The sequence below is a fragment of the Stenotrophomonas sp. YJH_SMC_25 genome, from assembly GCF_059369595.1.
In genome coordinates, this window is the sequence record NZ_JCAFSV010000004.1 from 1 (window position 1) to 222,914 (window position 222,914).

Annotated in this window: 212 protein-coding genes and 2 pseudogenes (1 of these 214 running past the window's edge); 105 read left to right on the forward strand and 109 right to left on the reverse strand. The window is 66.1% G+C overall.

From position 1 onward, the window contains the following. Positions 1-140 (reverse strand): annotated as a pseudogene (locus AC5P7E_RS06545) (integrase core domain-containing protein); the annotation flags it as partial. Positions 141-185: 45 nt separating this feature from the next. Between AC5P7E_RS06545 and AC5P7E_RS06550 the strand changes: the two are divergent. Continuing rightward, complete coding sequence (locus tag AC5P7E_RS06550) at positions 186-575, forward strand: Mov34/MPN/PAD-1 family protein (protein ID WP_229298564.1); 390 nt, start codon at positions 186-188, stop codon at positions 573-575. Positions 576-1,276: 701 nt separating this feature from the next. Further along, complete coding sequence (locus AC5P7E_RS06555; RefSeq protein WP_197596071.1) at positions 1,277-2,455, forward strand: hypothetical protein; 1,179 nt, start codon at positions 1,277-1,279, stop codon at positions 2,453-2,455. Positions 2,456-3,335: 880 nt separating this feature from the next. On the opposite strand, the gene AC5P7E_RS06560 is transcribed toward AC5P7E_RS06555, so the two are convergent. Together AC5P7E_RS06560 and AC5P7E_RS06565 are read right to left on the reverse strand one after the other, a co-directional pair. Continuing rightward, complete coding sequence (locus AC5P7E_RS06560; protein WP_114618405.1) at positions 3,336-4,961, reverse strand: tetratricopeptide repeat protein; 1,626 nt, start codon at positions 4,959-4,961, stop codon at positions 3,336-3,338. Continuing rightward, positions 4,958-5,917 (reverse strand): annotated as a pseudogene (locus tag AC5P7E_RS06565) (protein kinase domain-containing protein); the annotation flags it as partial. The gene AC5P7E_RS06560 and the pseudogene AC5P7E_RS06565, both read right to left, overlap by 4 nt. Before the next feature lie 471 nt (positions 5,918-6,388). On the opposite strand from AC5P7E_RS06565, the gene AC5P7E_RS06570 reads away from it, so the two are divergent. From AC5P7E_RS06570 to AC5P7E_RS06580, 3 genes are all read left to right on the forward strand, one after another. Continuing rightward, positions 6,389-7,144, forward strand: coding sequence for a tetratricopeptide repeat protein (locus AC5P7E_RS06570; protein ID WP_329761668.1), 756 nt, complete (start codon positions 6,389-6,391; stop codon positions 7,142-7,144). 457 nt (positions 7,145-7,601) lie between these two features. Beyond that, positions 7,602-7,958 carry a hypothetical protein gene (locus tag AC5P7E_RS06575; protein WP_114618402.1) on the forward strand — a complete coding sequence of 119 codons (357 nt, stop codon included), beginning with the start codon at positions 7,602-7,604 and terminating at the stop codon, positions 7,956-7,958. Further along, a complete protein-coding gene (locus AC5P7E_RS06580; RefSeq protein WP_114618401.1) occupies positions 7,959-8,429 on the forward strand; it encodes a hypothetical protein in 471 nt (156 codons plus the stop codon). It begins immediately after the preceding gene. Between the two features lie 92 nt (positions 8,430-8,521). Here the strand turns inward: AC5P7E_RS06580 and AC5P7E_RS06585 are convergent, their stop codons facing one another. The 8 genes from AC5P7E_RS06585 to AC5P7E_RS06620 all read right to left on the reverse strand — a co-directional run bounded on the left by AC5P7E_RS06585 (position 8,522) and on the right by AC5P7E_RS06620 (position 16,182). After that, positions 8,522-9,148 carry a nucleotidyltransferase family protein gene (locus AC5P7E_RS06585; RefSeq protein ID WP_114618400.1) on the reverse strand — a complete coding sequence of 209 codons (627 nt, stop codon included), beginning with the start codon at positions 9,146-9,148 and terminating at the stop codon, positions 8,522-8,524. Continuing rightward, entirely contained in the window at positions 9,124-10,185 is a 1,062-nt protein-coding gene (locus AC5P7E_RS06590; protein WP_114618399.1) for an XdhC family protein, read from the reverse strand. The genes AC5P7E_RS06585 and AC5P7E_RS06590 overlap by 25 nt, the downstream gene beginning before the upstream one ends. 9 nt (positions 10,186-10,194) lie before the next feature. After that, positions 10,195-12,399, reverse strand: a complete 2,205-nt coding sequence (paoC, locus tag AC5P7E_RS06595; RefSeq protein ID WP_114618398.1) for an aldehyde oxidoreductase molybdenum-binding subunit PaoC — start codon at positions 12,397-12,399, stop codon at positions 10,195-10,197. Next, positions 12,399-13,349, reverse strand: coding sequence for an FAD binding domain-containing protein (locus tag AC5P7E_RS06600; protein ID WP_021202434.1), 951 nt, complete (start codon positions 13,347-13,349; stop codon positions 12,399-12,401). Before AC5P7E_RS06600 ends, paoC begins: the two co-directional genes overlap by 1 nt. Beyond that, the gene (gene paoA, locus AC5P7E_RS06605) at positions 13,346-13,993 is read right to left on the reverse strand and encodes an aldehyde dehydrogenase iron-sulfur subunit PaoA (RefSeq protein WP_114618397.1); all 648 of its coding nucleotides are present in this window, start codon (positions 13,991-13,993) and stop codon (positions 13,346-13,348) included. Before paoA ends, AC5P7E_RS06600 begins: the two co-directional genes overlap by 4 nt. A gap of 268 nt (positions 13,994-14,261) precedes the next feature. Beyond that, positions 14,262-14,993, reverse strand: coding sequence for a hypothetical protein (locus tag AC5P7E_RS06610; protein WP_114618396.1), 732 nt, complete (start codon positions 14,991-14,993; stop codon positions 14,262-14,264). Positions 14,994-15,073: 80 nt separating this feature from the next. After that, on the reverse strand, positions 15,074-15,550 hold the full coding sequence (locus AC5P7E_RS06615; RefSeq protein ID WP_114618395.1) for a nuclear transport factor 2 family protein: 477 nt from the start codon (positions 15,548-15,550) through the stop codon (positions 15,074-15,076). Between the two features lie 62 nt (positions 15,551-15,612). Continuing rightward, entirely contained in the window at positions 15,613-16,182 is a 570-nt protein-coding gene (locus AC5P7E_RS06620) for a TetR/AcrR family transcriptional regulator (RefSeq protein WP_114618394.1), read from the reverse strand. A 162-nt stretch (positions 16,183-16,344) separates the two neighbouring features. Between AC5P7E_RS06620 and AC5P7E_RS06625 the strand changes: the two genes are divergently transcribed. After that, positions 16,345-17,298 carry an alpha/beta fold hydrolase gene (locus tag AC5P7E_RS06625; protein WP_114618393.1) on the forward strand — a complete coding sequence of 318 codons (954 nt, stop codon included), beginning with the start codon at positions 16,345-16,347 and terminating at the stop codon, positions 17,296-17,298. A 132-nt stretch (positions 17,299-17,430) separates the two neighbouring features. On the opposite strand, the gene AC5P7E_RS06630 is transcribed toward AC5P7E_RS06625, so the two are convergent. Continuing rightward, entirely contained in the window at positions 17,431-18,258 is an 828-nt protein-coding gene (locus AC5P7E_RS06630; RefSeq protein WP_229298665.1) for a GlxA family transcriptional regulator, read from the reverse strand. Here AC5P7E_RS06630 and AC5P7E_RS06635 point away from each other — a divergent pair, their 5' ends adjacent. The 3 genes from AC5P7E_RS06635 to AC5P7E_RS06645 all read left to right on the forward strand — a co-directional run bounded on the left by AC5P7E_RS06635 (position 18,259) and on the right by AC5P7E_RS06645 (position 20,177). After that, positions 18,259-19,290, forward strand: coding sequence for an SDR family NAD(P)-dependent oxidoreductase (locus AC5P7E_RS06635; protein WP_231347455.1), 1,032 nt, complete (start codon positions 18,259-18,261; stop codon positions 19,288-19,290). A 213-nt stretch (positions 19,291-19,503) separates the two neighbouring features. Continuing rightward, positions 19,504-19,758, forward strand: a complete 255-nt coding sequence (locus tag AC5P7E_RS06640; RefSeq protein ID WP_024956845.1) for a hypothetical protein — start codon at positions 19,504-19,506, stop codon at positions 19,756-19,758. After that, positions 19,755-20,177: a low affinity iron permease family protein gene (locus AC5P7E_RS06645; RefSeq protein ID WP_005409684.1), complete on the forward strand. Its 423-nt coding sequence runs from the start codon at positions 19,755-19,757 to the stop codon at positions 20,175-20,177. The genes AC5P7E_RS06640 and AC5P7E_RS06645 overlap by 4 nt, the downstream gene beginning before the upstream one ends. 3 nt (positions 20,178-20,180) lie before the next feature. Here the strand turns inward: AC5P7E_RS06645 and AC5P7E_RS06650 are convergent, their stop codons facing one another. Next, positions 20,181-21,698, reverse strand: coding sequence for an FAD-dependent oxidoreductase (locus AC5P7E_RS06650; RefSeq protein ID WP_114618390.1), 1,518 nt, complete (start codon positions 21,696-21,698; stop codon positions 20,181-20,183). 224 nt (positions 21,699-21,922) lie between these two features. Here AC5P7E_RS06650 and AC5P7E_RS06655 point away from each other — a divergent pair, with 224 nt between their 5' ends. After that, the gene (locus AC5P7E_RS06655) at positions 21,923-22,153 is read left to right on the forward strand and encodes a hypothetical protein (RefSeq protein ID WP_024956843.1); all 231 of its coding nucleotides are present in this window, start codon (positions 21,923-21,925) and stop codon (positions 22,151-22,153) included. A 9-nt stretch (positions 22,154-22,162) separates the two neighbouring features. Here the strand turns inward: AC5P7E_RS06655 and AC5P7E_RS06660 are convergent, their stop codons facing one another. Next, the gene (locus AC5P7E_RS06660; protein WP_005409687.1) at positions 22,163-22,612 is read right to left on the reverse strand and encodes a BLUF domain-containing protein; all 450 of its coding nucleotides are present in this window, start codon (positions 22,610-22,612) and stop codon (positions 22,163-22,165) included. Positions 22,613-22,732: 120 nt separating this feature from the next. Between AC5P7E_RS06660 and AC5P7E_RS06665 the strand changes: the two genes are divergently transcribed. After that, complete coding sequence (locus AC5P7E_RS06665; RefSeq protein WP_024956842.1) at positions 22,733-23,062, forward strand: hypothetical protein; 330 nt, start codon at positions 22,733-22,735, stop codon at positions 23,060-23,062. 7 nt (positions 23,063-23,069) lie between these two features. On the opposite strand, the gene ligD is transcribed toward AC5P7E_RS06665, so the two are convergent. Beyond that, entirely contained in the window at positions 23,070-25,619 is a 2,550-nt protein-coding gene (ligD, locus tag AC5P7E_RS06670) for a DNA ligase D (RefSeq protein WP_114618388.1), read from the reverse strand. Positions 25,620-25,632: 13 nt separating this feature from the next. Next, the gene (locus AC5P7E_RS06675; RefSeq protein ID WP_005409690.1) at positions 25,633-25,809 is read right to left on the reverse strand and encodes a DUF3606 domain-containing protein; all 177 of its coding nucleotides are present in this window, start codon (positions 25,807-25,809) and stop codon (positions 25,633-25,635) included. Positions 25,810-26,060: 251 nt separating this feature from the next. On the opposite strand from AC5P7E_RS06675, the gene AC5P7E_RS06680 reads away from it, so the two are divergent. After that, positions 26,061-26,558 (forward strand): YciE/YciF ferroxidase family protein, encoded by a 498-nt coding sequence (locus tag AC5P7E_RS06680; protein ID WP_005409691.1) that lies wholly within the window; start codon positions 26,061-26,063, stop codon positions 26,556-26,558. Positions 26,559-26,596: 38 nt separating this feature from the next. Here the strand turns inward: AC5P7E_RS06680 and AC5P7E_RS06685 are convergent, their stop codons facing one another. The 3 genes from AC5P7E_RS06685 to AC5P7E_RS06695 are packed head-to-tail and all read right to left on the reverse strand — an operon-like array spanning position 26,597 to position 28,555. Next, positions 26,597-27,331: a DNA-formamidopyrimidine glycosylase family protein gene (locus tag AC5P7E_RS06685; protein ID WP_024956840.1), complete on the reverse strand. Its 735-nt coding sequence runs from the start codon at positions 27,329-27,331 to the stop codon at positions 26,597-26,599. Then, positions 27,324-28,091: a DUF72 domain-containing protein gene (locus tag AC5P7E_RS06690; protein WP_114618386.1), complete on the reverse strand. Its 768-nt coding sequence runs from the start codon at positions 28,089-28,091 to the stop codon at positions 27,324-27,326. Before AC5P7E_RS06690 ends, AC5P7E_RS06685 begins: the two co-directional genes overlap by 8 nt. Next, a complete protein-coding gene (locus AC5P7E_RS06695) occupies positions 28,088-28,555 on the reverse strand; it encodes a BLUF domain-containing protein (protein ID WP_024956838.1) in 468 nt (155 codons plus the stop codon). The genes AC5P7E_RS06690 and AC5P7E_RS06695 overlap by 4 nt, the downstream gene beginning before the upstream one ends. Before the next feature lie 302 nt (positions 28,556-28,857). Between AC5P7E_RS06695 and AC5P7E_RS06700 the strand changes: the two genes are divergently transcribed. Beyond that, positions 28,858-29,181: a KGG domain-containing protein gene (locus tag AC5P7E_RS06700; protein WP_005409695.1), complete on the forward strand. Its 324-nt coding sequence runs from the start codon at positions 28,858-28,860 to the stop codon at positions 29,179-29,181. Between the two features lie 121 nt (positions 29,182-29,302). Here AC5P7E_RS06700 and AC5P7E_RS06705 read toward each other — a convergent pair whose 3' ends face one another. From AC5P7E_RS06705 to AC5P7E_RS06715, 3 genes are all read right to left on the reverse strand, one after another. After that, positions 29,303-30,211: a manganese catalase family protein gene (locus tag AC5P7E_RS06705; RefSeq protein WP_495222830.1), complete on the reverse strand. Its 909-nt coding sequence runs from the start codon at positions 30,209-30,211 to the stop codon at positions 29,303-29,305. Positions 30,212-30,248: 37 nt separating this feature from the next. Next, on the reverse strand, positions 30,249-30,770 hold the full coding sequence (locus tag AC5P7E_RS06710) for a ferritin-like domain-containing protein (protein ID WP_329761667.1): 522 nt from the start codon (positions 30,768-30,770) through the stop codon (positions 30,249-30,251). Positions 30,771-30,929: 159 nt separating this feature from the next. Beyond that, positions 30,930-31,358, reverse strand: a complete 429-nt coding sequence (locus tag AC5P7E_RS06715; RefSeq protein WP_231347454.1) for a hypothetical protein — start codon at positions 31,356-31,358, stop codon at positions 30,930-30,932. A gap of 128 nt (positions 31,359-31,486) precedes the next feature. Here AC5P7E_RS06715 and AC5P7E_RS06720 point away from each other — a divergent pair, with 128 nt between their 5' ends. Then, positions 31,487-31,879: a response regulator gene (locus AC5P7E_RS06720; RefSeq protein WP_114618385.1), complete on the forward strand. Its 393-nt coding sequence runs from the start codon at positions 31,487-31,489 to the stop codon at positions 31,877-31,879. Positions 31,880-31,892: 13 nt separating this feature from the next. Here AC5P7E_RS06720 and AC5P7E_RS06725 read toward each other — a convergent pair whose 3' ends face one another. The 7 genes from AC5P7E_RS06725 to AC5P7E_RS06755 form a co-directional block, all read right to left on the reverse strand. Then, positions 31,893-32,291: a BLUF domain-containing protein gene (locus AC5P7E_RS06725; protein WP_032965872.1), complete on the reverse strand. Its 399-nt coding sequence runs from the start codon at positions 32,289-32,291 to the stop codon at positions 31,893-31,895. 156 nt (positions 32,292-32,447) lie between these two features. Next, a complete protein-coding gene (locus tag AC5P7E_RS06730; protein WP_114618384.1) occupies positions 32,448-33,134 on the reverse strand; it encodes a glycosyltransferase in 687 nt (228 codons plus the stop codon). After that, positions 33,131-33,718, reverse strand: a complete 588-nt coding sequence (locus AC5P7E_RS06735; protein WP_005413477.1) for a class I SAM-dependent DNA methyltransferase — start codon at positions 33,716-33,718, stop codon at positions 33,131-33,133. Before AC5P7E_RS06735 ends, AC5P7E_RS06730 begins: the two co-directional genes overlap by 4 nt. Then, the gene (locus AC5P7E_RS06740) at positions 33,715-34,473 is read right to left on the reverse strand and encodes a PIG-L deacetylase family protein (protein WP_024956833.1); all 759 of its coding nucleotides are present in this window, start codon (positions 34,471-34,473) and stop codon (positions 33,715-33,717) included. Before AC5P7E_RS06740 ends, AC5P7E_RS06735 begins: the two co-directional genes overlap by 4 nt. Further along, on the reverse strand, positions 34,461-35,402 hold the full coding sequence (locus AC5P7E_RS06745; RefSeq protein WP_005413479.1) for a hypothetical protein: 942 nt from the start codon (positions 35,400-35,402) through the stop codon (positions 34,461-34,463). The genes AC5P7E_RS06740 and AC5P7E_RS06745 overlap by 13 nt, the downstream gene beginning before the upstream one ends. 105 nt (positions 35,403-35,507) lie before the next feature. After that, entirely contained in the window at positions 35,508-36,014 is a 507-nt protein-coding gene (locus tag AC5P7E_RS06750) for a hypothetical protein (RefSeq protein WP_024956832.1), read from the reverse strand. 10 nt (positions 36,015-36,024) lie between these two features. Then, positions 36,025-37,188 carry a zinc-dependent alcohol dehydrogenase gene (locus AC5P7E_RS06755; protein WP_114618383.1) on the reverse strand — a complete coding sequence of 388 codons (1,164 nt, stop codon included), beginning with the start codon at positions 37,186-37,188 and terminating at the stop codon, positions 36,025-36,027. 148 nt (positions 37,189-37,336) lie between these two features. Here AC5P7E_RS06755 and AC5P7E_RS06760 point away from each other — a divergent pair, with 148 nt between their 5' ends. The 3 genes from AC5P7E_RS06760 to AC5P7E_RS06770 all read left to right on the forward strand — a co-directional run bounded on the left by AC5P7E_RS06760 (position 37,337) and on the right by AC5P7E_RS06770 (position 38,861). Then, the gene (locus AC5P7E_RS06760; protein WP_005409707.1) at positions 37,337-37,525 is read left to right on the forward strand and encodes a hypothetical protein; all 189 of its coding nucleotides are present in this window, start codon (positions 37,337-37,339) and stop codon (positions 37,523-37,525) included. A 100-nt stretch (positions 37,526-37,625) separates the two neighbouring features. Continuing rightward, positions 37,626-38,264 carry a DUF6766 family protein gene (locus AC5P7E_RS06765; protein ID WP_087802649.1) on the forward strand — a complete coding sequence of 213 codons (639 nt, stop codon included), beginning with the start codon at positions 37,626-37,628 and terminating at the stop codon, positions 38,262-38,264. A 3-nt stretch (positions 38,265-38,267) separates the two neighbouring features. Then, positions 38,268-38,861, forward strand: a complete 594-nt coding sequence (locus AC5P7E_RS06770; RefSeq protein ID WP_099484630.1) for a cysteine hydrolase family protein — start codon at positions 38,268-38,270, stop codon at positions 38,859-38,861. Here the strand turns inward: AC5P7E_RS06770 and AC5P7E_RS06775 are convergent. From AC5P7E_RS06775 to AC5P7E_RS06785, 3 genes are all read right to left on the reverse strand, one after another. After that, positions 38,844-39,077 carry a metallothionein gene (locus AC5P7E_RS06775; protein ID WP_076738418.1) on the reverse strand — a complete coding sequence of 78 codons (234 nt, stop codon included), beginning with the start codon at positions 39,075-39,077 and terminating at the stop codon, positions 38,844-38,846. The genes AC5P7E_RS06770 and AC5P7E_RS06775 overlap by 18 nt on opposite strands. Before the next feature lie 122 nt (positions 39,078-39,199). After that, on the reverse strand, positions 39,200-39,646 hold the full coding sequence (locus tag AC5P7E_RS06780; protein ID WP_224119208.1) for a Rap1a/Tai family immunity protein: 447 nt from the start codon (positions 39,644-39,646) through the stop codon (positions 39,200-39,202). 150 nt (positions 39,647-39,796) lie between these two features. Next, entirely contained in the window at positions 39,797-40,780 is a 984-nt protein-coding gene (locus AC5P7E_RS06785) for a LacI family DNA-binding transcriptional regulator (RefSeq protein ID WP_005413481.1), read from the reverse strand. 155 nt (positions 40,781-40,935) lie between these two features. Here AC5P7E_RS06785 and ptsP point away from each other — a divergent pair, with 155 nt between their 5' ends. The 4 genes from ptsP (at position 40,936) to AC5P7E_RS06805 (ending at position 47,525) form a co-directional block, all read left to right on the forward strand. Continuing rightward, positions 40,936-43,446: a phosphoenolpyruvate--protein phosphotransferase gene (gene ptsP, locus AC5P7E_RS06790; RefSeq protein WP_162792514.1), complete on the forward strand. Its 2,511-nt coding sequence runs from the start codon at positions 40,936-40,938 to the stop codon at positions 43,444-43,446. After that, entirely contained in the window at positions 43,443-44,399 is a 957-nt protein-coding gene (locus AC5P7E_RS06795) for a 1-phosphofructokinase family hexose kinase (protein WP_099484631.1), read from the forward strand. Before ptsP ends, AC5P7E_RS06795 begins: the two co-directional genes overlap by 4 nt. Before the next feature lie 85 nt (positions 44,400-44,484). Further along, positions 44,485-46,188: a PTS fructose transporter subunit IIC gene (locus AC5P7E_RS06800; protein ID WP_060380055.1), complete on the forward strand. Its 1,704-nt coding sequence runs from the start codon at positions 44,485-44,487 to the stop codon at positions 46,186-46,188. 83 nt (positions 46,189-46,271) lie between these two features. After that, on the forward strand, positions 46,272-47,525 hold the full coding sequence (locus AC5P7E_RS06805) for a carbohydrate porin (RefSeq protein WP_060380056.1): 1,254 nt from the start codon (positions 46,272-46,274) through the stop codon (positions 47,523-47,525). Positions 47,526-47,567: 42 nt separating this feature from the next. On the opposite strand, the gene AC5P7E_RS06810 is transcribed toward AC5P7E_RS06805, so the two are convergent. After that, positions 47,568-48,497 (reverse strand): aromatic alcohol reductase, encoded by a 930-nt coding sequence (locus AC5P7E_RS06810; RefSeq protein ID WP_032963456.1) that lies wholly within the window; start codon positions 48,495-48,497, stop codon positions 47,568-47,570. A 143-nt stretch (positions 48,498-48,640) separates the two neighbouring features. On the opposite strand from AC5P7E_RS06810, the gene AC5P7E_RS06815 reads away from it, so the two are divergent. Both AC5P7E_RS06815 and AC5P7E_RS06820 read left to right on the forward strand, forming a co-directional pair. Beyond that, a complete protein-coding gene (locus tag AC5P7E_RS06815) occupies positions 48,641-49,006 on the forward strand; it encodes a winged helix-turn-helix transcriptional regulator (protein ID WP_232622059.1) in 366 nt (121 codons plus the stop codon). 49 nt (positions 49,007-49,055) lie between these two features. After that, positions 49,056-49,655, forward strand: a complete 600-nt coding sequence (locus AC5P7E_RS06820) for a fasciclin domain-containing protein (protein WP_197588817.1) — start codon at positions 49,056-49,058, stop codon at positions 49,653-49,655. Between the two features lie 84 nt (positions 49,656-49,739). On the opposite strand, the gene AC5P7E_RS06825 is transcribed toward AC5P7E_RS06820, so the two are convergent. Continuing rightward, positions 49,740-50,939, reverse strand: a complete 1,200-nt coding sequence (locus AC5P7E_RS06825; RefSeq protein WP_181453520.1) for a serine hydrolase domain-containing protein — start codon at positions 50,937-50,939, stop codon at positions 49,740-49,742. Between the two features lie 145 nt (positions 50,940-51,084). On the opposite strand from AC5P7E_RS06825, the gene AC5P7E_RS06830 reads away from it, so the two are divergent. From AC5P7E_RS06830 to AC5P7E_RS06840, 3 genes are all read left to right on the forward strand, one after another. Beyond that, the gene (locus tag AC5P7E_RS06830) at positions 51,085-51,267 is read left to right on the forward strand and encodes a hypothetical protein (protein WP_146257160.1); all 183 of its coding nucleotides are present in this window, start codon (positions 51,085-51,087) and stop codon (positions 51,265-51,267) included. 89 nt (positions 51,268-51,356) lie between these two features. Next, the gene (locus AC5P7E_RS06835) at positions 51,357-54,023 is read left to right on the forward strand and encodes a TonB-dependent receptor (protein ID WP_111118036.1); all 2,667 of its coding nucleotides are present in this window, start codon (positions 51,357-51,359) and stop codon (positions 54,021-54,023) included. A gap of 66 nt (positions 54,024-54,089) precedes the next feature. Further along, positions 54,090-55,598 carry an MFS transporter gene (locus AC5P7E_RS06840; protein WP_111108932.1) on the forward strand — a complete coding sequence of 503 codons (1,509 nt, stop codon included), beginning with the start codon at positions 54,090-54,092 and terminating at the stop codon, positions 55,596-55,598. A gap of 66 nt (positions 55,599-55,664) precedes the next feature. Here the strand turns inward: AC5P7E_RS06840 and AC5P7E_RS06845 are convergent, their stop codons facing one another. Further along, entirely contained in the window at positions 55,665-56,711 is a 1,047-nt protein-coding gene (locus AC5P7E_RS06845) for a LacI family DNA-binding transcriptional regulator (RefSeq protein WP_099473214.1), read from the reverse strand. A gap of 216 nt (positions 56,712-56,927) precedes the next feature. Between AC5P7E_RS06845 and AC5P7E_RS06850 the strand changes: the two genes are divergently transcribed. Continuing rightward, on the forward strand, positions 56,928-59,504 hold the full coding sequence (locus AC5P7E_RS06850; protein ID WP_099473212.1) for a glycoside hydrolase family 3 protein: 2,577 nt from the start codon (positions 56,928-56,930) through the stop codon (positions 59,502-59,504). Positions 59,505-59,666: 162 nt separating this feature from the next. Further along, the gene (locus tag AC5P7E_RS06855) at positions 59,667-60,944 is read left to right on the forward strand and encodes an arsenic transporter (protein WP_099473210.1); all 1,278 of its coding nucleotides are present in this window, start codon (positions 59,667-59,669) and stop codon (positions 60,942-60,944) included. 25 nt (positions 60,945-60,969) lie between these two features. Here AC5P7E_RS06855 and AC5P7E_RS06860 read toward each other — a convergent pair whose 3' ends face one another. The 5 genes from AC5P7E_RS06860 to AC5P7E_RS06880 all read right to left on the reverse strand — a co-directional run bounded on the left by AC5P7E_RS06860 (position 60,970) and on the right by AC5P7E_RS06880 (position 66,401). Next, positions 60,970-62,403, reverse strand: coding sequence for an OprO/OprP family phosphate-selective porin (locus AC5P7E_RS06860; protein WP_114618381.1), 1,434 nt, complete (start codon positions 62,401-62,403; stop codon positions 60,970-60,972). 134 nt (positions 62,404-62,537) lie between these two features. Then, the gene (locus tag AC5P7E_RS06865) at positions 62,538-63,314 is read right to left on the reverse strand and encodes an ABC transporter permease (RefSeq protein WP_005409726.1); all 777 of its coding nucleotides are present in this window, start codon (positions 63,312-63,314) and stop codon (positions 62,538-62,540) included. Next, positions 63,298-64,131, reverse strand: coding sequence for an ABC transporter ATP-binding protein (locus AC5P7E_RS06870; RefSeq protein WP_005413494.1), 834 nt, complete (start codon positions 64,129-64,131; stop codon positions 63,298-63,300). Before AC5P7E_RS06870 ends, AC5P7E_RS06865 begins: the two co-directional genes overlap by 17 nt. Before the next feature lie 14 nt (positions 64,132-64,145). After that, a complete protein-coding gene (locus AC5P7E_RS06875; RefSeq protein WP_005409728.1) occupies positions 64,146-65,204 on the reverse strand; it encodes an ABC transporter substrate-binding protein in 1,059 nt (352 codons plus the stop codon). A gap of 75 nt (positions 65,205-65,279) precedes the next feature. Beyond that, the gene (locus AC5P7E_RS06880) at positions 65,280-66,401 is read right to left on the reverse strand and encodes a 4-oxalomesaconate tautomerase (RefSeq protein WP_099497791.1); all 1,122 of its coding nucleotides are present in this window, start codon (positions 66,399-66,401) and stop codon (positions 65,280-65,282) included. A gap of 109 nt (positions 66,402-66,510) precedes the next feature. Between AC5P7E_RS06880 and AC5P7E_RS06885 the strand changes: the two genes are divergently transcribed. After that, positions 66,511-67,413: a LysR family transcriptional regulator gene (locus AC5P7E_RS06885; RefSeq protein ID WP_005409730.1), complete on the forward strand. Its 903-nt coding sequence runs from the start codon at positions 66,511-66,513 to the stop codon at positions 67,411-67,413. Between the two features lie 65 nt (positions 67,414-67,478). On the opposite strand, the gene AC5P7E_RS06890 is transcribed toward AC5P7E_RS06885, so the two are convergent. The 3 genes from AC5P7E_RS06890 to AC5P7E_RS06900 all read right to left on the reverse strand — a co-directional run bounded on the left by AC5P7E_RS06890 (position 67,479) and on the right by AC5P7E_RS06900 (position 71,061). Further along, positions 67,479-70,127 (reverse strand): excinuclease ABC subunit UvrA, encoded by a 2,649-nt coding sequence (locus AC5P7E_RS06890; RefSeq protein WP_111118039.1) that lies wholly within the window; start codon positions 70,125-70,127, stop codon positions 67,479-67,481. Between the two features lie 93 nt (positions 70,128-70,220). Further along, positions 70,221-70,589 (reverse strand): hypothetical protein, encoded by a 369-nt coding sequence (locus tag AC5P7E_RS06895; RefSeq protein WP_146257161.1) that lies wholly within the window; start codon positions 70,587-70,589, stop codon positions 70,221-70,223. 40 nt (positions 70,590-70,629) lie between these two features. Next, a complete protein-coding gene (locus AC5P7E_RS06900; protein WP_043033421.1) occupies positions 70,630-71,061 on the reverse strand; it encodes a BLUF domain-containing protein in 432 nt (143 codons plus the stop codon). Positions 71,062-71,231: 170 nt separating this feature from the next. On the opposite strand from AC5P7E_RS06900, the gene AC5P7E_RS06905 reads away from it, so the two are divergent. Continuing rightward, the gene (locus AC5P7E_RS06905; protein WP_005409734.1) at positions 71,232-71,477 is read left to right on the forward strand and encodes a hypothetical protein; all 246 of its coding nucleotides are present in this window, start codon (positions 71,232-71,234) and stop codon (positions 71,475-71,477) included. 392 nt (positions 71,478-71,869) lie between these two features. On the opposite strand, the gene AC5P7E_RS06910 is transcribed toward AC5P7E_RS06905, so the two are convergent. After that, complete coding sequence (locus AC5P7E_RS06910; RefSeq protein ID WP_111118040.1) at positions 71,870-72,739, reverse strand: methylenetetrahydrofolate reductase; 870 nt, start codon at positions 72,737-72,739, stop codon at positions 71,870-71,872. Beyond that, complete coding sequence (locus AC5P7E_RS06915) at positions 72,739-73,653, reverse strand: LysR family transcriptional regulator (RefSeq protein WP_065183568.1); 915 nt, start codon at positions 73,651-73,653, stop codon at positions 72,739-72,741. Before AC5P7E_RS06915 ends, AC5P7E_RS06910 begins: the two co-directional genes overlap by 1 nt. A gap of 75 nt (positions 73,654-73,728) precedes the next feature. Here AC5P7E_RS06915 and msuE point away from each other — a divergent pair, with 75 nt between their 5' ends. From msuE to AC5P7E_RS06930, 3 genes are read left to right on the forward strand one after another with little or no spacing between them, the layout of a single operon-like run. Beyond that, positions 73,729-74,316: an FMN reductase gene (msuE, locus tag AC5P7E_RS06920; RefSeq protein WP_111118041.1), complete on the forward strand. Its 588-nt coding sequence runs from the start codon at positions 73,729-73,731 to the stop codon at positions 74,314-74,316. 56 nt (positions 74,317-74,372) lie between these two features. Beyond that, a complete protein-coding gene (locus AC5P7E_RS06925) occupies positions 74,373-75,350 on the forward strand; it encodes a DUF1852 domain-containing protein (protein WP_049450720.1) in 978 nt (325 codons plus the stop codon). Positions 75,351-75,389: 39 nt separating this feature from the next. Further along, a complete protein-coding gene (locus AC5P7E_RS06930; protein ID WP_099527465.1) occupies positions 75,390-76,424 on the forward strand; it encodes a methionine synthase in 1,035 nt (344 codons plus the stop codon). Here AC5P7E_RS06930 and AC5P7E_RS06935 read toward each other — a convergent pair. The 4 genes from AC5P7E_RS06935 to AC5P7E_RS06950 form a co-directional block, all read right to left on the reverse strand. Beyond that, on the reverse strand, positions 76,381-76,950 hold the full coding sequence (locus tag AC5P7E_RS06935) for a hypothetical protein (protein WP_231347582.1): 570 nt from the start codon (positions 76,948-76,950) through the stop codon (positions 76,381-76,383). The genes AC5P7E_RS06930 and AC5P7E_RS06935 overlap by 44 nt on opposite strands. Before the next feature lie 83 nt (positions 76,951-77,033). After that, positions 77,034-77,846 (reverse strand): S1 family peptidase, encoded by an 813-nt coding sequence (locus AC5P7E_RS06940; RefSeq protein ID WP_114618379.1) that lies wholly within the window; start codon positions 77,844-77,846, stop codon positions 77,034-77,036. Positions 77,847-78,091: 245 nt separating this feature from the next. Next, positions 78,092-79,249 carry a serine hydrolase domain-containing protein gene (locus AC5P7E_RS06945; protein ID WP_231347450.1) on the reverse strand — a complete coding sequence of 386 codons (1,158 nt, stop codon included), beginning with the start codon at positions 79,247-79,249 and terminating at the stop codon, positions 78,092-78,094. 118 nt (positions 79,250-79,367) lie between these two features. Beyond that, on the reverse strand, positions 79,368-80,372 hold the full coding sequence (locus AC5P7E_RS06950) for an extracellular catalytic domain type 1 short-chain-length polyhydroxyalkanoate depolymerase (RefSeq protein WP_114618378.1): 1,005 nt from the start codon (positions 80,370-80,372) through the stop codon (positions 79,368-79,370). Positions 80,373-80,568: 196 nt separating this feature from the next. Here AC5P7E_RS06950 and AC5P7E_RS06955 point away from each other — a divergent pair, with 196 nt between their 5' ends. The 4 genes from AC5P7E_RS06955 to AC5P7E_RS06970 are packed head-to-tail and all read left to right on the forward strand — an operon-like array spanning position 80,569 to position 87,517. Continuing rightward, positions 80,569-82,767: a TonB-dependent receptor gene (locus AC5P7E_RS06955; protein WP_495222831.1), complete on the forward strand. Its 2,199-nt coding sequence runs from the start codon at positions 80,569-80,571 to the stop codon at positions 82,765-82,767. Between the two features lie 32 nt (positions 82,768-82,799). Further along, positions 82,800-83,678, forward strand: a complete 879-nt coding sequence (locus AC5P7E_RS06960) for an alpha/beta fold hydrolase (RefSeq protein ID WP_114618376.1) — start codon at positions 82,800-82,802, stop codon at positions 83,676-83,678. Next, positions 83,675-84,151, forward strand: coding sequence for a MaoC family dehydratase (locus AC5P7E_RS06965; RefSeq protein ID WP_012480330.1), 477 nt, complete (start codon positions 83,675-83,677; stop codon positions 84,149-84,151). The genes AC5P7E_RS06960 and AC5P7E_RS06965 overlap by 4 nt, the downstream gene beginning before the upstream one ends. Before the next feature lie 36 nt (positions 84,152-84,187). Next, positions 84,188-87,517, forward strand: coding sequence for a hybrid sensor histidine kinase/response regulator (locus AC5P7E_RS06970; protein ID WP_114618375.1), 3,330 nt, complete (start codon positions 84,188-84,190; stop codon positions 87,515-87,517). A gap of 4 nt (positions 87,518-87,521) precedes the next feature. On the opposite strand, the gene AC5P7E_RS06975 is transcribed toward AC5P7E_RS06970, so the two are convergent. Further along, positions 87,522-88,196 (reverse strand): response regulator transcription factor, encoded by a 675-nt coding sequence (locus AC5P7E_RS06975; RefSeq protein WP_005409749.1) that lies wholly within the window; start codon positions 88,194-88,196, stop codon positions 87,522-87,524. A 129-nt stretch (positions 88,197-88,325) separates the two neighbouring features. Between AC5P7E_RS06975 and AC5P7E_RS06980 the strand changes: the two genes are divergently transcribed. Beyond that, a complete protein-coding gene (locus AC5P7E_RS06980; RefSeq protein ID WP_197596066.1) occupies positions 88,326-89,972 on the forward strand; it encodes a fatty acid--CoA ligase in 1,647 nt (548 codons plus the stop codon). Between the two features lie 19 nt (positions 89,973-89,991). On the opposite strand, the gene AC5P7E_RS06985 is transcribed toward AC5P7E_RS06980, so the two are convergent. The 4 genes from AC5P7E_RS06985 to AC5P7E_RS07000 all read right to left on the reverse strand — a co-directional run bounded on the left by AC5P7E_RS06985 (position 89,992) and on the right by AC5P7E_RS07000 (position 96,427). Beyond that, entirely contained in the window at positions 89,992-90,591 is a 600-nt protein-coding gene (locus tag AC5P7E_RS06985) for an NADPH-dependent FMN reductase (protein WP_005409751.1), read from the reverse strand. Positions 90,592-90,805: 214 nt separating this feature from the next. Further along, positions 90,806-92,572 carry a wall associated protein gene (locus AC5P7E_RS06990; protein ID WP_114618372.1) on the reverse strand — a complete coding sequence of 589 codons (1,767 nt, stop codon included), beginning with the start codon at positions 92,570-92,572 and terminating at the stop codon, positions 90,806-90,808. A gap of 117 nt (positions 92,573-92,689) precedes the next feature. Further along, positions 92,690-93,433, reverse strand: a complete 744-nt coding sequence (locus tag AC5P7E_RS06995) for a FadR/GntR family transcriptional regulator (RefSeq protein WP_005409753.1) — start codon at positions 93,431-93,433, stop codon at positions 92,690-92,692. A 102-nt stretch (positions 93,434-93,535) separates the two neighbouring features. Beyond that, positions 93,536-96,427 carry a TonB-dependent receptor gene (locus AC5P7E_RS07000; protein ID WP_242877807.1) on the reverse strand — a complete coding sequence of 964 codons (2,892 nt, stop codon included), beginning with the start codon at positions 96,425-96,427 and terminating at the stop codon, positions 93,536-93,538. Positions 96,428-96,668: 241 nt separating this feature from the next. On the opposite strand from AC5P7E_RS07000, the gene AC5P7E_RS07005 reads away from it, so the two are divergent. The 7 genes from AC5P7E_RS07005 (at position 96,669) to AC5P7E_RS07035 (ending at position 105,656) form a co-directional block, all read left to right on the forward strand. After that, on the forward strand, positions 96,669-98,108 hold the full coding sequence (locus AC5P7E_RS07005) for a polysaccharide lyase 6 family protein (RefSeq protein ID WP_114618370.1): 1,440 nt from the start codon (positions 96,669-96,671) through the stop codon (positions 98,106-98,108). After that, positions 98,105-100,330, forward strand: coding sequence for an oligoalginate lyase (locus tag AC5P7E_RS07010; RefSeq protein WP_114618369.1), 2,226 nt, complete (start codon positions 98,105-98,107; stop codon positions 100,328-100,330). Before AC5P7E_RS07005 ends, AC5P7E_RS07010 begins: the two co-directional genes overlap by 4 nt. Then, positions 100,327-101,631, forward strand: a complete 1,305-nt coding sequence (locus AC5P7E_RS07015; RefSeq protein WP_024956790.1) for an MFS transporter — start codon at positions 100,327-100,329, stop codon at positions 101,629-101,631. The genes AC5P7E_RS07010 and AC5P7E_RS07015 overlap by 4 nt, the downstream gene beginning before the upstream one ends. 42 nt (positions 101,632-101,673) lie before the next feature. Then, positions 101,674-102,426, forward strand: a complete 753-nt coding sequence (locus tag AC5P7E_RS07020) for an SDR family NAD(P)-dependent oxidoreductase (protein WP_005413520.1) — start codon at positions 101,674-101,676, stop codon at positions 102,424-102,426. A gap of 21 nt (positions 102,427-102,447) precedes the next feature. Then, complete coding sequence (locus AC5P7E_RS07025; protein ID WP_114618368.1) at positions 102,448-103,635, forward strand: GDSL-type esterase/lipase family protein; 1,188 nt, start codon at positions 102,448-102,450, stop codon at positions 103,633-103,635. Positions 103,636-103,645: 10 nt separating this feature from the next. Then, a complete protein-coding gene (locus AC5P7E_RS07030) occupies positions 103,646-104,665 on the forward strand; it encodes a sugar kinase (protein WP_114618367.1) in 1,020 nt (339 codons plus the stop codon). Positions 104,666-104,726: 61 nt separating this feature from the next. Continuing rightward, positions 104,727-105,656 carry a DUF6708 domain-containing protein gene (locus tag AC5P7E_RS07035; protein WP_062607114.1) on the forward strand — a complete coding sequence of 310 codons (930 nt, stop codon included), beginning with the start codon at positions 104,727-104,729 and terminating at the stop codon, positions 105,654-105,656. 58 nt (positions 105,657-105,714) lie between these two features. On the opposite strand, the gene AC5P7E_RS07040 is transcribed toward AC5P7E_RS07035, so the two are convergent. Together AC5P7E_RS07040 and AC5P7E_RS07045 are read right to left on the reverse strand one after the other, a co-directional pair. Next, positions 105,715-107,166, reverse strand: a complete 1,452-nt coding sequence (locus tag AC5P7E_RS07040) for a S41 family peptidase (protein WP_114618366.1) — start codon at positions 107,164-107,166, stop codon at positions 105,715-105,717. An 87-nt stretch (positions 107,167-107,253) separates the two neighbouring features. Beyond that, the gene (locus AC5P7E_RS07045; RefSeq protein WP_088429737.1) at positions 107,254-108,828 is read right to left on the reverse strand and encodes a S15 peptidase family protein; all 1,575 of its coding nucleotides are present in this window, start codon (positions 108,826-108,828) and stop codon (positions 107,254-107,256) included. Between the two features lie 800 nt (positions 108,829-109,628). On the opposite strand from AC5P7E_RS07045, the gene AC5P7E_RS07050 reads away from it, so the two are divergent. Both AC5P7E_RS07050 and AC5P7E_RS07055 read left to right on the forward strand, forming a co-directional pair. Then, positions 109,629-110,369: a DNA/RNA non-specific endonuclease gene (locus AC5P7E_RS07050; RefSeq protein WP_088429735.1), complete on the forward strand. Its 741-nt coding sequence runs from the start codon at positions 109,629-109,631 to the stop codon at positions 110,367-110,369. Between the two features lie 104 nt (positions 110,370-110,473). Then, complete coding sequence (locus AC5P7E_RS07055) at positions 110,474-111,169, forward strand: HAD family hydrolase (RefSeq protein WP_111193696.1); 696 nt, start codon at positions 110,474-110,476, stop codon at positions 111,167-111,169. Between the two features lie 6 nt (positions 111,170-111,175). Here AC5P7E_RS07055 and AC5P7E_RS07060 read toward each other — a convergent pair whose 3' ends face one another. Genes AC5P7E_RS07060 through AC5P7E_RS07075 form a run of 4 tightly spaced genes read right to left on the reverse strand, consistent with a single transcriptional unit; the run spans position 111,176 to position 113,223 of the window. Next, positions 111,176-111,406, reverse strand: a complete 231-nt coding sequence (locus AC5P7E_RS07060; protein WP_033834252.1) for a hypothetical protein — start codon at positions 111,404-111,406, stop codon at positions 111,176-111,178. After that, on the reverse strand, positions 111,403-111,828 hold the full coding sequence (locus AC5P7E_RS07065) for a VOC family protein (protein ID WP_049450762.1): 426 nt from the start codon (positions 111,826-111,828) through the stop codon (positions 111,403-111,405). Before AC5P7E_RS07065 ends, AC5P7E_RS07060 begins: the two co-directional genes overlap by 4 nt. A gap of 10 nt (positions 111,829-111,838) precedes the next feature. After that, positions 111,839-112,300 (reverse strand): helix-turn-helix domain-containing protein, encoded by a 462-nt coding sequence (locus tag AC5P7E_RS07070; protein WP_099474460.1) that lies wholly within the window; start codon positions 112,298-112,300, stop codon positions 111,839-111,841. Further along, positions 112,297-113,223, reverse strand: coding sequence for a LysR substrate-binding domain-containing protein (locus tag AC5P7E_RS07075; RefSeq protein ID WP_114618364.1), 927 nt, complete (start codon positions 113,221-113,223; stop codon positions 112,297-112,299). The genes AC5P7E_RS07070 and AC5P7E_RS07075 overlap by 4 nt, the downstream gene beginning before the upstream one ends. Before the next feature lie 91 nt (positions 113,224-113,314). On the opposite strand from AC5P7E_RS07075, the gene AC5P7E_RS07080 reads away from it, so the two are divergent. The 4 genes from AC5P7E_RS07080 to AC5P7E_RS07095 all read left to right on the forward strand — a co-directional run bounded on the left by AC5P7E_RS07080 (position 113,315) and on the right by AC5P7E_RS07095 (position 116,138). Beyond that, the gene (locus tag AC5P7E_RS07080; protein ID WP_114618363.1) at positions 113,315-114,355 is read left to right on the forward strand and encodes a twin-arginine translocation signal domain-containing protein; all 1,041 of its coding nucleotides are present in this window, start codon (positions 113,315-113,317) and stop codon (positions 114,353-114,355) included. Further along, positions 114,352-115,233 carry a TolB family protein gene (locus AC5P7E_RS07085; protein ID WP_049460018.1) on the forward strand — a complete coding sequence of 294 codons (882 nt, stop codon included), beginning with the start codon at positions 114,352-114,354 and terminating at the stop codon, positions 115,231-115,233. Before AC5P7E_RS07080 ends, AC5P7E_RS07085 begins: the two co-directional genes overlap by 4 nt. Positions 115,234-115,300: 67 nt before the next feature. Next, a complete protein-coding gene (locus AC5P7E_RS07090; RefSeq protein ID WP_049395973.1) occupies positions 115,301-115,837 on the forward strand; it encodes a GFA family protein in 537 nt (178 codons plus the stop codon). Then, entirely contained in the window at positions 115,830-116,138 is a 309-nt protein-coding gene (locus tag AC5P7E_RS07095; RefSeq protein ID WP_005413537.1) for a DUF6958 family protein, read from the forward strand. The genes AC5P7E_RS07090 and AC5P7E_RS07095 overlap by 8 nt, the downstream gene beginning before the upstream one ends. Here the strand turns inward: AC5P7E_RS07095 and AC5P7E_RS07100 are convergent, their stop codons facing one another. Beyond that, positions 116,139-117,494, reverse strand: a complete 1,356-nt coding sequence (locus AC5P7E_RS07100) for a sigma-54 dependent transcriptional regulator (protein WP_060380358.1) — start codon at positions 117,492-117,494, stop codon at positions 116,139-116,141. A gap of 396 nt (positions 117,495-117,890) precedes the next feature. On the opposite strand from AC5P7E_RS07100, the gene AC5P7E_RS07105 reads away from it, so the two are divergent. From AC5P7E_RS07105 to AC5P7E_RS07130, 6 genes are all read left to right on the forward strand, one after another. Then, positions 117,891-118,421 (forward strand): FapA family amyloid fibril periplasmic chaperone, encoded by a 531-nt coding sequence (locus AC5P7E_RS07105; RefSeq protein ID WP_043033390.1) that lies wholly within the window; start codon positions 117,891-117,893, stop codon positions 118,419-118,421. Beyond that, entirely contained in the window at positions 118,418-119,035 is a 618-nt protein-coding gene (locus AC5P7E_RS07110; RefSeq protein WP_012480357.1) for a FapB/FapC family functional amyloid domain-containing protein, read from the forward strand. Before AC5P7E_RS07105 ends, AC5P7E_RS07110 begins: the two co-directional genes overlap by 4 nt. Before the next feature lie 43 nt (positions 119,036-119,078). Further along, complete coding sequence (locus tag AC5P7E_RS07115; protein WP_005409778.1) at positions 119,079-120,395, forward strand: FapB/FapC family functional amyloid domain-containing protein; 1,317 nt, start codon at positions 119,079-119,081, stop codon at positions 120,393-120,395. 99 nt (positions 120,396-120,494) lie between these two features. Next, positions 120,495-121,199, forward strand: coding sequence for a C39 family peptidase (locus AC5P7E_RS07120; RefSeq protein ID WP_012480358.1), 705 nt, complete (start codon positions 120,495-120,497; stop codon positions 121,197-121,199). Between the two features lie 12 nt (positions 121,200-121,211). Continuing rightward, on the forward strand, positions 121,212-121,961 hold the full coding sequence (locus AC5P7E_RS07125) for a hypothetical protein (protein WP_111197023.1): 750 nt from the start codon (positions 121,212-121,214) through the stop codon (positions 121,959-121,961). A gap of 46 nt (positions 121,962-122,007) precedes the next feature. Beyond that, positions 122,008-123,300 carry a transporter gene (locus AC5P7E_RS07130; RefSeq protein ID WP_114618362.1) on the forward strand — a complete coding sequence of 431 codons (1,293 nt, stop codon included), beginning with the start codon at positions 122,008-122,010 and terminating at the stop codon, positions 123,298-123,300. 16 nt (positions 123,301-123,316) lie between these two features. Here AC5P7E_RS07130 and AC5P7E_RS07135 read toward each other — a convergent pair whose 3' ends face one another. Beyond that, entirely contained in the window at positions 123,317-124,729 is a 1,413-nt protein-coding gene (locus AC5P7E_RS07135; protein WP_146256387.1) for a ComEC/Rec2 family competence protein, read from the reverse strand. Positions 124,730-124,951: 222 nt separating this feature from the next. Here AC5P7E_RS07135 and AC5P7E_RS07140 point away from each other — a divergent pair, with 222 nt between their 5' ends. The 8 genes from AC5P7E_RS07140 to AC5P7E_RS07175 all read left to right on the forward strand — a co-directional run bounded on the left by AC5P7E_RS07140 (position 124,952) and on the right by AC5P7E_RS07175 (position 132,285). Beyond that, positions 124,952-126,091, forward strand: a complete 1,140-nt coding sequence (locus AC5P7E_RS07140; protein ID WP_099527455.1) for an SPFH domain-containing protein — start codon at positions 124,952-124,954, stop codon at positions 126,089-126,091. A gap of 20 nt (positions 126,092-126,111) precedes the next feature. Further along, positions 126,112-127,464 (forward strand): membrane protein, encoded by a 1,353-nt coding sequence (locus tag AC5P7E_RS07145; protein ID WP_005409783.1) that lies wholly within the window; start codon positions 126,112-126,114, stop codon positions 127,462-127,464. Beyond that, a complete protein-coding gene (locus AC5P7E_RS07150) occupies positions 127,461-127,718 on the forward strand; it encodes a hypothetical protein (RefSeq protein WP_005409784.1) in 258 nt (85 codons plus the stop codon). The genes AC5P7E_RS07145 and AC5P7E_RS07150 overlap by 4 nt, the downstream gene beginning before the upstream one ends. A 212-nt stretch (positions 127,719-127,930) precedes the next feature. After that, on the forward strand, positions 127,931-128,515 hold the full coding sequence (locus AC5P7E_RS07155; protein ID WP_005409785.1) for an AprI/Inh family metalloprotease inhibitor: 585 nt from the start codon (positions 127,931-127,933) through the stop codon (positions 128,513-128,515). A gap of 69 nt (positions 128,516-128,584) precedes the next feature. Then, the gene (locus AC5P7E_RS07160) at positions 128,585-129,544 is read left to right on the forward strand and encodes a cation diffusion facilitator family transporter (protein ID WP_111197001.1); all 960 of its coding nucleotides are present in this window, start codon (positions 128,585-128,587) and stop codon (positions 129,542-129,544) included. Between the two features lie 72 nt (positions 129,545-129,616). Continuing rightward, positions 129,617-130,252, forward strand: a complete 636-nt coding sequence (locus AC5P7E_RS07165) for a DNA-3-methyladenine glycosylase (protein ID WP_114618360.1) — start codon at positions 129,617-129,619, stop codon at positions 130,250-130,252. Next, complete coding sequence (locus AC5P7E_RS07170) at positions 130,252-130,446, forward strand: hypothetical protein (RefSeq protein ID WP_005413550.1); 195 nt, start codon at positions 130,252-130,254, stop codon at positions 130,444-130,446. The genes AC5P7E_RS07165 and AC5P7E_RS07170 overlap by 1 nt, the downstream gene beginning before the upstream one ends. A 120-nt stretch (positions 130,447-130,566) precedes the next feature. Next, positions 130,567-132,285 (forward strand): sensor domain-containing diguanylate cyclase, encoded by a 1,719-nt coding sequence (locus tag AC5P7E_RS07175; protein ID WP_114618359.1) that lies wholly within the window; start codon positions 130,567-130,569, stop codon positions 132,283-132,285. Here the strand turns inward: AC5P7E_RS07175 and xth are convergent, their stop codons facing one another. After that, entirely contained in the window at positions 132,286-133,077 is a 792-nt protein-coding gene (xth, locus tag AC5P7E_RS07180; protein WP_012480366.1) for an exodeoxyribonuclease III, read from the reverse strand. A gap of 161 nt (positions 133,078-133,238) precedes the next feature. Between xth and AC5P7E_RS07185 the strand changes: the two genes are divergently transcribed. Continuing rightward, a complete protein-coding gene (locus AC5P7E_RS07185) occupies positions 133,239-134,825 on the forward strand; it encodes an alpha-amylase family protein (protein ID WP_114618358.1) in 1,587 nt (528 codons plus the stop codon). Here the strand turns inward: AC5P7E_RS07185 and AC5P7E_RS07190 are convergent. Then, complete coding sequence (locus tag AC5P7E_RS07190) at positions 134,795-135,781, reverse strand: TIGR03885 family FMN-dependent LLM class oxidoreductase (RefSeq protein WP_329761664.1); 987 nt, start codon at positions 135,779-135,781, stop codon at positions 134,795-134,797. The genes AC5P7E_RS07185 and AC5P7E_RS07190 overlap by 31 nt on opposite strands. 59 nt (positions 135,782-135,840) lie before the next feature. Here AC5P7E_RS07190 and AC5P7E_RS07195 point away from each other — a divergent pair, with 59 nt between their 5' ends. From AC5P7E_RS07195 to AC5P7E_RS07205, 3 genes are all read left to right on the forward strand, one after another. After that, positions 135,841-136,224: a sensory rhodopsin transducer gene (locus AC5P7E_RS07195; protein WP_005409793.1), complete on the forward strand. Its 384-nt coding sequence runs from the start codon at positions 135,841-135,843 to the stop codon at positions 136,222-136,224. A gap of 100 nt (positions 136,225-136,324) precedes the next feature. After that, on the forward strand, positions 136,325-137,191 hold the full coding sequence (locus AC5P7E_RS07200; protein WP_114618357.1) for a glucose 1-dehydrogenase: 867 nt from the start codon (positions 136,325-136,327) through the stop codon (positions 137,189-137,191). A 5-nt stretch (positions 137,192-137,196) separates the two neighbouring features. Next, entirely contained in the window at positions 137,197-137,790 is a 594-nt protein-coding gene (locus AC5P7E_RS07205; protein ID WP_114618356.1) for a mechanosensitive ion channel domain-containing protein, read from the forward strand. A gap of 117 nt (positions 137,791-137,907) precedes the next feature. Here AC5P7E_RS07205 and AC5P7E_RS07210 read toward each other — a convergent pair whose 3' ends face one another. Together AC5P7E_RS07210 and AC5P7E_RS07215 are read right to left on the reverse strand one after the other, a co-directional pair. Beyond that, entirely contained in the window at positions 137,908-139,851 is a 1,944-nt protein-coding gene (locus tag AC5P7E_RS07210) for a MacB family efflux pump subunit (RefSeq protein WP_114618355.1), read from the reverse strand. 2 nt (positions 139,852-139,853) lie between these two features. Further along, positions 139,854-141,035, reverse strand: coding sequence for an efflux RND transporter periplasmic adaptor subunit (locus AC5P7E_RS07215; protein ID WP_043033373.1), 1,182 nt, complete (start codon positions 141,033-141,035; stop codon positions 139,854-139,856). A gap of 329 nt (positions 141,036-141,364) precedes the next feature. On the opposite strand from AC5P7E_RS07215, the gene AC5P7E_RS07220 reads away from it, so the two are divergent. The 4 genes from AC5P7E_RS07220 to AC5P7E_RS07235 all read left to right on the forward strand — a co-directional run bounded on the left by AC5P7E_RS07220 (position 141,365) and on the right by AC5P7E_RS07235 (position 144,756). After that, entirely contained in the window at positions 141,365-141,829 is a 465-nt protein-coding gene (locus tag AC5P7E_RS07220) for a hypothetical protein (protein WP_111197009.1), read from the forward strand. Between the two features lie 47 nt (positions 141,830-141,876). After that, on the forward strand, positions 141,877-142,593 hold the full coding sequence (locus tag AC5P7E_RS07225; RefSeq protein WP_197588747.1) for a response regulator: 717 nt from the start codon (positions 141,877-141,879) through the stop codon (positions 142,591-142,593). A 4-nt stretch (positions 142,594-142,597) separates the two neighbouring features. Then, entirely contained in the window at positions 142,598-143,674 is a 1,077-nt protein-coding gene (locus AC5P7E_RS07230; protein ID WP_005413562.1) for an ATP-binding protein, read from the forward strand. A gap of 155 nt (positions 143,675-143,829) precedes the next feature. Continuing rightward, positions 143,830-144,756 (forward strand): ABC transporter six-transmembrane domain-containing protein, encoded by a 927-nt coding sequence (locus AC5P7E_RS07235; protein WP_099481569.1) that lies wholly within the window; start codon positions 143,830-143,832, stop codon positions 144,754-144,756. A gap of 96 nt (positions 144,757-144,852) precedes the next feature. Here the strand turns inward: AC5P7E_RS07235 and AC5P7E_RS07240 are convergent, their stop codons facing one another. Then, complete coding sequence (locus AC5P7E_RS07240) at positions 144,853-145,941, reverse strand: DNA glycosylase AlkZ-like family protein (RefSeq protein WP_049450921.1); 1,089 nt, start codon at positions 145,939-145,941, stop codon at positions 144,853-144,855. A 104-nt stretch (positions 145,942-146,045) separates the two neighbouring features. Beyond that, on the reverse strand, positions 146,046-146,630 hold the full coding sequence (locus AC5P7E_RS07245; RefSeq protein WP_044570285.1) for a TetR/AcrR family transcriptional regulator: 585 nt from the start codon (positions 146,628-146,630) through the stop codon (positions 146,046-146,048). 259 nt (positions 146,631-146,889) lie between these two features. Here AC5P7E_RS07245 and AC5P7E_RS07250 point away from each other — a divergent pair, with 259 nt between their 5' ends. Continuing rightward, positions 146,890-149,085, forward strand: coding sequence for a TonB-dependent receptor (locus AC5P7E_RS07250; protein WP_114618353.1), 2,196 nt, complete (start codon positions 146,890-146,892; stop codon positions 149,083-149,085). Between the two features lie 157 nt (positions 149,086-149,242). On the opposite strand, the gene AC5P7E_RS07255 is transcribed toward AC5P7E_RS07250, so the two are convergent. Beyond that, on the reverse strand, positions 149,243-149,908 hold the full coding sequence (locus tag AC5P7E_RS07255; RefSeq protein ID WP_005409805.1) for a TraX family protein: 666 nt from the start codon (positions 149,906-149,908) through the stop codon (positions 149,243-149,245). A 113-nt stretch (positions 149,909-150,021) separates the two neighbouring features. Between AC5P7E_RS07255 and pip the strand changes: the two genes are divergently transcribed. The 7 genes from pip to AC5P7E_RS07290 all read left to right on the forward strand — a co-directional run bounded on the left by pip (position 150,022) and on the right by AC5P7E_RS07290 (position 157,799). Further along, the gene (gene pip / locus AC5P7E_RS07260) at positions 150,022-150,969 is read left to right on the forward strand and encodes a prolyl aminopeptidase (protein WP_043033599.1); all 948 of its coding nucleotides are present in this window, start codon (positions 150,022-150,024) and stop codon (positions 150,967-150,969) included. A gap of 424 nt (positions 150,970-151,393) precedes the next feature. Further along, positions 151,394-151,693: a hypothetical protein gene (locus AC5P7E_RS07265; protein WP_005409807.1), complete on the forward strand. Its 300-nt coding sequence runs from the start codon at positions 151,394-151,396 to the stop codon at positions 151,691-151,693. 63 nt (positions 151,694-151,756) lie between these two features. Then, on the forward strand, positions 151,757-154,516 hold the full coding sequence (gene mgtA, locus AC5P7E_RS07270; protein ID WP_099498295.1) for a magnesium-translocating P-type ATPase: 2,760 nt from the start codon (positions 151,757-151,759) through the stop codon (positions 154,514-154,516). Between the two features lie 31 nt (positions 154,517-154,547). After that, on the forward strand, positions 154,548-155,285 hold the full coding sequence (locus AC5P7E_RS07275; RefSeq protein WP_049448085.1) for an MgtC/SapB family protein: 738 nt from the start codon (positions 154,548-154,550) through the stop codon (positions 155,283-155,285). A gap of 312 nt (positions 155,286-155,597) precedes the next feature. Continuing rightward, a complete protein-coding gene (locus AC5P7E_RS07280) occupies positions 155,598-156,653 on the forward strand; it encodes a sensor histidine kinase (RefSeq protein WP_012480381.1) in 1,056 nt (351 codons plus the stop codon). After that, the gene (locus AC5P7E_RS07285) at positions 156,646-157,287 is read left to right on the forward strand and encodes a response regulator transcription factor (RefSeq protein ID WP_012480382.1); all 642 of its coding nucleotides are present in this window, start codon (positions 156,646-156,648) and stop codon (positions 157,285-157,287) included. Before AC5P7E_RS07280 ends, AC5P7E_RS07285 begins: the two co-directional genes overlap by 8 nt. After that, entirely contained in the window at positions 157,284-157,799 is a 516-nt protein-coding gene (locus AC5P7E_RS07290; protein WP_012480383.1) for a DUF1697 domain-containing protein, read from the forward strand. Before AC5P7E_RS07285 ends, AC5P7E_RS07290 begins: the two co-directional genes overlap by 4 nt. Here AC5P7E_RS07290 and AC5P7E_RS07295 read toward each other — a convergent pair. From AC5P7E_RS07295 to AC5P7E_RS07310, 4 genes are all read right to left on the reverse strand, one after another. After that, positions 157,796-158,188, reverse strand: coding sequence for a DUF3224 domain-containing protein (locus AC5P7E_RS07295; RefSeq protein WP_005409813.1), 393 nt, complete (start codon positions 158,186-158,188; stop codon positions 157,796-157,798). The genes AC5P7E_RS07290 and AC5P7E_RS07295 overlap by 4 nt on opposite strands. Before the next feature lie 33 nt (positions 158,189-158,221). Beyond that, positions 158,222-158,656: an EamA family transporter gene (locus AC5P7E_RS07300; RefSeq protein ID WP_012480385.1), complete on the reverse strand. Its 435-nt coding sequence runs from the start codon at positions 158,654-158,656 to the stop codon at positions 158,222-158,224. A gap of 87 nt (positions 158,657-158,743) precedes the next feature. Then, positions 158,744-159,916 (reverse strand): low temperature requirement protein A, encoded by a 1,173-nt coding sequence (locus AC5P7E_RS07305; RefSeq protein ID WP_114618352.1) that lies wholly within the window; start codon positions 159,914-159,916, stop codon positions 158,744-158,746. Between the two features lie 9 nt (positions 159,917-159,925). After that, entirely contained in the window at positions 159,926-160,192 is a 267-nt protein-coding gene (locus AC5P7E_RS07310) for a hypothetical protein (protein WP_005413581.1), read from the reverse strand. A 204-nt stretch (positions 160,193-160,396) separates the two neighbouring features. On the opposite strand from AC5P7E_RS07310, the gene AC5P7E_RS07315 reads away from it, so the two are divergent. The 4 genes from AC5P7E_RS07315 (at position 160,397) to blaL1 (ending at position 165,238) form a co-directional block, all read left to right on the forward strand. Further along, positions 160,397-160,921 (forward strand): RNA polymerase sigma factor, encoded by a 525-nt coding sequence (locus AC5P7E_RS07315; RefSeq protein WP_495222832.1) that lies wholly within the window; start codon positions 160,397-160,399, stop codon positions 160,919-160,921. Further along, positions 160,918-161,769, forward strand: coding sequence for a FecR family protein (locus AC5P7E_RS07320; protein WP_024956545.1), 852 nt, complete (start codon positions 160,918-160,920; stop codon positions 161,767-161,769). The genes AC5P7E_RS07315 and AC5P7E_RS07320 overlap by 4 nt, the downstream gene beginning before the upstream one ends. Positions 161,770-161,840: 71 nt before the next feature. Beyond that, the gene (locus AC5P7E_RS07325; protein WP_114618351.1) at positions 161,841-164,270 is read left to right on the forward strand and encodes a TonB-dependent receptor; all 2,430 of its coding nucleotides are present in this window, start codon (positions 161,841-161,843) and stop codon (positions 164,268-164,270) included. 95 nt (positions 164,271-164,365) lie between these two features. After that, positions 164,366-165,238 (forward strand): L1 family subclass B3 metallo-beta-lactamase, encoded by an 873-nt coding sequence (gene blaL1, locus AC5P7E_RS07330; RefSeq protein ID WP_043033597.1) that lies wholly within the window; start codon positions 164,366-164,368, stop codon positions 165,236-165,238. 122 nt (positions 165,239-165,360) lie between these two features. Here the strand turns inward: blaL1 and AC5P7E_RS07335 are convergent, their stop codons facing one another. Beyond that, on the reverse strand, positions 165,361-165,897 hold the full coding sequence (locus AC5P7E_RS07335; RefSeq protein WP_114618350.1) for a DUF411 domain-containing protein: 537 nt from the start codon (positions 165,895-165,897) through the stop codon (positions 165,361-165,363). A 115-nt stretch (positions 165,898-166,012) separates the two neighbouring features. Beyond that, positions 166,013-166,447: a hypothetical protein gene (locus AC5P7E_RS07340; RefSeq protein WP_223846414.1), complete on the reverse strand. Its 435-nt coding sequence runs from the start codon at positions 166,445-166,447 to the stop codon at positions 166,013-166,015. A 103-nt stretch (positions 166,448-166,550) separates the two neighbouring features. Between AC5P7E_RS07340 and AC5P7E_RS07345 the strand changes: the two genes are divergently transcribed. After that, positions 166,551-167,552 carry a DUF4034 domain-containing protein gene (locus tag AC5P7E_RS07345; protein ID WP_231098236.1) on the forward strand — a complete coding sequence of 334 codons (1,002 nt, stop codon included), beginning with the start codon at positions 166,551-166,553 and terminating at the stop codon, positions 167,550-167,552. Between the two features lie 18 nt (positions 167,553-167,570). Here AC5P7E_RS07345 and AC5P7E_RS07350 read toward each other — a convergent pair whose 3' ends face one another. Then, positions 167,571-169,853, reverse strand: a complete 2,283-nt coding sequence (locus AC5P7E_RS07350) for an FdhF/YdeP family oxidoreductase (protein ID WP_049469567.1) — start codon at positions 169,851-169,853, stop codon at positions 167,571-167,573. A gap of 244 nt (positions 169,854-170,097) precedes the next feature. Here AC5P7E_RS07350 and fdhD point away from each other — a divergent pair, with 244 nt between their 5' ends. Beyond that, on the forward strand, positions 170,098-170,937 hold the full coding sequence (gene fdhD / locus AC5P7E_RS07355) for a formate dehydrogenase accessory sulfurtransferase FdhD (protein WP_049469569.1): 840 nt from the start codon (positions 170,098-170,100) through the stop codon (positions 170,935-170,937). Between the two features lie 578 nt (positions 170,938-171,515). On the opposite strand, the gene AC5P7E_RS07360 is transcribed toward fdhD, so the two are convergent. Beyond that, positions 171,516-172,052 (reverse strand): carboxymuconolactone decarboxylase family protein, encoded by a 537-nt coding sequence (locus tag AC5P7E_RS07360; protein ID WP_099524598.1) that lies wholly within the window; start codon positions 172,050-172,052, stop codon positions 171,516-171,518. Positions 172,053-172,158: 106 nt separating this feature from the next. Here AC5P7E_RS07360 and AC5P7E_RS07365 point away from each other — a divergent pair, with 106 nt between their 5' ends. Continuing rightward, positions 172,159-173,055: an AraC family transcriptional regulator gene (locus AC5P7E_RS07365; RefSeq protein WP_111118285.1), complete on the forward strand. Its 897-nt coding sequence runs from the start codon at positions 172,159-172,161 to the stop codon at positions 173,053-173,055. Positions 173,056-173,476: 421 nt separating this feature from the next. On the opposite strand, the gene AC5P7E_RS07370 is transcribed toward AC5P7E_RS07365, so the two are convergent. The 8 genes from AC5P7E_RS07370 to AC5P7E_RS07405 all read right to left on the reverse strand — a co-directional run bounded on the left by AC5P7E_RS07370 (position 173,477) and on the right by AC5P7E_RS07405 (position 180,108). Then, positions 173,477-174,037 carry a TetR/AcrR family transcriptional regulator gene (locus AC5P7E_RS07370; RefSeq protein WP_099523638.1) on the reverse strand — a complete coding sequence of 187 codons (561 nt, stop codon included), beginning with the start codon at positions 174,035-174,037 and terminating at the stop codon, positions 173,477-173,479. A 4-nt stretch (positions 174,038-174,041) separates the two neighbouring features. After that, entirely contained in the window at positions 174,042-175,574 is a 1,533-nt protein-coding gene (locus AC5P7E_RS07375; protein WP_114618349.1) for an MFS transporter, read from the reverse strand. A 152-nt stretch (positions 175,575-175,726) separates the two neighbouring features. After that, positions 175,727-176,473, reverse strand: coding sequence for a hypothetical protein (locus AC5P7E_RS07380; protein WP_088436280.1), 747 nt, complete (start codon positions 176,471-176,473; stop codon positions 175,727-175,729). Continuing rightward, positions 176,473-177,093: a DUF3299 domain-containing protein gene (locus tag AC5P7E_RS07385; protein ID WP_088436279.1), complete on the reverse strand. Its 621-nt coding sequence runs from the start codon at positions 177,091-177,093 to the stop codon at positions 176,473-176,475. The genes AC5P7E_RS07380 and AC5P7E_RS07385 overlap by 1 nt, the downstream gene beginning before the upstream one ends. Next, on the reverse strand, positions 177,083-177,634 hold the full coding sequence (locus AC5P7E_RS07390; RefSeq protein ID WP_044570292.1) for a DUF3299 domain-containing protein: 552 nt from the start codon (positions 177,632-177,634) through the stop codon (positions 177,083-177,085). Before AC5P7E_RS07390 ends, AC5P7E_RS07385 begins: the two co-directional genes overlap by 11 nt. A 2-nt stretch (positions 177,635-177,636) precedes the next feature. Next, on the reverse strand, positions 177,637-178,890 hold the full coding sequence (locus AC5P7E_RS07395; RefSeq protein ID WP_114618348.1) for an ABC transporter permease: 1,254 nt from the start codon (positions 178,888-178,890) through the stop codon (positions 177,637-177,639). After that, positions 178,883-179,578: an ATP-binding cassette domain-containing protein gene (locus AC5P7E_RS07400; RefSeq protein WP_088429936.1), complete on the reverse strand. Its 696-nt coding sequence runs from the start codon at positions 179,576-179,578 to the stop codon at positions 178,883-178,885. The genes AC5P7E_RS07395 and AC5P7E_RS07400 overlap by 8 nt, the downstream gene beginning before the upstream one ends. After that, positions 179,575-180,108: a ZrgA family zinc uptake protein gene (locus AC5P7E_RS07405; RefSeq protein ID WP_049475370.1), complete on the reverse strand. Its 534-nt coding sequence runs from the start codon at positions 180,106-180,108 to the stop codon at positions 179,575-179,577. Before AC5P7E_RS07405 ends, AC5P7E_RS07400 begins: the two co-directional genes overlap by 4 nt. A gap of 32 nt (positions 180,109-180,140) precedes the next feature. Between AC5P7E_RS07405 and AC5P7E_RS07410 the strand changes: the two genes are divergently transcribed. Continuing rightward, the gene (locus AC5P7E_RS07410; protein WP_062607179.1) at positions 180,141-180,614 is read left to right on the forward strand and encodes a MerC domain-containing protein; all 474 of its coding nucleotides are present in this window, start codon (positions 180,141-180,143) and stop codon (positions 180,612-180,614) included. 268 nt (positions 180,615-180,882) lie between these two features. On the opposite strand, the gene AC5P7E_RS07415 is transcribed toward AC5P7E_RS07410, so the two are convergent. Beyond that, entirely contained in the window at positions 180,883-181,785 is a 903-nt protein-coding gene (locus AC5P7E_RS07415) for a LysR family transcriptional regulator (protein WP_005409836.1), read from the reverse strand. A 118-nt stretch (positions 181,786-181,903) separates the two neighbouring features. Here AC5P7E_RS07415 and dkgB point away from each other — a divergent pair, with 118 nt between their 5' ends. The 8 genes from dkgB to AC5P7E_RS07455 all read left to right on the forward strand — a co-directional run bounded on the left by dkgB (position 181,904) and on the right by AC5P7E_RS07455 (position 188,451). Continuing rightward, positions 181,904-182,707: a 2,5-didehydrogluconate reductase DkgB gene (dkgB, locus tag AC5P7E_RS07420; protein ID WP_012480407.1), complete on the forward strand. Its 804-nt coding sequence runs from the start codon at positions 181,904-181,906 to the stop codon at positions 182,705-182,707. A gap of 11 nt (positions 182,708-182,718) precedes the next feature. Beyond that, on the forward strand, positions 182,719-183,666 hold the full coding sequence (locus AC5P7E_RS07425; protein ID WP_099484663.1) for a TIGR03571 family LLM class oxidoreductase: 948 nt from the start codon (positions 182,719-182,721) through the stop codon (positions 183,664-183,666). 19 nt (positions 183,667-183,685) lie between these two features. Further along, entirely contained in the window at positions 183,686-184,624 is a 939-nt protein-coding gene (locus AC5P7E_RS07430; RefSeq protein ID WP_329761662.1) for a cyclase family protein, read from the forward strand. Next, entirely contained in the window at positions 184,621-184,944 is a 324-nt protein-coding gene (locus tag AC5P7E_RS07435; protein WP_049471694.1) for a MoaF-related domain-containing protein, read from the forward strand. The genes AC5P7E_RS07430 and AC5P7E_RS07435 overlap by 4 nt, the downstream gene beginning before the upstream one ends. Before the next feature lie 126 nt (positions 184,945-185,070). After that, positions 185,071-185,448 (forward strand): copper homeostasis periplasmic binding protein CopC, encoded by a 378-nt coding sequence (gene copC, locus AC5P7E_RS07440; protein ID WP_005409841.1) that lies wholly within the window; start codon positions 185,071-185,073, stop codon positions 185,446-185,448. A 10-nt stretch (positions 185,449-185,458) separates the two neighbouring features. Continuing rightward, the gene (copD, locus tag AC5P7E_RS07445; RefSeq protein WP_099474094.1) at positions 185,459-186,343 is read left to right on the forward strand and encodes a copper homeostasis membrane protein CopD; all 885 of its coding nucleotides are present in this window, start codon (positions 185,459-185,461) and stop codon (positions 186,341-186,343) included. A 45-nt stretch (positions 186,344-186,388) separates the two neighbouring features. Then, positions 186,389-187,087 (forward strand): heavy metal response regulator transcription factor, encoded by a 699-nt coding sequence (locus AC5P7E_RS07450; protein ID WP_012480412.1) that lies wholly within the window; start codon positions 186,389-186,391, stop codon positions 187,085-187,087. Continuing rightward, positions 187,084-188,451 carry a heavy metal sensor histidine kinase gene (locus AC5P7E_RS07455; RefSeq protein WP_024956526.1) on the forward strand — a complete coding sequence of 456 codons (1,368 nt, stop codon included), beginning with the start codon at positions 187,084-187,086 and terminating at the stop codon, positions 188,449-188,451. The genes AC5P7E_RS07450 and AC5P7E_RS07455 overlap by 4 nt, the downstream gene beginning before the upstream one ends. 135 nt (positions 188,452-188,586) lie before the next feature. On the opposite strand, the gene AC5P7E_RS07460 is transcribed toward AC5P7E_RS07455, so the two are convergent. Further along, positions 188,587-189,528: a LysR family transcriptional regulator gene (locus tag AC5P7E_RS07460; RefSeq protein WP_024956525.1), complete on the reverse strand. Its 942-nt coding sequence runs from the start codon at positions 189,526-189,528 to the stop codon at positions 188,587-188,589. A 106-nt stretch (positions 189,529-189,634) separates the two neighbouring features. On the opposite strand from AC5P7E_RS07460, the gene AC5P7E_RS07465 reads away from it, so the two are divergent. Continuing rightward, positions 189,635-190,378, forward strand: coding sequence for an SDR family oxidoreductase (locus tag AC5P7E_RS07465; RefSeq protein ID WP_062607191.1), 744 nt, complete (start codon positions 189,635-189,637; stop codon positions 190,376-190,378). 100 nt (positions 190,379-190,478) lie between these two features. Here the strand turns inward: AC5P7E_RS07465 and AC5P7E_RS07470 are convergent, their stop codons facing one another. From AC5P7E_RS07470 to AC5P7E_RS07480, 3 genes are read right to left on the reverse strand one after another with little or no spacing between them, the layout of a single operon-like run. Next, complete coding sequence (locus tag AC5P7E_RS07470; protein WP_114618347.1) at positions 190,479-193,556, reverse strand: efflux RND transporter permease subunit; 3,078 nt, start codon at positions 193,554-193,556, stop codon at positions 190,479-190,481. Continuing rightward, the gene (locus tag AC5P7E_RS07475) at positions 193,553-194,725 is read right to left on the reverse strand and encodes an efflux RND transporter periplasmic adaptor subunit (protein ID WP_024956522.1); all 1,173 of its coding nucleotides are present in this window, start codon (positions 194,723-194,725) and stop codon (positions 193,553-193,555) included. Before AC5P7E_RS07475 ends, AC5P7E_RS07470 begins: the two co-directional genes overlap by 4 nt. Then, a complete protein-coding gene (locus AC5P7E_RS07480) occupies positions 194,722-195,969 on the reverse strand; it encodes a TolC family protein (RefSeq protein ID WP_114618346.1) in 1,248 nt (415 codons plus the stop codon). The genes AC5P7E_RS07475 and AC5P7E_RS07480 overlap by 4 nt, the downstream gene beginning before the upstream one ends. 62 nt (positions 195,970-196,031) lie before the next feature. On the opposite strand from AC5P7E_RS07480, the gene AC5P7E_RS07485 reads away from it, so the two are divergent. Further along, a complete protein-coding gene (locus AC5P7E_RS07485) occupies positions 196,032-196,706 on the forward strand; it encodes a response regulator (protein ID WP_099484669.1) in 675 nt (224 codons plus the stop codon). Beyond that, positions 196,699-198,081: a sensor histidine kinase gene (locus tag AC5P7E_RS07490; RefSeq protein ID WP_114618345.1), complete on the forward strand. Its 1,383-nt coding sequence runs from the start codon at positions 196,699-196,701 to the stop codon at positions 198,079-198,081. The genes AC5P7E_RS07485 and AC5P7E_RS07490 overlap by 8 nt, the downstream gene beginning before the upstream one ends. Before the next feature lie 252 nt (positions 198,082-198,333). Here AC5P7E_RS07490 and AC5P7E_RS07495 read toward each other — a convergent pair whose 3' ends face one another. The 3 genes from AC5P7E_RS07495 to AC5P7E_RS07505 all read right to left on the reverse strand — a co-directional run bounded on the left by AC5P7E_RS07495 (position 198,334) and on the right by AC5P7E_RS07505 (position 201,527). After that, complete coding sequence (locus AC5P7E_RS07495; protein ID WP_012480420.1) at positions 198,334-200,685, reverse strand: GH92 family glycosyl hydrolase; 2,352 nt, start codon at positions 200,683-200,685, stop codon at positions 198,334-198,336. A gap of 96 nt (positions 200,686-200,781) precedes the next feature. Beyond that, entirely contained in the window at positions 200,782-201,105 is a 324-nt protein-coding gene (locus AC5P7E_RS07500; RefSeq protein ID WP_012480421.1) for a thioredoxin family protein, read from the reverse strand. Between the two features lie 5 nt (positions 201,106-201,110). Next, positions 201,111-201,527: a host attachment family protein gene (locus AC5P7E_RS07505; protein WP_005409854.1), complete on the reverse strand. Its 417-nt coding sequence runs from the start codon at positions 201,525-201,527 to the stop codon at positions 201,111-201,113. A 480-nt stretch (positions 201,528-202,007) separates the two neighbouring features. Here AC5P7E_RS07505 and proP point away from each other — a divergent pair, with 480 nt between their 5' ends. Next, positions 202,008-203,495: a glycine betaine/L-proline transporter ProP gene (gene proP / locus AC5P7E_RS07510; RefSeq protein ID WP_044570299.1), complete on the forward strand. Its 1,488-nt coding sequence runs from the start codon at positions 202,008-202,010 to the stop codon at positions 203,493-203,495. Between the two features lie 84 nt (positions 203,496-203,579). On the opposite strand, the gene AC5P7E_RS07515 is transcribed toward proP, so the two are convergent. From AC5P7E_RS07515 to AC5P7E_RS07565, 11 genes are all read right to left on the reverse strand, one after another. Continuing rightward, entirely contained in the window at positions 203,580-204,194 is a 615-nt protein-coding gene (locus AC5P7E_RS07515) for a hypothetical protein (RefSeq protein ID WP_329761710.1), read from the reverse strand. 105 nt (positions 204,195-204,299) lie between these two features. Then, a complete protein-coding gene (locus AC5P7E_RS07520; RefSeq protein ID WP_024956515.1) occupies positions 204,300-204,926 on the reverse strand; it encodes an ATPase in 627 nt (208 codons plus the stop codon). Positions 204,927-204,929: 3 nt separating this feature from the next. Further along, a complete protein-coding gene (locus AC5P7E_RS07525; RefSeq protein ID WP_005413623.1) occupies positions 204,930-205,271 on the reverse strand; it encodes a type II toxin-antitoxin system prevent-host-death family antitoxin in 342 nt (113 codons plus the stop codon). A 70-nt stretch (positions 205,272-205,341) separates the two neighbouring features. Continuing rightward, positions 205,342-206,937: a sensor histidine kinase gene (locus AC5P7E_RS07530; protein ID WP_005409859.1), complete on the reverse strand. Its 1,596-nt coding sequence runs from the start codon at positions 206,935-206,937 to the stop codon at positions 205,342-205,344. Positions 206,938-206,946: 9 nt separating this feature from the next. After that, positions 206,947-207,351 carry a response regulator gene (locus AC5P7E_RS07535; protein WP_024956513.1) on the reverse strand — a complete coding sequence of 135 codons (405 nt, stop codon included), beginning with the start codon at positions 207,349-207,351 and terminating at the stop codon, positions 206,947-206,949. Between the two features lie 136 nt (positions 207,352-207,487). Continuing rightward, positions 207,488-208,942, reverse strand: coding sequence for a surface lipoprotein assembly modifier (locus AC5P7E_RS07540; protein ID WP_114618344.1), 1,455 nt, complete (start codon positions 208,940-208,942; stop codon positions 207,488-207,490). Positions 208,943-209,032: 90 nt separating this feature from the next. Then, positions 209,033-209,797, reverse strand: coding sequence for a Slam-dependent surface lipoprotein (locus tag AC5P7E_RS07545; RefSeq protein WP_005413626.1), 765 nt, complete (start codon positions 209,795-209,797; stop codon positions 209,033-209,035). Positions 209,798-209,850: 53 nt separating this feature from the next. Beyond that, positions 209,851-212,973 (reverse strand): TonB-dependent receptor, encoded by a 3,123-nt coding sequence (locus AC5P7E_RS07550; RefSeq protein WP_197596123.1) that lies wholly within the window; start codon positions 212,971-212,973, stop codon positions 209,851-209,853. A gap of 182 nt (positions 212,974-213,155) precedes the next feature. Next, complete coding sequence (locus AC5P7E_RS07555; RefSeq protein WP_044570307.1) at positions 213,156-214,112, reverse strand: FecR family protein; 957 nt, start codon at positions 214,110-214,112, stop codon at positions 213,156-213,158. A gap of 82 nt (positions 214,113-214,194) precedes the next feature. After that, entirely contained in the window at positions 214,195-214,698 is a 504-nt protein-coding gene (locus AC5P7E_RS07560) for an RNA polymerase sigma factor (protein ID WP_044570308.1), read from the reverse strand. Positions 214,699-214,883: 185 nt separating this feature from the next. Next, the gene (locus AC5P7E_RS07565; RefSeq protein WP_044570309.1) at positions 214,884-215,810 is read right to left on the reverse strand and encodes a LysR family transcriptional regulator; all 927 of its coding nucleotides are present in this window, start codon (positions 215,808-215,810) and stop codon (positions 214,884-214,886) included. 151 nt (positions 215,811-215,961) lie between these two features. On the opposite strand from AC5P7E_RS07565, the gene AC5P7E_RS07570 reads away from it, so the two are divergent. The 4 genes from AC5P7E_RS07570 to AC5P7E_RS07585 all read left to right on the forward strand — a co-directional run bounded on the left by AC5P7E_RS07570 (position 215,962) and on the right by AC5P7E_RS07585 (position 218,759). After that, a complete protein-coding gene (locus AC5P7E_RS07570; protein ID WP_024956506.1) occupies positions 215,962-216,828 on the forward strand; it encodes a pirin family protein in 867 nt (288 codons plus the stop codon). Positions 216,829-216,900: 72 nt separating this feature from the next. Then, the gene (locus AC5P7E_RS07575; protein ID WP_005409868.1) at positions 216,901-217,581 is read left to right on the forward strand and encodes a hydrolase; all 681 of its coding nucleotides are present in this window, start codon (positions 216,901-216,903) and stop codon (positions 217,579-217,581) included. A gap of 53 nt (positions 217,582-217,634) precedes the next feature. Continuing rightward, a complete protein-coding gene (locus AC5P7E_RS07580) occupies positions 217,635-218,276 on the forward strand; it encodes a hydrolase (protein WP_024956505.1) in 642 nt (213 codons plus the stop codon). An 84-nt stretch (positions 218,277-218,360) separates the two neighbouring features. Then, positions 218,361-218,759: an OsmC family protein gene (locus AC5P7E_RS07585; RefSeq protein ID WP_024956504.1), complete on the forward strand. Its 399-nt coding sequence runs from the start codon at positions 218,361-218,363 to the stop codon at positions 218,757-218,759. A 42-nt stretch (positions 218,760-218,801) separates the two neighbouring features. Here the strand turns inward: AC5P7E_RS07585 and AC5P7E_RS07590 are convergent, their stop codons facing one another. From AC5P7E_RS07590 to AC5P7E_RS07610, 5 genes are all read right to left on the reverse strand, one after another. Continuing rightward, positions 218,802-219,131 carry a hypothetical protein gene (locus AC5P7E_RS07590; protein ID WP_005409871.1) on the reverse strand — a complete coding sequence of 110 codons (330 nt, stop codon included), beginning with the start codon at positions 219,129-219,131 and terminating at the stop codon, positions 218,802-218,804. Between the two features lie 97 nt (positions 219,132-219,228). Further along, complete coding sequence (locus AC5P7E_RS07595) at positions 219,229-220,974, reverse strand: putative porin (protein ID WP_062607220.1); 1,746 nt, start codon at positions 220,972-220,974, stop codon at positions 219,229-219,231. A 42-nt stretch (positions 220,975-221,016) separates the two neighbouring features. After that, positions 221,017-221,682 carry a TonB family protein gene (locus tag AC5P7E_RS07600; protein ID WP_038646013.1) on the reverse strand — a complete coding sequence of 222 codons (666 nt, stop codon included), beginning with the start codon at positions 221,680-221,682 and terminating at the stop codon, positions 221,017-221,019. Between the two features lie 39 nt (positions 221,683-221,721). After that, a complete protein-coding gene (locus AC5P7E_RS07605; protein WP_005409874.1) occupies positions 221,722-222,135 on the reverse strand; it encodes an ExbD/TolR family protein in 414 nt (137 codons plus the stop codon). Between the two features lie 10 nt (positions 222,136-222,145). Next, a protein-coding gene (locus tag AC5P7E_RS07610; RefSeq protein ID WP_114618341.1) for a DUF2341 domain-containing protein crosses the window boundary here: on the reverse strand, positions 222,146-222,914 show its 3' end. The gene runs 1,016 nt beyond the window's last position; only the last 769 of its 1,785 coding nucleotides appear in the window; the start codon falls outside the window, past its right edge — the gene reads right to left on this strand; its stop codon occupies positions 222,146-222,148.

Sequence of the window (222,914 nt, forward strand, 5' to 3'; positions counted from 1 at the left end):
AAGGTTACTGCGTTGTCGGCTTGTTGTGCTCGGTGGTTGGCAGCGAACTGGGCAGGCGGGATTCGACCGCAGCTGCTGTGTGGTCGCACCTGGTTGTAGTCGCGTCGCCAGTCGGCGATGACCTGGCGGGCTTGGGCGAGCTCATTCATCTCTCGCCGGCCACTTTGGATGTGTTTGCCCGCTACGTGCAAGACGGCGATCAAGCTCCCGAGTCAGGCGGGCTACTTCTTGGGACAGTTCATGGCGAGCATCTGATCATTGAACAGGCCACAGCCCCAACTATCTGGGACCTCAGGCTGCGCACCTTTTTTCACCGCTCCCCATTCGGTCATGCCAAGCTTGCCCTTGATCGCTGGCGCGCCTCACGTGGCACGGTACGATATCTGGGCGAATGGCACACCCACCCGGAGGACTACCCGACCCCGTCCGGATTGGACCGCTCGGAATGGCGCCGACTGGCTACGGGGAGAAAAGACAAGCGACCGCAGCTTTCGATCATTGTCGGGAGGCAAGGTCTCCACGTCGAGCTGGTTCATGGAGACGGTAATGGCGACCTCTTTCAGCCCCACCGATAAAAAAATGCGTTGACCCATGAAGCCGCAAGCTTTGAAGCTCAAAGAGGGGACAAGCGGCGAGGGGGACTGGCCACTAGTCAGAAGCCTTGCAGCGACTGTTCTGGGTGTTGCGGACCACGAGTTGGCCTGTTGCGCTTAGGAGCCTGAGTCGCGCAACACAAGGCTCGATGCAAAAGGCGCAACAGATTAATGTGCTATATCGGCAAAAACGCTTTTAAATTTAGTCCGTTACTGATGCAACACTAAACATACCTACCAAGATTGCGAAATACCGTATCCGTACTTGGTGGTCCCTGACCTGCAACATTGCGCGGGAATGGCGACTGATGATGGCTGAGGCGGCTCCCCGGGTCTCAGCTGCACGGAAAGCTTCGACCACGGCGAAATCCAGCGTCATCTACCTAGCCGAAGCGCTCAGAATTCGCCGGGAACGACGGTTCGGCGTGCGTGATCCCGGCTCCGACGCCGCGACGTCCAATGTGGTCTACATGAGTCGCGGGTCGAAGTCACGCCAGCGCGAGTGAAGCGCTTCCTTAGGGGCGATGCCCCTACCCAGCCGCGCTGATCGAGATTTGCTTGCCCGGTGTTTGGTCTGCAGAATACAGGCTCCTGGCGAGCAGATGGAACTTATGAAATCCACGGACGTTTTCACTCCACAGCAGATTCCGACGGTGACGCTTGTAACGGATCACTTGAGCGAAATGAGCAAGACGTACAAGAGAGCAATTCCGCAAGGAAAGCTGATCAGAGTCGTAGGTCCTTCCAAGTCCGGAAAGACCGTTTTCATTCAGAGTGCTGCGGGTGACGGGAACATAATCTCAATCACTGGTGCTGGTGTCACTAGCCCTGACATTCTATGGACCCGTGTACTTCATGCGATTGGCAGCGATGTTGCAGTCGCCACCGAGAGAAGTGAATCAAAGGGCGGCGGATACAAGGTAGGAACAAAGGTCGAAGGGAGCGTATTTGTCGCAAAGGCGGATGCATCAGGCGAACTATCTAGAGATCGAGGAAGTTCGGCGGCTGTGACTCAGGACAAGGCCGTTGATCTTTACCAGCTAGTGGTCCAGGAGCTCGCGGGTAGCGGCCTCACCATCTTCGTAGATGACTTCCACTACGTTCCGAGTGAGGTCCAGGTCTCACTGGCCAGACAGATTAAGCAGGCCGTTCAAGCTGGTGTTCAAATCGCGGCTGCGGCCGTGCCATTCCGGTCTGAGGATGTTCTTCGTGCTAATGACGATCTTCAGGGGCGGATCGAAGACTTTGACTTCAAATACTGGTCAAGCACGGAACTGGTGCGGATAGCAAAGCTCGGATTCGTAGAGCTAAACATCAACTGTTCGGAAGCGTACGCATTGCGGCTGGCAAGTGAAGCCGCAGGCTCACCTCAACTGATGCAGTCACTCTGCTTGGAAACCTGCTTTGCATTAGATGTCGATGAAAAGAGCGATCAGTCCAAAGACATTCCCGATAACGAAGATTTCTTCACTTTGGTGTGTAGCCGCGTTGCTGCGGGAGTGGACTTCAGTACAACCATCTCGGTTATGAAGGACGGCCCGCTGACACGCGGTAGTGCACGAAAAGCATACGTTCTCCATGACGGAACTGCCGCCGACGTATACCAGATTCTGGTCAGAGCAATTGCGCTGGATCCGCCTTCCCTGCACTTCAGCTATGCGGAGATGCAATCTCGAGTTGCGAGTGTCTGTAATGGCGCTGCCCCGCACTTTGCGGATCCCTGCTCTCACATGGCAAGGCTCGTTAATGACCGTTTTGAGGCAGACAAGATCGACTGGGATGCCGAGCTGCACATGCTTAGCATCCGGGATCCATATCTCCTCTTCGGGGTTCGTTGGGGGCGCGGCGCACCGCCGCGATGACCGAGAACAGTGCTCTTAGCTTCAATGAGAGCGCTGTTCGCGACATCGAAGCCAGTCGCCTCTGGGAGATAAGACTTGCTCCCAGCCATTCGATAGCTTTCGCATTGCCTGACCGCCAATGCAGGCCATTCCTGAGCGCTTGGCTTCATCCGTACCCATCGCAGGCAATGCAACCACATCAGTCGATGGCTGAGGGCGTCCTGCCTGCCTGGACTCGCCTTGTAGAACATTGGCCTCAAGCCCGTCGCAAAGCGGCTTCATGCCAGGATGCGGATGCTTCGGCCAACGATACTGCTCACAGTTGAATGGCGTCGTGCCTGCTGCCATCGAATTGTGCGCGGGCCTTGGTGCGGCTGGAAGCGGCTTTGGAGCTGACCCCCTTGCAGAGTGAATCTGCTGCGCCGACGCGGCACCAGTGGCCGCGAACATCAGGCATATGACCCCAAGTCGAATATCCATATTCCCTCCAGATTCGGAGGAATGCTACTCGATTTCAGTGATATGAGTGACGCGTCACATCAACCTGTCGCATCAGAAGCTGGCGGAGTAAGGCTTGGATTCCGGAAACGTTCCCATCGGGCGATCACCGACGCGCACCAGCGTGCTTCCGTTCGCGGTAGACGTGCCCTGCCCGCCACTGACGCGGACGCCGGCGCCGGCCTCGCTCCCTGCGGTCGCAAGGTCCGCGCCCGCGTCGTCTAGGCGATATAGGCGCGAATCCACGTCACGTTGCGGCGCCTGACGCGGTCATCCGATGACAATCGCGGTGAAATGCTAGGTCGCGGTGAAATGCTAGGCGGTCAGCTTGACCCTGTAGGCGAACTTGCCTGCGGTTACCGCCGGCTCGCTTCGGATTGCCCGCCTTTCGGTAGTTTTCAATCTATTTTTTCCGAACGGTTAGAAGTGGCGCACCGGCTCCGCCCACCCCATGCTTGGGAATCAGGCTGTTTGTCTCTTCATCAAATATCCAGCTTGTAAGTTTTCTCATGCCGACATCAATGTCAGGAGGCGATACTTCAGAGCCCAGCCTCCTTAGTACGAGGGCGCTATCTGCTGTAGGGTGTGAGCGATACATATCTTTCGCGGAATTTTCGATGCCGACACGATTGGGGTGGCTAGTATCCTTGGCCGCCCTCGCATAGTACGCAAAGCAAATTGCTTCAAGACTGGAATCTCTGCGGCAACGGAAGTCGCTCATGGCTGTTGTATAGAAGCGGTCGCCCGCTTCAAAGTCTCCCTGCTTCATGGCTATGAGGCCATAAGTTGCCAGCGCGATAGGCTCGTACTTTGCAGGCGCAATTCTGAGCAGGCGCCTCAGAGTTGCCCTGGCCTCTTCATAGTGGCCGGAATTGGCTAGCGCATAACTAAGATTGGTAAGAAGTCCTGCGTCATTTGGATCGGCAACGAGCCCCTGTCGTGCAAACTTCTCCGCCTTTGCATAGTCACATTGCACGGCATACAAAGTGGTTAGAAAGTGAAGTGGGCGACTTGAAAATGGCTCCTCGTCATGCCAGAGGCTTGCGTGCTCCTGGGCATCCTCAACTCGTAGGGAATTCCAGGCCAAAAGGGTCTGGGCTTCCTGCGCTACAATGACAGCATTGCGCTGCGTGGAGCTTGAGGCGATCTCAATACCCAATTGTCTTTGCTCGGTCACGGCCTGAGCAAGAACATTGTCGTTGGGCTGGAGCAATGCGAGCCGGAAAAACTCACGCGCTCGCTTGAGATTTCCCGACTTGAGCTCAAGGCTGCCGATTGCGCAGGCGAGCTCTGATAGGTCTGCCGCACTAGCCTTTCCGTCCTTAAGGAACTTCACTCCTTTGCTGGCGAACTTGGAGTCAACGCCGGCAACCTCGGAAAGAGCTATCTCAGTCGCCATGAGCCAGGGGTCGAACGGCGTGCGCTCATGCTTGCCGATTAGGCGTAACGCATCGGAGACCTTCTCGGTCTTCTTATCGCTTTTGTCCAGGTGGACATTAAGCCTAGCCAGCGTTCTGAGCACCAAACGGCTGTTCGGCGAAAGTGAGAGCGCGGTCTTTACCGTGCGCTCCGCTCGCAGGCCGTTTCCCGTGGAGACTTGGTGCTGCGCAAGATCCAACAGGGCCAATGGATTCTCTGGATTGGCGCGGAGAATGCTCCTCAGGTCAGCGACACGCTGCTGATTGCTAAGCGTTCCACTTGGTGAAGATTTATCTTCATGCTCCGCCATTCGAGCAAAGAACGACTGCTGTACCTGGCCAAGTTCAAAGCCGTCACGGATGGCCTTGCGGACTATGTCTATCACCTTCGGCTTAAGTTCTGGATCAGCAACAAAGGTCAGTAGATCTCCAAGAGACCCGCTTGTTTTATTGACTGACCAATTATCGACTGTTGCAGAAAATCGCTCTTCATCCAAGGTAAAGGGCGTTGCAGCCCTTCCCGATTTGCCGCCAGCTTCCCTTTGCTCAAGCGTCGCCGACATCCGGCGCCACCGCGGGATCAGTCTACGTGGAGGAAGGCTCATTTTCATGCCGCGACCCTTCTTTCTTCAATTTCCATGCGTTTAGCTAGCCGATATAGCTTCTGATGAAATCTGTCGATGCCAACTACTCCCTGCTTACGAGCCGCTCTATCACCGCGCTGACTCGGGTCTGGCTGGGTCATGTCCACAAGCATCGCCCGCAACTCTTCACTAACTTGAGGAGGCAGGCTCGGAAAAACATGAAGTGCAAGGACTTTTCCAATTGACTGTTTCAGGACATCAACAAGTTCCGGCGTAAAGCCGCCTCGGTATATGCCTGGCGTGAATTGTTCGGGAAGTTCGGCTCTGATTAGGCTATTGAGCGGTACGCCGGTATAGAGAAAGACCAGCAACCCACCAAGCTGATAAAGATCTGCGGCCTCACGCTCATCCTGCCACTGAGAAGATGTGTATCCGTACCACTTCTCGGGCGGGGCGTACCCCCTGTCGCCGGGCCAGCAAAGTCCATCGAATGGACCATTGAAGCCCTTCCTAACGGACCGACCTAAGTCACCAAGCTTCATGACATGTGCGCGCGATAGTGAATCAGCCAAGGCGATTACGTTAGAAGGCTTTACATCCAGGTGCGCGATGCCTCTTCGGTGCAACTGATCCAGGCCGAGCGCGACGTCACGCAGCACCATCAGGCGCCAGGAATGCTTGGGTGATTGACCAAAGTCAAAGTTCGCGCGGAGATCACCTTTGCCGATCTCAAATACAAAGCAGCATACCTTTTTCGAATGGTCGCCCTGATCTTCAGTGAGCACAAGATCTTCGTAATCGAGCAGAGTCACAACTCGAGACATTGCCTCGTCCTTACAAAACTTCATCAGATCGCGCTCCCAAAGCACGGCTGACGTCAGTGCATTAAGTACTTCGATGAAGTTCGTTTCCCCAAAGGCCCTTCTAAAATCGATTGCCTTGACGAAGGCGGGATTGCCGTCCTTTGAAGCTGAGTAGCTAACGCCAAAGTCCCCCCCCCTGTTGCACCTTTTGGTTTGACGAGAAGTTTCTCAATGAACCACCCACTCTTCAGCGTGAGGCCCTCCAGCCTCTCGGCCGGTGACGTCGTAGCATCCATGTCTTTCCCCCTGTCTGTCTCAGGCAGCATATCTAAACCCGCAAGCCTCACTGACTTTTGCGGCGGCTGGCTCTTCGATTCTACATCCACTGTCGGATCACTCACTGCCGGATCAGTATCGCGACTTCCCACGACTAAAAGTCGGGGGCGAGCGAGGGCGAGCGTTAAGGCAGCAAAAAAAAGGGGGGCAGGCCCAGCGCCGTAACGGAAAGCGCCAAGGACGACCAAATGAGGGGGTGACGCCGCAGAACCCAACCTGATTAACGTGACGCGTCACGCCCGTTCACCCCACCCCATTGGCGCCCCACCCCTCCCCCACTATAGTTCCACCCCTCACAAGGACGAGACGGCACACATGCCCTATATCGGAATCGGAATCCACGTACTGGCAGCCATCTACTTCGCGGTGCACGCCATCCGCTCGGGCCAGAGCCTCTACTGGCTCATCCTGCTCTTCTCGTTCCCACTGCTCGGCAGTATCGTCTACTTCCTGGCGATCTACTTCCCCGAAGTCCGGCACTCGCGCGGCGCTCGGCAGGTCGTCCGTTCCGCCAAGCAGTTGATGGACCCGGGCCAGGACCTGCGCAACGCTCGCACCGAACTGGCGCGCACGCCTACCGTGCAGAACCGGGTTCGCCTGGGCATGACGCTGCTGGATGCCGGCCAGGCCGAGGAAGCCAGGAGCCTGCTTGAACAGGCAGCCAGCTCGCCGCTGGGCGACGATGCCTACATCCTGACCGGCCTTGCCCGTGCCCGCCTCGACTCAGGGCACGCTGCGCTTGCGGTGGAGACGCTGGACGGCCTCTTCGCACGCCACCCGGACGTGCGCCGCAAACCGGAACAGACCTTGCTGTACGCGCAGGCACTGGCGGCTGCCCAAGCGCCCGGCACCCGTGCCGCGTTCGAGCGCGCTGTTGAATGCGGAAACGATGCGGCCGCTCGCTGCCTCTACGCCGAATGGCTGATGGCGCAGCCGCAACCCGACGATCGCGAGCAGGCCCGCAGCCTGTTCGCCAGCATCATCGACGATGCCCAGCATTGGTCGCGCCACGCACGGAGCCACAATGCGACATGGCTGGAGCGGACCAAGGTTCCGTTGAAGGCCTACTGACGCCTGGCAGCCTTTGGCAATCCTGTCGCATTCGCCTCGCTCAATGCCTCGCCGGGCGGATGCCGACACTCGCTAGGCTTGCACCACCGACATCGCCGATAGCGTTGTAGCGCAAGGCTCCAGCCTGGTTGCGCCGTATGCAACGATTCTGAAAATGTTGAAAGTGGTGACGTCATCAGCCCTACTGCATTGGCATCACGCATAGGTCCGCGTATTCCTTGCCCTGCCACCGTGCATCGGTGGTCGGGATTCGAAACCCCGGTTGTGTGGATGTTGCTCGCACTTGCCAGCCGGCACTGCTTCGCGCGGTGCCGGCTGGCAATCCGTCAGTCGGCTATGGCGGGCGGTGCGTGGAGGCCTTGCGCCTGCCCGGTCATCCACACACGGGGTTTCGAACCACGCATCGTCCGCCACCTTTATCGGTGGCGGCTTCTGCATGCACGCAAGGAGCCCTGTCATGACCCAGCCCCCCTCCCCTGCCCCGCACCCCATCCACGACGCGTCTGCGAACAGCCCCGCGCTGGATCCGAACACGCTCATCGCCCTGCTGCACAGCATCGGCGCCGGCGCCGCCTCCGATGGTCAACCGTGGCCAGAGCGCCATCAGATGCCGGGCCGGCGCATCGCCTTGGCGGATACCGATTGCTCGCTGGCCGGGCTTCGCGTGGTCCTGGAGATTCTGCTGGCCGCGCAGCGCGCCCGCGAAAATGGCGAGCTGGAGCAGTACGTCGGCCCGCGCGTGATGGAGGGGCTGATCATGGCCGGAATCGGCCTTACCGCACACGCCAGTACCCGACTGCATCCGGAGGGCTGAGTGGGGTGGTGCCGCTGGGCGGCCAACGCGCTCTGTCTTGTGGTGGTGGTTGCGGCACAGGCGCTGTGGCCGGCGCCGCCGGTGCCCTCGCCTGTCGCGTTCCAAAGCATCAACGATGATCGATTCTCACAACTGCGCCGCCAAGCCGTGCAGTTCGTGGAGGCTCGGCCACGACAGGGCTTCCAGTTCGTTGAACGGCAACGGGATGTCGCTTTCCAGATTCGCTGCAACGGCGTTCCGGTGCTCTTGCTGGAGAGGCGCCCGCAACATCTGCTGTTGTGGACCTCGCTGGACGCGAGGCAGCGGGCGCCCGCCGTTGTGCGGTTGCGGGCGCTCCTCCAATGGCAGGTGGAGCCGTTGGACTACCTGGAGCAGGTACTGGCTGGCGTGCCGGAGCCTGTTCTGTTGGATCGGGTGCTGCAGATTCTTGCTGGTGATGCGCCTGATGGGGCGCGATGTGGCGTGCCGTAGCCGAGCATGGCCCGACTCTACAGGGCTGGGGGCAGCGAGGGTTCGGGCCTCCAGCCCTGCCGCTCGTCACCTGCGCTCAGTGATCATGCGAGTCACCTCCCGGCATCGATCCAGCCCGCATCGCGCGCACGCGCAAGATCTTCTGGGGTATCGATATCCAGGCCCAGCTCCGGCGCTTGAAAGGCATGCACGGCATTGCTGGGAAGCTGCCTCAAGCGCGTTCCGAAGCCGCGGTCACCGGCTGCACCGACGTGGGCAAACCAGGCACGCGGCACTACTGCAGGAATGCCAAGCGCGTCTCCATGACGGGTGCCAGCGCACCCCGACGCCGAAGCGCGGGCACCCGAAAGCAGCGCCTGCAGATGGGAGCGCTCGATTGCGGGCTGGTCGCATGCCACGACCATCACCGCGGTCACCGTGGGCAGCAGGTGCGCGCCGGCAACCTGCAGACTGCTCGCCAGGCCGCGTTCCCAGTGGTGGTTGGTTACCGGAGTGGCGTCCAGCCCGGCAATGCTGGATGTCACGGCCTGTGCGTTTGCGCCCACCACGACCAGCACCTGCGCTGGCACGAGCTCGCGCGCCAACCGCACCACGCGATGTACCAGGGTCTCGCCCTGCCGGGTCAGAAGCTGCTTGGGCTGGCCAAGTCGGGTGCTCCCGCCGGCAGCCAGCACGACGACCGCATGCGCGTCAGTCACGTGCCGTGCGCGCTTCGCCATTGCTGCAGCTGCGCGGCGATGCTGAGCGAAATCGCCTCTGGCCCTCGCCCGCCGATGTTCAGGCCGACCGGTGATCGAAGTCTCGGGGAAAGGCGGTGGCGCTGATCCGGTGTCAGCAGCTTGAACAGGTCCTCGCGCCTTCGCCGCGGACCCAGCAGTCCAATGAACGCGACGTTGGTATCAGCCAGGGCCACCAGCGCCTCCCGGTCCAGTTCGAAATCGTGATGCATCACCAGTGCTGCATCGCAACGGTCGCCATGAAGGGCCTCGGCCGGGCTGGTCTGAAGATGCGCATCCGCGCACTGCCCGGCTGAGGCCCAGCGCGCTCGCCGTTCGGCCACGCTGACCCGCCAGCCCAGGCCCCGCAGCAACGGAACCAGGGAGGGTGTTTCGGGACCGCCCCCCAACACCAGGGCCCGCGGAAGCCGGAGCAACGGCAAACGCCACGCACCCTCGCCAAAGGGCTGCGTACCATCCATCGGATGCAGCTGCCACGCCTGCTCGTGATGGCCGGCACGGAAAATGACCTGCCCCGACGTGCGAAGGTCGCGCTGGAGTGACACACCCTCGCGCAACCAAGCCTCGATGACGTCGTCGATGCCGGCCATGGCACGCAATGGCAGGAGCGCAATCCGCAGCCGGCCGCGGCAGCCGAGCGCAGACCCGCTCAACAGGTGGTCGTCACTGCGGGTGTCGATCTCGATCCAGTCGACCCGCCCTGCCGCGCTCACCTGCTCCGCGCGTCGCGCGAGCTCCGGCTCCAGGCATCCGCCGCTCAGCCAGCCGACCTGGCTGCCGTTGCAGAACAGCACCATGTCGCCGGCACCGGCGTAAGTGGAGCCATCGGTTTCCAGCACCAGCGCGAGCACGGCGTGCTCCCCCGCGCGCACGCGCGTCAAGGCCGTCTCGAGCACGCCGCGCGGGCTGCCTTCGGTGAGGAAGCTCGGCGCTGCGGACAGGTCCTCGGCAAGATCGCCGGGCTCCCCTCCGCCCGCGGCGGAGGCCTCCAGAGTGGTCGAGGCTGCGGGACGGTCCATGCGCAAGGGTCAGCCCACGTCGGGCAAGCCGGGCAGCAGCTTGTCCAGGGTAATGGGATAGTTGCGCACGCGCACGCCGGTTGCGTTGTAGACCGCATTGGCGATCGCGGCGCCGACCCCACAGATGCCCAGTTCACCCACACCCTTGGCCTTCATCGGCGAGATCACCGGATCCAGCGTGTCGAGGAAGACCACTTCCTGGTACGGGATGTCGGCATGCACGGGAACCTCGTAGCCGGCCAGGTCGTGGTTGATGAACAAGCCAAGCCGTTTGTCGACCACCAGCTCCTCCATGAGGGTCGCGCCCGCACCCATCACCATCCCGCCGATGACCTGGCTGCGTGCGGAGAGCGGATTAAGGATCCGGCCGCCATCGCATACGGCAAGCATGCGGCGTATGCGCGTCTCTCCAGTGTAAGCATGCACGGCGACCTCGCAGAAATGCCCTGCGTAGGTGCCGACGTCGTAGCCTTGTTTGAAGTCGCCGAAGGCAATGCCGTCCTCCGCCGACAGTGTGCCCGCCTCCGCCAGCTTGATGGTCCGCCCACCCGCCTGGATGCGGCCATTGGCGAAGTCTGCGGTGTCGCCGTCGAAGCCCAGTTTCTCGCCCACCTTGCGGCGCAGGCTGACGCACGCCGCGTACACGCCTGCGGTGGAGCTCGCCGCGCCCCACTGGCCGCCGGAACCGGCGGAGGCGGGATGACGGGAGTCGCCGAGGGTCACCTGGACCCGCTCCAGCGGCACGCCCATGGTCTCGGCTGCCGTCTGCGCGATGATCGTGTAGGAGCCGGTGCCGATGTCGGTCATGTCGGTCTCGACAATCACCCCGCCCTGGCCGTCAAGCCGCACCCGCGCCGCCGACTTCATCGTCGGTGCGCCGCGATAGCCCGCAGACACGCCCATGCCGACCAGCCAGTGCCCTTCCCTGACCTGCGCCGGCCTGGCGCTGCGCTTGTTCCAGTGGAAGCGCTCCGCACCTTCGCGCAGGCAGCGCACCAGGTTGCGGTCGGAGAACTTCTTGGACGGATCGCCGGGCACGACTTCGGGCTCGTTGAGGATGCGGAACGCGATCGGGTCGAGGCCCAGCTTCTCGGCCATTTCATCCATCGCCACTTCCAGCGCCATGTGGCCCGGTGCTTCGCCCGGTGCGCGCATCGCATTGCCTTCGGGCATGTCGAGCGTGGCGATGTAGTTGGCCACCAGGCGGTTGGCGCCCGCATAGAGCTTGGGCGTCTGCAGGGTGCCGTTTTCGCCGTCCTCGCCGTTGATGTTGCCCGACCAGTTCTCGTGGGCGATGGCGGAGATCCGGCCATCCTTTCCGCAGCCGATCCGCACGCGCTGGAGGGTGGCGTGCCGGTGCGTGGTGTTGTTGGGCATCAACGGGCGTTGCAGCGCGATCTTCACCGGTCGCCCGACCTGCTTGGCCGCCAACGCGGCCAGCACCGCGTCGGCACGGATGAACAGCTTGCCGCCGAAGCCGCCGCCGATATAGGGCGAGTCCACGCGCACCTTGGCAGGATCGATGCCGAGGATCGCCGCCATGCCCTGCCTGGCCCAGTCGATCATCTGGTTCGCCGTCCACAACGTGAGCGTGTCACCCTCCCAGGCGGCGATGGTGGCGTGCGGCTCCATCATCGAATGACTTTCGTCGGAGGTGTGGTACGTTTCGTCGAGCTTGACCGCCGCGCTCGCGTAAGCGGTGTCGAAATCGCCGAGCGTCTGCCGGTCAGGCTTGCCACCGCGCCCCTTTGCCAGCGGCGCGGACGGTGCCAGTGCGGGAAAATCGAAGCGGCCCTTGCCGCGCTCGTAGCGGGTACGGATCAACGCCGCGGCGGCGCGGGCCTGCTCGAAGGTCTCTGCCACCACGCAGGCGATGGCCTGGTGGTAGTGGGCCACTTCGGGTCCGCCGAACAACGGTGCATTGTTCCAGTTCGATGTGCCGACCGGCTTGGTTTCCGGTGCGGTGATGACCGCCAGTACGCCGGGCGCGGCACGCGCGCGGGAGGTATCCATCGAAATGATGCGCCCCTTGCCGATGCCCGCGCCGACGATGTAGCCGTAGGCCTGGTTCGGCGCCACGTCATGGCGCTCGTAGGCATAGGGGGCGTTGCCGGTGGTCTTGCGTGGACCGTCGATGCGCGGCGTCGACTTGCCGACGACCTTGGCCTTGTCGAACAGGTTGTCGCCGGCGGGGGCGTTGAATTCAAGGGGCATCAGCGCTCTCCTTCCACCAGCACCGCTGCGAGGGTGCGCTCGGCGAGCGCGATCTTGAACGCGTTCTCCGGCGTCGGACGGGCACCGGCGAACACCTGCCGGGTCGCGGCCTTCACGCCGTCGCGCAGCAGGGGTTCGGCTGCCTCGACGCGCCACGGCTTCGGAGCGACCCCGCCGAAGGCGAACCGCGCCGAGCCGTCTCGCTGCACGACCGCGGCGACCGACACCAGTGCGAACGCATAGGACGCGCGGTCACGTACCTTGTGGTACACGTGCCGACCGCCCAGGGGTTCTGGCAGCGTGACGTGGGTGATCAGCTCACCGCGCTGCAGCACGTTGTCCTGCTGCGGCCTGTCGCCGGGGGAACGATGGAAATCGGCAATCGGGATGCTGCGCGTACTGCCGTCACCCCTGACGGTCTGGATCGAGGCGTCCAGCACCCGCAGGGCCACCGCCATGTCGCCCGGATAGGTCGCGATGCAGCTGTCCGAGGTGCCGATCACGCCCATCTGCCGGGAGAAACCCTCGAGTGCGCCGCAGCCGGATCCGGGCAGGCGCTTGTTGCAGGGCAGATTGGGGTCGTAGAAATACGGGCAGCGCGTGCGCTGCAGCAGGTTGCCGCCGGTGGTGGCTTTGTTGCGCAACTGCCCGGAGGCACCTGCCACGATCGCGCGGGTCAGCACCGCGTAGTCGCGGCGCACGCGCTCATGCGAGGCCAGTGCGGTATTGGTGACCAGCGTGCCGATGCGCAGGCCGCCCTCGTCGGTGGGTTCGATCCTGTCCAGGCCGATGTCCTGCACATCGACCAGGTGCGCTGGCGTCTCGACCTCCAGCTTCATCAGGTCGAGCAGGTTGGTCCCTCCGGCCAGGAACTTCGCGCCCTCGGTACCGGCGACGGCCCTGGCGGCCTCGGCCGGGGATTTCGCGCGTTCGTAACTGAAGGCCCTCATGACCGCCTCCCTGCAGAGGTCACGCCAGCGACCTCTTCCATCGCCTCGGCAATGTTGGAATAGGCCCCGCAGCGGCAGAGGTTGCCGCTCATGCGTTCGCGCATTTCCATGTTGGTGGCCCGGGGCCGTGCGCTGACATCCGCCTGCACATGGCTGGGCACACCCCGCTTGATCTCGTCCAGTACCGCCACCGCCGAACAGATCTGCCCCGGCGTGCAATACCCGCACTGGTAGCCATCATGCTTGATGAAAGCGGCCTGCATCGGATGCAGGTCATCGGGAGTTCCGAGGCCTTCGATGGTAGTGATGGCATCGCCCTGGTGCTGCACCGCCAGGCTGAGGCAGGCATTGATGCGTTCACCGTTGACCAGCACGGTGCAGGCACCGCATTGACCGTGGTCGCAGCCCTTCTTGGTCCCGGTCAACTTCAGATGTTCGCGCAGGGCATCGAGCAGCGTGGTCCGGGTGTCGAGTTCAAGCTCCCGCCGCTTGCCGTTGACGGTGAAGGCCACCGTGCTGATGACCGGCGGCCTGGGCGGCGGGGGCGTCGCCAGTTCGGCGGCGAGCGATGATGCCCCCGGTGCGGCGGACATCGCCACGGTCGTGACGCCGCCAGCGATCACCTGCCGACGCGTCAGCTTCATTCCTTCATCACAACTTGGCACAGTGACCTCCTGGCGTTCGGGGAACCCCCGTGGCTGGATGGACGCGCTCACACTACCCAAAGGCCACTATGCCCATCTGCGGGGTACAGATCTGTGAAGTCGGCGAAATGTACGAACATGATGCAGCACGCCCGAAGAAATCGGCTGTATCCAGCCACAGCGGGGCACTCTTGAGCCATGCGTATGCCTCACTGGAAGACTCACAGTCCTGTTTGTCCCTCAGCATGAAGAACATGATGGCCCGACGCTACAAAGGCGTTGGCTGGGAGGACTCGGGTTCGTGGATGGAGCCCTCCAACAAGGCAACGTAGGTATCGAGCCTGGTGCGAAGGCCGATCAGCATCCAGCCCAGCAGGTACAGCAGCACCATGGCGAAGATCAGTAGTGCACCCAGCGGGCCAACATCGAAAGCGCCCGCCCAGTCGCCCCATTTCCAGCCGCGGAACTGCAGATAGAGGGCAATCAGCAATGGAAATGGTCCCAGCCGCTGCAGGCCGCCATACATCATGCCCATGCGCTCAATCATGTTTGTGCGCAAGGTGCTGACGAACTTGAGTCGCCGCTCGCGCTGGACGCGCGGGAATCCGTGAAGCTCGCTCACCACCGCTTGCCAGTGAGCGAAGTCTTCATCCATCTCCCGGGCGTGCGAGAGCCGCGGCTGGCTGAACTGGCGAATGCCCCTGCGGGCGGCCAGTACGCCACCGACAATGAAGCCTCCGATTTCGATTGCCAGGCAGGCAACAACCACCTGGAGCACTACGCCAAGAGGCAGCCATCGATCCGGAAGCTGACCCATGAGAATGCCGATGATCGCCGCACCCACGCCGATGCGAAACGCCCACGTCTCCACCCTGCCCGCCTTGGGGTAGATGCTGTGCTCAACCAGTCCCTGCACCCGCTGGTAGAGCCAGTGGAATGTCAGTTCCTGCGAATCGGTCTTTGCCGGCGGATCGAATCCGCCCCCTGCCTGCATGTCCATTGCGCCCCCTGCCCCGGCCGGCGCAGATGCCGGCCGCCCCATCGTACCTGAGCACGCTTCGGGAGGCGCCTCAGCGGGAATCACATACCCAGCTCAGACAACCCCGGATGATCATCCGGGCGACGCCCCAGCGGCCAATGGAACTTGCGGTCGCTCTCCTTGATCGGTAGGTCGTTGATGCTCGAGAAGCGGCGCTGCATCAGGCCGTCCTCTCCGAATTCCCAGTTCTCGTTGCCATAGGAGCGGAACCAGTTGCCGGAGTCGTCGTGCCATTCGTAGGCGTACCGGACAGCAATTCGGTTTTCGGTAAAGGCCCAGAGCTCCTTGATCAGGCGGTACCCGAGCTCCTTGTTCCATTTGCGTGCCAGGAACTGGCGGGCTTCTTCCCGGCCGTTGGTGAATTCGGCGCGGTTACGCCACTGGGTGTCGAGCGAATAGGCAAGCGAGACCTTGTCGGCGTCGCGGGAGTTCCAGCCATCCTCGGCAAGGCGCACCTTCTGCATGGCCGATTCAAGGGTGAACGGAGGAAGCGGCGGACGGGGGTGTTCAGCGGACACGGGGAGACCTCCAATTGAGATGGATACACGAGTTGCTTCAAACGATCTGGCGTACCGAGGCGCTAACGCCTGGCCTGTTCCAGCAACAGCTTCGCGACATCCTTCGCGGTGTCTGCGGCGCCGTAATCACCCATCACGCGCGACAGGGTGATGGCGCCTTCCATCAGGACCAGCAGCTGACGGGCCAGTACCGCCGGCTGCTCCACATCCAGTTGTCCGGTAAGTTCCAATGTGTAATCGAGCAACTTCTGCTTGTGGTTCCGGGCGATCTCCCGGATCGGATCGGCCGGGTCACCGACCTCGCCCGCAGTATTGATGAACGCACAACCGCGATAGCCCTCGGACTGGAACCAGCTCTTGAGCACGGTGAACATGCCGAGGATCCGCGCTTCCGGAGTGTCCGCCTTGTCGCACTCCTGCCGGAACCAGGCCAGCCATCGCACATCGCGCGCCTTCAACGCGGCGGCGGCCACGTCGTCCTTGTTCTGGAAATGGCGGTAGATGCTCTTCCGCGCCACGCCCGAGGTCGTCACCAACAGGTCCATGCCGGTGGCGTGGATCCCGTTCTGGTAGATCAGTGCCTCGGCCGTGGCCAGGATCTTCTGTTGGGTGTCGGTGGTGGCCTTGCTCATGGCCACAAGGTAGAACGATCATTCTCCCTCGTCAACAGACGGGCGATTCGTGCGAGCACATCGGTGCAAGACGATCTATCAAGAAATCCGGACAGTGCATCACCCGGACGCCTGATTGCAGGCGCAAAGTACGTCTCACCACCCACCCATGAGAGTCCCCGCATGAATACCTTCGCCCGCTCACTGGCCGTTGCCGCCCTCACCCTCTCGGTCCAGGCCGGCCTGTCCGCACAGGCCGCCGAGCCGGCCAAGCCGGCGGCGGTCACCGCCATCGCGCGAACCGCCAGCTACATCACCACCGCCGATGGTGTGCAGCTGTACTTCAAGGACTGGGGCCCGAAGGACGGCCCGGTCGTGACCTTCAGCCACGGCTGGCCGTTGAACTCGGACAGCTGGGAATCCCAGATGATCTTCCTGGCCGATCATGGCTACCGTGTCATCGCGCATGACCGTCGCGGCCACGGGCGTTCCAGCCAGCCGTGGGACGGCAATGACATGGATCACTACGCCGATGACCTTGCCACCGTGATCAATACGCTGGACCTGCACGATGTCACCCTGGTGGGCTTCTCCACCGGTGGTGGCGAAGTGGCGCGCTACATCGGCCGGCATGGCACCGGGCGAGTGAAGAAGGCCGTGCTGATCAGCTCGGTGCCGCCGTTCATGCTGAAGACCGCCGACAACCCCAACGGCCTGCCGATCGAAGTGTTCGATGGCATCCGCAAGGCACAGATGGACAACCGCGCCCAGTTGTACAAAGACATTCCGTCGGGCCCGTTCTATGGCTTCAACCGCCCTGGCGCGAAGGTGTCGCAGGGGCTGATCGATGCGTGGTGGATGCAGGGCATGCAGGGCGGCCACAAGAACACCTACGATTCGATCGCCGCGTTCTCGGCCACCGATTTCCGCGCGGACCTGAAGAAGTTCGATGTGCCCACCCTGGTGATCCACGGCGATGACGACCAGATCGTGCCGATCGATATCTCCGGCCGCCAATCGGCAAAGCTGATCAAAGGCGCCAGGCTGATTGTCTACCCGGGTGCGCCGCACGGCCTGACCGATACCCACAAGGACAAGGTCAACCAGGACCTGCTGACGTTCCTGCAGGAAAGGTGAGCAACAGGGGCTCCGGCACTGCGCCGGAGCCCGTTTCATCCTGCAGAGTGCGGCCTCCATGCAGGCCTTTTCGTGTCGGACATCGGCACCCGGGCATGGCTCGGCTCCGCACAGGTCCCCGCAAAGACGAACTCAGTCCGCCCCGCCCCGTGCGTTGCGCCGCAGGGACTGCGGGGGCTGGCCGAAGGTGCGTAGGAACGCTCTTCGCATGCGTTCGGTGTCAACGAAGCCCGTTTCGGCCGCGACTTCATCCATCGTGCAGCGGCTCTGCTCGATCAGCACGCGAGCGGCCTCCACGCGCAGGCTCTCCACCGCCTTCGCAGGGGATTGCCCGGTTTCTTCGCGGAACGCGCGACTGAACTGACGGGTGCTGAGATGTGCGGCCTGGGCCAGTTCTTCAACCGACAAGGTGGCACGCAGGTTGCCACGCGCGAAGGTCAACGCATTCTGGATGCGATCGGACCGGGCATCCAGCTCGAGCAGCACCGAATGCTGGGACTGCCCGCCTCCACGGCGGTGATAGACCACCAGCTTCCGGGCCACCGCCCTGGACAACTCCGCACCGAAGTCGTTCTCGATCATGCCAAGCGCCAGGTCCAGCCCCGCGCTCATGCCGGCGGAAGTCCAGATCGGGCCATCGGTGATGAAGATGCGATCTTCCTCCACCTGCGCGGCGGGAAAGCGCTGCTTGAGCGCACGGGCGTGGAACCAGTGCGTGGTGGCGCGCCGCCCGTCCAGCAGCCCCGCTTCGCCAAGAATGAAGGCGCCTGTGCACACCGACGCGGTCCGGCGCGTGCGCGTGGCCGCCTGGCGGATCAGTTCGATCAGCGTGCCGGTGGACGGGGCTGGCTCCAGCAGGCCGGCCACGATCAAGGTATCCAGCGGCTGCTGCGCCAGCGGCGCCGTCTGCATGGCCATGCCAAGCGAGCTGGGCACCAGCCCGCCCTGTTCGGAGAGCATGTGCAGATCGTAAAGGCGCGCGCCTTCGGTGGCATTCGCCAGTTCGAAGGCGGACGCAGCCGCGATCGCCATGGTCTGGAACCCGGATGGCAGAACAAATCCAACACTGAGCATGGCGGTTTTTCAGGGATGGCCGTAAACGAGGTATATACGACATTTACGCCATTCACAAGCCGGCCTAGATTTGGCCCTGACCCCGGCGACGCCCGCCGCTTCGGACTGACCACCGTGAACAACCCTACCCATCAAGGCACCGCCCTCATCACCGGCGCATCGTCCGGCATCGGCGCGGTCTATGCCGATCGCCTGGCCCGCGCCGGATACGACCTGATCCTGGTTGCGCGACGCGGCGAGCGCCTGCGCCAACTGGCCGAAGCACTGGCCCGCAGCACCGGCCGCGCAGTGGATATTGTCGCGGCCGACCTGACCACCTCCGACGGGCTTGCCGAAGTTGAGAAGGTGATTCGAGACCGAGCGGATATCCGACTGCTGGTCAACAATGCCGGCATCGGCGCAACGGCTCCCCTGCTGCAGTCGGACATCGGCGAGATGGAGCGCATGATCACGCTCAACGTGAACGCCGCGATGCGCCTGGCCTACGCCGCCGCCCCGGTGTTCGCGGCCCATGGCCAGGGCACGATCATCAACATCGCCTCCATCGTCGCATTGGCGCCCGAGCTGCTCAACGGCGTCTACGCGGGAAGCAAGGCGTTCGTTCTGGCGTTCTCGCAGTCGCTCCACCATGAGCTGGCCGACAAGGGCGTGCGCGTCCAGGTTGTGCTGCCGGGGGCCACCGCAACGGACTTCTGGCACCTCTCCGGCCTGCCGGTGGAGCACTTGCCGCAGGGCATCGTGATGAGCGCCGAGGACATGGTGGATGCATCCCTGGCCGGGCTGGCACAGGGCGAACGTGTGACCATTCCGGCGCTTCCGGACATCGCTGAGTGGAACGCCTTCGAGCATGCACGCAAGGCCATGGCACCGGGGCTTTCGCGTGCGCAGCCCGCACAGCGCTATATGAGCAGGGTCTGACCGGCAAACGGGTTGCAGATGCCCGGTGCAGGGGATGGAGCGATGGTCGGGCGGCGTTGCGTTGAGCGCTACGCTGCCCCGCCCTGCTGATTGTTAACGTGTGTTGCCTGAAGGTTTGACGCCACGTTGCCCCGCCCTTGATGGGGCCGCTCACAGCGCACTCCTATGCTGGGCCCGCCACCTGAGGGGTGGTGATCAACCTGGAGATTCACCATGCAACGCGATCAGAAAGACCTCCCCCACCCGGACGCGGAAGCGCAGCGCCCCGATCCTGTCAGCCCGCTGCAGGCAAAGCTGCACAACCACCGCAATCATGACGAAGCGCTGCAGGAAACCTTCCCTGCCAGTGATCCGATCTCCCCCTTCGTCGCCGCGCCAGCGCCGGAAGAGCAGGCCAAGCGCCTGGGTGAGCGGGTCAGGCTGCCAGATCGTCGAACGGATGAGGAGGCCGCGGGAGGTGACGAGTGATCCGGCGCGGCTTCGCCCGGGTCGCGGCCGCGACGGCACGATTGTCCGGCAGCCTGGGCGCATTCGTCGCGGCGCTGGGGGTGATCATCACCTGGGCCGCCAGCGGGCCGGCCTTCCACTTCAATGATACGTGGCAACTGGTGGTGAACACGGGAACGACCATCGTGACCTTCCTGATGGTGTTCCTGATCCAGCATACGCAGAATGCCGATACGGCCGCGCTGCACATCAAGCTGGATGAACTGATCCGGGTCAGCAAGGACGCCAACCAGGAGCTGTTGAACCTGGAGTCGATGGAACCGGCGCACCTTGAAGAGATTCGCCAGCGTTACGAGGCACTGGCGAAGACCGCTGCAGACATCAAGTCCAAGAAGGAACGCTGCATGCCCTGCGAGGCGGATGCGGCCGCCGAAGCCTGAGGGTCACCGCTGCAGCGGCTGCTCTGCCTGCAGCGGTTCTGGCGTGAGGCCCTGCCGGGCGGGGCCTTCCAGCAGCGCCCCGGTGGCGGAAAAGCGGCTGCCATGGCATGGGCAATCCCATGTGCGTTCATGGCCATTCCATTGGACAACGCACTTGAGGTGCGGGCACAGCGCCGACATCGCGTGCAGCTGGCCGTGCTCATCGCGGTAGACGGCGGTCCGCTTTCCATTCACGTCCAGCAGTGCGCCACAGCCACGGCTTAACTCGCTGGGCGAGTGCGACGGCGCAGCACCAAGGCGATCTCCCACCATGTGCCGTGCAACCGTGCCATTGGTACGGGCCCAGCCGGCCGCCGAACGCACTGGCGTGAAGCGCATGGGGCTTAGCAGCTTCTCGATCTCGCTGGTCGTGCCCATGATTCCCTCGGTGATCGCACGAGCGGCCACGCCCGCCCAGGTCAAGCCATCGGGACCATAGCCGGTGGCGACCCACACATTGTCGTGCGCGCTGCTGCCGATGTAGGGCAGCTGGTCGGCTGCACGGAACTGCTGCGCCGACCAGCACAGCGGTTCGCCCTGCACGGTGAAGTTGCGACGCGCGTCGGCGACCAGATGCTGTGCCGGATCCATCACCGGGGTTTCGCCGGTGCGATGTGTCTCGCCGACCAGCACCAGCCAGTCGCGGCCATCAGTACCGCGCACCCCGCGCAGCGAGCGGTGCCGATCGGCGATCCAATGAATACCTGCCGCTGGCGGATTGGCAACCGGCACCGCCACGCCGTACTCGCGGTACACCTCCATCTCGGCCTGCACCAGGTTGAACCCTGCTGGCGAGTGGGTGGCGAGCACGAAGTGCCTGGCATGGATGCGGCCGCCAAGGGCGGTGGCAACGCCTGCTGATGCCTCGATGCTGTTGATCTGGGTCCAGTCGTAGATGCGCACCCGGCCCACCAGGTGTCGCGCCAGCTCCCTGCAGAAGGCCGCCGGATCCAACTGCGCCTGATCGGGAACACGGAACGCGTGGCCCAATGCGAACGGCAGACCTGACTGCTGGTGTTCGCACTGCAGGCCTACGCGCTGATAGGCCTGAAGTTCACGCTCGAATCGCGTCGTCACCTCGCGCGTGCGCTCCTGCATGCCGTACTGCATGGCCACGCGTTCGAAGCCGCAACGCAGATCGTAGCGATGAACCAGCGTTTCGATGGCGCGCAGCGCCTGCTGCCGCCACTGCACGATACGACTGGCCGTGTCGCTGCCCCAGCGCGAGACCAGTTCTGCCAGCCGGGAGACGGGCGCGTAAAGATTGCCCGTGGACATCACCGTATTTCGCCCGCCGATGGGCCCTGCATCGACCACCAGCACATCCAGGCCACTATCCGCCAGGCGGGCCGCTGTCAGCAGGCCGGTCATGCCGGCGCCCACCACCAGCACGTCCGCGCGCGTCGTGCCGGCAAGGGGGCGGAAGCAATGCGACTCGGTGTCAGCTGACCATAAGCTGGCGCGCGGGAACGGTTCGGACATGAAAGGGATCCTTGCAGCTTCAGCTGGGAGGCCTCTCTGATACGCCTTGCCGGGTGAAACGAGGGTGGCGCGGCCGTGCAGATGATGCTCACGCGCTGCGACGATCAACGCCATGGTCAAGGCCAGATGAGCGCTGCGTGGGCAACACGCCTGTGTCGCCTCTGCGAACCGCAACTCTCTGCTTGCAGCGTGGTAGCTAACGTGCCTGGAAGGAGGATCAGGCAGTGAGCACGCACCTGGAAATCGATCTGATGATCGCGCAACTGGACGAACTGCTGCCGACCTGGGCAGCGTTCTACCCCGAGCAGCAGTTCGTCCGCATGCTTGCCGAGGCACTGGACTACATTGCTGCCAGTGCAGACCCGGAGGCCCGGCTGTATTGCGTGATGCGCACCGGGCACCTCAACGCGTGCAGCGGAGAGATTCCATGCGCGGCGCGCTATGGAGGCCGCTAGGCCGGTGGATCACGCCGCGACCGCGTAGGGTTCCACCAACCTGGCCAGGATATCCATCGCCGTCTCGGTTGGCGCATCGTCACCGCTGTGCTGGGCGAACCCTGACCAGTCCGCGCGGGCAAGAAGCTTCAACTGCTCGGGTTGGGTGGGCAGCCAGCGCATCGGCCAGAACGGGAGCCGCCGGTTGCCCACCCTGCCGCGCTGCAACTCGATGAGCCCGGTATGGCTGGAGGCGCCCACCACCCGCGAGTACGCCACCCTCAAGCCGTCTTCGGGCCCCTCCATGTACTGCAGGAAGCGGCTGCCGTCGAACAGCAGGACGCCGGTGACGCCGGCACTGCGGTTGAAGCGGGCGGCATCATCGACCAGATCGTCGAGCTTTCCGCTGCCCAGGCCGAACGGATCACCAGCAACGGCTGGGCCCGCTTCGCTGACGTATGCGACTGCCCTGATCGGCATTAACTGCTCCTGTAGCGAATCCCCCCAGATTCCGTGGCCGTAGGATAGGCCACCTGCGCCCCGCAGTTGTTCCCATCATGTGCATTTTGTGAATCAGTTGGGTTCCAGCTGACAAACGGCATGCAGGACGCCTACACCGCCCATGCCATGGATCGTTTACGCTTGGGCCAGATGACTCGGGAGCGCCCCATGCCCAATACCGGCCTTTTCCATGTTCTGGAGCTGGACGCTGTTTCCGGCGTGCAGGGTATTGAGCGCGTCAGGTCCATTCGCGTGCGCTGCAACACCTGCGGCGGGATTACACAGTTGTCGGGGGACGCGTTGGGGGCGGTGCCCGGTGGAACGACGCTGGTGTGCGGCGCTTGTCCTTCGCGCCAGACGGTCAGCAACGCGCGGCTGGTCGAATGCGATCATGTCCTGCCCGGCAGCGCGCAGGGATCCGACGCGTAGGCGCGGGCTACGGGTCTGCCTGCGCCCAGCGCGCCAGATTCTGCTTCACTTTCCCAATGCCGGCCCAGGGGTCTTTGCGCCGCCGCTTGAGCTTTGCTGGCACGTCCTTGATCGTGAACGCGTCTGCGCGCTTGAGTTTCGCCAGATCGCCCCAGGCGATCGGCAACGCGACCGGTGCGCCCGGCCGCGCCCGCAGCGAGTAGGACGCGACTGCCGTGGCACCGCGCCCGTTGCGCAGGTAGTCGACGAAGATCCGCTTGTTGCGGAGGCTTTTGGTGGCCGTTGCCAGGAATCGCTGGGGCTCGGATTGCGCCAGCGCATCGGCGAAGCCCTTCGCAAAGCGCTTGGTCAGGTCCCAGTCGCATCCCGGGTTGAGCGGCACCACCACGTGCAGGCCCTTGCCGCCGGAGACACGCAGGAACGATTCCAACTGCAGCTGCGCGAGCAGTTTGCGGATGTCGGTTGCCGCCTTCTTGACCTCTGCAAAGGGTACGTCCGGTCCTGGATCCAGATCGAACACCACCCGGTCGGCCTTGTCGGGCGCTTCGGCGTGGCTGCCCCAAGGGTGGAACTCCAACGCGTTGAACTGCACCAGTTCAAGCAGGCTGGCCGCGTCACGCACCACCAGGTAATGGGCGTTGATGCCGCTTTCCTCCTTCAGCCTTACCGGATCGACCAGTTCCAGCCCGGCTGTGTGGTGTTTCTGGAAGAAGCAGGGCTTTGCGGTGCCACTGGGGCATCGGATGATCGACAGCGGACGATCAACCACCTCGGGCAGGAGGTGCTCCATCACTGCTGAGTAGTAGTCCCATACCTCCTGCTTGGTGTAGCCATCGCCAGGAAACAGGATCTTGCCGGGGGACGAAAGCGCGGGCGGTGTGCGGCCGGTAGCGGGTGACTTTTTCGTATCGCGCGCAGGACGCCTGGATGCGGGCTGTCCACCAGAGGGCATGGCCGGCCCGGAGCGATCGGAATCTTCGAGATCGGCGATGTCCTTGTCCGCCCGTACCGCCTTCAGCGATGCCTGGCGCAACAGCTTCTGCCCGCCAATCCCGCGATAGAAGACCTCCACCACGAAACGCGGTGCGAACCAGGTCGCGGCGCGAAGGTCGGTGTCCTGGGTGGGCACGTGCGCCGTCGGCTTGCGGCCGCCGCCGCCTTCGATGCGCTTGCTGACTTCGCCGATCAGTTCGTCCGAGAACCCGGACCCGACGCGGCCGACGTAGAGCCAGCCATGTTTCGGGTCTGGCCGCGCCAGCAGCAGCGAGCCGAACCCGGTGCGGCTGCCTTTCGGCGCGGTGTATCCGACCACGGCGAACTCGTCGCTGGCCAGCTGTTTGGTCTTGCGCCAATCCTCACTGCGGCCGCTGTGGTAGCTGCGATCGGCGCGCTTGGAAATGATGCCTTCGAAGTGCTGCTCACCGGCCAGGCGATAGGCCTCGTCGCCATCCCCCTGCACATGCGAACTGAACGCCAATGGCCTGCCCTGCCCCTCCAGCACGGAATGCAGCAGGGCCTTGCGTTCCAGCAAGGGCGCATCGGCGATGTCCACGCCATCAAGATGCAGCAGATCGAACAATGCGTACGTCAGGATGCTCTGCCGCTCGCCGGAGAGCGCGGCCTGCAGCAGGTTGAAGTCTTCCTTGGTGCCGGCGCCGGCGATGAGCTCACCGTCCAGTGCCGCCGAGGTGAGCCCCAGTGCCGCGATCGCTTCACGTATTTCAGGCAGCTTGCCGGTCCATTCCAGTGCGTTCCGCGACCACAGCTGCACGTTGCCCTCAGCCACCGTAGCAAGGATGCGGTACCCATCCCATTTGATCTCATGCACCCACTGCCCGCCCTGGGGCGGCGCGTCGCCCAGCTTGGCCAACTGCGGCTCAAACGGTCCGGACGGCGCTGCCGCCTTTTTCGCCTTGCTGAGCGCCAGGGCCTTCTTCGCCCAGTTCTTTCGTCGGGTGCGTTTGGGCGGTACGACCGTGAGTTTCTTCTTCGCGGTCTTTCCTGCCCCGGCACGCTTCAGGTCCTCCGGGGGCGCTACAGCGACATCCGCCAGCAGATCGTCTGCCTCGATATCGCTGGCAAATTCATCGTCGTCCTTGAACAGCAGCCACTGTGGCTGGCGCGCAGGCTTGCCGGAACGGACCAGATGCCATCCACCCTTGAGCTTGGCGCCGAACAGCTCGAAGCGTAGATGGCCCTTGGCGAGCTGGGCTTCCGGGTCACCCTGCGTGGCCCACACACCGTGGTCGAACTGGGCGACATGTCCGCCGCCATACTGGCCTTTGGGAATCTCGCCTTCAAATGCTGCGTAGTCGACGGGATGATCCTCCACCTCCACCGCCATGCGCTTGACCTTCGGGTCGTAGCTGGGGCCCTTGGGAACGGCCCAGCTCTTCAGCGCGTCACCCACCTGCAGACGGAAGTCGTAGTGCCTGCGGCTGGCATGATGCAACTGCACCACGAAAATGGCGCGTTGGCCTTTTGGCAGCGCCTTGCCCGGTTCGGGCTCCCTGGTCTGGTCAAAACGACGCTTGCGGCGGTACTCGACCAGTGACATGGGCAGCTCCGCGCTACTTTCCCAGGTGCTTGCGTACAGCAGCGGCGGTGGGCCCGACCTCGGCGACCGCGGCCCGAAGCTCCTCGGCTGACACACCCAGCGTCGTGGTCCAGTACTGCAGTTCATAGTCTTCGTTGACGTTGATGCGATCCCGGTCCGGGCTGCCGGTGTTCTTCTTGTCATCGCTCATGGGAGTCTCCACGCGTGATCGGGCGTGAAGTGACCGTACCGGCCGGCCCATGGGCACCAGGCGATGCCACCGTGAAGCGATGGCGAAGGCCTGCCGGCATCGGAACTGCGGCAGGCGGGCGACGGACGCCACCTCGTGAAGACAACGCGCAGGGCTCGCGTTGGCGTTCACATGCCGCCTTCACCTGGCCCCCGCCTGATCGCAACCGGGCGGGACCTACGCTGAGCGCTCCACTCACAGCGGAGCCCAGCATGGCTATCAAGACAGCGGAAGACCTGTTCATCCACGAACTCTCGGATATCTACAGCGCCGAAAAGCAGCTGACCAAGGCCCTCCCGCGCCTGGCCCGTGCGGCCGAGAACCCTGACCTGGCCACAGCGTTTGAAACGCACCTGGAAGAAACCCAGGGCCAGATCGAGCGCATCGACCAGGTGGTGGAGGTTCTCGGCATCCGGCTGAAGCGCATCAAGTGCGCGGCGATGGAAGGTCTGGTGGAGGAAGGCAAGGAAGTGATCGACAGCATCGACAAGGGCCCTGTGCGCGATGCCGCCCTGATCGGCGGCGCGCAGAAGGTCGAGCATTACGAGATCGCGTCCTACGGCACCATCGCCGCGCTGGCCAAGCAGCTGGGCTACAAGGACGCCCTTCCGCTGCTGCTGGAGACGCTTGAGGAAGAGAAGGCCACCGACGAGAAGCTCACCCTGCTGGCCAAGGGCGGCGGCAATGCCAAGGCGGCACAGGCCGCCTGATCGACGCGCGCCGAAGCCGGCCGCCATGGACGGCGGCCTCAGGGTTGGTACAGCACCTGGTCGTTCGGGCAGAAGAACGTGCGCCGCCGGGTGGTGCCCATGTAAAGCTTGCTGATCGGGCCGCCGCATGCCGGGCAGATCCTGCGCGTGTGTACCTGCCAGTGCTTCTTCAACTCGAAACGGCGCTTCCACTGCAGGAAATCAAAGCTGTAGGCGCGGGCCTGCGTGATCAGCGCGGTGAGCCTGCGCGGTGGCAGGTCGCCCAGCCGCGTGGCGGGGTGCACGCCTATACGGAACAGCACCTCGTTCTTGATGATGTTGCCCACGCCGGCAAAGACCGTCTGGTCCAGAAGCGCATCACAGACCATGACGTCCGGCATTGCCTTCAGCTTGCGCCGGGCCAGCTTCGGATCCCAGGCATCGTTCATCACGTCCGCGCGCCAATCGTAGACCTCGTCCAACGGCTCTTCGATCAGCCGCACTGAACACGCATAGAAGTTCAGCTCGCCATTGTCGAACCGCAGGGATACACGCGGCGGGGTTGGCTTCCGTTCGTCGATGCGCCAGCTGCCGAACATCATCAGATGGATGCGCAGTGTGTGGCGGCTGAATTCCAGCAGGAAGTGCTTGCCCCAACTGCGGACCGCCTTGACCCTTCGGCCCTGCAGCGGCGACAGGTCGACCCGGCTGTTCCCGGAGACGGCGCGGACCACGTGCCCCTTGAAGTGGCTCGCTGCTTCGCGCAGCAGGACGATCGAAGGGCCTTCAGGCATGTTCCTTCTCCTGCAGCAGCGCCTGCAGGTGCAGGGCGTTGCCGGTGGCGTGACCCAGTGCGGTGTTGTCCAGTACGAACCAGACGGGTCGTTTCGCGTCGGCCTCGGCCAGCAGCTGCCGCGCAAGGTGGGCAAGGGTGGGTTCGTCGTAGGCGCTGCGATAGATCTGTGGCTGGCCGTGCCAGCGCCAGTAGCTCCACGCGCGGTCACCGCCGGGCGTCGCTGCCGCCGGCACACGTGCCGGATCCGCGGCAACCCGTGCCACGCCATGCGCGCTCAGAAGCGCATCCACTTCCGGCGTGAACCAACTCGGGTGGCGCGGCTCGCACGCCACATCGGCCCGGGTGCGCGCGCGCAGGCCCCGCAGGAATGCTCTGGCCGTGGCCGTGTCGTACACCAGGCTCGGCGGCAACTGCAGCAGTAACGGCCCGAGCTTTTCACCCAGCTCCAGCACGCCTTCAAGGAACCGCTCGAGTGGTTGCATTGCGTCGCGCAGCCGACGCTCATGGCTGATCTCTCGCGGCAGTTTCACCGCGAACCGGAAGCCCTCCGGCACGCTCGCCGCCCATCGCGCATAGGTCCTGGCCTGGTGCGGTCGATAGAAGGATGAGTTGATCTCCACCATCGGCAGGCGTGTGGCGTAGCGCTGCAGCGCGGTGTCGCCCGCGCCGAACGCTTCCTGATCCGCGCGCGGCAGCGACCAGCCCGCACAGCCGACACGCAGTGGGGCGGTTGCACGGGGGGCGGCCGCCGCCGTCATCGTACCAGCTGCCCGTACGGTTCCAGGGTCTCTCCCGCACCTGCATCCGTCTGCAACTGCGAGACCGACAGCAGACGATCCAGTGCGCTGGCGCCCGACTCCAGCGCCGACGCGCTGCGCACGAAGCCGGTCCAGTCAGAGATGGCGATCTTTCCCAGCGCTAGCTCATCCACCCGCACGCTGCGCATCCGCCAGTGCGGAAACTGCCGCCGCCCCACCCTGCCCCGGTTCAGCTCGACGATCCCACTGTGGCTGCCGGCCGCGAGAATGCGCGTGTACGCGGCATTGATCCCCGCCTCCGGGCCCTCCAGATACTGCAGGAAGCGCGAGCCGTCGAACAGCAACGTGCCGGTGGCATCGACGGATTCGTTGAACTTCACCGCTTCGGCCACAAGCCGTTGCAGCCGCTCTTCGGTCAGGCTCGGGGACGCTTCACTCACATAGGCAATCGCACGAAAAGGCATGGCACCACCGGTTGTTGCAGACAGCTCTACCTTAGCGTCGCGGGTCGTATGTGCAGTGAGGCCGGCGTAGAGGCTGCGTCGAGTTGAGGCGCGGGCCCGCCGCATCGCCTTGACACGTGCTCGAGCGCGGCGGGCGCGCCTGCGGGCGCACACGCGCGTGCACGACGTTTCGTGGAGACCGGATGAGGAATCGTGGGCTTCCGGATGACGCCACGTTGGCGGTCATGCCACCGCCGTCTAGCGCCGGATCTGGAAGATGGTCCCTGCCGCCAGTCGGGCGGCTCAACCCAGGGAGACTTTCCATGGCCAACCAGAACCAGAACCAGGGCAACAGCAACCGCGGTTTCGCTTCGATGGACGAGGACAAGCAGCGCGAGATCGCCGCCAAGGGTGGACGTGCCGCGCACGAGTCAGGCAACGCCCATGAATTCAGCTCGGAAGAAGCACGCGAAGCCGGCCGCAAGGGCGGCGAAGCGGTGAGCCAGGATCGCCAGCACATGGCGGACATCGGCCGCGAAGGCGGCCAGAACAGCCGTGGGGGTGGAAACCAGGGCGGTAACCAGGGCGGCGGGCAGCAACAGCAGGAACGCGGCGGCGGTAACAACCGCGGTGGCCAGCAGCGCTGATCGCGGCTGAAGCCAGATGCACCGCTTCGTGGGCGGACGTGATGTCCGCCCACTTTCGTACGCCTTGACGCTGATCAGGGGCTTCGCCACTGGGGCGCCGCAGATGCGCGCCCCAGCTCTTTCACGGCTCGCGTGGTGGCAGGTTCAGTGCTCCCGCGCCCGGGCCGGCCCCCAGCTCGGCCCCGGTGGTCGGCCGCGCTTCCGGGTCGGAGAGTGTACGCAGGGCCATGGCCTGCACCGCCGCTTGTTCGCGCGCGTCCAGGTCCACCGTGCCGCCGCCGTCGCCACCATCCACAGCGGTCTGTGCCTCGCGGTCGCTGACCCGCTCCCATAGCTCGCCGCTGTTCCAGCTGCCCTGCAGGTCGTCGGCGCCGTCGCCCTGCGACATGTCCATGTACAGATCGGTGAACGCAGGGTCCCCCGGCAGCTTGCCCGGCGGGAAGTTGGGCTGGATGCTGTGCAGCGCCTTCTCGAATGACTTCATGTGCGCGATCTCGCGCGTCATCAGGAAACGCAGCGCGTCCTTGATGCCGGGGTCGTCGGTGACGTTGATCAGGCGCTCATACACCAGCTTGGCGCGCGCTTCCGCAGCGATGTTGGAGCGCAGATCGGCGGTAGGTTCCCCGATCGAGTCGATGTAGGCCGCTGTCCACGGCACCCCGCTGGAATTGACCAGTGCCGGCCCGCCACCGTACAGGATCTGCTCGGTATGGCTGGTGCTGTTCTGCCCCAGCAGCCGCATATCCTCGGCCTCGGCAAGCCCTTCGGACTGAATGGCCTTCGGCCCGCGGTTGAGCATGGCGATGATGGTGCCGATGATCTCCAGATGGCTGATCTCTTCGGTGGCGATATCCATCAGCAGGTCCTTGCGGCCTGGATCGCATTCGCCGAGTCCCTGGGTGAAGTAGCGCATGGCGGCAGCAAGCTCGCCCTGCGGGCCGCCGAACTGTTCAAGCATGAGGCTGGCGAGCTGCGGGTTGGATTCGCGCACGCGCACGGTGTACATCAGCTTCTTGTGATGAAAGAACATGGGGTTTCTCCAATGGCTGGCTGTGCTGGCTTCGGGGTCAGCGCTTGGCTTGCGCGCCCGGCGTTTCGTCGCGATTGAGGAACGCACCGACCAGGCCGTCCTGGTGGTCTTCCAGCCAGCGCGCCATGGCGATCTCTTCCTGCAGGATCTGGTCACAGACCGCGGCGATGTCCGGCGCTGCGGCACGCTCGGCAGCAATCACCAGCGCCCGGTAGGTGGCGATCTCGGTGTTTTCGAAGCCGAACGAGAGCCCTACGCTCTTGACCACCTCGTCTTCCATCAGGCTTGTGCCGGCCGCGTGGAGAGCCGCAGTCATGCTGGCGAACAGTCCCTTGGCGGTCGGCACGCTTCCTCCAAGCGCTTCAATGCACTGGCGCAGCGAGGCGGCCTGCCCCTGCGTCTCCTGGACGTGCTGGGCGATCCGTGCAGCGAGGTGGGGATAGTTCTGGATCCGCGAAGCCATGGCCTTCATCATGGTCTCCGCCTCCTGTTCCATGGCGTAGGCGTCCTGCAGCCACTTCAACAGGCGCTCGCTTCGGGCGTTGTTCTGGTCTGCCATTTCGATCTCCGGTGCGGGGCGACATGCCTCCGGAGACCATGGTGGAGCGCCGGCAATCACCGCCCTGTCGGCCGGTGTGAGCCGCCGAAGGTGGGCGCTGCACGCAGTAGTGATGCGGCGATAACATCCGCAGCCCTGCGTTTCACCCAGGAGGTGCTCTCAGGTCGCCATTGCGCTGGATACGCCCACGCCGACTGCAGGTCGCTCGCGCCTGGCGTTCGAGGCGCACGCGCCGCCCGCCGCCATCACGGCCTGCATTACCCGATGTTGAGCACGATGCCCGCCACCATCCACGCCCACGACGTAGACGAAGCGCCCATCGAACTTGGCCTGTGCGCCTTCCATGGCGTCGTCGGCCAGCAGTGCTCGCTTCAGCGACTTCATCCAGGCCCGTTCAGGCGCCCGGTCCAGCTCCACGACGATGGCGGCACCGCCGCAGTCGAGTGGCATGCACTCGACACGCAGTACGCCTGGAGCGACAGAATCGGTTCCGGATAGCGGCATGACAGAATCTCCGATGCGGGGGACGGCGGCAGTATCCACAGCGCGTGCCAAGACGCCGTCAACGAAATCCAGGGCACCTTCCACACCTCCTCCACCCGGTTGGCGGCGCGCTCGGGGGGCGGGGGCTTCGCGCCGGGCTGACAATGCACACGCATGGCGTTGATGCAGCACAGCACAGACTGCAGTTCCCAGGACAACACAGGCGTGCACGCATGCAATCCGGAATGAGCCAGGGCAGATGCAACCTGCTGCTGGTGGAAGACCAGCTCGACCTGGCTGCGCTGATGGAACAGGCGCTGGAGGACGCAGGCGATCAGGTGACACATGCCTACAGCGTGTTCGATGCGCTGGGGCTGCTGGACAACCAGCGATTCGACGGCGCCGTGCTCGATGTCGAGCTTCGCGACGGCGTGGTCTTCCCGGTGGCTGATCGCCTGACGGAACTCGGCATTCCGTTCCTGTTCGTATCCGCAGTCTATGACCAGTTGGTGCCGCAGCGTCACCGTCGCGCCGCGTTCGTGGCCAAACCGTTCCACGTCGGCGAGTTGCAGGAGACGGTTCGGCGCGTCATGGGGGATGTCTGCGTGCAACCGCCGGCGCATTGATTGCCATGGGTGGTCACCCCAGGTGCGGGGCCACCACCAGGCTCAGCTGGCGCAGCGCGCCGCCACGGGAGAGCCCATCCCAGTTGCTGCGCGCCACGCTGCGGATCTCGGAGGCATCGACCCACAGCAGCCGCATTGACCAGTAGGGAAAGAACCGGCCGGAAACCCTGCCCCGGCCCAGCTCGATCAGCTCGCAATGGCTGCGGGCACTGAGGATGCGGCTGTACACCACGTTGATGCTGTCTTCCGGTCCCTCGATGTACTGGAGGAAACGGAGCCCGTCGTAAAGAAGCACACCCGTAACGCCGGCTTCGAAGTTGAAGCGGGCGGCGGCCCTGGCGAGGTCATCCACATGGTCCATGGAAAGCCCCGATGTCGCCTCACTTGCGTAGGCGACTGCACGGAGGGGCACATTCGTTCCTTCTGACGCAGGAGATTTCCTGCTCGTCCATCATCGCTTCGCGGAGGTAGGCAGTGATGAGGGCCTTCGTGGCCTGCGCTGTCCCAACGCTCTCCTCAACCGCACGCTCCGATAACACGGGCGCTTGCGTGACGGTGTGGCTGACCCTCAGGTGACCAGGGCCGACGCTTCCGCGCCAGAGCGCTCGCCACCCAGCGCCGCCAGATAAGCGGAGAATCCGTCTGTAGCGCGCCCCTGCAGACGCGCACTTGTCATCACCACGGGAGCGCCGGCCCATCGCACCACCGCACCGCAGCGTTGCAGCGCTCTGACAAGCGCCACGTCTTCACTACAGTGCAGGGGAGCAAAGCCGCCAACGGCCCGATAGGAACTGGCAGAGACGCCGAGGTTGGCACCGTGGATGCGCCCATGATGGTCGCCCCACTGCTGTCTTGCCTGGAATGCCCTGCGCAGGCGCCGTTCACCCTGGCAGGACGTCGCTATGTCCACCAGTCCGCAAAAAGCGTCACAACCGCCCTGAACCTGTGCGGCCAGCCACTCGGGAGGCACCTCGCTGTCAGCGTCCGTGCTTGCCAGCCACCTGGCGCCCCGCCCCAGCAGTTCAGCAGCGGCTGCGGCCCGGGCGACACCGACGCAGCGTGCATCCAGCTGCACGCTGCCGACCAGGTGTTGGCGGCAGATGGTGCCCGTTGCATCCGTACACGCATCCAGCGCGACCATCACCTCCACTGCTTCGCCGCCGAGGCCTGGGTGAAGGGCCGCCACCCGGATGGATTGCAGGCACCGCGCGATACTGTCCGCCTCGTTGTGGGCGGGTATCAGGACGCCTATCACCGCAGGCCCTCGTTCCGGGCCAATGACAAGGGGCCCCGTGTCCATCCCTGAAGCACGAAGTCCGCATCGCGGTAGTGGAAGGCCTCCTGCAGGCCTTCCCCCAGGCATCGATGCACCACCTCGGTCCGGCTCGCGCGTCCGGCAAACGAGGGCAACCAATGGCAGGCGACCAGCAGGCCGTCATCGCGAAGTGCTTCATCGATGCCACCGCGCAGCTCGCGCAGTGCGCCTGCCCCCAGGTAGTAGCCCATTTCGCCGCAGACGATCAGGTCGAAGCGTCCTGGCGGCCATTGCTCGGGATGGCTGGCGCAATGAACCTGCACGTGCGGCAGATGGGCCAGGTTGCGGCGCGCCTGGAACGCCGCACGTGGGCTGATGTCGGTTGCCAGCAGGCGTTCGCAACGTGCGGCCAGCGCCTCGGTCAGTACGCCGTTGGAACACCCCAGTTCCCAGCCGCGAGCGAACTGGCGCTGGCTGAGGCTTGCCAGCAGCAGCGCACGCTTGCGCTCTTCATACCACCGGCTGCGGTAGCCGAACGGGTCCTCCTGCTCATGCAGGTCATCGAAGTACGGTTGCGCGCTCATGCAAGGAATACCTCGTAGTTTCGGAAGAATCGGGCGAGTACATGTGCGGGCAGCACCGGCGGGCTGTTCAGGCCCGCCACGTCGCCGGTCTGCGTACGGAAATGCGCGATTGCGTTTCGCTTTGCGGACGCCACTGCTGAAATGTCGACCAGCTTCGGAACCTCCCACGCCATATGTGCGCAGGCAGGGTCAAGCCAGTGCCAGCCCCACACCGGGTACTCCAGCCGGTGGCAACCAACCGCCCGCGCGGCGCGGCAGGCAGCGCGTCCTGCCGCTTCGTGATCGGGGTGACCATCAAACCGCCATGGCGCCAGGACCAGGTCGCGCGGTTGCAGATACTGCTGCAGCCAACCTTCCAGCCCCTGCTCATGCGCGCTGACCGCGCCGTCGGCGATACCCAGGTGGAAGATGGAGCCGACCGGAATACCGAGTTCGCCCAATGCCGCGGCAAGCTCCGCTCGGCGCGCTGATCGCAGGCGTTCGGGCGTCCACCACGGCTCGCCCGGGTAGCATGCTTCGCCGTCGGTCACGGCAACGACACTGACGTCGATACCCTGCCCCACAGCGTGATGCAGCAGCCCGCCACAGCCGAGGATTTCGTCGTCCGGATGCGGCGCGACCACCACCATGCGGTCATGCCCGCTGCAGAGTGCGGTTGCCGATGTGGTCGGTTGCTGCCAGAGCCAATCGCAGTGCAGCCAGGCCTGCTCCTGGGTTCCTTGCCCCTGCAGGGGGGGCCTGGCTACAGCGCCCATGTTGCCTCCTGTGCTGCACGCTGCTCGCCCAGCCATTCCCAATCGCGGTCGGCGTGGCTCTGGCGAAGAAACACGGTCAGGTCCGCGCAGCGCCGGGCATGGGCGTCCTCCAGGCACATCGGGCCCGGGCCCAGCGCGCGACCCGCCAGGTCCAGCACACGCGTTGCCGCGCGCTCAACGACACAGCGCACGCGCACTACATCTTCGCGATGGGCCAGTTCGGGCGCGGCGTCGATGTGCGCCGCCAGTTCGCGAAGCAGCGCGGCTGCCGGGCCCAGGGCGAGGTCCACTTCACCCAGCAGCCGCGCGCGATTTCCCTCGGTGCAGGCCGGTCGCATGCGCTCGGCCAAAGCGGCCGCTGCACCAAACCAGACCGCCGCGATGCCTGCCCCGCCGTGCCAGAAGCCCGGGCGCTGCAGGTAGTCATCGCGCGTCCCCAGGATCACCATCGGTGCGCCGTCAAAGCGCACCGTGGTGGAAGGGATTGCGGCCATGCCCACGGCAGGCCATGGCTCGCCCGCAAGTGTGTGCCAGTGTTCCGCCGCTACCTGGCATAGCCACACGCCCTGCGGGTTGCGAACCGTTACCAGTGCCGCATCCACCCATGCGCTGCCGGAACACCAGGGTTTGTCACCGTACAACCCACCGCCGGCATCGATGCGAACGGTGTTGGCCGGACCCTCTGCAGCCCACACCGCCAGCAACGTGTCTTCAGCAGGGATGGGCGCCCTCAACTCGGCAGCAATCGCCTGGGCGTCATAGTGGGCCTCCAGTACCTTGGCCAGGCAAAGATCCTCTGCCCCCCAGGCTGCCAGCGCCTGCCAACGCTGCAGCGTCTGGCCGCCACCGGGCAAAGGCAATGCCGGTTGCTGCACCAGCACCTGGCGTGCGCGATTGAACAGCGAAGAGGATGACGTCACATCCTGCATGGGTGGCAGACCTGCAATGGAGATACGCCATGAACGTAGGCGGCAGGCGGTCACATGCCTGTCTTGATGGCGTGGCGGGCACATGAATGCCCGGCACCGTGATCCTCACGGACCCGTCTGCGGGCGTTGCTCTCTTGCACGCACGCACTGCCGCAGTTCCCAGAGCCATGGCAGCACCACCAGGCCCAGCGCCGGCAGCAGGGTGAGCCACCAGACGTCCGGTGCTGCAGGCTTCACTTCGAGCGACCACCGCGGGTGGACCTGCCAGCCCACCCAACCCAGCAGCACCCATGGCGCGGCATCCAGCACGCTGTGCACATGCTGTTCCGCCGGGCTGATGCGTCGACGGCCGTCCGCGCTGACGGTATCGAGATAGCCGGCGACCGCGTGTGCGATGACCAGGCCTGCCAGAAGCGCGACCAGCGACAATGTGTTCTCCAGCAGGAGCCAGGCAAGCACGCCGCTGCCGATCAGCAGCAGCTGCACCCCATGCAGCAGGCTTTCGCGCATCGCGGAAGTGTGCGGAAGATCGGTGCGCCGGTGAAAATGGAAATCCAGCGATCCGGCAGCCAGCCACAGGGCGTAGACACAGGCGATGACAATCGCGCTCATGGCGGCACGCTCAGGGTGTCAATACGATCTTGCGGCAGTCATCGTCCTTGGCATCAAACATTGCATAGCCTTGAGCTGCATCGGCCAGGCGCATCCGGTGCGAGATGATGTCACCCGGGTGCAGCTTTCCTTCCATGATTGCGTCGAGCAGTTCCGGCATCAGTCCCTGCACGTGCGTCTGCCCCATCTTGAACGTCAGCCCCTTGTCGAACGCATCACCCAGCAGAAAACCATGGATGAAGCCAGCGTAGACACCCGGGATGCTGACCACGCCGCCGCGGCGTGCTGCCGCGATGCACTGCCGGATTGCCACGCCGCTGCTGCCCTCCAGCTTCACGGCAATCAATGCTGACTCCAGCGCACTGCCCTCGGCCTCGAAGCCCACCGCCTCGATGCAGGCGTCCACGCCCCGCCCACTGGTCTGGGCAAGGATGTAGTCCGCCGGGTCTTCGATCTGCTTGAAGTCGATGGGCGTCACACCGTAGGTACGGCGCGCGTAATCCAGACGGTAACGAAGATGGTCGACCATGAAGATGGTCTCTGCGCCCAGCAGGCGGCAGCAGGCCGCGCTCATCAGCCCCACCGGGCCCGCACCGAAGATGGCCACCGTCGAGCCCGCCTTCACCCCTGCGTTCAGCGCAGCCTGGTAGCCGGTGGGGAGAATGTCAGACAGGAACAGCACCTGCTCATCCGCAATGCCTTCCGGAATGCGCAGCGGGCCTACATTCGCCTTCGGTACACGCACGAATTCGGCCTGGCCGCCGGCCACGCCGCCATACAGATGGCTGTAGCCGAACAATGCGGCCGGAGGCAGCATGCCCTTCTGATTCAGTGCGGCGCCCTTGCCGGTATTGGTGGTTTCGCAAGCGGCATACTCGGCCAGGCGGCAATGGAAGCACTCTCCACAGGCGATCACGAAAGGGATCACCACACGATCGCCCGGCTGCACCTGGGTCACGCCGCTGCCGACCTCTTCCACCACGCCCATGAACTCGTGGCCGAGCACATCGCCATCGTGCAGATCCGGAATCTTGCCGCGATACAGGTGCAGGTCCGATCCACAGATGGCGGTGGCGGTTACCCTCAGGATCAGATCATCCTCGGCCGCCAGTACCGGGTCCGGTATGGTCTCGACCCGCACATCCTTGCGGCCGTGATAGGTCAATGCCTGCATCGTGCTTCTCCAGGAGCTCGGGACGCCAGCATCGCAAGGCCGCCATCCCGCTTTGGTGACATCCCGGTGTGCACGGCGTTCATTCCACGGGGTCATGGTGTTAACCCGGCGCGGTGCAGTCTTCGGTCTTTAGCCGCAGGAGCTGCCCATGAACGACAAGCTGCCCTTCAATCCGACGACAGACGTGGACGATCAGTCGAAGGCGCACACGCCGGACAAGCGGCGCAACGATCGAGCCAAGTGGAAGGAGCACGACATGCCCGACGACGGCGATGGCCCCAAGGCCGTACCGGAAGACTACGAACGTCCTGATCCTGACCCGACCGGAAAGCGTTGAGTCCGCCTCACATTCTGGATGCGCCGGATTCACGGGTCATGGTCTGCTACCCGCGCAAGCTTCGCGCACGGCCTCTGGAACAGACTGAACGAGGTGTTGCATGTGGAAACGCAACGGTCTCTCGCTGGTGCTGCTTGTGCTCACGCTTGTGTTCATCGTTGGGCAGGCGGTTGCCGGGCATCACGTGCACAACCAGGAACTGGTCGAGTACGGACGCGCGCCGATCGATCTCTGGCACTACCTCGCGACGGGGCACTTCGTCAGCGCCACGTTCGAGAACTGGGAGAGCGAGTTCCTGCAGATGGGGATGTATGTGCTCCTGACGGTCAGCCTGCGCCAGCGCGGCTCGGCCGAATCGCGGCCGCTGGACCCTGCGCAGGAACAGAATCGCGTCGAGCCGGGGCCCACGCCGTGGCCGGTAAGGCGCGGTGGTCCATGGAAGACGCTCTACGGTCATTCGCTTGCGATCGCGTTCGGGCTGTTGTTCCTGTTCAGCTTTACGCTGCATGCAGTGGGAAGCTGGCGTGCCGAGGAGGCCGAACAGCAGTTGAAGGGATTGCCGCCGCCAGGCTTTGTGGAGCACCTCGCCAGCAGCACATTCTGGTTCGAATCCATGCAGAACTGGCAGAGCGAATTCCTGGCCGTGCTGTCCCTGGTGGTGCTGACGATTTTCCTGCGCCAGAAGGACTCGCCGCAATCCAAGCCGGTTGAGGCCCCACACGCGCAGACAGGTGATTGAGCCATGCGAGATGATCCATCGACGGCCCTGCTGATCATCGACATGTTCAGCCGATTCGACTTCCCTGGCGCTGAAAAGCTGGCGCCGGCGGCAGAGCGGGCGGCCCGGCAGATCCGGCGCCTGAGGGATCACTTCGACGAACGCGGTTGGCCGGTCATCTACGCCAATGACAATTTCTCGGATTGGAAGCGCGACTTCCGCCAGCAGGTGGAACAGTGCCGGCGCGACGGTGGCCCGGCGGGGCGAATCGCCAGCCTTCTCTCGCCATTGCCTGGTCACTACTTCGTGCTCAAGCCCAAGCACTCGGCCTTTCTGGCCAGCCCTTTGCCGATTCTGCTGGCCAAACTGGGAGTGCGCCACCTTTGCCTGTGTGGCATGACGGCCGATTCGTGTGTCCTGGCTACAGCGTTGGACGCCAACGCCAGGGAATTCCACGTGGTGTTGGCGTCGGAGGCCGTGGCGGGAATGCCAGCGCAGAAGCGGCGGGCACTGGCGCTGCTTGCTGGTTCGGGCGCAGCGCGGGTCGCGCGGATTTCTTCGCTTGTCTCTGGGCAGGAGCGGGATGGCGCTGACGGCGACTCAGGCCCGGTCGGCTAAACCCTTTACACCTGAATGACCGGCGCAGTGTGCGCAGCAGAAGATCTGGCCGTTTCCTTCAACACCATGCCCGATAACGGCGCAATCGCAGTGTGCGCAGCGCGGTGCGAATGCGTGGATCGCGCATTCGAACGAATCGAACGTGCCGCTGCGCCCGCCCTGCTGGAGGGTGAAGCTCTTGTCGTAGTTGTTGCCGCAGACATCACAGGTGGCCATGGGGCACCTCGTGCTGTGGAAGGAGCATACAGTGTGGACAGCGCGGGTGTCGGTGGCCGTGAATGCACCGTGTCGCGAGGGTGTAGGACGTTCGCGTGGTCACGCGTCGGGCGCGGCCCGTCCTATTCGTCTTTGCCGGGCTCGGCACTGCCACCCCGTGACGCGCCACCACCACAGGGAAATGCGGTCCGCAGCGCTTCGGCAACCAGTGAAGACGCATCCTGCTGCAATCGCTCGCCGGGCAACTGCCGGAGATGGGAAGACACACGGTCGACCAGCTCATGCGGAAGAATCCTGCCTTGGCCACACCACTGGCCGTGGCTGGCATCGGCAACGCCCTGGATATAGGCGCTGGCGCGAGCGCTGGACAGGTTCCGGCACTGCTCGCCGTCGCAGAACCCATCAGCGCCTTTGCCCTGCAGCAGGGTGATGAGTTCGGCTCCACTGACAAGCCAGGTGCGTGCCGCTTGCGTTGTTCCGGCGAGGGCGGATCCTGCCAGGGCGCAGAGGCCGAGTGCGAGGAGCCGACGCAAGAGGCGGCGCGCCTGGGGTTCGTGATGTCCGTTCATGTCGGAGTCCTTGGCGCGTTCCTGGGGGATGCACACAGCGTGGGTCAAAGTCGAGCTAGCTGGTTGTGGACAGATGGCTTGTAACAGACAGCGGCTGGCCCGCCAACACCCGGGCGGCATTCCCAGGCTTCGCCGCGATCGGGCGCCGAGCTATCGCGCTGCCGTCGACCCTCTGACCACGCACCGGCCCGTCATTACGAGTCGGCGTACCGGCAGCTCCGGCGTGCGCAGGCGCTCAAGCAGCAGCGACATCGCGGCCCGCCCCATCTCCTCAACCGGTTGCTCGATCACGGTGATGCCCGGCTCGACCAGCTCGGTCCAGCGTTCGTTGTCGAAGCCGGCCAGTGCCAACGCCTCTGGAATCGCCAGCCCGGCGCCGCGGGCGGCTTTCAATGCTCCCATCAACAGCAGGCTGTTGCTGGTGACCAGTGCTTCGGGGCGGGATGGCGTGGCGAGCCACTGATCGACCGTCGCGATGGCGGCTTCGGCCGTGGGTTCAACCTCACGGTAGTCCGGCTGCAACCCATGCGTGCGCATCGCAGCGAGATAACCGTCACGTCGCTCGGCCGCGGTGGTACTGGTGCTGCCGAACAATCCGCCGATACGCCGATAGCCGCGCTCGACCAGATGCTCGACCAGGCCTGCCATCGCTGCCGGATTGTCGAGTACCACGCTGTCGATCGGACCGCCGGGCGCGGCACGGTCCACCAGCACCGTCGGATAGTCCAGCGTGAGCCGCTCGAGCCGGCCCACCGTGGTCCGGGTCGGCGCGAAGATCAGGCCGCTGATGCGCTCTTCGTGCATCAATTGCAGATACAGCGCCTCCCGCTCGGGGTCCTCGTCGGTGTTGCAGAGGGTGACCCGAAGACCTTCGCGATAGGCCACCTCTTCCACGGCGCGGATCAGCGCCGTGAAGAACGGGTTGCGGATATCCGCCACGATCAAGCCGATGATGCCGGTGTGCCGGGAGCGCAGCCGTCTTGCCTGCAGGTTGGGTCGATAGCCGGTCTGGCGGATCGCCAGCTCGACCCTGCCGCGCACGTCCTCGCTGACCGGACCGCCCCCGAGCACCCGTGACACCGTGGATTTGGACACCCCCGCCACGCGTGCGACGTCGTTGATGCTGATGCTCATTGGAAACGTTCCCGGAAACGTACGCTGTTCATGGCCGGATGGCTGTTCAGGGCAATGCTAACGCCAAAGGACTATTGGATTTTTGTGCAGTGCACATTGAAATGTGCAGTGGGAACGTTCCCAATACGCCCCAGCCATCCCTCCCGGAGCCCGCTTTGTCGCCCCTGACCTCCCCTTCCCCCGTCAGCCGGGAACTGATCCGCCTGGATGCGCGGGCACAGGACAAGACCGATGCCATCGCCCAGGTGGCCCAGATGCTGGTCGCTGCCGGCTGCGTGGCGCCGGGCTACGAGGCCAGCATGGGACGCCGCGAAGCGCTGGCGAACACCTTCCTCGGCCATGGCGTGGCGATCCCGCACGGGCTCGGCGAGGACCGCCACCTGGTGCGCCGCGACGGCATTGCGGTGCTGCAGTTGCCGGAAGGCGTGGAATGGAACCCCGGCCAGGTCACCCGCCTGGTGGTTGGCATTGCCGCCCAGTCCGATACCCACATCACCCTGCTGCGCAGGCTGACCCGCCTGATCCAGGACGAGGCCGCGCTGCAGCGGTTGTTCACTACCTCCGATGCAAGCGAAATCGTCAATGCGCTGGCCAGCGACGTCGCAGTCTCTGCCACTCACGACCCAGTGGCGGACCTGGCCGAGCGTTTCGACTGGACCATTGCTTACCCCAGCGGACTGCACGCGCGCCCGGCCACGCGCTGGGCCGAGACGGCGCGGAGTTTTACGGCCCGGGCCCAGGTGCGCGCGGGTGATCAGGCGGCCGATGCCAAGAGTCTGGTGGCGCTGCTGCAGCTCGGGCTTCGCGAGGGCGATGCCGTGCGTGTTTCTGCCGAAGGCGCCGATGCCCCCGCACTGCTGGCTGCACTACGCAAGACCATGGACGGGCTGGTCGCGCAGGAAAAGGCCGATGCGGAGCGTGCAGCGCAGCGAAAGACGGCGCCGGTCGCGGGCTGGAATCCGCCCGAAGCGCAGGCAGCGATCGTCGGCATCGGCGCCAGCCCCGGGCTGGCCATCGGTCCGCTGCATGTACTGGCCAGCGCGCAGGCCGATGTTGCCGATCGCCCTGCCCCGCTTGGCGAGGGCGGCGCGCGCCTGCAGGATGCACTCAGTCGTACCCGCCAGCAGCTGGCCGCGCTGCAGGACGACACCCAGCGCCGCCTTGGCGCCTCGGATGCGGCGATCTTCAGGGCGCAGGCTGCGCTGCTTGACGACACCGACCTGATTACCCGTACCTGCCAGCTGATGGTTGAAGGTCATGGCGTCGCGTGGTCCTGGCACCAGGCCATCGAGCAGATCGCCTCCGGGCTGGCGGCGCTGGGCAATCCGGTGCTGGCCGGGCGCGCTGCCGACCTGCGCGATGTGGGTCGGCGCGTACTGGCGCAGCTTGACCCCTCTGCGGCCGGTGGCGGCCTGGCAGATCTACCGGCGCAACCGTGCATCCTGCTTGCCGCCGACCTGTCGCCCTCGGATACTGCCAACCTTGACAGCACCCGCGTGCTCGGCCTCGCCACCGCACAGGGCGGCCCCGCGTCGCACACTGCGATCCTCTCGCGCACGCTCGGCCTGCCGGCGCTGGTTGCCGGTGGCGCCGAACTGCTGGCGATCCAGGCCGGCCGCGAAGCGATCATCGACGGCAGCAGCGGGCGGCTCTACCTGTCCCCTTCCGAGGCCGATCTTGCTTCGGCACGCGCCTGGATCGCCGAGCAGCAGCAGATCCGCGCGCGCGAAGCCGCACAACGCGCGCAGCCGGCGCAGACCACCGACGGCCATCGCATCGACATCGGCGCCAACGTGAACCTGCCTGAGCAGGTGCCATTGGCGCTGGAACAGGGCGCGGAAGGTGTCGGCCTGATGCGCACCGAATTCCTGTTCCTCGAACGCGGCAGCACGCCCAGCGAGGAGGAGCAGTACGCAACCTACATGGCGATGGCCAAAGCGCTGGAAGGCCGTCCGTTGATCGTGCGTGCGCTCGATATCGGTGGCGACAAGCAGGTCGCCCACCTGGAGCTGCCGCACGAGGAGAACCCGTTCCTCGGCGTGCGCGGCGCGCGCCTGCTGCTGCGCCGCCCGGATCTGCTTGAGCCGCAGCTGCGTGCGCTGTACCGCGCAGCGAAGGAAGGGGCACGCCTGTCCATCATGTTCCCGATGATCACCTCGGTGCCTGAACTGGTCGCACTGCGTGCCATCTGCGAGCGCCTGCGCGCCGAACTCGAGGCCCCCGACGTGCCGATCGGCATCATGATCGAAGTACCGGCCGCGGCCGCCCAGAGCGATGTGCTGGCGCGCCACGCCGACTTCTTCTCGATCGGCACCAACGACCTGACCCAGTACGTGCTGGCGATCGATCGCCAGAACCCGGAGCTGGCCGCAGAGGCCGACAGCCTGCACCCGGCCGTGCTGCGCGCGATCCGCACCACGGTGGACGGCGCACGCACGCAGGGGCGCTGGGTGGGTGTCTGCGGCGGCCTGGCCGGCGATCCGTTCGGCGCGATGCTGCTGGCAGGGCTGGGCGTGGACGAACTGTCGATGACCCCGAACGACATCCCGTCCGTGAAGGCACGCCTGCGTGGCAGCGCGCTGGCCGATCTGCAAACGCTGGCTGCGACGGCGCTGGACTGCGAAACCGCCGAGCAGGTGCGCGCCCTCGACGGAGCCCGCGCATGAACGCCCGCGCCGTCACCGTTACCTTGAACCCGGCGATCGACCAGACCGTGCGGCTGGCCAGCCTGCGGCCGGGCCATGTGCACCGCGCCCGCAGCAGCCGCGACGATGCGGGTGGCAAGGGCATCAACGTGGCCGCCTGCCTGGCCGACTGGGGCGTGCCGACCGCCGCGCTGGGCGTGCTCGGTGGCGGCAACGACGGTGTGTTCGGCGCGCTCTTCTCCACGCGCGGCATCGTGGATGGTTGCCTGCGTATCCCCGGCAGCACCCGCACCAACATCAAGCTGGTTGACGAGGACAACGGCGAAACCACCGACATCAACCTGCCCGGCCTGGCCCTCGACGATACCGCTCTGGACGCAGTGTCGCGCAGGCTTGGCGCCTTGCTGCTGCCGGGCCTTCCGGTGGTGCTGTCCGGCAGCCTGCCGTCTGGACTGCCGTCCGATGCATGGGCGCGACTGCAGGCGCAGGCCGCCGCCGCCGGTGCGCGCGTGCTGCTGGACACCAGTGGCGACGCACTTGTGGCTGCATTGAGTGACACCGCCGGTGCGCTGCCCTACGCGGTCAAGCCCAACCGCCAGGAGCTGGAGGCCTGGACCGGCACCCCGCTGCCGGACCGCAGCGCCCTGCGCGTCGCTGGCCAGGCCTTGGTCGAACGTGGCGTTGCGCTCGTAGCGATCTCGATGGGCACCGACGGCGCGCTGTTCATTGATCGCAGCGGCGCGCTGGTCGCACGACCGCCGCGACTGGCCCAGGGCAGCACGGTCGGTGCGGGCGACGCGATGGTGGCCGGCATCGCTGCCGCCCTGCTGGAGCCGTCCATCGATCTGGACGGCTGCGCGCGGCTGGCGACCGCGTTCTCGATGAGCCGGCTGCAAAGCGGTGACGCACGACGGCTGGACCCGGCGCAGGTACGCGGGTGGACCGGCGATGTACTGATCGAGCGGTTGGATTGACCCCCCTGCCGGGAGCACGGCGGCGGCTTCGGGCCGACCGCAGCGCCTTCGGCAAGCACGAGCCCGAAGAATTCCAGGAGTTTCCATGCACGCTTCCAACGTAGTCATCGCCGCCGGCGAACGCAGCATCGAGGCGGTTCTTGCCGCCGAAGCGCTGCGCCGCGCCGCCCGCCAGCGCGGGCTCGAGCTGATGATCGAGATCCGCAGCGACCAGGGCGTGACCGGCGCGCTGTCTGCCTCGAACGCCGCCGCCGCGACGCACCTGCTGCTGGTGGGTGACGGTGAGGCGGACATCGCGCGCTTCGCCAATGCCGGGATCGTGCATGCGAGCCTGGGCGAGGTACTGGACGACCCGGTTGCGGCGCTCGCACCGCTCGTGGCCGCGGTGTCGGGCAACGCCGGCACGCATGCGGGCAAGCGCATCGTCGCCGTCACCTCCTGCCCCACCGGCATCGCCCACACCTTCATGGCGGCGGAGGGCCTGCAACAGGCCGCCAAGGCACTGGGCCATGCAATCCGGGTCGAAACCCAGGGCTCGGTGGGCGCGCAGGACGCGTTGAGTGACGAGGAAATCGCTGCCTCCGACCTCGTCCTGATCGCCGCAGACCGCGAAGTCGATCTGTCGCGCTTCGCCGGCAAGCGCCTGTTCAAGAGTGGCACCAAGCCGGCGATCAACGATGGCCAGAACCTGATCCGCAAGGCGCTGGCCGAGGCCGGCGTGCAGGCCGGTACCGCGACTCCGGGCCGCACGGCCGAAAAAACCAGGGCCACCGGCCCCTACAAGCATCTGATGACCGGCGTGTCGTTCATGCTGCCGTTCGTCACTGCCGGTGGCCTGCTGATCGCACTGGCGTTCGCACTCGGCGGCATCTATGCCTTCGATGACGCGCACAAGGGCACGCTGGCGTGGTCGCTGTTCCAGATCGGCGCCAAGTCCGGCTTCATGTTGATGGTGCCGGCGCTGGCCGGTTACATCGCCTACTCCATCGCCGACCGGCCCGGCATTGCGCCCGGCATGATCGGCGGACTGGTAGCAGTGAACATGGATGCTGGCTTCATCGGCGGCATCCTGGCTGGCTTCATTGCAGGTTATGGCGTGCACTGGATCAACCGTGCGCTGCGCCTGCCGCGCAGCCTGGAAGGCCTCAAGCCGGTGCTGATCCTGCCGGTGCTGGGCACGCTGCTGGTCGGCCTGTTGATGATGTACGTGATCGGCACGCCGGTCGCCGGGCTGCTGGCGTGGCTGACCGACTGGCTGCGCGGCATGCAGGGCGGCAGCGCGATCCTGCTTGGCCTGCTGCTGGGCGGAATGATGGCGGTGGACATGGGCGGGCCGGTCAACAAGGCGTCCTACGCGTTCTCTACTGCATTGATTTCCAGCCAGGTCTACACGCCGATGGCGGCGACGATGATCGGCGGCATGACGCCGCCGCTGGGTATTGCACTGGCGACATGGCTGTTCAGCAACCGCTTCACCGCCGAGGAGCGCGGCACGGCCGGTGCCGCCGGCGTGCTTGGCCTCAGTTTCGTGACCGAAGGCGCGATCCCCTACGCCGCACGTGATCCGCTGCGCACCATTCCGGCGCTGATCCTTGGTTCTGCCGTGGCAGGTGCAATCTCGATGGCCGCTGGCGTCGAGCTGAAGGTGCCGCACGGCGGCGTGTTCGTGCTGCCGATCCCGAACGCAGTCACTCACCTCGGCATCTACCTGTTGGCACTGCTGGCCGGCGTGGCTGTCACTGCGGTCGCGCTGCGCATCCTCAAGAAGCCGGTCACCACGCCGGCCTGATCCACCCCATCGCCAAGACCCTGCCACCTCCCCTGCGCACGCAGGGGCGCAGCGACCTACGCCCTGCACAAGGACCCTCGCCCATGACCCGCTCTTCCCGACACGTGTTGCCGATGGTGATCGCGCTTGCCCTGCCATCCCTGGCTGCCACCGCAGACGCGAGCGACGTCTTCACTCCCAAGCTCGCCTACACCGGCGAGGCCGCCGCCACGCTCGATGGGGGCAAGCGCAGCGGCACGGCCTATGCCGGCCAACTGATGTTCGGTGCCGACGTGGACCTGGACGCTGCGTTTGGCTGGCGAGGCGCGACGATCAAGGCCTACGGCATCAATCGTCATGGCACCAACCTCGCCAACAGCAGCACGGGCAACAGCACCTCGGTGCAGGAAATCTTCGGTGGCCAGGGCACGCGCCTGGCCAACCTGACGCTGGAGCAGAAACTGCTGGACGACCGGCTGGTGCTTGAGGCGGGACGCAGCGTCGCCAACATCCATCATCTAGGTTCGGAGTTGTGCCAGTACTTCCAGGGCAACTCGGCCTGCGGCAACCCGACCTACGTATTCCGTACCAGCAACTTCACCTGGTGGCCTGTATCGAGCTGGATGGCTGATGCCACGGCATGGGTGACGCCGGATGTCTACGTACGCGTGGGCGCGTACCAGGTCGACCCGAGCCAGGCCGAAGATGGCCAGCACGGCCTGAAATGGAGCACGAACCAGGCCACTGGCTGGATCGTGCCCTACACGATCGGCTGGCGCAGCCCCGCGTCGGCGCGCTTGAAGGCCCGCTACGAACTGGGTGGCTGGCAGGACAACTCGACCTACCGCGACCCGCTGCGCGATGCCAATGGCACGCCGGCGCTGCTCAGTGGCCAGGAGTACGCGACACGTCATGGTCGCTCCGGTGCGTTCGCCCGCTTCGAGCAGCAGCTCAGCAGCGATGGCAGCGGCCGTGGCCTGACCCTTTTCGGCGCCGCGCTCAAGGGCACCTCCGGCCAGGTGATCGAGGATCACTTCCTTCAGGCCGGGCTGGTGCAGAAAGGTACGTTCGCCAGCCGACCGCAGGACAGCATCGCCTTCGTCGTGACGCAGCAGAAGTACAGCAGCATCGCGCTGGAAAACCTGCGCCTTGCCCGTGCCGCAGCGGGCGGCAGCGGCACCCCGCACGGGAGCCAGGTGATGATGGAGCTGAGCTATGGCATCCAGGTCACCCCCCAGCTTCGGGTCGCGCCGAACCTGCACTACATCGTGCATCCGGACCAGTTCAACGAACCCGCACGCCAGCGGGACCTGCCGAATGCGCTGATCGCCGGCCTGCGGGTCGATTGGAGTCTGTAGGAGAATCCGTTTTCGTCCACGCGATTGCCGCTCAACGGCTCATCAAGTCTCGAAGTGGGCTTTCAGCCAGTCGTCGACACCCTCCAGTTTCACGCCAATGCTGGCATTGAACGTCCCGTCCAGGCTCCAGGAGACGCCCCTGCCCTGGGCGAAGGCAGCACGGTACTTCCTGATCATGTTTGATGGGTCACTGGCAAGCTCCTCCATCAGCTGGGGAACGCTCCACACGATCAGCTTGAAGGGAGCACCGAACTTTTCCTCAAGGATGGCGGGCAGCTGCTCATAACGGACCGTGTCTCCCGCAAGATAGACGATCTCGTTTCGAAGGGGGGGCGAGTGGAAGACGATCTGTGCAGTCATTGCACCGATGTCCTCTGGTGTGGTCAGCGTAACCGCATTGGAGGCTGTGCCAAGTGCATTGACCTTTCTGCCGGGAAGATCGATGACGCCAAACTCCGGCTCGAAGAGGTAGCTGGTGAACATGCCGGTGGAAATGACCACCCAGTCCATTTCGGCCTGTGAGCGGAGATAGTCGCGTACATCCAGCTGGGCGTCGAAAAGATCCTGTGGCCCGCCGCGTCCGATGGCGTCAAAGTCGACCCCGAATTGCCAAGGGAAGTACCTGGTAATGCCCGACTTCACGGCGGCGCGCGCTACCTTCATGGGAGTGTCGCGGCCAGCGGCGTAGCCGGTGCAGCCGATGACCGTGTCATAACCGGAAAATAGATCAGCCAGCTCATCGACCGTGGCAGTGACCAGGTCGCCAGGAACGAGGGCCACTCCCAGCGAGCGGATCTGGTCAATGACCGTACGCTTGTCCGGTAGTGTGGATTCAATCGACGCAGGCCTCAGCATCACGCTGATGGTTGCGTCATGCACAACCGCGAGCTGGGCCAGGTTGCGGATGACGGGCATTCCGAGTTCGCCGGCACCCAGCACCAGGATTGAGCGGGAAACAATCGGGGGAGACATTGAAACCACCATCTGTGTGTACGATGGCGGCGATTCTGCGCCCCTCCCTAGTTGCCACGTAAGAAGGCACACCGATGATACCGACCGCACCGTTCATGAGCACCGATGAGCTTCTGCGACATTCACAATCGATATGCGACGGCATGAGCGCGGACGACGACGGTCTGCGCCGCGAGGTGCTCGCGCATGCCGGCAGCCGCTGGTCGCTGGGCATCATTCACGCCCTGGGGGTCTACGGAACACTGCGTCACGCCGATGTGGCGCGGCGGATGAAAGGAGTCACGCAGCGTATGCTGACGCGTACCCTGCGTCAGCTTGAAAGGGACGGACTGATCCATAGGCAGGATTTCCGTGAGGTTCCGCCGCGCGTGGAGTACACCATCACTCCGCTGGGCAGGGAGCTGCTGGTTCTTATGATCCCGATGTGGACCTGGGTAGTGGGACACGCCGAGGAATTCCGCCGCTGCAGGGAGAATTTCGACACGCATCACGGCCCTCCCCCTGACTGACCCGGCCTGCATCCGGTGCATCCAGGCGCTCCCGCCAGCCGTATGTAGGATGCCCGCGCTGTGCGGGCATCCTATCGAGGAACGCACCGTGAACGCTCTTCAGCGCATCGCCGCCGCAGTCAGCTTCGCCTTACTCGTCTCAGCCGCTTCCGCCAGCTTCGCCGCAGCTCCGGTAATGGTTGGCGGGGCCGAGATGTACCCGACCAGGACCATCGTTGAAAACGCCGTGAACTCCAAGGATCACACCACTCTGGTGGCAGCGGTCAAGGCAGCAGGCCTGGTCGAGACCCTCAATGGCGCCGGTCCCTTTACCGTCTTTGCGCCCACCAATGCGGCCTTCAACAAACTTCCAGCAGGCACGGTCGATACACTGGTAAAGCCTGAAAACAAGGCGCAGCTCACCCGGATCCTCACCTACCACGTGGTCCCAGGACGGTTCAGTTCCGCCCAGCTCCTGGCCGATGCCAGGAAGCACGGTGGAAAAGCCACGCTGAAGACAGTGCAAGGCGAGCCGCTTACCGTGGCACTTCACGACGGCACGTTGTGGGTGATCGACGCCAAGGGCGGCAAAGCAGGTATCAGCATCGCCGACGTCAACCAATCCAATGGCGTCATCCACGTTGTCGATACCGTGCTGATGCCGAAGTAGTGGCGCGCCCTGCCAGACCCTGCCACTCCGGCCAGCAGCATGAAGCAGTGGACGAGGATCCGGGCGCAGGCCCGGCTCCTCCGTTCACTGAAGCGCCTGGGCCAGCGTGAGTACATCCGCCGGGAAGGTCGCGTAGTCATCCAGTGGAGCGCGATGGCTGTCGCGTCGGTGGATGAGGCGCACGGCAACCACTTGCTGTTGCGGAACGATGACCAGGTGCTGGCCCAGGTAACCGTTGGCGGCGTAGGCAACAGTTGGGCCGCGCTGGATGTCGAACATGTCGGACAGCTTGAGTCCACGACCGGTGATCTCGCTGCCATAGTGCTGCGGCCAGTCCGCCCCAAGGCGCTCCGCCACGTACGCAATCAATGCACTCTTGCTGTCGAATACCCTGCCCCCGGTGGCCAGCAATGCCTGCTGGACCGGAGCGCTGACCCCATGCTGCGCCAGGAAGCCGGCCATCTGGCCCTTCAGCTCATAACGCTCCCATGCTGGAATGCGCCACCACAGAAGACCAACATCCGGGGAGCGGGCACTTGCTCCAGTCAGCAGTGCCACCGATCGCTCGCTCAGCATGCGCGTACCCGCCGGGGTCACGCCGCCATCAAGCAGTAGCTGCCCGATCTTCGCCAGATCGCGGGCACTCAGCGACAATCCGGCCATGCCCAAGGGGGTGCCCGCACCGTCCTTCAACCAGGTATATCGGGCAATGCCCAGCGGTCTGAACAGGCGCTTCTCAAGGTAGGCATCCATCGGTTCCCCTGCCAGACGCTCGACAATGCCGGGCAGCAGATTGGTAGCCTTGTTGTTGTAGGAGAACGTGGTACCTGGATCGCTGCTCAGCTCTGCCGCCAGTGCGAGCTTGACCAGGTCCGGCGCAGCTTCCAGCTCTTCCCCCGCGTTGGCCACGTTCTGCAGGCCAGAGGTATGGTCCAGCAGCATGCGTACCGTGATGTCCCTTTTCCGCCCCTGCTTCCACTCCGCGAAGATGTTGCTTACCGGCTCGTCGACCGAGGCCAGTTTTCCGTCGTCCAGCAGTAGCATGATGGCCAGTGCCACCACCGACTTGGTGGCCGACATGAGGTGAACCGGCTCCTCGCCGGTCTCTGGCTGTGGCTCCAGCAGTGTTTTTCCATCCTTCCAGACAAGCACCGCGTCGGAATGCGCGGCACGGGCGTTGCGTTCGATCGTCGCGACGGCGTCGGCCGTGGTGGTCGTGCTGGCCAGTGCAGGGAGGGCCAGCATCAAGGCCGCGAAGCTGGACAACCATCGTGCAGTTTTCATGGGCATCTCTTCCGGTGAATGCCTGTCCACATTGCCTACAGCTGTAGTCACGACCGAGTGCCTGAAGTCATGCCCGGCCACATGACAGCATCAGCACCACGCCCCCTGCATGGCCCCGTAGTCCGCCAGCGGATACGCGAAGCCGATGGCCCTTGCTGCCGCCCCGCTTTCTGATGGTTCCAATCCAGCCGTTGCAGTCGCAGTCAGGGCGCAACGCCGCTCGATTTCGTTTCGCATTGCAGCAAATGCGGCGTGCCAGGCAGCACTGCTGATCGCTCAACTGTCTGATTTCCCGAGCTTCTGGTCATCCATCGTTCATTCTGATTGACAGCGTTGTCAGGTCGCGCTTACAAGAGCCCACGTCCGGCGCGTGGCGCGGGAACGTCCAGACATCACTTATGGGGAGAGAGGGACCCTATGACCGGCCATTTCAGGAAGAGCACACTCGCACAGGCAGTACTTGCCACCATCGTCACCGCCACTGCAGCGCTGCCGGTCGCAGCGCAATCAGTCAAGGAAAGCAGCTCGACCGCAACCAGCGAGTCACGGGAGGCCTCAACGCTGGACGCCGTCATCGTCACTGTCGAACGCCGGGAACAGGACCTGCAGAAATATGCAGGTACCGCCCAGGCAATCTCCGCGGACGATACGCGTGCGCTGGGCATCAACAATGAGCTGCGCAACATCCAGGCCCTGGTGCCGGGCATGAGCATGGCCAACCAGGAAGGCAACCTGGAGATCTTCATCCGCGGCGTGGGCTCTTCGAACAACACCGAACTGGGTGATCCGGGCGCCGCGCCTCACATCAACGGGGCCTACATTGCACGACCGCGCGGTCTGGGCGGCATGTTCTACGATGTCGAGCGGGTGGAAATCAACAAGGGCCCGCAGGGCACGCTGCGCGGCCGCAATGCGCTGGCAGGCACGCTGAACATCATCACCAAGCGCCCCGACCTGGAAGCCTTCGGTGGATATGTGCAGGCCGAAGTCGGTAATCGTGACCACCGGGGTGGCGAGTTCGCACTGAACCTGCCGATCGGCGGTGGCGCGGCCTTCCGCGTGGCCGGCTACAAGGTGGAGAAGGACTCACCGTTCAAGAATGCGGGCCGCGCGCAGGACCTGGAACCGGCTGGTGTGCAGGACGACCGGGGGGCACGCCTGTCGTTCCTCTACCAGCCGGATGACAAGCTGTCGATCTTCGCCATGGCCGACATCGGCAAGGAAGGCGGCACCGGCTATCCCGGTGCCAATGTCTACACTGCCGCGAAGGCCGGTTATCTGCCGGACGATGTCGATCTGCGCAAGATCATCTACCGCGGCGCGCAGGGCAAGCTGGACAGCACCAACTGGGGGGCGCAGACCAGCATCTCCTACGACTTCGGCAAGGTAGCGGTGGAATACAACGGCAGCTACCGCAACGTGGACTACCGCCAGACCAACGCGCAGAGTGAGGGCATCCTCTGGCCGAACCGCAACATCGATCCGGTATCGCCCAGCAACCCGGGTGGCATCGACTACGACAACTACTCCACGCAGTATTGGCTGACCGAGTCGGAGTCGCAGGTGCATGAGCTGCGGTTCACGTCCGACCAGGACGAGCGGCTGCGCTGGACCACCGGCCTGTTCCACTTCAACGAGGACCAGCGGGTGGGCTACCTTTCGCTGGTGGACAAAGGGCGCTGGTATTCGGGCACTGAATTCACCATGCCGAAGGTCAATGGCAAGTCTTCCGCCGTGTTCGCCGATGGCACGTTCGACGTCAACGATCGCCTGCGCCTGAAGGGCGGCCTGCGCTACTCCGAGGAGAAGAAGTCACGTTACGGCATCGGCGGCAACTGGTCGCTGGGCCTGCCTGGCCAGGGCGGGGACTTTGCCACGCGCCTCGGCACGCCCGGCTTCGAGCCCGCGTTCATGAGTCGTCCGAACTTTGATGTCAGCAACATCACCTCGCAGGCGGAGATGGCCCGCTTCCTGCTGCAGGGCGTGCTGCGACACGGTCGCAACGACACCTTGCTGCAGCAGATCGGCGCGGTGCCCGATGGCGGCCCATTCGGTTGCGTCGACCGTCCCGACATCGGTGGCGATACCGTCGATTGCCCGTACCAGAGCTGGGCCCAGGTCAGCGCGATTCCGGCCCAGCAGTTCGGCAAGAGCAAGTTCAGCTTTACCGACTGGCGCGCAGGCTTCGAGTACGACGTGAGCGACGACAGCCTGCTGTACGGCCTGGTATCGACCGGCCACAAGGCGGGCGGCTTCAACGACACGTTTGATCCGAAGGAGATTCCCGAGACCTTCAAGCCCGAATCGATCATTGCCTACGAAATCGGCAGCAAGAACTCCTTCCAGATGCTGGGCCGCACCTCGACCTTCAACGTCAGCGGGTTCTATTACGACTACAGCGACCAGGTGTTCCAGGACCTGGCGGTAATCGGCACCAATCCGACCACCGGTGAAGCCACCGGCTATGCGCTGGTCAACCGCAACGTCGGCAAGTCCGCTGTGTACGGCCTGGAGGCGGAAAGCACCTTGCGATTCCCGCACAACTTCATGGTCAACATCAATGCGCTCTGGATGGACAGCGAGATCAAGCGCGGCACCGTCGCCGATGTCCGCAGCCAGAACTACGACGCCGGTGGCGCCACTTCGTTGATCGACCTGTCCGGCAATGAACTGCCGCTGGCCTCGAAGCTCACCTTCAACGTGCGCCTGCAGCATACGACCGAGCTGCGCTTTGGCACCTTCGACTGGCAGTTGCTGGCCTCGTACCGCTCGGCCTTCTATCTCACCCAGTACAACAACCGGGACGTAGAGTTCATCCGACAGGATCCGGCCACTGGTGAGCTGGTCCATGACCGTACCGAAAGTGCCGCTGCGGCCGGCTTCCCTGACCGCCAGAAGGGCGAGACCACCTTGAACGCGGGCATTGGCTTCACCTCACTGAGCGGCAACTGGCGGGTGGAAGCCTGGGGCAACAATCTGCTGGGCAACGACGTCTCGCAGAAGGCCCTGGTGGGTTCCGGCATCAACGTCCGCTTCCTGAACGATCCGCGCAGCTACGGCCTGCGCCTGCGTTACCAGTTCTGAGCAACGCAGCCTTGAAGGAGGGCCGGTTTCGCCGGCCCTCCGTGCGCAATCACCACGTCCCGCCCTGTGCGACAACGCACGGGGCGTCGCCCTGCCCGCGATGACACGAGAATCATGAAACACACAACCCGCTGGTCGCAGTTCGGTGTACTCATCACCGTCTTCTTCTTCTGGGGCTTCGTTGCCGCAAGCAACGGCATCCTCATTCCGGTGTTCAAGAAGGCGTTCCATCTCAGCCAGGCGCAGAGCATGTACGTGGCGATGGCTTTCTACGTTGCCTACACCGCCGGTTCGCTGATCTACATCGCCGTCTCCCGCGCCATCGGCAGCGACCTGCTGCACAGGGTGGGCTACCGCAACGGCATCTGCCTTGGCCTGCTGGTCTCGGCACTGGGTGCCCTGCTCTTCTATCCCGCGGCCAACACCGGCTCGTTTGCACTGATGCTGTCCGGCCTGTTCATCGTTGGCCTGGGCTTCTCGCTCCAGCAGATCGCAGCCAATACGCTGGCGGTGATCATGGGTGATCCGGCCACTGGATCGCAGCGCCTGACCATGGCCGGCGGTGTCAACAACCTGGGCGCGACGGTAGGCCCACTGCTGGTGAGCATTGCCATCTTTGGCAGCGTGTCAGCGGGCAACACAGAGGCGAGCATCGAGAGCGTAAAGATCCCATACCTGGTGCTGGGCGCCGCCTTCGTACTGGTAGCCGTGCTGCTGCGGCTCTCGAGCGTGCCCAATCATGTCGAGCTGTCCGCGACGGTCCCCGCAGGTGCAACCGGGGCAGATCACCAGACAGATCGCAGATCTGCGCTCGCTTACCCGCAGCTGGTCATGGGCATGATCGCGATCTTCCTTTACGTCGGCGTGGAGGTATCGACCATCGACAATCTTCCAGCCTACCTTGAGCAGCCCTTGAGCAAGGGTGGACTGGGGCTGGAAACCTCGGTGATCGCCCCGTTCGTGTCGCTGTACTGGGCCAGCCTGATGATCGGCCGCTGGGGTGGTGCCGCAGGCGCGTTCGATGTGCGCGCAGGCACCCGGAAGCTGTTGATGCTGGTGTTGCCGTTCGTCGCGTTCGCCATCTACCTTGCCGTCAACGCGATCTCTGGCCACAACTCCGCACAGTTCCTGCACTACGCGCCGGTGATCGTCCTGATGATCATTGCCACCCTGGCCAGCAGGGGCAATCCGTCGCGCATGCTGCTGTACTTTGCCGTGTGTGGCATTGCGGCGCAGCTGGTCGGCATGTTCACCACCGGCATGACCAGTGTGATCGCCTTCATCAGTGTCGGGCTGTTCTGCAGCACGATGTGGCCCTGCATCTTTACCCTGGCCATCAGCGGCCTGGGCCGCCATACCAACCAGGCAAGCAGCCTGCTGATCATGATGATCATGGGCGGCGGCATCGTCAGCTGGGCGCAGGGTGCGCTTGCCGACAAGGTCGGCGTGCACTACAGCTTCATCATTGGCGTGCTGTGTTTCTGTTATCTGGCGTTCTACGCCTGGGCGGCCGGCCGTACACTTCGTCGCCAGGGTGTTGATCTGGAGCGATTGGCAACCGAAGCGGGCCACTGAGCTGAACCGCGCCCCTGCCCTGCCAGCGCGGCGTCCCGATCGCGCCGGCAGGCCGTTGGACCGCGTTCAATCGTGACGGACCGGCCCCGTGGATCGCCGGACCTGCAGGGCGTAGTCAATATCGACCACGCCACCGCTGCCGAGCTCGCGCACTTCCTTGATCAGCTCCATGGCCGCCCGCCGGCCCATCTCTCGGGTGGGCTGGCAGACCGTGGTCAACGCCGGATAGATCTGGCGGGCGATCGGCGTGTCATCGAAACCACAGACAGAGATGTCGCCCGGCACCGAAAGGCCGTGCTCGAACACCGCGCAGATGACCCCGGCCGCCATATCGTCGTTGGCAGCGAAGATGGCAGTCGGCCGATCAGGCCGATCAAGCAGTGCGTTGGCGCCGATGTAGCCGGATTCGTATGAGAACTCACCTTCCAGCACCAGGCTGGGGTCGTAGCGCAGGCCTGCCCTGCGCAGGCCTTCGCGATAGCCTGCCAGGCGCCACATGCTTGCGCCATGCGCGGCGTGTCCCTTGATATGGGCGATGCGGGTATGGCCCAGCGAGGCCAGGTGTGCGATCAGCGCCACCACCGCGCCGATTTCATCCACGACGACGCCCACGTTCCGGTTCTGTTCCTTCGCCGAAATGCTGGAGTACGGAATGCCCAGGTCGACCAGGCGTTCCAGCAGGGCCGTGTCGTCGGTCAGGGGCGGCGTCAGCACCACGCCGTCGAGCTGCGACTGCATGATCAATGACTCGACCTTTTCCACGATATCGGCCGCGTCGTAGATCAGCGGAGCGAGCATCAGGTTGTAGTGCTGTTCCATGCAGGCATCCAGCACCCCCATCTCGATCTCCATCAGATAGTTCGAGGACGGATTATCGAAGAGCATCGCGATCAGGTAGGAACGCCGGCCGGCGAGGACCCGTGCAGAGAGCAAGGGACGGTAACGCAGCTTTTCCACTGCCGCGTCCACCCGGGCCCGGGTGCTCTTGGAGACGTTCGGCTCGTTGTTGAGCACCCGCGAGACGGTCTTCATCGAGACCCCGGCCGTTGCCGCGACATCCTCGATCCGCACGCGTCCCGGCCTGCCTGCGAGCACCTGCTCAGGTCCCGGCATCCCCCGCCCTCTGCCCGTCATAGCCTCACCATCTCTACCGAAATCCTGCACCACGGGATGTGGATGCAGATGCAACTTTATCCTCAAAACCCATGCCGCTGTGCAGCAAGCATTCGTTCCACGGGCTGGGTATGCTCGACTTCGACTGACAACGCTGTCAGGTTGCTTTCTGGTCGCCGAGCCCATCCAAGCCACCCTTCCGAGATGATTGTTCCGATGAACGTCCGTCATTCCGATCGTGCGAAGCGCAACCCCGTTCTACGTCCACACCGCCTGCTGCTGGCTGCATCGCTTGCCATGGCGCTGGTGCCTGCGACCGGTGCGGCCCCTGCCCCGGTGAACGACGCAGGTACCATCACTCCCGCGCACTGGCCCAAGGCAACCTGGCCGCTGGCCAACGATCCGGCCATGGAACGACGCATCGACGCGCTGATCGCATCAATGACGCTGGAAGAAAAGGTCGGCCAGATCGTGCAGGGCGATATCGCCAGCATCACGCCCGACGACGTGCGCAGATATCGATTGGGTTCAATACTGGCGGGCGGCGCATCCGACCCAGGTGGCCGCTACAACGCAAAACCCGCCGAATGGCTTGCGCTGGCCGACGCGTTCTGGGAAGCCTCGATGGACACGCGCAACGGTGGCAAGGCCATTCCCATCGTCTGGGGCATTGATGCGATGCATGGCCAGAGCAATGTGGTGGGTGCCACTCTGTTCCCGCACAACATCGGCCTGGGCGCAGCGCGCAACCCGGAACTGCTGCGCGAGATCGCAAGGATCACCGCTGCCGAAACCCGTGTGACCGGCATGGAATGGACCTTCGCGCCGACCGTGGCCGTTCCGCAGGACGACCGCTGGGGGCGCACGTACGAAGGCTACTCGGAAGATCCGGCATTGGTGGCCAGCTATGCAGGGGCCTTCGTCGAAGGCCTGCAGGGCAAGGCGGGGGCTGCTGACTTCCTCGACGACCACCACGTGATGACCACGGTCAAGCATTTTCTCGGCGATGGCGGCACGGGCAACGGCAAGGACCAGGGCAACACCACGGTCAGCGAGGCAGAACTGCGCGACATCCATGCCGCCGGATATCTGCCTGCGATCAATGCGGGCGCGCAGTCGGTGATGGCGTCCTTCAACAGCTTCCATGGCGAGAAGATGCATGGGCACAAGCCGTTGTTGACCGATGTGCTGAAGGGTCGGATGGGCTTCGGCGGCTTCGTGGTCGGTGACTGGAACGGCCATGGCCAGATCAAGGGCTGCAGCAACACCGATTGCGCGAAGACCTATGTTGCCGGCCTGGACATGGCGATGGCGCCGGACAGCTGGAAAGGCATGTACGAAAGCACGCTGGCCCACGTGAAGGACGGCAGCCTGCCGGAGGCGCGGCTGGACGATGCCGTTCGCCGCATTCTGCGGGCGAAGATGCGCATGGGCCTGTTCGACAAACCCAAGCCGTCCGAGCGCGCATTGGGCGGCAGATTCGAGCTGCTCGGGTCGCCGGCGCATCGCCAGGTGGCGCGGCAGGCCGTGCGTGAATCGCTGGTGCTGCTCAAGAACCAGAACCAGCTGCTGCCACTCCCGCCGAAACAACGGGTACTGGTTGCGGGCGATGGCGCGAACGACATGAGCCGTCAGGCGGGCGGCTGGACGCTCAGCTGGCAGGGCGATGGCACGCGTCGCGAGGACTTCCCGAATGCTGAAACGATCTGGGAAGGTCTGGAGGCACAGGTCAGGTCGGGCGGCGGCCAGGCCGAACTGGCGGTCGATGGCCGCTACCGCAACCGGCCGGATGTGGCCATCGTGGTGTTCGGCGAAGATCCGTACGCCGAGTTCCAGGGCGACCTGCCGAACCTGATGTTCAAGAACGGCAAGTCCGGAGACCTGGAGCTGATGCGACGCCTGAAGGCAGACGGCATTCCGGTCGTGGGGGTGTTCCTGAGCGGGCGCCCGTTGTGGCTGAACCGCGAAATCAACGCCGTCGATGCCTTCGTGGCCGCGTGGCTGCCGGGATCGGAAGGTGGGGGCGTGGCCGATGTGCTGCTGCGTGGGGCCGATGGGCGCGTGCAACACGATTTCCGCGGAAAGCTGAGCTACTCCTGGCCACGCCGCGCCAACCAGTACCAGAACAACGTGGGGCAGAAGGACTACGATCCGCAGTTCGCCTTCGGATACGGCCTGACCTATGCCGACAAGGGAAATCTGCCTGCGCTTTCCGAGGACCCGGGCATTGATCCGGACGCCGCCGGTAGCGGTACCCTGTTCGATCGTGGTGTGGCCGGCACCGGCCTGATGCTTCGCCTGACTGCCGCCAATGGCGAATCGACCGATGTCGTGCATCCCAATGCAACGACTGCCGACCAGTCACTGGCGATGGTCGCAATCAACACCGATGTGCAGGAGGGCGCACGCCGGTTCAGTTTCCGGGCGCCGGCCACGGTGGCGTTGCAGGCCAATACTCCGCTGGACTGGTCGCGCGAGACCAACGGCGAGCTGTCCGTGGTAGCAACCGTGCGTGTCGAACAGCTCCCGGCAGAAGCCGCAGTGACACTCGGTACCGCCTGCGGGGCGGCCTGTGCTGCCGAGGTTGCGCTGGGCCCTGCGCTGTCGGTGGCGCCGCGCAATGAGTGGGTCAGGCTGGGCGTTCCCCTCAAGTGCCTGGCCAAGGCCGGGGCGGACATGAGCCGCTTGAACGTGCCGTTTGCGCTGCGCGCCGGAAAGGGCACAACGCTTGCGATCACCTCGGTCGTACTGGGCACCGAGTTCGATCGCAAGGTGGAGTGTGCGTCGCAGTAGGCGCGGTGTTGAATGCCCTGGTGCGGCCGTCACGTAACGTGCCGCGCCAGGGCCTTTGCTGGGCAGCCGGCACGGTATGATGCCGCAACCCCGGCACTTGCACTGATCGCAGCGGGCGCCTGCACGCCGATCACATGCGCCGGAGAACCGGCGACGCGGTCGATGGACGGCACCGCGCACGCCCCCTACCCCATGCTCGCTTCCCATTCTTCCCTCATCATCTGGATGGCGGTGGCCGTTGCCACTGTCGGCCTGCTGTTCCGTCCGTTCCGCATTCCGGAGTATGTGTGGGCGCTCGGCGCGGCCGCGCTGCTTCCGCTCAGCGGCACTGTGTCGTTCGGCACTACCTGGCACGCAGTCGCCGAGGGCCGCGATGTCTACCTGTTCCTGGTCGGCATGATGGTGCTGGCCGAGCTCGCCCGCCGCGAAGGGCTGTTCGACTGGCTGGCGTTGTACGCGGTGCGGCACGCGGGCGGATCGGGGCGGCGCCTGTTCGACCTGGTGTTCCTGGTCGGCACGCTGGTGACGGTATTCCTGTCCAACGATGCAACGGCCGTGGTGCTGACGCCGGCGGTCTACGCGGCCTGCAAGGCGGCCCGGGCCAATCCCCTGCCCTACCTGTTCGTCTGTGCCTTCATCGCCAACGCGGCCAGCTTCGTGTTGCCCATCTCCAACCCGGCCAATCTCGTGGTGTACGGCCAGCACATGCCGCCGCTGCTGCAGTGGCTGGCGCAGTTCGCACTGCCCTCGCTGGCGGCGATCGGTGCGACCTATCTTGTGCTGCGCTGGGTGCACCGTCGCGAAATCGCACAGCCGCTGGTGGCCGCGCCGGCGCATCGCCCGTTGACCGAGGGTGGGCGCCTGAGTGCGCTGGGTGTGCTGTTCACCGGCACGGTGCTGCTGGTTACGTCCGCCTTGAACGGGCCGCTGGGCCTGACCACCTTCTGCGCGGGCACGCTGAGCGTGGTGGCGGTGGCGATCCGCCAGCGACGCAGCCCGCTGCCGCTGCTACGCCACGTATCCTGGGGGGTGCTGCCGCTGGTGGCGGGGCTGTTCGTGCTGGTGGAAGCGGTAGCGCAGACCGGTGTCATCCAGAGTTCGGCCAGCGCGCTGCAGGCGCTGGCGAAAACGTCGCCGCACCAGGCCAGCTGGCTGGCCGGCGGCGCCGCTGCACTGCTGAGCAACGTGGCCAACAATCTGCCGGTCGGCCTGGCGGCTGGTTCGTTGGGGCAGATGGCGGACCTGCCGGCGCAGACCCGTGCCGCATTGCTGGTCGGCGTGGATCTGGGCCCGAACCTGTCGGTGACCGGCTCGTTGGCCACGATGCTGTGGCTGATGGCGTTGCGTCGCGAAGGCGAGCATGTCAGCGCGCTCGACTTCCTGCGCGTCGGCGCGCTGGTGATGCCACCTGCACTCATCGCAGCGTTGTTGCTGCTGTGACCAGAGTGCAGGCGGCGCCCCTGCCCTAGAAGACCAGCTGCAGGCGGGTATTGAAGGTGGTGCCTTCATCCATGCCCATTGCACTGCCGCTGCGGTGACGGGTCTGCCAGCGCACGGCTTCGAACATCACGCGACTGAAATCGTTGAGGTACCAGTTCGCGCCCAGGGTCCACGCGTTACCGGTACCGCCACTGGGCAGCTCGGCATAGTCCACGTCTTCATAGCGGCCCTTCAGCTCCCAGGCACCGCCGCCGCCGCGCGTCACCGGATCGGCGACCTTCACCTTCCCCCAGGTACCGGCCTTGCCCGAGTACGACGGCAGCGCCCCCGCCAGGAACCAGCCGGCAGAAATCGCCCACGCCGCGTGGTCGCGATCGTAGCGACCGCCGGCATCGGCCCCGCGCAGGCTTCGCGTACCCCACTCGCCCGTCGCCCACGCCGGGCCGAAGAAGCCGGCCAGTTCGGCACCGTAGGCGGTGCTGCGCTCGGCGCCCAGCAGCGTGCCCGGCGTGATCCTGACCAGATCGTTGAAATGCCCCGCGATGGCCGAACTGCGCACCACGCCGCTGGCCCCGGCGGGAATCTTCTCGTGGAACGCCCATGCGCCCAGATGCAACGTGGCACCAGCGGTGTCCAGCGGATTCCAGTGCACGCGCGTGGCCCAGGTCTGGCTGTCGTTGTCGGTGCCGGCGTTGTTGAGATCGTTGCCGGCCACCGACAGGCTGGCGTGCCAGCCCTTTCCGTACACCCGCTCGGTCAGCCCGACACCGAACAGGCCGCGCTGCGGCAGCATCAACGTGCCGACCACGTTGCGTTCCTGGAACGGCGTGTTGGAGGTGCTGCTGGAGCCATCGATACCGCGATCGTTCAAGCGGTTGCCCATCGTGAGATCGGCCGGCAGGCCGAACAGGGTGTGGTCCAGCGTGGCGTAGACCGACTTCCAGGCCACCGCGTTGTCGGCGAAGTCACCCTCCACCACCCAGCCCAGTGTGCCGTAGCGTCCCTCGGCCCCCAGGCGCACCGAACGGACCTCGGTGCCCGAAACGTTGCGATCACCGACCGCCGAACCGTCCGTACTGGAGGCATCGACGAACAGGCGGCCGCGGGGACGGAACACCGTAGTGCCGTCGGCACTGCTGAACTCCGGTGCGCCTTTGGCCCAGGAGACTTTGGGCTGCCTGGACTGGCCGGATTCCAGTGCGGCCACCCGCGTTTCCAGCGCGGGCGCAGGCGGCGCGGATAGTGCGGCCGCGGTGCCCTGCTCGCCCTCGACGGCGCGGAGGCGCGCTTCCAATTGCTTGATCTGCAGCGCCTGCTGCTGCACCAGGCGTGACAGCTCGGCCCGGCTCAATGGCGCGGGCGGGGATGAAACAGACTGGGCGTCGGCGTGGCCACTGGCCAACAGCAGGCCGAGCGCGACCGGCAGCGCTGCCAGCGGCAGCACGGTGGAAGGGTTCATGGACTCTCTCTCCGGCCAGCCGGCCCCCTGGCCCGGCGCTGGCCTGTTGCGGTGGTGCGGGGGAAGATCGGGGGAGGAAGCTCGCGCCGCCGGATCGGACCGGCGGCGCGGCAGGCGGGCTCAGCCCGGCCCGGTCAGCTGGTGGCCTGTGCCTGGGCGTTGGGACGCCAGGTGATCAGCTTGTTCTCGACCACGTCCAGCAGGGCGTCGATGACCAGCACGAACGCGGCCAGGATGATGATGCCGGCGAACACACCCACGGCATTGAAGTTGCCCTCGGCCTGCGCGATCAGGTAACCCAGGCCCGCCGAAGCGCCGAGGTACTCACCGATGATCGCGCCGACCACGGCGAAGCCGACCGAGGTGCGCAGCGAGGACAGGATCCAGCTGGCCGCTGCCGGGAAGTAGACATGGCGCAGCAGGTCGCTGCGGCTTGCGCCCAGGATGCGGGCATTGGCCAGCACCACCGGATTCACCTCGCGCACGCCCTGCATGGCGTTGAAGAACGTGGTGAAGAACACCAGCGTGACCGCCAGCGCCACCTTCGACCACAGGCCCAGCCCCAGCCACAACACGAAAATCGGCGCCAGCACCACGCGCGGAATCGCGTTGAAGCCCTTGATGAAGGGATCCAGGATGCGCGCCGAGCGCCGGCTCAGGCCCAGCCAGACACCGCCAGCCACGCCCAGGCCGGTGCCGATGATGTAGCCCAGCGCGGTTTCAGTAAGGGTGATGTAGACATGCTGGTAGAACGAGGTATCGGACAACCAGGTCCAGGCCTGCTGCACGATGGCCGTCGGCGAAGGGAAGAAGAACGGATCGATCACGCCCAGCGCGATACCGCCTTCCCAGCCGCCGAACACGGCGACCACCAGCGCGAGCTGGATGAATTTGTCAGTCTTGGCGTGCATAGCTCTTCTCCACTTCGCCGCGCAGGCAGGCCCAGATGTCGCGGTACAGGTCGGTGAAACGGTCATCCAGCTTGATCTCGGCCACATTGCGCGGCCGTTCCAGATCCACGTCGAAACTGCGCACCACGCGGCTCGCCGGGCCGGAGGACAGCACCACCACGCGGTCACCCAGCGCGATTGCTTCTTCCAGGTCATGGGTAATCAGGATCACCGAGCGGCGATCCTCCTGCCACAGGCGCAGCAGCTCGTTCTGCATCAGGTGGCGGGTGTGGATGTCCAGCGCCGAGAACGGCTCGTCCATCAGGATCACCTTCGGCTCGACGATCAGCGCCTGCGCCATCTGCACACGCTTGCGCTGGCCACCGGACAACTGGTGCGGATAGCGATGCTCGAAACCGGCCAGGCCGACCTTGGCCAGCCACGCGTTGGCCTTGGCCTTGCGTTCGGCTTCGGGCACGCCGCGGAAGCGCAGGCCCAGCTCGACGTTCTGGAAAGCTGTCTTCCACGGCAGCAGGGCGTCCTGCTGGAACAGGTAGCCGACCGACTCCTGCACGCCGCTGACCGTGCGGCCATCGATCGCCACGTCGCCCGAGGATGGCTTCAGCAGGCCCGCTACGGAATTGAGGATGGTGCTCTTGCCGCAGCCGGTGGGCCCGACGATGGCGAGGAACTCGCCGTCACCCACCTGGATGTCGACATCGCGAACGGCGGTGAACTCGCCGAAGGACATGGTCACCTTGTTGATGGCGACCATGGTCTGTGCAGGCTCCAGCTGCGGCGCGCCGTTGAGTTGGCGCACGGTGGCATTGAGGGCCATGGGGTTACCTCCGCTTACGGTTGGGCAGCCGGCGCCGCAGCGTTGGCACGCTCGACGAAGGCATTGGTGTAGGTCCTGGACAGATCGATGTTGGCCTTGGCCACATCGGTATTGAACTCACGCAGCACCTTCAACGGCGTCTCCAGGTCGGCCGGCGTGAAGCGTCCATCGCGGGTGAAGATCGCGCGCGCGTTCTCCACCGCGCGGGCATAGGTGGCGCGGTCGCCGGAGACGTAGCTGTCCGGCAGCGCGGCAACGATCTCCTCGGCACTGTTGTCGGCGATGAACTTCAGCGCCATCTGTTCGGCACGGGCGATCTTCTCGGCCGCTTCGGGGCGCTTGTCCAGGAAGCTCTGGTTGGCGTACATCACCGAGGTCGGGTACAGCCCGCCATAGACCTGGCGGGCGCCTTCGTCGCTGCGCGCGTCAAGGATGATCTTCCCGACCTTGCGCTCGGTGATCAGGGTTGCAGCCGGATCGTAGTTGACCAGCAGGTCGATCTTGCCCTGCTCGAGCGCGGCGACTGCAGCAGCGCCCGAGCCGACGCCGATCAGCGAAATGCTGTCGGCCGGAATATCGTGCTGCGCCAGGAAGTGGCGGACGAAGAAGTCGGACGAGGAGCCCGGGGCCGTGATGCCGACCTTCTGGCCCTTGATGGTGTCCGGGCGGGCCGGATCGAAGGTGGCATCCTCGCGGCCGGCCATCACCAGGCCCGAATTGCGCGAAAGCAGCACGAAGGCGACCACATCCTTGCCCTTGGCCTGCATCTGGATGGTGTGGTCGTAGAAACCGACCGCCACGTCGGTGGAATTCGCCACCAGGGCCTGCAGCACCTTCGAGCCACCCTGGGCGAAGTTCTCGGTTTTTACGTCCAGGCCGACGTCCTTGAAGTAGCCCTTGGCATCGGCAATGAAGAACGGAAGGTTGTTGAGGTTGTAGGAGCCGACGCTGATGCGCACGGGTGCATCGTCACCGGTGCCGGTGGATGCGCCTTCCGCGCGCCCGCTGTTGCTGCAACCGGCCGCGGCCAGGCCGGCCGCGCACAGCGCGGCCATGAAGAACTGCTTGTACATCATCCCTCCCAGGAGTGAAGCATCTACGTTGTAATGGCAGGCATGCGCGTCTGCGCCGGCCCTGCCGGGTTCAGATCATGCCGCTGACGTCCATTGGCGGGCTTGGGTGGAACTGGCCATGGCAGGCGCTGGCGTTGTCGCAAACACGCGACCTTCGAACAGTCGGCGTGCGGTGCGGACCACGCTGGCAATCACCGGTGCGTCATCCGAGCTGCGACTGAGGCCCACCTGCAGGTCCCCGCTCGGATGTTCGAGGGTAATGCTGCCGGGAACGGACAGGCACCCGACCAAAGTGTGGGCCAGCGTGCCCGGCGTGACGGCGGCGGTAGCCAGGCCGACCGCACCGGTGATCGCCAGTGCGGTGTGGCATTGGTGCGGCATGAAGTAACGCACCTGCAGATCGCCGCCGTGTTGCGGCGCCGACAGCAGCACCGGCTTGGGAATGACCTTGTTGCCGGCGTCGGCGATGCCCATGCGGGCGCCCGCCTCGATGCGCAGCGCTTCCAGCCGGCGCATGAACGCGGCATCCGCGTTCAGTTCGGCGGGCGAGGCATCACCGTGCACGCCCAGGTCTTCGGCACGCACCAGCATCATCGGCATGGCGCAGTCCACCAGGCTGACCGGCACGCCATCGATGGTTTCCCGGGCGTGGCCGCTGGGCAGCAGCTTGCCGGTGCGGGCGCCTGCGGCATCAAGGAAGGAAAGCCTGACCGGCGCGGCCGAGCCCGGTGCGCCGGCAATGCGCGTATCACCGCGGTAGACCACATGGCCACCCGGCGTTTCCACCGTGGCGATGATCAGCTTGCCGGTGTTGACGTTGTGGATGCGCACCTCGGTCTGCGGATCCTGAGCCTGCACCAGCCCCCGCTCGATGGCATACGGGCCCACCGCCGCCAGCATGTTGCCGCAGTTGGGGGACGTGTCCACCGCCTGCTGCTCCACCCGTACCTGGGCGAACAGATAATCCACGTCGGCGTCTGCCCGGCTGGATCGGTCGATGATGGCCACCTTGCTGGTCAGCGCGTTGCCGCCACCGATGCCATCGATCTGCAGCGGATGGCCCGACCCCATTACTTCCACCAGCAGGCGATCGCGTTCAGCAATGTCCGCCGGAAGATCGCTGGCCAGGAAGAACGGGCCCTTGGATGTACCACCGCGCATGAGTACGCAGGGAATGCTGAGCAGATCGTTGGACATACGTGTGCTAGATTGATGCGTATAGGGGATGAATGACCCCTCTGTGATTCGATACTGGCATGGCCCCAATTGATCTGTGAATTGCTGATTTTTTGATGATTGATACCCAATGAGCATCAATTGCGAAATCCTGGATCTACGCGCATTCCTTCTGGTGTCGGAGACGCGCAGCTTCCACCGCGCCGCGGAGATCCTGCACGTCTCCCAGCCGGCACTCAGCCGACGGATACAGAAGCTGGAGCAGGCTGTGGGTTCGCCACTGCTGGAGCGCACCACGCGCAGCGTCAGCACCACCGCCGTCGGCGAGAACCTGCTGCCGCTGGTGCGTCGCATGCTGGAGGAATTCGATGGATCACTGTTCTCACTGCGGGGCCGGGACGATACGCGGGGCGCTACCGTCACCATCGCCTGCCTGCCCACGGCGGCGTTCTACTTCCTGCCCAGCGTGATGGCGCGTTTCCACGAAGCGCATCCCAACGTGCGCTTCCGGATCCTGGATATCCCGGCCACCGAAGGCCTGCAGGCGGTAGAGCGTGGCGAAGTCGAGTTCGGCATCAACTTCATGGGCGCCAACGATCCGAATCTCGATTTCGACGTGCTGGCCGAAGATCCCTTCGTGCTGGCCTGCCGACGCGATCATCCGCTGGCCCGCAAGCGCAAGGTTGAATGGGCCGATCTGGCCGAGCACCAGCTGATCACCGTGCATCGCACCAGCGGCAACCGCACGCTGCTGGATGGTGCCCTGGCGCGCGAGAACCTCAAGCTGAGCTGGCACTACGAAGTGACCCACCTGTCGACGTCACTGGGCATGGTCGAGGCCGGCATCGGCGTATCGGTCCTGCCGAAAATGGCCACGCCGGACGGGGATCATCCGACCCTGGTGACGCGCACGATTGGTAACCCCGTGGTGTCGCGCACGATCGGGATCGTCCGTCGCCGGGGCGCCCTGCTCTCGCCTACTGCGGAACGCTTTCTGCAGATGTTGATGAGCCAGTGGCGCGGGGAGACCTGAGCATCGTTTGCTGGACAGGCCGCCCCCGGATCTGGCCGAGGGTGATGGCCGGGCATGGCTCGGCCCTACAGAGGAGCCAGCTCGCGCGCAAGGAAAGGCGCTGTCCTGCTTCCCCGCGCGCGGGCCACCTGTTGCGGCGTTCCCTTCGCCACGATGGTGCCACCCGCGCTGCCTGCGCCCGGCCCGACGTCAATCACCCAGTCCGCCTGGGCGACCGCCCGCATGTCATGCTCGATCATCACCACCGTATTTCCTGCGTCGACCAGCCGCTGCAGCTGAACCAGCAGCCTGTCCGCATCCGACGCGTGCAGGCCGGTGGTGGGTTCGTCCAGCACGTAAAGCGTGCGCCCGCGCTGGCTGCGCTGCAGTTCAGTGGCCAGCTTGATGCGCTGGGCCTCGCCGCCTGAAAGCTCCGTGGCCGGCTGGCCCAGCCTCAGGTAACCCAGGCCGATGTCCTGCAGCAGCTGCAACGGCCGGGCAATGACCTCTTCCGCCATGAAGAATGCATGCGCCTGGTCCACGGTCATCTGCAGGACCTCGGCGATGTTGCGGTCGTTCCACAGCACCTTCAGCGTGGCCTCGTTGTAGCGGGCGCCGTGGCAGGTGGGGCATGGGGCATAGACGCTGGGCATGAACAGCAGTTCGACACTCACGAAACCCTCGCCTTCGCAGGTTTCGCATCGGCCCTTGGCTACGTTGAACGAGAAACGACCCGCATCGAAGCGACGACGACGTGCGGCGGGCGTCGCCGCGAACAGTTTGCGTACGTGATCGAACAGCCCGGTATAGGTGGCGAGGTTGGAGCGCGGTGTGCGGCCAATCGGCTTCTGGTCGACCTGCACGACCCGCTGGATGGCGTCCACATCACCGGCCAACTGGCCTCGGGTGGTTTCCATCACCGTCGGCCCGTCGTTCGGCGACGCCTCGGCGCCATCATCCGCGGGTTCATGCCCCAGGTGCAGCAGCATCAGCTCGGGCAAGGCCTGTGCCATCAGGCTGGACTTGCCCGACCCCGAAATGCCGGTCACGGCCGTCAGCAATCCCAGCGGCACCTGCGCGTCCACTCCCTGCAGGTTGTGGCGATGGATGCCCTGCAGTTCCAGCCAGTGGGTGGCGGTGCGCTGCCGACGGGTGGGCGCGGGTACCTGGTCGAACAGATACAGTGCCGTGCGCGACTCCTGCACCTGGCGCAGGCCGCCCGGCTCACCGCTGTAGAGCACGCGCCCTCCCCGCTCGCCGGCCTCCGGGCCCACGTCCACCAGCCACTGCGCGCGGCGCATCAGCTCCAGATCGTGCTCGACCACGAACACCGAATTTCCGCCATCACGCAGCCGGTCCAACGCGTCGTACAGCGCCTGGCTGTCGGCGGGATGCAGTCCGGCCGAAGGCTCGTCGAGCACGTACAGCACACCAAACAGCAACGAGCTGAGCTGCGTGGCCAGCCGCAGGCGCTGCAGTTCGCCGGCGGACAGCGTGGGCGTGGCGCGGTCCAGCGAGAGATAGCCCAGGCCAAGCTCGCGCAGTTGCCGTACCCGCCCCATGACTCCGCCCGCCAGCCGCTGTGCGGCCAGCCGCTTCTCTTCGGACAGGGCCGAGGTCAGGCGCACGTCGGGGGCGCCCTCGTGCGTCGCGCGGCCACTCGCGGCGCGCCGGGCACGATCGCGGGGTGTCGCATGCCTGCTGATAGGTGCACCCTTGCTGTGTGCACCGAAATCACCTTCCGCGATGGGCTCCAGCAGATCCGCCAGTTGATCCAGCGGCAACCGCATGAACTCACCGATATCCACGCCCGCGAAGGTGACCGAGAGCGCTTCCGGCTTCAGGCGCTTTCCGTGGCAGACCGGGCACAGCTTGCCTTCCATGTAGCGGGAAACCCGTTTGCGCATCAGCGCGCTCTGGGTGTTGGCGAAGGTATGCAGCACATAGCGACGCGCGCCGGTGTATGTACCCATGTAGCTCGGCTCGAGCTTTCGCTTGAGCGCAGCCCGGGTCTCGGCAGGCGTGAAGCCTGCATAGACCGGCACGGTGGGCGTTTCCTCCGTGAACAGGATCCACTCCCGATCCTTCTTCGGCAGCTTCTTCCACGGTACGTCGATGTCGTAGCCGAGCGTGACCAGGATGTCGCGCAGGTTCTGGCCATGCCAGGCCGGCGGCCAGGAGGCGATGGCGCGCTCGCGGATGCTCAGCGACGGATCCGGCACCATCAAGGCTTCCGTCACCTCGTAGACGTGCCCCAGCCCGTGACAGGTGCTGCAGGCGCCCTGCGGGGTATTGGGCGAAAAGTCCTCGGCGTAAAGCATCGGCTGGTTGGCCGGGTATGCACCTGCACGCGAATACATCATGCGCACCAGGCTGGACAGCGTAGTGACGCTGCCCACCGATGAGCGCGCGTTGCTGGCGCCGCGCTGCTGTTGCAGGGCCACTGCCGGCGGCAACCCGTCGATGGCGTCCACATCGGGCACGCCGGCCTGGTCGATCAGGCGCCGTGCATACGGCGCAACCGACTCAAAGTAGCGCCGCTGCGCCTCCGCGAAGATCGTGCCGAACGCCAGCGATGACTTGCCGGAGCCCGAAACACCGGAAAACACCACCAATGCATTGCGCGGGATGGAGACGTCGACATTCCTGAGGTTGTGCTCGCGCGCGCCGCGCACCTCGACGCAACCGCTGGCAGCGGCGGCACATGACGATTCACCAAAGGGGGGATTGGACATCTTCGCGATCCTGCGGGCAGTGAGCGGCGCGCGTAGGGGCGCGCCCGATGGTGCATTTTCGCTGCTGCGGGGTGAATGCGGGTGATGGCGTGGTCACGCCATGGTGCGCCGATACGACTGATCGAGCGTAACGGTGCGAACCAGGCGGCCGCGATTGTAGAAATGCAGCACCGGCTCACTCAACGTCACGTCAGCCGGGACCAGGTTCATGCCTTCGTAGCCGACCACGACCGGCTCCCCATCGTCCGACGGGAACAACCCGCGATGCCATCCGCGTATCGGCCAGGCATCCTGACCCGATGCCTGTGGTGTTACCCGTGTTGAATTGACGGCTGGATCCGAATCGGTACAGAGATTTCGCGTGGAGGAGCATGCCGTGAGCCTTTCTGGCGGCGGCAGCGGGGAATCGGCAAGCGCCGGGCCCGGAGCAAATGCGGCGATGAGCGTGATGAAAGCCTTCATGTCGCTGCACATCTCAAAGGAGCGGCCGCCGAACCGGAAACTAAGCGGCGTGCACGTAGGGCTCAACCGCGGCGGCCAGCACATCGATACCCCACGCAGAACCCGCAATCTCCTCGGGCTGGCTTCTCTTGAAGCGTGACCAGTCGGCCCTGGCAAGCCTGCCGACCAGAAGCTGGTCGGCAGGAAGCTGGTGCATCGACCAATAGGGGAACTGCCGGGTAGAGACACGCCCCCGGGCCAGCTCCACCACATCCGTGTGGCTGGTCGATTGCAGCACCCGCTCGTAAACGCTGGCCACCCCATCTTCCGGCCCTTCGAAGTACTGCACGAATCGCGTGCCGTCATGCAGCAGCACGCCTGTCACCCCTGCAAGCTTGTTGAACCTCGCGGCATCGGTGACGAGTGCTTCCAGGCGGTCAATCGAAAGGCCTTCAACGGCCTGGCTTGCGTATACAACGGCCCGGATGGGCATGGACTTCGCCTTGAATGCAGGGCCACGTCGGCACCTATTCACACTCTAGCACCCGGCGCAAGTCCGGGCCGTGATGCGTATTCTTAATTCTTCAGAATACGGTTCGCGCCTAGCAGCGCGACAGGCGGCATGATGAACGCCCCCATACGTTCAGGGCTTTATTCATCTTCATGCGCGACATCGGACAGTTCTATGTAAACAGCGTCGAAGGAGTGGCGCGTGAGGATGGCACCCTGCTGCAGGTCACCCGGATCGATTGTTCCTGCCTGAAGTGTTCAAGGCAGTTCCGCGCCATTCCTGATCATGGCCTCGTCGATCTCAACGGCGCTGCTTCGCTCAGTTGCCCAGGCTGTGGCAACCACCAGTCCGTCAGCCGGGCGCGGCTGGAGGAGTTCGTGCTGCGTAGTGATCCATGAGCTGAAGCGCGCCGTTTCTCGACACTGTGCCAACCCTGTCGACACCTTCGCCTCGCATCTTCCCGTAGTGCACCCACAACGGCGTTCCAATGAGTCATACCGGCCTATTCAAGATCAGGGACCTCACCTACACGCCAGGCGCGGAGGGCGACCTGGCCCGTGCCCTGCAGATCGAAGCCACCTGCACGGCCTGCGGCGCAACCAGCGTCTGGGGCGAGCAGGAAATGGAGCATGTGCGAGGAGGAACCGTGCTTGCGTGCCGGACGTGCGGTACGCGCCAGGCCATCAGCAATGCGGGCCTGATCAGTACCCCGTCAGGGATACGCCACCGCCGGGGCTGAGCGGGGCGGCACCGGGCCATGCGCTGCCCGGCAGGCACGATTGATGGCCTGTCAGCGGCGGGCAACCGATGGCAGCGCCCGATGCTGTTTGACCCAGTCCAACGACTGGGCAATTCCACCGAACGGAAAGAAGTGCGGGCTGACCAACCCGTGGGCATCAGTCAAACCGCCCGCCAGACGGTCCACGAACACCTCCGGGCCCGCGCTGCCCAGCAACCGGCCGATCGAGATGCCATACCGGGACAGCATCAATGCACTGGCCCCCACCCCACACATTGCGGCGTAACGTACCAGCCGCGCGATGCTTGCCGGGCCCGGCACGCCGACCAGCACCGGAACGTGGATGCCACGGGCGCGCAGCGCGTGCAACCAGGCCAGGACGATGTCGGCATCGAAGGCGAACTGCGTGATGATCATTGGCGCCATGCCGCGCGCTTCGATGGACTGGCACTTGTGTTCCAGTACCTGCCAGCACGCGTCACTGCCCAGGACCGGATGGCCATCGGGGTGACCGCCGATGGCGACGACCTTGATACCGGCCCTCTCCAGAAGGCCGCTCTCGATGATCGAAGCGCTGTCAGCAAACGGTCCGGCGGGCGTGGCCAGGTCGCCGGCGATCACCAAGCACTGGGCGACACCTGCCTCGTTGGCGGCACGCTGCAGGAAGCGCTCAAGCACCGCACGCGACCCGATGCGCCGCGCCGAGAGATGCGGCATCGGCTCGAAGCCCAGTTCACGCACCCTGCGCGCCGCTGCCAGGCGTGCGTCGTCGTCCTCGCTGGCCAGCCAGGGAATGGAGATCGTGGTGCCACGCGGAATGCGGGTGGCTTCGGCACCCAGCGCCGGCATGGCCCTGGCGCTCACCTCCAGCGAAAAAGCATCAAGGAAGGCCTGCACCCGCAGCGACGTAGGCGCGGACATCACGCGCCCACGCCTGCATTGCCGGCCAGCGGCGAACTGTTCCGCGCCAGTTCGATGAAGGCCTGCAGGTAGTCGATGCTGGTATCGGCTTCGCGCGCACCCAGATAGATCTGCTTGGGAATGCCCTTCGCACCGAGGCGCACCGGCACCACGTCCATGCGGGTGGCGTACTCTTCCACCAGCCAGCGCGGCATGGCGGCCACGCCACGACCGCTGGCCACCATCTGCATCATGATGTCGGTGGTTTCAATGGCCTTGTGCCGTCGCGGCGTGATGCCGGCCGGCAGCAGGAACTGGTTGTAGATGTCCAGGCGCTCGAACGGCACCGGATAGCTGATCAGCACTTCCTGGCCGAGCTGGCGCGGCTTCACGTAATCCACCTTGGCAAGGGCGTGGTTCCTGGCCACCACCAGCACCTGCTCGTAGTCGAACACGGGAATGAACTTGAGGCCTGGCTTCAGCAGTGGATCGGGGGTAACCAGCAGGTCGATCTCGTAGCCGAACAGCGCGCCGATGCCGCCGAACTGGAATTTCTGCTTGACGTCCACATCCACATCCGGCCACGCGGCCAGGTACGGCGAGACGATCTTCAGCAGCCACTGGTAGCAGGGATGGCATTCCATGCCGATGCGCAGCGCGCCGCGCTCGCCCTGTGCGAACTGGCCCAACCGTTCCTCGGCCAGATCCAGCTGCGGCAGCACGCGGTTGGCGACGGCCAGCAGGTATTGCCCGGCCTGGGTCAGGCGCAGGCTGCGGCCTTCGCGCAGCCATACATCAGTGCCCAGCTGCTGCTCCAGCTTCTTCATGCTGTGGCTCAGGGCCGACTGGGTCAGGTTGAGTACGCCGGCGGCCGCGGTAAGCGAGCCCTGCTGCTCGACCTGCTGCACGATGCTGAGGTGGATCCGCTCCAGCATGACGATGAATCCTGCTCATGGATAGGTGAAGTAATACCATTTTACGTCATGGAAGGCCGTGGCTAGCATCGGGTCATGCTTTCACCTGCCCGCCCCCTTCGAATCGTCGCCGTGTCCGGCGGATTGCAGCGCCCCTCCAAGGCCGCCACCCTGGCCGAGCATCTGCTGGGCCTGATCGGCGAGGACATCCACAGCGAGCAGCACCTGGTCGAACTGGGCGCACTGGCCCCGCAGCTGGCCGGTGCGCTCTGGCGTTCGCAGTTGCCCGACACCGTGGAACGCCAGTTGACCACCGTCGAGCAGGCCGATGTGCTGGTGGTGAGCACGCCGGTCTATCGCGGCTCGTACACAGGGCTGTTCAAGCATTTCTTCGACTTCGTCCACCAGGACGCACTGGTCGACACCCCCATCCTGCTGGCCGCGACCGGCGGCAGCGAGCGCCATTCGCTGGTGATCGACCATCAGCTGCGCCCGCTCTTCAGCTTCTTCCAGGCCCGCACCCTGCCGCTGGGCGTCTACGCCACCGACCGCGATTTCGCCGACGGTCGCGTGCACAACGACGCCCTAGTCGAGCGGGCACGGCTGGCGGTGCGGCGGGCCATGCCGCTGCTGGACCTGCCTCGCCAGCGCGCCGCCGACCTGGAAGCGGCCGCAGCACTTTGAATGCCGGATGCCCTCGCCCGCATCCGGATGTCACCCCGCACTACGGAACGCCACCCATGACGACCGACACCTTCACCTTCAGCATCACGCAGATCCCCTTCAACGAGGATTACCAGCCTGCTGACGGGACACGCATCACCACCAATTTCGCCAACCTGGCCCGCGGCGCGTCCCGCCAGGAAAACCTGCGCAACACGATCAGCATGATCAACAACCGCTTCAACGATCTGGCGCATTGGGACAACCCCAGCGCGGATCGCTACGCGGTCGAGCTGGACATCATCTCGGTGGAGATGCACATCGGCAACAGCGATGGCGGCGATCCGTTCCCGCTGATCGAGGTGCTGCGCCCGACCATCGTCGACACCCGCACCGGCGCGCGCACCGAAGGCATCGTCGGCAACAATTTCTCGTCCTACGTGCGCGACTACGATTTCAGCGTGGTGCTGCCGGCCAGCAACGAAGGGAAGGCCACCTTTGGCATTCCGGAGGGCTTTGGCGACCTGCATGGCAAGTTGTTCAAGCATTTCCTGGAGTCCGAGGCCTATCGCGCCAACTTCAGCAAGGGGCCGGTAATCTGCATCAGCGTATCCAGCAGCAAGACCTACCACCGCACCGAGAACCACCACCCGATCCTGGGCGTGGAATACCGCCAGGGCGAGTTCTCTCCCACTGACCAGTATTTCGACAAGATGGGCCTGCAGGTGCGCTACTTCATGCCGCCGGGCAGCGTCGCACCGCTGGCGTTCTACTTCCAGGGCGACCTGCTGGGCGACTACTCGAACCTGGAGCTGATCGGCACCATCAGCACGATGGAGGCCTTCCAGAAGATCTACCGCCCGGAGATCTACAACGCCAACTCCGTGGCGGGCAAGGTCTACCAGCCCAGCCTGAAGCACCAGGATTACTCCTCCACCCGCATCGTCTACGACCGCGAAGAGCGCAGCCAGCTGGCGGTCAAGCAGGGCCGGTTCACCGAAGAACACTTCATCAAGCCGTACCGCGCCGTGCTTGAGCAGTGGGCTGCCCGCTGATTCATTGATTCCCCATTCGCCCCCAGGAAACCAGACGCAATGTCGACGAAGAAACTGCTTCCCACCTCCACCGCAGGCAGCCTGCCCAAGCCCTCCTGGCTGGCCGAGCCCGAGAAGCTCTGGTCACCCTGGAAGCTGCAGGACGAAGGCCTGACTGAAGGCAAGCAGGATGCACTGCGCCTGTCCCTGCAGGAGCAGCAGCACGCCGGCATCGACATCGTCAGCGACGGCGAACAGACCCGGCAGCACTTCGTCACCACTTTCATCGAGCACCTCAGCGGCGTCGATTTCGAGAAGCGCGAAACGGTCCGCATCCGCAACCGCTACGATGCCAGCGTGCCGACCGTGGTCGGCGCCGTGAGCCGTCCGAAGCCGGTGTTCGTCGAGGATGCGAAGTTCCTGCGCCGCCAGACCACGCAGCCGATCAAGTGGGCCCTGCCCGGCCCGATGACCATGATCGATACGCTGTACGACGCGCACTACAAGAGCCGCGAAAAGCTGGCCTGGGAGTTCGCGAAGATCCTCAACGAGGAAGCGAAGGAGCTGGAAGCCGCTGGCGTCGACATCATCCAGTTCGATGAGCCGGCCTTCAACGTGTTCTTCGACGAAGTGAACGACTGGGGCGTGGCCGCGCTGGAGCGTGCGGTTGAGGGCCTGAAGTGCCAGACGGCGGTGCACATCTGCTACGGCTATGGCATCAAGGCCAACACCGACTGGAAGCAGACACTGGGCTCGGAATGGCGGCAGTATGAAGAATCGTTCCCCAAGCTGCAGACCTCCAGCATCGACATCATCTCGCTGGAATGCCAGAACTCGCACGTACCGATCGACCTGATCGAACTGGTGCGCGGCAAGACGGTGATGGTGGGCGCCATCGACGTAGCCTCCAATACGGTCGAAACGCCGGAAGACGTGGCCAACACGCTGCGCAGGGCGCTGCAGTTCGTGGATGCCGACAAACTCTACCCAAGCACCAACTGCGGCATGGCGCCGCTTGCACGGGAAGTGGCACGCGGCAAGCTGCGCGCGCTCAGCGAAGGGGCCAGGATCGTGCGTGAGGAGCTTTCGGCGTAACCTTGGCTGGGGAGGTGTTCCCGTTTCGGTGCGGCGAGGATGGATTCTGTCCGGGCACAGACCAGGTTCCACCTCGTCCCTGCACCTCGGGCCTGGCGGCCATCACGCGCGGCCGTGGCGCCAGCGCTTCCTTGATCCGCCCCATCTCGCTTGCGCCGGCCTCGGCCAAGCGCCGGGCCTGCTGCCGCTGCGTCCGGGTCAGTGGCGGCGCGAACACGGCGCCCGGTTCGGGTGCACTCTGCACCAGTCGGGCGACGGCGTCACGCAGTGGCAGTTGTGGGCAGAGCCGCGCCGCGCACCAGCGCTCGGCGTAGCGCTTCGCCTGGCGGGCGCTGGCGACGGACACGACCTTGCTCTGTGACATCCTGCGTGCGTCCAGTTTCAGGCGGAACCCGAGCACGGCATGCGGCACGATACTGGCCACCGAACGGCCGTTCCACCACAGATCCCAGCGCTCGCCGCTCTGCACCCAGCCGGACGGCCGGGTGACGATCATGAAATCTGGACGGTGAAATGATGAGCCCATGATGGGAAGCATACGAACGCCCGTCGCACCGGCTGAGATCAGGGTAACGCCCCCCTGCACTGCTACGCCTCCACGAAAAGCAATCAATGTGACGCGTCACGGCTGATGCTTTCGATCCAGTCGATGTAGCGCGATACGCGAACGTTGTAGACCACCTGGCCATAGAACCCCGCCTCGAGCGCATGCTCTGGAACCGCAGTGATCCACGAACCAAGCCCCACCAGCTGCGGCGTTCCGTGATCATCAATCACCAACGGACCGCCGCTGTCACCGTTGCCGAGAACCCCCTCCAGCGGCAGGGCCTGCGGTGGCGGATCGAACCGGTACCAGAGATACCGTTCGTTGCCGCCGGTAATCGCGTTGAATGCCCGCCGCAGGGTCGTGCGATGCGGGCCGCCCGGCGCCAGCCCTACGACGCCATTGCCGGTAGCCCCCTTCCCTATCAGGGCCGCGATCTGCGCGACTTCGGCAGCACCGCGATAGAGCGCTACGGGCTGTACATCCTTTACAGCAGTCGCAAGCCTGATCAGTGCGATGTCATCCGATGCTGCCAGGAACGCGTGGATCCTGGAGGGATTTCCTGTCGCCAGCGCCTCCTTGCCCAGGGCCTCCGGCATTCTTCTGAAACCGGGATGCAGGAAGACGCGCTCGACCGCATAGGCGCGTCCATTGATGGAGATGGATTCTTCCATCCCTTCCATGGGTGCCGCATGCGCTGCGGTCAACACCCAGCGCGGGGCGATGAGAACGCCATGTCCTTCGCCCGGCATGTCGGCCAGCGCCGGGAAGACAGAGGCATCGATCTGATACCGGGCGTCGTCAACGTCATCACGGATGACCACGGCACCGGCAGTGAACGGGAGCGCAGCAAGCGCCAGGAAAAGCCAGCGGTTCATAGGGTGGTCATCCCTGTAGTCGATCACTACAGCCTAGCCGCGGGCACCCGCGTTGTGGAGAACATGCGACCAACGACAGCATGCAGCGACGAATGCCAATAGTTCGAGCGCAAAGCCCTGCGGCCGACAGCCGCCGGGGCCGAGCAGTCTGTCCAGATCGGTTCCAGGCTTGTCCGACACGTCGTCCTGCGAAGCCACATTGGTGCACGGACCGGGCCGCGTGGGCCCGAGCCTCAGCGGGCGGTTCAACGCGCCGCGATTCTCCCGACCAGGGTATCGATCGCCGCCTCCATGGCACGCGCGGTCCGGTCACCGCTCTGGTTGGTGATCACGAAGATGCCCAGATCGTGCTCCGGCATGATGTAGATGTAGCACTGCGAGCGTGGAACGCCACCGTGGTGGGCGTAATAGACACCCTTCTGGCGATCGCCAGCGACGATGTTCCAGAAATAGCCGATGCTGAACTCGTCGTCGAATCTGGCCAGAGTGCGATGCGATTCCTGCACCACCGGGCCGTTGGCCAGCTGGAACTGAAGGTATTTCACCATGTCGGGCACTGTTGCCTTGACGTTGCCGGAAGCGCCCCATGGCAACTGTGGCATCGGCGAGGTCGGCACCGGATTGTCGCTGTGGTAGCCGATGGCAAGACGGTCTTTTTCCGCATTCCCCAGCTTGATCCCGATGCTGGTCATTGCTGCGGCGTCGCTGAAGAAGCCACGCAGCAATGACGTGTAGTCGGTCTTGTAGACGCCTTCCAGAATGTGGGCCGTCAGCTCCGTCCCAGCACTGGAGTAGGCGTACTCTTTCCCGGGCATCCGTGGGATCCGCACGGCGTGCAGATCCCGCAGGAAATCCGGCTTGCCGTAATGCGCATAGAGGGCACTGAGTTCACCGGGCACGCGGTGATCGGTGAAGTCCTCCAACACGGTGTTCGCCCGCTCCGGCAGCATGTTCGGCAGGCCACTGGTGTGTGACAGCAGGTGACGGACCCGTATGGGCTGGCCCTGGTACTGCAGGTTCGGATAGTCGCCCTGCAGGTAGCTGCGAACGTCATCCTCCAGGCCCACCCTGCCCTCAAGCACCGCACGGGCCATCAACGTGCCCGCCAGGGTCTTGCTCAGCGAGCCGATCTCATACAGCGTTGCGTCGGTCGGAACATCGGGCTTGCCGGCTACCATCTCGCCGCGGTGACGGATGAAGGTCTTGCCCCGGTACACCACGCCGATGGAGGCCGAGTGCAGCAAAGGCTGTTCGATCAGGGCCTGGGCCACCTCGTCAACCGCCGCCCCCACATCGTTCGGCGGAGTCTTCCTGCCCTCGCAGCCGACGGCAAGGAGCACTGCGGATAGCACGACGGCATTGAGCCATTGCCGGTTTCGGGTAGTCGTTGACATGGATTCCATGCGCCGGCGCTTGAAGGTCGTGGGAACGGGCGCTCACGATAATTGATTGCCATGAGCGGCTGAAGGTGCCATCCGGCACCTCCAGTCGCGCCCCTCCCTGGAGGCCCCCTGCCCCCCGTCAGCGCTGGTAGTCCTTCAGGAACAACCAGGTGATCAGCGTGGCGTCCGGCCCCTTCGGGTCGGTGAATGGCAGGCCCGACTGGCTGCCGCTCCAGGCATGCCCCATGCCCTGCACCACGTAGTGCTGGACCAGCGCCCTGCCACCGTAGGCGTAGGTGTCGACGGTATACGCGCGGCCGCCCGGCACCTGCCCGTGATAGGTGCTGGTCGGCACGTATTTCACCGAGTCGTTGTCCTGGCCGTCGTCGGCCAGGTCATTGGTCTGCAGGAACTGGCGCACGGCCTGCTGGCCGTTCACCGGATTGACGGTGAGATCGGCGCTGCCATGGAACACCAGCACCGGCAGCGGTCGCGGCGACGGCGAACCCGAGCACTGCCACGCCAGGCGGCCATTGCTGTCCGGCGAATAGATGCTGCCGGCCAGCAGTGCGTAGGCGCTGCCGGAAATCGTGGTCGCGCCCTTGAACATGCCACCGGAGTGGATGGCGCCGGCAGCGAACACATCCGAATAGCAGGCCAGCATGATCGAGGTCATCGCACCACCTGCCGAAATGCCGGTGACATAGACCCGGCGCGGATCCACGCTGTAGTCCGCTTTCACCTTGTCCACGATGCCGGCCAGGATCGACGCTTCGCCGCTGTCGCGGGCCTGGTTGATCGGCAGCTGCCAGCTCCAGCAGCGGGCCGGATTGGAGGTGACGTTCTGCCGGGGGTAGACCACGATGAACCCTTCGGTGTCGGCCACATCATTGAAGCCTGACGCCTCCCCCATCAGGTTGGGCCCGTTGACGCAGCCGTGCAGCACCAGCAGCAACGGAAGCGGCTGCTGGTCGTCGTAGCCGGCCGGCACCCACACCTGGTACTCGCGGGCGCCGAACAGATTGCCGTACAGGCCAACGTCCCAATGCCCGGCCGGGCCTGCGGCGAGGGCACTGCCCGCCATCGCCAGCCAACTGCACAGCACCAGCAGTGCAACCTTGATCGAATCGATTCCGGATTTCATGGCCAGATCCTCATGCGTGAGTCGTGGATGAAGTGGTACCGGGACGCGCTTCCGGCTGGGGGCGCGCCCAGTATCCGCATCCAGCGGCCGCTGCCGACTGGACCTAGGTCCACTCGCCGCTGCGTGATGACACCGCTAGCCTTGGCTGCAGGATGGCAATGGGCCATCTGCAAGCAGCTGCCTGGGGGAGGACCGAATGAAACGGAATTGCCTGAGTCTCATGATCGGCGCATTGCTGGCCTCCGGGCCGGTACTGGCACAGGAAACGCCCCAGGCCACGCCGACGGCGGCCAGCACTGCATCACCCACCAACCTGGACAGCATCAAGGTCACCGCGCGCAAGCGCGAGGAAACCCTTCAGGAGGTCCCGGTAGCGGTTACCGCATTTACCTCCGAAGCGCTGGACAAGATGAATGTCCAGGACATCAGCGACCTGGATGCGCAGGTACCCAACCTGACCATCTACGCCGCCCGCGGCGCCAGCAGCACGGTCACCGCCTACATCCGTGGCATCGGCCAGTCCGATCCCACCTGGGGCGCCGATCCGGGTGTTGGCATCAATCTGGATGACGTCTACATCGCACGTCCGCAGGGCGCGCTGCTGGACGTTTTCGACGTCTCGCGCATCGAGGTGCTGCGCGGCCCGCAGGGCACGCTCTACGGCAAGAACACCATCGGCGGCGCGATCAAGTACATTTCGCGCGGCCTGCCGACCCAGACCGAGGGCTTCGCCCAGATCACCGTGGGCAACTACAGCCAGCTGGATGCGGAGGCGGCCATCGGCGGCCCGATCGGCGGTGCCGACAGTGGCCTGCGCGCCCGTGTGGCGGTGGCCAGCATGAACCACGACGGGTTTGGCGAGAACACCTTCAACGGCCAGCCGGTCAGCGACAAGCAGATCAACGCGGCACGCCTGAACCTGGGCGCGTATGCGGGCGACGACTTCGACGTGCAGTTCGCACTGGACTGGATCGACGATCAGTCCGGCATGCGCGGCTCGAAGATGCTGGCATCCAATCCGTTCCTGCGCGCCTACCCGCCGATGGACAGCCGCTATGACATCCGCTCGGGCATGCGCAACCTCAACAACGTGGAGAGCAAGGGCGCCTCGGCCACGGTGAACTGGCGACCGAACGAAGACATCGCTGTGAAGTATGTGGTGGCCAAGCGTGAGTCGGACAGCGAGGCCAACATCGACTTCGACACCACGCCGATCAAGCTGGCCGACGTGGATGGCACCTACCACGACGACCAGGTCAGCAACGAAGTGCAGTTGAACTACGATGCCGGCGGCCGGGTGCGCGGTGTGGTCGGCCTGTACCAGTTCAGTGGCGAGGCTGGCGGGCAGATCCAGAACAACTATTTCAGTGCCCAGTTCGCCGACAACCAGGGCAAGGTGCTGACCGACAGCATCGCGCTGTATGCGGACTGGACCTTCGACCTGACCAGCAGACTGAAGCTCGATGTCGGCGCCCGCTACACCGACGAGGACAAGCGCGCGATCGTGCTCAACCGCCTCTACGCCGACCCGGGCTTCAGCCGGCCGGTGGCGGTGACCGCCGATTTCGACAAGAAGACCAATTTCAGGAACGTCTCACCCAAGGTCTCGCTGGACTACCAGATCACTCCGGACATCATGGTCTATGGCCTGGCGACGCGTGGCTTCAAGTCCGGCGGCTACAACATCCGCGCCAACGCGGTGGCGGTACCGCGCTCGGCGGAGCCGTTCGATGACGAGACCGTGGACAGCTATGAGGTCGGCAGCAAGATGGCCTTTCTCGACCAGCGCCTGTTCCTGAACCTGTCAGCGTTCTACAACAAGTACAAGGACATCCAGCTGTCGGTGTTCACCGGCCTGGATACCAATGGCGATGGCATCGATGATTCCTTCTTCGGTGATTTCACCAATGCCGGCGCCGGTACCGTCAAAGGCCTGGAAGTCGAGTATCAGTACCTGCCCAGCCAGCACTGGCTGATTTCCGGCAACCTGGCGTGGCTGGATACCAGATACGACGAGTACATGGACCGCGGCATCAACGTGGCCAGGCAGATGAAGTTCACCAATGCGCCGGAGTTCTCCGGTGCGTTCAACGTGGAATACCGCACCGACCTGGCCAACGGCAGCAACCTGTCGGCACGGGTGAGCTACAGTTACCAGAGCGAAGTGTGGCCGACCACCGACCTCAGCCCGGTGATCCGCCAGCAGGGTTATGGGCTGGTCAATGCCGGCGTCATCTGGCGCCTGGATGATGCGTGGACCTTCTCGCTGCAGGGCACCAACCTGGCCGACAAGGAATACCGCACTACTGGCTACAACATTCCTGCAGTCGGCACGCTGATTGGCTTCTATGGTCCGCCCCGCCAATATAGCCTTAGCGTCCGTTACGATTTCTAGCGCATCCGTTACGATCTTCAGGAAGCTTCTGCATGACGCAGTCTTACGACGACCTGTACTGGAACAGCGACGATGGCCTGCGCCTGCACGCGCGCGACCATGCAGCGGACGCCCGGCAGGCGCCCCGCGGCACCGTGGTCTGCATTCCCGGCCTGACCCGCAATGGTGCCGATTTCGATGCATTGGCCGAAACACTCACCGCCGAGGGATGGCGCGTGATCGCCGTCGACCTGCGTGGCCGCGCCGGTTCAGAACGTGCGCACGATCCGTCCAGCTACAACCCGCGCACCTACGCAGATGACATGGTCGCGCTGCTGCGCGCGCAGAACATCGACAAGGCGGTGTTCGTCGGCACCTCACTGGGCGTGCTGGTGACCATCACCCTCGCTTCGCGCGCGCCGGAGCGGATCGCGGGCGCGGTGCTCAATGATGCCGGCCCCAGGGTGCCGCGTGAGGCGCTGGCACGGATCGGCAAGTATGCCGGCAAGCCGGTACCGCCGATGGACCTGGTGCAGGCCACGGCCTACGTGGAATCCATCGGCAAGGCTGCGTTCCCTCGCTTCAGCGCCGACGACTGGCGGCAGATGGCGGTGCGCACCTTCCGCCCGCGCAGCGATGGCCTGCTGGAACTGGACTACGACCCGGCAGTGATCCGCACCACCCGGCCATGGCTGCTGTGGCTGTTGCGTCCCCTGCTGTGGCGTGCGGTTCGCGGGCTGACCGCCCGGGTGCCGGTGCTGGTGGTGCGCGGCGCGCTGTCCGACATCCTGCCGGCCGATGTGGCGCGGCAGATGGCGGCCACCTCGGAAAGTGTCCGTCTGGTGGAAGTGCCCGATGTCGGCCACGCTCCGATGCTGTCCGAACCAGAGGCGCGTGACGCGATCCTTGCCTTGCTGGAGCGTGTGGTGTGAGTGCGGACAGCGACCTGCCTCCCGCCCTGCAGGCGGTGCAGCAGTGGGCCGCCAGTGAGCGGCTGAGTGGCGTGACCTGCCTGGACCAGGCGCGCATCGATGCCTTTGCCGACGCGACCGGCGACCACAACTGGATCCATGTCGATCCAGCGCGGGCACAGGCGCAGATGCCGGGCGGGCGTACCATCGCACACGGCTTCCTGCTGCTCTCGCTGACGGTGGAGGACGATGTGGCCGCCCTGGCCGGCTTCCCCGGCATCGCCCATGTGCTCAACTACGGCTTGAACAAGGTCCGCTTCCTGGCGCCAGTGCCGAGCGGGTCCGAGGTGCGGGTACGCTCGCAGCTGGTGTCACTGGATGCGCGCCAGCCCGGCCAGTGGCTGCTGATCCAGCGCAAGGCCGTCGAGCGGGTCGCCGATGGCGAGCTGGCACTGGTCGCTGAGCAGCTGTCACTGATCGTGATCACGCCCTAGCACCACCCCGCCCGATTCTCTCCCTACACTGGAGCGATGTTGACGCCCTCCATCGTCCTCTTCGCCTGCATTGCATGGACCGCACTGCTGTTTGGCGTGGCGCTGTGGGGCGAGCGCCGGGGGCACCGGCTTTCGAAGGCATGGCCGCTCATCTATGCACTGTCGCTGGCCGTGCACTGCACCGCGTGGACCTACTACGGTGCGGCCTCGCAGGGGCGGCAATGGGGTTTCCCCATTCCACCAACCCTGGCCGGCATGGCGCTGATCTTCGCGTTCGGCCTGCCGTTCCTGCTCCGCCTCGGGCGGCTGGCCAAGCAGCACAACAGTGCCACCATCGCCGATCTGGTCGTTGCACGACTGCGTGCCGATCGCGGCCTCGGCTTCACCATCACCCTGGTGGCGCTGTTCGGCATCATTCCGTACATCGCACTGCAGCTGAAAGCCGTCAGCCAGGGGCTGGGCACCCTGCTGGGTGATGGGTTCGCGCCTGCCGGTGCGCAGCTGGACATGTCGTTCTGGTTCGCGCTGACGATGGCCGCGTTCACCCTGCTGTTCGGTGCACGCAAGGCCTCGGCCACCGAGCCCAACCGCGGCATCGTGGTCGCGCTGGGCCTGGAGTCCGTATTGAAGCTGGTGGCGCTGCTGGCCATTGGCCTGTATGCGGCGTTGTCCGTACACAAGGCCGGCACACCGCTGCTGGAGAAGATGGCGCAGCTGCCACCACCGGCCATCGTGCCGGACTATCTCACCATGGTCGCGCTGGGGGCGATCTCCGCGTTCACCCTGCCGCACCAGTTCCATGTTGGCGTGGTCGAGCTTCGCCAGACATCGGACCTGAAGACGGCACGCTGGATGTTCCCGGTCTACCTGCTGCTGATCGGCCTGCCGTCGGTGCCGATGGCATTGGCCGGCGCCGCGCAGCTGCCGGCCTCGGTATCGCCTGACCTGTACGTGCTGGCGCTGCCGCAGGCCGGCGGCCATCATCTGCTGGCGCTGCTGGCCTACCTGGGCAGCCTGAGCGCGGCCACCGGCATGATGATCCTGTCCGGGCTGACGCTGTCGATCATGCTTGGCAACCATGGATTCGGTTCGCGCCTGCTCGGCGGCATCGGGGGCGGCGTGGCCAATGCCGATCTGCGCCCGCGCGTGCTGGCGTTCCGCCGTGCCGGCATCCTCGCCGTGTTCCTGATGTCGTGGCTGTACAGCCGCGCGATGAGCGACACCGAGGCACTCAGCGATTTCGGCCTGATGTCCTTCACCGCCCTCTCGCAGCTGGCACCGGCTGTGCTGCTGGCGGTGTATCGCCCACGTACGCCCTCCGCGGCCATCATCGCCGGCATCGTGCTGGGCTCATTGGCCTGGCTGTGGCTGGTACTGCTGCCGATGGTGATCCCGGCCGCGACGCCGTCGGTCGGCGCCGACGGGCTGCACTGGTTGTCGGTGGTCTCGCTGCGCGTGCAGCCGGGCCATATCGCGATCAGCATGGGGGCCAGCCTGGCGATCAACCTGCTGACCGTGGCCCTGGTGTCGCGGGCCGTGCGTCCGTCATTGCCGCGGCGGCGGGATGCGGTGGCTGCGGCGTCCCTGCGCAGGACCGCCGGACGCTTCCTTGGCCAGGAGCGTGCGCGCCAGCTGCTGGAGGGCCACGCCGGGCAGATGCTGGATGACGACCGGGTCACCGCCGTCGAGCGTGAGCTCACGGCCGTGGTGGGCGCAGGCATGGCACGGCTGCTGGTCGAAGCCGCACGCGAGGGCGGCGCCGCGCCGCTGGATGCGGTGACCCGCGCCGTCGGCGAAGCTACCCAGGTGCTGCGCTTCAACCAGCGACTGCTCGAAGCCGCGCTGGAGAACATGAGCCAGGGCATCAGCGTGGTCGATGCGCAGCTGCAGCTGGTGGCCTGGAACAGCCGCTACGCCGCGCTGTTCAAGTTCCCGCCGGAGCTGCTGCAGGTCGGGCAGCCGGTGGTCAACCTCACGGCGTGGGCACTGGGGCAGCTGAAGATCGGCGATGGCCCCGGCGACACGCCCACCAGGGCGTTGCAGCGCCGCGTCGCGCACATGCGCCGTGGCACGCCGCACCTGTCGGAACGGATATTTCCCGATGACACCATCGTCGAGATCCGCGGCAACCCGATGCCGGGCGGTGGCTACGTGGCCACCTTCACCGATGTCACGGCGTTCCGCCGCGCGGAGGATGCGCTCAAGCGCAGCAATGAAACGCTGGAACGCCGCGTACAGGACCGCACCGCGAGGCTGCAGCAGGCGGTCCAGGAGGCCGAGCGCGCGAACGCGGCGAAAACCCGCTTCCTGACGGCGGTCGGCCATGACCTCATCCAGCCCCTGCATGCGGCCCAGCTGCTGACCGAGGCGATGTCGCAGCACATCGAATCCGAGTTCCTCGACAGTTTCCTGCGGCAGATCCGCGGCGCACTGGATTCCACCGATGACCTGCTGTCCGGCCTGCTCGATATTTCGCGACTGGAAGCCGGTGGGTTGGTGGCCGATCCGCGCCCGTTCGCGCTGTCGACGGTGCTGGATCCGCTCGCGCAGGAGTTCGCGGTGCTGGCGGCGGCGCGCGGCCTGCAGTTCCGCCATGTGCGGAGCCAGGCCTGGGTCCATAGCGATCCCCTGCTGCTGCGCCGGGTGCTGCAGAACTTCCTGGCCAATGCCATCCGCTACACCCGCCATGGCGGTGTGTTGCTGGGTGTGCGCCGCCAGGGGCAGGCACTGATGATCGGCGTGCATGACACCGGCCCCGGCATTGCTCAGGAGCAGCAGGCGGTGGTGTTCGAGGAGTTCCACCGGGTCGACCGCAGCAACGGCCAGGGACTGGGACTGGGCTTGACCATCGCCCACCGCATCGCCGATCTGCTGCATGCACCCTTGCACCTGCGCAGCGTGCCCGGGCACGGCTCGGCCTTCTCGATCAGCGTGCAACGCGCAGCACCGCCAGTGACCCCGCGCAGTTCGGCACCGACGGGTGGCAGCAACGCCCTCAAGGGTATCCGCATACTGGCAGTGGACAACGACCCGGACGCGCTGGAGGCGATGCGGCAACTGCTGCTTTCCTGGGGCTGCGACGTCATCGCGGCAGGCAGCGCCGATGCCATCGGGCCCTCAGCGCACGAGGCGGCGCTGTGGCTGTTCGACTATCACCTGGATGACGGCGATACCGGTGTTGCGCTGTGGCAGCGGCTTGCGGACATGCATGGACCGCGGCCGACGGTGATCCTCAGTGCGGATACCGGCAGCGATACACGCGAGGCGGTGCGCGGCGCTGGGCTATCCCTGCTCAACAAGCCGTTCAAGCCGTTGGCGTTGCGCTGGGCGATCAACCACCTGCTGGCGGCCACTGCCACGCGCTGACCGTTCAGGGCTCGGGCAGCTCTTCGATCAGCCGGGACGGATCGGCCAACCCCATTTCGTGCAGCACGCGGATGGCCTGCGCGCGGTTGCGTACGCCCAGCCGCTCCATGATGCGTGTCATGTGCGCCTTGACCGTGCGCAGCTGTACGCCCAGCCGGTCGGCGATCTGCTTGTTGAGCAGGCCCTCGGCCACCAGCCCCAGCACTTTGTATTGATGTGCGGACAGGCTGGCCAGGCGCGCGGCGAGGTCGGCATCCCTGCTGAACGGCGCCACGCGCGCCACCGGCTCGCGCAGCAGCGCCGGGATCCAGCGTTCGCCCTCCAGCACGGATTGCAGCGCGGACTGCAGCTCGTTCAAACCCGAGCTCTTGGGCAGGTAGCCCGCGGCGCCGAGGTCGATGGCGCGCCGGATCACCTGCGGCTCCTCGTTGGCGGAGACGATGATGATCGCCAGGCCCGGCTGCAGCGCACGGATGGTCGCCAGCCCGGCCAGCCCATGGTTGCCCGGCATGTGCAGGTCCAGCAGCATCAGGTCGATCGACTGGTTCTCGATCGCCTCCAGCACGCTGTCCAGTGAATCCGCCTCGCTGATCTGCAGATCGGCGACCGCCTCTTCCGCCGCGCGATGCAGTGCCGCACGGAACAAGGGGTGATCATCGGCGATGAGCAGGGTTGGCATGTCCTGGCGAGATTATCAAATCGGCTGCGCGCGGGAACAGGTACCTAGGTACGCTGGTACAGCAGGAAGGGCTTGATAGTGTGGTGCGGAGAAGGCCGGCGACCGCAACGCCGCCCACGAGGAAATGCCATGTCATCCGCCCCCACTCCCGATGCCCATGCCTATCCACTGCTGATCAAGCAGCTGCTGCTGATGCCGCTGGCGGTGAGTCCTGAACAGGAAATCGTCTATGGCGACAGGGTCCGATTCGATTACCGCACCCTGCAGGCGCGCATCGGCCAGCTGGCCGGCCTGTTGACCTCGCTGGGCGTCGGCCACGGCGACACGGTGGCGGTGATGGACTGGGACAGCAACCGCTACCTGGAGGCCTACTTCGCGGTTCCGATGATCGGTGCGGTGCTGATGATGGTGAACGTGCGCCTGGCCCCCGAGCAGATCGCGTACACGCTGAACCACAGCGGCGCGCGGGTGATCCTGGCCAACCGCGAGTTCCTGCCGCTGCTGGACGCCATCGACGAGCAGCTGCCGGACCTGCGCACGCGCATCCTGCTGGACGATGCCGGTGGCCCGCTGCCGCCAGGCTTCGCCACCGAGTACGAAGCGGGGTTGCGCGGTGCCACGCCGGTCGGCCGCTTCCCGGACTTCGACGAGAATGCCCGTGCCACGGTGTTCTACACCACCGGAACCACCGGATTGCCCAAGGGGGTCTATTTCAGCCACCGGCAGCTGGTGCTGCATTCGCTGGCGGCGATGGCCGCGCTCGGCGGCGCACCCCGCCAGGGCCGCCTGCATCGTGACGATGTCTACATGCCCATCACCCCGATGTTCCATGTGCACGCGTGGGGCCTACCCTACGTGGCTACCGCGATGGGCATCAGGCAGGTCTATCCGGGGCGCTACCTGCCTGCGAAACTGCTGGCGTTGATCACCCGCGAAAAGGTGACCTTCTCGCACTGCGTGCCAACCATCCTGCACATGCTGCTGGAGCACCCGGACGCCGCGCAGACCGACCTGGAGGGCTGGAAGGTGATCATCGGCGGTGCCGCGCTGCCCCGTGCCCTGGCGCAGCGCGCACTGGCGCGGGGCATCGACATCTTCGGCGGCTATGGCATGTCCGAGACCTGCCCTCTGCTCACCATCGCCCAGATCGACGTGGACAGCGTGACCGATGCCGACGAGGTGCTGTCACTGCGCACCAAGGCCGGCATTCCGGTGCCGCTGGTGGACCTGCGCATCGTCGACCCGGACATGGGCGATGTCGTCCACGATGGCGTCGCCACCGGTGAAGTGGTGGCGCGCGCCCCCTGGCTGACCCAGGGCTACCTGCACGATCCCGAGGCTTCGGCAACGCTGTGGGCGGGCGGCTACCTGCACACCGGCGACATCGGCAACATCGACGAAGCTGGCTACCTGCGTGTCACCGACCGCATCAAGGACGTGATCAAGACCGGTGGCGAATGGATCTCCTCGCTCGCCCTGGAAGACATCATCGCACTGCACCCGGCGGTCAGCGAGGTCGCGGTGATCGGTATCGCCGACACGATATGGGGCGAGCGGCCATTGCCACTGGTGGTCAGGAAGCCGGGAAGCCATGTGGCCGAAGCGGAGATCATCGAACTGGTCGCGGCGCGCAGCCGTTCCGGAGACATCTCACGCTATGCGATCCCGGAGCGCGTGAGCTTCGTGGATGCAATCGAGCGGACCAGCGTGGGCAAGATCAACAAGAAAAAGCTGCGCGGGCTGCATGATCGGGTCCTTGGCACCGGCGGGCGATGACGGCCTCTGCCGGCACCGCTCAACCGCGCGACGCCCCACCCTGCAGCAGCTGGACCCAGCTCTGGAATCCCTCCAGGAAGCGCTGCAGGCGCTTGCGCGTCGCCGCGTCGAAATCTTCCGCGTCATCGTCGTAGGCGGCCGCTGCTTCGGCCACATAGAGCTGTGGCGAGGCCATGGTCAATGCGCCCATGGCGGTCAGTGTATGGCGCAGCTGCGACTGTGCCAGTTTGGTGCCCCAGTGACCCGGCGTAGCGCCGATGATCGCCACCGGCTTGGCCGAAAGGACCGTGCGGTACTCGGCATCGTCGCGGGACAGCCAATCGAGCGTGTTCTTGAGTACGCCGGGCAGTGACTGGCTGTACTCCGGCGTGGCGATCAGCACGCCGTCAGCGGCCGCAATGGCCGCGCGCAGGCGCTTGACCCCGGCAGGGCCGGCCGGGTCGGCGGCTTCCAGGTCTTCGTCGAACAGCGGGATATCGGCAATGGTGTCATGCACGGTCAGCAGCAGGCCCGCAGGCGCCGCGCCTGCTGCTGCCCTGACCAGGCGCCGGTTGTAACTGTTGCTGCGCAGGCTGCCGGCAAACGCCAGGATGTTCAGCGGTGGAGGGGTGTCGGACATGCGGGATTCCTCGGATGCGTCGGTGCGGGTTCACGGGCCAGGCATCGACAGCACGGGTGGGCCAGGCCAGACTGGATCTGCAGAGGATCACGGTTCCGGCGGTGTAGTGCCTTCGTCCTTGCTGCTCCCTCTTCCAGGGCGAACAGGGCGCGGCGGGGCAATCCAGCACGTGCCACTGCCCGCGTTGCGGCCCCTGTCCTGCCACATCGTACGCCTACTGCACGGGCTGGCTGGCTTCAGTGATGGACACAGGTCGTGCCATGCTGTCGAACGTATTGACCTTCCAGACGTAGCGTACGCCATCCTGCTCGATGACCTTCTGCAACAACGGTATCTGCTTGGCTGCGATGATTCCGCTGGAACGCTGATATGCCGGTCGCCCGGCCAATGCCGGATAGCTGCCGGAAGCGTCAAGCTGATAGCTGAGGGTGGTGGCGCGGCCCGGCTGGACCGAGGAAAGCAGATAGCCTTCGTCCACATTGAATCGATTGCCAAAGGTGTGCCGGGTGGTGACACCCTCTGCATCCTTGACGTCCACCCACTTAGTGGCCGGCGAATTCGCCTGGCACAGTTCCTTGCTGCCGTCGGCATAGCACCCGTTGGCCGGGCCGTAACTGTAGGCCCACGTATAAGGCTGGTCGATGCCCGGCCCGGTGACTGTCCTGGAAACCAGCGACCACGTGTAGTACCTGGCGGGCGTGTATTCGATCGAGTCGAGGAACCCGCTACCGGTGCTGTCGGGCATACTGCAGCCATAACGCGCCCACGAGCGGCCATGCAGCGTCGGCTCGAAGCGATACTTCGCCACTGCACCACTGGGATGGCGGATCGAACCGGAATGGCCGTAGGTCACCACACCCGGATTCCGGCAGAAACCCCGCTCTGCGGGAACGGCACCGGCACCCATGGTGCCTACGTTGAACCCCGTAGTCTGCCAGTAGGACTGGTCCGGGAAGGTGACCTTGTAGCCACCCACCACGGTACCGTAGGTCCACGTCCTCCCGCCCGCACGGACCGCGCTCACTTCGCTTGGCAGCGTGCTGGGCGATCCAGCCGTCCATTCGAGATCGACGGTGCGGCCATCGTTGGCTGCGATGCGCAGCAACTGCCGTGGATTTGCCGGATCCCACGTGTAGGTCACCGAATTTCCAAACCGGTCTCGGGCACTGGTCGGAAGAATATGGAACTCCTGCCGGAAAAGAACGAACTCGAACTCCGTAACCGAGCCGAAGTTTCCCCGCGAGTATCCCTTCTTGATCAATGGCGGTCCGCTGCCAAGGCTGGCCATATGATTGAGCGTGTAGGTGATGCCGGCAGGCGTCGTGACTTCGAAGCCCTCACCCGCCCCGTCGTCCATGGCGACGCAGCGGATGACATTGCCGCTCTTGGTTCGCATCGGGTAGGCATGGCCTGTACTCGGCACGGGCCATTCGTTGCTTTGCGCGAGTAGATCCTCGTCACCGGTCTCTGGCAGGTAGAGCTGCGTTCCATGCCAGAACTCGTCGGAGTTGAAGTACTCGGTGAATGTCCCCGGCCCCGTCGGCGTCTGTGCCTTCACCGTGACGATCTCGGTTGGAGGCGGGGTGAACTTCGAACAGCGGTTGAGCGGCTCGGCCACCACGTAATTCTTCCATCCACCCTGAGTACTGAACGTCCCATGCACCCTGGGCAGGGCCAGGTCCCACACCCCGAACATGCCCAATCCCTGCCGGCCCTGCGCACCTGCCACCAAGCGCCGCTTGATGCCCACCTCCAGCGCACTGTTGCCCGGCAGGTCGACGTCGGTCTGCAGGAATTCCACCGAGCCGGTAAACAGCCCGATCCTCTCCCCGAACATATCACCGGTATCCAACTGCAGAATCTGCCCGCGGGCATTCAGCGCCGCCGCGTAATCCTCCATCACCGTCGAGCCGCGGTTGGCGCTCGACGCAGGCAGGGCCGTCATACACAGCAGCGCAGCTGCCGCGATCCTTGCGTACATGGTGTCCCCCTCGTCGACGAAGCAGAGCTTACTTCGCGCTCGTCGGCACCGGCAAGGATGATTCCCCGCACGTCACAGCGTCCTGACCCGCCCCGGCGGCCCTGGAAACGCCGTTACTCAGATACGCGTCGTGGCCATGAACCGTTCGCGGTCCTGCTGCGTGCGGCGGCGGATCTCCTCCAGCGCCTGGCTTTCGGTCGCCTGCAGCATGGCCTCGAACAGGCGCTGGAAGTGATGGCGCATCGCATTGCGCGCGGCCACCGGATCGCGCGCGCGCAGGGCTTCGAAGATCGCCATGTGCTCGTCGGCACGGCTGGCGCCATCATCATGGCAGACCCGTGCATAGACCTCGGTTACCCGCGGCAGTTCGCTGCGCATGCGCCAGATCTGCTGCACGAAGAACTCCACCACCGGGTTACCGGAAAGCCGTGCGATGGCCAGGTGGAAACGGCGGTCGTACTCGCCGGCTTCCGCGTCGCTCAGGTCGCGACGGCACAGCGCTTCGGCCAGCGCCTGCAGCTCGGCAATGCCGGCATCATCCAGATTGCTTGCCGCCAGAGCGGCGGCCTCGGCCTCGAATACCGCGCGGGCAGCGGTGAGGTCGAAGGCGCTGACATCCGGCAGCCCGCCGGGCGCCTGCGTCGGGCGCGGCTTCACATGCACGCCCGAACCGATGCGGATCGCGATCCAGCCCTGTGCTTCCAGTGCGATCTCGGCTTCGCGGATGGTGACCCGGCTGACACCGAACCGTTCGGCCAGTTCACGCTCGCCCGGCAGCCGCGAGCCCGGCGGGAATTCGCCGTCCTCGATCAGCTTGCGGAGCTTGGCAGCGATGGTCTGGTAAAGGCGGTTGGCGGACATGCGGCTGACCCTTGGCGATTCCTTCCCGGTCCCTGCCCTGCCACCGCGGCCGGCAAGGGTCCGGTTGGAGCGACGGCGCGACCACTGGCCGCGCCGCCCTGTTCAGAACTTGTATCGTACACCGAAATACGCACGCCGCCCGTAGGTCACCACTTCGCGGAAGTTCCCATAAAGCGGCTGGTAGGCCACGCGCGGCTCGTTGGTCAGGTTCATCAACTCCAGCGACAGCGACAACTGCTTGTTCACCCGATAGCGCAGGCGCAGGTCCACGCTGGTGTTGTCATCGTAGTAGCGGTTCTGCTGTGCGGTGTTGCCGGTGAAGTCCTGGTAGTAGTGCGAGCGGAACTTGCCGATGGCCTGGATGTTGAAGCGCCCGACGTCCCAGTAGATCGAGCCGGACAGGACGTGCCGCGAGAAGCCGCTGAGGCCCGCCGGCGGCACGATCGCCGGAATGATCGTGCCGTCACTGGCCAGCTGCTCGCCCAGTCGCGAGTCCTGGGTCCGGTAGTCGGCATCGGCGTAGTTGTAACTGACCTTGAAGCCCAGCCCGTCGAACGGCTTGGGCAGGTACGACAGTCGATGGGTGGCGGTCAGCTCGAAGCCGGTCAGCGTGCTGTCCTCGTCGGTGGTTACCTGCTGGCGTACCGGCACGGTCACGCTCTGGCCGTCGATGGTGTAGGTCTCCGGCACCAGCGCAGTGGCGGTGCCGCCGTTGAACTGCTTCCAGTACACCGCGCCGGCCAGCATCGTGTCCGGGTTCGGGTACCACTCCAGTGACAGGTCGCCGTTCCAGGACATCAGCGGCTGCGCGGCGGGGTTGCCGCTGGCGCTGATGTCATCCAGCGCGTCGGCCAGATTGCCGTAGGTGGCATCACTGCTCACGTTGATGGTGCGCCCGGCACCCAGCGCGGCGATGTCCGGCCGTGACATCGCGCGGTATGCACCGACCCGGAGCAACACGTCCGGGCGCAGTTCGAAGGCCGCGTTGAGGCTGGGCAGCAGCTTGTCGTTGCCCGCCTTGAACACCTGCGTGCTGTACGCACCGGTGGGTTGCAGGCGGATCGTGCCGTCACCATTGTCCTCGATACGCAGCCCGGTACGCACGCCTTCGGAGCGAACATCGGTCTTGACCCAGCGCAGGCCGAGGTTGCCGGTCACCGGCAAGCCGAACAGGCTGCTGCTGAACTCCCCCATCAGATAGAGCGCGCGTGTCTTCTCGGTGATATCGACATTGTTCGGATCCTGGAAACCCGGATCCAACCCACTGTCGAGGCTGCCACGGAACGACTGGTACAGGCAGTTCGGATCGAAGTACGCCCACGAGGAGATCGTGTTGCCGCTGGCGGCATCCATGAAGTCATCCTGTGGGAACGGCGCGCGGCAGGCCTGGTTGGCGGCGATGATCTTCGCCTTGTCGGCCGCCACGCGCTGGTCGTAGTCGCTTACCAGGGTGTTGTCGCGCAGGCGGTAGTCCGCCTGGCTGGCACGCACGCCACCCTTGATACGGGTGAAGAAGCCGGACTCCGGCATGAAGCTGGCATCGAAGCGGCGGGCCTTGATCCTGTGGTCGTTCTCCGTTGCGCTGGAGGTGACGCGCGCCGCGCCGGTGTAGGCGTCCCAGTTGTTGGGGTCGAAGTTCGGCGCCAGCGCGACACTGGGCACTTCGCCGTGCCAGTCCCAGTCATAGTCCACGTAGCCGGTGGCACCACTGCTGATGCCCGGCACGATGGCATTGTTGACGTCGCGCTGGTTGGCACGAAGGCGGGTCATGCGCTCGCTGTCGAGGCGATTGGTGTGCGAGTACGAAAGATCCGTGGACAGTTCCCAGGCCGGGGTCGGTCGCAGGATCAGGTTCAGGCCACCCCCGGTGTACTCCTCGCCACGCCAGTAGCGGTTTGAGGTGGAATCAATCGAGGTGCTGCCATGCAGGTGGCGCACGATGCCGTCCTCGTCCACCTCGCGCCGGGTCATGCCACGGCGGGCGTTGGACAGGCTCAGGTCGCTGCGGTTCTCGTACCAGTTGCGCTCGGTGTGTTCGAAGTCGAGGTTCACTTCAACCACGTCATTGGGCCGCCACTGCAATGCGGCGAACTCGCTCTGCCGGTCGTTGCGCTCCTGCTTGAGCCGGTAGATGCGGCTGCTTGGCACCAGGTAGTACGGCGCGCCGTTGGCGATGGCCTGCGCGGACACTTCATTGCAGTTGGCATTGCCCACGTTCTGCGTGCCATCGCAGGCATACCAGGTGGAACCGCTGGTGATGCTCTCTTCCGGGTCGGTGCCGTCCAGGCGCTGGAAGCCCAGCGAGATGCCCAGCTTCTGCCCGTTGCCGAACTCGAACTGGTCGATGTAGCTGGCGGTGCCGCGATAGCCGATGCCTTCGTCGTCGCGGTACTTCTTGTCATACTCGGCCCAGCTGCCGCGCAGGTCCAGCTGCGCCGCACGCTTGCCGTACTCCAGTGGGCGCACTGTTTCCAGGCCGATGGTGCCAGCCACGCCGCCTTCGATGATGTCGGCGCGCTGGGTCTTGTAGATGGCCACCGTATTGATCAGCTCGGCGGGGAACATGTTGAAGTTCACCGAGCGGTCGCCGCTGCCGTTGGTGATCTCGCGGCCATTGAAGTTGGTGCTGCTGAGGAAGGCACCCAGGCCACGGATGGAGATTTCCGAGGCGCCGGTCTTGTCGCGGGTCGAAGCGGCGCCGGTCAGGGTCTCGATCGCATCGGCCAGCGAAGGCGCCGGCAGGTCGCCGATGTCATCGGCCGAGAGCACGTCGGCAATGACCGTGTCATCGCGCTTCTTGTTGATCGAACTCTGCATCGATTCGCGGATGCCGGTGACCTGCACCTGGTCCAGCGTGGTGGGATCCTGCCCTGCCGCGTCCTTGCCGGATTGCGCCTGGGCCGTGGGCAGCCCCGCCAGCACGGCGAGCAGCGCCACGATCAGGGGTGTGGGGGACAACGAGATGCTGTGCACTGCTCCGGCGGGTCGCCGCATGGTTTCCTCCTCCCAAAGGATCGCCTGCATGCCAGGCGTGGGACGCAGCTTCGGCACGGCGACATGAAAATGTCAACCAATTGGTATGCGATTGTTCAAATGCCTTTGATCCATACCACTTGATCGCAATTTAATGTGCTCATGCAGCATGACTTTGCGCGAAAGCTGGCTTACAACAGACCCGAAAGTGGTATGCAGGCCCACCCTGAAACGACGGCCCGGCCGTCCCTGGAAGGATTTCATGCGCATTCACTCGCTGGCGCGTCACCGATCCAATGATTCATGGCCGTTTTGCCTGACCACTGGTCTGGCAATGTGCCTGACCACTTCAGCAGCAAGTGCAGCCAGCTGGCTCGTCCACGATGTCGCGGAGTTCACTACCGCCGCCTCGGCGCTGCAGCCTGGCGATGAGATCGTGCTGGCTGACGGCACCTGGACCGATGCCAGGCTGCTGCTTAAGGGTCAGGGCACGGCAGCCGCACCGATCGTGCTGCGCGCGCAGACCGCCGGCAAGGTCGTCCTCAGCGGACGCTCGGACCTGCGCCTGGCCGGGAACTACCTGCAGGTGTCCAACCTGGTGTTCCGCAACGGCTATGCGCCGGGTGATGCGGTGGTGGCGTTCCGCGAGTCGAGCAAGGCAGTCGCCAGCAACAGCCGCGTCACCGGCCTGGTGATCGATGACTACACCAACCCGGATGCCAGCGACCAGGACTACTGGGTATCGCTGTATGGCAGCAACAACCGGTTGGATCACAGCCAGCTGCGCGGCAAGACCAACGCCGGGCCGACCGTGGTGGTGGTGCGCGATGCCACCCAGGGCCTGGACAACCAGCACCGTATCGACCACAACTGGTTCGGGCCGCGCCCGGCGCTGGGCGTCAACGGGGGCGAAACGATCCGCGTCGGCACCAGCGACAGCTCACTGAGCGATTCCAACAGCACGGTGGAGAACAACTGGTTCGAAGGCTGCGACGGCGAGACCGAGATCATCAGCAACAAGTCCGGCGGCAACACCTACCGCGGCAACGTGTTCTACCGTTCGGCCGGCGCATTGACCCTGCGCCATGGCAACGGCAACCGGGTGATCGACAACGTCTTCCTCGGCGATGACAAGGCCGGCACCGGCGGCGTACGCATCATCAACGCCGACCAGACCGTCAGCAACAACTACTTCGAGCGGCTGGCCGGGTCCAGCAACCGTTCGGCACTGGCGGTGATGGATGCGCAGGCCAGTCCTCCGCTGTCCGGCTATGCGCCTGTGGTGAATGCCACGATCAATCGCAACACCTTCGTGGACGTGGCGAAGATCAGTTTCGGCGTCGGCCACGATGAAGCCAAAGGCATCGTGGTCGCCGCCAGCAGCAGCCGCTTCACCGGCAACCTGATCGTCAACCGCAACAGCAGCAACCCACCAACTGCCGCCAGTTCGCTGGCCGGCATCGACTTCAGCGGCAACGTGCAGTCGCCGGCAGCCAGCACCGTGTTCCCGGGTGGCGTAGAGGGCCGTGGCGTCAGCCTGCAGCAGGCTGCCAGCGGATTGTGGGTGGCCACGCCTGCCCTGCCCGCCGTGGGCGCCGATCCTGCCCTGGCGATGACCGCGCGCGAGGCGACCGGCGTCGCCTGGTATCCCAAGGTGGGCGAAGTTGCCCTGTCACGCACCCGCAATGGAGTTGATCGATGAGGTTGCAGCCGCTGTTCGTCTCCCTGGCCTTGACCTGTCCCGTTGCCTTGATGCCGGCCCCGCTGCTGGCGGCTCCGGCCACCGTCGCGCGACAGGCCGAAGCCGCACCGGTGTTGGTCACCGCCGCACAGTGGCAGCAGATGGCCAGTGAAGGCAGCCGCTACCCGTGGTTCGCCAAGGAGCAGGCGCGCACCGAGGCAACGCTGAAGAAGATGATGAAGGCCGGTATCGACGTGCCGGTGCCCAGGGACAAAGGCGGCGGGCGCACGCATGAACAGCACAAGCGCAACTACCAGGCACTGTTGGCGGCGGGCACGCTGTACCGGTTGACCGGCGACAGGGCCTACGTGGACTACGCGCGCGACATGCTGCTGCAGTATGCCAAGCTGTACCCGACGCTCGGCCCGCACCCGGAAGGCAGGGGCCAGATTCCCGGCCGCGTGTTCTGGCAGGTGCTCAACGATTCGGTATGGCTGGTCAACGCCATCCAGGGCTATGACGCGATCCGTGACGTGCTGTCCGCCGAGGACCGCAACACCATCGAATCGAAGGTGTTCCGGCCGATGGCCGAGTTCCTCGTCAGCGAGCCGAAGAACTACGACCAGATCCATAACCACGCCACGTGGGCGGTGGCCGCCACCGGCATGACCGGCTACGTGCTGCGCGACCAGGAACTGGTGGAGAAGTCCCTGCGCGGCAGCCAGAAGGACGACAAGTTCGGCTTCCTGCGGCAGATCGACCTGCTGTTCTCGCCCGATGGCTACTACGAGGAAGGCCCCTACTACCAGCGCTATGCACTGGCGCCGTTCCTGCTGTTCGCCAACGCCATCGAACGCAATGAGCCGCAGCGGAAGATCTTCGCGCGTCGCGATGGCGTGCTGCTGAAGGCGGTGGATGTGCTGGTGCAGTCCAGCTATGGCGGCCTGTTCTTCCCGATCAACGATGCGATCCTGGACAAGGGCATCGACACCGAAGAGCTGGTGGCCGGCATCGGCATCGCCTATGCGCGCACCGGTGATGACCGCCTGCTGTCGGTGGCCGAGCAGCAGAAGCGCCTGCTGTTGTCACCCGAAGGCCTGCAGGTGGCGCAGGCACTGGCCGCCAACAAGGCCAAGCCCTTCGACTACCGCCCGATGCTGCTGCGCGACGGCCCCGACGGCGACCGCGGCGGCCTGGCGATCCTGCGCATGAACGGCGAACGCGGCCAGGCACTGGTGCAGAAGGACACGATGCAGGGCATGGGCCACGGCCACTTCGACAAGCTCAACTGGCTGTTCTACGACAACGGCAACCCGGTGGTGACCGATTACGGCGCCGCCCGCTTCCTCAACGTGGAAGCCAAGCGCGGTGGCATCTACCTGGCCGAGAACCGCAGCTGGGCCAAGCAGACCGTGGCCCACAACACCCTGGTGGTGGACGAGCAGAGCCACTTCAACGGCGACTGGAAGCGTGGCGAGGCGCATGCCCCGCAGGTGCGCTTCTTCCAGGCCGACGCCGATACCCAGATTGCCTCGGCAACGATGCGCGATGCCTATCCCGGCGTGGCGTTCACCCGCACCCAGGCGCTGCTGCGCCACCCGGACCTGGGCCTGCCGGTGGTGCTGGACCTGCTGCAGGTGCACGGCGACAAGGCCGCGCGCTACGACCTGCCGCTGCACTTCAACGGCCACATCGTCACCACCGGCTTCGAGGCCGAGCACTTCCCCAGCCAGCGCCCGGTGCTGGGGAAGGACAACGGCTACCAGCACCTGTGGCTTGATGCACGCAGCAAACCCGGCAGCGAGCCGCGGTCGCTGGCGTGGCTGCTGGACGGGCGCTTCTACACCTACCGCTTCGGCAGCAGTGCGCCGGCGCAGGCGCTGCTGGTGGAAAGCGGTGCGAACGATCCGGAATTCAACCTGCGCCGTGAGCCTGCCCTGCTGCAGCGCGTGGACGGCCACAAGGACGTCACCTTCTTCAGCGTGCTGGAGCCGCATGGCGAGTACAACGGCACCGCCGAGTACGTGCACGGCGCCGACAGCCGCATCAGGGACATCGTGCGCACCCGCGGCAGCGATGCCGAGGTGATCGAGCTGCGCCTGGCCAGCGGTGCACGCATCGCCTTGGGTGTGGCCGACGACAGCAGCGCCAAGGGCGAGCACAGCGTGACCGTCGACGGCCACGTCTACCGCTGGAACGGCAGCCATGCGCGCCTGGACCGCAGCAAGGGTGACGGCAAATGAACGGCCCTGCGGTGGTGGCCAAGCTGCGCAAGGTGCCGGTGCGTTCAGCCGTGCGCTGGCTGATCGTGGGCCTGATTGCCGTGGCCACGGTCATCAACTACATCGACCGCAACGCACTGGCGGTGATGTGGCCGGAAATCGCCAGGGAAGTGGGCGCGACCAAGGATGACTACGCCCTGCTGGTGACGGTGTTCATGCTGTTCTACGCCGCCGGCCAGTTCCTGTTCGGCCGCCTGTTCGACATGATCGGCACGCGCCTGGGTTTCGCCCTGTCGATCAGCGTGTGGTCGATCTCCATCGCCCTGCACTCGATCACCCATTCGATGCTGTCCTTCAGCCTGGTGCGGGCGATGCTGGGCATCAGCGAGGCCGGTGCGTGGCCGGGCGCGGTGAAGGCCAATGCCGAGTGGTTCCCGGCGCGCGAGCGCGCATTGGCGCAAGGCGTGTTCAACGCGGGTGCGTCGATCGGCGCGATCGTGTCCGCACCGGCCATCGCCGGCTTGTACCTGTGGCTGGGCTGGCGCGGCACCTTCGTGCTGGTCGGTGCAATCGGTTTCCTGTGGCTGCTGCCATGGCTGTTTGTCTACCGCGCCGGCCCGGACAAGCACCCGTGGGTGAGCGATGCCGAGCGCCGGCTGATCCAGGAAGACCAGGCCGGGCAACAGGCGGTGGTGGCGCCGAAGGCCAGCGTTCGTGAGCTGCTGGCCCACCGGCAGAGCTGGGGCATGCTCGCCTGCCGCTTCCTGCTGGACCCGATCTGGTGGCTGTTCGTGTCCTGGCTGCCGATCTACCTGGCTGAAACCTTCGGCTTCGACATCAAGCAGATCGGCCTGTTCGCCTGGGTTCCGTTTGTCGGCGCGATGCTGGGCAGCCTGAGTGGTGGCTGGTTGTCCGGGCGCCTGATACGCGCCGGGCACAGCGTGGACCGCGCCCGCAAGCTGTCCATAACGCTGGGCTGCGTGGTCATGGCTCCTGCCCTGCTGGGTGCCGTGCTGGCCAACCAGCCGCTGCTGGCGGTGCTGGCAATCGCTGCGGTGCTGTTCGGCTTCCAGGTGGCCATCGGCAACATCCAGACCCTGCCGGGCGACCTGTTCGACGGCCGCTCGGTGGGCACGCTGGCAGGCCTGGGTGGCCTGGCCGCCGTGGCCGGCACCTTGATCACCACCTGGCTGGTGCCGGTGCTGACCCGCCACTCCTATGCCCCGATCTTCATCCTCGTTGCCGCCCTGGTGCCGCTGTCGCTGGCCGCGCTGTGGTGGTGGACCGGCCCTATCCGGAAGCTCGACCGCCGCGGCGGTTGAGCCCACGTTTTTCATTCCCCCGCAAACCAAGGAGTTTTCCGCATGTCGTTCCAGGACAAGGTGGCCATTGTCACCGGCGGTGGCCGCGATATCGGTCGCGCCGTTTCGATCAAGCTGGCTGCCGCCGGTGCACGCGTCTGCATCAACTACGCCAATGACGAGGCCAGTGCCCAGGAAACGCTGGCACGGATCCAGGCGGCCGGTGGCCAGGCCATGGTGCATCGCGCCGACGTCACCGATGCCACGGCCGTCGCCGGCCTGGTCGCTGCGGCACAGGCCGCGTTCGGCGAGCGCATCGACCTGCTGGTGAACGTGGCCGGTGGCATGGTGCAGCGCCGGCCGCTGGCCGACATCGACCCGGTGTTCTTCCACACCGTGATGGACCTGAACCTGACCTCGACCTACCTCACCACCCACGCGGTGGTGCCGCACATGCGCGAAGGCGCGGCCATCGTCAACTTCGCCTCGCAGGCAGGTCGTGATGGCGGCGGCCCGGGCGCATCGATCTACGCCACCGCCAAGGCGGCGGTGATGACCTTCACCCGCGCCATGGCCAAGGAGCTGGGGCCGAAGGGTATCCGGGTGAACGCGCTGTGCTGCGGCATGATCGCCACCCGCTTCCACGATGAATTCACCAAGCCGGAAGTACGCACAGCCGTTGCCGGCGCCACCCCGTTGCGCCGCCAGGGCGCGCCGGACGAAGCCGCCGACGCTGCGGTGTTCCTGGCCTCGGATGCGGCGGCGTTCATCACCGGCGCGAATCTGGACGTCAACGGCGGCACCTACTTCTCCTGACACCTGACCGGACTCCTGCCCATGCAGCGCTGGACACTTCTGTTTTCATTGACGCTCTGCTCCGCCATGACGGCGCCCGCTACGTGGGCCGCACCCGTGTGGGTCACTGCCTGGACGGCCGCGCCCGCGCCCGACCGCAAGGACGGAACGTCCGATGCGCCGGTACAGTTCGCCGCACAGACCGTGCGCCAGGACATGCGTATCGGCAGCCGTGGCGATGCGCTGCGGCTGCGCATCAGCAACGAGCTCGGCACGGCGCCCTTGCGGGTCGAGGACCTGCGCGTGGGAGTGAAGAACGGCAAGGCCGCACCGCTGCGGGTAACGGTGGATGGCCGCGCGGTCATCGAGGTGCCGGTCGGAGCCGCGCTGCTGAGCGACCCGGTGCGGATGCCGGTGGCGGCGCTGCAGGAGATCAGCGTGAGTGCCTATTTCCCGCAGCCCACCCGCCCCGCCGTGCGCCGCACCGAGCTGCGGGTCGCAGATGGCAGGCAGACAGCCGTCGCCGACAGCGTGCGGCTGAGCTACCAGCAGAACGTGTTCTCGGCAGTGATGGTGCAGCGTGATGATCGTCCCCAGGTAATCGTGGCGCTGGGCGATTCCATCACGGAAGGCGCCACCGCACGCCGCGGCACCTTCAACCAGTGGCCGGAGCGGTTGGCGCAGCGCCTGCAGCAGGCCTGCCCGAACCGGTTCGTGGTGCTCAACCAGGGCATCAGCGGCAACAAGCTGCTTGACCATGGCCGCAGCCACAGTGCGCTGTCACGATTGGATCGCGATGTGATCGCGGTGGCCGACGCCGATCAGGTGATCCTGTTCGAAGGCATCAATGACATCCGCCACGGCGGTGGCGCGCAGCCGCTGCCTGGACGCAATGCGGCGGACATGCTGCTGGGCTATCAACAGGTTGCGGCGCGGCTGCATGCGCACGGCATCCGCGCCTGGCTGGGTACGTTGACCCCGTTCGGCGGTTCCGAGCGCTACGAGCCCGTGTCCGCCGCCACCCGCACCACGATCAACCAGTGGGCACGCGGCGGCAACAGCGGCTTCGACGGCATCATCGATTTCGATGCCGCGCTGCGTGACCCGAAGGCAGCCGAATCGCTGCCCAACGAGATCACCCGCGACCATCTGCATCCCAACGACGAAGGCTACCGGCGCATGGCCGATGCCATCGATCTGCGCATGCTGGGCTGCACTACCCCCGAGTGAGAGAGAACCGATGAGCCACGTCGTTTGTTTCGGTGAGTTGCTGCTGCGCCTGGGCGCACCCGGTCGTGAACTACTGCTGCAGACGCCGCAGCTGCAGGTCCATGTGGGAGGCGCCGAGGCCAATGTGGCGGTCTCGCTGACCAGCCTGGGCCACGATGTGCAGATGGTCAGCACGGTACCCGGTAACGCGCTGGGCCGGCATGCTGTGGCCGAGCTGCGGCGGCATGGCGTGGGCGTGGGCGCCGTGCGTGAAGTGGAGGGTGACCGCATGGGCCTGTACTTCCTGGCGACCGGGGCGGTGCAGCGCGCCAGTGAAGTGGTGTATGACCGGGCCGGCTCTGCATTCGCAAACAGCAATGCCAGTGACCATGCGTGGCCCGCCCTGCTGTCCGGCGCGCACCTGCTGCATGTCTCGGGCGTCAGTCCGGCGCTGGGCGCCAACCTGGCCGAGTCGGTGCTGGGTGCCGTGCGTACGGCTCGCGCGGCCGGTGTCCAGGTGTCCTTCGACGGCAATTATCGTCCCTCACTGTGGCGACGCTGGGATGGCGACGCAGCGGCGATCCTGCGCGAGGTCTTCGCCGAGGCCGACATTGTCTTTGCCGATCATCGGGACATCGAACTGGTGCTGGGGCTGCACTTCGCGCAGGACGATGCGATCGCCCGAACCGAGGCCGCTGCGGCCGCTGCCTTTGCCGCGTTCCCGCACCTGCGGTGGCTGTCCTGCACCCAGCGCGAGGTGATCAGCGCCGACCATCACGTGCTCGGTGCGCTGCTGCTGGGACGCGATGGAACCCGCGCGCAGGCTGCTCCGAGGCCGCTGCCCGGCATCGTTGATCGCATCGGCGGTGGCGATGCCTTTGCCGCCGGCATCCTGCACGGATTGCTGTCCGGTCTGGACGCAGAAAGCACCGTCCGCTTCGGACTGGCCGCGGGCGCGTTGAAGCACGCCATTCCCGGCGACTTCAGCCCTGCCCGCGAAGCTGAAGTCCGGGCACTGATGGAGAGCCACCCGTTCGACGTTCGTCGCTGATCTCCCCCCGGGAGAATCCCGCTAGAATCCAACGGGCGCTGGAATCGCGCAGGAATCGCCCATGGATTACACCGGATACACGCGCAAGTTTCCCAACAACCGCCCACTGAATGCGTTTGATCGCGAGCACCGCCTGCTGCAGAAGAAGCGGCTGGATGTCGTGCCGTTGGCGCAGCTGTGCGTGGTGAAGATGAATTCGAACGGCCTGGTTTCGGTGGATCGCTGGTTCGCCGCGCGTGGCTTTGCAGCCCTGCTGGGCGCGATCGGCATTGCCTTCGGGCTGGGCGGCATGCTGATGCTGCTCTGGTTGCTGATCGTGAACAGGCTGCCCAACGAAAACGGCCTGTGGGAGGCGATATTCATCGGCATGGCGATGCTGGCCGCCTTCACTGCAGCGAGCATCTGGGTGGCTTGCCTCGAGCTGTTCCGCTGGACCTACTATCCGATCGCGCTCGATCGCAAGCACCGGCAGATACACGTGTTCCGGCTGGATGGCACCACCCTCAGCGTGCCCTGGGACCAGGTCTATTTTACGCTTGGCCGCGGAACCGGAACCTTCGGATGGTACAACTGGGATGTCCGCGGACTGATCCTGGACGCGGATGGCGTCACAGTACGGGAGACGTTCGCGTTCTCCATCGCGACCTCTCGCATCGAGAACGCACATGCCCACTGGGAGTTCCTGCGGCGCTACATGGAAGAAGGACCGGCAGCCGTCGTGGACGCGGTGCACTACTGCATGCCGCTGGACGGCAAGCACGAGAGCTTCGCGTCCGGCAAGGAGCGCATCTTCGCCGAAGACGCGCAGCTCCCGGGTTTCATGTGGCTCACGATGCTGCCACTCAACTACCTGCACACGATCATGCGCTGGGTGGTGATGCAGACCAGCAGGATTCCGCGGTTTCCACCGGACATCGAGGCGCGCTTGACACCGGACGCTGGTGATCCCTGTGTCCGCGACGCTTCGATGAATCCACCGGACCTGCGCTGACCCAGCGTTGCGTCCGGCAACAGCACGTGGGAATCCCGCGTCACGGGCAAGCGCGTCCTCATAGCGCCAGCAGCCACGCTTCCAGTGCGCGTGTGTCCCGCATGTCGCAGTCATAGCGACGATCCGGAACATGCGGTTCATTGGAACCGCGCACCCGGCCTCGGAAAACCTTCATCGGTACGGAAATCCTGGCCAGGCCGCTCGGCAGCCGCTCCGGCCTGACATCCATGTAGAGGCTGTCGGCCGAAGTCTCGACGCCGACCTGCATCGCGCCCAGCCGTTTCCACAGATCCAGTGCATCGAGGCAGGCCGAGCCGCAGGAGGCATCGGCCACGATCACCACCCTGCCCCTGCGCAGCGGAGCGGCCGGGCCTGCGGTTGCAGCTGTATCTGCCCTGGCCTCGGATGGCTCGCGCCACACTGCCTCACCCCGGCCGCGTGCCTGTGCCATGCCCGTCGTCACCGATTCCAGCATGCGACGCAGCTCTGGCGACGCGTCGGGCGCCTGCACCAGCTTCTGCAGGAAGCCGCGCAACTGGGCGATGTTGGCCTCGGAGGTCCGCCACTCCACCCAGCTGGGATCGGACAGCGCGTCCACGGCGGCACGGCCCCAGATCAATCGCGCCAGTTCGATGCTCCATTGCGAAGCACCGCCACTGTTGCCACGCACATCCAGCACGACCAACCGTGCCTGCTGCAGTGCTTCGGCTTTTGGAGCAAGCTGCTCGAGCAGCGCGGTCAGTTCCTTGAAGTTCTGCTCCGTAGGGTCGGCATTGAAGCTGCTGGTGGTGATCCAGTAGCCGCCATCGGGCATGATGTGCCAGCCATTGGCCGGGCGGAAGCTGCGACGGGTATCGGCCAGGCGCGCCTTGCGCTGTGCCGCCTGCAGTGGCTGCCACTGCAGCGCGTAGGGCTTCTCGCGTCCATCCACCTGAAAAACGCAGCTGCGCAGCGTGGGCACGAACGGATTGCCCTGCTCCAGCAGCACTTCACCACCACCCTGGATGCGGCTGGCCTGCAGGTTCCAGCGCCCGCTGAAGTCACCCACCCGGCGCGCAGCCAGTGTCTGCGCATCGATGCCGTCACAGGACAGCAATCGTGCTCCAAGTGGCGGATGGCCTGGGCCACCGTCCATGGTCATGACCACCTGCGCATCACCGTCGAAACCCGTCAGGAACCCCGGCCACTGCGTTGGAAGATCGGGAGCGTCGGCAAGCGCGTTGAGGCTGACGTGGCCGTCATTGAAGGAGGCTGCGTAACCCTTCATCGCCCACCAGTAGCCTGCGAAGCTGTCGACATTGGCCGCGCTCGAGCGGGCAAGCGCCGAGGCGGCCTTTAGCTGCGGAACGAAACCCGGATTCCGCAGATCCACGGCGCCCGGATGGCTGCCGCGCATGGCGGCGTCGGCAGCGTCCAGATCCTTCAACAGCGTGTCCGACCAATCGCTCGGCGCGCCTTGCGCGGCGGGCGCCGCAAGCACCGCACCGAGCAGCAGCCCTGCAATGACCATGGATTCATCCCTTTGCCGGAACAAACGCCAGTCTCGCAGTTTTCCAGCCTGGCGTACCGCGCCCGCCGCAACGGGCGCGGCCTTCCATCAATGCAGCGGCAGCTTCAGCATCGACGGCGCGTTCGCCGGTGAACTGAAGGTCACCGTGCCACCCAACTGGCTGATGCCTGCGTAGCGCAGGTCCACGGTGTCCATCACCAGGGTCAGACGACTGCCGGCCGGCACGTCCCAGCTGCTGGCCTCCAGCCGCAGGTCGATGGTCTTCGCCTGCCCCGGCGTGGCACCCCGCAGCGTATAGGGCTTGTGGCTGATCAGCTGGCCATTGCCCAGCACGTCCTCGGCATAGAGATACGCATACAACGTGGTGTCGGCGCGGCTTGGCGTGACCGTCACCCGCACTTCCGGCGCGCCATCCAGACGGCGTGCACTCCAGTAGATCGGCCCTTGCCAGACGCCCGCGGCGTTGCGCCCGACGAACGGCACATAGGCGCCCGGTGGCAGGTTGATCATCTGCAGCGCGCCGGACGCCATCACCACGCCCGAGTTGGCGGCCGTCAGCAGGCCGCTGCCGATGCGGTAGCTCCAGCCGGTGCCGCCACCGTTCGCCACCAGTCCACCGGTGGGCTGCAACAGCCCGCTCGGCGCGGTCAGCCCGTAGCTCACCGCGCCGGTCCGGGTAGCCTGCCAATCCGGATAGTGGCTCCAGCTGCCCTTCTGTGACTTCAGCTGCACCGCAGGCTGCCGGTCGATGCCATTGGCCACCCCCTTCAGGTAATGGTCGAACCAGTCGCCCACCGAATCGTAGACCTCGTTGGGAACACCCAGTGCGCCAAAGGCTTCGTTGAGCGCGTGATCGCCGTGGCGCAACTGCAGCTGCTTGGGGCCCTTCAGGCGGTTGAAGAAATCGACCAGCTGGCCCGGCGGGAACAGGCTGTCGTTGAAGGCGTTGGCGAGGAACACCGCTGGCTGGTTGGCGTTGATCTCATCGATGCTGGCCCCGGGGCTGCGCTGCGCCGCCACCGGCAACAGCGAGTCCACCGCGCCCTGGTAATTGCCGACCAGCACATTGCGATTGATGGTGGACAGCTCCGGTCCCGGGCGACCGGTGGCCAGGCCTGCGGCAACCAACAGCGCGATGCCCTGTGCGCTGGGGGTGTCGTTGCTGTACAGCGAGGCCTGCAGGTCGGCCCATCCACTCAGTGCAGCCACTGCCTTGATGCGCGGATCGCGTGCGGCCGCCAGCAGACTGGTACCGGCCCCATAGGAGATGCCCGATACGCCGATTCGTGACGGGTCGGCGCGGGTGTTGTCCAGCGCCCAGTCAATCAGTGCACTGACGTCCTCGACCGTGGCCGGCCCGGCGATGTCGATGCTGCCGCCGGACTCCCAGAAGCCACGCGAGCTGTAGCTGATGACCACATAGCCGCGCCGGGCCAACGACTGCGCCACGCCCACGTACTCCACGCTGGGCACGGCCCAGCTGCTGGGCATCACCAGCAGCGGATACCGTCCGCTGCCCGCGTCCTGCGGTTCGATGACGAAGGCCCCGAGAGGCGTTCCATCCCAGCTGGGAATGGTGCGATGGGTGGTCTTGACCGTGGCCGCCCAGGCGGTGGGCGCCAGCCCGGTCAGCAGGATCAACAGCAGCACTACCTTGCGCATCGTGGTCTCTCCCCGTCGGTGGTGGTGCAACGGATCGGACCGTACCAGTGCGAATGGTGGGTGGCACCTTGCGACGCAGCATGGCGCTTTCGAAGCCGGCGGCCGGCTGGATCGATGCAGGATCACATTCAGGCGCGGTGAATCACCCACGCCACCATGCCCGCAAGTGGCATCAATGCAAGTGCGGCAACGACGCCCAGGCATCCAGACGCCCCGCGGTGCGGCGCGGACGCCTGCGGATGCGATCGCAGCCAGGTGGCATGACACGCCCTGCAGTAGAAGCGCTGCTTCCCGGCGCGCCAGGCGCCACTGGTACGTTCGTCATGGAGGGCAGCGTTGCCGCAGCGCCCACACTTGAAGCTGCGATGGGGCGGGCGTCTCTGTCGACGCAGCGCAGCCACGATTGCAACCCCGATCAGGGCAGCAGCAGCGCCCCCTGCAAGCAGTTCACTGTGGATCATTCGCCTTGCTCGATCCTGCGGTTTCCGGTCCTGCTGCGCAGGATATCGAGTCGTACACCCCCTGCGCTACGACGCCCTAGCACGCGCGCATGTCACCCACGCGGCGCATGATCTGACACCTCTCCAGTGCTTGCGCGCTGTCACAGCTTCGCCTTTTCGTCGTTGACCGAAAGGCGACAGCTTGTGACGCTTGCGACACCGCAGGGCCTGCATTGCCCCACCGTGCGGTCAGGTCCCACCGCAATCCGTAGCACCCGTCTCCGCAACGCCCTCCCATGACTTCGCCTCGGCCTGGTCGTGGCGGACGGCTGCGCCCTGAACTTCTGCTGGAGAACCTCAATGCGCCTTGCAAGCTTCTTCTTCGCGTTCGTCCTCAGTGCCTTCGCCGGCGCTGCCCAGGCCCAGGTCGTCACCCTCAACAAGGGCGGCTTCGTGCTCACCTACGACTGCAGCATCCACAGCGCCACCCGCTACGAATACACCCTGACCGCAGACACCGGTTCGGCCGCGCGGCCGTCCAGCTTCTACAAGGATCCGGACCTGCCGGCAGGCTGCCTCGGCCAGACCAGCACCACATCCTACGCCAGCATCAAGTCCGGCTATGACCGCGGCCATCTGGTGACGTCCAACCACATGGACTACAACGCGACCTACATCCGCCGCGCCAACTACATGACCAACATCGTTCCGCAGGTGTCCAGCTTCAACCAGGGCATCTGGGTGAAGGCCGAGAACGTGGCCGAGTGCTACCGCGACATCGCGCCGGTGGATGTCTATGGTGGCGTGGTCTACGGCGACGCCTCCAACGACTACTTCCTTTCCAGTCACGGCATCCCGACGCCGGAGTTCTTCTGGAAAACCATCATCACCCGAGACCCGAACACCGGCACCGCCAAGGCGATCAGCTGGATCATTCCCAACGAAGCCAATCTGGGCAGCCTCGACAGCTATCTGGTGACCATCGCCGATCTGGAGGAGCTGCTGGGTACGAGCTACGTGGCGATCAACGCACCGGCCTCGTTGAAGAACATGCTGCCGGCCAGCACCTGGCCGCAGCCGGCGGGTTGTGACCTGGGCTGACCGGCTGGCCGGGAATGGGTGGCACCCGGTCCGGGTGCCACACAGGGATGGCTGTGGGAAAATGGCGGGCAATTGCGCCACTGCATTGCCCCCTGGAGCTGTAGATGTCCCGTTTCCCGTTTGATGCCGTGCTGTTCGACTGCGACGGCGTACTCGTCGATTCCGAGCCGCTGGTCGCCCGCGTTCTCTCGGAAATGCTGACCGCACGCGGCTGGCCGCTGACCCCGGCGCAGGCGGGTGAAGTCTTCCTCGGCCAGTCCGTGGCCCATCTGGCAGGGCTGATCGCAGAGCGCACCGGCAAGCCATTCACCGAGGAATGGCTGGAGGAGTTCCGCCAGCAGCGCAACCAGGCACTGGAACGTGACCTTGAAGCGATCCAGGGGGCACCCGAGGCCGTGCGTGCGATCGCTGCGGCCACCGGCGGGCGGATCGCCTGCGCTTCCGGTGCCGACCTGCACAAGGTGAAGCTGCAGCTGGGCAAGGTCGGCATCCTTGATGCCTTCGGTGCCAATGTGTTCAGTGGCCAGGACATGCCGCGCACCAAGCCGCACCCGGACGTGTACCTGGCTGCAGCTGCAGCGCTGGGCGTCGACCCGACGCGCTGTGCAGTGATCGAGGACACCGTCACCGGTGCCACTGCGGGCGTTGCCGCAGGCGCCACCGTGTTCGGCTTCAGTGAGGGTGGCCCGCACCACAGTACACCCGAAGCCCTGCGCGCAGTCGGTGCAAAGGTGATTTTCCAGCGCATGGACCAGCTGCCGGACCTGCTTGCCGCCTACGCGGTGGACGCCGTCGCCTGACCCTGCTCAGCCCGCAGTGCCCAGTGCGGCGCTGCGGCGCTTTCCGGCGTAGTGCAGCGCGAACAGGTACAGGCCAGTGAACAGTTGCAGGAACAGCGGCGGCAGCGGCGAATAGGTGATCCACGCTGCAGGTTCGCCCTGCCCCAGCCCGCGAACGGCGAAGTTGGCGATCACCGCCAGGGTGAATACGATCGAGGTCCAACGATGCACGGGCCGTGCCCAGCCACCGCGGCTCATTGCCGGCGCCTCGCTTCGGAACGGGCTTCGATCATCTTCCAGCCATTGCCTGACGGGTCACGGAATCCGGCGTCGACGGCGCCATAGCGCTCGATCGGCTCCTGGGTGAATTCCACGCCCTGTGCCAGCCATTGCGTGTAGCGCGCCTGGCAGTCATCCACGGCCAGCACCAGCGGCGGCATTGCGCCCTTGGCCACCAGCTGCTGCAGCGAAAGCGCGGTAGCGGCGTCGTGGGTGGGCGGGCCTGGCACGAACAGGCCCAGCTGGAAACCGTCCTGGCCCGGGCTGCGTACCGTCAGCCATCGGTAGCTGCCATTGCGTACGTCGGTATGCACTTCGAAGCCGAGCTTGCCGACGTAGAACGCCAGCGCCTCATCCTGGTCGCGCACATACAGGCCGACCGTGTTCACAGTGTTCGTCATGGGACCTCCCTCAGGTGGGGTCCACGTTAGCAACCGCCTCGCGGCGGCGCTTCTCCAAAACTGCGATCTTCAGGTCCGGACGCTGCGCGGCGCGTGCATGGCATTCCGGCACGCTGGCCGACGCCGCCCGGGTTGCACGCTCACGCTCACGCACATTGCCCGGGCTGTCACCGGTGATGTCACGGAAGATGCGGCCGAAGGTACCCAGACTGTTCCACCCGGTCTGCGCGGCGATTTCGGTGACCGGCAACTCGGTGTCACGCAACATCGCCACGGCCCGTTCGATGCGCCGGCTGAGGAGATAGCGGTGCGGTGGCAGCCCGAAGGCCTGCTTGAACGAGCGGGCGAAGTGCGCCGGCGACACCGCACTGACCTCGGCCAGGCGCGCGACCGGCCATTCCTCATGGCTGGCGCGGTCCATCCGGTCCTTGGCACGCAGCAGGCGCCGCAGCAGTTCGGGGCTCTGGTTCATGGCACCACCGCCTGGGCCAGGTAGTGGCGTGCCGCGTGCCGCGCCTCAGCGGCCTGCTCGACCAGCCAGTCACGCAATGCAATGACCTTGGCACTGCCATTTCGCGCCGTGGGTGCCACGAACCAGAAGCTGCGACCGTCGCTGGCGACACCCGGATGCGCCTGCACCAGCCGCCCGCTGTCCAGCTCGGCCTGGAAAAGGATCGGCGAACCAATGGCAATGCCTTGCCCGGCGATCGCGGCGCCGACATCCAGATGTTCGACGGCAAAGGGCGCGACGAAACTCTCCGGTGCCGGCGGCGGGATGTGCCCGTGCGCGGCAAACCACAGGGCCCACCAATCCGGCCGCCCGAGCAGGGGAACCTCCAGCGCGCTGCTGCCCAGCCCACGCGCCTCGTGCAGCAGCGCCGGCGCACACAACGGTGTGAACACGCTTGGAAACAAGGGAGTTGCCTGAAGACCCGGCCATTCGCCCTGGCCATTGCGGATGGCGGCATCGAAGTGACCGGCGGCCAGATCCTGCGGCGCTGCCGACAGGTCCAGTTCCAGCACGAACTGCCGGTGGCGGGCGCGGAACGTGCCCAGCCGCGGCGTCAGCCAGCTGGTGCCCAGCGTCGGCAGCACGGACAGGCGCAGTCGCGCCGCATCCCTGTCAGCGGCGCGCATGAAGCTGGCGCGCAGTGCATCGAATGCCCGGGTCGCCTCCTGGGCGACGCTGGCACCCGCCACCGTCAGTTCCACGTGCTGTGCGTGGCGCAGGAACAGGCAGATCCCGGTCTGGGCCTCCAGCCGCCGCACGTGGTAGCTCACCGACGCCGCACTGGTGTCAAGCTCTTCGGCGGCGCGCGCGAAGCTGCCCAGCCGCGCCGCCGCCTCGAAGGCACGGATGGCGGCAAGCGATGGCAGCTGGCGTTGGGTGACCATAAGTGTGACTTAGCCTGAGCCCCGATATCTGCGTGGTCAATCCCCCTGGTACGCGCAACGATGGAGGCACCTTCGACAGGGGATCACGCACATGGATCGACGGCAGTTCCTGGCCACCCTGGCCGCCGCGGCGGCATCTACGGCGCTGCCCCCCGGGTGGGCCCTGCCCAGCCACAGCGAAGACTGGCAATGGTTGCAGGGCAACTGGCAGGTCCGGCACCGACGCCTGAAGGAGCGCCTGGTCGGCGATACCCGTTGGGAGTCCTTCACCGGTTCCAGCGCGGTCTGGCTCACCCTGGGCGGACTCGGCACCATCGATGACAACGTCATGGCGCTGCCTTCGGGCCCCTACAGGGGCCTGGGCGTGCGCGCATTCGATCCGGTGTCTTCCACGTGGTCGATCTGGTGGATCGATGGCCGCAACCCTGCCCATATCGAAGCCCCTGTGCGCGGCGCTTTCAAGGGCGATGCCGGCAGCTTCCGCGGCACCGACCGGATCGACGGGCGCCCCATCGAGGTCTGGTTCCGTTGGCACGACATCCACGGCGAGGAGCCGTGGTGGGAACAGGCGTTCTCCGACGATGCCGGTGCGCACTGGGAAGTGAACTGGCGCAACTGGTTCCGCCGCACTGCTGCGGTCCCCTCTCCGCTTCCGAAGCTGCCGGATGCACCGGGCGATTTTGATTTCCTGGTGGGCCATTGGAACGTGCGCCATCGTCGCCTGCGCGCTCGGCTGGCAGGCAGCGATGCATGGGACGCGTTCAACGGCACCCTGCACAACTGGCCGGTCCTGGGAGGATCCGGCAACGTGGGTGACAACCTGATGGACATGCCTGGAGCGCCGCTGCGCGGCATGGGCATCCGCGCCTGGAATGCGGCGGAGCGGCACTGGCTGAGCTGGTGGCTGGATGGCCGGGAGCCGACCCGGATCGGCGCGCCACTGCGCGGTGGTTTCCAGGCTGGTGTCGGCCGCTTTTTCGGCGAAGACCAGCACGACGGTCGAACAATCCGGACACGGGTGATCTGGTCACGCATCACCCCGCGTTCGGCGCGCTGGGAACAGGCGGCCTCGACCGATGGTGGACACAGTTGGGAAACCAACTGGGTCAGCGACTTCGAGCGACAGGCATGAAGGTGCTGCTGGCCGTGATGCTGCTGGTTGCTGCGTCGCCTCCCGCGTCTCCATCCAGGGTGCTGCGGATCGTCGGCCCCGCCGAGCGCTTCGCCCCGGGCGTTGCATCCACGCAATACGACGAGATTCGACTGACCTTGAGCCCGGATGGTAGAACCGCACTGTGGTTCAGCCGCAACCGGCCCGGCGGTCCAGGCGGGTATGACATCTGGGTCTCCCGCAACGATGGTCAGCGCTGGCGGCCGGCGATGCCGGTGCCGTTCAACTCGCCGGGGCGCGACTTCGATCCCGCCTTTTCCGCCGATGGCCGCGTGGTGTATTTCTGTTCGGATCGCGCAGGCGGCCAGGGCGGCGACGATCTGTACCGGGTCAGCATGGGGAGCGACGGTCGATTCGGGGAGCCGGTCAATCTTGGCCCGGCAGTGAACAGCGCGGCCGATGAATTCGCGCCGATGCTCTCGCCCGACGCAGCCACGCTGCTGTTCTCCAGCGATCGCGCAGGCGGTGCGGGTGGCCATGACCTCTACGTCGCAGCGATGGTCCGTGGCATGGCGCAGCCGGCACGGCCGCTGCCGGGAGACCTCAATACCGCAGCGCAGGAGTTCGATGCCACCTTCCTGGGCGACGGCCGGACGCTGGTGTTTGCCCGCGCCCTGGACTTCGGCAGTGCACCGGTACGCCAGTTCATCGCCTACGCGCGTGGAGACCGTTATGACGCGGGCCTTGCATTGCCCTCCCCCTTGAACGAGGCCTCCGGCGACAGCTACGGCGCGATGCTGGATGGCTCGCAACCCGACACCTTGACCTATTCGGCGCGGCGCGCGGACGGTGCAGGGTTGGACCTGTATCGCATCCGCTATCGGATGATGCACCCTTGAAGGTAGATGTTGTCGATTTTCGGCGCCCCGGTTCGTCGAGAGGATGAAACCCCAGGAGAAAACGCAGATGGCCTCACACCAGTCCCTTGCCTGCGCCTGCGGCCAGGTGCGCCTGACCGCCACGGGCCAACCCATTGCCACCCTCGAATGCTGCTGCGATAGCTGCCGCAAGGCCGGCGCCATGCTGCAGTCGATGCCCCGAGCACCGGACGTCCTGGGCCCGCACGGCCAGACGCTCTTCGTAATGCACCGCAAGGATCGCGTCAGCATCGATGCCGGACATGCCATGCTGCGCGCGTTGCGGTTGTCCAGCAAGGGCGGCAGCCGCCGCGTCGTGGCGGGATGCTGCAATACACCGCTCTTCCTGGAGTTCAGCGGTGGCCATTGGCTGAGCCTGTATGGCCTGTTGTGGCCGGCGTCGGCAAGACCCGCCGTGGAGATGCGGACGATGGTCAGTGATCTTCCTGACCCGTCTGTCCTTCCAGACGATGTGCCGAACCTGAAGACCCACTCGCTGCGGTTCTACGCCCGCCTGATGAAGGCGTGGATCGCCATGGGCTTCCGCAGCCCGCGCATCGAAGTCGCGGGAGATACCCATGTCTGAGCCCGAGCGGATCGAGATCGAGAGCATCACCACGCCCGGGCACATCCAGCGCGTGGATCGCGCCAAGTATCTCGCCATGCGCCATGCCTTGCTGCGGGCCCTGCCTGCGCAACCGCCCGGCCTGACCGTTGCGCAGGCAAAACAGGCACTGCTGCCACATCTGCCCGCCACCCTGTTCCCGGCAGGTGCCACCGCCGGCTGGTGGTTGAAGGCCGTGCAGCTGGACCTGGAAGCCAAGGGCGTGATCGAGCGCGTCGCGGGCAAGCCGTTGCGCCTGTTCAAGCACCTCGCGGCCGGCTGATCAGCGCTGCGCAGGCAGCTCCAGCCGGTGCTTGCGGCACAGGCGATACACCGTCACCCGCGATATCTGCATCTGCCGCGCACACTCGGAGACGTTGTAGCCGGTCTGGCGCAGGGTCTGCAGCAGCACATCGCGCTCGGCCTGCCCCCGTGCATCGTGCAGCATCGCCGCCGGCAGGACCGCCGCCGATGCGCCCAGCTCCAGGTCACGCTCACTGATCAGCTCGCCTTCGGCCATGATCGCTGCACGCTGCACACGGTTCAGCAGTTCGCGTACGTTGCCGGGCCAGTCGAAGCGCCGCATGGCCTGTACTGCGGCCGGTGCAAAGCCGCGTGCACGCACGCCGTGGCGCAACCGGAAGCAGCGCAGGAAGTGCTCGGCCAGCAGCTGCACGTCGGCACCGCGCTCGCGCAGCGGCGGCATCAGCAGGCGCAGCACATTCAGGCGGTAGTAGAGATCGCTGCGGAACCGCCCCTGCGCCACCGCGTGTTCCAGTTCGACGTGGGTCGCGGCAAGCACACGCACGTCTGCGCGCAGCGGCTGGCTGCTGCCCACGCGCTCGAAGGTTCCTTCCTGCAACACACGCAGAAGACTGGTCTGTGCCTCTGCCGGCAGATCGCCCACCTCATCAAGAAACACCGTTCCGCCGTGGGCCGATTCGAACACGCCGATCTGCCGCTTGTCGGCACCGGTGAACGAGCCACGTTCGTGGCCGAACAGCTCCGACTGCACCAGGTTGGCCGGAATCGCACCGCAGTTCACTGCAATGAAAGGCTTGCCGGCACGCCCCGACAGCGCATGCAGCGCGTGTGCGGCCAGTTCCTTGCCTGTACCGGTTTCACCTGTGACCAGCACCGGCAGCTCCACCGGCGCAAACTTGTGCAGCACCGTGCGCACCGCATGCAACGCGGCGCTTTCGCCAATCAGCGCGTGCGGTCCGTGCCCACCGCAGGTTGCGTCGACAGGCGGATCATCCGCGTCGAACTGCTGGCGCATTGCGCAGACCAGGTCCTGCAGGCCGAACGGCAGCGTGAAGCGCGCGCAGCATCGCTGCAGCAACGGCAGCCAAGCAGGCGATGTGGGTCCGGCACCCGGTGGCAGTACCGCCAACCAGGGCAGATGCTGGTGCTGCTCGATCCACGGCGCCAGCAGCTGCAGCGCGACCGCATCGAGATGGCGCAGATCGAGCACGGCGAGCAAACGATCGCGCCCACGCAGGCCAATCGCCATGGCGGGATCGGGATGGATGCTGCGCACATACCAGCCCGCTGCCGCCAGCGCACTGCGCTCGTTCGCCAACGGCTCGCCAAACCAGAGCACGCAACGCGACGTAGAAGCCTCCGGGACCGCTGCCATGCTTCCCCCAGCATCCGGACACCGTCGGCGGACTGTCAGGCAATCACCGGCGTGCCGCCCCCCGCCGGGACCTCTACGGCCACCGGGATGGCCTTTGTTGGGCGGATCCTAGCGCTTCCCTAAACGGCGGCGCAATGAGCAGTGCGTCAAGAAATTCGAGGCTGAAGCTGCACCGTTGCAGACGGCGACGCCACCTGTAACACCGATGCGACAGTCGCCCGCCGCCCTTGCCCTGCGGTGCCTGGGGCTTCGAAATCCCAACAATTCCGCGACGTGCCTGTAACAGCATGGCAGCAGCCCGGTCAGGTGCTGCACGATCACGGCGTTGGCGGGTGGACACTTCGAAGTTGGCACGGTTGATGCGTGGTTCCGCCGCACCCATCGCGGGAGATCGGCATGGACGGCACCACCCTGATTCGCGGCCTGGCCGCAGCACTGGCAACAGCCCTGCTGTCGGTTGGCGCCGACGCGTCCGCATCGGGCGCCCGCCAGGGCGTGAAGGCACAACCGGGCGAAATCGTCCTGTTGCGGGACGTCTCCGCGCGGCCGGCCTATCGCATGGCACCACCGGGCATGGCGCTGATAGCCGACCCGAAGCCACAGCGCGAGATCGCCGCCGCATTGGGGGTCGGCGGCACGACGACCGGCATGGACGAGTTGAGCGATGAGGACTATGCCGGCATGGGCGCCGGCCAGGCCGCGTCCATCGCGGCGCCGGGCGGAACCACCGTTGAACGGGTCACCCAGCAGGCCTTGGGCGGCACGCTGGGCCGCAGTGGCGACGGCATGGTCGGCAGCAGCCTGGGGGGCGCCATGAGTGGGCCGCTCGGTGCGGTCGGCAGCAGCACCCGCGGTATCGCCGATACCGTGCGCGGCGCACTGGCCCAGTTCCCGCTGCAGGGCACGGCCCCGGCAGGTGGAAAATGAAGCCCCTGCACGGCGTGCTTCTGCTGCTCGCTGCCGCGCCCTCGGCGACCCGGGCCGATGACTACAGCGGCATGCTCGCCTATCTCGACGTGGCCCGGATCGACGGCCGCGCGCTGGCCGGGGCGAATGGCGCCATCGCCGTGAACCAGGCCGCCGGCGACCTCAACGTGCAGGCCAACCTGCGGGGTATCGCCAAGGGCGATCGCGCCGACGTGGCGATCAATGCGCGGCAACTGCAGCAGGGCAACCGCGTGCTGTCCGGGCCGCTGCAGGCCACTGCATACATTGGCGGTGATGCACTGGCCGGTGCCAGTGGCATCGCATCCATCAACCAGGCCAGCGGCATCGCCAACACGACGCTCAACGTCGTCAGCGCGACGCTGGCCCGACAGGGCATACGCGAAACCGACGATACGGCCTTGGCCGCCGAGGGTTCCGCGTTGGCAGGGGGGCGGGACGACACCGGTCGCGGCGTCGCGACGGGCACCCGCAGCGCCGGTGTAGCCAGCACCGCGCTGCGGGGATTCGACGGGGTCCTGCAACTCAATCAGATCGCGGGCAACGGCAACGATACGGCCAACGTACTGGGCCTGGTCGTGCAGGACCGCCCGTGACAACCACCCAACCGATGCACCACCTGATGAGAGAGAGGGCACCATGAAAGCGACCGTCAAACAGACCATGCTCGCCATGGCGATTGCCACTGCCTCGACCGCCGCTGCGGCCAATGGCTGGGACAACCAGAACGCCAACGCGAACATCAACCACAACCACACCGTCAGCGAAACCCGCAACGATACGCACAACCACACCGACAACGACGTGCGCAACCGCACCGTCAACGTCAATGTGCAGAAGCACAGCAACATCCAGGCCGACGAACGCAAGGAGAAGAACAACCACGGCGTCGACGTGAACCTGGAGAAGGACCTGCGGCTGAGCACCGACATCAATTTCTCCGGCGATCCGAACATCACCGGCGACATCGACCTCGACTCGGCGGCCATTGCCGTGATCGACAACCGCCAGTCGATCAGCAACAACGCCACCAGCAACAGCCTGGTCACCAACAGTGCGTCCATCGGTGACAGCGTGGGTGCCGGCGCATCGGGCAATCTCGGCTTCAATGTGGTCTCCGGCGACAACAATGCCCAGGACAATGCCGCGTCGTTGTCCGCTGCCGATGCGTCCTTCAGCTTCGGCATGGCTGACGCCGAGGTGTTCGTCAACCAGGCCGGCTTCGGCAACGCCACCATGAACTCCGGCGTCACCAACGCCGCAGGTCTTGGCGGCAACGCTTTCGGCGGCGCGTCCGGCAACATCGGCGTGAACATCGCCTCGGGCAACAACAACGAGCAGAAGAACGCGCTCGCGGCCTCGGTCGCGACCACCGCGGTGGCCCAGTCGAGCATCAGCTCCAACCAGGTCTCCACTGGCAACACGGTCAGCAACGCCGGCTTCGTGCAGTCCTACACCGATACCGTGCAGGTCGGCATGCATGGCGGCGTCAGCGGCCTGACCCTGGCCTATGGCGCGGGCACCTACCGCGGTACCGGCAACGCCTACCAGATGGCCAACTACTACCTGGATACGTGGAGTGGCGAGCTGCCACACCCTGGTGGCAACAGCACCGGCCACATCGACCTGGACAACCAGATCCAGAACGCCACGATGAACCCCAACCGGCCGGGGGTGGGCGGCCTGGGCTTCGATACGCGTGAGAGTGGCACCAGCCAGTTCGTCGAACTGGGCGTGGCCGACCTGTATGCCAGCCTCAGCGGCACGGTCAGCACCACGCGCTGGGTGAACGTCAACGCCACCAACACCTCGGCATTGTCCGGCAGCGCCTTCTCCGGCGCCTCCGGCAACATCGGCGTGAACGTGGCTGCAGGCACCGGCAACCTGCAGGCCAACAGCCTGGCCCTGGCAGTCGCCCAGCCCAGCACCGGCGGCGGTGGTGGCAGCGGCGAGTAAGCGCAACACCCCGGCCGTCCGCCAATGGCCGGGTTCCCGGGAGCCCCTGTCCCTCCTCCCCCTTGGGGCAGGGGCTCCCCCCTGCTGCCGGAGACCGTGATGATCCGTTGCCGTCTTTCGATGTGCCTGCTGGCCTGCCTGTTGCTGCTGGCCACTGTTCCTGCGTGGGCGGGCGACGTGCGCTTCAGTGGCGTACTGCCCAATGGAGCGCTGCTGCAGCAGAAGGTGGAGAGCATGCAGGAGCGGCGCTACCGCAACGTGGTACGCCAGCACACCGACTACAGCTGCGGGGCTGCGGCGCTGGCGACCATCCTTCGCCACGCCTACCACCTGCAGACCGACGAGGCGACGGTGATTGAAGGGATGATGGGGGTTTCCGATCCAGCGCTGGTGGCCGAACGCGGCTTCTCCCTGCTCGACATCAAGCGCTACGTGGAATCGCTGGGCATGCGTGGCCGGGGCTACCGCATCGATGAAACACGACTGCGCACCCTTCGCGTGCCGGGACTGGTGCTGATGGACGTGCGCGGTTTCCGCCATTTCGTGGTGCTCAAGCAGGTGCGCAACGGCATCGTGGAAGTGGCTGACCCGATCCTCGGCAACCGCAGCCTGGCGCTGCCAGAGTTCCTGGCCGCCTGGCCATCGCGCGCGGTCTTCGTGGTGATCGGCAGCGACTTCGATCGCAACACCGCTCTTCTGCAACCCAGCGAACGGCCCAGTGCCCGCGCGCTCTTCGCGCGGCAAGGGCCGATCACCGATGCCGAACTGGTCGACTTCGGCTTCAGCCACGCCGACCTGTTCTGAGGAGGTATGACCATGTTCCGCCAACACGTATGGATGGTTCTGCTGCTGATGGCCCCTGCCCTGCCCCTGCAGGCCGCCGACGGCAGGACCGGGCGTGGCCTCACGGAAATCCCCGATCCGGAGCTGAGCCTGATGCGGGGGCGCTACACCGTGGGCGGCAACAACGTCGCCTGGTTCGGGGTCACCATGGTGTCGCAGTGGCAGGTCAGCAACGGCACGACCCTGCAGGGCAACCTGACCCTGGGCATGGACTTCCGTGGCGGTGGCGCGCCGAAACTCAGCTTCCAGCCCAGCGTGCATGTCACGGCAGCCGATGCGCCGCTGCCCGATACCCACGGACGCAGCATCGACAGCAGCGGCCTGGCCAACGCCAGCGGCCTGGTGCAGAGCGTGCAGGTGGCCGGCGATGGCAATCTCGCGCGCAACGTCACCACGCTGACGGTTCGCGAGGGTGGCGTGCCGGCGGCTCTTTCTGATGGCGCAGGCAGTGTCAGTGCGCAGCAGGGCGGCGCCAGCGCGACGGCGGTGCTGGAAGGCAACCAGGCACGCCTGCTGCTGCAGGTGGACGGCCAGGGACTGGTACAGCAGTGGATCCGCAATGGCAGCGTCGGCCAGGGCATCGCCCTCGCCGGTGACGGCCAGATCGCCAGCAACCAGCTGCGGCTGGAACTGGTACGCGACACCGTAGGCGGCAACCTGCCGTTGAGCCAGAACGTGGCCCAGGCGATTGCGCTGAACCGCGGCATGGGGCCGGGCCAGTAGCACGGCACGGCATTGGGGGAAACGCTCCACAACGCAGGACACGATCATGCACACCCTGATGAGGATCACCCCGTTGGCGCTGGCGGCGCTGGCGGGCACCGCCCTCGCCGCACCGACGACGCCGGACGATGGCGTTGACGTGCAGGCCCTGGCCAACCAGCTGGAACAGCTGAAGGCCAACTACGCACAGGAAGTGCGGCGGTTGCGCGAACTGGACATGCAGGTGCAGGCCATGCAGGCGCGCCTGGGCGGGCGGGTTGGCCCAGCCTCGACCCCACCGGCCGCGCCATTGGCGCAGGCAGCGGCCGCCGCGGCTCCACCGAGCAGCGAGGGTTACGCCAGTTCCGCCGCAGAAGCACAACAGGCCAAGCAGGAGTCGCGCCGCAGCGTGGACGACGTGAAACAGCAGCAATCGGCCCTGTTCTCGCGTCGTTTCACCATCGAGAACAGCCTCACCTACGCACGCTACGACCGCAAGCAGCTCACCCTCAACGGCTTCCTCGCGTTGGACGCCATCTTCCTCGGCAATATCGCCATCGAGAACGTGGAGTCCGACTCGCTGACCTACAACGTGGCGGCCCGCTGGGGCGTCAGCCCGAACCTGACGCTCAACCTGGATGTGCCCTACCTGGCGCGGCGCACCGTGTACCAGAAAGGCGGCGCCGGCGGTGCAGCAGCTGCCATCGCGCAGGAGCAGACCAACGGCAACGGCCTGGGCGACATTGGCCTGAGCGCGAACTACCGGCTGTTCGGCGAACGCGGCTGGCGCCCGGAGACCGTGCTCACGGCCGGCGTCACCGCCCCCACCGGGCGCGCACCCTACGGCCTGGACTGGAAGGTGATCGAGCGCGATGACGATGACTACATCCGCTTCGCCGTGCCGCGCGAGCAACCCACCGGCAACGGTGTATGGCAGGCCAACCTCGGCCTGTCGATGGTGAAGACCGCCGATCCGGCCATCCTGTTCGCCAACATCGGCTATGTGCACTCCATCCCGCGCGGATTCAACGACATCGACAGCAATCCGGACACGGTGAACCCGGGCGACGTGAAGCTGGGTGGCTCGGTGTACTTCGGCGCAGGCGTGGCCTTCGCATTCAACGAGCGGACCAGCCTGAGCCTGTCCTTCAGTGACCGCATCAGCGCCCGCGCCTCCACCCGCTTCCAGGGCGGCAAGTGGATGAAGGTGATCGGCAGTGACGCCAATGCGGCATCCCTGAATCTGGGCGTGACCTATGCGTTGAACCAGCACACCACGCTGGTGACGCTACTGGGCATCGGGCTGACCCCGGATGCACCGGATTTCACGCTGGCGTTCAAGATTCCGTACATGTTGTAAGGGCGCACTTGAAGTGTCACGGACCTGTGGGCATGCATATCTGCGCATGTTCCACGTGGGTACAGCCGCATCGAGGTGGAGCTGCGAGCAAAGGTATGTACTTATGCCCGTGCTGCTTCTGGCATCTGCTGCAATAGGAGCGCCAATTGGTCTGTGTCACGATCCAGCCAGCCAATTGAGCTTCTGACGATGATTGGGAGGATGGATTGCCGGGATACGCACCATTGAATGTTGAAAATACCATTCGACCTGGGCCGACCCCTGCTGGCGTGCTGTTCGCAGTAACCTCACCGCCGTGGTGAGGAGCTACCATTCCGGTGAGATCCTGCTTGGCAGATGACGGAATGGATGGATAGTCAGCGTCACCGGTCAGCAGAACGCGCGCATGATCGGATTCCACTCTTAGCGCCAGGGAAGTGTTGTTCTTCAGATATGCAGGCGTGTTGGGCGTATTCGGGCCCGGATTGCATCGATGGATCACCACAGAGCCAACACTGATATCCGGCCAATTACTGTTCCAGATGTGAAGCGCGCTCGCCCCTCCAGCCAGTCTCCTGCCTTTGAGAGACAAAAGAAGGTGGAGGTGACTTGCACCCAGGGCCACCGTCGATGGCGGCAAGCGGACAACCCATGGCCTTTCCCGAGCCGTACGACGGTATACAGGATTCACTATCCAGGCACCCTTGCTCTTGTCCCAGCGAGCCACACCAGACTTGAATGCGAAATGCCAATGATCCTGATCCAAATGAGACAGGACCACTGGCTCGTTGGATTTCCACGACTTGCTGAAGACCAGAGGATTGAAGTTATCCAATGCTGGAGAGCTGAAGCCTTTTATGTATATGGGCCGGCCAAAATCAAAGAAAAGACGAGGATGTTCGTATTGATCCACAAGGGCATTGAAGTTGGCCTGCCCGACGTCGTAGACCGCAACGCCATGCAGCGACACATCGACGCTACGAAGCGCTGCCTCGACCTGCGACGTCTCGGCAGCCTCACTCAGAAAGGAGCGCAGGTTATTGCTCGAGGTCGCCGCGCGTCCTGTCTCGTCCTTCTGCACGGACATGTAGAGTCTTTCAGGCCTACTTCCCTCACCAGAGCCATCACCAATTGGAAGTGTCCGCACAGAGATGGCGCCGGCGAAGTTGCGGTTGGAAAGAGTGATTAGGCACCAAGCGTCTTCGCCACGCGCATACTCTTCATCGCTCAGCTCGTAGTCTTCAACCTCACGCGCGTCGACGCTCAGTAGAAGAAAGTCGACGTTATCCGGTGCCTCGTCCATCGTGGCAAATGACTCGGCCGATGCGACGGGCATCGCATCAATCAGAACCGGAGCGTCAAGGTTCCAGCGCCCATTTTCCAGAATGTCAGTCGGCTCGAAGAGTGCGTAGTACTGTGCACTGCGTTCCTCGGATTTGTAGCGCGGCATGCTCTGCACCCTCCTTGGCCAGGCCCGACACAGCGTCGGCTGGGACGTCATTGCCCCTCCTCCGATTAGGCCCGGAGTCGGCGGCGGAATCAACGTCCGGACTATTACCGGGGCCCCGTGGCGCCCATTCACCTGCCGGCACCACAGCCGCCCCCGGCCACTGCTATATTCAGTCCAGCTCGGCAGGCATGGTGCCTGCCCTCGAATCACAGGGAGTTGGACATGGGTCTGGTACAGGCGGTGAAGGGTGCGGTTGGCGGTGTGCTGGCCGACCAGTGGAAGGACTTCTACACCGTGCCGGCGGGCCTGCCGTCCACGGCCGCCCTGTTCGCGGCGGTGCCGCAGGGCACCAATGCCGGCCGCGGCTCCAACACCAGCGGCTCGTCCAACATCATCACCAACGGCTCGAAAATCATCGTGCCCGAAGGCTACGGCCTGCTGCTGTTCCAGGACGGCGCGATCACCGCGTTCGTCGCCGAACCGGGTGGCTACGAGTGGCGCTCCGACGATCTGAACTCGCAGTCGATCTTCGCCGGCGACGGCCTGGTCAGCACCTTCATCAAGCAGAGCTGGGAGCGTTTCAAGTTCGGCGGCCAGCCGGGTTCGCAGCAGGCGGCCTACTTCGTCTCGCTGAAGGAACTGCCGGACAACCGCTTCGGCACCCAGTCGGAAATCTACTGGGACGACGGTTTCCTCAATACCCAGGTCGGTGCGATCACCCGCGGTTCGTACACTCTGAAGATCGTCGACCCGATCCTGTTCGTGAAGAATTTCGTACCGGCCAGCTACCTGCGGCCGGGCCAGGTGTTCGACTTCACCGATCTGGACAACGCCGCTGCCAGCCAGCTGTTCAATGAAGTGGTCGGTTCGCTGGCCCCGGCCTTCAGCCTGTATACCAACGATCCGGGCAAGGGCAACCGCATCACCAAGCTGCAGCAGGACTCGCTGGGCTTCGCGCAGAGCCTGTCGGCCGCCGTCGAGCAAGGTTACCAGTGGAAGTCCGACCGCGGCCTGGCCATCGTCAAGACCGCCATCGTCTCGATCGAGTACGACGCCAACACCCGCGAACTGCTGAAGACCGTGCAGCGCGCCGATGCGCTGTCCGGTTCGCGCGGCAATTCCAACCTGCAGGCCAGCGTCGCCCAGGGCATCCAGTCGGCCGGCGAGAACGGCGGTGCGGCGGGCCTGGTCGGTGTCGGCATGGCCTCGGGCATGTTCGGTGTCGGCGGCATGCAGCAGCCGGCCACCCCGGCTGCCGACGATCCGGTCGCCAAGCTGAAGAAGGCCAAGGAAATGCTGGACCTGGGCTTGATCACCCAGAGCGATTACGACGCGCTCAAGGCCAAGGCACTGGGCCTGTAACAGCAGGACGCACAACCGACATGTCCGATCCCCGAAACGGCCCACCGCCGCTGCCCGGATCCGCGCCCGCGACGCCGCCGCCCCTGCCGGCGGCGTCGTTGGATGGGCCCGGTTCGCCGCAGGACGTCCCTCCCCTGCCCGGCAGCTTCCCGCTGGACACTTCGAAGCTGCCGCAGGCGATCCGCGATGAAGTGGAAGCGCCCGATCCCGTGGCCATCGATACCTCGGCCAGCGAGCTGAAGGACGGCCTCAACCGCTGCCCGAAGTGCGGTGCCACCGACATCCGGCCCAAGGCCGGCACCGACATCCTCGTCTGCCTGTACTGCCGTCACGAATGGCATGGCGCGCGGGTCGAGGAGGAATTCGGGCTGGGCGAGGCCATCGACCAGCTGCGCGGCACCGTCATCGCGTCCGGCGCACGCGACATCGATGCCGACACCTCGGCGTTGATGACGTTCAAGTGCACCGGCTGCGGCGCCGAAGTCACGGTCAATACCGAAAGCACGATGACGGCGCGCTGCCACTGGTGCCGCCACGTGTTCGGCGTCAACGAACAGATCAGCAATGGCGCGGTGCCTGATGCGGTGCTGCCCTTCCATATCAAGAAGGACGACGCGGTCGCGCGCATCCGCCAGTTCGTCGACAAGCGCCGCATGTTCGCGCTGAAGGCCTTCAAGGACCAGTTCACCCCGGAAAACGTGGTGGGCGTGTTCCTGCCCTACATGATCGTCGACAGCAATGTCAGCGCGGCCGTGGCCGGCAAGGGCGAGATCAAGACGCGCGAGTACACGGTGGGCAGCGAGAAGAACAAGCGCACCCTCTACGACGCCGATGTCTACCAGGTGGAGCGCCAGGTCGATTTCACCGTTGATGACCTGCCGCTGGAATCCTCGGCCGAGCGCGGCAATCTGGACACCCGCGCCAACACCAACAACATCATCAACACCATCCTGCCGTTCGATACCAAGAACGCGGTGAAGTGGAACGCGTCCTATCTGGCCGGCTTCACTTCGGAGAAGCGCAACCTGGATGTGGAAAAGCTGCGGCCGCGGCTGGAAGACCAGCTGCTGTCGATTGCCCGCGCGCAGGTGGAAGGTTCGGTGAAGCGCTACAACCGTGGCGTGCGCTGGGAGCAGGAACAGCTGGAGGTGCATGGCACCCGCTGGGTGTCGATGTACCTGCCGGTGTGGTTGTACTCCTACCACCAGCCCGGAAAGAACGGCGGCATGCTGCACTACATCGCAGTCAACGGCCGTACCGGCGAAACCATGGGCAGCGTGCCCGTGCAGCAATGGAAGATGCTGCTGGCGGCACTGGCCACCGGCACCGTCATTGAAGCCCTCGCAATTGCCTTCCTGGTGGCATCGACATGAGCGACGACAGTGGCCTCTGGCTGTTGGCGGCAGGTCCAGCCGGCGCAACCGCGCTGTACTGGGCGCTGTACCGCTATTACCGCAACACCGACAAATCGCATTCCTTCGAGCACGAGACCGAAATCGAGGCACAGCCCGTGACCGGTTCGGACCAGCAGGTGGGCCGGGTCACCGGCACCGAGGAAAAGCGCATCCGCGGTGACAACGTGTACGAGTACCGGAAACGGGTGGTGAGGGTGAAGCCCGACCCGTAGCGCCAGGCGATGCCTGGCTGCTGGAAGTGCTCGGCCGCTGGCCGGCATTCCTTCGGTCTCTGGGCGTCAAAAGGGGAGCCGGCCAGCGGCCGGCACTACCCTTCGGCGGACAGCACCTGTTCTTGGCTGGCTTGCCTCAGGGCGCGCCCTCACACCGTCTCCCACCCCACCGGTTCGATACTCGCGCGATCCACCCTTCCGAGGATCCTGCGATGGCTGCCCTGCTTGCCCGTAGCTGCCTGCCGGCGCTGTACTTCCTGGCCCTGCCCGCCCTTGCCCAGGACGCCTCGTTCGGCTTCGGCGAACAGACCACCCACACCGACCAGACCACGCAATCCAGCAGCACCCAGACCCAAAGCAGTGGCGCGGTGACCACCCAGACCATCACCAGCGGCAGCTCGCAGTCCGAGTCACGCAGCGAAAGCAAAGAGATCGACGTGGGCTTCGGTTTCCACGACGACAACGACGACTGGGGCCACGACCGCCACCGTGGCGGCCGCGATGTGCGCGACAGCGATCTGTTCGGCAGCTGGACGCTGGGCCAGGAGAACGGCAACACCTGCTCCATCGAGCTGAAGAACATCGAGTGGTTCGGCGGCTACAGTGCCTACGTGCCCGCCGGCTGCCCGGATGGCTTCTTCTCGGCCAACCGTTGGGTACTGTCGGGCAATCAGCTGCTGCTCACCGACACCAGCAACACCGTGTTCGGGCGCTTCCGCGCGTCAGGCGGTGGGCGCTGGACGGGCTACCGTGAATCGGATGGGGCGCGTTTGTACCTCAATCCCAAGGGGCGCTGATCGCACCGTGCACACAGTAGGCACGCGCTGATCAGGAAGATCAGGAATCCGCCTCACCCCGCCGCCGAAATGTCCGCTCCCACCGGTTCCCGTCTGGTCATCTACGCCGCCCTCTCGGGCAACCTGGCCATCGCCATCGCCAAGTTCATTGCTGCCGGCATCTCCGGCAGCTCGGCCATGCTCAGTGAGGGCGTGCATTCGCTGGTCGACACGTTGAATGAACTCCTGCTCTTGTACGGCCTGCGCCGCGCCGGCAAGGCGCCAGATCCCGTGCATCCGTTCGGCTACGGCCGCGAGCTGTACTTCTGGAGCTTCATCGTCGCCCTGCTGGTGTTCGCCGCCGGCGCCGGTGTTTCGGCCTACGAGGGCATCCAGCACATCCGCCGGCCGGAGCCGGCCACCAACCACGCGTTGAGCTACAGCGTGCTGGGCATCTCCATCCTGTTCGAGGGGGCTTCGTGGTGGGTCGCGCTACGGGAGTTCCGGCGTACCAAGGGCAAACTGGGCTACTTCGAAGCCTTCCGTCGCAGCAAGGACCCGTCCACCTTCACCGTGCTGCTGGAAGATAGCGCGGCCCTGCTGGGCCTGGGTTTCGCACTGGTCGGGCTCGTGGCCGCCCAGGCCCTGGACATGCCGGTGCTTGATGGTGTGGCGTCGCTGTGCATCGCCGGCGTGCTTGCCGCCACCGCCTTTCTTCTCGCACGCGAAACCAAGGGACTGCTGGTGGGTGAGCCGGCCCATCCGGCGGTGGCCGAGCGGATCATGGCCGTGGCGGAAACCGATCCGGACCTGCGCCGCGCAAATGGCGTGACCACCATGCAGATGGGCCCCGAGCAGGTCGTGGCCATGCTCAGCGCCGAGTTCGAGGATGACCGGAAGACACCGCAGATCGAGGCGTGCATCACCCGCATCGAATCAGCCGTGAAGCGCGAGTATCCGGAACTGGTGGCACTGTTCATCAAGCCGCAGACGCCCGAGGTCTATGCCTCCCGCCGCGCGGCACTGGCCGCTCCGCCTGCGCAGGAATGACACTGCGTCTGCGCCCGTTTCACCTGTCTGGTGCCACAGTGCCATCACCGTTTGCCCGAGCCTGCCTCTACCGTGCCGGATTGGTTGCCCTCCGCTCTTCAGATCCTCCCCCGCAGCTTCTACCGGCGCCCGCCCGTTGAGGTTGCGCCCGAGCTGCTCAACAAACTTCTGGTCCGTGACGATGGCCGAACGGGTCGCATCGTTGAAGTCGAAGCGTACGCGGGCAGCGTCGATCCGGCGGCGCACTCCTATCGCGGGCAGACGCCGCGCACGGCCAGCATGTTCGGCGAGGCCGGCCACCTGTATGTCTACTTCACTTACGGCATGCACTGGGGCAGCAACGTTGTCTGCGGCGAAGTGGGTGAAGGCGTGGCGGTGCTGCTGCGGGCCATCGAGCCGCTGCTGGACCTGGAGCGCATGCGCGAACTGCGTCCCGCCGCGCGCCGCGACCACGATCTGGCCAGCGGGCCCGGCAAGCTCTCGCAGGCCTTCGGGCTGGACCGCAGCTTCGACGGCGCTGATCTGGTGACCGGCAACCACGGCATTGTCATCGCCAGCGACGGCGTGCCGCCGCCGGAGGATCCAGTGGTTGGGCCCCGCATCGGCATCACCCGCGCTGTTGATTTCCCCTGGCGTTGGCACATCCGTGATCACCGTCACGTATCGATCCAGCCACGTCGCGCTTCCGCCCCAGCGAGGAAACGATGATGACCCCGCTCGACAAGCCACTGCGCCGCGAACTGCACATCGACGGCCAACCCTACACTCTCACCGTGGCCCCTGAGGGCCTCAAGCTGGTTGAGAAGGGGCGACGCAAGGGCATCACACTGCGCTGGCAGGACCTGGTATCCGGAGACGCTGCACTGGCCACCGCCTTGCAGGCATCGCTCCAACAGCACTGAGCCGGCGCGCCCACCTCACATCGGCATCACCCCGCCGTGGCGATACATAACGGCGAGCACACTAGCGTAGCGCCAGACAGCCGCTGCAACCGCCCTCGCCACCCAGCCCTGAAAAGCGCCATGGACGAAGCCGAACGACTGCTCGAAATCGAACGACTGCACCTGTTGGATACGCCACCGGAGCCGGTGTTCGATGCCATCGTCGCCGCGGCCCGCGCCGGGACCGGACTGACCATGGGCCTGATCACCGTGGTGGCCGAAGACCGCCAATGGTTCAAGGCCAACATCGGCCTGGAGGGCGTCAGCGAGACCGCCCGCGAGATCTCCTTCTGCACCCATGCCATACGCCAGGACGAGCTGTTCGAGATTCCCGATGCGCGCCAGGACCCACGCTTTTCCACCAATCCACTGGTCACCGGTGGGCCGCGCATCCGCCACTACGCCGGCATTCCCCTGGGATCGACGCACGGCGCACGCATCGGCACGCTGTGCCTGCTCGACCCGATGCCCGGCGTGCTGTCACCCTCCCAGCGCGAACTGATGGTGCATCTGGCTCGGGTCACCACCCAGGTGCTGGAACAGCGCAGCACCCTCATGGCGCAGGTTGGCCAGGCCAAGGCGCTGCATCGCGAGCTGAAACGCAGTGAGGACTTCCTGGAGCGTACCAACCGTGCCGCACGGGTAGGCGGCTGGGAGATGGACCTGCTGACCAACGAGGTGCGCTGGACACGGGAAACCAAGCAGTTGCATGGCGTACGCAGCAACTTCACGCCCACGTTGGAGACCGCACTCTCGTTCTATCGCGAGGACAGCCGCAATATCATCCAGGCGGCGGTACAGCGCTGCATCGACGAGGGGACATCCTGGGAAGTACAGCTGCCGATGACCACGGCCGACGGGCGCGCGATCTGGACCCGGGTGGTCGGCAGCCGGCAACAGGTCGACGGCCATCCGCGCCTGGTCGGGGCGATCCAGGACATCACGGACGAACGAGCCGCGCTGGACGCGCTGGAAGCGAGCGAAACCCGCTACCGTCGGCTGTTCCACTACAGCCTGGGCCTGATCTGCACCCACACGCTGGATGGGACATTGACCTCGGTGAATCCGGCGGCGGTGCAGTCGCTGGGCTTCGAGGAAAGCCAGATGATCGGGCGCAGCCTGTGTGACTTGATGCCGCCGGAAAAACGCGAAGGTTTCAGGGCCTACCTCGCCCGGGTCCAGGCAAACCACACCGACGCTGGCGTGATCGAGCTGATTGCCGCCGATGGTACGCGCCACTACTGGGCGTACCACAACGTGCTCGACAACGAAGCCAGCCCGCCCTACGTGCTGGGGCATGCACAGGACGTCACCGCGCTGAGGATGCAGGAGCAGCAGCTGCGCGACATGTCCTTCAAGGATCCGCTCACGCAGTGCTACAACCGGCGTTACCTGCACCGGCTGGATGAACTGATTGACGAGCGCTGGGCCTGCGTGATGTTCGATCTGGACCATTTCAAGCACATCAACGACACCCAGGGCCACCGCCGTGGCGATGCCGTGCTGGTCGAGTTCGCCACCTTCCTGCGCTCGCCGCTGGGCAAGGACGAGACCGTGGTACGGCTGGGTGGCGACGAGTTCATGGTAGTGCTGGTCGCGCCAGCGAATGGCCGCCTAAGCGAACTCGAGCACTGGTACCAGGACCACGCCGCGCTTTCGCCCAGCGCGTTCTCGATGGGCGCGGCCATCAACACGGCCGGTGAGCCCGTGGCCGACACCATCCAGAAGGCGGACAGCCGCCTGTACCGAACCCGCGCGCGCGTGCGTCGGGAGCGACGCGAAGACCCTGCCGCGCGTTGATCACGCACGCACCGTCACCCAAGCCGGTGCGTGGTCGCTGGCCTTTTCCTGCAGCCGCACCCAACGGTCGACGCCCGCATCCTTCAGTCGTTCCGCCAGTACGGGATTCAACAGCAGATGATCGATGCGCAGCCCACGGTCGCGCTCGGCATGCTGGCGGAAATAGTCCCAGAAGGTATAGATCGTGGCGTCGCCGTGCACCTTCCGCAGCGCATCGGTCCAGCCCTGCGCGAGCAGCCGCTCGAAGGCATCGCGAACCTCGGGCTGGAACAGCGCATCGCGCCGCCAGGCCTTGGGATCATAGACATCGGCGTCTGTGGGAATCACGTTGAAATCACCCAGCAGCAGCGCCGGGTGCGGCAGCTCGACCAGGCTGCGTGCATGCCGGATCAGGCGTTCCATCCAGCGCAGCTTGTAGTCGAACTTGGGTCCGGGCTGCGGGTTGCCGTTGGGCAGGTAGAGGGCACCCACGATGACGCCGTGCACCGCCGCCTCCAGGTAGCGACTCTGCGTATCCTTGGGTTCGCCCGGCAATCGGCGGCGGCTCTCGACCGGCATGGTGCCCCGGGCCAGCAGCGCCACGCCGTTCCAGCGCGCCTCACCCTGCCAGAGTGCACCGTAGCCGGCCTGTTCCAATGCCGCAGCGGGAAACGCGGCGTCGGTCGCCTTCAGTTCCTGCAGGGCAACCACGTCCGGCGATTCCCTGTGCAGCCAGTCCAGCAGCTGCGGCAGGCGCGTGCCGATGCCGTTGACGTTGAACGTCGCAATACGAAGCGTTTTGCGGCGGGGCATGGATAAAGGTTCCTCGGCGCAGCGGGACGAGCATTCACTCTGCGCGCCCGGGCATGCACGGGCCGTGGATGCCACGTCATGATGCGGTGCCATTCGGTTCACGAACCGCTGCCACGGCGCACAGCAGGCTGGTCACCCGTGAACAGTGCCGGAGAAGCCCCATGGCGGTGCGTCCGCTGCGCGCGATCTACCAGGTCGACCCGTATCTGTTCCGCGACAGCCAAGGCCGCGGCTGGGGCACCCTGGATGGCATCACCGAAAAGCTGGACTACCTGCAGTGGCTCGGCATCAGCCATGTGTGGCTGCTGCCGTTCTACTGCAACGCCGGCCGTGATGGCGGCTACGATGTCACCGATCACTACCGCATCGATCCACGCCTGGGCGACGAGACCGCCTTCCAGCGCCTGGTCGATGCGGCCGACCTGCGCGGCATCGGCATCATCGTCGAACTGGTGATGCAGCACACCGCCAGCGCGCACCCGTGGTTCGTCGCCGCACAGCAGGGCGACCCGGCCTGGCGCCGCTGGTACCTGTGGAGCGACCACATGCCTGACGACGGCCTGCAGCCGATGTTCCCGCCGATCGAGACCGCTGTCTGGACATGGGATGCCGAGGCCGGCGCGTTCAACCGGCACATGTTCTACCGGCACGAGCCAGACCTCGACCTGGCCCATGCGCCGGTACGCGAGGAACTGCTGCGGGTAATGACGTTCTGGCTGCAGCGCGGCGTGGCCGGCTTCCGCGTGGACGCCGTTCCGTACATGGTCAAGCGCGCCCGCCACGCCGACCCGCGCGACGGTGGGCTGTGGCTGCTGGAGGCGATGCGCGCCACGGCAGACGCGCAGCAACCAGGGCTGCCACTGATCGGCGAAGCGGATGTCCGCGCGTCCCACTACGGTGACTTCCTGTGCCACGGGCGGCGGCTTTCGCACCTGCTGGATTTCCACCTCAACAATCATTTCTTCCTCGCACTGGCACGTGGCGATGCCAGCGAAGTGGCGCGGGTCATGGCCGAGTACGGCCCGCACGCGCCGCCGGACACACGCATTGCCTGGCTGCGCAACAATGATGAACTGGACCTTGAGCAGTTGGAGCCGGATGAGCGCGAAGCGGTGATGGAACGCTTCGCCCCTGAGCGTGGCATGCGCATCTATGGCCGTGGCATCCGCCGCCGGCTGGCACCGATGCTGGAGGGCGACATCGCATGGCAGGCCATGGCCTGGGCGGCGCTGCTGTCGCTGGGCCAGGTGCCGGTGATCCGCTATGGCGAAGAGATCGGCCTCGGTGATTGCCTGGAACTGCCCGAGCGCAATGCCGTGCGCATGCCGATGCACTGGCATAACGGCCCAGGGGCTGGGTTCACCGACGAACCGCGGCATGCCTGGCGCGCGCCACCGGCAGACGGCCCCTACGGTTACCGCACGGTGAACGTCGAGGCGCAACGCGCGACGCCAGGTTCACTGCTGCTGCGGGTGCGCGAGCTGCTGCAGCAGCGCAATGCACATCCCGCGCTGCAGCAGGGTCCTCACACGCTCGACCCGCCCTCACCTGCGCTGCTGATGCTCCGCTACGGTGAGGCACCCCATCAGGCACTGGCACTGATCAACTTCGGCGACGAGCCGGTCGAGGTGGACGTACCCCTGCGCGGTCCGCTGAACACGCTGGTGGGCCACGGCGCCAAGCTGCAGGGTCGCCGCTGTTACCTGGAGGGCCACGGCTATACGTGGCTGGCTGCCGAAGGTGCCTGAGTGCGCAGCGCGGGCAGCACGTGTTCGGCGAAGTCATCGATGAAGCGTTCCTGCTCGCGGTTCACGTTGTGCAGGTAGATGCGATCGAACCCCATTCCCTGCAGCTCCTGCAGCCAGGCCCGATGCTGGCCCAGGTCTGCCGAGACATGCACGTGCTGGCGCACCATCTCGGCGCTGACCGATCGGGCCTGTGCTTCGAACTGTTCGGGCTGGTCCAGGCCTTCGGCCAGTTCCGGCGACAGCACGTTGGCACTCCACTGCTCCATCGCACCTTCCAGCGCCGCCTGTTCGGCGCGCGCGTAGGAGAGCTTGGCCTGCAGGTACATCGGCTTGCCCCTGCCACCGCCTGCCTCGAACGCTGCCACCACACGCTGTAACTGCGCCAGCGGTTGGCTGATGGTGATCAGACCATCGGCCCAGCCCCCCATCCAACGTGCAGTCTCCTCCGTGACCGCTGCACCCAGCAGCGGCAGGGGAAGCGCCGGGCGACTGTAGAGCCGTGCCTGGCGCACCTGGAAGCCACCGTCGTGGTCGACGTGCTCGCCACCCCACAGCCGCCGCATCACCTCGGCCGCATCGCGCAGTGCCTTCTGCCGCTCGCGCTTGGCTGGCCACGCCTGGCCGGTGATGCGCTCGTTCAGGGCCTCGCCGGTACCCAGCGCCAGCCAGATCCGGCCCGGCGCCAGCTGCTCCAGCGTCGCCGCTGCCTGTGCCACCAATGCCGGGTGCTGGCGCAGCATCGGGCAGGTCACCATGCCCAGGGTCAACGCGCTCTGCACCGCCAGCGCACCGGCCCACACCCAGCTGTGGCCGGACTGCCCTTGCGCAGTCGTCCATGGATGGAAATGGTCCGAGCACATCACGGCCTCGAATCCCGCCTGTTCGGCGCGCAGCGCCAGGCCCATCAAGGTGGCGGGCGGGAACTGCTCATGCGATGCGTGGTAGCCGATGGTCATCACGGATTCCGTGCGGGGACTGGACACGATGGCAACACCCCTCCAGCTAAAACAGCGTCATGGAAACGAACGCTTCCTGCATCGGGCATCGACGCTGGGCTATCGCCGAGGGCTACATTCCAGCCTGGAGCAACGGCCCGTCACCGGAGATGCAGAGTCACGAAACCTGCTGCGTACTCAATGCCGGCGACGAGCCCGCGCATGTCACGCTGACCCTCTACTTCGAAGACCGTGATCCGGTGGGCCCCTACCGGGTCACCGTGCCGGCGCGACGCACCTGTCACCTGCGCTTCAACGACCTGCAGGATCCGGCGCCGGTGCCGCGCGGCACCGGCTTTGCCACCCTCGTTGAATCCGACCAGCCGATCATCGTGCAGCACACGCGGCTGGATTCACGGCAACCGGCCAACAGCATCATGACCACGATCGCCCATCCGTTGTGAAGTCCTCCGCGCAGGCGTCCACGCTGCAACGACACCGCGCCCTCCGGCCGTTTACCCGTATAGGGGGAGACTGGCGCCGGTTTCCTTACGGAGAGTGACGATGGCCCTGTCCGACTACCCACGCCCGCCCTTCCCCGCCCAACAGCAATCCTTCCCCGGCAAGACCGCGCAGATGCAGCCGCGGCCGGACCACGGCGAGAACAGCTATCGCGGCCATGGCTTGCTGCAGGGCAAGAAGGCACTGATCACCGGCGGTGACAGCGGCATCGGCGCAGCCGTGGCCATCGCCTTTGCGCGCGAAGGCGCCGACGTTGCCATCGCGTTCCTCGATGGTGAGCAGGACGATGCCCGCCATGTGCAGCAGCAGATCGAACAGGCCGGGCGCAAGGCCGTGCTGGTGCCGTGTGACATCAGCGACCCGGCACAGGCGCGCTCGCTCGTGGACCGCGTGGCCAGCGAACTGGACGGCCTCGACATCCTGGTCAACAACGCGGCCTACCAGCGCTACTACGAGCACTTCGACGACATCACCCTGGATGACTGGAAGCGGACGTTCGATACCAATGTCCATGCCGTGTTCAATCTGATCCGGTTGTGCGTCCCGCACCTGCGCGGTGGCGGCGCGATCATCAACACCGCATCGGTCAATTCCAAGCGGCCGACCCCGAACATCCTTCCGTACTCCGCGACCAAGGGCGCGGTGGCCAACCTGACGCTGGGGCTGGCGGGCCTGCTGGCCGAGCATCAGATCCGCGTCAATGCGGTGCTGCCCGGCCCGATCTGGACGCCGTTCATTCCGGCAGGCATGGCCGCCGAGGAGGTCGAGCAGTTCGGCTCGCAGACGCCGTTCGGCCGCCCCGGCCAGCCAGCCGAACTGGCATCGGCCTATGTGATGCTGGCTTCGGACAGCGCCAGTTATACCTCTGGTGCACTGCTGACCATTTCTGGCGGCGCGGCGACGCTGTAGCCTCCATGACCGGATTGCCTGCCTGGATCGAGGACTGGCTGACCGTGGTTGTGCCGGTGGCCGAGGTGCTGGCCATCCTCGGCGTCGCGTGGGTGAAGGTGCGTGCGCTGGCGTGGCTGCTGGTGCAGGCCCGGCAGCGCGGCAGGCTGGCTCCAGAGCTTCATGTCGGCCTGCGTCGCGGCGGTGCCTTGCTGCTGTATCTGGCGGCCGCGCTGCTGATACTGGAGCGGTTGGGCGTTTCGCGCTCGGTGCTGTGGACCGCGCTGACCGGGTTCATGGCCGTCGGCGCGGTGGCGTTCTTTGCCGCGTGGAGCGTGTTGTCCAACCTGTTCTGTTCGTTCCTGATCGTCGCCACGCGCCCATTCCGCATCAATGACACCATCGAAGTGCTGGAAAGCGTGGACAAACCGGGCCTGTGTGGTCAGGTGGTGGACATCAACCTGATCTACACCACGCTGAGTGATCGTGGCGAAGGCGCGCGCGGTTGCCTGCTGCGCGTGCCCAACTCGTTGTTCTTCCAGCGCATCACCCGGCACTGGGGCGACAGCGGCTATGCGCAGCTGCCAGGAAGCGTGCCGATCAAAGGCAAGGCGCGCTGAGTCGCTGTAGCGCCGAGTCCATGCTCGGCTCGCTGCGCGCGGCGCAGGGCGCATCGCGGTCTGAACGGAGAGCAGCCGAGCGTGGGTTCGGCTTTACACGTGCCATAGCAGGCGAGCCTACTCCGCCGCCAATGCTTGGATCGGGTCCAGCTGCGCGGCATTGCGGGCCGGGAAGTAGCCGAAACCCAGCCCGATTGCAGACGAACATGCCAGCGCGGCGAGCACCGGCCCAGGCGTGAACAGGAACGGCACGCCCAGTGACAGCAGACTGGACAAGGCCCCCACGCCCAACGCGGACAACACGCCCAGCACCCCACCGAACAGGCAGATCAGCACGGCCTCGATCAGGAACTGGCGCAGGATGTCGCCCTGCCGGGCCCCCACTGCCAGCCGCACACCGATCTCGCGCACGCGCTCCTTCACCGACACCAGCATTATGTTCATCACGCCCACGCCTCCGACCACCAGCGCCACCGCCGCAATCGCCGAGACCAGCGCCGCCATGGTCTGGCTGGACTTCATCACCGCCTTGCGGATCTGGTCCGAGTTGTAGATGAAGAAATCGCGGCGCCCATGCAGCCGCTGCAGCTCTGCGCCCAGCGAGGCTTCAGCTGCACGGGTTGGTACGTCATCGCGCACGCGTACGGTGATGCTCTCCAGCCGCTGGCTGCCAAGCAGGCGCGAGGCCGCCGAGGTGTAAGGCACGTAGACCGTGGGCGTCGCGCCGCCTGCGAATGCACTGGCACCCACCACCCCGATCACGTCCACCGGCATGCCGCCCAGCAGTACCGTGCCGCCGATCGGATTGCCGTTGAACAGTGCTTTGGCCGCCTTCTGGTCGAGCACGGCCACCGCGCGATGCGCCTCCACCTCGGCATCGGTGAAGAACCGGCCCGCCTTCAGGCGCAGCCCGCGCACACGGGGTAGATCAGCGCCCACGCCAAGCACCTGTGTGTTGGCGCGCCGGTTGCCCTGCAGAGCGGCCACCGAGCTGCTCAGGTTGGGGCTTACGCTGTCTACGTAACTCAATGCGGCCAGGTGATCGGCATCGTCCACGACCAGCGTTTCGATCTCGGCCGAGCGCGGGTCGCCGAAATCCGCACCCGGGAAGATCTCCAGCGTACTGGCACCCAGTTCGTTGATCTGTGACTCGACCTGCGCCTGTGCGCCCTTGCCCAACGCGACCACGGTCACCACCGCAGCCACGCCGATGATGATGCCCAGCATGGTCAGCAAGGTGCGCAGGCGATGGGCCAGCATCGAACGTACCGCCATCCGTGCCGCTTCCCTGGTCGCATCCAGGCGCGCGCGGCGCTCGGCGCCCGGTTCCGTGCTGCGCTCGGGCGCGACGGCCTTGCGTGCAACCGCAGGATCACCCGTACCACGGTCGGATACGACCCGGCCGTCCGCGATCTCGATCACGCGTGAAGCGTGCGCGGCAATCGCCGCATCATGGGTCACCAGGATCACGGTATGGCCCTGCGCATGCAGGCGCTTGAGTTCGACCATCACCTGACTGCCGCTGGCATGATCCAGCGCGCCGGTCGGCTCGTCGGCCAGCACGATGGCGCCGCCGTTCATCAGCGAACGCGCAATGGAAACGCGGTGCTGCTGGCCGCCGGACAGCTGGCTGGGCCGGTTCGTGGTGCGCTCGCCCAGGCCAAGCGTTTCCAGCAGCAGGCGGGCACGCGTGGTGCGCGCATCGGCCTCCACCCCGGCATAGACGGCGGGCAAGGCCACGTTCTCGGTGGCGCTCAGGTTCTCCATCAGGTTGTAGCGCTGGAAGATGAAGCCGAAATGATCGCGACGCAGGTGCGCCAGTTCATCGGGCGACATCTGCTCGGTTGCGGCGCCGTGCACGCGGTAGCTGCCTTCGGTTGGCCGGTCCAGGCAGCCCAGGATGTTCATCAGCGTGGATTTTCCCGAACCGGACGGGCCGATGATGGCGATGAACTCGCCCGCCGCGATGCGCAGCGACACGTCCTTCAACACCACCACCTCGCCGGCGGCCGAGCGGTAGGCGCGCGATACGCCATGCAGTTCCAGCAGCGCGTCGGCCATGCTCACATCCCCAGCAGGCTGGTGGGCTCGGCTTCCGCGCCACTGGGCGCCTGCCCGACCACCACGTTCTCGCCTGCCTTGAGGCCGGACAGGATCTGCACCGCAGTAGCTGTGCGCAGGCCGGTCGTCACCGCGCGCTCGCGGGCACGGCCCTTGGCGTCGATCACCTGTACAGTCGCGCGGTTGCCCGCCTTGTCATCGCTCTCGGACACTGCTGTCAACGGCACCTGCAGCGCGTTGGCGGCGCGCGCCAGCTGGATCGTCACCTTCACCGTCATCGACGGCTTCAGTTTCAGGCCTGGATTGGGTACGTCAAACAGCCCGGCGTAGTACACCGCCTTCGGCGTCTGCGCCGATCCACCCGTGTTGCCGGTGGCCACATCGGCAATCGACGATGGCGCAGGTTCAAGCTGCTGCAGATGCGATTCGTAGCGGCGTCCGCCCGGCCCCAGCGTAGAGAACCACAGGGGTTGGCCAGGCGCGATCAGCTCCACGTCGGCCTCCGCGATCTCGGTGCGAACCGTCATCGTGTCCATCTGTGCCAGCATTACGATGGTCGGCGTGGTCTGCATCGAGTTCAGCGTCTGCCCGGCCTTGGTGACGATGGCCACGATGTAGCCATCGGAAGGTGAGACGATGCGGGTGTAGCCCAGGTTGATCCGCGCCGTTTCCACCTGGGTCAGCGCCTGCTCGATCTGGGCCTGCAGCGCTGCGACGTCAGAGCGCGCCGCTTCGCGCGCCACCCGCGCGGACTCGAAACCTTCCTGCGAGACCAGCCGAGACGCCACCAGCTGCGACTGGCGCTCATGCACGCGGATGGCCTGGGCGTAGCGCGCCAGGCTGGCGGCATGCTGGGCACGCAGCGCATTGGCAGCCGCTTCGGCGCTGCGCAGGGCGATGCGCTGCGGCTGCGAATCCACTTCGGCAATCAGATCACCAGCGTGCACACGCTGGCCCAACACCACATGCAGGCGCTTGACCTGGCCCGATACCTGCGCACCCACCGCCACCAGTTCCTTGGGGTTGACCCGGCCAACGGCCTGCACGGTCCTTTCCAGGTCCGCCACCCTTGCCGGGGCCGTGATCAGCGCGGCATCATCACTTTCGGCGAACAGCCACCAGCCGGTGCCGCCTGCAAGAAGCGCAACGATTGCGGCAATGATCCAGGTCCTGCGGTTGTTCATCGGAAGGCTCGCATGCACGCAGCCACCGGATGTGACCGCAGAAGCCGCAGTCTGGGAGGTGGTGGTGGATGTTTCTTGGAGCCACTGTGGAGATTGCATGGAGGCCGCACATCCGTTCAGGCACGGCGTCCGCTCCTGAACGGCACGGATCGCGTCCATGAAATCTCGACACAATCTCGACCAAGTCTCCATCAACGGCCCCTAGCCTTGTCGGCCTCGCCGACTGCGTTCCCGCCGTGTCCCTCCCGTTTCCTGACCTGCCTCCCATCGATGTCCGCCGCGCCTACCTCGCCTGGTGCGCGCCTTCGCCGTGGCTGCTTGCACTGGTAATGGCGTCGACCAGCGCCTGGATGCTTGCCAGCGCGAACCCGGCGCCGCCCCTGCTCGCGGGCGCCGGTGCCGCCGCGCTTGTGTGCTTCCGCAGCGAAGGCCCCGCCCATTCGGCGCGCACGGGCACCCTGGCGTCACTGGTGCTGATCGGCTTCGCGGCCTGGTCCGCCTCCAGCGCTGGACTGAGTCTCATGCCTGCAGGGATAGCGGCGGTCCTGGTGGCTGCGTTGCTTGCCCGGCGCCTGCGGGCCCTGGTCCGCATGGCCCGCCGCTTGCAGGACCGGGTGGACGCAACGGGCATGCAATCACGGTGGAGCAAGCTGCCTGCGGCCGTATCGGCCCTGCTCGCACAGCACCTGCGCGGGACCGCAACGCTGGCGCCCGCCCTGCAGCACACGCTGGTGCTGGCCACCCTCGCCTGGGCCGCCCACGAAGAAGCACAGACCCTGGAACGGCCACGATGACACCGCCGCCAGCACTCCCCATCTCGTACTTGAAACTGCAGCGTTCAATGAAGACCGATGCACGCACGCGCCAGGCGCCCCTGGTGCTGATTGCCGAGGATGAAGGCGAAATTGCTGACATTCTCGGCGCCTACCTGGCCCGCTCCGGGTTGCGCAGCGCCCGCGCCGCCGATGGCGAAGCCGCCCTCGCCAGCCACCGCCAGCTGCGCCCCGACCTGGTGCTGCTGGACGTGCAGATGCCGAAGTTGGATGGCTGGCAGGTCCTGAGTGAGCTGCGCCGGCGCGGCAAAACCCCGGTGATCATGCTCACCGCACTGGACCAGGACGTGGACAAGCTCACTGGCCTGCGCGTCGGCGCCGACGACTATGTGGCCAAGCCGTTCAATCCGGCCGAGATCGTCGCCCGCATCCAGGCGGTGCTGCGCCGTAGCGCGAAGCCCATGGCAGAAGAACCCAACGGGCTGATCCGGCAGGGCCCGTTCGAGATCGACCTGCGCAGCCATGAGGTCACCGTGCGCACCGATGACCATGTGCACGCTTTGAATTTCACACTCACCGAGTTCCGTCTGCTGGTGCACATGGCGCGCGCACCGCGCATGGTGCACAGCCGGCTGGATCTTCTCCAGACCTGCCTGCCGGAAGGCGATGCGCAGGAGCGCACCGTGGACAGCCACGTCAGCAAGCTGCGCCGCAAGCTGGAGGACGTCGGCATCATCGGCATTCCCGCCACCATCCGCGGTGTCGGCTACCGCTTCCTGGACTGAACCGATGAACCGCAAAGGCAAGAGCATCGGGCGCCAGATCACGCTGTCCATCACGGTCGCATCGCTGTGCTCGACCGTACTGTCGATCAGCGGCTTCTACCTGTTCTATTACCTCATGGAGGTGTTCTATCCACGCTGGTATGACGAGCCGGAGACCATCATGCCGTCAGGGCTGGAGTGGCTGTGGATCGGCCTGACCGCCACCGTGGTGGTGGCACTGGCCACGTTGATCGCCTCGCGTCTGACCCGGCGCATCATCACTCCGTTGAACTCGGTGGCCGAAAGCCTGCGTCGCGTCGCCAGCGGTGATCTTGAGGCACGTGCGCGCGGCGGCGACACCTCGATGGCCGAGGCCGCCACACTGGTCAGCGACTTCAACTCCATGGCCGAGCGGCTCAGCCGGATGTCCGAGAACCGCGTGTTCTGGAATGCAGCGATCGCGCACGAACTGCGCACGCCGATGACCATCCTGCGCGGCCGCCTGCAGGGCATCGCCGAAGGCGTGTTCGAGCCCGGGCCGGAGCAGTTCAACAGCATGCTCACCCAGCTGGAGGGCCTGACCCGCATCATCGAAGACCTGCGCGTGGTGAGCCTTGCCGAAAGCGGTCACCTGGATCTGCGCCTGCAGCGCAGCGATGTCAGCGTGCAGGTGGCGGCGGTGGTCGAAGCGATGTCCGAGGCGCTGACCGAGAGTGGATTCTCGGTGACATTGGATGCACGGCCGTCGCTTGCCGACTGCGATCCGGCACGCATCCGCCAGGCGGTGCTGGCGCTGCTGGAGAATGCACGACGCCATGCGATCCCCTGCCCACTGCGGGTTCGCGTCACGCTGGCCGAAGGCCATTGCACCGTGACCGTTGAGGATGGTGGTCCCGGTGTGCCGGACGACCTTCGCGACAGCATTTTCGAAGCCTTCCAGCGCACCGATGTCTCGCGCTCGCGGCAGAGTGGTGGTTCCGGGCTTGGCCTGGCGGTGGTGCGCGCGATTGCCGTGGCCCATCACGGAACGGCGCGATGCAGGGCGACCGAACGCGGTGGTAGCGCGTTCGAGATCCGCTGGCCGGTGCACGCGCGTCGTTGAGGGCCATCGCTGCCCTGGAAAGCCCGAAATGCCGGAACTGCCTGGGTGGCGTCGACTGTCAGTCGACTTGCGCGCGCAAGCGCGGGTTCTTCCAGCAGTTCGCAAAGAGCAGTCGACCAACAGTCGACTCTACCCCAGACCCACCCAGGCATTCCATGAAACACCTCCATGATCCAGCGGCCGCCGCCGGCAGCATCGGCCAGCAGAATGCGGCCGCCACCCTGAAGGCCATCCTGCGCACCTACCCCTGGCAGCTCACCGGCACGTTCTCGCTGGTCACACTGGAGAACGCACTGCTGCTGGCCTATCCGCTGTTCGCCGGCTTCGCGGTAGACGCGATCATCAGCGGCAACATCGGCCATGCCATCTCCTACGCCGGCGTGGTGCTGCTGTTCTGGTTGGTCGGTGCCGCCCGCCGCGCGGTCGATACCCGGACGTTCACCCGCATCTATGCCGATCTGGCAGTGAGCGTGGTGCAGGCGCAGCGCCGCCTGGGCCAGGCGACCTCCACTTCGGCGGCCCGCGTCGTTCTGGCCCGCGAGTTCGTCGACTTCTTCGAAAAGCACGTGCCGATCATCGCCACCGCACTGGTATCCATGTTTGGCGCTGCGGTCATGCTGCTCGCAATTGAACCGCTGGTCGGGGGTGCCGCCCTCCTCGCGCTGTTCGGTGCTCTCCTGCTGCTGCCGTCGTTCGCGCGTCGCAACGAGCAGTTGCATGGGCGCCTCAACAACCGCCTGGAACAGGAAATCCGACTGGTGGACCGGGTCAGTCCCTCGGTTTTGCGCCGTCACTACACCACGCTGTCACGCCTGCGCATCCTGCTCTCCGATCGCGAAGCCGGCGCCGTGCTGGCCGTCGGCGCGACGGCAGCAGCCCTGTTCGCACTGACCATCGGCCGCCTTGCCACCACCGATGGCGTTACCCCCGGTCACGTCTATGCGGTGATGACCTATCTGTGGACCTTCGCCGGCAGCCTGGACGATGCACCGTCGATGGTGGATCAGCTCGCGCGGCTGAAGGACATCGGCCGGCGAGTCAGCCCCGGCATGGACGATGCGGACCACAAGGACGCCGCTTGACCGGTAGATGCCCACCTTGGTGGGCACCGGCGGGAGCCCGCGCCAACCAAGGTTGGCGGCTACCGGGCGCGATGGGTACCCATGCGCCGCTCGGCGCTACAGGAACTCCGCCATGCGCTGCAGCTCGTCGTCCAGCGCGCCACGAAATACCTTGTCGCGGGCCAGCGACTTGCCGGCATAGCCCACGTTCGACACCAACTCACCTTCGCGCATGCTCAGGTTGGCCCAGCCCACCACCTGGTCGTGCCACAACACCGGCAGTGCGTAGTAGCCATACTGGCGCTTCGGTGCAGGCGTGTACGCCTCGAACTTGTACACCCAATCCCACAGCAACTCGAAACGGCGGCGGTCCCACACCACCGGATCGAACGGCGCCAGCAGGCGCACCTGTTCGTCCGGCGCATGGCGGCGCGAGCGCGGATTTTCGTCCGCCGGCCAGTACCAGGTGGTGCCCTCCAACGTGCAGCTGGCCAGCTGCTGCTTGGCCAGTGCCAATGCCTTGCGGGTCTGCTCGGCCAGGTGCGGAGCGCCATAGCCCAGCAGGCGCACCAGATAGGTCAGGCTGGCCGAAGGCAGCGGTGCGTACTTGCGCACCACCAGATCGATCAGGGCGGCAGCACGTTCGATCTGCGCCTGTTCGCTGGAATCGGGCTCGGCATGATCGGCCACCGCGTAGATGCGCGTACCGCTATCGCGCCGTTGCACGCGCAGCAGGCCGCGGTAGTGCATGCCGTCCAGCAGATGGGTACTGGCATTGCTGGTGCCGCCCCAGTAGTTGGTCACCCGCCCATGCGCGAACGCCTGGTCAACCTCGCGCGGGTGCACGCTGCCACGCTCGCGCACGAAGGCCAGCACGTCGGCCGCACGGCGATGGGTCTCGGCGTCCCACTCGCGTTTGGAGACACGCGGGTGCATCAGTGCCAGATGCTCGCGCGGCAGGAAGCCGTAGTTCACCAGACAATCCTCTTCCACCGGCAGACGCGTGTAGCGGCGCTCCAGGTCACCGGCCCGGTAGTCCTTCACCCGGTGGCGCAGGGTCAGGTCCTGCGCGCGAGCGGGTGCCCGGATCGGGTCGGCCTGCACGAAGCCCAGCCGCCGGATCGCGGTCAGCAGCGTGGTCGGCTTGAACAGGGTGCGCGCCACCGCGTAGCGGCGAAGATCATCGAGAGTGGGCGTGGCAGGCATAGCCGCATTGTATTCTCGACACTACGCGATCCGTCCAGTAGAGCCAGGCCATGCCTGGCTGGCGTCATGGTGAACGGCCACGATCATCCACTCATGGCGTGGATCTACCGAAGCCGCGATACCTCCAGCGAACCGATCACCAACGCCCGCATGCCCTGCTTGAACTCGGTGATCACCTGCCCCTCCTCGTCGTCCGCAATCGCGTAGATCGTGTCGGCGCCGGCGATGCAGTAGAACGCGATCGTGGCCAGCAGCCAGCGCGCCTTGTCCACCGGCAGGCCGAACACCTCGGCCACGTGCGCCTGGTGCGATGCGATCTTTTCCAGCATCGGCGCGGTCGCCACCGTGCGCCGCAGCAGGTAGGGCGGTAGCCCGGGATGCGCCTTCACCACTTCGCACAGTGACTGCACGAACCCCATCAGGTAGGCCTCCAGCCCACCCGGTGCGTCGACCGACGCGCGAGGAATCTGCCAGCGCTGGAACACCGCCTCCGCCACCAGGCGCTTCAACGCCTCCAAGTTGGCTACGCGCTTGTACAGCGCTGCCTGGGTCACCGCCAGTTCGGCGGCCACGTTGGCCATGGTCAGGTTGGGCAGGCCCAGACGGATGCCGATGTCGGCCAGGCGCTCCGGGGTGATGGTGGGCGGGCGGCCACGGCTCGGCGCCGTTGGATCGGGGTGCGTGCTCATACGGTGCCTGCTCTTACGGTGCGCGTCCATACCCTGCTGAGGGTGCCAGTAAAGGGACCCTCTTGTCCGCTTCGATTGATTTAGTTTAACTTACCCAACTAATTCGGAAGGCGTCCAGCACGCTGCCCGTAGTCGAGCCCATGGCTCACTTCCCGCCAGGTCCCCACCCAGCCAACAACCCTGCGCTGCGCCCTACCCCCGTGCTTGCCGTCGGCAGCGCGCCAGGCGCGCTCGCGCCTGCGATTCACAGGACTCTGGCATGACCGTTTACAACTTCACTTCTGCGCAGCTTCGCGCTGCGGCCGCATCCTCCGGCCTGATGCATCCGCCGGGCATGCCCCTGCGTTATCGGGTGTCCGCCTTGGCGTTAGGGCTGCTGGCCTCGTTTGCCGCCCTGGCCGACACTGCACCGTCCACCCTGCCCTCGGTGCAGGTGCAGGAACAGCGCCGGGTCACTGCAGACTATGCGGGCGGGCAAGTGGCTGCCGGCAGCCGCGTCGGCCTGCTCGGTGACAAGGACTTCATGGACACGCCGTTCAGTACGGTCAGCTACACCGAGTCCTTCATCCGTGATCGCCAGGCCAAGGACCTGACCGACGTCATCGCCGCCACCGACCCCACGGTGTTCAGCAATGGCGTCACCGGTGCCTGGAGTGAGAACTACGCGATCCGCGGCTTCGCCTCCAACACCAGCGACACCACGTTCAATGGCCTCAGCGGCATGGCGCCCTACTACCGCACCTCGCCGGAAATGTTCGAGCGCATCGAGGTGCTGAAGGGACCGTCTGCGCTGCTCAACGGCATGCCGCCGGGCGGCTCGGTCGGTGGCAGCGTCAACCTGGTGCCCAAGCGCGCAAGCGAGCAACCGCTGCTGCGGGTCAGTGCCAACTTCGCCTCCGACGCGCAGTTCGGCACCCACGTGGATATGGGCCGTCGTCTGGGCGCCGACAAGCAGTTCGGCATCCGCTTCAACGGTGCCTACCGTGATGGTGACGGCGTAGTCGGCAAGCAGAGCAAGAAGGTACAGCTCGGTTCGCTGGCACTGGACTGGCGCGGCGAACGTGCGCGGGTGTCGGCGGATCTGTACAGCGCCGACGATCGCGTGGACGGCCCGGCACGTGGCGTCGGCCTCGCACCGGGCGTGGCCATTCCGCGGCCACCGCGTGGCGATACGCTGATCAACCCGGACTGGGCCTACGTGGACAGCCAGGACAAGGGCGCGATGCTGCGCGGCGAGCTGGATATCAACGATAGCCTGATGGCCTACCTCGCCTACGGCACCAGCAAGACCGACTACCGCTACAACGGTTCGATCAGCGCGCAGATCCTCAATCCGGCTGGCGACTTCACCACGGTGATCGGCCAGCTCGCCTTCGACATCAAGAAGCAGTCCGGAGATGCCGGCCTGCGCGGTTCCTTCCACACCGGCAGCGTCGGCCACCAGTGGGCCGCCAATGTGACCCATTACCAGCACACCCAGAACGACTACGGCCGGCGCAGCGTGCCCGGCTGGGACTGGACCACCAATCTGTACAACCCGGTGTGGGGCCCGGCCGCGCCGTTCATGGCACCGCACATCTCGCATACCGAGCTGACGCTGGACAGCCTCGGCTTCGCCAACACCCTGTCCTTCTCCGATGACCGCGTGCAGTTGACGCTGGGTGTGCGTCGCCAGCAGGTGGTCAGCGAGACCTTCAGCGTCGCTACCAGTGCGCGCACCTCGCGCTACGACAAGAGCGCGACCACCCCTGCGGCTGCATTGCTGGTGAAGGCCACCGACACGCTCTCCCTCTACACCAACTACGTCGAAGGCCTCAGCCAGGGTGCTACCGCGCCGATGACCGCAGCCAACGCCGGCGATGTGTTCGCACCGTTCCGCACCAAGCAGAAGGAGCTGGGCCTGAAGCTGGACCTGGGCAGCTTCGCGCACACCTTCAGCGTGTACGAGATCAAGCGACCGAGCAGCTACACCGATCCGATCACGAACATCTTCTCGCTTGGTAGCGAACAACGTAACCGCGGGGTGGAATGGGGCTTCTTCGGCGCACCGATGGACGGCGTGCGCCTGCTCGGTGGCGTGGCCTATGTGCAGCCGAAGCTGACCCGCACGGCCGGCGGCGTGAATGAAGGACGCATAGCCACCGCCGTGGCGCAGCGGCAGGCCAAGCTGGGCATGGAATGGGATGTGCCGACCTTGCAGGGCCTCACCTTGACCGGCAATGCCACGGCGATGTCGAAGCAGTACATCAGTGCCGACAATAGTCTGTCGGTGCCGGGGCGTACGTTGTTCGATGTCGGGGCGCGCTACAGCACCACCGTGGCGGGTCGACCGCTTGCGCTGCGCGCCAGCGTGAACAACGTGACCAACAAGGCGTACTGGGGCATGCCGTTGCTTTCAAGCCTGGCGCTGGGTGCACCGAGGACGGTGTTGCTCTCTGCGACGATGGACTTCTGAGCCGGGCGACAAACTGTCAACGGGATCCACGCATGGCGTGGATCTGCCGGAAACTGTAGAGCCAGGCCATGCCTGGCTGGGTTCCATGGTGATCCGCCAAACGCATCCACGCCTGGCGTGGATCTACCGACACAAGGCACGACCACGCACGCACTGATCACGAAAGCACGCGCGCCACCACCGCCAGCACCGCCAGATGCCCCACGTAGTACCCATAGAACACCCAGCGCCAGCGCGGCAGTCGCCACGGCACCCGCGTCGCCAGCACGACCACCGGAACAGCCAGCAGTGCCCAGCCGTTGTGGTTGACCCCGCACACCGCTGCAAGCCCAACCAGCAACAGCCACCACGCCCGATGCCGGAACGCGATCCAGGCCAGCAGCACAGCGCCAACACCGGCCCACTGGTAGTCCACGAACATCGGCAGCACGCCGGCAGCCAGCAACAGCAGCACAGGCCGATTGTTCGCAAACGCATGCACGGCCACCACTGCCAAGGTGAAGGTGAGCAGGATGTTGAGCGGCAGCCAGGAACCGAACGCCAGTGCGTGCAATGGCTGCGCAATCAGCCCCCATAGCGCCAGCCGGCGGATCGATTTGCGCAGGTCGGCGCCCGGCTGGGCCAGGTTGCAGGCCATCACCAGCGCGAACAGCGGGAAGGCGATACGCCCCAGTTCGCTGACCACCGGCACGTAGCCCCCGAAGACCACCTTGGCCACGTGGTCGCCGGTCATGGCCAGCAGCGCGATCCACTTCAGCAGCTCGCGCGCGCCGCTGCCGAGGGTGAGGTTGAACGTGGACGTCCCGGTCGTGGTCGCTTGCATCGCGGAAGCTTATGCGCATCGGCCAGCGCATTTCCAGCGCCGCGCAGGAGGCCACCGCTGCAAGCCGCAGGTGGCGGCGCTATGCTGGCCACCCTGCTTGTGAGATGCCCGCCATGCGCACCCTGTACCCCGCCATCGAACCCTACCGCGAGTTCACCCTGAAGGTGAGCGATCTGCACACGCTACATGTAGAAGAGTGCGGCACGCCCGAGGGCATTCCGGTGGTGTACCTGCACGGCGGCCCGGGCGCCGGTATCTCGCCGACCCATCGCCGCTTCTTCGACCCGACGCGCTACCGCATCGTGTTGATCGACCAGCGCGGCAGCGGCCGTTCCACGCCGTTCGGCGAGCTGCGCGACAACACTACGCAGGACCTGGTGGCCGATATCGAGAAGGTGCGTGAGCATCTGGGCATCGAACGCTGGCTGGTCTATGGCGGCTCCTGGGGTTCGACCCTGTCACTGGCCTACGCGCAGGCGCATCCCGAGCGCGCCACCGGCCTGATCGTGCGTGGCGTGTTCCTCGGCCGCGAAATGGAGAACCGCTGGTTCGCCGAGGCCGATGGGGGTGCGCGCTGGATCTTCCCGGAGCGCTGGGACCGCTATCAGGCCTATATTCCGCACGCCGAACGTGGCGACATGATTGCGGCCTACTGGACGCGCATGGATGGCCCGGATGAGGCAACCCGCGTCGAAGCCGCGCAGGCCTGGCTGGGCTGGGAAGACAACGCCGCCACCCTGCAGCACGACGTGGATGCGCAATCCACCGATGATCCGCTGGATACGCTGGCCAAGGCCCGCATCGAAGCGCACTACTTCCGCAACGGCATCTTCCTGGAACCGGACCAGCTGCTGCGCAACATTGATCGCATCCGCCACCTGCCCGGCGTGATCGTGCAGGGACGCTACGACATCATCTGTCCGCCGCGCAGCGCGTGGGACCTGGCCAAGGCGTGGCCGGAAGCGCGCCTGGAGATGGTGACCTCCGGCCACAGCGCCAACGAGCCGGCCACGGTCGATGCGCTCGTGCGCGCGACAGATGCCTTTGCCGACCGCTTCTGAACAGGTGGGTAGTGCCGGCCGCTGGCCGGCATCCCACCGTGCGAGGTAGTAGCGTCGACTGTGAGTCGACTGCAGTTGGCGACACTGCTTCGAGGCCCGCGCTGCGCGCGATAGTCGATTCACAGTCGACTCTACGGGGCCGGGTATCAGGTGCCAGTCACACCACCCGGCAATACCAAGGTATAGCCCAGCTAACCCACGAGCCTCTAGGCCAGCCCCATTCAGGGGCGGACAATAGCGCCATTGGCCAGGGCAATCCTGGCCGGCACCCTCCCCTCCTGGAGACGCAGATGGACCCCGACCCTGCCGGGCGCACCGCGCCCCCGATGCCCGCAATCCGCCTGTTCCTGGCGCCTGCCCGCCGGTCCCTGCCTGCCTGAGTGACGGGGGACCGCCAGGCGCCGCTTGCCTGGAGATCGCCCCCATGTCCTACAAGATCCTCTACATCACCCTGCGCCGCCTGATCGGCGAGCGCGATGTTGCCGGCCTGCGCAGCCAACTGTTGCAACACGGCCCCGTGATGTTCGCCCGTTCGCTGTCGCTCGGTTCGCCGCGCGTGGTGGCCGATGCGCTGTCGCTGCTGCCGATCAGCGAGCGCATCACCGTGCTGCGTCATCTGCCCTACCCCCTGCGCGATGCCATGAAGCCGCTGTGCATCGGCGGCAGCCAGCGCCTGCACATGCAGCCGTGGTCGCCGGCGGTGCTGGCGATGCGCCACGCCTGACCTGTTCCAACCGTTCCGTTCGTGTTCCGGCCGCGGCCGGCTCTGACATTCGAGGAGAGTCCCATGAGCCTGCTCAACGCCTGGTTCAATGCCTTCCTGCGCAGCCGTCGCGCAGGCAACCTGTTCCGCCGCCGTGCGATGCCCGAAGCTGGATTCGGCCCGGGCAGCGCCGAAGCTGCGCCGTTCGCGCTTACCACCGGCCTGGTCACCCTCGCCCAGCAGGAGGAAGCCGAGCTGCTGGCCACGCTGGAATCGCACGCCGACGGCCTCAGCCCGCATGAGGCCGAGGAACGGCTGGCCACGCTTGGCCCCAACGAGGTGGATCACGAAAAGCCGCTGCCGTGGTGGCGGCACCTGTGGCAGTGCTACCGCAATCCGTTCAATCTGCTGCTGACCGTGCTGGCGGCGGTGTCCTGGCTGACCGAGGACATCAAGGCCACCGTGGTGATCGGTGCGATGGTGCTGCTGTCCACGCTGATCCGCTTCGTGCAGGAGGGGCGTTCGAACCGTGCCGCCGAACGACTGAAGGCACTGGTCGGTAATACCGCACGCGTGCTGCGCCGCAATCCGGGTACCGAAGCCGCCGATGTGGCTGACCAGTACTTCGGTGCGCACCTGCACAGCCGCCGTCCGGCGCGCCTGCTGGACCTGCCGATCCGTGAGCTGGTGCCCGGCGACCACATCGTGCTGTCGGCAGGCGACATGATTCCGGCCGATTGCCGCGTGCTGACCGCCAAGGACCTGTTCGTCGCCCAGGCCGCGATGACCGGCGAATCGCTGCCGGTAGAGAAGTTCGCGCACCCGGGCGACGGCCTGGCCGGCCTGCTGGAACAGCACAACCTGCTGTTCATGGGCACCAATGTGGTGTCCGGAACGGCCACCGCCGTGGTGCTGGCCACCGGCAACCGCACCTACTTCGGCACGTTGGCCCAGCGCAGCGCCGCCACCGACCGTGCGCCGACCGCATTCCAGGCCGGCGTCAACAGTGTCAGCTGGCTGCTGATCCGCTTCGCGCTGGTGATGGTGCCGTTCGTGCTGCTGATCAACGGCTGGACCAAGGGTGACTGGACCGAGGCGTTTCTGTTCGCGCTGTCGGTGGCGGTGGGCCTGACGCCGGAGATGCTGCCGATGATCGTCACCTCCACCCTGGCCAAGGGTGCGGTGCTGCTGTCGCGGCGCAAGGTGATCGTCAAGCGCCTGGATGCGATCCAGAACTTCGGCGCCATGGAAGTGCTGTGCACCGACAAGACCGGCACCCTCACCCAGGATAGGATCGCACTGGAGCGTCACACCGATGTGTTCGGCCACGATTCGGAAGACGTGCTGAAGTTCGCTTACCTCAACAGCCACTTCCAGACCGGGCTGATCAACCTCCTGGATCGCGCGGTGCTGGAGCACGTGGAGCTGCAGAGTTCGCTGCGGCTGTCGCAGGACTACCACAAGGTGGATGAGATCCCGTTCGATTTCGAGCGCCGCCGCATGTCGGTGGTGGTGTCCGAGCGCGAGGACCACCATGAGCTGATCTGCAAGGGCGCGGTGGAAGAGATGCTGGCGGTGTGCAGCACCGTTCGCGAGAACGGCCAGGACATGCCACTGGACGAGCACCGCCTGGCCCGCGTGCGGCAGACCACCGAGGAACTGAACGAGCAGGGCCTGCGCGTGGTGGCGGTGGCGATGAAGGAGACCGCGGCCAGTCAGAGCGCCTACTCGCAAGCGGACGAGTGCGGGCTGACCCTGGTCGGCTACGTGGCCTTCCTGGACCCGCCGAAGGAGTCCGCTGCGCAGGCGCTGCAGGCGCTGACCGCACACGGTGTCGAGGTCAAGGTCTTCACTGGCGACAACGAACTGGTGACCGCCCGTGTCTGCGCACAGGTGGGGCTGGACGCGGACACCATCCTGACCGGCCCGCAGATCGAGCGCATGGACGACGGCGCGCTGTCGCGGGCGCTGCACCACCATCGCGTGTTTGCCCGGCTGACGCCGCTGCACAAGGAGCGGCTGGTACGCGAGCTGCGTGCGCAGGGCAAGGTGGTCGGCTTCCTCGGCGACGGCATCAACGATGCACCGGCGCTGCGCGCAGCCGACATCGGCATCAGCGTGGACAGCGCGGTGGACATCGCCAAGGAGGCGGCCGACATCATCCTGCTGGAAAAGAACCTGATGGTGCTGGAAGAAGGCGTCATCCAGGGCCGGCGCACGTTCAACAACATGCTGAAATACATCCGCATGACCGCCAGTTCCAACTTCGGCAATGTGTTCTCGGTGCTGGTGGCCTCGGCCTTCCTGCCGTTCCTGCCGATGCTGCCGCTGCAGCTGCTGGTGCAGAATCTGCTGTACGACATCTCGCAGATCGCCATCCCGTTCGACAACGTGGACGAGGAGCTGGTGCGCAAGCCACTGAAGTGGAACCCGGCGGACATCGGCCGCTTCATGGTGTTCTTCGGGCCGATCAGCTCGATCTTCGACCTGACCTGTTTCGCGCTGATGTGGTACGTGTTCGATGCGCGCACGCCGGCCGACCAGGGCCTGTTCCAGTCCGGCTGGTTCGTGGTCGGCCTGCTCACCCAGACCCTGATCGTGCACATGATCCGTACGCCGAAGCTGCCGTTCCTGCAGAGCATCGCCGCGCCTCCACTGCTGCTGATGACCGGCCTGATCATGGCCATTGGCGTGGCCCTGCCGATGAGCCCGCTGGCCGGCTACTTCAAGCTGCAGGCGCTGCCGGCCGGCTACTGGCCGTTCCTGGTGGCGATCCTGTTCGGCTATGCGGTGCTGACCACTGCGCTGAAGCGGTTCTACATCCGTCGTTACGGCTGGCAGTAAGCGCCCGCCGCCTTGTCCAGGGAGAATCACAATGGACATCAATCCGAACCTGCCGGCGTTCAACGCCGGCGCAACCCTGAGTTCGCTGATCAGCCTGTCGGTGGCGTTCGTGCTGGGCACGGCCATCGGCCTGGAACGGCAGCTGCGCCAACGCACCGCCGGCCTGCGTACCAATACGCTGGTGGCGGTGGGCGCGGCGGTGTTCGTCGACCTGGCCGTGCGCTTCCATGACCTGTATGGCGGACCACCCTCGCCGCTGCATGTGGTGGCCTATGTGATCTCCGGCGTCGGCTTCCTCGGCGCCGGCGCGATCATGAAGGACGGTGCGCAGGTGTCCGGCCTGAACACCGCCGCCACCCTGTGGGGATCGGCGGCGGTGGGCGCCTGTGCCGGCATCAAGCTGCTGCCCGAGGCGGTGTTGGCTGCGGTGTTTGTGCTGGCCGCCAACACCCTGTTGCGGCCGGTGGTGAACCGCATCCAGCGGCAGCCGCTGCCGGAAGCGTTCAGCGAGGCGACCTATGCGATCAACGTGGTCTGCCAGCGCGAGCAGCAGGCCGAGGTGCTGGACCAGCTGTTGCTGCTGCTTGAGCAGGCGCAGTACCCGGTACGCGCGGTGGACCAGCGCCCGTTCGGCGAGCGCGACGTGGAGATCGAAGCGGTGCTGTATGCCACCACGGTGGATGCCGGCGAACTGGATGCGGTACTGGCGACGCTGGCGACCACGCCCGGCGTGCTGCAGGGGTTCTGGAACGCCAGCCTGGAGGAGTAGTGCCGGCCGCTGGCCGGCAACCCCATGATCCCCGGACGCACCGTGCATCGCTTTGGTGGGTGCCGACCGTTGGTCGGCACAGAACCTTCAGAGACCGTGTCCATCCCTGCGGTAGTCCGGCCGCTGGCCGGCAACCTCATGAGCTCCGGCAACACCGTGCAGTTGCCGGCCAGCGGCCGGCACTACCAGGCATCGTTCTGGCTTGTGCCGACCAACGGTCGGCACCCACAGCACAAGAGCCTGCCGACCAAGATCGGCATCTGCCGATGGCGGCTTTGCTATCCTTTCACCCCACGTCAGGGAGCCGTCCCGATGCCATCGCTGTCGCCCCGTCGCCCGCTGGTGCTGCTGGCCCTGATCGTCGTGATGGCGGCGATCTTCCTGATCGACACCGTCACCGATTACGCCGTCGCTGCGGCCTGCTTCTACGCAGCGGTCATCCTCGCGGCGTCGCGCGTGCTGAGCGCGCGCGGGCTCATCACCCTGGCCATCGCCTGCATCGCCCTGACAGGACTGAGCTTCTTCCTGACCCGCTTCGGCACCTACCGCATCGGCCTGGTCAATTCGGTCATCGGCATGCTGGTGATCGGCATCACCACCTATCTCGCCCTGAACATGGAAGCGGCCAAGGCCGCCGTGCAGGAAGCGCAGGGCCGCCTGCTCAGGGTGGCACGCGCCTCCACCGTAGGCGAGCTCACCACCTCCATCGCCCATGAAGTCAACCAGCCACTGGCCGCCATCGCCAGCAGCGCCGAAGCCTGCCAGCGCTGGCTGGCACAGGACCCTCCGAACGTGGACAAGGCCCGGCAGACCGTGGCCCGCATCCTGGCCGACGCGCACCGCGCCGGTGACGTGATCGCCCGCATCCGCGGCCTGACCCAGGGCGCGGCACCGGAACGACGCGCCTTCGACCTGAATCAGGCGGTGGAGGAAATGCTGGCGCTGTCGCGCAGCGAGCTGGACCAGCACGGCGTGGCGGTGGCGCTGCTGCTGGACGCCGACCTGCCGCCGGTACACGCCGACCGCGTGCAGGTGCAGCAGGTGATCGGCAACCTGATCCTCAATGCGGTGGACGCGATGGAGCCAGTCCCTGCTGCGGACCGGCGACTGTCGCTGCTGACCCGGCGTGACGGTCAGCGGGTCAGTCTCAGCGTGCGCGACCGTGGTGTCGGCCTGCCCGCCGATCATCCCGAGCGAGTATTCGATGCATTCTGGACCACCAAATCACATGGGCTCGGCCTGGGCCTCAGCCTGAGCCGTTCGATGATCGAAGCCAATGACGGCCAGATCCGCGCCGAACGACCAGCAGGCGGCGGTGCCTGCTTCGTGTTCGACCTGCCCATTGCCTCGGACGTTCAACATGCGTAAGCCCGCTGCCCCAGCCATCGATCCAGCGCCCATCGTCTACGTGGTCGACGACGACCCGTCGGTGCGCGCCGCACTGGAAGACCTGCTGGCCTCGATGGGCCTGCAGGTGCGGGCCTTCACCTCCACCCAGGCCTTCCTCGAACACGACCTGGAAGACGCGCCAGCGTGCCTGGTGCTGGACGTGCGCATGCCCGGCCAGAGTGGGCTGGAGTTCCATCGCACGATGGGCAGCCTCGGCCTGCAGCTGCCGGTGGTATTCATCACCGGCCACGGCGACATCGCGATGGGCGTCAACGCGATCAAGGACGGTGCCATCGAGTTCCTGACCAAGCCCTTCCGTGACCAGGAGCTGCTCGATGCCATCCACAAGGGCATCGAGATCGACCGCCAGCGCCGCCGCGACGGCGAGGCACTCGGCGCGCTGCAACTGCGCTGGGACACCCTCAACGCCGGCGAGCGCGAGGTGGTCGATGGCGTGGTACGCGGCCGGCTCAACAAGCAGATCGCCGGCGACCTCGGGGTGAGCGAGATCACGGTGAAGGTGCGCCGCGCGCAGGTGATGCGCAAGATGGGCGCGCGCACCCTGGTTGACCTGGTACGCATGTATGACCGCCTGCAGGCGGGGACGCCATGAACGTCCACGTCGCCTTGCTGCGCGCGGTCAACGTCGGCGGCACCGGCAAGCTGCCGATGCGCGAACTGGTGGCGATGTGTGAGGACGCAGGCTTCGCCGATGTCCGCACGTACATCGCCAGCGGCAACGTGGTGTTGCGCAGCTCGCTCGACGAAACAGGCGTGCGCCAGGCCCTCGGCCAGCGGCTCCAGGCCTATGCCGGCAAGCCGGTGGGCGTGCTGGTGCGCTCGGCCAACGAGATTGCCGGCGTGGTGGCACGCAATCCGTTTGCGCAGGCGGCCGGCAACCGTGTGGTCGCCCTGTTCCTCGACGGCAGCCTGCCCGCCGACCCGCTGGACGGCGTGACCGGCCGGCGCGACGAACAGCTCGCACTCGGCACGCGCGAGATCTTCATCCACTACGGCGCCGGCATGGCCGACTCGCGCCTGCGCATTCCCGGCGCGGCACAGGGCACGGCGCGCAACCTCAACACCGTCGCCCGGCTCGCGACGATGGCAGCGGAACTCCGCTAGGGTTCTTCCGGAAGGCTGTAGAGCAACCGGTAGTCATGGCGGCCCTCGCTGATGGTGATCTCCAGCGTGCCGGCCAGGCCGAGCAGCCCGTCGCTGCCGGAATCGGGTACCACCACCACGCTCAGCTGCGGCGTGCCACGGGTCATCAAGCCGTTGTGCTGCAGGGTGAACCCACCGTGGCGCCCGGCCAGCGTGGCCGTCACCCGCTCCATCGCCACGTAGCCGGCCGAGCCCTGCACCGGGCTGCGGAAGGCCAGCATCTGGCCGACACTGCTGCCCTGCAGGTCACCATGGAAGACCTTGTCGATCGACATCACCCCGATCGGGCCGTCGTTGCCACTGATCGGCAGCAGGTTCACTTCAAAGGTACCGCGCGCTTCGCCCTGCATCCTGCTCTCCCTCGTCGATGGGTTTGAACGCTGCTACTTCTTCGTCGCCAGTACGATCACCCCGGCCAGCACCAGGCCGATGCCGCTCCATTCCCGCAGGGTCGGACGTTCACCCAGCAACAGATAGGCGAGCACGATCACCAGCCCCACGCTGAATTTGTCGACCACTGCCACCTTGGCCAGCTCACCACTCTGCAGCGCGCGGAAGTAGAACAGCCACGACGCACCCGTGGCCAGCGCCGACAGCACCAGGAACAGCTGCGTGCGCCCGGGCAGCAGCAACGGATTGGACCACTTGCCGGTGACCACCACCAGCGGCAGGATCACCGCCGCCACCACCAGGGTGCGGATGGCCATGGCCAGATCCGAGTCGACGCCCTTGACGCCCACCTTGGCGAACAGCGCGGTCAGCGCGGCGAAACAGGCTGACAGGCCGGCCCAGACCAGCCACTGCGGAACGTTCTGCATGCTGCGCCACTCCCGGTTCCCAGAGCACCCACTGCCCACGCTACTCCCATTGCCCGCCCGCGCAAGCACGGCAGCGACGCGTGCGGATCACGCCCGCTTCAGGCGACGCTTCAACCGCGTATCCATCAACCCCACGGCCAGCAGCACCGCACTGGTCAACCAGCCAGCGGCCAGCAGATGGGTGTGCGGCAAGACCACGCCCAACACGACCAGCGCCACGGCACCGATCAGATGCGAATACGGGGCGCGCCCGTACACAATGCGCTTGTACAAGGCGCTGCCCAGCAGATAGATCAACGGCCCCGCTACCAGCACCGTGGCGTAGACCGGGGTCACCGCTGCGCCAGGATGGTCCATGACCAGATCATTGCCGACCGCGGTGGCGATGATGCCGGCGATCAGCAGCGCATGCACGTAGTGGAAGTTGGCCCCCATCCGCCCGGGGTCCTCGGAATGGGTGATCGCCGCGGTGGCATCGCGGCTGGAGATGCCGAAATACAACCACCACATGGCGATGGTGCCGGCAAAGGTGGCCAGCACCGCAGACACCACCGCAGCACTCCACTGCTCGACCTCGCTGAGCACGCCACCGGTAGCCAGCAGCGTCTCGCCGAGTGCGACGATGACGAACAGCTGGCAACGCTCGGCCAGGTGCCCGCCTTCGATGGTCCACTCGCGGGTGTGCGACCGGCCCAGGCCAGGAAACGCGAAACCGAACATCGGCGAAATGTATTCGCAGGCCACCGCCACCGCCCACAACGCCAGACGCAGATTGCCCTCGGCGGCGGCGCCCGCCAGCCAGAAGCAGGCCGACACGCTCACCCACGCCAGCATGCGTCGGAAATTGGGCGCCAACGGATGCCTGCGACCGACCTCCAGCAGCACGAACACCGTGCGCCCGACCTGCATGGTGGCGTACGCCCCCGCGAAGACCCAGGCGCGTTCAGCGAAGGCCTCGGGAATGGACGAGGACATCAACAGCGCCAGCAACATGGTGACGAACAGCAGGCTGCGGATGCGTGGCGCCTCGGGATCGAACCAGTTGCTGACCCAGCAGGCGTACTGCCAGCCCAGCCAGACCGCGAACCACAGCACCAGCGTCTGCATCACCCCGACCAGGTCCAGGTGATGCAGCAGATGGTGGCTGAGCTGGGTAACCGCAAAGACGTAGACCAGATCAAAGAACAGCTCTTCGTAAGTCACGCGGGCGTGGTGGCCATCGCGCTGGCGCAGGGCAGGCGGTCTCAGTCGTGTGCTCATGGCCGTCCTTCAGCGCGCCAGGCGCCAGTACAGCAGTCCAGCCAGCAGGGCCGGCAGCGCGAACACCAGCAGCAGGATCGGCAGTTCTTCCCGCACGGCGTAACCGGCCTTGCTCACGCCCACCCACATGTTGGCCAGCGTCACCAGCAGCCAGGTGGCGATGAACGCGAGCAGCGCCGTGGGCAGCTGTGACTGGCCTACGCTCCACAGCCGCCCGAAGAGCAGGAATACCCCCAACAACAACACCCCACCCACCATCACCAGAAGCACGTGCATGGTCCATCTCCTTGAGCCTGCTTGCAGGCTAGCCGCGGCCGATTCTGCGCTCCAGACGATGATCGTGGTTTCACTTTCCAGTTCCGACGAACAATCCCCGACCCGCGCCCCACATGGCAAACGCGAACGGTTCCCATTAGTATTGCGTCATCGCGCAGGGATGCCCTCCCCCGCGCGCGCCCCTTGCCCTTGCTTCCGGTCCGGATGTCCCAGCTGCCTTCCCCACCCCCTCCCGCGCTGCCGCTGATGTCCTCGCTGGTGCGCCATTACGAGGAACTGGTGGAGTACCTGCGCCGCCGTTTCCGCTCGCCGGGGTTGGCTCGTGAGGTGGTGCACGATGTCTGCGTGCGCCTGCTGGAACGCCCGGCCGCCTACGATGCACGGCAACCCATCGCGCTGCTGCGGCGGATCGCGCACGATACGGCGGTGGATCGCTGCCGCGCCGAGGATCTGCGCCGGCACTGGGTGGAAGCGCGTGCCGAGCTGCCCGATGACGCCTGCCCGCGCCCCGGGCCTGAGCAGCAGGCGCAGGGACAGCAGGCACTGCAACGACTGGGCGCCACCATCGAACGCATGCCCTGCCGCCGCCAGCAGATCTTCATCCTGCACAAGATCCACGAACTGCCACAGGCTGAGGTTGCCCGCCGCATGGGTATCGGCCAGAAGGCGGTGGAGCGCCACCTGCGCCTGGCCATGGCCGATTGCCAACGGTCGGCTGGCCTGCGATGAGCCCACAACCGCCGCCGTCCCCACCGCAACCGCCGGTCCAACCCGCAACCATCGACCAGGTGCTGGACCAGCATCGCGATGCCCTGAAGGAACGCTTCCCCATGCCCAGCGCGGATGCGTTGCAGCGTCGTCGCGGTGGGCGTGCGGCGAAGATCGTCCTGCCGCTGCTGCTGATCACGGCCACGGGCGTGTTCATTGCCGACCCGGCATGGCAGGTGCACGACTATCGGAGCGCGGTGGGCGAACGCCGCGGCATCCGCCTGCCCGATGGCAGCCATCTGCTGCTCGACGCCGGTACCCATCTGCAGGTTCGCAGGCACATCCGCTCGCGGCAGGTGGTGCTGGTGCAGGGCCAGGCCCGTTTCCAGGTGCAGCACTCGACCTGGCGCCCGTTCGAGGTCGAGGCCGGGGCGGTGCATGTGCGCAACTATGGCACGGTGTTCGACGTTGACCGGCAGGGTAGCCTCAGCGAGGTAACCCTGTGGCGCGGCGAGGTGGGCGTGCGTGTGGATGGCGGGGGCGCAGAGCAGCGCCTGAAGCCGGGGCAGCGCGTGCTGGCCCAGCCAGGATCGTTGTCTCCGCCGGAAGCGGTGGACCCGGATCGAGCCGACTGGACCCGTGGACGGCTGCAATTCGACCGCATGCCGTTGGCCGAGGTGCTGCGCATCCTGCAGCGCTATCACGACCGTCCCATCGTGCTGGACGACCCGGTACTGGGGCCGCTGCAGGTGTCAGGCGTCTTCGATGCCGACCGCGCCGAGACTGTACTCGCGCTGCTGCCCGAGATCCTGCCGGTACAGGTGCACACCGCTTCCGATGGCAGCCTGCATCTGCGCGCCCGCGATTGAATGCCACACCGAGGGTGGGTTGCGCGCCGTCCCATCCGGCAAGTGCTTGAACCCTTCCGAAGGACCCCCGCATGACCCGCCCTGTTCCGCCAGCCGCCCTGCGCCGGCTGGCCCCCACCCTGCTCGCTGCCTGCCTCTGTGCGGCCCTGCCCGCCACGGCGCAGACCGCTGCATCCGCGCCCGTCGAGCTGCACCTGCCGGCCGGCCCGTTGCAGGCCTCGCTCACTGCGCTGGCGCGGCAGAGTGGCATCCAGCTGCTGTTCGCCGCCGACAGCGTGAGCGGCCGCAGCGCCCCGGCTGTTGATGGCCGCTACACCCCGCGTGAGGCCCTGCAGCGGCTGCTGGCAGGCCAAGGCCTGGCGATGCAGGAACGTTCGCCAGGGGTGTTCGTGGTGAGTGCCGCGCCAGCGCCGGCGAAGCCGCGCATCCCGGCCCGGGCCGCATCATCGGCGCCGTCATCCGCCTCGACGACGTCGCTGGCCCGCGTCACGGTCTCGGCCTCGACCGCGCGCATGCCGCAGGGCGAGACCGCCATGCCCAATACCATCACGGTGCTGACCCGCGAGGACATCGCCCAGCAGCTGGCATTGGGCTCGGATGTGTCGCGGGTGCTGTCGTCGCAGATCCCGGCGTTTGCCCCGGCGCGCGAGAAGATGTCCAACTACGGCGAAACCATGCGCGGCCGCGGCATCCTGTACATGGTCGACGGCGTGCCGCAGTCCACGCCACTGCGAGATGGCTCGCGTGATTCGCACACCATCGACCCGGCGATGATCGAACGCATCGAGGTCATCCACGGTGCCAACGCGCTACAGGGCATCGGCGGTACCGGCGGCATCGTCAACATCATCACCCGCAGTGCGCCCAGTGAGCCGGGCGCGTTCCTGCTCGACACCAGCGTCAGCTACAGCGCTGCCCTGCCCAGCCGCCACGACGACAATGGCCAGCGCGGCTCGGCCCTGGTGGGCGTGCGCGGCGAGCAGTTCGACCTGGTCGCCGGCCTGGCCTATGAGAAGCAGGGCCTGTACCACGACGGCGAGGGCCGATCGATCGGCACCAACGCGCAGGGCGAGCTGATGGACTCGACCTCATCGAACGTATTCGCCAAGCTGGGCTGGAACATTGCCGACGGCCACCGCCTGCAGGTCATGGCCAACCGCTATGAACTGCGCGGGCTGGACAACTACCTGGCCATCAACGGTGACTACCGGACCGGTCGCCCGACCATTTCGGTCCCGGGCGATACGCCGCTCGATCCGCCGATGAACCGCTCGCGTTCGCTGACGGTGGACTACAGCGCCGCCGACCTGCTCGGCGGCCGTTTCCAGGCGCAGGCCTTCGCGGTCGATTTCGAAGGCCGCTACGGTGCCAGCCAATGGGATCCTTGGGGCAACACCGGCGCCAATGCCGCCTGGGACCAGACCCAGAACGAATCGGACAAGCGCGGCTTCAAGCTGACCCAGAGCTGGAGCCGCATCGCCGACACCACGCTGGACGTGACCCTGGGCCTGGACGGCCTGCGCGACCGCACCCACCAGGTGCTGCTGGCCAGTGGCATGAACTGGGTGCCGCAGACCACCTACCAGAGCCTGTCACCGCTGCTGCAGCTGCACTGGTGGCCGACCGATCACCTGATGCTGTCCGGCGGCCTGCGTTACGAAAAGGGCGAGCTGGAAGTGGGTGACTACACCACCCTGCCCCGCTACGGCGCACGCAAGGTGGCCGGCGGCAAGCCGACCATGAGCGAGACCCTGCCCAACTTCGGCGCGGTCTGGTACATCAACGATCGCCTCAACGCCTACGCCTCGTATTCGGAAGGCTACACCGTGGCCGACGTCGGCCGCGTGCTGCGCGCGATCAACCGCGACGGACAACGCGTGGACAGCCTCGTCGACCTGTCACCGGTGGTGTCGGACAACCGCGAGATCGGCCTGGAGTACGACGATGGCCGCTTCAGCGGTGACATTGCCTACTACACCTCCGAATCCAAGCTGGGCTCGGTGCTGATCTACGATCCGGGCATCGATGCCTATGCGGTGCAGCGCCAGGCCACCCGCGTGGAAGGCTTTGAAAGCAACCTTCGCCTGCGGTTGGGCAATAGCCGCCTCGGACTGGGCTATGCACGCGCCAACGGCCGCTACGACGCCGACGTTGACGGTCGCCTCGACAGCGACCTGGCTGGTGTGAACATCGCGCCGAACCGGCTGACTGCGTTCTGGGAACAGAGCTGGACGCCGCAGCTGAGCACCCGCCTGCAGGCCAGTCACGCCTTCGACCGCGACTTCGACCTGCGTGGCGCGCAGGTGGCCGAGTTCAAGGGTTACACCACCGTGGATCTGGTCGCGCGCTATACGCTGGACAAGCATGCCTTCACGCTGGGCGTGCAGAACCTGGCGGACAGGCAGTACATCAGCTACTACTCGCAGACCACGCCGTCGAACCCGAGCTATTTCTCCGGCCGCGGCCGGGTGCTGACGCTGGGATGGCAGTACCGGTACTGATCCATGGCGTCCTTATGGGAGCCATGAAATCTATGCGAGACGCGATGAAGGAGGCCCATGCTAGTTTCTGGGCCTCCTTCAAGCGGACTTGGATCATGCGTTTTACCCTGCTCGCCTTCGCCCTGGCCGTCGCTCTTCCGGCCGTCCACGCCAGCGCCGCCGAGGCACCGCTGCCACAACTGCGGGCCTATACCGTGGATGCGTCCTGGCTGCAGCCGATGGCGCCGCTGCAGGTTGCCGACCACACCTGGCAGATCGGCACCGAGGACCTGACCGCGCTGCTGGTGCAGACCGCCGAGGGCGCAGTACTGCTGGATGGCGGCATGCCACAGATGGCCGGTCACCTGCTGGACAACATGAAGCTGCGCGGCGTGGCCCCGCAGGACCTGCGATTGATCCTGCTCAGCCATGCGCATGCCGACCACGCCGGCCCGGTCGCCGAGCTCAAGCGTCGCACCGGCGCGCATGTGGCGGCCAATGCAGAAACGGCGGTGCTGCTGGCGCGCGGCGGCAGCAACGACCTGCACTTTGGCGACGGCATCACCTATCCGCCGGCCAGCGCCGACCGCATCATCATGGATGGCGAAGTGGTCACGGTGGGCGGCATCGCATTCACCGCGCACTTCATGCCGGGGCACACCCCGGGCAGCACCGCCTGGACTTGGACCGACACCCGCGATGGGAAGCCGGTGCGCATCGCCTACGCCGACAGCCTGAGTGCACCGGGTTACCAGCTGAAGGGCAATCCCCGTTATCCGCGCTTGATCGAGGACTACAAGCGCAGCTTCGCAACGGTACGGGCGCTGCCCTGCGATCTGCTGCTCACCCCGCATCCGGGCGCCAGCAACTGGAACTATGCCGCCGGCAGCAAGGCCAGCGCCGAGGCACTGACCTGCAACGCCTACGCGGATGCGGCCGAGAAGAAGTTCGACGCGCAGTTGGCCAGGGAAACGGCCGGGACCCGCTGATTCCGAAGCGTCGAGCTTGCTCGACGGAGCCGCAGAGCAGTCGAGCACGGCTCGACTCTGCAAAGAGCAAGTCGGCCGCGAGGAAAGGTGCCGGTCAGACCGACCGGCACCACCACTGGCTGTCAGCCACCTTGCCGGTGCTGGGCAAACGGTTCGGTGATGCCATCGTTGCGCACCAGCTCGACGGTGTACGGCTGCACGTAGCCGTCCGGCATTTCCATGCCCGGCGAACCGGCCGGCATGCCGGGCAGCACCAGCCCGCGCGCGGCCGGGCGTTCGGCCAGCAGGCGCTTGATGTCCTCGGCCGGGATGTGACCCTCGACCACGTAACCGCCGATCTCGGCGGTATGGCAGGACGCCTTGCCGACCGGCACGCCCAGGCGGACCTTGATCGGGTTCATGTCATCGGTGTCGCGCACATCGACCTGGAAGCCGGCGGCCTTCAGGTGGTCGACCCAGATGCCGCAGCAACCGCAGCTGGCGGTCTTGTGCACGATGGCGACCGGCAAGGCTGGATCGATCTTGGCCGGGCTGGCTTGGGCCGGTGCCGGTGCCTCGCTGGCGACGGGTGCCGCGGAGGATTCTTCAGCGGCACGAGCGCAGGCGGTCGTGGCCAGCACGGTGCCCAGCAGCAGGCCGAGGGAGAGAGTACGGTTCATTGAGTGATTCCTTTGCAGAGGCGGGCAACGTAGCCCGCCGCCCGCGCATCGAAGGCGCGGGCAGAGTCGAGAAAAAGTCGAGCAGCTACGGCAGGCGCGTGAGGCCTGCAGAAAATCACGCGATGGGGGGCCGCAACGGGTCGAGTCTCGGCGGCGGTGCGCGTTGCTGGGTATTGGCCGGAACAGGCGCCTCGCGCCAGGGCGAGGCCGGTGTTCCGTTCAATGTCGCCAGCATGCCAAGACAGGCCGGCGGGCATTCGCACTCACCGCTCTGGCAGGCCGCCGGGGCCGCATCATCGCAGCAGCCGGCCGCAGCCATCGCGGCTGAGTGCGGTGCAGCGCAATGCTCCTGGCTGGACGGGCCGCTGTACGGAGACGCAGCGAGCGCCAGCGCCGATGCATTCAGCACCAGGGCGACAAGCAACATCCATCGCAGCAGCAGGCCAGGCAGGTTCACCGGCCGATGATAGCCGATGCAGGCGCCCTGAACGTGGGGTGGCAACGACCCTGACAGCTTGACAACCACGCGGCCGACTTGCGCGATGCCCATTGCTATGGCGTGATGGCAATCGTGGCACCCTGCATTGCCACGCCCCTGCCCCTGTCCCCGACACGGAGTTTCCCTCATGAATGGATTCATGCGAACACTGCTTGTGGTGCTGCTGTTGTCGTGCGCGACCATCACCCACGCCGAAGAACCAAGCGAAGATGAAGCAAGCGAACGCGCTGAAGTCTCCCGGCAGGCACAGCAACTGCTGGAGAAGCAGGATTTCGCCAGACTGGAGCAACTCGCCAGTCGTTACCGGGATACGGATCGCTACTTCAGCAGTGGTGTCTGGAAGCTTTCGGCGTACTACGTAGGCATCGGCTATGTCTTCAGCATGAGGAACCGTGACCCGGCCTACTGGCAGGGTCGCGAGAAGCTCGTGCAGGCGTGGATCTCGCGCTACCCCAGGTCGCCGTCGGCGCGCCTGGCCATGGCTGAGATGCTCAGCCGCCAAGGCTGGAGCATCCGCGGCCCCGGCTATGCAAATACGGTGAAGGAAGAGGACTGGGCACCGTTCAAGGCGCTGCAGCAGCAGGCCGTTGACTACCTGCTGAAATACAAGGACATCGCCAGCACGGACCCGTACTGGTACGAGTCGATGGAACACCGGGCGATCGAACAGAGTTGGGATGCAGACCGCTTCTTCGCATTGCATGACGAAGGCATCGCGCGCTATCCGGGCTACTTCCCGCTCTACTTTGCTGCCGTGCGCTATTTCGCTCCGAAGTGGGGCGGCGATCCGGCTGGCCTGGAAGCCTATGCTCGCAGGGTCATGGCCGCGGCCCCACCGCAGGACCAATACATGCTGTACGCCCGTATCTACTGGGTCGCCTCGCAGCGGGAGTACGAGGACCGTTTGTTCACCGAGTCGAAAGTGAACTGGCCGACCATGAAACGCGGCTTCGAAGACGTGCTGTCACGTTATCCCTCGCCATGGAACCTGCAATCATTCGCGTACTTCGCCTGCCAGGCCAATGATCCCGTCAAGGCCCGTGAACTGCTGGCGCAGATCCAGGAACCGATCGTTGGCGCTTGGCGGGATACGGCCAACTATTTCCGTTGCTCCTTTGCCCTGGATGAACCCAACCCACATGCCGAAGGCCCATAGGACTGGATTCATCCACTGCTAGGCGACCGCCGCCATCGCCCGCATCCGCACCGGGATCGACTTGGCCGCCGGCGTGCCGCTGATGCGGTCGTAGTAGTCCAGCGGCAACAACGGGTTCAGTTCGGGGTAGTAGCCGGCCAGCGCGCCGCGCGGCATCGGGTAGTCCAGCACCGTCAGGCCCTCGACGCGCCGCTGCACACCATCGCCGCTGATCGTCTCCAGGCTGACCAGCGCCTCCTTCTCCAGCCCGCGTGCCAGTCGGTCCTCGATGTTCATGAACAGCACCATGCGATCGTTGTACACGCCGCGGTAGCGGTCGTTGTAGCTGTAGATGGTGGTGTTGTACTGATCGTGCGAGCGCACCGTGGCCAACCGCAGCATGTCCGGATCATGTACGGGATCGTCCACGTCCAGGCCGGGCATCACCAGGATGTTGGCCTTGCCATTCGGCGTGGGCCACACCCGGCGGCGCGGCGGAATGTCCAGATGGAAACCGTGTGGCTGCTGGATGCGCTCGTTGAAGCCGGTGTAGATCTCCGGATACACCGCAGCAATCAGCTCGCGGATGGGTGCGTAGTCGTGCATGCAGCCGGCCCAGTCAACCCTGCTGTCGGGCAGCGTGGCCAGCGCCATGCGGCAGACGATTTCGACCTCGGGCAACACATCGGCGCTGACCGGTTCGAGCACGCCGCGCGAGGCGGTCACATTGGACATCGCGTCTTCGATGGTGACGAACTGCTCGCCGGCCGGCGTGAAGATGCGCTCCGAGCGCGCCACCACCGGCAGGATCAGCGCATCGCGGCCATGAACCAGGTGCCCACGGTTGAGCTTGGTGGCGATCCCCACGGTCAGGTCCAGGCCGCGCATCGCTTCGTACGCACGCGGCGTATCGGGCACCGCATGGATGAAGTTGCCACCCAGGCCGATGAACACCTTGGCACTGCCCTCCAGCATCGCCTCGATGGATTCGACCACATGGTGGCCGTGCTCACGCGGCGGATCGAAGCCGAACACCTGCTGCACACGGTCCAGATAGGCCGGCTTGGGCTTCTCGTCGATGCCGACGGTGCGGTCACCCTGCACATTGGAATGGCCACGGATCGGCCCGATACCCGCACCGGGCTTGCCGAAATTGCCACGCAGCAACAGCAGGTTGGCGACCTGCTGCAGCAGGCGCGAGCCGTACTGGTGCTGGGTCAGCCCCATGCCGTAGCAGATCACGGTGGCGTTGGACCGGATGTAGATCTCCGCACAGCGACGGATCTGCGCCTGCGAAATGCCGGACACCTGCACGATCTGGTCCCAGTCCTGCGCCATCACGTCTTCGCGCAGCGCCTCCAGGCCCACCGTGTGTTCGGCGAGGAATGCATGGTCGAGCACACGCTCACCCTGCGCCTCGCGCTCGAACATCACCTTCATCATGCCCTTGATCAGGGCCAGGTCGCCGCCGATGCGGATGTGCACGAACTCGCTGGTGATCTCGGTCGAACCGAACGTGGCCATCTGCACCATGTCCTGCGGCTCGGCGAAGCGGATCAGCGCGCGCTCGGGCATCGGGTTGACCGCCACGATCGGAATGCCGCGTTTGCGCGCCTCGACCAGGTTGCTCATCATCCGCGGTGAATTGGTGCCGGTGTTCTGGCCGATCACGAAGATCGCCTCGGCATGCTCGAAGTCCTGCAGCACGATGGTGCCCTTGCCCACCCCGATGGCCGGCGGCAGGCCGCGGCTGGTCGGCTCGTGGCACATGTTCGAGCAGTCCGGAAAATTATTGGTGCCGAACTCGCGCACGAAGATCGAATACAGGAACGCCGCTTCGTTGGGCGTGCGTCCGGAGGTATAGAACTCGGCCTGGTGCGGGCTGTCCAGCGCCTGCAGGTGGCGGCCGATCAGTGCGAAGGCATCGTCCCAGCTGCACGGCACGTAGTGATCGGTGGCCGCGTCGTAGCGCATCGGCTCGGTCAACCGGCCCTGCATCTCCAGCCAGTAGTCGGTCTGCGCCATCAGCTCGGTAACGGTATGCCGGGCGAACAGCTCACGACCGGCACGGAACTGGGTGGCTTCCCAGGCCAGTGCCTTCGCGCCGTTCTCGCAGAACTCCAGCTTCTTGCGTTCGTCGGCATCGGGGAACGCGCAGCTGGGGCACTTGAAGCCACCGGGCTGGTTCATCGCCAGCAACGCCTTCGACCCCTTGCCGATCACACTCTGCTGCAGCAGCACCTTGGCGGTGGCTCCGGCGGCACCCCAGCCACCGGCGGGCTGGTTGTAGGGCTTGTAACGCGGCGGCTTCTGCTCGGACATGTTCGGGAACCTGACGGGAGGAACGCGGCAACAATGGGCACAACGCGGTCCGGCGGCGCTTTCGGACGCACAGCCAGCCCCACAGTCAAACACGGCCTGCACGGCTTCGCCAGTGGGTGCGCGCTGTTTTCAGCGCAGCCTGCCATGACAACGGTTACACCTGCGTCAGCGCATGGCCACTGCGCTATTCTCGATGGCGTGGGTGGTCCACCACCTGCGTATCTCCCTTGTCCGGACGCGCTGCATGCCTGATTCGACCCCACCGCACGCCCCGCCTGCCGGCACGGCCCAGCGCCCGTTGCAGCGCTGGCGCAGCGAGGGGCGACAGCCCCTGGTCGACGTGGTGGCCGAGGAAGTGCCGGTGGCGCTGCGTTACAACGGCGCCGCCTTCGCGGTGATGATGGCCACGCCCTGCGACCTGGAGGACTTTGCGCTTGGGTTCTCGCTCAGCGAGGGACTGATTGCCACGCCCTCGCAGCTGCTGTCGATCGACATCCGCCCACAGCTGGAAGGCATCGAACTGCAGATGACCGTGGCCGAGGAGGCACCCGGTGCCGACCTGGACCCCGCCAATGGGCGCCTGCTGCCCGGCCGTGGTGGCTGCGGCCTGTGCGGCACGCGCCAGCTGGAAGAAGTGCTGCGCCCACTCCCGCAGATCCGCGAACGCCGCAGCTATTCCGCCGCCGCCCTGCAGCGGGCGGTGGCGACCTTGGCGCAGCACCAGCCGATGAATGCGGCAAGCGGTTCGATCCACGCCGCGGCCTGGGCCGATGCCAGTGGGCGCATCGGTTGGGTACGCGAGGATGTGGGTCGCCACAATGCACTGGACAAGCTGATCGGCGCCCTGCATCACAACGAGCACGCCATCGACGGTGGGTTGCTGGTGATTTCCAGCCGCGCCAGCTACGAAATGGTGAGCAAGGCAGCGCGTGCGGGAGCCAGCGTGCTGGCGGCGGTTTCGGCGCCGACCGCGCTGGCGATCGACCTGGCCCGCAGCGCCGGCCTGTGCCTGGTCGGGTTCGCGCGGGAGAGCGGGTTCAATGTGTATACCCATCCCGAGCGGCTGCAGGCAGACGACAAGTAGCATCGACTGGGTAGTCGTCGACTGGGTAGAGTCGACTGTCAGTCGACTGCTCTTCGTTCAGCCCCCCCCGAAAACCCCGCGCTGCGCGCGATAGTCGACTGACAGTCGACTCTACCCGGTCGGCTCCATTCAGACCGGCCCGGGCGGCCCGCTGCCACCCGGGCCGAACCGAATCTCAGCGCAGCGCGACCTTCGGGAAGTCCACCTGCAAGTAACGCTGCGTTGTAGAGTCGACTGTCAGTCGACTGATCTTCGTTCAGACCCCCGAAAACCCCGCGCTGCGCGCGATAGTCGACTGACAGTCGACTCTACCCGGTCGGCTCCATTCAGACCGGCCCGGGCGACCACTGCCACCCGGGCCAGGCCAGATCTCAGCGCAGCGCCACCTTCGGGAAGTCCACCGGCACGTCGAACGCTGCGTTGTAGAGTCGACTGTCAGTCGACTGCTCTTCGTTCAGACCCCCCGAAAACCCCGCGCTGCGCGCGATAGTCGACTGACAGTCGACTCTACCCGTCTACCCGGTCGGCTCCATTCAGACCGGCCCGGGCGACCACTGCCACCCGGGCCAGGCCAGATCTCAGCGCAGCGCGACCTTCGGGAAGTCCACCGGGACGTCGAACGCTACGTTGACGTAGTTGGTGAACAGGTTGAGCGCGACGTGGGCGAGGATCTCAACGATCTGCTCATCATCGAAGCCAGCCGCACGCAACGCCTGCACATCGCCATCGGCAATCTGCGCTCGTTGCTCGACTACCTTCAGCGCGAAGTCCAGTGCAGCGGCGGTAGCCGGGTCGTTGGACTGGCCGATCTGCGCAGCGGCCATCTGCTCGCCGCTGGCGCCGGCCTTGCGGCCCAGCGCGGTGTGCGCGGCCAGGCAGTACTCGCAGGCATTGCGGTTGGCAATGGCCACGGCGATCTGCTCGCCCAGCAGCGGCGACAGGCGACCGCCGCCCAGCGCGCCGAACGAACCCCACATGCTCTGCAGCGCGGCCGGCGAATTGGCCACGGCACGGAACATGGCCGGGGTGGCGCCGAAGGCGGCGTGGACCTGGCCCAGCAGGGCCTGACGGTCGGCGGTGGTTTTGGCGGCATCGATCAGGGGGACACGGGACATGGTGGATCTCCTTGGGAAAGCGCCCGGAATTGGACGACCCGCTCATCCTAGGTAGACTCCCCGGACGAATCAGGCGCAATAAACCACACATGTTGTCCATTCATCCATGAACGTGTCCGCCGACGCTTCCGCACCCGACCGCCTCTCCTCCCTGTTGGAACGCTTCCGGGTGCAGGCCGCGCTGTTCCACAGTGGTCCGCTGTGCGGACGCCACGTCTTCGAGCCGCAGCCTGGTCGTGCCTTCCTGCACATCCTGCGCCAGGGTGAAATGGAGGTCCGCCATCCCGGGGGCGATATCGCGCTGCCCCGGTTGAAGATCGACACACCCAGCCTGCTGCTGTATCCGCAGCCGCTGCACCATGTGTTCTTCAATGCACCGCTGGATGGCCCGGATTTCATCTGCGCCACGCTGGACTTCGATGGCGGCGCGCGCAATCCGATCGTGCAGTCGCTGCCACCGGTGATGGTGGTGCCGCTGGCGGCGATCGGCGAACTGGATGACACCCTGCACCTGCTGTTCGCCGAGGCCGATCGCCAGCGCTGCGGTTCACGGCTGCTGACCAACCGCCTGTTCGAGGTGGCGCTGATCCAGATCCTGCGCTGGGTGGTGGACCACCCGGATGCGGCGGGCGTCAGCCATGGGCTGATGCGCGGGCTGTCCGATGCGCGGCTGGCCCGTACGCTGGTGGCGATGCACCAGGCGCCGCAAGACGATTGGACGCTGCCGCGCATGGCTGCGACTGCCGGCATGTCACGCAGCGCGTTCGCGGCGGTGTTCAAGGAGGTGATGCAGGCGACGCCGGCCGCTTATCTGCTGGACTGGCGGCTGAGCCTGGCCTGCGCGCAGCTGCGGGCAGGCGTGGCGGTCAAGCAAGTGGCGATCGAGCTGGGGTTTGCCGATACCGCCTCCCTGTCGAAGGCGTTCCGCAAGCGGCTGGGAGCATCGCCGAGGGCGTGGCTGGCCGCGAGCGCCGCGCAGGCTGGGCAGACGCGCGAGGAGTAGAGTCGACTGTCAGTCGACTAGCGCGCGAAGCGCGGGTTTTCGCTGTCTGATTGAAGAGCAGTCGACTGACAGTCGACTCTACCGAAGCGCATTTTCGTGGCCTGACCGAAGGGCAGCCGACCAGCGGGCGGCTCTACCACGGGCGATGTCTGCGCGCCGGCTGGCCGCTCAACTGGGCGTTCCGTCATTCTCGCTGTCGAAGGCGTTCCGCAAGCGGCTGGGGGCCAGGCTGGGCAGACGCGCGAGGGGTAGAGTCGACTGTCAGTCGACCAGCGCGCGAAGCGCGGGGTTTTCGTTGTCTGACCGAAGGGCAGTCGACTGACAGTCGACTCTACCGAAGCGCATTTTCGTGGCCTGACCGAAGGGCAGCCGACCAGCGGTCGGCTCTACCACGGGTGATGTCTGCGCGCCGGCGGGCCGCTCAACTGGAGGTTCCGTCAGACTTCGCCAACAACCCGGCGATGCGCTCGGCAACACGGGCGCGCACGCCTTCGTCCAGCTGGCCTTCGTACATCGCCTCGTAGATCCACAGGCCATCGGCGGCCAGTCGCGCCACGAAATTGTCGAGCGCGGCGCTGTCTTCCGCTGCACCCGCCTCCGGCGGCAGCGGCGCCCAACGCCGCACCGCCGGTCCCCACGGACGCTCATCGGCGTCCGGGTCCGCCGATTCGAGCATGAACATCAGTTCGGCACGGGTGGCACTCTGCGCCGAGACACGCACGAAGGTCTGGTAGCGCTCCAGTGCCGTCGCTTCATCCGCGCGCTTGCCCAGCAGCGTTTCCATCGACGTTTCCCAGGCCTGCACCAGGTGCTCGTCGATGCCGCGCAGCAGCGCCTCGCGCGACGGGAAGTGGTACAGCAGGCCGCCGCGGGTCAGCTTGGCCTCGGCCGCCACCGACTCGAAGGTCACCGCTCGCACGCCATCACGATTGATCACGTTGACGGCGGCGTCGAGGATGCGGTCGCGCTTGCTGGTTCTCATCGCTTCATTTTACGCGATCGGCCGCACCCTCGCGGCTGCCAACGCGGCCGCGCAGCAGGCGCGCCAGGATCGTCGCGCCCAGCGCCAACACCGCCGTGATCACCAGCAGCACGATCTGGTAGCCACGGTCATACGCCGCCGCAGTCAATGCGAACCACTCGCCCTGCCCGCTCTCGCGCGCGACATGCAGCGCCTGGGTGAAACCCTCGCGGGCAAGCGCGGGCATGTCTGCCGAGACCGGCAGGAACGCGCTGTACATCGCTGCGCTCAGGCTGCCCAGCATCGCCACCGCCAGCAGGCCACCGAACTCATAGGACACTTCTTCCACCGACGAGGCCATGCCTGCGCGGTGTGCCGGCACATTGTTGAGGATGGCGGTGGATGCCACCGAGATGGCCGAACCCATGCCGAAGCCGGTGATGGCCATGCCAGCCACCACCCAACCAAGGCCGTGCGGGAAGCCGAACGCCACCACGCCGACGCCCAGCGCACCTGCGGCCAGGCCGCCACAGATCAGCGGGCGCAGGCCCACCCTGTGCAGGGTGCTGCCGCCCAGCAGCGCGCTGGGCAGGCTGCCCAGCGCCGCCACCGAGACCAGCAGGCCCGCCTGCAGCGGCGTGAAGCCTGCCACCAGCTGGAAGCGCTGGGTGGTGACCAGCTGCAGGCCGGCCATCGCGAACAGGGTGAACACCGCCGACAGCGTGCCGGCCAGGAACGCAGGGTTGCGGAAGATCGCGAAGTCCAGCAGCGGGTACGGCAGCTGCTGCTGGCGGCGCGCGAACGCCGCACCGCTGATGACGGCCAACAGCAGTGCGCCTGCGCCCAGCGCATACGACGGCGGCGTTGCGATCAGCGACTTGATCGCCAGCACCAGGCCGGACAGTGCAGCCAATGCCAGAACTGAGGACACCAGGTCCCACGGCCGCGAGGTGTCGCGCTGGCCTTCCGGCGCCAGCAGCAGCGTGGCCACGAATGCGACCACCACCACCGGCACGTTGATCAGGAACACCGAGCCCCACCAGAAGTGCTGCAGCAGCCAGCCGCCAATGATCGGGCCGAGCGCCGCACCGACGATGGCCACCGAACCCCAGATCGCGATGGCGATGTTGCGTTCGCGCTCTTCGTGGAAGCTCAGGCCGATCAGCGCCAGCGTGGCCGGCATCATCGCGGCCGCGCCGATCGCCAGGAACGCGCGTGCGGCAATCAGCTGCGCTGCGGTGTCGGCGAACGCCGCTGCCAGCGAGGCGACGCCGAACACCACCAGGCCGATCAGGAACATGCGGCGATGGCCGATGCGGTCGCCCAGCGTGCCCGCACCCAGCAGCAGGCCGGCCATCACCAGCGGATAGGCGTTGATGATCCACAGCGCCTGGCCGGCACTGGCCGAGAGTTCCTCGGTCAGCGTCGGCAGCGCGGTGTAGAGCACGGAGTTGTCGAGCGTGACCAGCAGCAGGCCGGCGGCGACGGTGAACAACAGTGCCCAGCGACGGGCACGCGACAGGGCCGGAGCACCGGCCAAGGGCTGGGACAAAGCCATGGGAGAACCTGATGGGGGTGGAGTACGATCATAACTATACAGGATGTCCTGTATAGTTATGACCTTGAGAGCCAGCCGATTCAGCTTTTGTAGAGGCGAGCCTGCTCGTCGGAACCGCCAGCCAGGCGTGGCCTGGCTCTACTGGTAGACGCTCACCGGCAGTCTTCCGGCAGCGCGGCGATGGCCGATACCACCGCCGCCTGCATCCCCTGCCCTACGGCGGCGTCCAGCTCGCCACCAATGTCACCATGCTGGCGCCGCAGTTCGTCCTCGCACAGCCCGCGCACGCGCGCACGGGCATTCGCGCGCAGGCTGCTGCACCGCCAGTCGGTGCCACCCAGCGGCAGCACCGAATACACCACGCTGTTGCAGGCATTGCCGGCACGCTGCTGCAGTGGCAGTCCACCGAAATCCCGCGGCACGCTGCTGCGCTGCGGGTCGAAGTAGCTGTCCGGGAACGTGCGCGCGTACTGTTCGATGTCCACCGCCATGCTGCGCCCACCGGCCTGCGGCATCTGCAGCGGCTGGCCGCACTGCGTCGCGTCGGCGCGGTGCTGGATGTACTGGTAGATCGGCCGGTCCAGCGATGGATCCTGCTGGGTCACCGCACTCACCGCCGCCAGCACCGGCAGCGACGCACGATTGGCCATGCGCGCCAGCAGGCCCGCCTGCGCGGGCTGGCAGCGGTCGCGCAATGTTGCCGCGAGCAGGAACAATACGTCGTTGCGGAACGCGTGATCGTCACCCAGGCGCTGTTCGATGCGCTGGCTGGCATCGGACGCCGGTGCTGGAAACGCAACCGCCGGCGGCGCGGTGGGTGCGCGCTGCCGCTGCCACCACACCAGCAGCACCACCCCGCCCAGCAGCACCCCGGCAGCCATGATCCATCGCCTGCGCATCAGTTGCGGATTACCGTCAGCGTGGCTGCCGCGGCATCGTAGGACGCGCTGGCGATGTCCGCGTCGAAGCGCTTCACCTGCAGGCGGCCGGCAAGGCGGTACGGATCCCACAGATCGCCCAGTGCGATCGGTGTCGCCAGGGTCACATGGATGATCTGGTTGGGCGGCGGTGGTGGCACATGGATGCAGGCGCCGTAGAACGGCACGAACAGCAGTTCATCCACCAATCCTGCATCGTTGGTACCGAGCGGTACCACGTAGCCATCCAGATCCACCGCGCGACCATCAACAGCATCGACCACGCGCGAAGAGCCGAACTGCTTGGCGCGATCCGGGCTGGAATGGTCGATTTCCTGCCCCGGTGGCGTGCCGGAGCCGGTGTCGTCAATCAGGCCACCCACACCCTCCATCCCATTGCGTGACAGGCCGATCTGCGGCGGCGGTCGCTGGTAGGTCACTTCGTCGGGCCGCAACGCGTCCCAACGGGCGATGGGGGCTTCGCCCGTGGCGGAGGGCGCCGGTTTGTCCTCCGGCGTGACCCCCACCGCATCGCCGCCAGGCGCCGTGCAGCCCGCCAACCACAGGCATCCCAACGCCAGCAACAGGTGACTACGGTTCATACGGCCTCAGCTGCGCGTCACGCATGGTGTAGGCCGAACCGGCCAGATCGTCGTCCAAGCGTTCGGCATGCAAGGTGCCGGCCAGGAAGAACGGCGAATACATGTCAGGCATGTCGATCGGGCGCGGCAGCACCACGTGCACGATCTGGTTCGGCGGCGGTGGTGGCACATGGATGCAGGCGCCGTAGTACGGCACGAACAGGAATTCGGTCAGCCGCCCGTCCTGCGCGTTGGCCAGTGGTACCACGTAGCCCGGCAGGCGCACCGGCCGCTGCAGCACCGTGTCCACGGTGCGGAAGGTGCCGAACTGCGGCATGCGCCGGTTGCCGTTGTGTTCGACTTCCGGGCCCTCGCCGCGTTCCAGCGCGGCCAGCTCGTCCTTGGGCATCATCTGCAGCCAGTCCAGCTCCTGCTCTGCCGCATCCGCAGCGTCAGCGCGGTCGACAACCGGCGCGGGTGGCAGGGCCTGCACACCGGTATCCACCGGCCGCTCGCAGGCAACCAGGGCCAGTACCATCGGCAGCGACAGCATCCAGCGCATGCTCAGCCTCCCGGTGAAAGGCCATCGGCCAAGGTGCGCCGGTAAGCGAGCAACGCCGGGACCAGCCCAGCCACCGCACTGATCGCCAGCACGCCTGCCACCCAGGCCAGCTCGCGGCCGTCCGGCCAGACATGGGTGATCGACAGACCGAAGGTGGCCAGGGCCCAGCCGCGCCCGGCAACGCTGGCGGCCACCAGAAGCACCAGCGCCAGCACGCAGGCCGCCGCGCTGGTCGCCACCGCCTCCACCACCAGCAGGCCGGCGATGTAACCCGGCCGTGCCCCGGTGGCACGCAGGATCGCCATCTCGCGCCGCCGCTCCTGCAGGGTCGAGACCAGCAGCGCCACCAGCGAGACCATGCCGAGTGCCACCACCATCGCGCTGATCAGCTGCAGTGCGCGCTCGGCGGTGCCCAGCGACTGCCACAGCTGCTGCAGCGTCACACCGGGCAGGATCGCCAGCATCGCTTCGTCCGGATACTCGTTGATCCTGCGCTGCACCGAAAACGTGGCAATGCGCGAGTTCAGGCCGAGCATGAAGGCAGTGATGCTGGTCGGGGTCAGATCCAGATGACGCGCCTGCTCGGCGCTGACCCGCTGGCTGCGCAGCTGCACGCCCGAACGCCAGTCGACATGGATCGCCTCGATGGCCGGCAGCAAGACCAGCAGCGACGAATCCACCGGCGTGCCGGTGCGCTGCAGGATGCCGGCAACACGGAATGGCTTGTCGGCATGCGTGGCCAGCGTGACCGCGCCCGTGCCGTGCGCCAGCACGATCTCATCGCCGAGGCCGACCTTCTGCGCGCGCGCCACCTCCGCGCCGATTACCGCGTCGTACAGATCATCAAAGGGCCGCCCCTGTGCAAAGGCCAGCTCGTGGCCGGAACCATAGCGATAGTGTTCAAAGTAGCCGCCAGTGGTACCCACTACACGGTAGCCGCGCCAGGAATCGCCCAGCGACAGTGGCACCGACCACTTCACCTGCGGCAATGCAGACAGCTCCTGGTAGGACTGCCAGGACACGTTGTTGGTCGGGTCGCCGATATGGAACACCGAGTACAGCAGCAGGTTCACCGGTCCCGAACGCGCACCGACGATCAGGTCGGTGCCCGATACGGTGCTGGCGAACCCCTCGTGCGCCTGCGTGCGTACACGCTCGACGCCCAGCAGCAGCACCACGCTGAGGGTGATGACCAGCACGGTCAGGCCGACACTCAAGGCGCGGCTGCGCAGGCTGGCCCAGGCAAGCTCAAGCATGGCCGGCACCTGCCTGGTTGATCTCGGACAGTGAAATGGTGCGGTCGAACAAGGGCTGCAGGCTGTCGTCATGGCTGACCACCAGCACCGTGGTGCCGGCCGCCTGGCACTGCGCGGACATCAGCTTCAGGAACGCGGTTGCCGCTTCACGGTCAAGCGCCGAGGTGGGCTCATCGGCCAGCAGCAATGCCGGACGACCGATCAGGGCACGTGCTGCCGCCACGCGTTGTTGCTGGCCAACACTGAGCGTACCTGCGCGCCGCTGCATAAGCTCAGGGTTGAGCTGCAGGGCCTGCAGCAGGCGGGCGATCTCGGCATCCAACGGCCCACTGATGCGCGCGCTGCGCAGGCGCGAAAAGCGCAGGCCCAGCGCAATGTTGTCGCGCACGCTGAGGAACGGCAGCAGGTTGAACTGCTGGAAGATCACGCCCAGCTGGTCGGCGCGGAAGCGATCCCGCGCCGCGCCTCCCATGTCCTGCAGCGCCTGGCCGGCCACCTCGACACGGCCCTTGCCGGGCAGCAGCACGCCTGCCAGCAGGCCCAGCAGGGTGCTTTTGCCGCCACCGCTGATTCCGCGCAGCAACACGCTGCTGCCCTGCTCGACCCATAACCGCGGGATGTCCAGCACCCGCTGCATGCCGTAGCCGAACTGCACGTCTTCCAGCGAGATCACCGGTGCCGCGCTCACGGTGCCAGCACCACGCGCAGGTTGTCGGGCGTCAGCACGCTGCGGTTCTGGCCATTGGCGGTTGCGCTGTTGACGATGACTTCGTGCAGGCCGGGGAATAGTACGGGCAGGCGCACGACGATGGCGCGCAGCGCGGCAGGTTTGGCACAGTGGTACTGCAGCGTTGCGCTGAACCCTGCGTGCCGGTGCTGTCCCGGCGGCGGCGCGGCGGCCGTCGCGTCGAAGCCCTCTGCATCGGCTTTACCGGTGGCCAGACGGCAGCCCGCAGCGGTGGGCAAGGTGACCCAGCTGCCGCCCTTCAGCACTGTCGTAGCCCGTGCCAGCGCGGCCTGCTCGGCTGCATTGGCCGGCGGTCGCTCGTAATCGAGGATGCCGATGCCGGGGGCCTGCAGGGCGAATTCCAGCGTCTGCTGGTCAAGCGCAACATCGACGGTGGCCTGGCCGTGCACGTGCGGTGCGTGCTGGCGGATGTCATGGGCCTGCGCGGCACTTGCAGCCAGCAGCAGGAAAAGAGCAGCAGAACGCTTCATGGGGGAGGCTCCAATTGTTACTATGTAACATTATGGACCACATCCCCACGACGCCCGCAAGGGCCTTGGCCCAGCCGCCAACTTCGGCACGCTGGCACCCCCGCTTCGATCTTGCCGGTGCTTGGCTGTCCATGGCCTGCGCCGCCCATTGCATCGCCCTGCCCCTGCTGCTGGCCTTCGTGCCGGCCGCGATGATGGCGCTGCGCTCGTTCCAGCATCCCGGCCATGGCGCGATGACATTGCTGTTGATGATGTCGCGCTGGGAATGGCTGTTCGCGCTGCTGGCCTCGTCGCTGGCCTTGGCGAGTACCTCGGCCGGGGTGCACCGGCACGGGCGCTGGCGCCCGGTGCGGCTGGCCTGCGCCGGCGCCATCCTGCTGCTGTCGGCCTCGCTGTATCTGCCGCTGAAGGAATCGCTGCTCTGGCATGGCGTGGCGACAGCCAGTGGTGGCGTGCTACTGGCCGCGGCGCACATCGGCAACCGGCGCGCGCTGCGCACCCGCTGACACCGGCCGCGGGTTGGCAGCCCCGGGGCCCCGGCAGCCGGCCAGCGGCCGGCTCTACCCATCCATGCATGGGCCACGCAACAGGTGATACGCATTTGGTAGTGCCGGCCGCTGGCCGGCAGCCCCAAGGACCCGGCAGCCGGCCAGCGGCCGGCTCTACCCATCCGTACATGGGCCACGCATCAGGTGATACGCATTTGGTAGTGCCGGCCGCTGGCCGGCAGCCCCAAGGACCCGGCAGCCGGCCAGCGGCCGGCTCTACCGATCTCTATTCGTCAAACGGACGCTGGCCGAGCGTCTGCGTCACGTGGTCGACGAAACAGGTGATGCGTGCAGCCAGCGCGGTGTTGCGGTAGTACACCGCGTTGATCGGCTGCCGCACTTCCTGCGTCTGCCTGGCGAACAGCTGCACCAGGCGGCCATCACGCCGGTCCTGGCGGGTCAGGAAGTCGGACAGGCAGGCAATGCCCAGCCCGGCCACCGCCATCTGCCGCAGTGTTTCGCCACTGGATGAAGCGATCGCGGGCTCGATCACGAAAGGCCCGCCATCGGCATCCTGCAGCGGCCATTCGTTCAACGAACTGGGCTGGGTGAAGCCCAGCAGGTCGTGCTCGCGCAGCTGCTCCACGCGCGTGGGCGTGCCGTGGCGGCGCAGGTATTCGGGGCTGGCCACCACCCGGATGCGGCTGTGGCCGATCGGCCGCGCATGCAGGGTCGAATCGCGCAGCACGCCAATGCGGAATGCTACGTCGGTGCGCTTCTCGATCAGGTCGGTGATGCCTTCATTGGAATTCAGCTCCAGCTCCACCTGCGGGTAGCGCTCACGGAACCCCTCAAGCAGCGGCACGATCACGTGCAGCATGAACGGCGTGGCGGCGTCCACGCGCAGGCGCCCGACCGGCTGCAGCCGCCGCGCGGCCATCTGTTCCTCGGCCTCGTCCACCGTGGCCAGGATCGTGCGCGCGTACTCCAGGAACGCCGCGCCTTCCTCGGTCAGTTCGAGCCGTCGCGTGGTCCGTCGCAGCAGCGTGGTCTGCAGCTTGTCCTCCAGCCGCGCCAGTGTGCGGCTGGTGGCGGAGATGGTCAGTTCCAGCGCCTCGGCCGCCGCCGTGATCGAACCACTGTCGACCACGGCCACGAAGGCCTTCAGCTCATCCAGGGTGGTTTTCATTTTTTACCTCGACGCAAAAGCGTTTCCCGTATACACGGCTTAATCAACAAATGTAAAGCGCCCACACTTCGCCCTGTCCCGAGCCCACCGGCTCTCAACGAAGTCCCTGGAGTCCATCATGAGCGTTCCTTCCTTTGGCGTCGGCACCTTCCGCCTGACCGGCCAGACCGTCATCGACTCGGTGCGCAACGCCCTCGAGGTTGGCTACCGTGCGGTCGATACCGCGCAGATCTATGGCAACGAAGCCGAAGTCGGCCAGGCCATCGCCGAATCCGGCGTTCCGCGCGACCAGCTGTTCCTGACCACCAAGATCTGGGTGGACAACTACGCTGCCGACAAGCTGATCCCGAGCCTGCGCGACAGCCTGGCGAAGCTGCGCACCGACTACGTCGACCTGCTGCTGATCCACTGGCCGGCGCCGGGCAATGGCGTTGAACTGCGCGAGTACATGACCGCGCTGGCCGAAGCCAAGACGCTGGGCCTGACCCGCCAGATCGGTGTGTCCAACTTCAACATCGAGCTGACCCGGCAGGCCATCGAGGTGGTCGGTGCCGGCGAGATCGCCACCAACCAGATCGAACTGAGCCCCTACCTGCAGAACCCGGCACTGACCGCCTTCCTGCAGGACCAGGGCATCACCGTGACCTCCTACATGACCCTGGCCTACGGCAAGGTACTGAAGGATCCGGTGCTGGCCGCCATCGCCGACAAGCACCAGGCCACCGTGGCCCAGGTCGCGCTGGCGTGGGCGCTGCAGCGGGGTTACTCGGTCATTCCGTCCTCGACCAAGCGCGAGAACCTGGCCAGCAACCTGCTCGCCCAAGACCTGCACCTGGATGCCGATGACATGGCCGCGATCGCTGCACTTGACCGCAACGGCCGCGAAGTCGATCCGCCGGGCCTGGCCCCGGCCTGGGACTGAGGAGCCTGGCCATGGGCAGTGCGTTGGCGCGGCTGCAGGCCGGTGGCTTTAGCATCGGCATCGAAGCACCGCTGGACAATGACTGGACGCCGCTGGGCGAACAGGCACGACGCGCCGCACAACGCCTGCCCGGTGAACCGGACCTGCAGCGCCATGCGGAACTGGCACGGTTGGCCGACCGCCTCGGCTTCCGTGCGCTGTGGGTGCGCGACGTGCCGGTGTACGACCCGGCCTTCGGCGATGCGGCGCAGGTGTTCGAAGTGTTCAGTTACCTCGGCTACCTGGCCGGCATCACCAATGACATCCTGCTGGGCACCGGTGCGGTGGTGCTGCCGATCCGTGAGCCGTTGCTGACCCTGAAGTCGGCGCGCAGCGTGCAGCGGCTCAGCGGCGACCGCCTGTTGCTGGGCGTGGCCAGTGGCGACCGCCCGGTGGAGTACCCGCTGTTTGGCCGCGACTTCGACAGCCGTGGCAGCCGTTTCCGCGAGCAGATCGCGCTGCTGCGCGAAGGCGCCACCGCGCACCTGCCGCAGGGCCTGGACGTGCTGCCCGCCGATGGCCCGGCCCTGCCGTTGTTCGTGGCCGGCCTGGCCCAACAGCAACCAGCATGGATCGGCCAGCACATGGACGGTTGCCTGGCCTACCCGGGCACGCCGCAGGACCATGTACAACGCGTGGCGGCGTGGCGCGCCGTGGCCGGCAACAAGCCCTATGCCAGCTTCATCCACCTGGACCTGGTGGCCGATGCCGATGCCCCCCTGCAGCGCTGGCGCTTCGGCCTGCGTGGCGGCCGCAACGCCCTGCTGGCCGAGCTGCACGCCATGCAGGCGGCCGGTGTCGACCACATCGGCCTGCAGTTCCGCCGCAACGAACGGCCGTTGGCCGAAACCTTCCACGAAATCGCCGAGTACGTGCTCCCGCACTTCCCGGCCCATGCCGGCGCCGCCGCGACGGCCTGACAGTTACCGGAGCTTTGCCATGAAGATGAAGACCCTGGCCGCGCTTGCGCTGGCCACCCTGCCGCTGTCCTTCCAGGCCACCGCCGAGGAGTGGTATCCCTCTGCCTACGGCGCCAACGACGAGATCGGCGCGGCCAACCTGCTCACCGCTGACGTGGTCAAGCACGCGGTCTCGCTGGTCAGGACCGGCAAGACCTATCCGCTGGCGGTGCCGGTGGACAAGAACCTGCCCGCGTTCCGCCACCGCAGCTTCCGCCTGTACAACGTGCAGGTCGGCCGGCAGGCCGGCAAGTCGCTGGGCCCCAACAAGTTCACCTTCAACGATGAACTGGTGAACGCCTGGACCGGCGTTGGCACCCAGCTCAACGGCATCGGCCATATCGGCATCGACAACGTCTACTACAACGGCAACAAGGCTGCTGACTTCGTCACCGTGGACGGCGTGCGCAAGCTCGGCGTCGAGAAGGTGCCGCCGATGGTCACCCGCGGCGTCGTGCTGGACATGACCGCGTACTACGGCAAGGCGATCGTGCCCGGCGGCACCGAGTTCACCGTGGCCGACATCCAGGCCGTGCTGAAGAAGCAGGGACTGAGCCTGCGCAAGGGCGATGTGGTGCTGTTCAACACCGGTTGGCTGGAACTGATCGGCAAGGACAACACGCAGTTCCTGGAAGTGGAGCCGGGTATCGGCATGGAGGCCGCGAAGTGGCTGGCCGACCAGGGCATCGTCGCCTTCGGTGGCGACACCTGGGCCTCGGAGGTCTACCCGAACCCGAACGGTGCCGAGGAGTTCCCGATCAACCAGTACATGCTGGCCAAGCGCGGCATCTACAACCTGGAGCTGATCGACAGCCGTGCCCTGGTGCGCGACAAGGCCTGGGAATTCCTGTTCGTGCTCGGCCAGCCGCTCTACGTCGGCTCGACCCAGGTCAACATCAACCCGGTGGCGATACGATGAACACTGCCCCCGCCTTGCCGTTGTTCGCCGGCCGCCGCTTCCGCGTCAGCTATGACGGGCTGGCCGCCGACAATGTCTACAGCGCCGATGGCCGCCACGTGCAGTACGCCATCGTCTCCGGCGCCTATGCCGGTGCGCAGGGCGAAGCCGCCTGCGAGTGGCAGCAGATCAGCGAAGGGGTCTATGCCATTTCGTGGCAGGAAGCCGATGGCGCAACGGTCGTGCATGTCGATGACTTCGTCGGCGGGCGTTCGCTGGCCTGGTTCACCGCCACCGATGGCAGTTTCCATCGCATGCAAGGGCCGTTGGCAGCACTGTGACGCTGGCCAGCTGCCGGCACCACCGGTGAGTGGACGGAACATTACAGATCGGTAATGTTCGGGTCAGGGCAGCGAAAGGCGCTGCCCTCCACCCTGAGGGCCACGTCTTCCACAGGTGTCCCGCGCATGACCCGTTCCCTTCGCCGCTCCGCCTCCCTGGCGCTTCTCCTGTCCGGCCTCGCGGTTGCGCCGCTGGCCCTGGCCCATCCCAGCCTGGTGCGTTCGACGCCGGCCGCCGACGCCACCATTGCCCCGGCGACCGAGATCACGCTGCAGTTCAGTGAGAAGGTGATGCCGCGTGCCACCCGCATCGAACTGAGCATGGACCATGGCCGCATGAAGATGGCCATGCCCACCACCGCACAGGACATTTCCGAAGATGGCCACACGCTGCGCGCGCGTTTCGCCAAGCCGCTGCCCGCAGGCAGCTACGCACTGCAATGGCGCGCGGTCGGCCAGGACAGTCATCCGATGACCGGCAACTACCGCTTCACCGTGAAGTAAGGCCGCCGCCATGGCCGAGCTCTCGCCGTATGCGCTGCGGCTGGCGCTGTACCTGGTGCTGATGCTGCTGTTCGGGCGGATGCTGTTCGTCCGTCCGCGGCTACCGCGCGGCGTCTCGCTGGCGCTCGCCCTGATCGCGTTGGCCGTGGTGGTCACCGATGCCATCACCCGCTTGTCCGGTGTGCTCGGCATCGCGCCGGTCGACATCGACCCTGCAACGGCGCACTGGTTCCTCACCAGCACGCCGGTAGGTGAAGCCGGCCTGCTGCGCACCGTGGCGGTGCTGGCGATGCTGCCCCTGCTGGCATCCGCCACGCCGCTGGGTGGACCGCGGCGCGTGGCGCTGCTCGCGTTGTCCGGAATGGCCCTCGCCAGCCTGTCCTGGAACGGCCACGCCGCTGCGGGCGATGGGTTCGGTGGCACGCTGCGGCTGCTGGCCGGCAACGTGCACCTGCTGGCCGCCGGCGCCTGGGTCGGCGCGATCGCCGCCATTCTGCAACTGGCGCTGCGTCCACAAGGCCTACACCTGCGCGAACGCACCCATGCACTGTGGCAGGCCGCCCACAGCTTCGCCCTGCCCGGCACGGTCATCGTCGCCGCCCTGGCGATGACCGGCACCTATACCTATGTCGACCTTGGCGGTTCCGTGCAGACCCTCATCGGCACTGCGCACGGACGCTGGCTGCTGCTCAAACTCGCCCTGGCCGGTGGCATGCTGGGCCTGGCCGCGCTGCATCGCTGGCGGCTGGTGCCGGCGCTGGCGGTCTCCATCCGTGGCGGCTGGCAACCCAGGCCGCTGCGCTCGCTCCGCCAAAGCCTGGCCTGCGAATCGCTGCTGGCGCTGCTGGTGCTGGCCTGCGTCGCGGTGCTTGGCACGCTGGACCCACTGGCATGATCAATCCGTTCCGGTACGGGCCCAAGCTGCGATGATGGGCGCATCATGAAACTGCTGATCGTCGAAGACGAACCCAAGACCGGCAACTACCTGCGCCAGGGGCTGATCGAGGCCGGCTACGTGGTCGATCTCGCCTGCAACGGCGTCGACGGGCTGCACCTGGCCGGCAGCGGCGAGTACCAGCTGGTCATCCTCGACGTGATGCTGCCCGGCCTGGATGGCTGGAACGTGCTGTCGCGGCTGCGCGAGGCCGGCTGGCAGGTGCCGGTACTGTTCCTGACCGCGCGCAGCAGCATCGCCGACCGCGTGCAGGGCCTTGAGCTGGGCGCCGACGACTACCTGGCCAAGCCATTCGCCTTCGCCGAGCTGCTGGCGCGGGTACGCACCCTGCTGCGTCGCGGCCAGGCGCAGCCGCAGGCCGAGCGCATCGTCATCGCCGACCTGGTGGTGGACACCCTGCGCCGCCGGGTTGAACGCGGCGGCCAGCGCATCACCCTCAGCCAGAAGGAATACACCCTGCTGGAGCTGCTGGCGCGCCGACGTGGCGAAGTGCTGCCGCGCTCGTTGATCGCTTCGCAGGTGTGGGACATGAATTTCGACAGCGACACCAACGTGATCGACGTGGCGATCCGCCGCCTGCGCGCGAAGATCGACGATGACTTCGATGCCAAGCTGATCGTCACCGTGCGCGGCATGGGCTATGTGCTGGAGGCGCCGGACGACGGTGCAGTGCACAGCGGATGAGCCTGCGCCGTTCCATCGCGGTGCGGCTGACGCTGCTGTTCGCCATCGTGGCCACGCTGGTGCTGGCCGCGTTGGGCGTGGCGATCTATGTCAGTGCCCGCCACGACCTGGTCGCCCAGGACTTCGTCGAACTGGAAAACAAGGTCGCGTTGATCCGTGACCTCGCCGATAACGGACCTGCGTCCGCACGCGGGAAGCGCTTGGCAGAGGCGCTGGGCCATCATCCGGATATCGCCTTCCACGTTGTTGATGGGCGTGGCGCGGTGCTGTTCTCGACCGCACCGGCACTGCTGCGCGAGCATGCACGCGGCCAGCCGATCGACGCCGCGCCACGGCGGCACGACTGGATCCTCGCCGATGGCCGCTGCATGCATGCCCTGCACCTGCGCCAGACCCTGGCCGACGGCAGCCCGCTGGTCACCCTGCTGGCCATCGATGACGACCGCCATGCCGATTTCCTGCAGCGCTTCCGCCACCTGCTGGCGATCGCGATCATCGGCGCCGCCGTGGCCAGCAGCCTGCTCGGCGGTTATGTGGTGCGGCGTACGCTGCGGCCGCTGCGCACGCTGGCCGATGAGGCCAGGCAGATCACCGCCGGTCGCCTGCAGCGCCGCCTGAGCGCGCGCAGTGCACCGGCCGAACTGGAGCAGTTGGCGCAGACCCTCAACGGCATGCTGGCACGCCTGCAGCAGGACTTCGCGCGGCTGACCGAGTTCTCCGGTGATCTCGCCCACGAGTTGCGCACCCCGATCACCAACATGCTGACCCAGGTGCAGGTGGTGCTGGCGCACCCGCGCAGCAACGAGGCCTACCGCGAGACGCTTGCGTCGTGTGCCGAGGAACTGCAGCAGCTGGCGCAGACCGTGGGCGACCTGCTGTACCTGGCGCAGGCCGAGGCGCCGGGCGCGCTGCCCTCACGCGAGCTGGTGGCGCTGGATGGGGTGGTGGATTCGCTGCTCGAGTTCTACGACCTGCTGGCCGAGGACCGGCAGTTGACCCTGCGCCGCGACGGTGTGGCGAGCGTGGAAGGCAACCGCCTGATGCTGCACCGCGCGATCGCCAACCTGCTGTCCAACGCGTTGAAGCACGCAGCCGTGGGCAGCGAAGTACGGGTGCGGCTGATCGAGGCCGATGGCGTGTGCAGGGTCAGCGTGCACAACCTTGGCACGCCGATTGCCGCCGAAGCGCTGCCGCGCCTGTTCGATCGCTTCTACCGCGGCGAGCGCGGCCGCCACGAAGGTGCCGGACTGGGGCTGGCGATTACCCGCGCGATTGCACAGGCCCATGGCGGTAGTGTGAGTGTTGTGTCGGATGACACCGGCACCGTGTTCGAGCTGGTGCTGCCGGGCGCCGCCGCCCGGTAGTGCCGACCGCTGGCCGGTACCCCGGTACATCAAGCGCATTGCAGTTGCCGGCCAGCGGCCGGCACTACCCTGCACAGCCAGCCCATGGCAGCGTCTCAGGAACGTTGCTTCGGTGCTGCCGGCCAGCGGCCGGCACTACCCAGCACGCGCGCCCTTGGACGGTAGTGCCGGCCGCTGGCCGGCAACCCCGGTCTGCTCGAACACCCCGGCCACCCAGTCGATGAACACCCGCAAGCGTGGCGACGGCGTGCGGTTGCGCGGGTAGACCAGGCTCAACGGGCTTGCCGTCGGCGGCGTCTCAGGCAACAGCTCGACCAGCTGCCCGCGCGCGATATACGGGTCCATCCGGTAGCGCGGTGCCTGGATGATGCCCAGGCCCGCCAACGCGGCCCCAAGGAATGCATCCGCGCCGGAAACACGCACCCGCGCCTGCAGCGGCACGTAGCGCACCTGTCCCGCCTGCTGGAACTCCAGGGGGATCAGCTGGCCGGTGGCGCTGGAGCGGTAGCCGATCATCTGATGGCCTTGCTCCAGCGATTCAATGGTATCGGGCAGGCCGTGCGCCTGCACATAACCCGGCGCGGCCACCGTGACCTCGCGCAGCATCGTCAACCGGCGCGCCGCCAGATCGCTGTCGGCCAGCGTCCCCACCCGCAGCGCCGCATCCACGCCTTCGCGCAGCAGGTCGACATAGCGGTCGCCTTCACTGACGTCCAGCTCAATCTCCGGGTAGCGCTGCAGGAATTCCGGCAGGTGCGGAAACAGCAGGTGCCGGCCCAGCGTGCCATGCACTTCAATGCGCAGCGGCCCGCGTGGCGGGGCATCACGGAACGCAGCCTCGGCATCGTCCATGTCGGCGATCAGGCGCAGGCAACGGCCATAGAAGGCCTCGCCTTCCAGGGTCGGCACCACCAGCCGGGTGGTCCGGTGCAGCAGGCGCACGCCCAGCCGCTGTTCCAGCGCCTTGATCGCGTCGGTCACCGTGGCCCGCGGCAGGCCCAGGTCCTCGGAAGCCCGGGTGAAGCTGCGGCGCTCGACGATACGGACGAAGGCGCGCATGGCCGTGAAACGATCCATTGTTCGGCTGTCCGGATGATGTTGACGGATTATGCAGGATTATTCGAAAGGACAATCTCGCGAAGATGGCCCTGTGCCACTTCGGCGCGCCCCAGTGGAAGCCACCATGACCCTCTCCCCCGCCCGCTCTGTCGCCCTGGTCACCGGCGGCTCCCGTGGCATCGGCGCCGCCATCTCCCGCCGCCTGGCCGCTGAAGGCCACGCGGTCGCGATCAACTATGCGGGCCGCCGCGACGACGCCGAAGCATTGGCGGCCGAACTCAGCGCGGCCGGCGCGCAGGCCATCGCGCTGCAGGCCGATGTCGCCGATCCGCAGGCGGTGCGGCAGCTGTTCGATGCCATCGAGGCGCGCTTCGGCGGTATAGACGTAGTGGTGAACAGTGCCGGCGTGTTGCAGCTGGCACCATTGGCCGATACCGACGACGCCCTGTTCGAGAGGGTGATCGGGATCAACCTGAAAGGCGCCTTCAACGTGCTGCGCGAGAGCGCGCGACGGGTGCGCGACGGTGGCCGCCTGATCACCCTGTCCACCAGCGTGGTTGGCATCAAGCTGGAGAACTACAGCGTGTATGCCGCCAGCAAGGCGGCGGTGGAGACGATGGGCGCGATCCTCAGCAAGGAGCTGCGCGGGCGCAACATCACCGTGAATGCAGTGGCGCCCGGCCCGACCGCCACCGACCTGTTCCTGGACGGCAAGTCGCCGGAACTGATCGAGCGGCTGGCGAAGATGAACCCCTTGGAGCGGCTGGGTACGCCGGAGGACATCGCCGGTGCGGTTGCCTTCCTGGCCGGTGCCGATGGCGGATGGATCAACGGCCAGGTGCTGCGCGCCAATGGCGGGATGGTGTAGTTCGCGGCCATCGCACACCGGTAGTCGCCCACCTTGGTGGGCGCTTCGCCGTCTGCCAACCAAGGTTGGCCTCTACCGGGCGGAGAGCCGGATATCGCCGTCAGCCCGTGCGGGCCTCGCGGCGGTGATGCACCCAGTAGTACAGCGTGGGCAGTACCAGCAGGGTCAGCAGCATCGCCGACAGCAGGCCACCGATCACCACCACCGCCAGCGGCTTCTGGGTCTCGGCGCCAATGGCATGCGAGGTCGCCATCGGCAGCAGGCCGAACATCGCCAGCAGTGCGGTCATCAGCACCGTGCGCAGGCGCTGCAGCGAGCCCTGCACCACCGACTGCAGCAGGTCCATGCCCTGCTCGCGCAGCTGGGCGAAGCGGCTGAGCATCACCACCCCGTTCAAGACCGCCTGCCCGAACAACGCGATGAAGCCGATCGCCGCCGACACCGACAGTGGAATCCCAGTCAACCACAGGGCGAGAATGCCGCCGATCATCGCCAGTGGCACGTTGGCCAGGATCAGCGCGGCGCTGCTGATGTCCTTGAAGGCATCGAACAGCAACACGAAGATGATCAGCACCGACAGCGGGATCACCCAGCCCAGCCGTTTCATCGCACGTTGCTGGTTCTCGAACTCCCCGGACCATTCCAGCCGGTAGCCTTCCGGCAACTGCACGCTGGCGTCCACGCGCTTGCGCATGTCGGCCACCACGCTGCCCATGTCACGCCCGGCGATGAAGATGCTCACCGCCTTGACCCGCTGTGCGTTCTCGCGCGAGATGTTGATCGCACCGCTGGCCATGCGGAAGTCGGCCACGTCGGACAGTGTCACCGTGTGCCCATCGCCGATGCCGACCGGCACCGTGCGCAGCCGTTGCAGGTCGCGGTCGGCGTCGTCCAGGCGCAACGTGATCGGGAACCTGCGGTCACCTTCCCACAGTTCGCCGACCTGGCGCCCGCCCAGTGCGGTCTCGATCACCTCGTCGATATCGCGCACGTTCAAGCCATAGCGCGCAGCACGGTCGCGGTCGATTTCGATCTGCAGCTGCGGCAGTGAGCCGTCACGGTCGATGAAGGCACTCTCTACGCCCTCTACGCCACGTACCTGTCCCAGGATCGCCTGCGCCTGCTGGTTCAGCACGTCCAGATCCGAGCCACTGACCTTGATCACCACCTGGCCCTTGATCTGCGAGATGCTCTCCAGGATGTTGTCGCGCACCGGCTGCGAGATCGAGAACTCCGGCCCTGGAATACGCTGCTCCAGCGTGCGCTGCAGATCACTGACCAGCTGCCGCTTGTCCACGCCCTTCGGCCATTCCTTCTCGGGCTTCAACGCCACCAGCGCCTCGATCTGGTTGGCGCCCTTGGCATCGGAGCCGTCTTCCGGGCGCCCCAGCTTGGCCACCACCGTCGATACCTGCGGGAAGGTGCCGACCAGCTCACGGATGCGCCGCGACTGCTGCTGCGCCTCGGCCAGGCTGGTGCTGGGGTCAAGCGTGGCGGTCAGCCAGATCGAGCCCTCGTCCAGCTCCGGCAGGAACTCCGAACCCAGCCGGGTGCCCAGCGCGAGCGTGCCGGCCAGCAGCGCGACCGCGGTCAGTACCACCGCACGCGGGCGGGCCAGAGCGCGCTCCAGGATCGGCCGGTACCAGCCGGTCAGGCGGTCCATCAGCGGATTGCCGTCGCGCATGCGGTCGCGCCGCAGCCACCAGTAGCAGAACAACGGCACCACGGTCAGCGCCAGGATCAACGCACCGATCAGGGCCGAGGTCACCGAGTACGCCATCGGCGCGAACATGCGGCCTTCCTGGCGCTGCAGGGTGAAGATCGGGATGTGTGCGGCGATGATGATCAACATCGAGAAAAACGTCGGCCGCCCCACTTCCGATGCGGCTGAAAGAATGGTCGAGAACCGTGTCTTCCGGTCGGCCGCAGGGGGCAGCTTCGACAATCGCGAGACGATGTGCTCGGTCACGATCACCGCGCCGTCGATGATGATGCCGAAGTCCATCGCACCCAACGACAGCAGGTTGGCCGGCACGCCCCACAGGTGCAGGCCGAGGAAGGTCGACAGCAGCGCAAGCGGCATCATCGCCGCCACGATCAGTGCGGCGCGGGCGTTGTACAGGAACAGCCACAGCACCAGGAACACCAGCACCGCGCCTTCCAGCAGGTTGCTGAAGACGGTTTTCAGCGTGGTCGAGACCAGCCACGAGCGGTCGTAGAACGGCTCGATGCTGACCCCGTGCGGCAGCTGGTTGGCTTCGATCTCGGCGATGCGCGCATGCAGGGCGCCGAGCACGTCGGACGGATTCTCGCCCTTGCGCATCAGCACCATGCCGAACACCGCATCGTCATTGTCGTCCTGGCCGACCAGGCCCTGCCGTGGCAGGCCGGTATCGGCGATGCTGGCTAGGTCGCGCACCAGGATCGGCGTGCCACCACGCTGCTCCACGACCACATTGCCGATGTCGGCCGGCGAACGCATCAGGCCTACGCCGCGGATCAGGAACTGCTGCTGGCCGCGCTCCACGTAGCCGCCGCCGGCATTCGAGCTGCCCTTCTCCAGGGCCTCGGCGAACTCACGCAGGCTGATGCCGCGGTCACGCAGCTTGTCCAGGTCCGGCTTGACCTGGAACGTGCGCGCGAAGCCGCCGAAGCTGATCACATCGGCCACGCCCGGCACGGTGCGCAGGCTGCGCTCCATCGTCCATTCCTGCACGGTGCGCAGCTGGGTCGGCGTCATGTGCGGGCCCTTGAGCACGTAGCGGTAGATCTCGCCTACCGCTGAGCTCATCGCCTCCAGTTCCGGGGTCACCCCTTCCGGCAGCTCCACGCCCTGCAGGCGCTCCAGCACCTGCTGGCGCGCGAAGTAGTCATCGGCCTTGTCGTCGAAGGTCAGGATGATCATCGACAGGCCGAACTGCGTATGCGAGAACACCCGCACCGAATGCGGAATGCCGGACAGCGCCACTTCCAGCGGCATCGTCACTTCGCGCTCCACCTCTTCGGCCGCGCGCCCGGGGTGCAGCGATACCACTGTCACCTGTGTATCGGACACATCCGGAAAGGCCTCGACTGGCAGCACGCGGAACGCGGCAATGCCAGCGCCGATGAACAACAGCAGCGCCAGCATCACCATCAAGGGCTGGCGCAGGCAATAGGCAATCAGGCGATCGATCATGGCGCGGCGTGCCCCGTGCCGGCGCTGGCGGCGGCTGGCGCGCTGTCGACCAGCTGCTGCAACAGCAGGCCGCCCTCGACCACCACCCTGCTGCCAACCGCCAGGTCGTCACGCACCCACAGCCGGCCATCGCCCAGTTCCTCGGCATGCACGGCATGGCGCACGTAGCGCCCCTTGTCCTCCTCCACGAACACCACCTGCTTGCCGTCGATCAGCAGCACGGCCGCATCGGGCAGCGAGACACCGCCGTCGGCCGGCAACGCCACCTGGGCGCGCACGTACTGCCCCGCCTTGAAGCCGCGTGCGCGGTTGTCCAGCTCGGCGCGCGCCTGCACCACGCGGCGTTCGCTGTCGACGAAGTCATCCACGTGCTGCAGGGTCGCCTGCAGCAGTTGGCCATCGGCACCGGGTACGCTCACCTGCATGCCCGCCTTCATGCGTCCGGCCAGGCTCTCGGGAACATCCAGCAGCAACCACAGGCGGTCCGGATCGCCAATCACCGCCAATGGCTGTTCGCTGTCCGGGCTGACCGCCATGCCCGGGCTCATCCGCCGCTCCACCAGCACGCCATCAATGGGCGCGCGCAGCGGCAGGCGCTGGTCGACGCGCTGGCCGTTGCCATATGCCTTGGCGAAGGCGGTTGCACGCGCATGATCGGCCTGGCTGCCGGCGAAGTTGGCCTCGGCCTCGTCCAGTTCGCGGCCCGACGCCACACCCGCCGCATGCAGCTCGCGGGTGCGCTCCAGCTCCTTGCGCGCCTGCTGCAGCTCGGCGCGGCCACGCACGCCCTCCGCCTGGGCCTGGCCGAACTCGGGCGAGGTGATCCAGGCAATCAATTGGCCGGCCTTCACTTTCTGGCCCGGCTGCGCCTCGATGCGCGCCACCTGCCCCGGCAACGGCGTGCGCAGTGCACTGGAACGGGTCTCGTCCCAGACCACCCGGCCCGGCAGCTGCAGGCTGGCGCTGGCGCCGGCGGTCACCGCCTCGCTGCGCAGCACGTCCAGCTGGCGGCTGCCGGCAGGAAACTGGATCTGGCCGGCACTGATCTGCGGCGCATCCTCGGTGTAGGACGCCGGCTCACGGCCGCAGCCGACCAGCAGGGCCAGCGCCAGCAAGGCCGGCAGCACGCCGTGTCGCGCCCGCGGGCGATGGGCGACGGGGGACTTCATCGGGACTCTCCTTCAGCAACGGATGTGGCCGCTTCCCAGCGCGCCAGGGCAATGGCATGGTCGGCGCGCGCATCGATCAGCGCGGCCTCGAAGTCGCGCCAACTGCGGCGCGCATCCAGCAGATCGGTCAGGCTGGCGGCGCCGCGCCGGTACGCCAGTTCGATGCCCTGCACCGCCTTGCGTGCGGCGTCGGACTGCAGTCCCTCATAGTCGCGGCGGCGCTGTGCGGCGGACTGCGCGCTGGCCTGCAGCTGGTCCAGCTCGGCGCGTGCTTCGCGCTGCAGTACCTGCAGCTCCAGCGCGGCGCTGTCACGGTCGGCCTCGGCACGCTGGATCGCGCCGCGTGCACGTGACGGGCCGCCGAGCGGAATGGTCAATGACACACCCCAGGTGACGCCGCTGATGTCGGTCGGCTCGCGCTCGGCCTCCACACCCAGCTGGATGTCGCGATGGCGCTCACTGCGCGCCAGTGCCACACCGGTGTCGGCCGCGGCCAGGCGCGAACGTGCCGCGCGCAGATCGGCACGCTGCTGCGGGTCGAACGCACGCGTATCCACCCTGCCCGCGGGGTCTGGCCACGGATCATCGGCGCTGAGGTCATGGCTGTCGTCGCGGCCGAGCAGCAGCCCCAGCGCATGCCGTGCATCGCGCAGATCCAGGGCCGCCTCGCGCGCCGCGTCGGCTACGGCGAGATCGTCCACCGCCAGCCGCGCGCGATCCACCGGTGCCATCGCCCCTGTCGCGACCTGCTTGTCCGCCGCCGCCATCTGCTCGGCCGAACTCTGGCGGTTGGCCTCGGCAATCTGCGCCCGCTCCTGCGCGCCCTTCAAGCCGAAATAGGCTTCATGCAGCGCCACGTGCTGGCGGCGCCGCGCATCGAGCATCTCCAGCCCGGCCACTTCCAGCAGCGCGTCGGCCTGGCGGATGCGCAGTGCGCGCTTGCCGCCGCGCTCCCAGGTCCAGCCCAGGCCCACGGTGCTGTCCACCCGCTTGTCCTGCCAGCGTCCGGGGCCGATGCCGTGCTTGGGGCTGATCTTGCTGGTGCCGATCGACAGCTCGGTGGTCGGGCGTAATGCCGCCGTCTGCGCATCGCCCTGCACAGCGCGCAGCTCCAGTGCCGCCGCGCGGAGGTCCGGGTTGTGTGCTTCCATTGCGCGCTGCGCATCCTGCAGGGACAGTGCCGATGCGGCCGGCGCGCACAGGAGGGCGGCCAACACGGCCGCAAGACGAGGGGAGAAATTCATGCGGGTCACGGTAAGGTGACGCACTTGCGCCAAACTTGCCCCAACCTTGCACGAAGCTTGCAATGCGAATCCTGCTGATCGAAGACGACGCCGCTCTGGCCGATGGACTGATCCGCGCCCTGCAGGGTGCCGGCCATCTGTGCGACCACCTTTCGCGCGGGCTGCATGCACCGGCGGCACTGGCCAGCGCGCCATATGACGTGATGGTGCTCGATCTTTCATTGCCCGACGTCGATGGCCTCGACCTGCTCTCGCGCCTGCGCAACGACGGCGTCACCCTGCCGGTGCTGATCCTGACCGCACGCGATGGCGTGGAGGACCGCATCCTCGGCCTTGACCGGGGTGGCGATGATTACCTGGCCAAGCCATTCGCACTGGGTGAGCTGGAAGCCCGCCTGCGTGCATTGTCACGCCGCCGAAGCGATGCACCGGCGCAGAAGCGATTGGGCCGGTTGTGCTTCGACAGCATCCGCAATGAAGTGCAGGTGGACGGCCAGCGCATCGAGCTGACTGCGCGTGAGCTGTCGCTGGTCGATGCACTGATGCAGCATCCCGGCCGCACCGTTACCAAGCAGCGCCTGTTCGACGCGCTGTACAGCTGGGACCACGACGCCAACCTGTCGGTGATCGAGGTCCACGTCAGCCGCCTGCGCCGCAAGCTGGAACAGGCGCGCGCCGGCGTCGGCATCCGCATGCTGCGTGGGCTTGGATACCGGCTGGAGGCCGTGGGTGACTGAGCGCGTGCACAGCCTGCGTGGCCTGCTGCTCAGGCGCCTTTGGCTACCGCTGCTGGTACTGCTGCTGTGCAGCGCAGTGGGTTCATTTGCGCTGGCCCGGTTCTATGCCGGCCAGGTCTACGACCGCTGGCTGCTGGATTCGGCGATGTCGTTGTCCGAGCTGGTGACGGTGCAGGATGGTCGCGCTTCGATCGAGATCACCCCGGCCGTCTCGCGCATGTTCAGCTGGGACACCGCCGACGAAGTGCATGGCGAGGTAGTCGATGCCGAGGGTGGGCGTCTGTATGGCGACCTGCCCGAAGCCCTGCCCCGCCCTGCAATCGCAGCGGGAAATGATGACGACGCCATCTACTACGATGCACGTGTGCGTGGTCAACCGGTGCGCATGGTCGAAGTGGTGGTCAGCGCCGGACCGGGCCATGACATCCGGCTGCGCGTGGCTGAGACGCTTCGCAAACGCCACCGGCTGGAGCGCAAGCTGCTGCTGACCAGCGTTCCCTTCCAGGCCGCGATCCTGGCATTGGCGGCGTGGCTGGCGTGGTCCGGTACAGGCGCTGCCGCTCGCCATGCCAACCTGGTTGCGCGGAAGCTGGCCAGCCCGCGGCCGGATCCGTTGGCACCGTTGGACCCTGCGCAGGAGGCACCGCGCGAACTGTGGCCGGCGGTGGAGGCCTACAACGCGCTGCTGCAGCGTCTGGACGCGATGCAGGATGCGCAGCGGCGCTTTGTCAGTAATGCCGCGCACCAGCTGCGCACGCCCTTGGCGGCGATGCAGGTGGAACTGGAGAGTTCATTGCGCCAGCACGACCCGCAGGCCCAGCAGCTGGCGCTGTCCGGCACGCTGGCCGGACTGGCCCGCTTGCAGCATCTGGTCAACCAGCTGCTGATGCTCAGCCGCTCGGAAGATCCGCATGGCAGTGCACTGCCACTGCAACCGGTGGACCTGGCTGCGTTGGCACGCGGCGTGGTGGAGCGCTACGCCGACCGTGCGTTGGCGGCGGGCGTTGACCTGGGCTACGAGGGGCCAGACGACGGCGTGCAGGTACAGGGCGATCCGCAGCTGCTGCGCGAAGCGTTGGGCAACCTGCTGGACAACGCGCTGCGCTACGGTGCCGTGCCCGGCGTAATCACCCTCGGAGTTCGGCAGGAGGCCGAAGGCGTGCAGGCATGGGTTGACGATGACGGCGCCGGCATTGCCGAAGCCGAACGCACGCGCGTCACGGAACGCTTCTACCGGGCCAGCAGCGAAGGCGATGGCTGCGGGCTGGGGTTGGCGATTGTGGCGGAGATCGCGCAGCGACATGGTGCGATGTTGAAGATCGAAACGGCGCCGCTCGGTGGCGCGCGGGTGGGGGTGCGGTTCCGTTCGCGTTGACGTCCTGCGTGCCAACCAAGGTTGGCACCTACCAAAAGCACCCCGACCCACGGATTCCGGTAGACGCCCACCTTGGTGGGCGCCGTTGATGTCCTGCGTGCCAACCAAGGTTGGCACCTACCAAAAGCGCCGCGACCCACGGATTCCGGTAGACGGCCACCTTGGTGGGCACCGTTGACCTCCCGCGTGCCAACCAAGGTTGGCACCTACCAGGTGCGGGGCAATGACGGCGGCAATGCGGCGCCGCCCGCATCACCGGCTCATCGAGTACGGTGCCTGCGCGCCCTGCCCCGGCCAGTCCTTGTTCGGCTCGGCCTGCATGCTGAAGCGCAGCTCGCCACCGGCCAGGATCTCGTCGTGGCGCAGGAAGGTGCGCTGCAGCGGCTTGCCGTTGAGGCTCACGCTGCCCACATAGGTGTGCCTGTCATCCAGGCCATCGGCCACGATGGTGAACGTCTTGCCGTTGGGCAGGCGCATCGCGGTCTTCGGCAGGAACGGGCGACCGAGGATGTACTCGCCCGAGCCCGGTGCCACCGGGTAGAAGCCCAGCGCGGTGAACACATACCACGCCGACATCTGGCCGACGTCATCGTTGCCGGCCAGGCCATCCGGACGGTCGGCGTACTGGGTGTCCATGATCTGCTTCAGGCGCGCCTGGGTGCGCCACGGCTGGCCAGCGTACGAGTACAGGTAGGCCACATGGTGGCTGGGTTCGTTGCCATGTGCGTACCAGCCGATCAGCCCGGTGATGTCTTCCATGTGCTCGAAGATGGACGGATCCACCTTGGCGTTGAACACCTCGTCCAGGCGCGCGAGCAGCTTGTCGCTGCCACCGTGCGCTGCCGCCAGCCCGGCCACGTCCTGCGGCACATACCAGGAATACTGCCAAGCGTTGCCCTCGGTGTAGTCGGTTCCGTAGCCGCTGGCGCTGGGGTCGAACGGGGTGCGGAAACTGCCGTCGCGCTTGCGTGCGCGCATGAAGCCGGTGTCCTTGTCGAACGCATTGCGCCAGTTGGCCGCGCGCTTGTCGAAGGTCGCCGCGATATCGCCCTTGCCCATCGCCTGCGCCATGCGTGCGATGGTCCAGTCATCGAAGGCGTATTCCAGCGTCTTGCTGGCCGCTTCACCTTCCTCGTCGATCGGTACGTAGCCCAGCTCGCGGTACTGTGCGATACCGTCATAGGGGCCGTAATTGGCGGTCTCGACCATCGCCTTCAGCGCCTTGTCGGCGTCGAAGCCACGAATGCCCTTCACGTAGGCGTCGGCGATCACCGGCACGGCGTGGTAGCCGATCATGCACCAGTCTTCCAGGCCATGGAACGACCACACCGGCAGCATGCCGTAGGGGCTGTGCTCATGGTGGGCCAGCATCGAATTGACGAAGTCGCTGTTGCGCTTCTCCGGCTGCACCAGGGTCAGCAACGGGTGCAACGCACGGTAGGTATCCCACAGCGAGAAAGTCGAATAATTCGTGAAACCATCGGCCTTGTGCACGGCATTGTCCGAACCGCGATACTGGCCATCGGCATCCATGAACAGCGTCGGCCCCAACAGTGTGTGGTACAGCGCGGTATAGGCGCTGCGGCGAGCGTGCTCGGGTGCATCGATGTCGAGCACCGACAGCGCCTGCGTCCATTCCTGTTTCGCCTGCGCACGCACGCGGTCGAAATCGAAGTCGGCCACTTCCGCGTCGAGGTTGGCAATGGCGCCGGCCTCGCTGACCGGCGAGATGGCAACCTTGACCACCAGCGGTGCGTCCAGCTTGCCGAATGCGAAGGTACCGACCAGCTGACGGCCCTCGATCTGTGCGCGCTGGGACGGATCCTTCTCGCCCGGCGGCGGGAAGCCCTTGTAGACGATGTCCTGCTCGGTGTTGTGCAGCTCATGCCCGGCCAGCGGGCGCGAGAAGCGCATCGCGAAATACAGCTGGCGGCCCGGCGCCCAGCCGCGCGTCTCGCGGAAGCCGGTCACCGTGCCGTCGGCACGCACCCGCACCCGCGACCACAGCACCTTGCCCGGGTAGTCGTACATGCTGGTGCGCATGTCCAGCAGCACCTTGGCGTCGGTGCCCTTGGGGAACGCATAGCGATGCACGCCCACGCGGGTACTGGTGGTCAGCTCGGCACGCACCTTGTAATCGTCCAACGTGACCGCGTAGTAGCCCGGCTCCGCTTTCTCGTCATCATGGCGGAAGCGGGAGGCATAGCCGCTGCGCGGCTTCTCGGGATCGCCACGCTCCAGGCCGGGACTGCCGGTGAACGGCATCAGCAGGATGTCGCCCAGATCGGAATGGCCAGTGCCGGAAAAATGGGTGTGCGAGAAGCCGACGATGCTGCTGTCGTCGTAGCGGTAGCCGGCCGCCCAGCCGTAGGCCTTCTCGCGCGGCTGGATACGCGTATCCGGGCTGAGCTGGACCATGCCGAACGGTACCGTCGCACCCGGATAGGTGTGACCTTCGCCACCGGTGCCGATGAACGGGTCCACCGATGCGTAGGCCTTGTCGGCGGCGGTTCTGGCAGGCGCGGCCGAAGCCAGCCCGGAAGCGAGCATCGCCGTGGCGGCGACAGCGATCAGGAGACGACGGTCCAGCGTGGGCATCGGAATTTGGATCGATTCAGGTGATAGCCGGATGCTAGCACCGGGCCTGTCACGCCGCATGCTGCAGTGCGACTGCCCCGCGTGCAACGCCCGGTTCACTCCTCAATCGGGAAGCGCGCCCTGCAACGACATGAGATCCGCGCTGTCCAGCGGCCTCACTACCCGCGCGACCTCGTCTCCATCGTGCAGCAGCACCACCGTCGGCCACAGCTTCACTTTGAACGCTCGGCCCAGGGGCCTGCCCTTGCCATCCTCGATCTTCCAGTGCGGCAGATCGTTCGCTTCGACAAAGGCCTGCAACGCGGGCTGCGCGGCCTGGCAGTGGCCACACCAGGGCGCGCCAAACTCGAGAAGCAGCCAGCCGACCTGCGCCTCCACATCCAAGCGGTCGGGCTCCGCCGACAGGTGATCGCGCATGAATGGCATCCGCGCTACGCCGCCAGCGCCTTCTGGATATCCGCCAACGGCGCGTTGGTCAGGTCCTTGGCGATGTCGCCCAGCAGGCGGGCCTGGGTTTCCTTGTGCAGCAGCGGACGGATGCGTCCCAGCGTGGTCGGATCAGCGATCAACACCAGGTGTGCATAGCGGTTCTTCAACGCATCCTCATTGAGCTGTTCCGCCACCTGCTTGGCGAACGTCGCCTCGTTGAGCTGGGATACCGACATGTCCTTCGGCACTGCACCCGCAGGCCCCTGCCCGGATACACCCTGCTCGCTGATGTCCTGCAGGCGCAGTTCGCCTTCCTGCTTCAAGGCGAGCTGGTGATCGCTGCCGACATTGGTGAATACACGGGCCGAACCGCCATCGGCGACAACCACAAGCGTACCTTCGGGAATGCGACGGGTCATGCGATGCTCCTTCTCTGTTGCGTTCGCCCACAACGTAGAGGGCGGCATGTGAGCAGCACGACCAGATTCCGTTCAACGCACGTCATCATTGCTTTGCAGATGAACAGGCATGATGGAACACAGCGTGCAGACAACTGCGCTTCGCTGCACGCTCACGCGCGTGCCGTTATGATGAACGGATGATCGACACGACCCACTACGTGACGGGCGCACCTGTTACGTGGAAAGCACTGCCGACCGGCGCTCCGCTTGCCACGCATGTTCCTGCTCCGCCCATCCATCGCCTCGCGCTGGATCCTGGCGGATGACGCCCGCAGGCACTTCGCCTGCATCCCCCGCATCGCTGTGATTCCCCGCCGCTGACCGCGCGGCCGTCGTGGTCCCGTTGCCGTGCTTCCGCCGACACGGCGGTGCCTCGCCGTGCGCGTGCATCCACGCATGCCGCCGTTTTCTCCATTTCAAACCTCCCAGGGAGCCCCCATGCAGGACACCCCCGATGCACATGCCCATTTCGGCTGGTTCAAGCGCCGCCGCCACCTGAAGGTCGATGAGATCACCGTCGTCGATACGCCCATGCTCAAGCGCGCCGTCGGTGCCGCCGCACTCGGCAATGCCATGGAGTGGTTCGACTTCGGTGTCTACGGCTATCTGGCCGTCACCATCGGCCAGGTGTTCTTCCCGTCCAGCAACCCCACCGCACAGGTGATCGCCGCCTTCGCCACCTTTACCGTGGCGTTCCTGGTGCGTCCGCTCGGCGGCCTTGTGTTCGGCCCGCTGGGGGATCGCTACGGCCGCCAGAAAGTGCTGGCGTTCACCATGATCCTGATGGCGCTGGGCACGTTTGCCATCGGCCTGATTCCGTCCTACGAGCGCATCGGCATCTGGGCGCCGGTGCTGTTGCTGCTGGCGCGCGTGGTGCAGGGCTTCTCCACCGGTGGCGAGTACGGCGGTGCGGCCACCTTCATCGCCGAGTATTCCACCGACCGCAACCGTGGGTTGATGGGCAGCTGGCTGGAGTTCGGCACGCTGGGCGGCTACATCGCAGGCGCCGGTACCGTCACTGCGCTGCACATGCTGCTGAGCAGCGAGCAGATGCTGGACTGGGGCTGGCGCATTCCATTCCTGGTGGCCGGCCCGTTGGGCCTGCTCGGCCTGTACATGCGCATGAAGCTGGAGGAAACCCCGGCGTTCCGCGCGTTCGCCGAAGAAGCCGAGAAGCGCGAGCACGACCGGCCGGGGCTGGGCGCACTGTTCCAGGTGCATGGTCGCCAACTGCTGGTGTGCATGGGCCTGGTGCTGGTGTTCAACGTCACCGACTACATGCTGCTGACCTACATGCCCAGCTACCTCAGCGTCACCATGGGCTATGCCGAGAGCAAGGGCCTGCTGCTGATCATCATCGTGATGCTGGTGATGATGCCGCTGAACATCGTCGGCGGGTTGTTCAGTGACAGGCTGGGCCGCCGACCGATGATCATTGGTGCCTGCATCGCGCTGCTGGTGCTGGCGATTCCGTGCCTGCTGCTGGTCGGCAGCGGCAACGACGGGCTGATCTTCCTTGGCCTGATGCTGCTGGGCCTGGCACTGGTGTGCTTCACCAGTTCGATGCCGTCCACGCTGCCGGCGCTGTTCTATACGCCGGTGCGCTACAGCGCGCTGTCGATCGCATTCAACGTGTCGGTGTCGCTGTTCGGTGGCACCACGCCACTGGTGACCGCGTGGCTGGTGGAACGTACCGGCGACCCGCTGGTGCCGGCCTATTACCTGATGGGCGCGGCGGTGATCGGGCTGGTGACCATGCTGTTCGTGAAGGAGACCGCCGGCCTGCCGCTGCGTGGCTCACCGCCGGCAGTGGGCAGCGACAGGGAAGCCGCTGCGTTGTTGAAGAGCGATGTGCCGGTAACGGTGGACCCGACCTTGCCACCACTGCCGGAGGCTGCGGAGCCTGAGCAGGTGAAGCCGGCCTGAGGCCGGCCGCAGAACGCGGTCCCCGCTTGGCGTGGACCTACGGGGCCAGTGGCGCCGGGCGAATACGCCCGGCACTCCCTGGCGCTATTTCCTGATGTGAGTCAGCTTCCCCGGCGTCCAACGCAGCGTCCATGTGTAGTTTCCGTCCGGCGGACAGACGTGGCGGTTCGGGCTCTTCCATTCGCAGACCGTCGCGCCGGCACTGACAGTGAAATCGACAACGATGCGATCACCCTGGATGCGGATGGCACGGATGGCGCCTGGAATCTGTTCAGCCGCGTCGTCAGCATAGCCATACCTGCGGATGGCGGCATAGTCCTCTGCTTCCACCGGCGACAGGCTGTTCGGGTTCTCCTGGCCGCGCGGATCGTTTGCCGTCAGCGCCGTCATCACCGCAACAACGTTGCTTTGGGCGAAGCTGCCGCCGGAATAGTCGGACGTGTAGAAATACACGACCTCGGCACGGCCTTCGCCATCGAGATCGGCAACAGCGGTCCAAACCGGGCGGAAGTCGGATTCAATGTCGCCGCCGGGAATCAGCCGCAGGTTGGCTTCGGCGGCGTGGAAGGCCTGCACCAGGCTGGGCGGCGATGGTCGCTTGGCGGCAGGCGACGCTGCCATCGTCGGCATGCAGGACAGCGCCAGCGCGGCAAGCACCAGGCAGATAGAACTGGAGCGGAACGTCGCAGGTCCGTGCATGTCATCCTCCTTGAGTGTGCGGTCAGTCTAACCGCAGCTCCGGTGGCAGTCGTGCACGGCGCGGTTTCGCGCGATGTGTGAAAGGTATCCACGTATGGCGTGGATCTAATCCGAGGTGTTCAATTCCATCGCACGCATCACGATGGGCTTGGCCCAATCCGGCGTATGCAGCAGCTCGGCCACCGAGACCGGGTACTGCAGCTGGCCATGCGCCATCGCCAGCACCGGCAGCGGCTCGACGCAGCCGTCGGCGTCGGCGGGAGCGCTGTTGTCGTAGACATGCAGCTCGGCCAGGTGTGGCAGCAGGTCCAGCAGGTTCTCGCGCGCCGAATCGAAGCGGGCGTGGATCTTCTCCACCGGAATATCGTGGCCACCGGCCGCTACCCGCGCAGCGACGCGGGCGATGTGCAGCTCGACGCTGGCCAGGCCGCAGAACCATACCGCCACATGATGCTGCTCACAGGCCTCGCGCAGCAGACCTGGAATGGTGTTGCCGCCCAGCGTGGTCTCGAAGGCGAAGTCCGTGCCATCGGCCATGGCCTGGCGCAGGCGGCGGGTGCCTTCCTGCCAGGCCTCCGCATTGGCATCGGGCAGCGGCCAGCCGGCCTCCACCAGGCGCCGGGTGAACGAATCGGGGTTGAACCAGCCCAGCCCTTCGGCTTCCAGCCAGGTACCCAGCAGCGAACTCTTGCCGGCGCCATTGACGCCGGCAAGCACCAGGATCCGCCCCATCGGTCAGAGCGGGCGGCCGAGGGTGACCTTGCGACCGCGGCGGATCGGCTGGCCCAGCACCTTGCCCAGCCCCTCCCCGCGCTGCAGGCTGGCCAGGGTCTGGTCAAACTCACCGCGCAGGCGCAGCAGTTCTTCGCTGCGCTCACCGGCATCGCCGCCAGCGGCCTTGGCCAGCAGTTCCTGGTAGGTGCGGATGTCCACGATCACCGCTTCGGGGTGGTTGTGGTTGGTGATGACCAGCGCCTGCTTCTCGCGCACGGTGCGCATCAGGCTCGGCCAGCCACGGGTCTTCACCGACGACGCGGGGGCCTTTTCGAGGCCAGGCAGATCCAGCGGCAGGGTCATGGCACGGCTCCAGACGGGGACAGTTGAGGCCATTATGCCCAATTTGGCCCAATTGGGAATAAATGGACTTTTACCTGCCGGAACCGCCCGCCGCCGCGCCGGGAGCATCAGTCTGCAGCAGGCTGTCTCGCTCGCGCAGCGGAAAGCGGATCCAGGCGTCCAGGCCCTGCGGGCCAAAGCGCAGCTCGCCGCTGCCGGCGAGTTCGTAGGGCACGCGCTGCTCGATCAGCGCCCGGCCAAGGCCACGCTGCCGGGGCTGCTCCCAGTCCTCCACTTCGGCATGGCGCTCACACCAGTGCAGACCCAGCCATGGCTGGCCGGCCTGAACCTGCAGATCCCAGGTCACCTCGATCCGGCCATCCTCATGGGTCAGTGCGCCATGCCGCAGGGCATTGCTCGCCAGCTCGTGGATCGCCAGGGACAGTACTTCGGCCGCCTTCGGCGGCAGCAGCACATCCTCGCCCTGCAGGCGGTAGGCCGCCGCTGCCGGCGTCTGCGCCGCGATCTCCTCATCGAGCATGCCACGCAGGCAGACCCCGGCATTGGCGCCGCGGGTCAGCAGGCTCTGCGTGCGCGCCAGCGACATCAGTCGCCCGCACAACCGTTCAGCGTATTCATCCACGCTGCTGACCGACTCGCGGGTCCGCCAGGCAATGGCATGGATGGTGGACATGATGTTGCGCACCCGGTGCTGCAGTTCGGCCAGCAATACAGACTGGCGCTCGGTGGCACGCTTGAGATCGTCGATGTCCACGGCGATGGCAAATACGCCGCTGACCTCACCGTCGCCATCGCGCAGGGGCGCGGCCGCGACCCGGGTCCAGCGCGCGCGTCCATCGTCATGCAGATACTGGAACTCCAGCCCCGGCACCACGGTCTCGCCGCGCATCGCACGGGCGATGGCGAAATCCTCCGGCCCGATGGCGCTGCCGTCCGCATGCCAGCCACGCCAGCGATGCAGGTTCACCTCATCCGTGGAGGGCACCTTGCCGCTGGGCAGGTAGGCACGCATCTGGTCGTTGGACAGCTGCAGGCGCCCTTCGGTGTCGACAATGCAGACGCCCACCGGCAGCACCTTGAAGGCCAATGCCAGGCGCCGGTCCGCCTCCCGCCGCTTCTGCTCTTCGCGCTCGCGTGCCGATTGGGCCACATGCGCCGCTGTGGTCTCGAACATGGTCACGAGCACGCCGTTGATGCGCCCTTCCTCGCCACGGATCGGGCTGTAGGTAATGGTGAACCAGACATCCTCCAACCGCCCGCGTCGCGCCAGGGGATAGAGTTTGTCCTCGTAGGTGATGGTTTCGCCCTGCCAGACGCGCTGGTAGATGGGCCCATTGATATGCCAGACCTCGGGCCAGCACTCGCGGGTCGGCTGGCCGAGCCCGCCGGGATGCTTGTCGGCCAGAATCTCGGCATAGCCATCGTTGTAGAGCTGCACCAGCTGCTCACCCCACAGCACGATCATCGGGAAACCATGGGCCAGCATCAGGTCGACGGTGGCGCGCAGGTGGGGCGGCCACTGCTCGCAGGCACCCAACGGCGTGGATGACCAGTCGTGGCGGGCGATGCGCGCGGCCATGCCATCGTGGCGCACATGCAGCTGCGGTGCAGGTGGCATCTGGCCACGCAGCTTGGCGGCGTGGATGTCTTCAGGACGGCGCGACATGCCGCGCAATCAGGCAATGCCCGCAGAGACCTGCGGCGCCGCCACCAGCGCGGCCAGCTGCTGCACCAGCGCTTCGATGTGATAAGGCTTGGTACAGCGCGGCGCGCTGGCAAAGCGGCTGGGCAGGTTGTCGTCGTAACCGGAGGTCAGCAGGAAGGGGATACCCGTCTCGGCCAGCCGATCGGCCAGCGGATAGACCTGCTCACCGCCCAGGTTGATGTCCAGCAATGCCACATCGATGGGATGGGTATCGACCAGCCGCCCCAGCGCCTGCAGGTCACCGGCAGGCCCCACCACCTGTGCGCCTTTCAGCTCCAGATAGTCGACCAGAAACATCGCGATGGCGAATTCATCCTCCGCCACCAGTACACGCAGCCCTTTCAGGCCCTCTGGTTTGTTGCCCGCTTCCAGCACGACCGGCGCTCCTCGATACACGCGGCCCAGCTCTGCCGCAACACCCGAAGGATGCGCGAAACGGGCTACAAGAGCGCGTGATGATGAATGAAGATCGCGGCCACGGCGCGTTCACCGTGGCAGCGCAGCGGCGCGTTCAGAAGGCCCGTTCCCATTTCAGGCTGAGCAGGCTGCGGTCGTGGCTGTACAGCCAGCCGACGTTGCTGTCGATGCGCGCGTAGCGCAGGCTCAGGCTGGGTACCAGCCCGGCCACCGCCAGGTGCTCGCTGCGCACGACAGCAATCAGGTTCTGTTCGCTGTCCTCACGCCGCGCCTCCAGCAGCGGGCTCCACGCATCGTAGTCGCGCTCGCGCAACGACACGAACACGGTGGCGGTGGTGCCCGTCCACTGGCGCGCCGCCCCCAGGCGCAGTCCACGCTGGCGGTAACCGTTGGCCGGATTGGCGGCGCGGCTGTCACTCAGGTCCAGCCCGGCAAAGAGGGTCCAGCGCGGGTTGAGCGCACGGAACCAGGTGGCATACACTGCGGCCAGCTCACCGTCGTAATTGCTGGCCAGGCCGCGCTGGCGATAGCGCTGGCGCTTCCAGTCGGCCTCCAGCCTGAGCAGGCTGCGCGCGTCCAGTGCATATTGCCATTCGCCATGCAGCCCGCTGCCGCCCTGCAGAGCCCGGTTGCCCAGGCCCTGGTAGTCATAGCTCGGCGCGATCTGCAGGGTATGCCGTGCGCTGCGCCAGCTATAGCCCGCCTGCACGCTCGCATTGAGCTCGTTGTAGGCGCTGTGCCCGCGCCATGCCTGGCCGAACGCGAGCCCTCGCACATAGACGCCGTGATGCCCGGCCAGTGCCCAGCGACGCTCCAGGTTGCCGTCGTAGTCCAGGCCCATGGCGCGCTGGGCATCGGGAAGATTGCGCTGGATGATGCAGGTGTCGCCCACTCCGAACAAGCAGGTGCGGCTGGCCGAGCTGCGGTTGATGTTGTCGCTCCATGCCGGGCCGGCTGCCAGCGCTCCTTTCCAGCGCTTGCGCGCCTTCAGCGCAGCCAGATAGGCGTCCACCCGCCCGCGCACACCGGCGGTGGCGGGGTCGTCAGCATTGATGCCACCGGCGATGGCCGTGAACAACGCCTCCGCATCGCGGTCGCGCTGGTCCTCGGCATAGACACGTGCAAGCTCAAGGCGGGCCGGCAGGAAATCCGGCTGCGCCGCCAGCAGTGCTTCGTACTCGTTGGCCGCGCGGTGGTGATTGCCGGCCACCCGCGCCAGGCCGCCCTGCGCGTAGTGGCGCAGCAACGGGTCGTGGCCGGGCAGTTCGATGTATTCGTCCAGGAAGCGCTGCGCTGCACCCCATTGCTGATGCTGCAACGACAGGTACAGCGCCTGGCCCAGATCGTCGACCGTGCGCTCCACGCGCAGGGTCTGGCCGTCGATGGTGATGGTCGGTCGCGCCGACTCGGCCTGCTGCAGGCGCTGCTGGTCCTGCTGCTGGTGGCGCAGTTCGCTGCCCTGCTCCAGCACACGACGAAGATCATCCTGCTGGGCGCACACATCGGCAGCCGCCAGCAACAGGATCACAAGGAAGATGGGATGGCGCATGGTCGATCCGTGGTGATGCATGCAGCGGGCCGAAGCAGGGACTGGCGGATCGCGGCTTGTCCCTGCCCTGCCCCGTCAGGGGCGTGGCAATCAGTTCTTGCTGCCGCCGAAGGCGGTGTCGTACTGGCTGTTGCCGGCGAAGGTGGCGATGCCGGCCAGGGTGGCGGCGTTGGCGCCGAAGAACTGGCCCTGGGTGGTGCCGTTGACGCTGCCATTGACGTTGGCCGAACCGGCGAACGATGCATCGGCACTGTTGATGTTGGCAACGATGGCCAGGGTCAGGCCATTGCCGGACAGCGCACCGTCCAGCGTGCCGGCGCCGAAGTCGGCGTCGAAGGTGCCGCTCAGCAGGTTGCTGCCGTTGAACTTGTTCAGGCCGGCCACGGCGTACGACGCCACGCCGGCGGGCAGCGTGGTGCCGGCGCGGTCACCAACGAAGTAGACCTGGCGGTTGTTGAAGCCACCGGCAGCGCCATCCTTGGACCATTCGCCGAACCAGACATCGCCACTGCCGACCTTGACGAAGTTGAAGTGGCCCATGCCGGCGTGGCTGCCCGGTGCGCCGGTGATCGGCATGGCCAGGGTACGTACCGTCACGCCATTGACGGTGGTGGGTGCCGAGTAGGCGCTCAGGCCCTGGAAGTCCACCGGCTTGGCCTGGGACACGGTACCGACACCGATGCCGGCCTTGCCAGCGCGGTGCGGGCCGCCATTGACCTGCGATTCACCAACCGCCACGTACAGCTCGGCATCGGTCCTGGCACTGGCGGCACCGACGATATCGGCAGCATGCGCGGCACCGACCAGAGCCAGCGAGGCGGCAACGGCGAGCACCGAACGGGAGATCATTTTCATGGTATTGCTCCTTGGTTGAGGGAACTACGGGTACAACGCTTGAAGGTGGGAGATCAGAAGCGCGCGGTGACGCCGAGCTTCAGGGTGCGACCCGGGGCTGGCAGCGTGGACCGCGTGGCTGGATCGGCGTAGTAGCGGTTGCCGAGGTTGCTGCCGACCAGTTCGACGCTGGCATGCTCGTTGAAGCGCCAGCGCGCATAGGCATCGACGGTGGTGATGTTTCCCCAGGTGAACGGCACGTTCTGCCAGAGCAGGCCGCTGCCGCCGCTCAGCAGGCGATCACGGTAGGCCTGCAGGTCAGGGTTCTCGTGCCGCTGGTAGTGCACGATGCGGCTGCCCAGCTCCAGGCGCTCATCGAACAGGCGCGTGCCCAGCGACCCGTTGATCGACAGCCTGGGAATGGCCTGGGTCAGCAGGTAGCCACCGACGAAACCATCCTGCACGCAGTTCGGAACCAGGCCGCGGTTCGCGTCCAGGAGCACCGCCGTGCTCTCGTCACACACCTCGTTTTCCAGCGTGCGGGTGATGCCCAGATCGGTGAAGAAGCGCCGGTTGTCGAAGCGGGCCTGCAGTTCGATACCACGGATGGTCTGCTTGTCGATGTTGTCGAACAGGAAGTTGCCATCGCGTTCGATCACGTCACGGGTCTTGTGCACGTAGTACGCCAGCTTGACGTCGGCATCGGCGGTGTTGCCGAACAGGGCCGACAGGTTGTGCACGTAGCCCACCTCGTAGTTGTAGGCGTGCTCGGGCTTGAGCGCATGCAGCGGATTGAGGCTGCCGGAGAAGGCGATGGTGCTTTCGAACATGCTCGGGAAGCGCACCGCTTCGCTGTAACGCACGTAGGCCCGGGCGGCCGGGGACAGGTGTGCAGTGGCCGAGAAGGTCGGCAGCCAGGCATGGTCGCGGCGGCGGCTGTTGCGTCCATCGACCGGCTGCGACTGTACGCTGTTGCCGATGTTGCAGACCTGGTCGCTGCCGGCGAACACCGGCTGCACGCCGGGAACGGCCGCCACTTCGCCATTGAGGCAGGGATTGCCGGCGCGGGTGTAGTTGCCATCGGCATCGGGCAGCCAGGGCCGCGTGTACCGGACCGGACGCGGCGTCTCGTACGGTGCCAGCAACGCACGGATGCTGTCGTCGATGAACCAGCCCATGCCGCGCTTTTCCCATACGGCGCGGCGTGCTTCCAACGCGTCGATGCGGGCCTGCAGATTGGCGGGACGAGGCGGCAGTTCGTTCACGGTGTACTGCGCTTCCTTGCCACCTACGCCCTTGTTCAGCAGCTCGGGGTGCGCCTCAAGGAAATCGTCGAAGGCCCAGTAGCGGCTGTAGCGCACGCCTGCATTGAGGGTGAGGAAGTCGACCGGCCGCCACTCCAGGGTCAGGTAGCCTTCACCCTCCTGGCGGCGCCCGGCACGCGGGAACATGCGCCAGCCATCGGTGGTGCCGAAGTACGGATCGCGGGACCCCAGCTTCTCGTACTGCCAGTTGCCGCCCACGGTCAGGTCCAGGGTCGAATGCAGCGCGAAGCGGTTGCTCAGGATCAGGCCGGTGCGGTCATTGCGCGCGTTGGCCAGCGCGGTGTTGCGCAGGATCGGGCTGGCGTCCGGATTCCACGCCGGATTACCCACTGCGAAGTTCGGGAAGCCGCCAGCGCTGTAGGTATCGCTGTCCGTCTCCGTGCGCCACAGGTTGGCGTACAGGTCCAGCCAACGACTGCCGGCGGGCTGGAAACGGTATTCCAGGTTCCACGCATCCGAATCGACCCGGCTGAGCGGCCACTGGATGCGGCCGTAGTCGGGGGCCGACAGGATGCGAGACGGCATGATCTCGCCGTAGTGCGACAGCGTGCGCCGCCAGGTCGCCTTCAACTGCTGGTCATCGTTGATCTGCCAGCTGCCTTTGACCAGCCAGGACTCCTGTTCGCTGGAGGTATTGGGCACTTCATCGCCGGGCTTGAAGTAGCGCGCCAGCGTGGTGATGTAGTCGATGCCCTGGTACTCGAACTGCTCGCGCTGGTCCTGTTCGTAGTAGGCGCTGCCCTGGGTCCCGGAGAAGTAGTTGCCGCGCTTGCGCCAGGCGTAGGCGGCCATCAGGTCGACGTTGTCGCCACGCACGCCCAGCGCCAGGCGCCAGGCCTGGTCCTCGCCATCGAAGGGATTGTTGCCACTGCGCGACTTCACCGGCACCACCAGGGTGCGGTCGTCGTAGGGTGAGTTCGGCGAGCCCTGCGGGAAACCCGGCACGGTGCGGTAGTCCTCGCCGGTGTGCAGCCGCGGCAGGCGCGGTGCCACCGCATTGCTGCTGCCTTCGATCTTCAGCTCCCCGCCGAAGCGCTCGCCGGCAGCGACGACGTCATCGACGTCGATGGTCTTGATCACCAGCGCGCCACCGATCCCGCTGTGCACATCGCGCACCAGCCCTGGCCCCTTGATGATCTGGATGCCACCAATCAGGTTGGGATCGATGTAGTTGCGATTGCTGACGCCGTTGTAGCCACGCCAGACCGTGAGCGCCTGTTCGCCGCCGTCGATGCTGACCGGCACCCGCCCGGGCCCCTGGATGCCACGGATGTTGACGTCCAGCGCGCCGCTGTTGCGCGCATCGCCACTGAACACGCCGACCAGATCCTTGACCACGTCGGCCGGATTGGAGCCTCGGTAACGCTCCACCCGGTCGCGCCCCGAATACGCCGTGGTCAGGTCCAGCGCGAACACATCGTCGTAGCCACGCCGATCGCGGGCCTCCCCCCCTTCCGACTGAAGGCGACCGGCCACGTCCAGTGTTTCGGTCACCCGCACCCCTTCGCCCTCACCCGCCTCCGCTGCGGCCCGCAGGCTCCAGGTACCGTCCATGCCGCGCTGTGCACGCACGCCGCTGCCGCGCAACAGCTGCTGCAGCGCCTGCATCTGGCTGTACTCACCCTTCACTGCGCTGGAGCGGCGGCCTTCCACCAGGTCGCTGCGGAACACCACCTGCACATCGGCCTGGCGGCCAAAGGCGCGTACGGCATCAGCCAGCGGCTGCTCCGGAATGGTGTACTGCCGCACCGGCGCGACGATCGCCGGCTGCGCCTGCACGGCCGGCACCCAGGCCAGCGGCAGCAATGCGGTGGAAACAGCCAGGGCCAGAGCGGTGGCGCGACGATGACAGGCGGCTGCCGTGGACGGCATGGACGGGAACTCCTCAAGCGTGGCGGAACCACGGGCACATCCGGTGCCGGTGGCATGTCTGGCTTGAGGAGAAACGGTGTTTCGCTCTGGCTATACCTCTATAGACAGCGGGGCACTGCAGTTGCCCACGGTTCTTTCATGTTTTTTTCATGCGACCCGTTCATCCGGGTGCTGCGCGGGCCTCACCACAGCACCAGCGCGCCGCCGGGCAAGCGCTGCACGCGCAGTCCTGCCTGCGAGGCCACCGCGTCGATGGCCGTCTCCGGTTGCTGCAGGTGGAACAGGCCACTGACCCGTACGCTTGCGCCCTGCCCGCCCAGTACCCAGACCGGGGCACGGCGGTAGCGCGCCAGATCGGCGATGGCCTGCGCGGCGGGCTGATCGTCGATCACTACCTCGCCACGCCGCCACGGCGCCATGGTCTCGGCATCTTCCAGCTGCATTGGCTGCAGCCAGCGACCGTCACGGAACACGCGTGACTGCCCCGCATGCAGGCGCTGTACGCTGCCATCGCCCGGACGCACGTCGATCACACCCTCGCTGACCTCGGTGGTGACCGTGGTATCCAGCATCGACACACTGAAGGCGGTACCGATGTCACGGACCAGGCCGCCCGCCGCCTCGACCTGGAACGGTCGCGCCTCATGGGCCACCTGGAACCAGGCTTGGCCGCGCAGCAGGCGCAGGTGCCGCTGCTGGCCATCGAACGCAACCGCCAGTGCGGTGCCCGCATCGAGCACGGCGGTGCTGCCGTCCTCCAATTGCACCACGCGCGGTGCATCGCTGCTGCGCAGGTCACTGCGTGCCAGCAGCAGCGCGTGTGGCGCAGCGGCAACCATCAGCACCACCCCCGCGGCACTGGCCAGCAGCCAGGGCAGGCGGCGGCGCGGTGCGATCGGGCGCAACCCTTGGCGATCAGCCGTCAACCCGGGCAGCGCGGCCAGCACGTCGGGCCCGGCGGCATCCAACCCTTGCCAGAAGGCCTGCTGCTGGCGCCAGGCCAGCGCATGGCGCGGATCGGCCTGCAGCCAGCGCTGCAGGGCTCGTTGCTGGCGTTCCGGCAGCGGGCCTGCACTGCACTGGATCACCCAGCGCAACGCCTGCCTGGCCTGACGCGGCGAGGGTTCGGACGTGGTCATGGTTGTGGCCTGCCGCACCACGAACGGGTGCGCCTTCCTGTTGTGACAACGGCGGGCGCGATCTGCCCACGGCAATCGCCGCTCATCGATGCAGTCCCTGCTGGTGCTGCTGGATCAACAGCGCCGCGCGCAGCACGTGCTTGCCGACCAGGCTCTTGGAGATACCCAGCCGGGCGGCGATTTCGCGCTCGCTCAGGCCCAGGTAGCGGTTGAGCACGAAGCACTCACGCACCTGCGCCGGCAGCGCGAGGATGGTCCGGGTGATCTCGCGCAGTTGTGCCTGGTCCAGCGCCTGCGCCTCGCCGTCGTGGCCCGCCTCGGCCATGTCGAGGGCGTACTCGGCCATGGCACGCCGCTCGCGGGCGTCGGACTGGCTGCGGTTGAGCGCGTGATGGTAGGCCATCCGGTACAGATAGCCGCGCGGCTCCAGGATGGGCGGATCGCCGGGCACGCTGCTGGCCTTCAGGTACAGGTTCTGCAGGGTGTCCTCGGTACTGGCCGGGTCGAGATAGCGCGCGATGAAGCGAGACAACGCACGGCGCTCGCGGATCAGCAGCTCGACCAGCGCCAGGGCATTGGGAGACATAGGTGCCAAGGCCGGACCGGGGAATGATGGGCGTGATGGCGACGGTCCGGACGTGGATTGTGGGCTGCACGGCCGCAGGCGGCAAGCGAAGGCCCGTCGCGCGGCACCAGGATCATCCACGCATGGCGTGGATCTACCAGGCGGTGGCGGATCCAGTAGATCCACGCCATGCGTGGATGGAAGAGCTAGGGTTCCTCCAGCGCCTCGAAGCGTTCGGCGAGGTAATCGATCAGTGCACGCACCGCCGGCAACAGGCCGCGTCGCGACGGGAACACCGCGTGCACGATGCCGTGCTTGGGCACCCACTCCGGCAGCACCGGCACCAGCGCGCCACTGGCCAGTTCGTCACTGATCATCATCCGCGGCAGCATCAGCAACCCCACCCCGGCCACCGCAGCGGTGCGCAACGCGATCATGTCATCGCTGACCAGCCGCGGGCGATGATGCACGCTGGCCAGCACGTCGCCCGGCCCGGTGTATTCCCATACATGCTGCTGGCTGGGCGATGCCAGATCGACGGTCGGCATCATCGCCAGGTCGGCCGGCACCTGCGGCGTGCCCAGCCGCTGCAGCAGCGCCGGACTGGCACTGGTACACCAGACCCGACGCGCCAGCACGCGTACCACCAGGTCGCTGTCCTCCAGTGGCGGCGGCCGCACGCGGATCGCCACGTCCACACCCTCGCCCACCACGTCGACGCGCCGGTTGGTGGCGTCCAGCTGCACCGTCACCTGCGGGTGCTGGGCCAGGAAGTCGGCCAGCATCGTGCCGATGCGCGCATGCAGGATCGCGATCGGGCACGCCAGACGGATCGTGCCGCGCGGCTCGGCGCGCGACATCGCAATCGCTTCTTCGGCCGCTTCGGCTTCGACCAGCATCGCCTTGCAGTGGCGGTAGTAGTCCTGGCCAACCTCGGTGACCGAGAAACGCCGGGTCGAGCGCTGGATCAGGCGCACGCCCAACCGTTCCTCCAGCAGCGCGATGCGCCGGCTCAGTTTCGACTTCGGCATGGCCAGCGCCCGGCCGGCCTGCGAGAAGCCGCCGTGCTCGACCACCATGGCGAAGTAGAACAGGTCGTTGAGGTCGCAACGGCGGATATCAGCGATGAACACGGGGCGATCTCCTGTGGCGCAAGGCGCGCACCCATTGTTCACCAGATAGGACTATGACGGCAAATATTAGCGTCTACCGGCCCAATTGTCGCGGCGATATCGTCTCCTGCAACGAAGAACAGCGGCCGGCAGCCCCGGCCAGGAGATCGCCATGAAGCGTGTCACCGGTACCTACAGCGCCCCGCGCCCGCACTGGGTGGGCGACGGATTCCCCGCCCGCTCGATGTTTTCCTACAACACCCACGGCCAGCACCTGAGCCCGTTCCTGCTGCTGGACTACGCCGGCCCTTATACCTTCGCCCCCAGCGATACCCCGCGCGGGGTCGGCCAGCATCCGCATCGCGGTTTCGAGACCGTCACCATCGTCTATGAGGGCGAGGTCGCCCACCGCGATTCAACCGGCGCCGGCGGCACCATCGGCCCGGGTGACGTGCAGTGGATGACCGCGGCCTCCGGCATCCTCCACGAGGAGTTCCACACACCGGAGTTCAGCAAGCGGGGCGGCACGCTGGACATGGTCCAGCTGTGGGTGAACCTGCCCGCGCAGGACAAGATGGGTGCACCGGGCTACCAGACCCTGCTCGACGCACAGATCCCCTCGGTTGAACTGCCTGAAGGCGCCGGCCGCGTGCGTATCATCGCCGGTCGCTTCGACGGTCATGCCGGCCCGGCCCGCACCCACACGCCGATGAATGTCTGGGACATCCGCCTGCGGCAGGGCCACCACGCCGAACTGCCGGTGGCCGATGGCCGCACGCTGGCGCTGGTGGTGCTGAAGGGCACGGTGCGGATCAACGGCGGCCAGCCGGTCGGCGAGGCACAGCTGGTCACCTTCGACCGCAGCGGCGAGGACGTGTTCGTCGACGCCGACAGCGACGCCACCGTGCTGCTGCTCAGCGGTGAACCGATCGACGAGCCGGTGGTGGGCTATGGCCCGTTCGTGATGAACAGCCAGGCCGAGATCGCGCAGGCGGTCAACGACTTCAACAGCGGCCGCTTCGGCCAGATCGCGCACTGATCGTTTCAATGCGGCGGGCATTGGCCCGCCGCACCTTCCGGGCCATCGCCCACCTTCTCCAGGAGACTGACCATGAGTACCCCCGCCAACTTCAACGGTGCCCGCCCGGTGATCGATCCGGACAACGCCGCGATGCTGCTGATCGACCATCAGAGCGGCCTGTTCCAGACCATCGGTGACATGCCGTTCACCAGCGTGCGCGCCCACGCCACCGCGCTGGCGAAGATGGCCACGCTGGCAAAGATGCCAGTGATCACCACCGCCTCTGTTCCGCAGGGCCCGAACGGCCCGCTGATCCCGGAGATCCACGACGCGGCCCCGCATGCCCAGTACGTGGCACGCAAGGGTGAGATCAACGCCTGGGACAACCCGGAATTCGTTGCCGCGGTGAAGGCCACCGGCCGCAAGCAGCTGATCATTGCCGGCACCATCACCAGCGTGTGCATGGCCTTCCCGTCGATCGCCGCCGTTGCCGATGGCTACCAGGTGTTCGCAGTCATCGACGCGTCCGGCACCTACTCGAAGATGGCCGAGGAGATCACCCTGGCCCGCGTGGTGCAGGCAGGCGTGGTGCCGATGGACACCGCCGCGGTGGCCTCGGAGATCCAGCGCACCTGGAACCGCGACGATGCCCAGCAGTGGGCCGAGGTCTACACGAAGATCTTCCCGAACTACCAGCTGCTGATCGAAAGCTACCTGAAGGCGCAGGACGTGCAGAAGAACCACGAACAGCTGGATTCGCAGCGCAGCTGAGTGGCCTTCGTGCCGGCCAGTCGCCGGCTCCCCCCCTGAACAGGAGACCCACCATGTCCAGTGAACCGATCCGCGACCCGGTCAGCGATCATCTGCTGACCCCGCAGAATTCCGCCTTCATCATCATCGACTACCAGCCGGTGCAGGTGAACTCCATCGCCTCGATGGACCGCCAGTTGCTGGTCAACAACATCGTCGGCACCGCCAAAGCCGCCGTCGCCTATGGTTTGCCGATCGTGCATTCGACGGTGAACGTCAAGACCGGCCTGAACAAGCCGCCGATTCCGCAGCTGCGCAAGGTGCTGGGTGACTACCCCACCTACGACCGCACCACCATCAACTCCTGGGAGGACGTCGAGTTCCGCAAGGCGGTGGAAGCCACCGGCCGCCGCAAGCTGATCATGACCGCGCTGTGGACCGAGGCGTGCCTGACTTTCCCGGCCCTGGATGCGTTGAAGGAAGGCTATGAGGTGTATGTGGTGGTCGACGCCGTCGGCGGCACCTCGCTGGCCGCGCACGATGCGGCGCTGCGCCGCATCGAACAGGCCGGTGGCCAGCTGATCAGCGTGCCACAGCTGTTCTGCGAGCTGCAGCGCGACTGGGCCCGTTCGGAAACGGTGCCGGCCTTCATGAACCTCTTCATTGAAACCGGGGGTACGGCAGGCATCCAGTTCTCGTACGATCGTACCGAGTGATTGGATGGCGGCGCCGGTCCTGGCCGGCGCCGCCTTTTGGAGCAGTCGAGCATGGCTCGACGCCACAGATAGATGGAGAACGTGATGGCCTACGCACGCATTGTTTCAACCGCCGACAACTACCTGCACCACATCAGCAATGGCACATTCGCTGTGGATGCGGACGAGCCCGCCTCACTGGGCGGCCAGGGCAAGGGCTTCGCACCGTTCGACCTGTACCTGGCCTCGCTGGCGGCGTGCACCGCCATCACCCTGCGCATGTACGCGCAGCGCAAGGGCTGGAAACTGGGCGAGTTCCATGCCGAGCTGCGTTCGGAACGTGACGCGGATGGTCGCTTCCATGTGCACCGCGTGCTGCATGCCAGCGCCGAGCTGAGCGATGCGCAGTGGCAGCGGTTGCTGGAGGTGGTGGAAAAGACCCCGGTGACCCTGGTGATGCGCGAGGGTGCGCGCATCACCAGTGAGCGTGGGGCTGCAGCGTAACCCCATCCACGCATGGCGTGGATCTACTGTAGAGGCGAAAGCTCAGCGCCGTGAATGCAGCACGGTGCGCTGGCGCATCGCGTTGAATTCCTGCTCCACCTGCTGGATGTCTTCGGCCTGGAAACCGGCCGCATCCAGCAGCTGGTCGGCGGCAGCGGCGGCCAGCGGATCATCGTCACGCTGGCGCCAGCAGCGCGCCGGCAGGAAATAGCCCACCTCGCTGCGCCCGCGCATGATCACCACCGGCCGGCCTGCATACAGCAGGAACTCGGCCAGGTGCTGGCGCAGGCCCTCGACGGAAACATAGGCCGGCCCAACACCCAGCATCTGGCTGGACGGTTCGGGACTCTCGAACAGCTTGCGACGGCTCATCCACTCCTCCTTTTGAACAACGCGTGGTCTCCTTTCCTTAGACGGGCGCATCGCTGCGCCCCCGCCACGCACTACGTGATCCGCATCACGCCGCCACTCAGAAGCCGGTGTTGAACTCCAGCTGGAACACGTCGATCGACAGCGGCGCACCGGACACTTCCTTGGCCGCCATCCACTTGCCGCTGATCCAGCTGCGCGCGTCCAGCGCGTAGGCACCGCCCACGTAGTAGCCGCGGGCGTTGGTACCGCCCAGGTGGAAGTTCGGATCGTTGTAGGCGTCCGGCAGCGCATCGGCCTCGATGTGCTTGTAGCCCAGCAGCGCCTGCCACTGACCCTTCTCCTTCAGCTCGGTGGCTCCGAAGGTGGCCTGCACCATCCAGGCGGTGTCGCCGCTGCGGAAGGTGTCGATGCTGGCGGTACCGCCGGCGCCGTAGTTGTTGACGATGCCGTTCTGGGCGCGGCTGAACATGGCCTGCTTGTCGTAGGCCAGGTTGCGGATGTAATCGCCGTCCAGGCGCAGACCGACGCCCTGTGCCAGCTGCGTGTCCCAACGCAGGTTCAAGGTAGCCAGGCGGAAGGCCGAGGCCAGGCCGACGTACTGCGGGGTCGGCGTGTTGGCCGGGTCCAGCGGATTGCGCGCGATGTCGCGGATCAGCATCAGGGTGTTGCCCTTCTGCATGAACGCCGGGCGCGACCAGTCGGTGTCACAGCCCACCGCACCCGCGTACAGGGCGCACGGTGAGGACAGGCGGCCGCTGATGTTCTTGAAGTCGTAGTAGCCCAATGCAGCGCGCAACGTATTCTCGTCATTGAAGCGCCAGTTCACACCTACCTGGGCACCGGACAGCCACTTGTTCTCGTTCGGAGTCTTGACCTTGCTCTGGCTCGGCGAGCTGTCGGAGGTGTACTCCAGCGGCACCACCGCGAGGTTGCCGAACAGGTCGAGGTCGCCATCGTCGAAGTCATACTTCAGGTTCGCGGCCAGGCCATCGAAGTTGAGGTCGTTGGAGAACAGCGTGTCGCTGGTCCAGAACGGATTGCCGAAGCGGCCGCCGCGCACCGTCACCCAGTCAGCCGGGCTGTAGGCCAGCCAGGCCTGGTCCAGCCACACGTCCTTCTTGCTCAGGCCGCCACCCAGCTGCTCGGTGGTCGACACCGGGCCATTGCTGCTGCCGCTGGCCAGGCGCACGCCGGCCGTGGTGTGCTGGCCAATGGTTGCCTCGATGCCCAGGCGGGCGCGGATGCGCCACAGGTTGCGGCGGTCCTGGCGGGTGTTCAGCAGTGGCGGCAGCTGCAGGTTGGTGTTGGTGTTGGTGTCGAAGCCGTTGCCGGAATTGATCGACGACCAGTTGCTCACGATGTCGCTGTTGCGTTCGGAGAAGAAGCGCGACTCGCTGCGCACGCGCATGTCACCGGTGACCTTGATTCGCTTGGTCCATTCGGCCACTTCGTTCGGTGCCGCCCAGCCTTCCGACCTGGCCTGCGCCATCACGTCCTGGCGCACTTCGTCACGAATGCCGTCGCGCACGCTCTGCGGCACGTAGGGCACGCGCACGTCGCCAGCCTCCAGGGCCACGCCACCGCTGGCGGCCGAAGGTGCGGTGGCTGCACCGCGCTGGGCGGCCGCTGCTTCAGCCTCGGCCTGCACCAGCAATGCCTGGCCGTCTTCGGGCTTCAGCGCGCCGCTGGCGATCAGGCCCTTGATCAGCTTGACCATGGTCGTTTCGGCGGCCATCGCACCGGCCGGGGCGGCCAGGCTGAGCAGCACGGCGCAGCACAGCAGCGCCCGTCGGGCCGGCCGCGGGCGGCGGGAGTCGGTTCGTGCGCGGACGTGGTCGTTCATCACGGTTCTCATCGAAAGAAGGGAAATCACGGAGGTCGGGAATCAGGCCCCGGGCCGGCGGCCCTGGATCAGCACGCGGGCGGGGAAATCAAGCGACGCTGGGGGTGCCTGGTCGACCTTGCCGATGCGACGCAGTGCATCGAGCACGGCCGCGTCGGCCTCCTCGTTGCCACTGCCACGCACCAGTTCGACCTTTTCCAGGCGGCCGTCGTTGGCCAGCCACACATTCACCTGCAGCTGGAACGCCAGGCGCTTGACCTTGTCGTCGCGCGAGATCGCCTGCTGCATCAGGTAGCCCAGGTAGCGGCCGTAGGTAGCGTTGCCGGCGCCACCACGGCCAACGCCGGACGAACCGCCGCCACTGCCGGACTGGATACCGAAGTTGTCACCACCGGCCTGCGCATCGGCATTCATCGTTACCGGGTCGGCGTTGTCCGGGGTCGGGGTCGGCTCTTCGGCCGGCGTCGGCTGATCCAGCGGCTCCGGCTCGGGAATGGCCTCTTCCGGCGGCGTTTCGGGTTCCGGCGGCTTTTCCGGTGGCGGCGGCGGCGGCGGAGGGGGCGGCGGCAGCGCCAGCATCGGCGGCTGCACCACCGGCCGACGGGTACTGGCAGTGTCCCTGAACAGCATCCACCACACGGCGATGCCGAGCACCAGCAACGCGGCCAGCACCAGCGCGACGGTCACCAGCAACTGGCGACCGCGCATGCCGGGCTCCGGCCGAGGGGGTTGATGGGCCGTCATGCCTCAGCCCTGCGCCTTGCCGGTGACCAGGCCGACCTGGGCCAGCTCCAGCCGCCGCAGCAGGTCCAGCACCTCGACCACGCGGGCGTACTGCACCTGCGCATCACCGCGCACGATCACCGGGAAATCCGGCGTGGTCGCGCGCTCGGTGCGCAGCCGGTCTTCCAGTTCGGCCATCGTCACCGGGTAGGCATCCAGGAACACCTGTCCACTGGGGTCGATGGTGATCGCCTTGGTCTTCGGCTTCTCCAGCGCGACGCTGTTGCTGGCCTTCGGCAGGTTGACCTCGATGCCGGGGATGGAGGCGTTGCTGGTCAGGATGAAGATCACCAGCACCACCAGCAGCACGTCGACGAAGGGCGTCACGTTGATGCCCTTCTCGCGCTTCTTGATGCCGAACTTCGCCTTCTGGCCCATGGCGTGCCCCTCAGCCCTGGACCGCGGCCGGGCCGCGCCCGTCCTGCTCTTCGGCCAGGCGTGCGGCGAACTCGTCGATGAACACCGCCATGTCCGCGCCGATCGCTTCGGCACGCGCGCCCAGGTAGTTGTAGCCGAACAGCGCCGGGATCGCGACGCCGAGGCCGGCAGCGGTACACAGCAGCGCCGCCGCCATGCCGGGCGCCACCGAATTGATGTCCACCGCGCCAGCCATCGCCGCCACCACGAACACCAGCATGATGCCGATCACGGTACCGAACAGGCCCACGTACGGCGCGCCTTCGATGGTGGTCGACAGCCAGTTCATCCGCCGCGCCATCGCTTCCTGCTCGCGCACCATCACCGCATCCATCGAGGCGCGGATCGCCGCAATGGTGGCGCCACTGAGATAACCACTATTGCCGTCGCGCTGGTGGCGCTGCTGCATTTCATCGATGGCCACCTGGTAGATGCGCCACAGCGAACCGTCGTGCATCGCGGTGGGTGCCTTTCCCTGGCGGTCCATGTCGGACAGGGTGCGCAGCGGCACACCCGACAGCTTGCCGAAGCTCTCGGTGAACACTGCATTGGCCTTGCTGGTACGGCCGAAGTGCCGCCCCTTGGCGATCATGATCGCCCACGACAGCAGCATCATCAGGCCGAGGATGGCGACCACCACCCAGGCGTCGAACGGCATCGCCTTGAGGATGAAGGCGAAGTGGCTCTGCCCGGCGGACTGTTCGTCGGCGCCGTAGCTGATCAGGCGCGAGTCGGCGCCC

What these genes read in the sequence shown, in the direction of transcription:
- AC5P7E_RS06555 (WP_197596071.1), top strand. Translation starts at nt 1,277, where the DNA reads ATGAGCAAGACGTACAAGAGAGCAATTCCGCAAGGAAAGCTGATCAGA.
- AC5P7E_RS06560 (WP_114618405.1), bottom strand. Translation starts at nt 4,961, where the DNA reads ATGAAAATGAGCCTTCCTCCACGTAGACTGATCCCGCGGTGGCGCCGG.
- AC5P7E_RS06570 (WP_329761668.1), top strand. Translation starts at nt 6,389, where the DNA reads ATGCCCTATATCGGAATCGGAATCCACGTACTGGCAGCCATCTACTTC.
- AC5P7E_RS06575 (WP_114618402.1), top strand. Translation starts at nt 7,602, where the DNA reads ATGACCCAGCCCCCCTCCCCTGCCCCGCACCCCATCCACGACGCGTCT.
- AC5P7E_RS06585 (WP_114618400.1), bottom strand. Translation starts at nt 9,148, where the DNA reads ATGGCGAAGCGCGCACGGCACGTGACTGACGCGCATGCGGTCGTCGTG.
- AC5P7E_RS06590 (WP_114618399.1), bottom strand. Translation starts at nt 10,185, where the DNA reads ATGGACCGTCCCGCAGCCTCGACCACTCTGGAGGCCTCCGCCGCGGGC.
- paoC (WP_114618398.1), bottom strand. Translation starts at nt 12,399, where the DNA reads ATGCCCCTTGAATTCAACGCCCCCGCCGGCGACAACCTGTTCGACAAG.
- AC5P7E_RS06600 (WP_021202434.1), bottom strand. Translation starts at nt 13,349, where the DNA reads ATGAGGGCCTTCAGTTACGAACGCGCGAAATCCCCGGCCGAGGCCGCC.
- paoA (WP_114618397.1), bottom strand. Translation starts at nt 13,993, where the DNA reads ATGAAGCTGACGCGTCGGCAGGTGATCGCTGGCGGCGTCACGACCGTG.
- AC5P7E_RS06610 (WP_114618396.1), bottom strand. Translation starts at nt 14,993, where the DNA reads ATGGACATGCAGGCAGGGGGCGGATTCGATCCGCCGGCAAAGACCGAT.
- AC5P7E_RS06620 (WP_114618394.1), bottom strand. Translation starts at nt 16,182, where the DNA reads ATGAGCAAGGCCACCACCGACACCCAACAGAAGATCCTGGCCACGGCC.
- AC5P7E_RS06625 (WP_114618393.1), top strand. Translation starts at nt 16,345, where the DNA reads ATGAATACCTTCGCCCGCTCACTGGCCGTTGCCGCCCTCACCCTCTCG.
- AC5P7E_RS06630 (WP_229298665.1), bottom strand. Translation starts at nt 18,258, where the DNA reads ATGCTCTCCGAACAGGGCGGGCTGGTGCCCAGCTCGCTTGGCATGGCC.
- AC5P7E_RS06640 (WP_024956845.1), top strand. Translation starts at nt 19,504, where the DNA reads ATGCAACGCGATCAGAAAGACCTCCCCCACCCGGACGCGGAAGCGCAG.
- AC5P7E_RS06650 (WP_114618390.1), bottom strand. Translation starts at nt 21,698, where the DNA reads ATGTCCGAACCGTTCCCGCGCGCCAGCTTATGGTCAGCTGACACCGAG.
- AC5P7E_RS06660 (WP_005409687.1), bottom strand. Translation starts at nt 22,612, where the DNA reads ATGCCGATCAGGGCAGTCGCATACGTCAGCGAAGCGGGCCCAGCCGTT.
- AC5P7E_RS06665 (WP_024956842.1), top strand. Translation starts at nt 22,733, where the DNA reads ATGCAGGACGCCTACACCGCCCATGCCATGGATCGTTTACGCTTGGGC.
- ligD (WP_114618388.1), bottom strand. Translation starts at nt 25,619, where the DNA reads ATGTCACTGGTCGAGTACCGCCGCAAGCGTCGTTTTGACCAGACCAGG.
- AC5P7E_RS06675 (WP_005409690.1), bottom strand. Translation starts at nt 25,809, where the DNA reads ATGAGCGATGACAAGAAGAACACCGGCAGCCCGGACCGGGATCGCATC.
- AC5P7E_RS06680 (WP_005409691.1), top strand. Translation starts at nt 26,061, where the DNA reads ATGGCTATCAAGACAGCGGAAGACCTGTTCATCCACGAACTCTCGGAT.
- AC5P7E_RS06685 (WP_024956840.1), bottom strand. Translation starts at nt 27,331, where the DNA reads ATGCCTGAAGGCCCTTCGATCGTCCTGCTGCGCGAAGCAGCGAGCCAC.
- AC5P7E_RS06690 (WP_114618386.1), bottom strand. Translation starts at nt 28,091, where the DNA reads ATGACGGCGGCGGCCGCCCCCCGTGCAACCGCCCCACTGCGTGTCGGC.
- AC5P7E_RS06695 (WP_024956838.1), bottom strand. Translation starts at nt 28,555, where the DNA reads ATGCCTTTTCGTGCGATTGCCTATGTGAGTGAAGCGTCCCCGAGCCTG.
- AC5P7E_RS06700 (WP_005409695.1), top strand. Translation starts at nt 28,858, where the DNA reads ATGGCCAACCAGAACCAGAACCAGGGCAACAGCAACCGCGGTTTCGCT.
- AC5P7E_RS06705 (WP_495222830.1), bottom strand. Translation starts at nt 30,211, where the DNA reads ATGTTCTTTCATCACAAGAAGCTGATGTACACCGTGCGCGTGCGCGAA.
- AC5P7E_RS06710 (WP_329761667.1), bottom strand. Translation starts at nt 30,770, where the DNA reads ATGGCAGACCAGAACAACGCCCGAAGCGAGCGCCTGTTGAAGTGGCTG.
- AC5P7E_RS06720 (WP_114618385.1), top strand. Translation starts at nt 31,487, where the DNA reads ATGCAATCCGGAATGAGCCAGGGCAGATGCAACCTGCTGCTGGTGGAA.
- AC5P7E_RS06735 (WP_005413477.1), bottom strand. Translation starts at nt 33,718, where the DNA reads ATGAGCGCGCAACCGTACTTCGATGACCTGCATGAGCAGGAGGACCCG.
- AC5P7E_RS06740 (WP_024956833.1), bottom strand. Translation starts at nt 34,473, where the DNA reads ATGGGCGCTGTAGCCAGGCCCCCCCTGCAGGGGCAAGGAACCCAGGAG.
- AC5P7E_RS06745 (WP_005413479.1), bottom strand. Translation starts at nt 35,402, where the DNA reads ATGCAGGATGTGACGTCATCCTCTTCGCTGTTCAATCGCGCACGCCAG.
- AC5P7E_RS06750 (WP_024956832.1), bottom strand. Translation starts at nt 36,014, where the DNA reads ATGAGCGCGATTGTCATCGCCTGTGTCTACGCCCTGTGGCTGGCTGCC.
- AC5P7E_RS06755 (WP_114618383.1), bottom strand. Translation starts at nt 37,188, where the DNA reads ATGCAGGCATTGACCTATCACGGCCGCAAGGATGTGCGGGTCGAGACC.
- AC5P7E_RS06760 (WP_005409707.1), top strand. Translation starts at nt 37,337, where the DNA reads ATGAACGACAAGCTGCCCTTCAATCCGACGACAGACGTGGACGATCAG.
- AC5P7E_RS06765 (WP_087802649.1), top strand. Translation starts at nt 37,626, where the DNA reads ATGTGGAAACGCAACGGTCTCTCGCTGGTGCTGCTTGTGCTCACGCTT.
- AC5P7E_RS06770 (WP_099484630.1), top strand. Translation starts at nt 38,268, where the DNA reads ATGCGAGATGATCCATCGACGGCCCTGCTGATCATCGACATGTTCAGC.
- AC5P7E_RS06775 (WP_076738418.1), bottom strand. Translation starts at nt 39,077, where the DNA reads ATGGCCACCTGTGATGTCTGCGGCAACAACTACGACAAGAGCTTCACC.
- AC5P7E_RS06780 (WP_224119208.1), bottom strand. Translation starts at nt 39,646, where the DNA reads ATGAACGGACATCACGAACCCCAGGCGCGCCGCCTCTTGCGTCGGCTC.
- AC5P7E_RS06785 (WP_005413481.1), bottom strand. Translation starts at nt 40,780, where the DNA reads ATGAGCATCAGCATCAACGACGTCGCACGCGTGGCGGGGGTGTCCAAA.
- AC5P7E_RS06795 (WP_099484631.1), top strand. Translation starts at nt 43,443, where the DNA reads ATGAACGCCCGCGCCGTCACCGTTACCTTGAACCCGGCGATCGACCAG.
- AC5P7E_RS06800 (WP_060380055.1), top strand. Translation starts at nt 44,485, where the DNA reads ATGCACGCTTCCAACGTAGTCATCGCCGCCGGCGAACGCAGCATCGAG.
- AC5P7E_RS06805 (WP_060380056.1), top strand. Translation starts at nt 46,272, where the DNA reads ATGACCCGCTCTTCCCGACACGTGTTGCCGATGGTGATCGCGCTTGCC.
- AC5P7E_RS06810 (WP_032963456.1), bottom strand. Translation starts at nt 48,497, where the DNA reads ATGTCTCCCCCGATTGTTTCCCGCTCAATCCTGGTGCTGGGTGCCGGC.
- AC5P7E_RS06815 (WP_232622059.1), top strand. Translation starts at nt 48,641, where the DNA reads ATGAGCGCGGACGACGACGGTCTGCGCCGCGAGGTGCTCGCGCATGCC.
- AC5P7E_RS06820 (WP_197588817.1), top strand. Translation starts at nt 49,056, where the DNA reads ATGCCCGCGCTGTGCGGGCATCCTATCGAGGAACGCACCGTGAACGCT.
- AC5P7E_RS06825 (WP_181453520.1), bottom strand. Translation starts at nt 50,939, where the DNA reads ATGAAAACTGCACGATGGTTGTCCAGCTTCGCGGCCTTGATGCTGGCC.
- AC5P7E_RS06830 (WP_146257160.1), top strand. Translation starts at nt 51,085, where the DNA reads ATGGCCCTTGCTGCCGCCCCGCTTTCTGATGGTTCCAATCCAGCCGTT.
- AC5P7E_RS06835 (WP_111118036.1), top strand. Translation starts at nt 51,357, where the DNA reads ATGACCGGCCATTTCAGGAAGAGCACACTCGCACAGGCAGTACTTGCC.
- AC5P7E_RS06845 (WP_099473214.1), bottom strand. Translation starts at nt 56,711, where the DNA reads ATGCCGGGACCTGAGCAGGTGCTCGCAGGCAGGCCGGGACGCGTGCGG.
- AC5P7E_RS06850 (WP_099473212.1), top strand. Translation starts at nt 56,928, where the DNA reads ATGAACGTCCGTCATTCCGATCGTGCGAAGCGCAACCCCGTTCTACGT.
- AC5P7E_RS06855 (WP_099473210.1), top strand. Translation starts at nt 59,667, where the DNA reads ATGGACGGCACCGCGCACGCCCCCTACCCCATGCTCGCTTCCCATTCT.
- AC5P7E_RS06860 (WP_114618381.1), bottom strand. Translation starts at nt 62,403, where the DNA reads ATGAACCCTTCCACCGTGCTGCCGCTGGCAGCGCTGCCGGTCGCGCTC.
- AC5P7E_RS06865 (WP_005409726.1), bottom strand. Translation starts at nt 63,314, where the DNA reads ATGCACGCCAAGACTGACAAATTCATCCAGCTCGCGCTGGTGGTCGCC.
- AC5P7E_RS06870 (WP_005413494.1), bottom strand. Translation starts at nt 64,131, where the DNA reads ATGGCCCTCAATGCCACCGTGCGCCAACTCAACGGCGCGCCGCAGCTG.
- AC5P7E_RS06875 (WP_005409728.1), bottom strand. Translation starts at nt 65,204, where the DNA reads ATGTACAAGCAGTTCTTCATGGCCGCGCTGTGCGCGGCCGGCCTGGCC.
- AC5P7E_RS06880 (WP_099497791.1), bottom strand. Translation starts at nt 66,401, where the DNA reads ATGTCCAACGATCTGCTCAGCATTCCCTGCGTACTCATGCGCGGTGGT.
- AC5P7E_RS06885 (WP_005409730.1), top strand. Translation starts at nt 66,511, where the DNA reads ATGAGCATCAATTGCGAAATCCTGGATCTACGCGCATTCCTTCTGGTG.
- AC5P7E_RS06890 (WP_111118039.1), bottom strand. Translation starts at nt 70,127, where the DNA reads ATGTCCAATCCCCCCTTTGGTGAATCGTCATGTGCCGCCGCTGCCAGC.
- AC5P7E_RS06895 (WP_146257161.1), bottom strand. Translation starts at nt 70,589, where the DNA reads ATGAAGGCTTTCATCACGCTCATCGCCGCATTTGCTCCGGGCCCGGCG.
- AC5P7E_RS06900 (WP_043033421.1), bottom strand. Translation starts at nt 71,061, where the DNA reads ATGCCCATCCGGGCCGTTGTATACGCAAGCCAGGCCGTTGAAGGCCTT.
- AC5P7E_RS06905 (WP_005409734.1), top strand. Translation starts at nt 71,232, where the DNA reads ATGCGCGACATCGGACAGTTCTATGTAAACAGCGTCGAAGGAGTGGCG.
- AC5P7E_RS06910 (WP_111118040.1), bottom strand. Translation starts at nt 72,739, where the DNA reads ATGTCCGCGCCTACGTCGCTGCGGGTGCAGGCCTTCCTTGATGCTTTT.
- AC5P7E_RS06915 (WP_065183568.1), bottom strand. Translation starts at nt 73,653, where the DNA reads ATGCTGGAGCGGATCCACCTCAGCATCGTGCAGCAGGTCGAGCAGCAG.
- msuE (WP_111118041.1), top strand. Translation starts at nt 73,729, where the DNA reads ATGCTTTCACCTGCCCGCCCCCTTCGAATCGTCGCCGTGTCCGGCGGA.
- AC5P7E_RS06925 (WP_049450720.1), top strand. Translation starts at nt 74,373, where the DNA reads ATGACGACCGACACCTTCACCTTCAGCATCACGCAGATCCCCTTCAAC.
- AC5P7E_RS06930 (WP_099527465.1), top strand. Translation starts at nt 75,390, where the DNA reads ATGTCGACGAAGAAACTGCTTCCCACCTCCACCGCAGGCAGCCTGCCC.
- AC5P7E_RS06935 (WP_231347582.1), bottom strand. Translation starts at nt 76,950, where the DNA reads ATGGGCTCATCATTTCACCGTCCAGATTTCATGATCGTCACCCGGCCG.
- AC5P7E_RS06940 (WP_114618379.1), bottom strand. Translation starts at nt 77,846, where the DNA reads ATGAACCGCTGGCTTTTCCTGGCGCTTGCTGCGCTCCCGTTCACTGCC.
- AC5P7E_RS06945 (WP_231347450.1), bottom strand. Translation starts at nt 79,249, where the DNA reads ATGGAATCCATGTCAACGACTACCCGAAACCGGCAATGGCTCAATGCC.
- AC5P7E_RS06950 (WP_114618378.1), bottom strand. Translation starts at nt 80,372, where the DNA reads ATGAAATCCGGAATCGATTCGATCAAGGTTGCACTGCTGGTGCTGTGC.
- AC5P7E_RS06955 (WP_495222831.1), top strand. Translation starts at nt 80,569, where the DNA reads ATGAAACGGAATTGCCTGAGTCTCATGATCGGCGCATTGCTGGCCTCC.
- AC5P7E_RS06960 (WP_114618376.1), top strand. Translation starts at nt 82,800, where the DNA reads ATGACGCAGTCTTACGACGACCTGTACTGGAACAGCGACGATGGCCTG.
- AC5P7E_RS06970 (WP_114618375.1), top strand. Translation starts at nt 84,188, where the DNA reads ATGTTGACGCCCTCCATCGTCCTCTTCGCCTGCATTGCATGGACCGCA.
- AC5P7E_RS06975 (WP_005409749.1), bottom strand. Translation starts at nt 88,196, where the DNA reads ATGCCAACCCTGCTCATCGCCGATGATCACCCCTTGTTCCGTGCGGCA.
- AC5P7E_RS06980 (WP_197596066.1), top strand. Translation starts at nt 88,326, where the DNA reads ATGTCATCCGCCCCCACTCCCGATGCCCATGCCTATCCACTGCTGATC.
- AC5P7E_RS06985 (WP_005409751.1), bottom strand. Translation starts at nt 90,591, where the DNA reads ATGTCCGACACCCCTCCACCGCTGAACATCCTGGCGTTTGCCGGCAGC.
- AC5P7E_RS06990 (WP_114618372.1), bottom strand. Translation starts at nt 92,572, where the DNA reads ATGTACGCAAGGATCGCGGCAGCTGCGCTGCTGTGTATGACGGCCCTG.
- AC5P7E_RS06995 (WP_005409753.1), bottom strand. Translation starts at nt 93,433, where the DNA reads ATGTCCGCCAACCGCCTTTACCAGACCATCGCTGCCAAGCTCCGCAAG.
- AC5P7E_RS07000 (WP_242877807.1), bottom strand. Translation starts at nt 96,427, where the DNA reads ATGCGGCGACCCGCCGGAGCAGTGCACAGCATCTCGTTGTCCCCCACA.
- AC5P7E_RS07005 (WP_114618370.1), top strand. Translation starts at nt 96,669, where the DNA reads ATGCGCATTCACTCGCTGGCGCGTCACCGATCCAATGATTCATGGCCG.
- AC5P7E_RS07010 (WP_114618369.1), top strand. Translation starts at nt 98,105, where the DNA reads ATGAGGTTGCAGCCGCTGTTCGTCTCCCTGGCCTTGACCTGTCCCGTT.
- AC5P7E_RS07015 (WP_024956790.1), top strand. Translation starts at nt 100,327, where the DNA reads ATGAACGGCCCTGCGGTGGTGGCCAAGCTGCGCAAGGTGCCGGTGCGT.
- AC5P7E_RS07020 (WP_005413520.1), top strand. Translation starts at nt 101,674, where the DNA reads ATGTCGTTCCAGGACAAGGTGGCCATTGTCACCGGCGGTGGCCGCGAT.
- AC5P7E_RS07025 (WP_114618368.1), top strand. Translation starts at nt 102,448, where the DNA reads ATGCAGCGCTGGACACTTCTGTTTTCATTGACGCTCTGCTCCGCCATG.
- AC5P7E_RS07030 (WP_114618367.1), top strand. Translation starts at nt 103,646, where the DNA reads ATGAGCCACGTCGTTTGTTTCGGTGAGTTGCTGCTGCGCCTGGGCGCA.
- AC5P7E_RS07035 (WP_062607114.1), top strand. Translation starts at nt 104,727, where the DNA reads ATGGATTACACCGGATACACGCGCAAGTTTCCCAACAACCGCCCACTG.
- AC5P7E_RS07040 (WP_114618366.1), bottom strand. Translation starts at nt 107,166, where the DNA reads ATGGTCATTGCAGGGCTGCTGCTCGGTGCGGTGCTTGCGGCGCCCGCC.
- AC5P7E_RS07045 (WP_088429737.1), bottom strand. Translation starts at nt 108,828, where the DNA reads ATGCGCAAGGTAGTGCTGCTGTTGATCCTGCTGACCGGGCTGGCGCCC.
- AC5P7E_RS07050 (WP_088429735.1), top strand. Translation starts at nt 109,629, where the DNA reads ATGCGCCTTGCAAGCTTCTTCTTCGCGTTCGTCCTCAGTGCCTTCGCC.
- AC5P7E_RS07055 (WP_111193696.1), top strand. Translation starts at nt 110,474, where the DNA reads ATGTCCCGTTTCCCGTTTGATGCCGTGCTGTTCGACTGCGACGGCGTA.
- AC5P7E_RS07060 (WP_033834252.1), bottom strand. Translation starts at nt 111,406, where the DNA reads ATGAGCCGCGGTGGCTGGGCACGGCCCGTGCATCGTTGGACCTCGATC.
- AC5P7E_RS07065 (WP_049450762.1), bottom strand. Translation starts at nt 111,828, where the DNA reads ATGACGAACACTGTGAACACGGTCGGCCTGTATGTGCGCGACCAGGAT.
- AC5P7E_RS07070 (WP_099474460.1), bottom strand. Translation starts at nt 112,300, where the DNA reads ATGAACCAGAGCCCCGAACTGCTGCGGCGCCTGCTGCGTGCCAAGGAC.
- AC5P7E_RS07075 (WP_114618364.1), bottom strand. Translation starts at nt 113,223, where the DNA reads ATGGTCACCCAACGCCAGCTGCCATCGCTTGCCGCCATCCGTGCCTTC.
- AC5P7E_RS07080 (WP_114618363.1), top strand. Translation starts at nt 113,315, where the DNA reads ATGGATCGACGGCAGTTCCTGGCCACCCTGGCCGCCGCGGCGGCATCT.
- AC5P7E_RS07085 (WP_049460018.1), top strand. Translation starts at nt 114,352, where the DNA reads ATGAAGGTGCTGCTGGCCGTGATGCTGCTGGTTGCTGCGTCGCCTCCC.
- AC5P7E_RS07090 (WP_049395973.1), top strand. Translation starts at nt 115,301, where the DNA reads ATGGCCTCACACCAGTCCCTTGCCTGCGCCTGCGGCCAGGTGCGCCTG.
- AC5P7E_RS07095 (WP_005413537.1), top strand. Translation starts at nt 115,830, where the DNA reads ATGTCTGAGCCCGAGCGGATCGAGATCGAGAGCATCACCACGCCCGGG.
- AC5P7E_RS07100 (WP_060380358.1), bottom strand. Translation starts at nt 117,494, where the DNA reads ATGGCAGCGGTCCCGGAGGCTTCTACGTCGCGTTGCGTGCTCTGGTTT.
- AC5P7E_RS07105 (WP_043033390.1), top strand. Translation starts at nt 117,891, where the DNA reads ATGGACGGCACCACCCTGATTCGCGGCCTGGCCGCAGCACTGGCAACA.
- AC5P7E_RS07110 (WP_012480357.1), top strand. Translation starts at nt 118,418, where the DNA reads ATGAAGCCCCTGCACGGCGTGCTTCTGCTGCTCGCTGCCGCGCCCTCG.
- AC5P7E_RS07115 (WP_005409778.1), top strand. Translation starts at nt 119,079, where the DNA reads ATGAAAGCGACCGTCAAACAGACCATGCTCGCCATGGCGATTGCCACT.
- AC5P7E_RS07120 (WP_012480358.1), top strand. Translation starts at nt 120,495, where the DNA reads ATGATCCGTTGCCGTCTTTCGATGTGCCTGCTGGCCTGCCTGTTGCTG.
- AC5P7E_RS07125 (WP_111197023.1), top strand. Translation starts at nt 121,212, where the DNA reads ATGTTCCGCCAACACGTATGGATGGTTCTGCTGCTGATGGCCCCTGCC.
- AC5P7E_RS07130 (WP_114618362.1), top strand. Translation starts at nt 122,008, where the DNA reads ATGCACACCCTGATGAGGATCACCCCGTTGGCGCTGGCGGCGCTGGCG.
- AC5P7E_RS07135 (WP_146256387.1), bottom strand. Translation starts at nt 124,729, where the DNA reads ATGCCGCGCTACAAATCCGAGGAACGCAGTGCACAGTACTACGCACTC.
- AC5P7E_RS07140 (WP_099527455.1), top strand. Translation starts at nt 124,952, where the DNA reads ATGGGTCTGGTACAGGCGGTGAAGGGTGCGGTTGGCGGTGTGCTGGCC.
- AC5P7E_RS07145 (WP_005409783.1), top strand. Translation starts at nt 126,112, where the DNA reads ATGTCCGATCCCCGAAACGGCCCACCGCCGCTGCCCGGATCCGCGCCC.
- AC5P7E_RS07150 (WP_005409784.1), top strand. Translation starts at nt 127,461, where the DNA reads ATGAGCGACGACAGTGGCCTCTGGCTGTTGGCGGCAGGTCCAGCCGGC.
- AC5P7E_RS07155 (WP_005409785.1), top strand. Translation starts at nt 127,931, where the DNA reads ATGGCTGCCCTGCTTGCCCGTAGCTGCCTGCCGGCGCTGTACTTCCTG.
- AC5P7E_RS07160 (WP_111197001.1), top strand. Translation starts at nt 128,585, where the DNA reads ATGTCCGCTCCCACCGGTTCCCGTCTGGTCATCTACGCCGCCCTCTCG.
- AC5P7E_RS07170 (WP_005413550.1), top strand. Translation starts at nt 130,252, where the DNA reads ATGACCCCGCTCGACAAGCCACTGCGCCGCGAACTGCACATCGACGGC.
- AC5P7E_RS07175 (WP_114618359.1), top strand. Translation starts at nt 130,567, where the DNA reads ATGGACGAAGCCGAACGACTGCTCGAAATCGAACGACTGCACCTGTTG.
- xth (WP_012480366.1), bottom strand. Translation starts at nt 133,077, where the DNA reads ATGCCCCGCCGCAAAACGCTTCGTATTGCGACGTTCAACGTCAACGGC.
- AC5P7E_RS07185 (WP_114618358.1), top strand. Translation starts at nt 133,239, where the DNA reads ATGGCGGTGCGTCCGCTGCGCGCGATCTACCAGGTCGACCCGTATCTG.
- AC5P7E_RS07190 (WP_329761664.1), bottom strand. Translation starts at nt 135,781, where the DNA reads ATGACCATCGGCTACCACGCATCGCATGAGCAGTTCCCGCCCGCCACC.
- AC5P7E_RS07195 (WP_005409793.1), top strand. Translation starts at nt 135,841, where the DNA reads ATGGAAACGAACGCTTCCTGCATCGGGCATCGACGCTGGGCTATCGCC.
- AC5P7E_RS07200 (WP_114618357.1), top strand. Translation starts at nt 136,325, where the DNA reads ATGGCCCTGTCCGACTACCCACGCCCGCCCTTCCCCGCCCAACAGCAA.
- AC5P7E_RS07205 (WP_114618356.1), top strand. Translation starts at nt 137,197, where the DNA reads ATGACCGGATTGCCTGCCTGGATCGAGGACTGGCTGACCGTGGTTGTG.
- AC5P7E_RS07210 (WP_114618355.1), bottom strand. Translation starts at nt 139,851, where the DNA reads ATGGCCGACGCGCTGCTGGAACTGCATGGCGTATCGCGCGCCTACCGC.
- AC5P7E_RS07215 (WP_043033373.1), bottom strand. Translation starts at nt 141,035, where the DNA reads ATGAACAACCGCAGGACCTGGATCATTGCCGCAATCGTTGCGCTTCTT.
- AC5P7E_RS07220 (WP_111197009.1), top strand. Translation starts at nt 141,365, where the DNA reads ATGGCGTCGACCAGCGCCTGGATGCTTGCCAGCGCGAACCCGGCGCCG.
- AC5P7E_RS07225 (WP_197588747.1), top strand. Translation starts at nt 141,877, where the DNA reads ATGAAGACCGATGCACGCACGCGCCAGGCGCCCCTGGTGCTGATTGCC.
- AC5P7E_RS07230 (WP_005413562.1), top strand. Translation starts at nt 142,598, where the DNA reads ATGAACCGCAAAGGCAAGAGCATCGGGCGCCAGATCACGCTGTCCATC.
- AC5P7E_RS07235 (WP_099481569.1), top strand. Translation starts at nt 143,830, where the DNA reads ATGAAACACCTCCATGATCCAGCGGCCGCCGCCGGCAGCATCGGCCAG.
- AC5P7E_RS07240 (WP_049450921.1), bottom strand. Translation starts at nt 145,941, where the DNA reads ATGCCTGCCACGCCCACTCTCGATGATCTTCGCCGCTACGCGGTGGCG.
- AC5P7E_RS07245 (WP_044570285.1), bottom strand. Translation starts at nt 146,630, where the DNA reads ATGAGCACGCACCCCGATCCAACGGCGCCGAGCCGTGGCCGCCCGCCC.
- AC5P7E_RS07250 (WP_114618353.1), top strand. Translation starts at nt 146,890, where the DNA reads ATGACCGTTTACAACTTCACTTCTGCGCAGCTTCGCGCTGCGGCCGCA.
- AC5P7E_RS07255 (WP_005409805.1), bottom strand. Translation starts at nt 149,908, where the DNA reads ATGCAAGCGACCACGACCGGGACGTCCACGTTCAACCTCACCCTCGGC.
- pip (WP_043033599.1), top strand. Translation starts at nt 150,022, where the DNA reads ATGCGCACCCTGTACCCCGCCATCGAACCCTACCGCGAGTTCACCCTG.
- AC5P7E_RS07265 (WP_005409807.1), top strand. Translation starts at nt 151,394, where the DNA reads ATGTCCTACAAGATCCTCTACATCACCCTGCGCCGCCTGATCGGCGAG.
- mgtA (WP_099498295.1), top strand. Translation starts at nt 151,757, where the DNA reads ATGAGCCTGCTCAACGCCTGGTTCAATGCCTTCCTGCGCAGCCGTCGC.
- AC5P7E_RS07275 (WP_049448085.1), top strand. Translation starts at nt 154,548, where the DNA reads ATGGACATCAATCCGAACCTGCCGGCGTTCAACGCCGGCGCAACCCTG.
- AC5P7E_RS07280 (WP_012480381.1), top strand. Translation starts at nt 155,598, where the DNA reads ATGCCATCGCTGTCGCCCCGTCGCCCGCTGGTGCTGCTGGCCCTGATC.
- AC5P7E_RS07285 (WP_012480382.1), top strand. Translation starts at nt 156,646, where the DNA reads ATGCGTAAGCCCGCTGCCCCAGCCATCGATCCAGCGCCCATCGTCTAC.
- AC5P7E_RS07290 (WP_012480383.1), top strand. Translation starts at nt 157,284, where the DNA reads ATGAACGTCCACGTCGCCTTGCTGCGCGCGGTCAACGTCGGCGGCACC.
- AC5P7E_RS07295 (WP_005409813.1), bottom strand. Translation starts at nt 158,188, where the DNA reads ATGCAGGGCGAAGCGCGCGGTACCTTTGAAGTGAACCTGCTGCCGATC.
- AC5P7E_RS07300 (WP_012480385.1), bottom strand. Translation starts at nt 158,656, where the DNA reads ATGCAGAACGTTCCGCAGTGGCTGGTCTGGGCCGGCCTGTCAGCCTGT.
- AC5P7E_RS07305 (WP_114618352.1), bottom strand. Translation starts at nt 159,916, where the DNA reads ATGAGCACACGACTGAGACCGCCTGCCCTGCGCCAGCGCGATGGCCAC.
- AC5P7E_RS07310 (WP_005413581.1), bottom strand. Translation starts at nt 160,192, where the DNA reads ATGCACGTGCTTCTGGTGATGGTGGGTGGGGTGTTGTTGTTGGGGGTA.
- AC5P7E_RS07315 (WP_495222832.1), top strand. Translation starts at nt 160,397, where the DNA reads ATGTCCCAGCTGCCTTCCCCACCCCCTCCCGCGCTGCCGCTGATGTCC.
- AC5P7E_RS07320 (WP_024956545.1), top strand. Translation starts at nt 160,918, where the DNA reads ATGAGCCCACAACCGCCGCCGTCCCCACCGCAACCGCCGGTCCAACCC.
- AC5P7E_RS07325 (WP_114618351.1), top strand. Translation starts at nt 161,841, where the DNA reads ATGACCCGCCCTGTTCCGCCAGCCGCCCTGCGCCGGCTGGCCCCCACC.
- blaL1 (WP_043033597.1), top strand. Translation starts at nt 164,366, where the DNA reads ATGCGTTTTACCCTGCTCGCCTTCGCCCTGGCCGTCGCTCTTCCGGCC.
- AC5P7E_RS07335 (WP_114618350.1), bottom strand. Translation starts at nt 165,897, where the DNA reads ATGAACCGTACTCTCTCCCTCGGCCTGCTGCTGGGCACCGTGCTGGCC.
- AC5P7E_RS07340 (WP_223846414.1), bottom strand. Translation starts at nt 166,447, where the DNA reads ATGGGCATCGCGCAAGTCGGCCGCGTGGTTGTCAAGCTGTCAGGGTCG.
- AC5P7E_RS07350 (WP_049469567.1), bottom strand. Translation starts at nt 169,853, where the DNA reads ATGTCCGAGCAGAAGCCGCCGCGTTACAAGCCCTACAACCAGCCCGCC.
- fdhD (WP_049469569.1), top strand. Translation starts at nt 170,098, where the DNA reads ATGCCTGATTCGACCCCACCGCACGCCCCGCCTGCCGGCACGGCCCAG.
- AC5P7E_RS07360 (WP_099524598.1), bottom strand. Translation starts at nt 172,052, where the DNA reads ATGTCCCGTGTCCCCCTGATCGATGCCGCCAAAACCACCGCCGACCGT.
- AC5P7E_RS07365 (WP_111118285.1), top strand. Translation starts at nt 172,159, where the DNA reads ATGAACGTGTCCGCCGACGCTTCCGCACCCGACCGCCTCTCCTCCCTG.
- AC5P7E_RS07370 (WP_099523638.1), bottom strand. Translation starts at nt 174,037, where the DNA reads ATGAGAACCAGCAAGCGCGACCGCATCCTCGACGCCGCCGTCAACGTG.
- AC5P7E_RS07375 (WP_114618349.1), bottom strand. Translation starts at nt 175,574, where the DNA reads ATGGCTTTGTCCCAGCCCTTGGCCGGTGCTCCGGCCCTGTCGCGTGCC.
- AC5P7E_RS07380 (WP_088436280.1), bottom strand. Translation starts at nt 176,473, where the DNA reads ATGCGCAGGCGATGGATCATGGCTGCCGGGGTGCTGCTGGGCGGGGTG.
- AC5P7E_RS07385 (WP_088436279.1), bottom strand. Translation starts at nt 177,093, where the DNA reads ATGAACCGTAGTCACCTGTTGCTGGCGTTGGGATGCCTGTGGTTGGCG.
- AC5P7E_RS07390 (WP_044570292.1), bottom strand. Translation starts at nt 177,634, where the DNA reads ATGCGCTGGATGCTGTCGCTGCCGATGGTACTGGCCCTGGTTGCCTGC.
- AC5P7E_RS07395 (WP_114618348.1), bottom strand. Translation starts at nt 178,890, where the DNA reads ATGCTTGAGCTTGCCTGGGCCAGCCTGCGCAGCCGCGCCTTGAGTGTC.
- AC5P7E_RS07405 (WP_049475370.1), bottom strand. Translation starts at nt 180,108, where the DNA reads ATGAAGCGTTCTGCTGCTCTTTTCCTGCTGCTGGCTGCAAGTGCCGCG.
- AC5P7E_RS07410 (WP_062607179.1), top strand. Translation starts at nt 180,141, where the DNA reads ATGGACCACATCCCCACGACGCCCGCAAGGGCCTTGGCCCAGCCGCCA.
- AC5P7E_RS07415 (WP_005409836.1), bottom strand. Translation starts at nt 181,785, where the DNA reads ATGAAAACCACCCTGGATGAGCTGAAGGCCTTCGTGGCCGTGGTCGAC.
- dkgB (WP_012480407.1), top strand. Translation starts at nt 181,904, where the DNA reads ATGAGCGTTCCTTCCTTTGGCGTCGGCACCTTCCGCCTGACCGGCCAG.
- AC5P7E_RS07425 (WP_099484663.1), top strand. Translation starts at nt 182,719, where the DNA reads ATGGGCAGTGCGTTGGCGCGGCTGCAGGCCGGTGGCTTTAGCATCGGC.
- AC5P7E_RS07430 (WP_329761662.1), top strand. Translation starts at nt 183,686, where the DNA reads ATGAAGATGAAGACCCTGGCCGCGCTTGCGCTGGCCACCCTGCCGCTG.
- AC5P7E_RS07435 (WP_049471694.1), top strand. Translation starts at nt 184,621, where the DNA reads ATGAACACTGCCCCCGCCTTGCCGTTGTTCGCCGGCCGCCGCTTCCGC.
- copC (WP_005409841.1), top strand. Translation starts at nt 185,071, where the DNA reads ATGACCCGTTCCCTTCGCCGCTCCGCCTCCCTGGCGCTTCTCCTGTCC.
- copD (WP_099474094.1), top strand. Translation starts at nt 185,459, where the DNA reads ATGGCCGAGCTCTCGCCGTATGCGCTGCGGCTGGCGCTGTACCTGGTG.
- AC5P7E_RS07450 (WP_012480412.1), top strand. Translation starts at nt 186,389, where the DNA reads ATGAAACTGCTGATCGTCGAAGACGAACCCAAGACCGGCAACTACCTG.
- AC5P7E_RS07455 (WP_024956526.1), top strand. Translation starts at nt 187,084, where the DNA reads ATGAGCCTGCGCCGTTCCATCGCGGTGCGGCTGACGCTGCTGTTCGCC.
- AC5P7E_RS07460 (WP_024956525.1), bottom strand. Translation starts at nt 189,528, where the DNA reads ATGGATCGTTTCACGGCCATGCGCGCCTTCGTCCGTATCGTCGAGCGC.
- AC5P7E_RS07465 (WP_062607191.1), top strand. Translation starts at nt 189,635, where the DNA reads ATGACCCTCTCCCCCGCCCGCTCTGTCGCCCTGGTCACCGGCGGCTCC.
- AC5P7E_RS07470 (WP_114618347.1), bottom strand. Translation starts at nt 193,556, where the DNA reads ATGATCGATCGCCTGATTGCCTATTGCCTGCGCCAGCCCTTGATGGTG.
- AC5P7E_RS07475 (WP_024956522.1), bottom strand. Translation starts at nt 194,725, where the DNA reads ATGAAGTCCCCCGTCGCCCATCGCCCGCGGGCGCGACACGGCGTGCTG.
- AC5P7E_RS07480 (WP_114618346.1), bottom strand. Translation starts at nt 195,969, where the DNA reads ATGAATTTCTCCCCTCGTCTTGCGGCCGTGTTGGCCGCCCTCCTGTGC.
- AC5P7E_RS07485 (WP_099484669.1), top strand. Translation starts at nt 196,032, where the DNA reads ATGCGAATCCTGCTGATCGAAGACGACGCCGCTCTGGCCGATGGACTG.
- AC5P7E_RS07500 (WP_012480421.1), bottom strand. Translation starts at nt 201,105, where the DNA reads ATGCCATTCATGCGCGATCACCTGTCGGCGGAGCCCGACCGCTTGGAT.
- AC5P7E_RS07505 (WP_005409854.1), bottom strand. Translation starts at nt 201,527, where the DNA reads ATGACCCGTCGCATTCCCGAAGGTACGCTTGTGGTTGTCGCCGATGGC.
- proP (WP_044570299.1), top strand. Translation starts at nt 202,008, where the DNA reads ATGCAGGACACCCCCGATGCACATGCCCATTTCGGCTGGTTCAAGCGC.
- AC5P7E_RS07515 (WP_329761710.1), bottom strand. Translation starts at nt 204,194, where the DNA reads ATGCACGGACCTGCGACGTTCCGCTCCAGTTCTATCTGCCTGGTGCTT.
- AC5P7E_RS07520 (WP_024956515.1), bottom strand. Translation starts at nt 204,926, where the DNA reads ATGGGGCGGATCCTGGTGCTTGCCGGCGTCAATGGCGCCGGCAAGAGT.
- AC5P7E_RS07525 (WP_005413623.1), bottom strand. Translation starts at nt 205,271, where the DNA reads ATGACCCTGCCGCTGGATCTGCCTGGCCTCGAAAAGGCCCCCGCGTCG.
- AC5P7E_RS07530 (WP_005409859.1), bottom strand. Translation starts at nt 206,937, where the DNA reads ATGTCGCGCCGTCCTGAAGACATCCACGCCGCCAAGCTGCGTGGCCAG.
- AC5P7E_RS07540 (WP_114618344.1), bottom strand. Translation starts at nt 208,942, where the DNA reads ATGCGCCATCCCATCTTCCTTGTGATCCTGTTGCTGGCGGCTGCCGAT.
- AC5P7E_RS07545 (WP_005413626.1), bottom strand. Translation starts at nt 209,797, where the DNA reads ATGAAAATGATCTCCCGTTCGGTGCTCGCCGTTGCCGCCTCGCTGGCT.
- AC5P7E_RS07550 (WP_197596123.1), bottom strand. Translation starts at nt 212,973, where the DNA reads ATGCCGTCCACGGCAGCCGCCTGTCATCGTCGCGCCACCGCTCTGGCC.
- AC5P7E_RS07555 (WP_044570307.1), bottom strand. Translation starts at nt 214,112, where the DNA reads ATGACCACGTCCGAACCCTCGCCGCGTCAGGCCAGGCAGGCGTTGCGC.
- AC5P7E_RS07560 (WP_044570308.1), bottom strand. Translation starts at nt 214,698, where the DNA reads ATGTCTCCCAATGCCCTGGCGCTGGTCGAGCTGCTGATCCGCGAGCGC.
- AC5P7E_RS07570 (WP_024956506.1), top strand. Translation starts at nt 215,962, where the DNA reads ATGAAGCGTGTCACCGGTACCTACAGCGCCCCGCGCCCGCACTGGGTG.
- AC5P7E_RS07575 (WP_005409868.1), top strand. Translation starts at nt 216,901, where the DNA reads ATGAGTACCCCCGCCAACTTCAACGGTGCCCGCCCGGTGATCGATCCG.
- AC5P7E_RS07580 (WP_024956505.1), top strand. Translation starts at nt 217,635, where the DNA reads ATGTCCAGTGAACCGATCCGCGACCCGGTCAGCGATCATCTGCTGACC.
- AC5P7E_RS07585 (WP_024956504.1), top strand. Translation starts at nt 218,361, where the DNA reads ATGGCCTACGCACGCATTGTTTCAACCGCCGACAACTACCTGCACCAC.
- AC5P7E_RS07590 (WP_005409871.1), bottom strand. Translation starts at nt 219,131, where the DNA reads ATGAGCCGTCGCAAGCTGTTCGAGAGTCCCGAACCGTCCAGCCAGATG.
- AC5P7E_RS07595 (WP_062607220.1), bottom strand. Translation starts at nt 220,974, where the DNA reads ATGAACGACCACGTCCGCGCACGAACCGACTCCCGCCGCCCGCGGCCG.
- AC5P7E_RS07600 (WP_038646013.1), bottom strand. Translation starts at nt 221,682, where the DNA reads ATGCGCGGTCGCCAGTTGCTGGTGACCGTCGCGCTGGTGCTGGCCGCG.
- AC5P7E_RS07605 (WP_005409874.1), bottom strand. Translation starts at nt 222,135, where the DNA reads ATGGGCCAGAAGGCGAAGTTCGGCATCAAGAAGCGCGAGAAGGGCATC.